Annotated in this window: 199 protein-coding genes, 8 pseudogenes and 1 riboswitch (1 of these 208 only partly in view); of the genes and pseudogenes, 107 read left to right on the top strand and 100 right to left on the bottom strand. The window is 70.8% G+C overall.

Annotated elements, in window-relative coordinates:
- Positions 1-553: 553 nt before the first annotated feature.
- Positions 554-796 (bottom strand): GntR family transcriptional regulator, encoded by a 243-nt coding sequence (locus O7608_RS31125; protein WP_289207933.1) that lies wholly within the window; start codon positions 794-796, stop codon positions 554-556.
- A 475-nt stretch (positions 797-1,271) separates the two neighbouring features.
- On the opposite strand from O7608_RS31125, the gene O7608_RS31120 reads away from it, so the two are divergent.
- The 4 genes from O7608_RS31120 to O7608_RS31105 all read left to right on the top strand — a co-directional run bounded on the left by O7608_RS31120 (position 1,272) and on the right by O7608_RS31105 (position 3,001).
- Positions 1,272-1,685, top strand: a complete 414-nt coding sequence (locus O7608_RS31120; protein WP_289207932.1) for a DivIVA domain-containing protein — start codon at positions 1,272-1,274, stop codon at positions 1,683-1,685.
- A 64-nt stretch (positions 1,686-1,749) separates the two neighbouring features.
- Positions 1,750-2,007 (top strand): hypothetical protein, encoded by a 258-nt coding sequence (locus O7608_RS31115; RefSeq protein ID WP_289207931.1) that lies wholly within the window; start codon positions 1,750-1,752, stop codon positions 2,005-2,007.
- Positions 1,971-2,261, top strand: a complete 291-nt coding sequence (locus O7608_RS31110; RefSeq protein WP_289207930.1) for a hypothetical protein — start codon at positions 1,971-1,973, stop codon at positions 2,259-2,261. Before O7608_RS31115 ends, O7608_RS31110 begins: the two co-directional genes overlap by 37 nt.
- Positions 2,258-3,001: a GOLPH3/VPS74 family protein gene (locus tag O7608_RS31105; RefSeq protein WP_289207929.1), complete on the top strand. Its 744-nt coding sequence runs from the start codon at positions 2,258-2,260 to the stop codon at positions 2,999-3,001. The genes O7608_RS31110 and O7608_RS31105 overlap by 4 nt, the downstream gene beginning before the upstream one ends.
- Before the next feature lie 192 nt (positions 3,002-3,193).
- Here the strand turns inward: O7608_RS31105 and O7608_RS31100 are convergent, their stop codons facing one another.
- From O7608_RS31100 to O7608_RS31085, 4 genes are all read right to left on the bottom strand, one after another.
- Positions 3,194-3,454, bottom strand: coding sequence for a pentapeptide repeat-containing protein (locus O7608_RS31100; RefSeq protein ID WP_289207928.1), 261 nt, complete (start codon positions 3,452-3,454; stop codon positions 3,194-3,196).
- A gap of 73 nt (positions 3,455-3,527) precedes the next feature.
- On the bottom strand, positions 3,528-4,781 hold the full coding sequence (locus O7608_RS31095) for an MFS transporter (protein WP_289211111.1): 1,254 nt from the start codon (positions 4,779-4,781) through the stop codon (positions 3,528-3,530).
- A gap of 81 nt (positions 4,782-4,862) precedes the next feature.
- Positions 4,863-6,191 carry a non-ribosomal peptide synthetase gene (locus O7608_RS31090; RefSeq protein ID WP_289207927.1) on the bottom strand — a complete coding sequence of 443 codons (1,329 nt, stop codon included), beginning with the start codon at positions 6,189-6,191 and terminating at the stop codon, positions 4,863-4,865.
- Positions 6,188-7,525 (bottom strand): IS701 family transposase, encoded by a 1,338-nt coding sequence (locus O7608_RS31085; RefSeq protein WP_289205612.1) that lies wholly within the window; start codon positions 7,523-7,525, stop codon positions 6,188-6,190. The genes O7608_RS31090 and O7608_RS31085 overlap by 4 nt, the downstream gene beginning before the upstream one ends.
- A 193-nt stretch (positions 7,526-7,718) precedes the next feature.
- On the opposite strand from O7608_RS31085, the gene O7608_RS31080 reads away from it, so the two are divergent.
- Positions 7,719-9,107 carry an IS701 family transposase gene (locus O7608_RS31080; RefSeq protein WP_289207926.1) on the top strand — a complete coding sequence of 463 codons (1,389 nt, stop codon included), beginning with the start codon at positions 7,719-7,721 and terminating at the stop codon, positions 9,105-9,107.
- Between the two features lie 121 nt (positions 9,108-9,228).
- Here O7608_RS31080 and O7608_RS31075 read toward each other — a convergent pair whose 3' ends face one another.
- The 3 genes from O7608_RS31075 to O7608_RS31065 are packed head-to-tail and all read right to left on the bottom strand — an operon-like array spanning position 9,229 to position 11,227.
- Positions 9,229-10,632: an IS701 family transposase gene (locus tag O7608_RS31075; RefSeq protein ID WP_502959154.1), complete on the bottom strand. Its 1,404-nt coding sequence runs from the start codon at positions 10,630-10,632 to the stop codon at positions 9,229-9,231.
- 55 nt (positions 10,633-10,687) lie between these two features.
- Positions 10,688-11,050 (bottom strand): hypothetical protein, encoded by a 363-nt coding sequence (locus tag O7608_RS31070; protein WP_289207924.1) that lies wholly within the window; start codon positions 11,048-11,050, stop codon positions 10,688-10,690.
- A gap of 3 nt (positions 11,051-11,053) precedes the next feature.
- Positions 11,054-11,227, bottom strand: coding sequence for a hypothetical protein (locus tag O7608_RS31065; protein ID WP_289207923.1), 174 nt, complete (start codon positions 11,225-11,227; stop codon positions 11,054-11,056).
- A gap of 354 nt (positions 11,228-11,581) precedes the next feature.
- Between O7608_RS31065 and O7608_RS31060 the strand changes: the two genes are divergently transcribed.
- From O7608_RS31060 to O7608_RS31050, 3 genes are all read left to right on the top strand, one after another.
- Positions 11,582-11,938 carry a transposase family protein gene (locus O7608_RS31060; RefSeq protein WP_289207922.1) on the top strand — a complete coding sequence of 119 codons (357 nt, stop codon included), beginning with the start codon at positions 11,582-11,584 and terminating at the stop codon, positions 11,936-11,938.
- A gap of 603 nt (positions 11,939-12,541) precedes the next feature.
- Entirely contained in the window at positions 12,542-14,110 is a 1,569-nt protein-coding gene (gene ltrA / locus O7608_RS31055; RefSeq protein ID WP_289207921.1) for a group II intron reverse transcriptase/maturase, read from the top strand.
- Positions 14,111-14,120: 10 nt separating this feature from the next.
- Positions 14,121-14,960, top strand: a complete 840-nt coding sequence (locus O7608_RS31050) for an ISAs1 family transposase (protein ID WP_502959153.1) — start codon at positions 14,121-14,123, stop codon at positions 14,958-14,960.
- On the opposite strand, the gene O7608_RS31045 is transcribed toward O7608_RS31050, so the two are convergent.
- Positions 14,942-15,769, bottom strand: a complete 828-nt coding sequence (locus O7608_RS31045; protein ID WP_289207919.1) for a metal ABC transporter substrate-binding protein — start codon at positions 15,767-15,769, stop codon at positions 14,942-14,944. The two genes, O7608_RS31050 and O7608_RS31045, sit on opposite strands and share 19 nt — an antisense overlap.
- 338 nt (positions 15,770-16,107) lie before the next feature.
- On the opposite strand from O7608_RS31045, the gene O7608_RS31040 reads away from it, so the two are divergent.
- Complete coding sequence (locus O7608_RS31040; protein WP_289207918.1) at positions 16,108-16,344, top strand: GPP34 family phosphoprotein; 237 nt, start codon at positions 16,108-16,110, stop codon at positions 16,342-16,344.
- 158 nt (positions 16,345-16,502) lie between these two features.
- On the opposite strand, the gene O7608_RS31035 is transcribed toward O7608_RS31040, so the two are convergent.
- Positions 16,503-16,739: a RipA family octameric membrane protein gene (locus O7608_RS31035; RefSeq protein ID WP_502959232.1), complete on the bottom strand. Its 237-nt coding sequence runs from the start codon at positions 16,737-16,739 to the stop codon at positions 16,503-16,505.
- Between the two features lie 197 nt (positions 16,740-16,936).
- On the opposite strand from O7608_RS31035, the gene O7608_RS31030 reads away from it, so the two are divergent.
- The gene (locus tag O7608_RS31030; protein ID WP_289207916.1) at positions 16,937-17,437 is read left to right on the top strand and encodes a hypothetical protein; all 501 of its coding nucleotides are present in this window, start codon (positions 16,937-16,939) and stop codon (positions 17,435-17,437) included.
- 191 nt (positions 17,438-17,628) lie between these two features.
- Here O7608_RS31030 and O7608_RS31025 read toward each other — a convergent pair.
- A pseudogene (locus tag O7608_RS31025) lies at positions 17,629-18,065 on the bottom strand (NUDIX domain-containing protein).
- Between the two features lie 99 nt (positions 18,066-18,164).
- Between O7608_RS31025 and O7608_RS31020 the strand changes: the two are divergent.
- Together O7608_RS31020 and O7608_RS31015 are read left to right on the top strand one after the other, a co-directional pair.
- Positions 18,165-18,539 carry a hypothetical protein gene (locus O7608_RS31020; protein WP_289207915.1) on the top strand — a complete coding sequence of 125 codons (375 nt, stop codon included), beginning with the start codon at positions 18,165-18,167 and terminating at the stop codon, positions 18,537-18,539.
- Between the two features lie 340 nt (positions 18,540-18,879).
- Positions 18,880-20,063, top strand: a protein-coding gene (locus O7608_RS31015) for an IS3 family transposase (protein WP_421359974.1) whose coding sequence is annotated in 2 segments (ribosomal slippage) — positions 18,880-19,135 and positions 19,135-20,063 — 1,185 coding nt in all. Because the reading frame shifts where the segments join, the coding sequence is not laid out codon by codon here.
- A gap of 194 nt (positions 20,064-20,257) precedes the next feature.
- Here O7608_RS31015 and O7608_RS31010 read toward each other — a convergent pair.
- The gene (locus tag O7608_RS31010; protein WP_289207914.1) at positions 20,258-21,445 is read right to left on the bottom strand and encodes a Clp protease N-terminal domain-containing protein; all 1,188 of its coding nucleotides are present in this window, start codon (positions 21,443-21,445) and stop codon (positions 20,258-20,260) included.
- 381 nt (positions 21,446-21,826) lie between these two features.
- Here O7608_RS31010 and O7608_RS31005 point away from each other — a divergent pair, with 381 nt between their 5' ends.
- The 3 genes from O7608_RS31005 to O7608_RS30995 all read left to right on the top strand — a co-directional run bounded on the left by O7608_RS31005 (position 21,827) and on the right by O7608_RS30995 (position 24,546).
- Entirely contained in the window at positions 21,827-23,575 is a 1,749-nt protein-coding gene (locus O7608_RS31005; protein WP_289207913.1) for a hypothetical protein, read from the top strand.
- A 91-nt stretch (positions 23,576-23,666) separates the two neighbouring features.
- Entirely contained in the window at positions 23,667-23,942 is a 276-nt protein-coding gene (locus tag O7608_RS31000) for a hypothetical protein (protein WP_289207912.1), read from the top strand.
- A 52-nt stretch (positions 23,943-23,994) separates the two neighbouring features.
- Positions 23,995-24,546, top strand: coding sequence for an SMI1/KNR4 family protein (locus O7608_RS30995; protein ID WP_289207911.1), 552 nt, complete (start codon positions 23,995-23,997; stop codon positions 24,544-24,546).
- A 239-nt stretch (positions 24,547-24,785) separates the two neighbouring features.
- Here the strand turns inward: O7608_RS30995 and O7608_RS30990 are convergent, their stop codons facing one another.
- The 4 genes from O7608_RS30990 to O7608_RS30975 all read right to left on the bottom strand — a co-directional run bounded on the left by O7608_RS30990 (position 24,786) and on the right by O7608_RS30975 (position 26,489).
- On the bottom strand, positions 24,786-25,286 hold the full coding sequence (locus O7608_RS30990) for a hypothetical protein (RefSeq protein ID WP_289207910.1): 501 nt from the start codon (positions 25,284-25,286) through the stop codon (positions 24,786-24,788).
- Positions 25,273-25,809 (bottom strand): hypothetical protein, encoded by a 537-nt coding sequence (locus tag O7608_RS30985; RefSeq protein WP_289207909.1) that lies wholly within the window; start codon positions 25,807-25,809, stop codon positions 25,273-25,275. The genes O7608_RS30990 and O7608_RS30985 overlap by 14 nt, the downstream gene beginning before the upstream one ends.
- Positions 25,810-25,899: 90 nt before the next feature.
- Positions 25,900-26,244, bottom strand: coding sequence for a type II toxin-antitoxin system HicB family antitoxin (locus tag O7608_RS30980; protein WP_289207908.1), 345 nt, complete (start codon positions 26,242-26,244; stop codon positions 25,900-25,902).
- Positions 26,244-26,489 carry a toxin HicA gene (locus O7608_RS30975; protein WP_289207907.1) on the bottom strand — a complete coding sequence of 82 codons (246 nt, stop codon included), beginning with the start codon at positions 26,487-26,489 and terminating at the stop codon, positions 26,244-26,246. The genes O7608_RS30980 and O7608_RS30975 overlap by 1 nt, the downstream gene beginning before the upstream one ends.
- A 126-nt stretch (positions 26,490-26,615) precedes the next feature.
- Between O7608_RS30975 and O7608_RS30970 the strand changes: the two genes are divergently transcribed.
- The 3 genes from O7608_RS30970 (at position 26,616) to coaD (ending at position 29,321) form a co-directional block, all read left to right on the top strand.
- Positions 26,616-27,743 carry a helix-turn-helix domain-containing protein gene (locus O7608_RS30970; protein ID WP_289207906.1) on the top strand — a complete coding sequence of 376 codons (1,128 nt, stop codon included), beginning with the start codon at positions 26,616-26,618 and terminating at the stop codon, positions 27,741-27,743.
- Between the two features lie 469 nt (positions 27,744-28,212).
- On the top strand, positions 28,213-28,806 hold the full coding sequence (locus O7608_RS30965; RefSeq protein WP_289207905.1) for an HD domain-containing protein: 594 nt from the start codon (positions 28,213-28,215) through the stop codon (positions 28,804-28,806).
- 5 nt (positions 28,807-28,811) lie between these two features.
- Entirely contained in the window at positions 28,812-29,321 is a 510-nt protein-coding gene (gene coaD, locus O7608_RS30960) for a pantetheine-phosphate adenylyltransferase (protein ID WP_281553202.1), read from the top strand.
- Here the strand turns inward: coaD and O7608_RS30955 are convergent.
- A complete protein-coding gene (locus O7608_RS30955; protein ID WP_281553203.1) occupies positions 29,263-29,700 on the bottom strand; it encodes a MarR family winged helix-turn-helix transcriptional regulator in 438 nt (145 codons plus the stop codon). The two genes, coaD and O7608_RS30955, sit on opposite strands and share 59 nt — an antisense overlap.
- Here O7608_RS30955 and O7608_RS30950 point away from each other — a divergent pair.
- Positions 29,678-30,715: an NAD-dependent epimerase/dehydratase family protein gene (locus tag O7608_RS30950; RefSeq protein ID WP_289207904.1), complete on the top strand. Its 1,038-nt coding sequence runs from the start codon at positions 29,678-29,680 to the stop codon at positions 30,713-30,715. The genes O7608_RS30955 and O7608_RS30950 overlap by 23 nt on opposite strands.
- A 67-nt stretch (positions 30,716-30,782) precedes the next feature.
- Here the strand turns inward: O7608_RS30950 and O7608_RS30945 are convergent, their stop codons facing one another.
- Both O7608_RS30945 and O7608_RS30940 read right to left on the bottom strand, forming a co-directional pair.
- Entirely contained in the window at positions 30,783-32,183 is a 1,401-nt protein-coding gene (locus O7608_RS30945) for a DM9 repeat-containing protein (protein ID WP_353850478.1), read from the bottom strand.
- A gap of 65 nt (positions 32,184-32,248) precedes the next feature.
- Positions 32,249-33,190: an alpha/beta fold hydrolase gene (locus O7608_RS30940; RefSeq protein WP_289207903.1), complete on the bottom strand. Its 942-nt coding sequence runs from the start codon at positions 33,188-33,190 to the stop codon at positions 32,249-32,251.
- Between the two features lie 63 nt (positions 33,191-33,253).
- Here O7608_RS30940 and O7608_RS30935 point away from each other — a divergent pair, with 63 nt between their 5' ends.
- Positions 33,254-34,201, top strand: coding sequence for a helix-turn-helix transcriptional regulator (locus tag O7608_RS30935; protein ID WP_289207902.1), 948 nt, complete (start codon positions 33,254-33,256; stop codon positions 34,199-34,201).
- Between the two features lie 31 nt (positions 34,202-34,232).
- Here the strand turns inward: O7608_RS30935 and O7608_RS30930 are convergent, their stop codons facing one another.
- From O7608_RS30930 to O7608_RS30875, 12 genes are all read right to left on the bottom strand, one after another.
- Positions 34,233-34,799 (bottom strand): GNAT family N-acetyltransferase, encoded by a 567-nt coding sequence (locus O7608_RS30930; RefSeq protein WP_289207901.1) that lies wholly within the window; start codon positions 34,797-34,799, stop codon positions 34,233-34,235.
- The gene (locus O7608_RS30925) at positions 34,796-37,246 is read right to left on the bottom strand and encodes an ATP-binding cassette domain-containing protein (protein ID WP_289207900.1); all 2,451 of its coding nucleotides are present in this window, start codon (positions 37,244-37,246) and stop codon (positions 34,796-34,798) included. The genes O7608_RS30930 and O7608_RS30925 overlap by 4 nt, the downstream gene beginning before the upstream one ends.
- The gene (locus O7608_RS30920; RefSeq protein WP_289207899.1) at positions 37,243-38,193 is read right to left on the bottom strand and encodes an ABC transporter permease; all 951 of its coding nucleotides are present in this window, start codon (positions 38,191-38,193) and stop codon (positions 37,243-37,245) included. The genes O7608_RS30925 and O7608_RS30920 overlap by 4 nt, the downstream gene beginning before the upstream one ends.
- Positions 38,190-39,752 carry an ABC transporter substrate-binding protein gene (locus O7608_RS30915; RefSeq protein WP_289207898.1) on the bottom strand — a complete coding sequence of 521 codons (1,563 nt, stop codon included), beginning with the start codon at positions 39,750-39,752 and terminating at the stop codon, positions 38,190-38,192. Before O7608_RS30915 ends, O7608_RS30920 begins: the two co-directional genes overlap by 4 nt.
- A gap of 40 nt (positions 39,753-39,792) precedes the next feature.
- A complete protein-coding gene (locus O7608_RS30910) occupies positions 39,793-40,662 on the bottom strand; it encodes a class I SAM-dependent methyltransferase (protein WP_289207897.1) in 870 nt (289 codons plus the stop codon).
- The gene (locus tag O7608_RS30905; RefSeq protein WP_289207896.1) at positions 40,659-41,921 is read right to left on the bottom strand and encodes an MFS transporter; all 1,263 of its coding nucleotides are present in this window, start codon (positions 41,919-41,921) and stop codon (positions 40,659-40,661) included. The genes O7608_RS30910 and O7608_RS30905 overlap by 4 nt, the downstream gene beginning before the upstream one ends.
- On the bottom strand, positions 41,918-42,937 hold the full coding sequence (locus O7608_RS30900) for a dipeptide epimerase (protein WP_289207895.1): 1,020 nt from the start codon (positions 42,935-42,937) through the stop codon (positions 41,918-41,920). Before O7608_RS30900 ends, O7608_RS30905 begins: the two co-directional genes overlap by 4 nt.
- Entirely contained in the window at positions 42,934-43,986 is a 1,053-nt protein-coding gene (locus tag O7608_RS30895; RefSeq protein WP_289207894.1) for a PLP-dependent cysteine synthase family protein, read from the bottom strand. The genes O7608_RS30900 and O7608_RS30895 overlap by 4 nt, the downstream gene beginning before the upstream one ends.
- Positions 43,983-44,837 (bottom strand): Rossmann-like domain-containing protein, encoded by an 855-nt coding sequence (locus tag O7608_RS30890; RefSeq protein WP_289207893.1) that lies wholly within the window; start codon positions 44,835-44,837, stop codon positions 43,983-43,985. The genes O7608_RS30895 and O7608_RS30890 overlap by 4 nt, the downstream gene beginning before the upstream one ends.
- Positions 44,834-46,144 (bottom strand): ATP-grasp domain-containing protein, encoded by a 1,311-nt coding sequence (locus tag O7608_RS30885; protein WP_289207892.1) that lies wholly within the window; start codon positions 46,142-46,144, stop codon positions 44,834-44,836. The genes O7608_RS30890 and O7608_RS30885 overlap by 4 nt, the downstream gene beginning before the upstream one ends.
- Before the next feature lie 129 nt (positions 46,145-46,273).
- Positions 46,274-46,771 (bottom strand): YcxB family protein, encoded by a 498-nt coding sequence (locus tag O7608_RS30880; protein WP_289207891.1) that lies wholly within the window; start codon positions 46,769-46,771, stop codon positions 46,274-46,276.
- 106 nt (positions 46,772-46,877) lie between these two features.
- Positions 46,878-47,828 carry a CPBP family intramembrane glutamic endopeptidase gene (locus O7608_RS30875; RefSeq protein ID WP_289207890.1) on the bottom strand — a complete coding sequence of 317 codons (951 nt, stop codon included), beginning with the start codon at positions 47,826-47,828 and terminating at the stop codon, positions 46,878-46,880.
- Between the two features lie 306 nt (positions 47,829-48,134).
- Here O7608_RS30875 and O7608_RS30870 point away from each other — a divergent pair, with 306 nt between their 5' ends.
- Complete coding sequence (locus tag O7608_RS30870; protein ID WP_289207889.1) at positions 48,135-48,740, top strand: TetR/AcrR family transcriptional regulator; 606 nt, start codon at positions 48,135-48,137, stop codon at positions 48,738-48,740.
- Between the two features lie 15 nt (positions 48,741-48,755).
- On the opposite strand, the gene O7608_RS30865 is transcribed toward O7608_RS30870, so the two are convergent.
- Complete coding sequence (locus O7608_RS30865; protein ID WP_289211109.1) at positions 48,756-49,487, bottom strand: alpha/beta fold hydrolase; 732 nt, start codon at positions 49,485-49,487, stop codon at positions 48,756-48,758.
- Positions 49,488-49,603: 116 nt separating this feature from the next.
- Here O7608_RS30865 and O7608_RS30860 point away from each other — a divergent pair.
- Positions 49,604-50,538: pseudogene (locus O7608_RS30860) on the top strand (helix-turn-helix transcriptional regulator).
- A gap of 311 nt (positions 50,539-50,849) precedes the next feature.
- Here the strand turns inward: O7608_RS30860 and O7608_RS30855 are convergent.
- The 6 genes from O7608_RS30855 to O7608_RS30830 all read right to left on the bottom strand — a co-directional run bounded on the left by O7608_RS30855 (position 50,850) and on the right by O7608_RS30830 (position 59,937).
- Positions 50,850-51,599 carry a hypothetical protein gene (locus O7608_RS30855; RefSeq protein ID WP_289207888.1) on the bottom strand — a complete coding sequence of 250 codons (750 nt, stop codon included), beginning with the start codon at positions 51,597-51,599 and terminating at the stop codon, positions 50,850-50,852.
- 47 nt (positions 51,600-51,646) lie between these two features.
- Complete coding sequence (locus O7608_RS30850) at positions 51,647-55,567, bottom strand: glycosyltransferase (protein ID WP_289207887.1); 3,921 nt, start codon at positions 55,565-55,567, stop codon at positions 51,647-51,649.
- Positions 55,568-55,986: 419 nt separating this feature from the next.
- On the bottom strand, positions 55,987-57,126 hold the full coding sequence (locus O7608_RS30845) for a hypothetical protein (protein ID WP_289207886.1): 1,140 nt from the start codon (positions 57,124-57,126) through the stop codon (positions 55,987-55,989).
- Positions 57,062-57,652 (bottom strand): SigE family RNA polymerase sigma factor, encoded by a 591-nt coding sequence (locus tag O7608_RS30840; RefSeq protein WP_289207885.1) that lies wholly within the window; start codon positions 57,650-57,652, stop codon positions 57,062-57,064. The genes O7608_RS30845 and O7608_RS30840 overlap by 65 nt, the downstream gene beginning before the upstream one ends.
- Positions 57,653-57,728: 76 nt before the next feature.
- Positions 57,729-59,126 (bottom strand): MFS transporter, encoded by a 1,398-nt coding sequence (locus O7608_RS30835; RefSeq protein WP_289207884.1) that lies wholly within the window; start codon positions 59,124-59,126, stop codon positions 57,729-57,731.
- 94 nt (positions 59,127-59,220) lie between these two features.
- On the bottom strand, positions 59,221-59,937 hold the full coding sequence (locus O7608_RS30830) for an alpha/beta hydrolase (RefSeq protein WP_289207883.1): 717 nt from the start codon (positions 59,935-59,937) through the stop codon (positions 59,221-59,223).
- 123 nt (positions 59,938-60,060) lie between these two features.
- On the opposite strand from O7608_RS30830, the gene O7608_RS30825 reads away from it, so the two are divergent.
- Entirely contained in the window at positions 60,061-60,510 is a 450-nt protein-coding gene (locus O7608_RS30825; RefSeq protein WP_289207882.1) for a MarR family winged helix-turn-helix transcriptional regulator, read from the top strand.
- 92 nt (positions 60,511-60,602) lie between these two features.
- Here O7608_RS30825 and O7608_RS30820 read toward each other — a convergent pair whose 3' ends face one another.
- Positions 60,603-61,217 carry a TetR/AcrR family transcriptional regulator gene (locus tag O7608_RS30820; RefSeq protein ID WP_289207881.1) on the bottom strand — a complete coding sequence of 205 codons (615 nt, stop codon included), beginning with the start codon at positions 61,215-61,217 and terminating at the stop codon, positions 60,603-60,605.
- 101 nt (positions 61,218-61,318) lie between these two features.
- Here O7608_RS30820 and rnhA point away from each other — a divergent pair, with 101 nt between their 5' ends.
- Positions 61,319-61,831, top strand: coding sequence for a ribonuclease HI (rnhA, locus tag O7608_RS30815; protein WP_289207880.1), 513 nt, complete (start codon positions 61,319-61,321; stop codon positions 61,829-61,831).
- A gap of 55 nt (positions 61,832-61,886) precedes the next feature.
- Here rnhA and O7608_RS30810 read toward each other — a convergent pair.
- Together O7608_RS30810 and ybiA are read right to left on the bottom strand one after the other, a co-directional pair.
- Positions 61,887-62,198 (bottom strand): annotated as a pseudogene (locus O7608_RS30810) (VanZ family protein); the annotation flags it as partial.
- Positions 62,199-62,417: 219 nt separating this feature from the next.
- Positions 62,418-62,978, bottom strand: coding sequence for a riboflavin biosynthesis intermediates N-glycosidase (gene ybiA, locus O7608_RS30805; protein WP_289207879.1), 561 nt, complete (start codon positions 62,976-62,978; stop codon positions 62,418-62,420).
- 240 nt (positions 62,979-63,218) lie between these two features.
- Here ybiA and O7608_RS30800 point away from each other — a divergent pair, with 240 nt between their 5' ends.
- The 6 genes from O7608_RS30800 to O7608_RS30775 all read left to right on the top strand — a co-directional run bounded on the left by O7608_RS30800 (position 63,219) and on the right by O7608_RS30775 (position 78,307).
- A complete protein-coding gene (locus O7608_RS30800) occupies positions 63,219-64,127 on the top strand; it encodes an NADP-dependent oxidoreductase (protein ID WP_289207878.1) in 909 nt (302 codons plus the stop codon).
- 328 nt (positions 64,128-64,455) lie between these two features.
- A complete protein-coding gene (locus O7608_RS30795) occupies positions 64,456-64,725 on the top strand; it encodes a type II toxin-antitoxin system Phd/YefM family antitoxin (RefSeq protein WP_289207877.1) in 270 nt (89 codons plus the stop codon).
- Entirely contained in the window at positions 64,715-65,131 is a 417-nt protein-coding gene (locus O7608_RS30790) for a type II toxin-antitoxin system VapC family toxin (protein ID WP_289207876.1), read from the top strand. The genes O7608_RS30795 and O7608_RS30790 overlap by 11 nt, the downstream gene beginning before the upstream one ends.
- Before the next feature lie 150 nt (positions 65,132-65,281).
- Positions 65,282-66,574 carry a CehA/McbA family metallohydrolase gene (locus O7608_RS30785; RefSeq protein WP_289207875.1) on the top strand — a complete coding sequence of 431 codons (1,293 nt, stop codon included), beginning with the start codon at positions 65,282-65,284 and terminating at the stop codon, positions 66,572-66,574.
- 285 nt (positions 66,575-66,859) lie between these two features.
- Entirely contained in the window at positions 66,860-77,812 is a 10,953-nt protein-coding gene (locus O7608_RS30780; RefSeq protein ID WP_289207874.1) for a LamG-like jellyroll fold domain-containing protein, read from the top strand.
- 63 nt (positions 77,813-77,875) lie between these two features.
- Entirely contained in the window at positions 77,876-78,307 is a 432-nt protein-coding gene (locus O7608_RS30775) for a hypothetical protein (protein WP_289207873.1), read from the top strand.
- A gap of 113 nt (positions 78,308-78,420) precedes the next feature.
- Here the strand turns inward: O7608_RS30775 and O7608_RS30770 are convergent, their stop codons facing one another.
- Positions 78,421-79,407, bottom strand: a complete 987-nt coding sequence (locus O7608_RS30770) for an NAD(P)-dependent alcohol dehydrogenase (protein WP_289207872.1) — start codon at positions 79,405-79,407, stop codon at positions 78,421-78,423.
- Between the two features lie 230 nt (positions 79,408-79,637).
- On the opposite strand from O7608_RS30770, the gene O7608_RS30765 reads away from it, so the two are divergent.
- The 9 genes from O7608_RS30765 to O7608_RS30725 all read left to right on the top strand — a co-directional run bounded on the left by O7608_RS30765 (position 79,638) and on the right by O7608_RS30725 (position 89,936).
- Complete coding sequence (locus O7608_RS30765) at positions 79,638-80,588, top strand: alpha/beta hydrolase family protein (RefSeq protein WP_502959061.1); 951 nt, start codon at positions 79,638-79,640, stop codon at positions 80,586-80,588.
- Between the two features lie 62 nt (positions 80,589-80,650).
- Positions 80,651-80,992 carry a hypothetical protein gene (locus tag O7608_RS30760; protein ID WP_289207871.1) on the top strand — a complete coding sequence of 114 codons (342 nt, stop codon included), beginning with the start codon at positions 80,651-80,653 and terminating at the stop codon, positions 80,990-80,992.
- A 319-nt stretch (positions 80,993-81,311) separates the two neighbouring features.
- A complete protein-coding gene (locus tag O7608_RS30755; protein WP_289211107.1) occupies positions 81,312-82,382 on the top strand; it encodes a BMP family lipoprotein in 1,071 nt (356 codons plus the stop codon).
- A gap of 142 nt (positions 82,383-82,524) precedes the next feature.
- Positions 82,525-84,048, top strand: coding sequence for an ABC transporter ATP-binding protein (locus O7608_RS30750; RefSeq protein WP_289211106.1), 1,524 nt, complete (start codon positions 82,525-82,527; stop codon positions 84,046-84,048).
- Entirely contained in the window at positions 84,045-85,463 is a 1,419-nt protein-coding gene (locus O7608_RS30745; RefSeq protein ID WP_289207870.1) for an ABC transporter permease, read from the top strand. The genes O7608_RS30750 and O7608_RS30745 overlap by 4 nt, the downstream gene beginning before the upstream one ends.
- 6 nt (positions 85,464-85,469) lie before the next feature.
- Complete coding sequence (locus O7608_RS30740) at positions 85,470-86,744, top strand: ABC transporter permease (protein ID WP_289207869.1); 1,275 nt, start codon at positions 85,470-85,472, stop codon at positions 86,742-86,744.
- Positions 86,745-86,869: 125 nt separating this feature from the next.
- Positions 86,870-87,679: a cytidine deaminase gene (locus O7608_RS30735; RefSeq protein WP_289207868.1), complete on the top strand. Its 810-nt coding sequence runs from the start codon at positions 86,870-86,872 to the stop codon at positions 87,677-87,679.
- A gap of 121 nt (positions 87,680-87,800) precedes the next feature.
- On the top strand, positions 87,801-89,123 hold the full coding sequence (locus O7608_RS30730; RefSeq protein WP_289207867.1) for a thymidine phosphorylase: 1,323 nt from the start codon (positions 87,801-87,803) through the stop codon (positions 89,121-89,123).
- Between the two features lie 132 nt (positions 89,124-89,255).
- Entirely contained in the window at positions 89,256-89,936 is a 681-nt protein-coding gene (locus O7608_RS30725) for a DUF4272 domain-containing protein (protein ID WP_289207866.1), read from the top strand.
- A gap of 23 nt (positions 89,937-89,959) precedes the next feature.
- Here the strand turns inward: O7608_RS30725 and O7608_RS30720 are convergent, their stop codons facing one another.
- The gene (locus tag O7608_RS30720) at positions 89,960-90,808 is read right to left on the bottom strand and encodes a putative RNA methyltransferase (protein ID WP_289207865.1); all 849 of its coding nucleotides are present in this window, start codon (positions 90,806-90,808) and stop codon (positions 89,960-89,962) included.
- 64 nt (positions 90,809-90,872) lie between these two features.
- On the opposite strand from O7608_RS30720, the gene O7608_RS30715 reads away from it, so the two are divergent.
- The 5 genes from O7608_RS30715 to O7608_RS30695 all read left to right on the top strand — a co-directional run bounded on the left by O7608_RS30715 (position 90,873) and on the right by O7608_RS30695 (position 97,519).
- The gene (locus O7608_RS30715) at positions 90,873-91,955 is read left to right on the top strand and encodes an adenosine deaminase (protein WP_289207864.1); all 1,083 of its coding nucleotides are present in this window, start codon (positions 90,873-90,875) and stop codon (positions 91,953-91,955) included.
- 506 nt (positions 91,956-92,461) lie between these two features.
- Positions 92,462-96,034, top strand: coding sequence for a nitrate- and nitrite sensing domain-containing protein (locus O7608_RS30710; RefSeq protein WP_289207863.1), 3,573 nt, complete (start codon positions 92,462-92,464; stop codon positions 96,032-96,034).
- Positions 96,031-96,435, top strand: a complete 405-nt coding sequence (locus O7608_RS30705; protein WP_289207862.1) for a roadblock/LC7 domain-containing protein — start codon at positions 96,031-96,033, stop codon at positions 96,433-96,435. The genes O7608_RS30710 and O7608_RS30705 overlap by 4 nt, the downstream gene beginning before the upstream one ends.
- Before the next feature lie 117 nt (positions 96,436-96,552).
- The gene (locus tag O7608_RS30700) at positions 96,553-96,930 is read left to right on the top strand and encodes a DUF742 domain-containing protein (RefSeq protein ID WP_282225544.1); all 378 of its coding nucleotides are present in this window, start codon (positions 96,553-96,555) and stop codon (positions 96,928-96,930) included.
- 1 nt (position 96,931) lies between these two features.
- Positions 96,932-97,519, top strand: coding sequence for a GTP-binding protein (locus O7608_RS30695; RefSeq protein WP_123605491.1), 588 nt, complete (start codon positions 96,932-96,934; stop codon positions 97,517-97,519).
- A gap of 256 nt (positions 97,520-97,775) precedes the next feature.
- On the opposite strand, the gene O7608_RS30690 is transcribed toward O7608_RS30695, so the two are convergent.
- From O7608_RS30690 to O7608_RS30665, 6 genes are all read right to left on the bottom strand, one after another.
- Entirely contained in the window at positions 97,776-100,220 is a 2,445-nt protein-coding gene (locus tag O7608_RS30690; RefSeq protein WP_289207861.1) for a serine/threonine-protein kinase, read from the bottom strand.
- A 31-nt stretch (positions 100,221-100,251) separates the two neighbouring features.
- Complete coding sequence (locus O7608_RS30685) at positions 100,252-101,256, bottom strand: SatS C-terminal domain-containing protein (protein WP_289207860.1); 1,005 nt, start codon at positions 101,254-101,256, stop codon at positions 100,252-100,254.
- A gap of 117 nt (positions 101,257-101,373) precedes the next feature.
- Positions 101,374-103,197: a thiol reductant ABC exporter subunit CydC gene (gene cydC / locus O7608_RS30680; protein ID WP_289207859.1), complete on the bottom strand. Its 1,824-nt coding sequence runs from the start codon at positions 103,195-103,197 to the stop codon at positions 101,374-101,376.
- Positions 103,194-104,975, bottom strand: coding sequence for a thiol reductant ABC exporter subunit CydD (gene cydD, locus O7608_RS30675; protein WP_289207858.1), 1,782 nt, complete (start codon positions 104,973-104,975; stop codon positions 103,194-103,196). Before cydD ends, cydC begins: the two co-directional genes overlap by 4 nt.
- A gap of 5 nt (positions 104,976-104,980) precedes the next feature.
- On the bottom strand, positions 104,981-105,943 hold the full coding sequence (locus O7608_RS30670; protein WP_289207857.1) for a M56 family metallopeptidase: 963 nt from the start codon (positions 105,941-105,943) through the stop codon (positions 104,981-104,983).
- Positions 105,944-105,950: 7 nt separating this feature from the next.
- Positions 105,951-106,331, bottom strand: a complete 381-nt coding sequence (locus tag O7608_RS30665; RefSeq protein WP_289207856.1) for a BlaI/MecI/CopY family transcriptional regulator — start codon at positions 106,329-106,331, stop codon at positions 105,951-105,953.
- A gap of 129 nt (positions 106,332-106,460) precedes the next feature.
- Here O7608_RS30665 and O7608_RS30660 point away from each other — a divergent pair, with 129 nt between their 5' ends.
- On the top strand, positions 106,461-107,204 hold the full coding sequence (locus O7608_RS30660) for a Type 1 glutamine amidotransferase-like domain-containing protein (protein ID WP_289207855.1): 744 nt from the start codon (positions 106,461-106,463) through the stop codon (positions 107,202-107,204).
- Between the two features lie 13 nt (positions 107,205-107,217).
- Here O7608_RS30660 and O7608_RS30655 read toward each other — a convergent pair whose 3' ends face one another.
- On the bottom strand, positions 107,218-107,397 hold the full coding sequence (locus O7608_RS30655) for a DUF6767 domain-containing protein (protein ID WP_282225551.1): 180 nt from the start codon (positions 107,395-107,397) through the stop codon (positions 107,218-107,220).
- Positions 107,398-107,598: 201 nt separating this feature from the next.
- Here O7608_RS30655 and O7608_RS30650 point away from each other — a divergent pair, with 201 nt between their 5' ends.
- Together O7608_RS30650 and O7608_RS30645 are read left to right on the top strand one after the other, a co-directional pair.
- Positions 107,599-108,009: a hypothetical protein gene (locus O7608_RS30650; RefSeq protein WP_289207854.1), complete on the top strand. Its 411-nt coding sequence runs from the start codon at positions 107,599-107,601 to the stop codon at positions 108,007-108,009.
- On the top strand, positions 108,006-108,590 hold the full coding sequence (locus O7608_RS30645; RefSeq protein WP_289207853.1) for a DUF4232 domain-containing protein: 585 nt from the start codon (positions 108,006-108,008) through the stop codon (positions 108,588-108,590). Before O7608_RS30650 ends, O7608_RS30645 begins: the two co-directional genes overlap by 4 nt.
- Here O7608_RS30645 and O7608_RS30640 read toward each other — a convergent pair.
- Together O7608_RS30640 and O7608_RS30635 are read right to left on the bottom strand one after the other, a co-directional pair.
- Positions 108,565-109,137, bottom strand: a complete 573-nt coding sequence (locus O7608_RS30640) for an RBBP9/YdeN family alpha/beta hydrolase (protein ID WP_289207852.1) — start codon at positions 109,135-109,137, stop codon at positions 108,565-108,567. The two genes, O7608_RS30645 and O7608_RS30640, sit on opposite strands and share 26 nt — an antisense overlap.
- A gap of 99 nt (positions 109,138-109,236) precedes the next feature.
- On the bottom strand, positions 109,237-110,235 hold the full coding sequence (locus O7608_RS30635) for a S1 family peptidase (protein WP_289211105.1): 999 nt from the start codon (positions 110,233-110,235) through the stop codon (positions 109,237-109,239).
- 358 nt (positions 110,236-110,593) lie between these two features.
- Here O7608_RS30635 and O7608_RS30630 point away from each other — a divergent pair, with 358 nt between their 5' ends.
- The 3 genes from O7608_RS30630 (at position 110,594) to O7608_RS30620 (ending at position 112,643) form a co-directional block, all read left to right on the top strand.
- Complete coding sequence (locus O7608_RS30630) at positions 110,594-111,262, top strand: hypothetical protein (protein WP_289207851.1); 669 nt, start codon at positions 110,594-110,596, stop codon at positions 111,260-111,262.
- Positions 111,259-111,930, top strand: coding sequence for a DUF4166 domain-containing protein (locus O7608_RS30625; protein WP_289207850.1), 672 nt, complete (start codon positions 111,259-111,261; stop codon positions 111,928-111,930). The genes O7608_RS30630 and O7608_RS30625 overlap by 4 nt, the downstream gene beginning before the upstream one ends.
- Before the next feature lie 92 nt (positions 111,931-112,022).
- Positions 112,023-112,643, top strand: a complete 621-nt coding sequence (locus O7608_RS30620; protein WP_289211104.1) for a TetR/AcrR family transcriptional regulator — start codon at positions 112,023-112,025, stop codon at positions 112,641-112,643.
- A gap of 47 nt (positions 112,644-112,690) precedes the next feature.
- Here the strand turns inward: O7608_RS30620 and O7608_RS30615 are convergent, their stop codons facing one another.
- The 5 genes from O7608_RS30615 to O7608_RS30595 all read right to left on the bottom strand — a co-directional run bounded on the left by O7608_RS30615 (position 112,691) and on the right by O7608_RS30595 (position 117,382).
- Entirely contained in the window at positions 112,691-113,179 is a 489-nt protein-coding gene (locus O7608_RS30615) for a hemerythrin domain-containing protein (protein WP_289207849.1), read from the bottom strand.
- Between the two features lie 633 nt (positions 113,180-113,812).
- Positions 113,813-114,778, bottom strand: coding sequence for a hypothetical protein (locus O7608_RS30610; RefSeq protein WP_289207848.1), 966 nt, complete (start codon positions 114,776-114,778; stop codon positions 113,813-113,815).
- 272 nt (positions 114,779-115,050) lie between these two features.
- The gene (locus O7608_RS30605; protein ID WP_421357581.1) at positions 115,051-115,647 is read right to left on the bottom strand and encodes a hypothetical protein; all 597 of its coding nucleotides are present in this window, start codon (positions 115,645-115,647) and stop codon (positions 115,051-115,053) included.
- On the bottom strand, positions 115,644-116,414 hold the full coding sequence (locus tag O7608_RS30600) for an alpha/beta hydrolase (protein ID WP_289207847.1): 771 nt from the start codon (positions 116,412-116,414) through the stop codon (positions 115,644-115,646). Before O7608_RS30600 ends, O7608_RS30605 begins: the two co-directional genes overlap by 4 nt.
- Positions 116,357-117,382, bottom strand: a complete 1,026-nt coding sequence (locus tag O7608_RS30595) for an AraC family transcriptional regulator (protein ID WP_289207846.1) — start codon at positions 117,380-117,382, stop codon at positions 116,357-116,359. Before O7608_RS30595 ends, O7608_RS30600 begins: the two co-directional genes overlap by 58 nt.
- A 169-nt stretch (positions 117,383-117,551) precedes the next feature.
- Here O7608_RS30595 and O7608_RS30590 point away from each other — a divergent pair, with 169 nt between their 5' ends.
- Positions 117,552-118,373: an NAD(P)H-binding protein gene (locus O7608_RS30590; protein ID WP_289207845.1), complete on the top strand. Its 822-nt coding sequence runs from the start codon at positions 117,552-117,554 to the stop codon at positions 118,371-118,373.
- Positions 118,361-118,792, top strand: coding sequence for a DUF4345 domain-containing protein (locus O7608_RS30585; RefSeq protein WP_289207844.1), 432 nt, complete (start codon positions 118,361-118,363; stop codon positions 118,790-118,792). Before O7608_RS30590 ends, O7608_RS30585 begins: the two co-directional genes overlap by 13 nt.
- Before the next feature lie 65 nt (positions 118,793-118,857).
- On the opposite strand, the gene O7608_RS30580 is transcribed toward O7608_RS30585, so the two are convergent.
- Both O7608_RS30580 and O7608_RS30575 read right to left on the bottom strand, forming a co-directional pair.
- Positions 118,858-120,186: a hypothetical protein gene (locus tag O7608_RS30580; RefSeq protein WP_289207843.1), complete on the bottom strand. Its 1,329-nt coding sequence runs from the start codon at positions 120,184-120,186 to the stop codon at positions 118,858-118,860.
- Positions 120,183-120,827, bottom strand: coding sequence for a DUF1349 domain-containing protein (locus O7608_RS30575; protein ID WP_289207842.1), 645 nt, complete (start codon positions 120,825-120,827; stop codon positions 120,183-120,185). The genes O7608_RS30580 and O7608_RS30575 overlap by 4 nt, the downstream gene beginning before the upstream one ends.
- A gap of 139 nt (positions 120,828-120,966) precedes the next feature.
- Here O7608_RS30575 and O7608_RS30570 point away from each other — a divergent pair.
- The 4 genes and pseudogenes from O7608_RS30570 to O7608_RS32090 form a co-directional block, all read left to right on the top strand.
- Positions 120,967-122,044, top strand: a pseudogene (locus O7608_RS30570) (DNA polymerase III subunit beta family protein).
- A 57-nt stretch (positions 122,045-122,101) separates the two neighbouring features.
- Positions 122,102-122,683 carry a DUF1707 SHOCT-like domain-containing protein gene (locus tag O7608_RS30565; protein WP_289207841.1) on the top strand — a complete coding sequence of 194 codons (582 nt, stop codon included), beginning with the start codon at positions 122,102-122,104 and terminating at the stop codon, positions 122,681-122,683.
- 404 nt (positions 122,684-123,087) lie between these two features.
- A pseudogene (locus O7608_RS30560) lies at positions 123,088-123,696 on the top strand (RICIN domain-containing protein); the annotation flags it as partial.
- 165 nt (positions 123,697-123,861) lie between these two features.
- Positions 123,862-124,065: pseudogene (locus O7608_RS32090) on the top strand (hypothetical protein); the annotation flags it as partial.
- Between the two features lie 137 nt (positions 124,066-124,202).
- Here the strand turns inward: O7608_RS32090 and O7608_RS32085 are convergent.
- A complete protein-coding gene (locus O7608_RS32085) occupies positions 124,203-124,343 on the bottom strand; it encodes a hypothetical protein (RefSeq protein WP_353850592.1) in 141 nt (46 codons plus the stop codon).
- Positions 124,344-124,448: 105 nt separating this feature from the next.
- On the opposite strand from O7608_RS32085, the gene O7608_RS32080 reads away from it, so the two are divergent.
- The gene (locus tag O7608_RS32080; protein WP_502959152.1) at positions 124,449-124,667 is read left to right on the top strand and encodes an RICIN domain-containing protein; all 219 of its coding nucleotides are present in this window, start codon (positions 124,449-124,451) and stop codon (positions 124,665-124,667) included.
- Between the two features lie 74 nt (positions 124,668-124,741).
- Here the strand turns inward: O7608_RS32080 and O7608_RS30550 are convergent, their stop codons facing one another.
- The 4 genes from O7608_RS30550 to O7608_RS30535 form a co-directional block, all read right to left on the bottom strand.
- Positions 124,742-125,671, bottom strand: a complete 930-nt coding sequence (locus O7608_RS30550) for a diacylglycerol/lipid kinase family protein (protein WP_289207839.1) — start codon at positions 125,669-125,671, stop codon at positions 124,742-124,744.
- A gap of 62 nt (positions 125,672-125,733) precedes the next feature.
- Positions 125,734-126,198 carry a BUD32 family EKC/KEOPS complex subunit gene (locus tag O7608_RS30545; protein WP_289207838.1) on the bottom strand — a complete coding sequence of 155 codons (465 nt, stop codon included), beginning with the start codon at positions 126,196-126,198 and terminating at the stop codon, positions 125,734-125,736.
- A 155-nt stretch (positions 126,199-126,353) separates the two neighbouring features.
- A complete protein-coding gene (locus O7608_RS30540; protein WP_289207837.1) occupies positions 126,354-126,683 on the bottom strand; it encodes a hypothetical protein in 330 nt (109 codons plus the stop codon).
- Positions 126,684-126,769: 86 nt separating this feature from the next.
- Positions 126,770-128,089 (bottom strand): hypothetical protein, encoded by a 1,320-nt coding sequence (locus tag O7608_RS30535; protein WP_289207836.1) that lies wholly within the window; start codon positions 128,087-128,089, stop codon positions 126,770-126,772.
- Positions 128,090-128,159: 70 nt separating this feature from the next.
- Here O7608_RS30535 and O7608_RS32075 point away from each other — a divergent pair, with 70 nt between their 5' ends.
- The 3 genes from O7608_RS32075 to O7608_RS30515 are packed head-to-tail and all read left to right on the top strand — an operon-like array spanning position 128,160 to position 130,828.
- On the top strand, positions 128,160-129,623 hold the full coding sequence (locus tag O7608_RS32075) for a GNAT family N-acetyltransferase (protein WP_353850475.1): 1,464 nt from the start codon (positions 128,160-128,162) through the stop codon (positions 129,621-129,623).
- A gap of 11 nt (positions 129,624-129,634) precedes the next feature.
- Positions 129,635-130,441 carry a trans-aconitate 2-methyltransferase gene (locus tag O7608_RS30520; protein WP_289207835.1) on the top strand — a complete coding sequence of 269 codons (807 nt, stop codon included), beginning with the start codon at positions 129,635-129,637 and terminating at the stop codon, positions 130,439-130,441.
- Positions 130,442-130,462: 21 nt separating this feature from the next.
- Positions 130,463-130,828 carry an MmcQ/YjbR family DNA-binding protein gene (locus tag O7608_RS30515; protein WP_289207834.1) on the top strand — a complete coding sequence of 122 codons (366 nt, stop codon included), beginning with the start codon at positions 130,463-130,465 and terminating at the stop codon, positions 130,826-130,828.
- Here the strand turns inward: O7608_RS30515 and O7608_RS30510 are convergent.
- A pseudogene (locus tag O7608_RS30510) lies at positions 130,813-131,436 on the bottom strand (SDR family oxidoreductase); the annotation flags it as partial. The gene O7608_RS30515 and the pseudogene O7608_RS30510 overlap by 16 nt on opposite strands.
- A gap of 68 nt (positions 131,437-131,504) precedes the next feature.
- On the opposite strand from O7608_RS30510, the gene O7608_RS30505 reads away from it, so the two are divergent.
- Positions 131,505-131,936, top strand: a complete 432-nt coding sequence (locus O7608_RS30505; RefSeq protein WP_421357573.1) for a DUF3817 domain-containing protein — start codon at positions 131,505-131,507, stop codon at positions 131,934-131,936.
- 2 nt (positions 131,937-131,938) lie between these two features.
- On the opposite strand, the gene O7608_RS30500 is transcribed toward O7608_RS30505, so the two are convergent.
- The 4 genes from O7608_RS30500 to O7608_RS30485 all read right to left on the bottom strand — a co-directional run bounded on the left by O7608_RS30500 (position 131,939) and on the right by O7608_RS30485 (position 136,281).
- Positions 131,939-132,907 (bottom strand): hypothetical protein, encoded by a 969-nt coding sequence (locus tag O7608_RS30500; protein ID WP_289207832.1) that lies wholly within the window; start codon positions 132,905-132,907, stop codon positions 131,939-131,941.
- A gap of 96 nt (positions 132,908-133,003) precedes the next feature.
- Positions 133,004-135,382 carry an ATP-binding cassette domain-containing protein gene (locus O7608_RS30495; protein WP_289207831.1) on the bottom strand — a complete coding sequence of 793 codons (2,379 nt, stop codon included), beginning with the start codon at positions 135,380-135,382 and terminating at the stop codon, positions 133,004-133,006.
- Positions 135,383-135,394: 12 nt separating this feature from the next.
- Complete coding sequence (locus O7608_RS30490) at positions 135,395-135,808, bottom strand: VOC family protein (protein WP_289207830.1); 414 nt, start codon at positions 135,806-135,808, stop codon at positions 135,395-135,397.
- A gap of 5 nt (positions 135,809-135,813) precedes the next feature.
- Positions 135,814-136,281 carry a helix-turn-helix transcriptional regulator gene (locus tag O7608_RS30485; protein ID WP_289207829.1) on the bottom strand — a complete coding sequence of 156 codons (468 nt, stop codon included), beginning with the start codon at positions 136,279-136,281 and terminating at the stop codon, positions 135,814-135,816.
- Positions 136,282-136,523: 242 nt separating this feature from the next.
- Here O7608_RS30485 and O7608_RS30480 point away from each other — a divergent pair, with 242 nt between their 5' ends.
- Positions 136,524-137,579, top strand: coding sequence for a chymotrypsin family serine protease (locus O7608_RS30480; protein WP_289207828.1), 1,056 nt, complete (start codon positions 136,524-136,526; stop codon positions 137,577-137,579).
- 106 nt (positions 137,580-137,685) lie between these two features.
- On the opposite strand, the gene O7608_RS30475 is transcribed toward O7608_RS30480, so the two are convergent.
- Positions 137,686-138,255, bottom strand: coding sequence for a hypothetical protein (locus O7608_RS30475; RefSeq protein WP_289207827.1), 570 nt, complete (start codon positions 138,253-138,255; stop codon positions 137,686-137,688).
- Between the two features lie 118 nt (positions 138,256-138,373).
- Complete coding sequence (locus O7608_RS30470; protein ID WP_289207826.1) at positions 138,374-138,859, bottom strand: hypothetical protein; 486 nt, start codon at positions 138,857-138,859, stop codon at positions 138,374-138,376.
- Between the two features lie 175 nt (positions 138,860-139,034).
- Here O7608_RS30470 and O7608_RS30465 point away from each other — a divergent pair, with 175 nt between their 5' ends.
- The 12 genes and pseudogenes from O7608_RS30465 to O7608_RS30415 all read left to right on the top strand — a co-directional run bounded on the left by O7608_RS30465 (position 139,035) and on the right by O7608_RS30415 (position 151,058).
- Entirely contained in the window at positions 139,035-139,943 is a 909-nt protein-coding gene (locus O7608_RS30465; protein WP_289207825.1) for an alpha/beta fold hydrolase, read from the top strand.
- A gap of 39 nt (positions 139,944-139,982) precedes the next feature.
- On the top strand, positions 139,983-140,582 hold the full coding sequence (locus tag O7608_RS30460; protein ID WP_289207824.1) for a TIGR03086 family metal-binding protein: 600 nt from the start codon (positions 139,983-139,985) through the stop codon (positions 140,580-140,582).
- 41 nt (positions 140,583-140,623) lie between these two features.
- Positions 140,624-141,853 carry a M48 family metallopeptidase gene (locus tag O7608_RS30455; protein ID WP_289207823.1) on the top strand — a complete coding sequence of 410 codons (1,230 nt, stop codon included), beginning with the start codon at positions 140,624-140,626 and terminating at the stop codon, positions 141,851-141,853.
- Between the two features lie 34 nt (positions 141,854-141,887).
- Positions 141,888-142,532 (top strand): hypothetical protein, encoded by a 645-nt coding sequence (locus O7608_RS30450; protein ID WP_289207822.1) that lies wholly within the window; start codon positions 141,888-141,890, stop codon positions 142,530-142,532.
- A gap of 261 nt (positions 142,533-142,793) precedes the next feature.
- Positions 142,794-145,667, top strand: a complete 2,874-nt coding sequence (locus tag O7608_RS30445; protein WP_289207821.1) for a choice-of-anchor M domain-containing protein — start codon at positions 142,794-142,796, stop codon at positions 145,665-145,667.
- 153 nt (positions 145,668-145,820) lie between these two features.
- Positions 145,821-146,105, top strand: a complete 285-nt coding sequence (locus tag O7608_RS30440) for an ArsR/SmtB family transcription factor (RefSeq protein WP_289207820.1) — start codon at positions 145,821-145,823, stop codon at positions 146,103-146,105.
- Positions 146,102-146,494: a VOC family protein gene (locus O7608_RS30435; RefSeq protein WP_289207819.1), complete on the top strand. Its 393-nt coding sequence runs from the start codon at positions 146,102-146,104 to the stop codon at positions 146,492-146,494. The genes O7608_RS30440 and O7608_RS30435 overlap by 4 nt, the downstream gene beginning before the upstream one ends.
- A 118-nt stretch (positions 146,495-146,612) precedes the next feature.
- The gene (locus O7608_RS30430; protein WP_289207818.1) at positions 146,613-147,023 is read left to right on the top strand and encodes a PH domain-containing protein; all 411 of its coding nucleotides are present in this window, start codon (positions 146,613-146,615) and stop codon (positions 147,021-147,023) included.
- Positions 147,024-147,103: 80 nt separating this feature from the next.
- Positions 147,104-147,184, top strand: a riboswitch (ZMP/ZTP riboswitch).
- 13 nt (positions 147,185-147,197) lie between these two features.
- Entirely contained in the window at positions 147,198-148,061 is an 864-nt protein-coding gene (locus O7608_RS30425; RefSeq protein WP_289207817.1) for a bifunctional 5,10-methylenetetrahydrofolate dehydrogenase/5,10-methenyltetrahydrofolate cyclohydrolase, read from the top strand.
- A gap of 232 nt (positions 148,062-148,293) precedes the next feature.
- Positions 148,294-149,970 (top strand): SNIPE associated domain-containing protein, encoded by a 1,677-nt coding sequence (locus O7608_RS30420; protein ID WP_289207816.1) that lies wholly within the window; start codon positions 148,294-148,296, stop codon positions 149,968-149,970.
- Positions 149,889-150,128 (top strand): annotated as a pseudogene (locus tag O7608_RS32070) (DUF4236 domain-containing protein); the annotation flags it as partial. The gene O7608_RS30420 and the pseudogene O7608_RS32070, both read left to right, overlap by 82 nt.
- Positions 150,129-150,248: 120 nt before the next feature.
- A complete protein-coding gene (locus tag O7608_RS30415) occupies positions 150,249-151,058 on the top strand; it encodes a hypothetical protein (protein ID WP_289207815.1) in 810 nt (269 codons plus the stop codon).
- A 24-nt stretch (positions 151,059-151,082) separates the two neighbouring features.
- On the opposite strand, the gene O7608_RS30410 is transcribed toward O7608_RS30415, so the two are convergent.
- The 7 genes from O7608_RS30410 to O7608_RS30380 form a co-directional block, all read right to left on the bottom strand.
- Positions 151,083-151,664, bottom strand: coding sequence for a hypothetical protein (locus O7608_RS30410; RefSeq protein WP_289207814.1), 582 nt, complete (start codon positions 151,662-151,664; stop codon positions 151,083-151,085).
- Between the two features lie 14 nt (positions 151,665-151,678).
- Positions 151,679-152,575: an ADP-ribosylglycohydrolase family protein gene (locus tag O7608_RS30405; RefSeq protein ID WP_289207813.1), complete on the bottom strand. Its 897-nt coding sequence runs from the start codon at positions 152,573-152,575 to the stop codon at positions 151,679-151,681.
- Positions 152,576-152,655: 80 nt separating this feature from the next.
- Positions 152,656-153,330 (bottom strand): nucleotidyltransferase domain-containing protein, encoded by a 675-nt coding sequence (locus tag O7608_RS30400; protein ID WP_289207812.1) that lies wholly within the window; start codon positions 153,328-153,330, stop codon positions 152,656-152,658.
- A 16-nt stretch (positions 153,331-153,346) separates the two neighbouring features.
- Positions 153,347-153,910, bottom strand: coding sequence for a GNAT family N-acetyltransferase (locus tag O7608_RS30395; protein ID WP_289207811.1), 564 nt, complete (start codon positions 153,908-153,910; stop codon positions 153,347-153,349).
- A 130-nt stretch (positions 153,911-154,040) separates the two neighbouring features.
- On the bottom strand, positions 154,041-154,538 hold the full coding sequence (locus O7608_RS30390; protein WP_281553279.1) for an HAD domain-containing protein: 498 nt from the start codon (positions 154,536-154,538) through the stop codon (positions 154,041-154,043).
- Between the two features lie 31 nt (positions 154,539-154,569).
- Positions 154,570-154,767: a DUF397 domain-containing protein gene (locus O7608_RS30385; RefSeq protein WP_281553280.1), complete on the bottom strand. Its 198-nt coding sequence runs from the start codon at positions 154,765-154,767 to the stop codon at positions 154,570-154,572.
- Between the two features lie 25 nt (positions 154,768-154,792).
- Positions 154,793-155,647: a helix-turn-helix domain-containing protein gene (locus O7608_RS30380; RefSeq protein ID WP_289207810.1), complete on the bottom strand. Its 855-nt coding sequence runs from the start codon at positions 155,645-155,647 to the stop codon at positions 154,793-154,795.
- A gap of 167 nt (positions 155,648-155,814) precedes the next feature.
- Between O7608_RS30380 and O7608_RS30375 the strand changes: the two genes are divergently transcribed.
- Together O7608_RS30375 and O7608_RS30370 are read left to right on the top strand one after the other, a co-directional pair.
- Positions 155,815-156,405, top strand: coding sequence for a hypothetical protein (locus O7608_RS30375; RefSeq protein ID WP_289207809.1), 591 nt, complete (start codon positions 155,815-155,817; stop codon positions 156,403-156,405).
- A complete protein-coding gene (locus O7608_RS30370) occupies positions 156,402-156,614 on the top strand; it encodes a hypothetical protein (RefSeq protein WP_289207808.1) in 213 nt (70 codons plus the stop codon). Before O7608_RS30375 ends, O7608_RS30370 begins: the two co-directional genes overlap by 4 nt.
- Positions 156,615-156,618: 4 nt before the next feature.
- On the opposite strand, the gene O7608_RS30365 is transcribed toward O7608_RS30370, so the two are convergent.
- The 3 genes from O7608_RS30365 to O7608_RS30355 are packed head-to-tail and all read right to left on the bottom strand — an operon-like array spanning position 156,619 to position 159,669.
- Entirely contained in the window at positions 156,619-157,749 is a 1,131-nt protein-coding gene (locus tag O7608_RS30365; RefSeq protein ID WP_281553284.1) for a Fic family protein, read from the bottom strand.
- A gap of 34 nt (positions 157,750-157,783) precedes the next feature.
- Entirely contained in the window at positions 157,784-158,449 is a 666-nt protein-coding gene (locus tag O7608_RS30360) for a response regulator transcription factor (RefSeq protein WP_289207807.1), read from the bottom strand.
- A complete protein-coding gene (locus O7608_RS30355; RefSeq protein WP_289207806.1) occupies positions 158,446-159,669 on the bottom strand; it encodes a sensor histidine kinase in 1,224 nt (407 codons plus the stop codon). The genes O7608_RS30360 and O7608_RS30355 overlap by 4 nt, the downstream gene beginning before the upstream one ends.
- 193 nt (positions 159,670-159,862) lie before the next feature.
- Between O7608_RS30355 and O7608_RS30350 the strand changes: the two genes are divergently transcribed.
- The 5 genes from O7608_RS30350 (at position 159,863) to O7608_RS30330 (ending at position 164,099) form a co-directional block, all read left to right on the top strand.
- Positions 159,863-160,861 (top strand): NAD(P)-dependent alcohol dehydrogenase, encoded by a 999-nt coding sequence (locus O7608_RS30350; protein ID WP_289207805.1) that lies wholly within the window; start codon positions 159,863-159,865, stop codon positions 160,859-160,861.
- A gap of 93 nt (positions 160,862-160,954) precedes the next feature.
- The gene (locus O7608_RS30345; RefSeq protein ID WP_289207804.1) at positions 160,955-161,935 is read left to right on the top strand and encodes a serine hydrolase domain-containing protein; all 981 of its coding nucleotides are present in this window, start codon (positions 160,955-160,957) and stop codon (positions 161,933-161,935) included.
- A gap of 148 nt (positions 161,936-162,083) precedes the next feature.
- Positions 162,084-162,692 (top strand): ArsR/SmtB family transcription factor, encoded by a 609-nt coding sequence (locus O7608_RS30340; protein ID WP_289207803.1) that lies wholly within the window; start codon positions 162,084-162,086, stop codon positions 162,690-162,692.
- Positions 162,693-162,699: 7 nt separating this feature from the next.
- Positions 162,700-163,458, top strand: a complete 759-nt coding sequence (locus O7608_RS30335; RefSeq protein ID WP_289207802.1) for an SRPBCC family protein — start codon at positions 162,700-162,702, stop codon at positions 163,456-163,458.
- 32 nt (positions 163,459-163,490) lie between these two features.
- A complete protein-coding gene (locus O7608_RS30330; RefSeq protein WP_289207801.1) occupies positions 163,491-164,099 on the top strand; it encodes a dihydrofolate reductase family protein in 609 nt (202 codons plus the stop codon).
- A gap of 90 nt (positions 164,100-164,189) precedes the next feature.
- Here the strand turns inward: O7608_RS30330 and O7608_RS30325 are convergent, their stop codons facing one another.
- Positions 164,190-164,441: a rhodanese-like domain-containing protein gene (locus O7608_RS30325; protein WP_289207800.1), complete on the bottom strand. Its 252-nt coding sequence runs from the start codon at positions 164,439-164,441 to the stop codon at positions 164,190-164,192.
- On the opposite strand from O7608_RS30325, the gene O7608_RS30320 reads away from it, so the two are divergent.
- Complete coding sequence (locus O7608_RS30320; protein WP_289207799.1) at positions 164,440-164,631, top strand: hypothetical protein; 192 nt, start codon at positions 164,440-164,442, stop codon at positions 164,629-164,631. The genes O7608_RS30325 and O7608_RS30320 overlap by 2 nt on opposite strands.
- Before the next feature lie 28 nt (positions 164,632-164,659).
- Here the strand turns inward: O7608_RS30320 and O7608_RS30315 are convergent, their stop codons facing one another.
- The 3 genes from O7608_RS30315 to deoC are packed head-to-tail and all read right to left on the bottom strand — an operon-like array spanning position 164,660 to position 167,896.
- Positions 164,660-165,502 (bottom strand): aldehyde dehydrogenase family protein, encoded by an 843-nt coding sequence (locus O7608_RS30315; RefSeq protein ID WP_289207798.1) that lies wholly within the window; start codon positions 165,500-165,502, stop codon positions 164,660-164,662.
- On the bottom strand, positions 165,495-166,925 hold the full coding sequence (locus tag O7608_RS30310) for an aldehyde dehydrogenase family protein (RefSeq protein ID WP_289211101.1): 1,431 nt from the start codon (positions 166,923-166,925) through the stop codon (positions 165,495-165,497). Before O7608_RS30310 ends, O7608_RS30315 begins: the two co-directional genes overlap by 8 nt.
- Before the next feature lie 5 nt (positions 166,926-166,930).
- Positions 166,931-167,896, bottom strand: a complete 966-nt coding sequence (deoC, locus tag O7608_RS30305) for a deoxyribose-phosphate aldolase (protein ID WP_289207797.1) — start codon at positions 167,894-167,896, stop codon at positions 166,931-166,933.
- 125 nt (positions 167,897-168,021) lie between these two features.
- Here deoC and O7608_RS30300 point away from each other — a divergent pair, with 125 nt between their 5' ends.
- Both O7608_RS30300 and upp read left to right on the top strand, forming a co-directional pair.
- Positions 168,022-169,323, top strand: coding sequence for a glycosyltransferase (locus O7608_RS30300; protein WP_289207796.1), 1,302 nt, complete (start codon positions 168,022-168,024; stop codon positions 169,321-169,323).
- A complete protein-coding gene (gene upp / locus O7608_RS30295) occupies positions 169,304-169,936 on the top strand; it encodes a uracil phosphoribosyltransferase (RefSeq protein ID WP_282225603.1) in 633 nt (210 codons plus the stop codon). The genes O7608_RS30300 and upp overlap by 20 nt, the downstream gene beginning before the upstream one ends.
- Before the next feature lie 20 nt (positions 169,937-169,956).
- On the opposite strand, the gene O7608_RS30290 is transcribed toward upp, so the two are convergent.
- Genes O7608_RS30290 through O7608_RS30275 form a run of 4 tightly spaced genes read right to left on the bottom strand, consistent with a single transcriptional unit; the run spans position 169,957 to position 176,378 of the window.
- Positions 169,957-170,448, bottom strand: a complete 492-nt coding sequence (locus O7608_RS30290) for an NUDIX hydrolase (RefSeq protein WP_289207795.1) — start codon at positions 170,446-170,448, stop codon at positions 169,957-169,959.
- Between the two features lie 27 nt (positions 170,449-170,475).
- Positions 170,476-172,455, bottom strand: coding sequence for a stealth family protein (locus tag O7608_RS30285; protein ID WP_289207794.1), 1,980 nt, complete (start codon positions 172,453-172,455; stop codon positions 170,476-170,478).
- 58 nt (positions 172,456-172,513) lie between these two features.
- The gene (locus O7608_RS30280) at positions 172,514-174,268 is read right to left on the bottom strand and encodes a phospho-sugar mutase (protein WP_289207793.1); all 1,755 of its coding nucleotides are present in this window, start codon (positions 174,266-174,268) and stop codon (positions 172,514-172,516) included.
- 4 nt (positions 174,269-174,272) lie between these two features.
- Positions 174,273-176,378, bottom strand: a complete 2,106-nt coding sequence (locus O7608_RS30275; RefSeq protein WP_289207792.1) for a protein kinase domain-containing protein — start codon at positions 176,376-176,378, stop codon at positions 174,273-174,275.
- A 474-nt stretch (positions 176,379-176,852) separates the two neighbouring features.
- On the opposite strand from O7608_RS30275, the gene O7608_RS30270 reads away from it, so the two are divergent.
- On the top strand, positions 176,853-178,115 hold the full coding sequence (locus tag O7608_RS30270; protein ID WP_289207791.1) for an amidohydrolase: 1,263 nt from the start codon (positions 176,853-176,855) through the stop codon (positions 178,113-178,115).
- A gap of 37 nt (positions 178,116-178,152) precedes the next feature.
- On the opposite strand, the gene O7608_RS30265 is transcribed toward O7608_RS30270, so the two are convergent.
- The gene (locus tag O7608_RS30265; RefSeq protein ID WP_289207790.1) at positions 178,153-179,274 is read right to left on the bottom strand and encodes a DUF4349 domain-containing protein; all 1,122 of its coding nucleotides are present in this window, start codon (positions 179,272-179,274) and stop codon (positions 178,153-178,155) included.
- 146 nt (positions 179,275-179,420) lie between these two features.
- On the opposite strand from O7608_RS30265, the gene O7608_RS30260 reads away from it, so the two are divergent.
- Together O7608_RS30260 and O7608_RS30255 are read left to right on the top strand one after the other, a co-directional pair.
- Positions 179,421-180,338, top strand: a complete 918-nt coding sequence (locus O7608_RS30260) for a hypothetical protein (protein ID WP_289207789.1) — start codon at positions 179,421-179,423, stop codon at positions 180,336-180,338.
- Positions 180,339-180,444: 106 nt separating this feature from the next.
- Positions 180,445-181,185 (top strand): SCO6745 family protein, encoded by a 741-nt coding sequence (locus O7608_RS30255; RefSeq protein WP_289211100.1) that lies wholly within the window; start codon positions 180,445-180,447, stop codon positions 181,183-181,185.
- A gap of 73 nt (positions 181,186-181,258) precedes the next feature.
- Here O7608_RS30255 and O7608_RS30250 read toward each other — a convergent pair whose 3' ends face one another.
- Complete coding sequence (locus O7608_RS30250) at positions 181,259-181,714, bottom strand: gamma-glutamylcyclotransferase (RefSeq protein ID WP_282225613.1); 456 nt, start codon at positions 181,712-181,714, stop codon at positions 181,259-181,261.
- Positions 181,715-181,847: 133 nt separating this feature from the next.
- On the opposite strand from O7608_RS30250, the gene O7608_RS30245 reads away from it, so the two are divergent.
- From O7608_RS30245 to O7608_RS30235, 3 genes are all read left to right on the top strand, one after another.
- Entirely contained in the window at positions 181,848-183,266 is a 1,419-nt protein-coding gene (locus O7608_RS30245) for an NAD(P)H-quinone dehydrogenase (protein ID WP_289207788.1), read from the top strand.
- A 534-nt stretch (positions 183,267-183,800) separates the two neighbouring features.
- Positions 183,801-184,436, top strand: a complete 636-nt coding sequence (locus O7608_RS30240; protein ID WP_289207787.1) for a DUF433 domain-containing protein — start codon at positions 183,801-183,803, stop codon at positions 184,434-184,436.
- A complete protein-coding gene (locus O7608_RS30235) occupies positions 184,436-184,873 on the top strand; it encodes a DUF5615 family PIN-like protein (RefSeq protein WP_289207786.1) in 438 nt (145 codons plus the stop codon). The genes O7608_RS30240 and O7608_RS30235 overlap by 1 nt, the downstream gene beginning before the upstream one ends.
- A 37-nt stretch (positions 184,874-184,910) precedes the next feature.
- Here the strand turns inward: O7608_RS30235 and O7608_RS30230 are convergent, their stop codons facing one another.
- Positions 184,911-185,744: a GntR family transcriptional regulator gene (locus O7608_RS30230; RefSeq protein WP_289207785.1), complete on the bottom strand. Its 834-nt coding sequence runs from the start codon at positions 185,742-185,744 to the stop codon at positions 184,911-184,913.
- Between the two features lie 362 nt (positions 185,745-186,106).
- On the opposite strand from O7608_RS30230, the gene O7608_RS30225 reads away from it, so the two are divergent.
- Together O7608_RS30225 and O7608_RS30220 are read left to right on the top strand one after the other, a co-directional pair.
- Positions 186,107-186,343, top strand: a complete 237-nt coding sequence (locus O7608_RS30225; protein WP_289207784.1) for a hypothetical protein — start codon at positions 186,107-186,109, stop codon at positions 186,341-186,343.
- The gene (locus O7608_RS30220; protein ID WP_289207783.1) at positions 186,340-186,816 is read left to right on the top strand and encodes a hypothetical protein; all 477 of its coding nucleotides are present in this window, start codon (positions 186,340-186,342) and stop codon (positions 186,814-186,816) included. The genes O7608_RS30225 and O7608_RS30220 overlap by 4 nt, the downstream gene beginning before the upstream one ends.
- Before the next feature lie 159 nt (positions 186,817-186,975).
- Here O7608_RS30220 and O7608_RS30215 read toward each other — a convergent pair whose 3' ends face one another.
- On the bottom strand, positions 186,976-188,469 hold the full coding sequence (locus O7608_RS30215; RefSeq protein ID WP_289207782.1) for an alpha/beta hydrolase: 1,494 nt from the start codon (positions 188,467-188,469) through the stop codon (positions 186,976-186,978).
- Between the two features lie 278 nt (positions 188,470-188,747).
- On the opposite strand from O7608_RS30215, the gene O7608_RS30210 reads away from it, so the two are divergent.
- Genes O7608_RS30210 through O7608_RS30200 form a run of 3 tightly spaced genes read left to right on the top strand, consistent with a single transcriptional unit; the run spans position 188,748 to position 192,227 of the window.
- Complete coding sequence (locus tag O7608_RS30210) at positions 188,748-190,361, top strand: circularly permuted type 2 ATP-grasp protein (RefSeq protein WP_289207781.1); 1,614 nt, start codon at positions 188,748-188,750, stop codon at positions 190,359-190,361.
- A complete protein-coding gene (locus tag O7608_RS30205) occupies positions 190,355-191,320 on the top strand; it encodes an alpha-E domain-containing protein (RefSeq protein ID WP_289207780.1) in 966 nt (321 codons plus the stop codon). The genes O7608_RS30210 and O7608_RS30205 overlap by 7 nt, the downstream gene beginning before the upstream one ends.
- A gap of 43 nt (positions 191,321-191,363) precedes the next feature.
- Positions 191,364-192,227 (top strand): transglutaminase family protein, encoded by an 864-nt coding sequence (locus tag O7608_RS30200; RefSeq protein ID WP_289207779.1) that lies wholly within the window; start codon positions 191,364-191,366, stop codon positions 192,225-192,227.
- Positions 192,228-192,257: 30 nt separating this feature from the next.
- On the opposite strand, the gene O7608_RS30195 is transcribed toward O7608_RS30200, so the two are convergent.
- On the bottom strand, positions 192,258-193,694 hold the full coding sequence (locus O7608_RS30195) for a GuaB1 family IMP dehydrogenase-related protein (RefSeq protein ID WP_289207778.1): 1,437 nt from the start codon (positions 193,692-193,694) through the stop codon (positions 192,258-192,260).
- A 331-nt stretch (positions 193,695-194,025) separates the two neighbouring features.
- Here O7608_RS30195 and O7608_RS30190 point away from each other — a divergent pair, with 331 nt between their 5' ends.
- From O7608_RS30190 to O7608_RS30175, 4 genes are all read left to right on the top strand, one after another.
- Positions 194,026-205,104: a LamG-like jellyroll fold domain-containing protein gene (locus O7608_RS30190; protein WP_289207777.1), complete on the top strand. Its 11,079-nt coding sequence runs from the start codon at positions 194,026-194,028 to the stop codon at positions 205,102-205,104.
- Positions 205,105-205,114: 10 nt separating this feature from the next.
- Positions 205,115-205,417 (top strand): hypothetical protein, encoded by a 303-nt coding sequence (locus O7608_RS30185; protein WP_289207776.1) that lies wholly within the window; start codon positions 205,115-205,117, stop codon positions 205,415-205,417.
- A 256-nt stretch (positions 205,418-205,673) separates the two neighbouring features.
- The gene (locus tag O7608_RS30180; protein WP_289207775.1) at positions 205,674-216,746 is read left to right on the top strand and encodes a LamG-like jellyroll fold domain-containing protein; all 11,073 of its coding nucleotides are present in this window, start codon (positions 205,674-205,676) and stop codon (positions 216,744-216,746) included.
- 9 nt (positions 216,747-216,755) lie between these two features.
- Complete coding sequence (locus tag O7608_RS30175; RefSeq protein WP_289207774.1) at positions 216,756-217,061, top strand: hypothetical protein; 306 nt, start codon at positions 216,756-216,758, stop codon at positions 217,059-217,061.
- A 14-nt stretch (positions 217,062-217,075) separates the two neighbouring features.
- Here O7608_RS30175 and O7608_RS30170 read toward each other — a convergent pair whose 3' ends face one another.
- The gene (locus O7608_RS30170; RefSeq protein WP_289207773.1) at positions 217,076-218,827 is read right to left on the bottom strand and encodes an acetyl/propionyl/methylcrotonyl-CoA carboxylase subunit alpha; all 1,752 of its coding nucleotides are present in this window, start codon (positions 218,825-218,827) and stop codon (positions 217,076-217,078) included.
- Positions 218,828-218,936: 109 nt separating this feature from the next.
- Between O7608_RS30170 and O7608_RS30165 the strand changes: the two genes are divergently transcribed.
- Genes O7608_RS30165 through O7608_RS30155 form a run of 3 tightly spaced genes read left to right on the top strand, consistent with a single transcriptional unit; the run spans position 218,937 to position 221,355 of the window.
- On the top strand, positions 218,937-219,560 hold the full coding sequence (locus O7608_RS30165; RefSeq protein ID WP_289207772.1) for a PadR family transcriptional regulator: 624 nt from the start codon (positions 218,937-218,939) through the stop codon (positions 219,558-219,560).
- 54 nt (positions 219,561-219,614) lie between these two features.
- Entirely contained in the window at positions 219,615-220,574 is a 960-nt protein-coding gene (locus O7608_RS30160) for an ATP-binding cassette domain-containing protein (protein ID WP_289207771.1), read from the top strand.
- A gap of 16 nt (positions 220,575-220,590) precedes the next feature.
- The gene (locus tag O7608_RS30155; protein WP_289207770.1) at positions 220,591-221,355 is read left to right on the top strand and encodes an ABC transporter permease; all 765 of its coding nucleotides are present in this window, start codon (positions 220,591-220,593) and stop codon (positions 221,353-221,355) included.
- Between the two features lie 151 nt (positions 221,356-221,506).
- On the opposite strand, the gene O7608_RS30150 is transcribed toward O7608_RS30155, so the two are convergent.
- Genes O7608_RS30150 through O7608_RS30140 form a run of 3 tightly spaced genes read right to left on the bottom strand, consistent with a single transcriptional unit; the run spans position 221,507 to position 223,071 of the window.
- Positions 221,507-222,160, bottom strand: coding sequence for an O-methyltransferase (locus tag O7608_RS30150; protein ID WP_289207769.1), 654 nt, complete (start codon positions 222,158-222,160; stop codon positions 221,507-221,509).
- Positions 222,161-222,178: 18 nt separating this feature from the next.
- Complete coding sequence (locus O7608_RS30145) at positions 222,179-222,823, bottom strand: Maf family protein (RefSeq protein ID WP_289207768.1); 645 nt, start codon at positions 222,821-222,823, stop codon at positions 222,179-222,181.
- Positions 222,824-222,846: 23 nt separating this feature from the next.
- Complete coding sequence (locus tag O7608_RS30140) at positions 222,847-223,071, bottom strand: acyl-CoA carboxylase epsilon subunit (protein WP_289207767.1); 225 nt, start codon at positions 223,069-223,071, stop codon at positions 222,847-222,849.
- A gap of 185 nt (positions 223,072-223,256) precedes the next feature.
- Between O7608_RS30140 and O7608_RS30135 the strand changes: the two genes are divergently transcribed.
- The 4 genes from O7608_RS30135 (at position 223,257) to O7608_RS30120 (ending at position 228,161) form a co-directional block, all read left to right on the top strand.
- Entirely contained in the window at positions 223,257-225,530 is a 2,274-nt protein-coding gene (locus O7608_RS30135) for a serine/threonine-protein kinase (protein WP_289207766.1), read from the top strand.
- 71 nt (positions 225,531-225,601) lie between these two features.
- A complete protein-coding gene (locus O7608_RS30130; RefSeq protein WP_289207765.1) occupies positions 225,602-225,808 on the top strand; it encodes a hypothetical protein in 207 nt (68 codons plus the stop codon).
- Between the two features lie 131 nt (positions 225,809-225,939).
- A complete protein-coding gene (locus O7608_RS30125) occupies positions 225,940-227,484 on the top strand; it encodes a glycoside hydrolase domain-containing protein (RefSeq protein WP_289207764.1) in 1,545 nt (514 codons plus the stop codon).
- Positions 227,481-228,161 (top strand): hypothetical protein, encoded by a 681-nt coding sequence (locus O7608_RS30120; protein WP_289207763.1) that lies wholly within the window; start codon positions 227,481-227,483, stop codon positions 228,159-228,161. The genes O7608_RS30125 and O7608_RS30120 overlap by 4 nt, the downstream gene beginning before the upstream one ends.
- A gap of 21 nt (positions 228,162-228,182) precedes the next feature.
- Here the strand turns inward: O7608_RS30120 and O7608_RS30115 are convergent, their stop codons facing one another.
- A complete protein-coding gene (locus O7608_RS30115) occupies positions 228,183-228,707 on the bottom strand; it encodes a Uma2 family endonuclease (RefSeq protein ID WP_289207762.1) in 525 nt (174 codons plus the stop codon).
- Positions 228,708-228,780: 73 nt separating this feature from the next.
- Here O7608_RS30115 and O7608_RS30110 point away from each other — a divergent pair, with 73 nt between their 5' ends.
- The gene (locus tag O7608_RS30110) at positions 228,781-229,506 is read left to right on the top strand and encodes a M50 family metallopeptidase (protein WP_289211099.1); all 726 of its coding nucleotides are present in this window, start codon (positions 228,781-228,783) and stop codon (positions 229,504-229,506) included.
- 42 nt (positions 229,507-229,548) lie between these two features.
- Here the strand turns inward: O7608_RS30110 and O7608_RS30105 are convergent, their stop codons facing one another.
- Positions 229,549-230,686, bottom strand: partial view of an acyl-CoA carboxylase subunit beta gene (locus O7608_RS30105; protein WP_289211098.1) — the 3' portion only. Its footprint extends 455 nt past the window's final position; 1,138 of the gene's 1,593 nt are visible here — the last part of the coding sequence; its start codon lies off the right edge, out of view; it ends in the stop codon at positions 229,549-229,551.

Genomic DNA, 230,686 nt, shown 5'->3' with positions numbered 1-230,686 from the left:
TGGTTCGGTGAGCGGATGGTTCTGCATGACACCCCCGAAGTGTGGCGCTCAACTGATACGGGATGACGCGAACTTCCTGTGGCGGTAATCGATTTTGGACAGTATCCCACCCGGTGAATGCCGCCTTCAACCATCTGCGTCGAGCAATTCCTGCCCCTGCCGGGGAATACGTCAACGACGGATGTCAAGAGGGGAAGCAGGGGATGGTTCCCGCAACGGGAAGCATCCCTTCCAGTGGCGCGGGAGCGTCGCCCCGTCCCGGGCGGGACGCCTACCGCAGTCGGTCAGTCATCGGCCACGGTGTGTGCGGGGTTTGGCACAGAAGCCGTACCGCTGAAGTTGCCGGACCCTGACGCGGCCTGCCGCCGCCGGAAGCCCCCGTGACCGGCGGCGGCAGGCCCCGCGAAGAAGCCCAGGCCCACCGGCCAACACAGTGGACGTACCCGGAAAGGGGTTGTGATGCTGGATGCGGTGCGTGTCGCCCCGGATGCCCGACGACCAGGACCCGGTCGTGCCGGAGCGAGACGGCGCGGCAGGCGGGCACGGTGCCGACCTACCGGTCCGACGTCTCCTTCGGCACGAAGACACCGAGTCCTTGGTGGCCGTACAGCTCGCCGGTCTCGATCAGGATCGTGATGGCCTGACGGACGGTCGACTGGCTCCTGACCTCGTACAAGTCGGCCAGCTCGCGGGTTGACGGCAGTCGGTGTCCCGGCGGCCACTCGCCAGAGGCGATGCGCTGCCGGATGTCGGCGATGATGCGGCGGTAGTGCGGCTCGAACTGACGTGCGGGCATGTGGAAATCCCCCAGCTAGGCCCGCACATTCGATCACAGATCACGAGGTCACTTCAAGTGCATCGTTGACTTTACCGACAACGTCGGTAAAGTGGGCGACAGTTCCCCCCAGCTAGGCACTGCGGGAGACCCGCCGGGGTGGCGTCGATCCCGTGGAGCAGCGCTCAGCTGCTCCTTCGACGATCGGCGCTACCTCGGCGATCCCCATCGACGCCCCGGCCGAGCCGGTGCACGCGGCACCGCCGGCCACTGCACACAACCCAGAAGTGAACCCCGATCTTCGGCGTGCGGCGAACTGAGCCGCCGGATGCCCGTACCAGCGGCCCTGTGGGCGTACCGCCGTTTGTGGCTGCGTGCGCAGGGCGGGCGGCCCGACCTCCGCGCCCCCGTTCGGGGTCGGGCCGCCCATCCCACCTTCCCCACCGAACCGCGATGTAGCGGCGATCCCGTGACCTTCGAAAGGGCGGTCCCACCCGTGCGCAGACTCCTCGACCGTGTCCTGTTCCCTCGGCGCTCCCGGCGGCAGGCCCGGCTGCTCGCCAGCCTCGCCAACCAGACCCGCCCGGCCACCCGGCCTCCCGCCGCTGCTGTCGGCGGTGGGTCGCGTCCGCCGGCCCGGCACGGCGCCAACGCCGCCACCCACCTCTACTACGGCGCCAGTGTGGTGCGGCCGTCGATCAGCCCTGGGCTGGTCCGCGACCGGCGGTTCGCGGTCCGCACCCGGCGCGGTTGCGACCCGACCGAGGTACGCGCCTTCCTGCACCTGGTCGCCGACGAGTTGGCGGCGGTGCGGGCCGAGTTGGCGGTCACCCGGGACGAGAACGTGCGGATCAAGCAGGCGTTGCGGGACTGGCAGTCGCGGCAGTTCCAGGCCGGGATGCCGGCCTGATCCGGTCGACCCGGACCCGCCAGCCGGTGAACACAGTGGACGACACAGGGAGAGGGGTACGTTGATGCTGGATGTGGTGCTCGCCGCCGCGATCGCGGTGCTGGTCGGCGCGGTGGTCGGGTTCAGTTTGTGTCGGCATCGGCACCGCTGGTGTCCCGGCTGTGGCCGTACCCTGACCTGCCCGGCGTGTCCGACCGGCGGGCTGCTGCCCGCGCAGGTCGAGGCGGCCGGGCGTCGGTGGGCGCCGCAGCCGGCGCGGACCGTGACCCTGCGGCGGACCTGGGTGTGGCCCGGCCGGTCCCGGCGGCGGGCCGGGCGGTGACCGCGCGGGTGGTGGCCGTGGTCGGCCGGGTCGGGCATGTGGCGGCGCGTCCGTCGTGGCGGTGCCGGGCCTGCCGCCGGCCGTGGCCGTGCGAGCCGGCCCGCGCGGAGCTGATGGCGAGCTTCGACCGGATCGGCCGCTGCATGTACGTCGCCGTGCTCGCCGCCGAAGCCGCCCGTGACCTGCCCGGCCTGACGCCGGCACAGACGTACGCGCGGTTCATCGCGTGGGCGCGGCGGCGGGAGCCGGCATGACGGTCTACCGCACCCAGGCCACCACCGCCGCCACGGCCGCTGTCGCTTCCGGTGGTGGGGTGCCGGTGCCGGCTGCGGCGGTACGGGGCCGGTCGCCGCTGCTGGCGGACGAGTTCTTCCTGTTGGCGGCCGATGATGTGACGGGTCGGCCGCGTCTGCCGGCCGGGCCGGTCGGGTACGGTCTGGCCGCCGCCCTGCTGGCCGACCTGGTCGACGCGGGCGCGCTGCGGGTGCACGACGGCCGGTTGTGGCTGGCCGCGCGGCACGTACCGGTGGACGCGCTCGGCGGCTGGATCCTGCGCTGGCTGGCGGCGGAGCCGCGACACCGGCGGGTAGGAACGTGGTTGGCGTTGCTGGCGCCGCGGGCCCACGGCCAGGTCGCGCGGCGGCTGACCGCGGCGGGCGTGGTCCGGCCCCGGACGGTACGCCGCCGGCTGCTGACCACCGCCGTGGTCCAGGTGCCGACCGACATGAACCGGGCCGCCTGGGCCTGGGCCCGTCTGACCGTACGCCTACAGCGCGGCGAACCGTTGCCGGCGTTTGAGGCGCGGCTGGGCGGGTTGTGTCTGGTGACCGGGCTGGACGACTTCGTGCTCACCGGCCTGCCGGCGGCGGCCCGCCGGCATCTGCACCGGGAGACCGCAGCCCGGTTGCCGGCCGAGATCGCCGAACTGTTCACCATCGCCCGCCACCGCCTCGACGGCGCCGCCCACCGCCGCCACTGCGGTGAGCCGGGTTGACACAGAACGGCGGTCGGCTGAGTTGCCGATCCGGTTGAGGGCCGGCTCGCCGCTGCGGCGCGCGAGACACCTGAGTCCGGCAGGTCGTCTACCTGACCGACCGGGGGAACGGCTATATACGTTCCGAACGGCCGGCACCCTGGCGAAGGCGGTTAGGCACCTTCAGCAAACGGGCTTTTGATACCGCTCACTTCAGCAGTCATCGGCGGGCAGTCCTCGGTTGTCACCCAGGCGGGCGTCGCAGAGCTCTCGGCCGCTGACCGCACCGTTGAAGCTCGCCCCGCGTAGATCCGCTCCGGACGCATTGATCTGAAACAAGTTGGATTCGTCGAAGGATGTGTTACGGAAGTCGCCGCCGAGCAGGTCGATGCCGCGCAGATTGGAGCGGCTCAGATCCAGCCGGCGGTCTTCGCGATAGGGAACCCTGCCGAGGACTCGAATCGCCGCCTGCACGACCGGGTCGACAACGACGTCCGCCGGATCGCTCCTCGGTGGCGTGGCCGGTACTGATCCGCCGTAGGCAGTGTCACGCCGAGTCTGTAGAGTCGGCGCGGGCAGTGCGAAGCGGCGCGGAGACGAGGCCGAGTAGGCCGGTACCCATGCCCGCAAGAGCACAGATCACAACCGCAGCTGTCACACTCCAGTGCGAGGCAATGTTGCCCAGTACGTTGTTCATGACGAGCAGAGCAAGCGCTTGAAGCAGGGTCAACAGGGCTTGTATCCGGGATAGATGGGTGTCCGGTGTTTCGGCCAAGATGAGCGGAGTGATATGCGAGACGAACATGCCGTTCCCGACCCCCATGACCAGTCCTGCGCCGATAGCGACCGCGGCGCTGGGAGCCACCGCCAGCCCCAGAACTCCGACACAGGCGGTGATGAGACCCCACGTAGAGAGCAGGCCGGGACGACCGAGCGAGCCGCGGCGGACGACGGCCAAAGTGACAGCGACCATACCGATACTCTGGGAGCCCAGTATTAGGCCGGCGACTGCCACTCCCCAATGCTCCTGACGCGCCAGCAACGGGACGAGCAGGGGCAATACGGGTAGAAGGAATCCTGCGGCCGCTCCGGTCAGGAGCAATGCGGGCCGCAAAAGGGGGTCGCGAAAGCCGACTCGGACTCCGTCGAAGGCATCCTCCAACAACCCTCTACTCGACCCAACCTCGGTCCTATCCGACTGCGGCCGAATAGTGATCAGCACGACCAGCACTACCGCGAACGTCACCGCATTGACCAAAGCGGCACCGGCCAGCCCGGCCAACCCGACCAAGATTCCGCCAAGGGGGCCGCCACCCAACGCGACCAGCTGACCGCCTACCTTGCGGAGCGCCAGGGCTTGAGCGAGTTGGTTCTTGTCTACCAGACGGCGAGGCATCGAACCGGACGCAGGAAGGTAGAAGGCATCGACGATCCCGACAAAGGTGCCGGCAACGATAAGCAACCACGGCGGTGTTCCGAGGTGGAAAGCCGTTGCGGCCAGGACGACGGAGAGCACCAGCATCGTTGCGTCGCCAAGGATGAGAACCCGTCGTGCACTCATCCGATCGCCGACCGCTCCACCGAACAGGAGCAACAGCACCCGAGGTAGCGTAATCGTTGTGAGAACGAGGCCCGCGACTGCTCCCCCGTACGCGCTCGCCGACCAACCGAGCGCGAAGTAGAACAAGGAGTTCCCGACGAGTGAGGCGAGGATCCCGGCAAGCCATATCAGATACGATCTAGGTAGGCGACGTCGCTCCGAACCGCCTGTGCCTGACGGACCTTCTTTCTCAGGGGTGATTGGATTGACGTTCTGCCGTGTGTCGATGATAGCCTCCCGACTTCGTCCCGAAGTACCGGAGTGCCGGCTTGTCGTCAAGTCCTAGCGCCGCAACACTGTAGGCGCTTGTTCGCCGGCTAGCCGATCCAATGTCGTCGCTAGGGACTGGACGGTCGGCGCCGCGAAGAGCTGACGCATGGTGACCTTCACTCCGGTGGCGGAACGAAGCCTAGCAACGACCCGGGCAGCGATCAACGAGTGGCCTCCGAGCTCGAAGAAGTTTGCCTCGATGGTTTCCACTGGCTTCTCGAGGGCCTCGGACCAGATCTGGGAGATCAGGAGCTCGTTGGGGGAGGAGGGGACTGTTCCGTCCGTTGTCCGCTGATCGGCTTGACTGCCAAGCTGAGCCAGCTTCGCGTCATCCACCTTACCGGCAACCGTGAGCGGCAGTTCGCGCAGAACGATCGTTCGCGTCGGGATCATGTAGTCGGGGAGAGCGGCCTGCAACTTGGTGAGTACCTGTCCCTCGATCGAGTCCTCCACCGACTGGTCGGGGACCACGGCCAGTCCGAGGGAAGTTCCTCCGGAATCCGGAATGCCGAACGCGACCGCAGTTCGGATCCCGGGCACGGCTCGGGCGATGGCCTCGACGCCCGCAGGTTCTACTCGGTAGCCGCGGATCTTGATCTGCTGATCGGCACGCCCAACGAATTCCAACGCCCCGTCCGGCCGGGTCCGCACCAAATCACCTGTGCGATACATCCGGCTTCCGGCTCGAGTCGGATCGGGCAGGAACCGGGAAGCTGTCTGGCCCGGCTGATTTCGGTAGCCTCGGCCAACGCCGACACCCGAAATGAACAGCTCGCCAACGGATCCATTCGGAACCGGTTGGAGATCGCTGTTGAGCACTTGAAGGCGATAGTTTGGCAAAGGTCGACCGATCGTCTCCGGGTCGTCACCCGCTTCAGTGTCGGCCCACGTCGCGCAAATCGTCGTCTCAGTAGGACCGTATGCGTTGATGAAACGGCGGCCATCGGACCACCGCTGCGCGACGGCGGGAGGGCACGCTTCACCTGCGGATACGACCGTCCGCAGCCCGGCGCTCTTAGCAGGCGGCTCGTGCGCCGCCAGCAGTGACGGCGTCGCGGTAACGATATCGACAGTACCTCCAAAGAGACTGTTCAATCCGTCGCGTGGGTCGGCGAGTGCCACTCCCCGACCATGGGCCAAAGGTATGAGGGTCGACCATAGCCACCCGTCGAATGCCGGAGCCATAACGTTACCACCCTCCCTACCTTCAGCCGGAATCAGGCTCCCAAGAGCGGCGATCAGCCCGGCGACATTTCGATATGAGACCCCCACGCCTTTCGGTGTTCCTGTGGTCCCCGAGGTGTACACTAGTAGGGCAGCCGTACTTCGTGACTTGATCATGTGAGTCTGGATCGGTAGTGGTACCAGCGGGCGCGGGCTTGATGGCGGCGGCGCCACCAGGACCAGCGGAGATGGTGTTCGAGGCTGTGCCAGGCTCTGGTCGCGAGGTTGTACAGCCGTTTGATCTCGACCACGGTCAGCCGGGCGAGTCCGAGGTCGGCCGGTGGTGGTTCGCTGGGGTGGGTGGGTCGGGGTGGTGGCGTGGTCCCGGCCGCGGCGTCGGCGGCGGTGACCGCGCAGACGGCGAGCGCGGCCATGACCAGCACTATGTGCCGCATGATCGGGGTGTGGAGGCGGTTCTGGAACTGGTCGAACCCGAAGTGGTCCTTGCCGAAGCCGTGGTCCTCCTCGATCGTCCACCGCCGGCCGGTCACCCTCACCAACGCGGTCAGGGTCGCCGGAAGGCGCTCCGGTATCCAGCAGTAGAAGTAGGCCAGGTCGTCGGGGTCAGCCAGGCTCCGGCGTACGAGCAGGTAGTGGCGGGGGCTGGCGGTGGCGATCCACGCCCACGCGTACCAGCGGTCGCCTTTGGAACCCGCCCCGCAGGACATGGTCTGCCAGGCGGTGTCGGTGGTCAGGGTGGTGGCAGCGGTGTCGGCGCGGATCTTCGTCTTCCAGCCGGGCAGGGTGATCCGGAACGAGCACGGCACGCCGAGGCTGTAGCCGATTCCCCGGGTCTCGCAGGTGTCGCGTAGTCGCCGGTCCCGGCCGTAGACGGCGTCGGCGGTGCACCACCGCACGGGTACGCCGGCGTCGAGTGTCTCGGTGAGCAGGTCGGTGGCGAGTCGGGGTTTGGTCGCGAACTCGGTGTCGGCGGGGACGCCGGTGGCGGCGCGGCGGGCGTCGTCGTCGAGGTGGGCGGCGGGGATCCACAGGCGGGAGCCGACCAGGGCGTGGCCGGCGCGGGTGGCGTAGGTGGCGTTGACCAGGTTGACGGCGTTGGTGACCTTTCCCGCGCAGCCCACGTACTGGCGGGTCACGCCGCACGTGCCGGTGCCGGTCTTCTCCACGCCGCTCTCGTCGAAGATCAGCGTGTTGTCGCCGTCCGGGTCGGCCAGGCGTGCCACGGCGAAGTCACGGACCACGCCCATCGCCTTGTCGGTGTCCCAGACCGCGCGTTCGAGGAGTCGTTGCATCCGGTCGGGGGTGGTGTCCCCGGCGTGTTCGGCGAGGGTCCAGCAGTTCTTGCGTGGCAGGTCGGCGATCAGGCCACGGACGTACTTGCCGGCCTGCCGTAGTGGTTCGACCCGGGCGAAACACGCGCCGAGGTCTCCCATCAGCGTGGCGAGGTTCTCCTCGACACGACCGGCCTCTACCATGGCCGCTGCGGCCACCTCGTGATCCTTCGTTGTCCACACAACACCGGACGATCATGCGGTGGCCGTCTCCGTCGCCGCACATCCTGTCCGTCCATACCCCACCGCACCGGTCAGGTTACGAAGTACGGCTGCCCTACTAGTAGTACTTTGTTAGGTCGTTGTGGCGTGTCGCTTGTGCGGGCATCTCGGCGGTGTTTGGCTGCGGTGCGTGGATGAGCTGGATCTGGTTCGGGTACGGGCGCAGTTGGAGGACTTCGCGGCCGGGGTGTTCTCGGGAATGCGACGGTCGGACCAGCGGGCGACCGGTCTGCGGTATCTGCGTGGGCTGATGCTGGACGGCCGGCGCAAGTCGATGCAGCCCATGGCGCAGCGGCTCGGGGTCGACCACCAGCAGTTGCAGCAGTTCCTGACCTCGTCCACCTGGGACGTCGCCGGCGTGCGGCGGCGGACGGCCACGGCCGCGGTCGACCTGGTCGAACCGCGGGTGTGGGTGGTCGACGACACCGGATTCCCGATGGACGGTAGGGCCTCGGCGTGTGTGGCCCGGCAGTACTCCGGCACCCTCGGCAAGGTCGCCAACTGCCAGATCGCCGTGAGCGTCCACGCCGCGACCGACACGGCGTCGGCGGTGCTGAACTGGCGACTGTTCGTGCCGGAGTCCTGGGACGAGACCTGCGTGCCAGGCCCGGACGGCAAGCCCGAGAACACGCACGCCCGCAGGCTGCGCCAGCAACCGGTCACCCTCGACCAGGCCGGGGCGAAGAAGCCACACGCACGGGTGCGGCTGCCGCCCGCCGAGCAGATCGATCAGATCCGCAGACGCCGGGCGGCATCGAAGGTCCCCGACACCGAGCGGTACCGGCCGAAGTGGATGATGGCCCTGGAGATGCTCGACGAGCTGGCCGAGTGGGGGCTGCGTCCGCCGCTGCTGACCGCCGACGCCGGCTACGGCCAGGTCGCCGAGTTCCGTCAGGGCCTGACCGAACGCGGTATCGCCTACATCGTGGCGACCACCTCGTCCACGACCGCGCAACCCGGCGACGCCCACCCCGTGCCGGTGCCCTACGCCGGTGTCGGTAAGCACCCCGGACCGCGCTACCCCCAGCCGGCCCGCAGCCTGAAAGACCTGGCCCTCGCTCACGGCGCCGACGCCGCGCGTCTGGTGCGCTGGCGTCCCCGGCAACCCACCCGTGACCGCAGCCCGGACCGGCCCGCCGGCGAGCTGTCCGGGCACTTCCTCGCAGTACGGGTGCGTCCCGCCGGCCGGGTGATCCGACGCGGATCACAGTGCGGCGATGACGGCGTCCTGCCCGAATGCTGGCTGCTCGTGCAATGGCCTCCCGGCCACGACGAACCCAGCGACTACTGGCTGTCCGACCTGCCCACCGACACACCACTCGCCGACCTGGTCCGCCTGGCCAAGAGCCGCTGGCGCGTCGAGCACGACTACCGCGAACTCAAGACCGCCCTCGGCCTTGACCACTTCGAGGGCCGCTCCTGGATCGGCTGGCACCGCCACGTCACTCTCGCCACGGCCGCCCAACTGTTCCTCACCCGACTACGGACAGCCCGCCCAAAAGCGGCGGGGCGGACCTGAGCCTGTACACCGTCCTACGCGGACTGCAGTACCTACTCGCGACCTGGCTCGGGTTCTGCCCCCTCTGCCACCAACTGGTACCGACCTAACAAAGTACTACTAGTACGGCAGCCGCCATTTGCTAGTTGACCAGGGCGTATTCGCGGTTGAGGCGGGTGCGTTGGTGGAACCAGCGGGCGCGGGCCTGGTGTCGTCGTCGCCAGGTCAGCCAGTTGAGGGCGTGGTCGGGTGGTTGTGGGTGGTGGAGGACGTCGGCGAGAAGCCGTCCGATCTCGGGCACGGTCAGTGGGATCAGTCCGGGCTCGGCCGGTGGCGGCTGGTCGGGTGTGGCCGGTGGGGGTGCCTGGCTGTCGGTGCGGTGGCGTAACCGCGCGGCGGTGACCGCGCAGACGGCGAGAGCGGCCATGACCAGTACGGTGTGCCGGGCGATCGCGTCGTGGAGGCGGGCCTGGCACTGGTCCAGGCCGAAGTGGTCCTTGCCGAACTCGAAGCATTCCTCGACCGGCCACCGCAGCCCGGCGGCGCGGACCAGCCGCGACACGACCACCGGTTGCCCCTCGGGCACGAAGCAGTAGTGGAACGCCAGTTCGCCGGTGGCCAGGTGACGGCGCACGAGGAGGTGGTGGCGGGGTGAGGCGGTGGCGATCCATGCCCACGCGTACCAGCGGTGTCCCTTCGACCCGGCACCGGCCGAGCGGACCTGCCAGCCACGACCGCGCCTGCCGGCGAGTTCCGTAACGGCTTGCGCGCAGGTCAGCCTGTCACCGGACGGCGTCTGGATCACGCACGTCGAGGCGACCCGCAGCACGTACGCCTGCCCACGGGCTTCGAGGAACTCCCTCAGTTCGGTGCAGCCGCCGTACACCTCGTCACCGCAGATCACGTCGAAGGTCAGCTCGTCGGCGTAGGCGTGGGTGCACAGGTCGATCGCGAGTTGGCCCTTCGTGCGGAACTGCGTGTCCGTCGGCAGCCCTGTCCGCGCGGCGGTGTCCGGGTCGGTGATCTGCTCGGCGGGGATCCACCGCCGGGCTGCGACCAGGGCGTGCCCGGTCCGTTCCCGCACATAGGCCAGGTGGACCGTGTTGATGCCGTTGGCGACCCGACCGGCGCAGCCCATGTACTGCCGTTTCACCCCGGCCGTCGCCGTGCCCTGCTTCGGGTGCCCGGTCTCGTCCAACGCCCCGACCGCCAGCCCACGCCGCCGCCGACGGCCGGCAGCGGTGTCCAACCCGGCCGCCGCGTACCGCCGTACCTGGCTCGCCATACCCTCGGTGTCCCACACCGCCCTGTTCAACAACCGCTGGGTCCGGTCCGGCGTGGCATCCCCGACATGCTCGGCGATGGTCCACCCGTTGCGTTTCGGCATCCTGCTGACCAGCGCCGACACGTACCGGCCCGCGTGCAGCCACGTCCGCACTTGGACGAAACAGGACCGCGTTCGCTCCAACAGCTCGGCCCGTGCGCGCTCAGCGCGGTCGGCCGCTACCCTGGCAGCAGCAGCCGCCTTCGATCTTGTAGTCCTCACAAACACATGATCAACAGGCGGCTGCGTCTACGTTGCACCACCCTGCCAACGCGTCCTACCTGGTCACAGCCCTAATGGCGGCTGCCGTACTAGCGACACCTTCCATGCCGTAGACGGCGCCGATCTGGGTGGGCGCGTCTGGCGATCCCAGCAGCTCGATGACTTGCGCGAACCGTTCGCTGTCCTGACGGGCCTTGGTCGCGCGGTACTCGTTGATCGCCGTGACCGCGCCGACGAGCAGCAGCACCGCGACGGTCGCCTCGACCACGACGCGTCGGAGTTCGGTGGCGGCTGTGAACCGTTCGTAGGCTTTGTCGTCCGCGCCCCGGAGCCGTTGCTGTGTGTACCAGGGGATGACGGCCACGAGGATCAGTGCGACCGCGACAACTCCGATCACCGAGGTGACGACAACGGACATCGCTCAACTCCCTGCATAGCCGCATCGAAACTCGGTCGCGATGTTGCGCGCGTTCGCCCGCATGGCCTCAGGATAGTCATCGATCTTCTTGCCGTCTGGATCGGTGAGCGCGGGTCTCTCTTCCAGTGAATCGAGGAAGCCGGGTGTCTCGCCATACTCGCTGGCGAGTCTGGACAACTCGTTGCGGTCCTTGTCGCTGAGATCCTTGTCGATGGTGTAGAAGAACGCAGGCTTCGGGTCGGACCAGGGTGATTGCGTAGTCGGCCGGCAGGCCGCTGACCAGGTATTTCGTGAGCAGTTCGGCCTCTACGGAGTCGCGAGAAGCGGGTGAGGCCGCATCGGTGATCATGGAGTTGCGACGCTTCATGACTCCGAGAAAGACCCCACCCGCCGATGGCATCATCCCTCACTCCCGCACTGGCCGTAGCGGCACCCGCCTCGATCGCGGAGGCAGTGCCAGTCACCGACGGTGAACGCAGCGGTCTACTACACGCGCTGACCGCTGTTCCCGATCCACGCGACCCACGAGGCGTGCGGTACCCGCTGACCCCGCTGCTGGCGGTGGCGGTCTGTGCCGTCATGGCCGGGGCGTCATCGTTCGCCGCGATCACCGACTGGCTGCACGACCTGGACACACAAGCACAGCGGCGGCTCGGTTTCACCGCGGGGGTGCCGGTCGGCAGCACCGTCTGGCGGCTGCTGACCCGCCTCGACGACACGCTGCTCGGCACCGTCCTCGCCGGCTGGCTGAGTGCCCGCACTCCCGCCCAGGTGACCACCCCGAGGCGGTACCGCACGGTGATCGCCATCGACGGCAAGTCGTTGCGTGTGCGACACGAGGTCGCATGTGTTGAGTGGATCACGGCGGAGGAGGTGCCCTCGTGGTGACGTGATCCCCGGTCCGTGCTCGGTGGCCGGTCTCCTCCCTGGCGTGCGTCGCGGGTGACTGCGGGGTGCGGAGCCCAGGGTTCAAGCCGAAGGGTCCTCGTTCCTTCCGAGGGCTACGGGTGAGGAGAAGTACGGGCGGGCGAACGTGAGTGAACCCTTGGTTGATGCCTCGTCATCTTGAAGGTCCGGGTGGAGGGAAGCGGGACCGGGCCGAGATCAGGGACTGGCCGCTGCGAAGCGGCGGATGCCGGCGGTGGAACGCAACGCTGCTGGGGGAGCACCATCGTCCCCGGGGTACAGAGGGCGCCCTATCCGTGCGTGTCTCATGCATGCGGAACGTGGAAACCCCGTCCAGGTCCAGCTTCAGCGGCTGGTAGGCCGACCGTGAGGAAGGCGGAAGTCCTGGCCGGGAACAGGATGACCCGAGAAGCGAAGGCCGGGATGCCGAAAGGCGACGGGAAGGGCATCACAGGTGCGGCCGCCTCCTGGCCGTGTGGTGTCGAACCGACCGGATACGGGCAGCGCCGCGTCGTTGGCGCGGTGGTGCCCGGCCCGAGAGGGAGCCCACGCGGGTCAGGTGAGTCTGTGGAGATGGTGATGGGCATGACGTCAGCGCCTGCGGGGACGTTGGACGCCGCCGTTTCGGCGGTGAACGGAGCGCAGGGCTTTCCCGACGACTGGGACCAGGTGAACTGGACCCAGGCGGAGGAGGAAGTACGGCGGCTGCGCCAGCGGATCTTCACGGCGTCGCAGGCAGGAGCGCACCGCAAGGTGCGTAGTCTGCAACGGTTGATGCTGCGGTCCCGGGCAAACGCGTTACTCAGTGCGCGCCGGGTCGCGCAGGTCAACCAGGGACGAGCGACGGCAGGGGTCGACGGCCGGACCGCGCTGACCGGTCCCGAGCGGGTGGATCTCGCCCGCTGGGTGCAGCAGCGCGGGTGTCGGCCGATGGCCCGGCCCGTCCGCCGGATCTACATCCCGAAGGCCAACGGCAAACGGCGTCCGCTCGGCATCCCCGTGATCGCCGACCGGGCAGCGCAAGCCGTGGTGCTCAACGCGCTGGAGCCCGAATGGGAGGCCCGGTTCGAGTCGAGGAGCTACGGCTTCCGACCCGGCCGGGGGTGTCATGACGCGGTCGAGGCGATTTTCGCCGTCTGCAAGGGCAAGAACCCGAAGCGGGCATGGATCCTCGACGCGGACCTGACAGCGGCGTTCGACCGGATCGACCATGACCGGCTCCTGGGCCACCTGCACGGATTCCCCGCCAGGGAACCCGTCGCCCGGTGGCTCAAAGTGGGTGTGGTCGAGAACCGGCAGTACGCCCCGACCGAGGAGGGCACCCCGCAGGGCGGAGTGATCAGCCCGCTGCTGATGAACATCGCCCTGCATGGGATCGAGACAGCAGCCGGGGCCCGGCAGCAGACCACCCCGTCGCATCGGGGCTGGTCGGTGCCCGGAACCCCGGTCGTGGTCAGATACGCCGACGACCTGGTCGCGCTCTGTTCCACCCGGGAGCAGGCCGAACAGGTCAAGCAACGCCTCGTCCAGTGGCTGGCGCCGCGAGGACTGACGTTCAACGAGGACAAGACACGCATCGTGCACTTGTCCGACGGGTTCGACTTCCTCGGCTTCACCGTCCGCCACTACCGCAATCCCGGGAAACTGCTGATCACACCGTCGAAAGCGGCCGTCAAGCGGTTCCGCGCCCGGCTGCGGACCGAGGTCCGCAACCTCTACGGCGCGAACGCGATCGCCGTGATCAGCAGACTCAACCCGATCCTGCGGGGCTGGGCCGCGTACTACCGCACGGTCGTGTCCAAGAAGGTCTTCAACGACATCGACTCCACGCTCGTCTGGACGATGCTCAAGTGGGCCCGACACCGGCACGAGACGAAGTCCTACCGATGGATCGTGAACCGCTACTTCGGGCGGTTTCACCCGACCAGGCAAGACCGATGGCTCTTCGGTGACCGGGACACCGGCGCCTGCCTGACCCGCTTGTCCTGGACGCCCATCCGCCGACACCAGATGGTCAACGCCGACGCGTCTCCGGACGACCCGGCCCTGACCTACTACTGGCGACAGCGACGACGACGCCGACTGCCACCGGACACACCCGCAGCACCAGGCCCCGCGCCTTACACCCTGCGACCGCCCACGGGACTTGCTTGAGCCGGATGCGGTGGAAGTCGCACGTCCGGTTCTGAGGGGGCCCCGGCGCAGCAATGCGCCGGGGCTACCCGACGGCTCCCGCACCGGCGACGGCCGCACGGTGCATCTGCTGTCCGCCCTGGACACCACCACCGGGATCGTGATCGCCCAGGTCACCGTGGACACGAAGAGCAACGAGATCACATCGTTCGCGCCGCTGCTCGACGCCGTCGAACAGGTACTCGGCTCCCTGACCGGGGTGCTGTTCATCGCCGACGCCCTGCACACCCAGACCCGTCACGCCGACGAGGTCACCGCCCGTGGAGCACACCTGCTCGTGCAGGTGAAGGCCAACCAGCCGACCCTGTTCAAGCAACTGAAAGGACTGCCCTGGGCACGGGTCCCGGTGGGTGACCGGACTCGCGACCGTGGTCACGGCCGCCGGGAGACCCGCACCGTGAAGGCCGTCACCGTCGCGACCCCCGGTGGTATCGCCTTCCCGTACGCCCAGCAAGCCGTGTGCATCACCCGGACTCGCATCGTCGCTGGTAGAACCAGCCGGGAGACGGCCTATCTGACCGTGTCGCTGCCCGCCGGCGAAGCCCTGCCCCGCGATCTGCAGAGCTGGATACGTCGACACTGGTACATCGAGAACAAGGTCCATCACGTACGCGACGTGACGTTCCGTGAAGACCTTCACCAGGCCCGGACCGGCACCGGACCCGCCGTTCTCGCCACGTTGCGTAACACCGCGATCGGCTGGCACCGCACCACCGGGGCGACCAACATCGCCCGGGCAACCCGCCAAGCCAACCGCCGATCACACGACCTGATCACCGCCGTGACCAGCAGTTACCCGACAACGCAATAGCCCTGCGGGTCGGACCGGAAGAGTTCCTCGAGATCCTTCTCCCGTTGGCTGCGTACCTGGGGGGTTAGGTCCTTGCTCCACAGACTCGATACGGCGAACTGATGCAGGTCGTACTGCTCGGCCAGGTACATGAACGCCGGGTGCTCAGGCACGATGGACCGGCCGCTGCACCCTTTCAAGATCGGGTCGTCGAGCTCGTCGTGCAGCTTCTCGAGCGTTTCTTTGACGTCTTCGAGCCGACCCTGCATCTCCTCCCTGTACTCCGGCGCGGATGTCTTGAGTGCTTCATCCAGGGAAACTGCGGAGAGGAGTTGGTTATTCACCCATTGTGCGGCGTGTGTCATCCGCAGGGGATCCATCCAGAAATGCGGGTCCAAGCCGTCGGCGACCAGGTCTTCCGCCAGCTCAGGTGGGCCTGGTTTCAGGTCGAGCTTTTTGAGCTCGGAGATATCGTAGAGGCGCGCTTCTGGGTTCTTTTGTTGCCAGTCAGTGAGCGTCTTGCGCAGGTCAGAGGACATGTTGCCAGCGAATAGGTTTGCGTCAGCCTGCCGGATCAGCTCCTTGTCTGGCTCGGACAGTTGGGTCTCGTGGTCGGCTTCGTCGCCGTGCTCGTGCGGCTCTGCCTCAATCGACTGTACGGAGACGACATCGCCGCCGATCTGCTCGGCCAACCAGTGAATTGGGAAGATGTTGACGACGACATCGAGCTGGTGTCGCGGTGGAGGTGGTTCATTTTCGTCCACGCAACCGCCGACTACGGCCAGCACGCTCAGCAGTGCCAGCACGGCTGCCGGTCGCCAGCGCGCCATCGCAGTCCTCCTTGTCTGGGGGGCCGTGGGCCACTACGTTACGGCTAACCGAAATGACTATCAGTTGTACGAACGGATGATCGCGCGTCCTCGATCAGATAGCTGCTGTGGGCCAGTCCAGTTGCAGCCCAGCTCAGAGGCTCGAATCGCACCCTGGCGGAGCACTTGGGCGGCTGACTGTCAAGAACCGGACTCCGTCTGGAGGTGCACCGACCCATCCTGATTCACCTGGTGCGCGCGCGGCAGCGGAGCTGCATCCTGGCGACAACTTCGTGGCGGTGTCGGGCCTGCCGCCGGCCGTGGCCGTGCGAGCCGGCCCTCGCGGAGCTGATGGTCATGTGCCGGTGGACGCGCTCGGCGGCTGGATCCTGCGCTGGCTGGAGGCGGAGCCGCTACGCCGGCGGGTAGGAACGTGGTTGGCATTGTTGGCGCCGCGGGCTCACGGCCAGGTCGCGCACCGTTTGGCGGCGGCGGGGGTGGTCCGGCCGCGGATGGTACGCCGCCGGCTGCTGACCACCGCCGTGGTCCATGTGCCGGCGGACATGAACCGGGCCGCCTGGGCCTGGCCCGGCTGACCGTACGCCTACAGCGCGGTGAGCCGTTGCCTGCCTTTGAGGCGCGGCTGGGCGGGTTGTGTCTGGTGACCGGGCAGGGGAATGCCTCTGCTGAGGGTGCGCAAGGGACCTAAATGGCGCTCCTCTAGCTTGCGTGCCGCGAACAGCCAGTAGAAGAATTAGCGAAAGCCGATGTCGTTGACCAGCCACCAGACGACACACAGCGTGAGTCCGACCAGCGAGAGGCCGACCAAAGTGATGGTTCTCGTTGGCTGCTGTGCGCCGGATGTCAGCCCGATTGCCGTCAGGATGATCGTATGCGCGAGGGCCATCAGCCCGTAACGTGCCCACACCAGGTTGCCCTCAACTGCCATCAAAGAAACCGCTGCTTGATAGCCGACGCGGGCGTTCTCCAGCTCGACTGTACTGGCTTCTGTGCTCTGCGGCGCCGGTCACGGTTTGTGATCAACAGCCATGTGCGCATCGTACGATAGACGTGCAAGAAGGTATCGTCGTAAGTTGATCATGTGCCGAGGCCTGCTACCAGGGTGTTTGTCGCTTGGTGTGATGATCCGGGTGTTGAGAGGTCCAACCTGGTCACTGGATCGGAGCAATGATGGAAGACAATCACGAGGTGACACCGGGTCAGCCGTTCCCGCTCGGCCAAGGCGATCTGAATATCGTCTACCAGGAGTTGTGTGCTCACACGAGAGCGACTGACGAGATCAGCCTCAAGCTCATGACGGCGATTCCGTTAGTGACCGGAATCGGGATCGTCCTGCTGATGCGCTCGCCCGCGACGGCGGTTCCTCAAGTTGCGGTTGTGCTTCTGAGTCTTTTCGCGGCACTCGTTACCTTCGCGATCTACCGGTGGGAACGCAAGAACATGGAGAACTGTCGGCACTTCCGACAATGGGCGGCCTTCCTGGAACAAGACTATTACGGACTGCGCCAGATCGAGGCCGGCTCGGCCCCCAGCGTGCTTCCGCACGGCCGGATTCCGCCACCGCGTCGTTTCGGCCTGGCGTGGACAAAAACCGAGGCTCTCCGGCTGCTGTACGGTGTGGCCGTTCTCGGCTGGCTCTCGACTGGCCTTTATGTCACGGTGGCCTGAACCGGCAAGCTATCCCGAGCACGTTTAGCCAGGCGTTTCGCCGATACCTGGGGAAGTTCGACCGGATCGATAGCTTCGAGGGGTTCTATGCGGCGATCGACGATCTGCTCGCGGTGCCGGGCATCCACGCGCGCCTCCTGACGAACGGAGCCCAGCCGGGGCAGCGATCCACCCGGCCGCCCGCCATCGGGTCAACCGGCGGTGATCAGCTCGCGGTACAGCGGGGAGTCCAGGAAGCGCGGGACGATTTCGCCGTACGCCCGTCCGAACTCCAGAGTGCGCACGGACGGTGCCGGCCACGAACCGCATCGCGGCACCCTCCCCGCACACCACATCCTCGTCCGTGGCGTCGGTCGGCGCGTAGAAGATCGAGAACTCGCCGACCGCGCCGGGGAACTTCGCCGATGGGGCGAGTCCCTGCCAGAACAGGCGCAGCTCCGGCTCCGTGAGGCCGGTCTCCTCCAGCAACTCTCGGTGAGCGGCAGTCAGTGGATCCTCGCCCGGATCGACGTTCCCGCCCGGCAGACACCAGCGGTACGGGTCGACGCGGGTGTTGCCGGTCACGGAGCTGCAACAACAACCGACCTGCCGGATCGACCAGGATCACGGCGGCGATCCGAGCATCCACTCGTACGGCCACCCGAGCAGCGTACTGCTGCCCGCCGCAGGGTGCCGTCGATCCGTAGAGCTGCCGGTCGGCTGGATACGGTGCTGCCATGACGGAGGAATGGTCGCTGACGAGATGAGCGAGGCTGGCATCGTGGAGGATTCGCCGGACCTGACCGTCGCCGACGTCCGTGAGGCGGCGCGCCCCTCGGCCGATTCCGGCCCGACCGGCCAGCGAACGCTTACTGCACGTGCGGCCGGTCGGAGCGGGCGTGACGACATATCCGAACGCGTCGAAGAGTTGCTGCGTAACGAAATCGGTGGTCCGGCGTCGCGAGATCGTGAAGCCTGTACGGGTGAGTTGGGTGGCGAACCTGATGATTCAGGTTCCGACAGTGGCAGAGCCGCCCGCCAATCTGAGCGGTTCGCGGCTGATCCAGCTCAGGCGCGCGGAGCGCCGGACCGCACCGAGGAGGTCCCCGACGGCCGTGGATGAAGGTCTGGACCGGGCAGAGGAACTGGTCCTCTGCCCCTTGGAGGATTCGCCGCTTCCCCTGTGGGAGCTCGGTTGGGACGAGGCCGAGTCAGCGATCTGGTTGGCTGGATTCCTCGGGCCGGGCCTGGTCTCGTTGGTGGCCCGAGGTCTCGTCGAGGTGCGCCGATTTGACGGCTGGCCAGCCGAATGGGATCACGGCACCCCTGTAGCAGGCGACGAACTCCTGCACGAGAGTGGGCGCGCTGAAGTATGGCGCGACGACGGAGGTGAGGTGCCCCGAGGATTCCGGACAGGGAGCCAATAAGGTTACCCTGTAAGGAAAGTCGAGGGAAGAAGCGCGATGGCACGCATAAGCTCATACACCCCAGAGTTCCGTGAAGAAGCAGTGCAACTCGTTCTACAGTCGAACAAGCCAGTGTCGCAGGTTGCCCGGGAGATCGACGTTCACCCGGAGACGCTCCGTTCCTGGGTCCGCCAGTACCGGCGGGAAAACAGCGGCGCCCAGGACAGCCCACCGATCGGCGTCGACGAGCGCGCTCGACTGAAGGAACTCGAACGTCGCAACCGGGAACTCGAAATGGAGAACAGCTTCCTGAAAAAAGCCGCGGCGTACTTCGCGAAGGACCCTCGGTAACGAGCTTGTACGAGTTCATCGAGACGATGCGACTCGACACCGCGAAGTACGCCTACCCCGTCGACTTCATGTGCGAACAACTCGGCGTGTCCAGGTCCGGATACTACGAATGGCGAACCCGCCCCGACTCCGCGACCGCCACCCGCCGCGCCCACCTTCGATCGGCCATCGAGGAGGTGTTCGCCGCGTCCGACGGCACCTACGGGCATCGACGTGTCCACGCGCAACTGCGGCGCCAGGGCGTGTCCGCCGGGCCGGAACTCGTCCGCCAGCTGATGCGCGAGCTCGGGCTCGTGCCGTGCCAGCCCCGCCCGAGGCGGTGGGGTCTCACCCAGTCGTCGTCCGGCACGGTGCCTGACCTCGTCGGCCGGGAGTTCACCGCCGACGCGCCTGGCGAGAAGCTCGTCGGCGACATCACGTACATCCCGACCGGCGAGGGGTGGCTGTATCTGGCGACCGTCATCGACTGCTGCACGAAGGAAGTCATCGGATACGCGATGGACGACCACTACCAGACGCCGTTGATATCCCGCGCCATCCGTAACGCCGCCCGGAATCGCGAACTCAGGAAGAACGCCATCTTTCATTCGGACCGGGGCAGCAACTACATGTCGGACGACTACGGCAGAACGCTGCGGGATCTGAGGTTGCGGCGATCTGCTGGCCGGACCGGAACTTGTTTCGACAATGCGATGGCGGAATCGTTCTTCGGTGCGCTGAAGAACGAACGCGTGTCGCGTGTGAAGTATCCCACTCGTGAGGCGGCACGCCGGGACGTTACTGCCTACATCGAATTCTGGTACAATCGTCAGCGTCTGCATTCAGCGGTGGGCTACCGACCTCCCCGGGAAGTCCACGCAGAGTTCGAGAACCTTCAAATCGCGGCGTGAAAGAACCGGCCGAACCACTGTCCGGAAAACGCGAGGCCCCTCAAGGTCACAACGTGCTCGTGGCCCGCATCACGAGAGCCGGCGTCAGGCTTCTGTGACCCTGGCTGTCTCCGGAACCGGTTCCTGTCTCCAGCTCAGCCAGGAGAACGGGTAGCCCTCGCATCCGCCACGGGAGCGGTGTGCCGCGCGGTTCGTCAATCTGGCCGTACGGAGGTCTGCCCGAGGATGGCCTCGGGGTCGGCACCGAGGCCGCGCAGTAGTCGAGCGGCTGGGCCGTCGCGGTCCCGCAGGATGCCCGCCAACAGGTGTGTCGTGCCGGCGAACGGGTGACCGGACTCCCTCGCGGCCATGCTCGCCGCACCGAGTGCGGATTCGGCATCGGGATCCAGCGGTGGTGCGGGTCGACTGGCCCTGAGTCGGGACGGCGACCGCACCGCAGTCGGATCGGCACCGACCTGCGGCGTGTCCGGCGAGCGGGCAGCGGCGACGGTCGCGGCGAGCAAGGTGACTCCCTGCGTACGCAGGATCTGACCGGCGGTGTTGTGCTGGGCGACCGGCTCCGGCAGGTCCACGCCGGCAGCGTGTAGCTGCTCGTGCAGGTCCAGGATGCTCAACAACACCTCGACGGTGCCGGTGCGCGTGCGGCCGAGCCGGATTGCCTGTAGGGCGGCATCCCGCTCCACGATGATCGGAATGACATGTCCGTAGCGGGTGCCGTGCCGATGGAACGGGCGACGCAGCAGGAAGTATCCGCCGGTAGTCACGACGGCCTTCCAGAGGGTCTGCGGCACGACCGGAATCGTCGTCGGGAGGACGCCCATCACCTTGAGCATCTCCGGAGCCCAGTTCGGTGGAGGGTCGCCAGCGCGGTACCGGGGTAACTGGCGGCTCAACAGACGATCATCCCCGTGGCCGGGCACCCACATCTGCTCGGCGAGCCGGGCGGCAGCATTACCTGGCACGGCGTACATCGCCGCCAGTAGGTGGCGGACTCCAGCGGGCGCCCCGTGGAGGCGGCTCGCCTCGTGAACAGCTTCGTAGACGGCGTGCCGGACCAGCCCGGAGAACACGGCCTCGCCGGGACCGCCGTTGTGGGTCGCCTCCCGCAGCGCACCCTCGGCGAACAGCTCCACCTGCTGATCGAACTCGGGGAACAGGCGCGACCGATGCGGTGGCGGCTCGTCGTCGACTGGCTCCGGCCCCTGCCGCCAGGCCCGTGACCACGGCGGTGGGAAGCCGTCCAGCTCAGGAACTCGAATCACGCCTCGGCGTAGCACCTGGGCTGAGCTCACCACCAGGTGCCCGTCGCGCACCGTCCGCCGGTAGGCGCTGGCCAGAGTCCCCACCAGGCTGCCACCCGGCCGTACGCCTACCGCGTCCATGACGCGAGTATCGCGACCATCAGCAACCGAGCTCCTTGACGGAGTGCCGCTCCTATCCTGAGCCGAGTTGCGCAGGAGTACGTAGCCGGCGGTGATGGATGGCACAACCAGGCGCTTCTCATCTGCGCCCGTTCAGCGGAGTTCTGGGTGTTTTTGTGGAATCGTGCAAGTCGACTTCCGGACGGAATGCGGGATGGCGTGGTGTGGTCGGCAGGGCTACAGTGGCCAGCGTCGCGCTCCCGTCGCGGCGCGGTTGAATTTTGACGTTTCGCGCAGCGACCGGATGCAGGTTTTCACTGCACTCGCAGGCGTCGAACCTTCGCTTCGGCTCCGAACGCCGACGGCGGCTTGCCAGTGCACGCCCTTGCCGGAGGAGATCACATGCAGGACCTATCGGACTCGATGGAGACCGCCGAGCCCGAGCACGGCGCCGGGAGCAGCTCCGTCGACTCACCTGCGGTGGACGATCCGACAGCCGACACGGACATCGACTCAACGACGACACCGATGGTCCTGGCTGAGGTGTTCCCCGGAGCTGCTGTGGTCTTCGGTGAGGTCCCGGCGGAGCTCAGGCCCGCCCTGATCGACTTTGGCCTTGTGCCGGCCGCCGACCGTGAGCAGATCTCGACCGTCCTGGCCTCGATCGGAAGCACAGCGACCGTGGCCGGAAACCTCAGGAACGCATTCGCCAGCGCACAGGGGCTCTACCGGATCAGCGGCGAGACCCAGGGATTACTGAGGGCCGGCGCGACACTTGCCGTCAAGGATGGCGCGAACCTCGGAGCGGTGATGACCCCTGGTCGCATCGTTGCTCAGGCCCGCTTCATCCCCGTGACTGCGGCGAGCGCGGCGCAGATCGCGGCGGCGGTCGGGCCAGCGCTGGCCATGGTCGCCCTTCAGATGCAGCTGAGCGAGATCACGGGCCTAGTCAGGACCAACATCGCGCTGACAAGTCAGGTGCTCACCGCCATTCGCAACGAGCAGTGGGCCGAGCTGACCGGGCTCGTCGCCACCGTCGAACGCGCAGTTGACCACGCACGAGAGATCGAATCGGTCCCACCGTCCTTGTGGGACAGCGTCGCGGGCAGCGAAGCCTCACTGCGCAAGCAGCTTGAACTGTACCGAGGGCATGTCCGCGGCCACGTGGCGCAGATCGCTCGGACCGAGGTACGTCGCGGCCGTGAGTATCTCCAGACAAACGCGGAGGCGATCGTCTTCGACGCCTATGCCCTCCTGTCCTCCGTCAAGGCGTGGACCGGGTATCAGGCGCTACGTGTGGGGAAGGCGAGGGCAGCCGGCCGCGATGACGCTGACGAGGCGCGGCTCGTCGACGTCATCGTCCGCGACACCCGTACGGAGCTTGACTCCGCTCTCGCCGAGACGACGAGACTCATCGACTCGCTGACGCGGGAGCTACGAATCCTCGCCGAGCTCCCCGGCCGCGACACGCTGCCGCTACCGGGGAAACGGAAGGACTCGATCGCAGCCCGCCAGACCTCCGCCCGCCTTCTCAAGGCGATCGAGCCGCTTGCCGATGCTCTGCATCCGCCAGCCCCTCCGCTTGAGGCTCCGGGCGTCGTCTGCGCACCGAAATCGCTAGATATCGAGCCGTACCTCCGCATTCTGCGGTGGTTCCTGGAGGACGATGAGACCCTACGTGTCCTCGGCCTTTCCGACCAGCTCGACGGTCTCGGCTCGATCTCGGCGATCTTCAGCGGGGCAAAGGACAGGTTTGCGGCAGCGAGGGACAAGGCGGCGGCAAAGACACTGGTCGCCGTCACGGATCGTCGCATCATCACGGCCATGACGAACGCGTTCCTCGAGCAAGGCGAGATCCGTGAGGACGTCCCGGTGGACCGGGTGCGATATGTCCGAGTACCGACGCTGCAGGACAAGAGTGGGCGCTTGGCGGTCGACCTCATCACCCGCGATGAGAACATCCGGTGGTTCTTCCACGCCGACATCGACAGCACCCAGGTCGACATGCTCGCCGCCGTGCTCGCGGAGTCGATGACGATCCCGGACATTGAACGCGATGAGCTTCAACGGCGGCACCACGCCCCCGGCGAGGCGAGTCGGAAAGGCGAGAGTGGCGGCACGGCGTCTATGGAGGCGACTGGCCCGATCTGACGGCTTGCGATGTGGAGTAGGCCTCGATCCAGTCGATCCTGGCCGCCGAATACCGCGTGAGCTGGTCGGCGGCCGTTCCCACGCGTACACCTTGGAGCTGATCTACCGGGCCGAGTTCGACCTGCTGCAGGTGCAGCGGCCGACGGCCGGCGACTACCTTGAGGTCCGTGGCGTGCGGTTCGTGCAGGAGCTTCAGCCGTCGGCGCTCGCCCCGGCGTACACGCAGGCGGCGATGCGCGCCTACCGGCGCGGCGTGATCAGCGCGGACCGGGTCGTCGAGCTGCTGCACCGGACCGTGACCCTCGACGACCTGCCCTCCCCGCACCCGATGCCCATCGAAGCGTCGCTGCGATCCAGCAGCCCATGATGGCCAGCTGACAGGTACAGCACGGCAATCGTCACCGGTCGCAAGGAGCACTATGCTCCATGAATTCGTCCAGCACGCCTATCCTGGCCTTGCTGTGGCCTCGTTCTGGGACGACAGCGAGTACGCGCTTGACACCTACGTCGACGCGCCGCCGTCGGACGCTCTGATCGCATCGGTGCAGGCCGAACTGGGCTTCCGTCTGCCGACGTCGTACCTGACGCTGATGAGGTCGCACAACGGCGGGATACCGCGTGACCCGTGCTGCCCTGCGCCGAGCCGGACCACATGGGCGCAGGATCACGTCGCCGTAGACAGCATCATGGGGATCGGGAGGAAGAAGCGATACTCGCTGGCAGGTGAAGCCGGCAGCTGGTTCTGGATCGAGGAATGGGCCTATCCGCCGATCGGCGTGTACTTCGCGACCTGCCCCTCTGCTGGGCACGACATGATCGCGTTCGACTACCGGGACTGCGGCCCGGACGGCGAGCCGCAGGTGGTCCATGTAGATCAAGAGTGGGACTACCAGGTGACCGTGCTCGCCCCAGACTTCGTGTCCTTCCTGCTGGCGTTGCGGCCCGAGAGCGAGTACGACGACGAGTGCTGAGAGAAGCGGACGTCATGGGATCGCCCGAATAAGTGACGACAGAGCTCGTCGCCCGTACTGCGGGCGGCGGACACGGGTGTTGAGGCGGCGGGGACTTCATCGAGGTGAGGCTCAGATACCTCACCTCGCGATTTTGACGTGCGTCAACCTCACCTCGACGACACATTTGGATGCCAGACCAGCCAGCCCGGCCACCCGCCGGCACGTGAGCACGCGCGGCGCAGTAGGCAGGAGCCAGATCACGATCGATCGGCGTAGTCCGGTGACGACAACGACCGGTGGGCTGGTGGACGCATGGCCAGACGACGACGCACACCGCGGCGCATCCAACGGGAGGCGCCAGGCTGATCGTTGAGGGCTGACACCTCGAAAGGCTCAAGCTCGGGACGCTCCGCGAGGGCGAGGGCACAGGCATACGGCCTGACGTCAGGCAGCCGTAGCATCATCAACGTCTCAGCCAGTACGCCGAGCAGCACCGCCCGGTCGGCGTTCGGGTGCCGCGCGATTGTGGCGACCAGGCGGTTGCGATCCCACCGGTCGAGGTCGTCTGTCGGCAGAGTGGACAGGGTTCGTGCGTCGGCGAGCGGATGGTCGGCGACCGCTTGGCGCACGAACGAGTACGGGCTGGCTGCCAGGGTGTGCAACACCGCCTGGTCGACCCGAGGATCGGCGACGAGATCCAGGTAGTCCCGAGGCGAACGCGAGGGTGGCAGCAGCTCGTCGATGTCAGCCACCGTCATACCAGCGTCCGGCGCGACCGGCTGGATGGACGCCGCAGGTCGGGCAGGCGCGGCCGGGTTGGCGCCGTTCCTTGCCGCACGCTAGGCAGTGCGTATCGGCGTTGACGCCGGCTGCTTGGCGGTCGAGGACCGCCCGGACGACCGTCTCCAGTGGTGCTGTCGGGTGGTGTTCCGGGTCGGGGCAGTAGGCGATGTCCGACCAGCCCCACGAGTTCCAGGGCGGCGAAGTCCGTACGCACCGCCGGCCAGCCAACTTCTCCTGACGGCGCTGGCCGGCGTACTCGGCTCCGCGGGGCAGGACCACGTCGCGCACCCGCTGTAGTTCGTCGACGGCGCGGACCAGCGCGCCGGGGTCGTCGACCGGCCGGCGCGGGATGCGCGCGGAGACGACCAGGTGGTGCCAGGTGGCGCGGAATCCGTACGGCGCGCAGTGCTGGGTGCACTCCCGCAACGCGGACAGCCTGCGTTGTGGCGCAAGCGTGCTGTCGCGTACGCGGCGCGCCTGCGCCGGGAAGCTGGTCATGGACCCGATCATCGCCCTCGCCGTAACGCGGCGCGACAGGGTTCTCTGGCCGGACCATCTCGCGGGGCTTGGTCGCCGGTAGCTCTATGTTCAGGCAGCGTTGAGCTTTCGCAAGACGTACTGGTTGAGGCTCATGCCATCCTCAGCGGCGCGGATAGCCAGTTCGCGGTGCAGGCTCTCTCCGACGCGGAGGTTGAACTTGCCTGAGTAGCTGCGGTCAGCGAACGGCTGCGGCACCTGCTCGCCCTGCTCCTCCATGTCGGCGAGCACTTCACGCAGTAGATCCTGGATTCCCTGGAGAGCCTTGATCTGGGTGGATGCCAGCCACGAGAGGGATGGGAACTCGGCGCAGGTAGCGAGAAACTCGCCGTCCTCGGCCGACCACGTGACGCGGTAGGTGAAGTGAGACACCTCGGGCCGGTCAGCGGACTGCATCACAGCACCTCCTTCTTCTCGATCGCCTTGAGCACCTGCCGCGCCTGATACGCCTTGGCCTTGCCTTTGTCGTTTTGGATATTGACTCGAGGGTCGCCTGGCCAGGGCATCTTGAACACCGCATGGGAGCTGCTGTCTTGTCGCGGCTTCCCGAAGTAGTGCTCGCACACCCGGTAGAGGTCGTTGTAGGCGATGTTCTGCTGGCTTCTTCGCATCGCTTCGACGAGCTTCTCTACGGACGGCATGGCTTGATGGTACCGCCGGTGGTACTACAGCTGCAACCTGTCGGGGCATGGAAGGCGCACTAGATCTTGCCGATCTATCCTTCAGCGGTGTGATTTTCACACCGGCGAGGCAAGATTGGGGCTGTGATGCGTGCGCCGTTGCGAAGCTGGGTGGAGGTGGGTGGCCGGGTGGCCGCCGCCCGCGAGCTGGCCGGGTTCAGCCAGCGTGAGCTGTCCGAACGACTCGGCATCCACCGCTCGGCGTTGACCCGTGTCGAGCTCGGCCAGCGTCAACTGGACGCGCTTGAGCTGTCGCGGATCGCCGAGCTGCTCGGCCGTACCGTCGAGTGGTTTCTCACCGTCCCGGCGGAGACCCTCGCCAGCAGGCGGGCCGGGATCTCGGCCGACCATGACGTGCAGCGACTGGAAGACGCGCTGGACCAGGTCAGCCGCGACGTCGAGCTGCTGTCCGACGTCGGAGCACTGACGCTGGCGGCCACAGGCCTGCAATCGGGCGTCACCACACTCGCCGAAGCGGAAGCCGGCGCGGCCGAAGCGCGCGCCCTGCTCGGCTGCGGAGACGGCCCCTTGGTCGACCTGCAGGCGATGGTCGAACGGCTGGGCCTGCTCGCGTTCTCGCTCGACCTGGGTCCGGGGGTGATCGACGGCGGCTATCTGCGGACCGGTCAAGTGGGCGTGGCGCTGGTCAACGGTGCCGCGATCGCCGGTCAGCGGCGGGTGAATCTCGCGCACGAGCTCGGTCACCACCTGCTCGCCGACGAGTACGCGGCGGACGTCAGTGGCGGCTCCGGCCGGTCCGAGCGGGAAGCGTTGATCGACGCCTTCGCGATCCACTTCCTGATGCCCGGGCCGTCGGTCATTGCCCGCTGGGCCGAGCTTTCGGGCGAGTGGGACTACCCCCGTCAACGACTGTTCGTCCTGTCGGCCGAGTATCGGGTGAACTGGTCGGCGGTTGTTTCCCACGCGTACACCTTGGAGCTGATCTCCCGGGCCGAGCGCGACCTGTTGCAGGTGCAGCGGCCGACCGTCGGCGACTACATCGAGGTACGTGGCGCGCGGTTCGCGCAGGAGCTTCGGTCTCCGGCGCTCGCCCCGGCGTACGCGCAGGCGGCGATGCGCGCCTACCGGCGGGGCGTGATCAGCGCCGACCGGGTCGTCGAGCTGCTGCACGGCACCGTGACCCTCGACGATCTGCCCACCCCCGCATCAGATGCCCATCGAAGCGCGGCTGACGGCCGACGTGCATCGAGGTGACGCTCGGACACCTCACGGGGCAATTTTGACGTGCGTAGGCGTCACCTCGACGGAGCATCCGAAGCGGCTGCTGGAGTTGTACGAGCTCCGGGCTGCGACCACAGCCGCCTGGAGGTGCCCGGGGTCGACTCCGCGAACGTTGAGCGGCGGGTGCACGCTCCGGACAGAGTTGGGCCTCGATCGTTTCCGGCTCCGCGACCTCCGCCCAGGTCAGGCGCAGGTTTGCGGGCATCCACGCGGTCAGCCGGTTTCACCCTCAGGGATCAGGACCACCCGATCGGTCCAGGTTGTCCGGTACCCCTCGGACACCAGATGCCCGGCCAACGTACGACGCAAGGTCGAACTGCCCGAACGCCCCTGGTGCTGGCGGACCGATCAGCGGGCTGCGCGCTACCGGCGGCACGTGGTCAGTTGATTGCGCCCTACGATTGTTCGCCGGGACCCAACAGCCGAGCGCCATGGAGCAGATATGCCGTTGACGCTGCGCCATGCCCTGGATGATCCGCCGCTGCGGCCGCTGCGGCCGCTGCCGGCTCCGGTCGGTGACCTTCTGCTCAGGCTCGACGCGCCGCCGCGGCTGGCCGCGCATCTGCGCGCCGTACACGACGTCGCCGCCCAGCTCACGGGCTGGCTGGCCGTCCACTACCCGGCCCTGGCCGTCGATCGCGACGCCGTACTCTTCGGCGCTGCCACCCACGACATCGGCAAGACCGTTCACGTGGCGGAGTTGTCCGGGCCGGGTTCGCGGCACGAGCCGGCCGGTCAACAGATCCTGCTCGACGCCGGCATCGGCCCGTACCTGGCGCGCTTCGCCGCGACGCACGCCAGTTGGCAGTCGCCCGGCATCGAGTGCGAAGACCTGCTCGTCAGCCTCGCCGACAAGATCTGGAAAGCCAAACGGGTCGTCGACCTCGAACAACTCGTCGTCGACCGTCTCGCTGCCGCCTCCGGGCAGGAACCCTGGCAGGCCTTCGTCAACCTCGACGATCACCTTGACGGCATCGCGGCGGACGCTGACCAGCGGCTCGCCTTCCAGAACAGCTATCCCATCACGGACGGCTGACGTCGGTGCGCGGTTCGTTGGCGGTCTATCCCGGTACGTTCGACCCGTTCACCCCGGGGCACGGCGACCTGGTGGCCCGTGCCCGGGTGATGTTCGACCGGATCATCGTGCTGCTGGCGGTGAACGCCGACAAGCAACCGACCGCCGAGGCCACGGCCAGGGCGGTACGCGTGCGCGACGCCCTCCCGGCGGACTGGGGCAACGTCGAGGTCGACGCGTGGGCCGGCCTGACCGCCACCTACTGCCTGCGCCGTGGTGCCACGGTCATCGTCCGTGGCGTGCGTACGGCTGCAGACGTCCACTACGAGCACCAGCTCGCCGCGATGAACGAGCGGCTCGGTGTCCGGACCGTCTGGTTGCCGACCCGTCCGCAGCTGGCCGCCATCTCGTCCACCGTCGCACGAGCACAGCATGCGGCGAAGTCGGCCCGTGCGTCGTACGACGCTGGGGGTCGGGTCAGTTCTCCACGAGGGTCCGCAGTGTCCGGCGAAGCTGACTTGTCGCACTCGGACTGATCCCGGCCAGGAACGCGCTCTCGGCCTTCCCGTACGCCACCTGTGCCGCGTCGTAGGTCTGCAACCCCTGTTCGGTGAGCTCAACGACGTTCCTGCGCCGGTCCGTGGGGTCCGGTCGTCGCGTGATGATGCCCTTGCGCTCAAGTACATCCAGCAAGGCGACCATCGTGGTGCGGTCGATACCGAGGGTCTGCGCCACCTGCAGCTGCGAGGTCGGTTCCCGGTGGGCCAGGACCCGGAGCGCTCCGAAGTCCTTGCTGTCGATCCCCAGTGGCTCGAGCGCTGCGTCGGTCAACGCGGTGAGCTTCAGGGCCGCGTGCTTGAGGAGGTACCCCAGGACCTCGTGCGGGTCAGCGGTGGCGCTCGGCTCGGTGGACACGGCTCCCATCTTAGGGCATAGTCTGATCGTCAGTACCGCTGACGATCAGACTTACTGCGAAAGGCTTGTCATGATCATCGTTACCGGAGGGGTCGGGTTCATCGGCTCCCACACCGTCCGCGCCCTCGCCGAGGCCGGCGAGGAGTGCGTCCTGCTCCAGCGCCGCACCCCCCAAATCCCCCCACACCTGGCGGACCTGCCCATCCACGTCGTCCAGGCCGACGTCGCCGACCTCGACGCGCTGCTCGCCGTCGGCCGGCGGTACCCGATCACCGGAATCGTGCACCTCGCCCTCGCCCTGCCCTGGCCGGCGACCGACGTCGACCCGATCGGAGCGACGGGAGGAGCCCTGGAGGCGTTCCTCAACATCGTCCGCGTCGCGCAGACCTGGGGTGTGCGCCGCGTCGTCACCGCCAGCACCATCGGCGTCTACGGCTTCACCTCTGAAGGTGCGCTCACCGAGGACGTGCCGATCCCCTTGGGGCACGTCCACGCCATCCCGACGTTCAAGAAGATCACCGAACTCCTCGCCGGCCACCTCTCAGACGTGACCGACGTGGACATCATCAACGCCCGCATCTGCGGCACCTGGGGTCCCGGCGGACACCTGCCCGACCCGTTCTTCGCCGCGCCCTCCCTGGCTCATGCCGCAGCCCGGCGCAGCGAACCCGACCTGTCCGGACTCCTCGCACCGCCGCACGCCGAAGACGCTCTCGACCTGCTCTACGTCAAGGACACCGGTCGCGCACTCGCGCTGCTGCAGCTCGCCGAGAAGCTGACCAACTCCACGTACAACGTCGCCTCTGGTCGCGCCACAAGCAACGCCGACGTCGTCACCGCGATCGCCTCTGTCGAGCCCGGCTTCCAGTGCGAACTTGCCTCGGGCGGAGGCCGCCCGGTGAGCTGGCTCGACATCACCCGCCTGCGCGAGGACACCAGATTCAACCCCCAGTACGACACCGCCGCGGCTGCCGCTGACTACATCGCCTGGCTGCGCGCGGGAAACCAGCGGTAACTCCCGGCCGACTGTGTGGGTGAGGGGGTGTGGTCCGGCCTGGCCGGGATGCCCGGCAGCGATGCTCCTACCTCATTCGGCCCCGGTAGCCGACAGGGCCCTCTCCGACCCGCTGGTGGGTCCCCAGGAAGGTGTCGTCACGGAAGGCGATCGTGCCGTTTCCGCCCCGGTTGTCGCGCCAGGCCAACCGGGTGAGCGGGCGACCACCCACCCCCACCGCGAGCAGGAGGTCGTGCGAGGGATACCAGCCACCACCCCAGCCTTCCTGGGCCACGTATCGCGAGGTATCCCTGGTGGCGGGACTACGTTCGATGAGCTGGCCCCGGAACTCCTTCGGTCGCTTGCCCGGCCGGCGACACCAGCCGTAGAAGGCGGCTTGCTGGGCCTCGAAGGTGACGGCGTACTCGGCGCCGGACTCGTCCGCCCAGGCCACGTGCTCGAGCAGGCAATGCTCGCCCCGGTCGATGAAGAGAGTGACCTCACCCCGGCTGGTGGCGTACCTCAGCACCGGATCTGCGATCAGCTGGCTTTCGAGCGCCGACCTGGCCTGGTCATGTGCGTGCATCGGGTCGATCGTCACCCGGTACAGCCACAGCATGCTCTTGGCGTCGCCACCGCTTTCCACCCGCAGCGTATTGCGGCCGGCCAGCAGATCCTCGGCCGAGACCGCGAAGATCAGCCGCTGCGGCAGCCCGCCGCCGTTCGGGATCCGCAGCCGGTCGGCCAGTGGCCTGCCGTTGAGGCGAACGGTCAGCGGGGCGTGTCCGGGCGAGCCGGAGAGCATCGACGCGAGCGCCACGACGGCGACGCATGCCTCGCCGACGACGCCCGGATCGGGTACGTCGAACTCCAGCTCGACCGAGCCGCATGCATTGATGGCCAGGTGACCGTCGGCGTTCCACGACCGGTCGATGCCGGTGATGGTCACGTTGCCGGTGCGCGCCGGGTCGGTGCCGAAGTCGGCGTAGGTGGGCTCCATCTGGACGCCGGTGCGGTCGTCGACATGTGCGGCAGGAGCCGGCTGCGGGTCCAGCAGCACCTCGTACGTCGCGACCGTGCGTTCGTTCTTGCCGTACCCGATGTTGGCCGCGCCGAAAGCGGGCCGCACCTTGCCGACGTGCAGCGCGCCGGGCGCGACCGCGGCACGGGCGACGTAGAGCGGTTCGCCGCTGTGCTCCCGGCCCACCGGCGTCGCGTCCGACGGCACTGCGCCGTCTGACCCGATGCCCCAGACGCCGCGATCCATCAGCACTTCGTACTCGTCGACGCTGACCTCCGCGCCGCCCCAGGCGATAAGGGCGGCACCAAGATCAGGACGGACCCGGCCCGGGTGCATACCCCCGTGCAGCTCGGCGCGGCACACCCAGAGCAGCGCGCCGTCCTCCTCGTAGCCGTGGGGTGCCGCGCCGGCCGGGATCTGTCCTGCGCTGGCGGTCTCCCAACGGTATCCGCTTTCGGATTCTTCCATCCATGAAGGATAGTTCAGCTCCTCGGGTCGACGGCCACCCTGGGTCGTCAGGACGCCGTCAGGGTCTACCTGTCCCGGGTGGCGTCCTGCTGTTCCAGCCAGGTCAGGATCGCCCGGGTCGTCTCGTCCGGCTTCTCCTGCTGGATCCAGTGACCGCAGTCCAGGGTGACCACGTCCACGTTGGGCACGAAGTCGGCCAGTCGGTCGGACTTCGCGATCATGTCCCGGTCGCCGTAGATCATCAGCGTGGGCTGTCGGATGATCGGGTCGACGTCCGCCAGCAGATGCCAGTTGCGGTCGAGGTTGCGATACCAGTTGATGCTGCCGGTGAAACCGGTCGACTCGAAGGCGGAGACGAAGACGGCCAGTTCGCTGTCGCTCATCACCGGCTCACCGAGTGGCGCTTCCGCTCGGGCCAGCTCGATGAACGCCATACCGGGCCGAGGCTCCATCAGGGGCAGGTTCTTCCGGTACAGGTTGCGCAGGAACTGGAAGGTGTTCTCGTCGAACACGGCGTCCGCGACACCGGGCTGTCGGTTGAAGTGGACGAAATAGAAGTCGCCACCGAGTACGGATTCCATCAGCTCGATCCAGGGCGTCTCGCCGCGCTCCTGGTACGGCAGACTCAGGTTGATCACCTTGTTGACGCGGTCCGGATGCAGCAGGGTCAGCCCCCAGACGACCATCGCACCCCAGTCGTGGCCGACGAAGGTGGCATCGTCGTACCCGTAGTGATCGAGCAGCGCGACGAGATCACCCGACAGGTGCGCGATGTCGTAGTCGGTCACCTCGCTCGGGCGCGACGAATTGCCGTAGCCCCGCTGGTTCGGGACGATGACGTGGTAGCTCGCTTGGGCCAGGGCCTGCATCTGGTGGCGCCACGAGTAGGCATGCTCCGGCCAGCCGTGACAGAGCACGATCGGCTTGCCAGCATTCTGCCGGCCGGCTTCGAAGACTTCGAGCTTCACACCGTTGACGGGGACAAGACTGGGCTCGGGAAAGTTCATGCCGCCATCCTGCCGACCAAAACCGGTCACCTCATGACCGGTTTATCTGACAATCTTGGCGGCATGCGCACCGACCGGCTGGTGGCCGTACTCCTGCTGCTGCAGCAGCGCGAGCAGGTGACGGCGGCGGAGGTCGCCCGGGAGCTGGAGGTCTCCGAACGCACCGCCCGCCGCGACCTCGACGCCCTGGCCATGGCCGGAGTGCCCGTGTACTCGACGCAGGGCCGAGGCGGCGGCTGGCGCCTCGTCGGCGGTGCCCGTACCGACCTGTCCGGGTTGACCGCAGGCGAGGCCCGCGCCCTGTTCCTGGTCGCCGGCCCGGCCTCGGCCACGACGCCGGCCGTGAAAACCGCGCTGCGCAAGCTCGTCCGTGCCCTGCCGGAGCCCTTCCGGGCCCAGGCGCAGGCAGCGGCGTCGTCGATCGCGATCGACCCGCAACGATGGGGGGCGGGCCGGGCCGATCGCCCGCCGCCGCGCCTCCTCGACGAACTCCAGGACGCGGTGATCCGGGGCGTCCAGGTGCGGTTCGGCTACGTCGACAGCACCGGCACCGTGAGCGAGCGGACCGTCCACCCGCTGGGCATCGTCGCCAAGGATCCGTGGTGGTACCTCGTCGCCACCACGGAGACCGGCCGGCGGACCTTTCGGATCGACCGGGTGTCGTCCGTCGACCCGACCGACGATCCGGTGCACCGGCCTGCGGACTTCGACCTCGCCGAGAGCTGGCGGGAGATCGCCGACGAGGTCGACCGCCGGCGGATGCCCGTCGAGATCCAGGCGGTCTGCGCGCCCGACGGCATAGCCACGCTCCGGATGGCGCTCGGCGACCGGCTCGAGGTGGGCGGTCCCACCGCCGACGGCCGCGTCGAGGTCGTGATCCGTGGCTACAGCGAGTACACCCTCGCTGGCGAGCTCGCCTGGCAGGTCGAATGGCTGGAGGTGACCGGCCCCGCCGGGGTGCGGGACCAGCTGGCCGCGATCGGCACCGCGCTCGTCGAACGGTACGGCTGAGAGCCAGCAGAGCGGTACGGCTGAGGACCCGTCACCCGGTCTGGGGCAGGCTGCGGTGGCAGATCGGGATTTCGAAGTGAACGACCTGGGAGGCGTGCGGGCTGCCGTCGCGGGGGTCGTGTACGACGTCGGCGACGCTTCGCCAGAATCCCTCCGCGCCGGGGACGCGGGTATCGGTGTGCAGGTAGACGGTCTGATAGCCGGGCCGTTCAGTGGCGAATGCGACGGCGCGTCGGACAAGTGCGCGGGCCAGTCCGTTGCGGCGGTGTTCGGGGCGTACGTAGACCCGGAACAGTTGGGCCGTGCTCGTCGCGGGGTAACGGTCGACGAGCCAGCGGGGATGTGGTGGGCTGTTCGGCGCGGCGGCGCGTACGGCGGTGGTGGCGACGACCTCGTCGCCCTTGACCGCGACGAACAGTGCATGCCGCTCGGGCCGTAGGTAGGTGCCGGCGAGATCGATGACGTCGGCGTGCCACTGCGGCTGATAGCCGTAGCCGAAGACGTGGTAGAAGGTGTCGAGCATGACGCTGCGGGCACCCTCGAGGTGCTGCGGCGTGGCCGTGCGGATCTCGTACGGACCGATGTTCTGGTCGTTCATGTCCTGCCTATCTCGTCGGTACTCAACGTGGTTGCGGGTCGTGGCATGTCGGGGTCCAGAAGTGCGCGGGTCAGCGGTTGCCGGCCGGCGGTGAGCAGGGTGGCGGCGGGACCGTGTTCCACGACGTGGCCCTGGTCGAGCACCGTGACGTGGTCGGCGAGCCGGCCGACCACGTCGGGGTCGTGCGTGATGACCAGCAGCGCGAGGTGGTGGGTGCGGCACAGCCCGTCGAGCAGATCGAGGATCCGGTCCTGGTTGACGCCGTCGAGGCCGGAGGTGATCTCGTCGCAGACGAGGAGGCGGGGTCGGGCCACGAGGGCACGGGCGAGAGCGGCGCGTTGAAGTTCACCGCCGGAGAGCCGGTCGGGGCGGCGGACGGCGAGGGCATCGTCGATCCCGACCTGGCGCAACATGTCCCGGGCGGTCAGCGCGGCGTCGGCGGTCGGTTGGCGGTGCAGCCGTACGGCGGGGCGGGCGACCTGGTCGAGCAGCGGAGCATACGACTGGAAACTGGCCCGTGGATCCTGGAAGACGTACTGCACGGCGGCGAGGTCGGCCGGCTCCCGCCGGTCGATCGAGCCGGCGAGCCGGCGACCGTCGAGTTCGACACTTCCGCCGCTCGGCGGGTGTAGTCCGGCCAGACACCGGGCGAAGGTGGTCTTTCCGCTGCCGGAGCGGCCGACCAGGGCGAGGCGCTGCCCAGGGCGGATGGCCACGTCGATCCCGTGCAGGACCGTGCCGCCCTGGTGCACTGCGCGGAGCCCGGTGACCCGCAGTAGCTGGCCGGTACCGCCCGGCGCGTCGGCGGTCGGAGTCGTCGGCGGGCGGGCCGGGCCGGTGCGATGCAGCACCGCGTCCGGTGGACCGGTGGCGACGACGGCACCTTCGTCGAGCACGAGGGCGCCGTCGGCAACTGCCCGTACCAGGTGCAGGTCGTGGGTGAGCAGGACGACCGCGACGCCGCCGGCGGCGAGACGGCGCAGTTCGGTGGCGACGTCGCGGCGGTTGAGGCTGTCCTGCCCGGTGGTCGGTTCGTCGGCGACCAGGACGCGGGCACCGGCCAGCAGGGCGTGCGCGATGACGAGCCGTTGCTGTTGGCCGCCGGAGAGCTGGTGCGGGTAGCGCCGGAGCAGGTCGCGGTCGTCCGGCAGGCCGACGCGGGCCAGCACCGCCCGGACCGCCTGCCGGATCAGCACACGCCGCGTTCCGCGAGATGGCGCCGGGGTGTGCCGGCGGGCGATCTCGCGCAGCACCGGACCGATCCGGCGTACGGGAGTCAGCGCGGCCGCTGGTTGCTGTGGGATGTAGCTGACGGTGCCGCCTGCCGGCGGCGCGTCAGGGGTGACCGGGCGACCGTCGATCTCGATGGTGCCGGCGAGCCGGACGCCGGGTCCGGCTTCGCCGAGCAGCGCCCGCCCGAGGGTCGTCTTACCGCTGCCGGACGGACCGACGACGGCGAGGACGTCGCCGGCCGCCACGGTGAACGACACGTCGCGCAGTAACCGCTGTCCACCGGCGTCGGCGTACAGGCCGTCGACCCGGATCGTCGGATTCCTTCCGTACGGTGAAGGACCGGATGTGTCGGACGGGCCGGATGGGCCGGACGGGCCGGACGGGCCGGACGGGCGGGTGTCCGTCGGGCCGGTCGTCTCGTGCCGGGTGGCCAGCAGCTGATCGGTGACCAGGTTGACTCCGACCGCGAGCGCGACGAGCAGTGCGGCGGGCACGACGACCGCCCATGGCTGCAGGAAGATCCCGGTACGGTTGCGGTCGACCATGACCGCCCAGTCGGCGGCGTCCGCAGCGACGCCGATGCCCAGGAAACTGGCGGTGGCGACCAGGTAGACGGCACCGATGAACCGGACCCCGGCGTCGGCGAGCAGGACCCGGCGGATGCCCCGGGCGACGTAGCCGACCGCCCGTCGCCACCATGTCTCCTGATAGAGGCGCATCGCTTCGATCACGGTGCCGTGGGCCAGCGGCAGGGCCGCGGCGCGGGTGATCCGGGCGATCTCCGGCAGGGCGATGACGGCGACGATGGCCACCAGCGTCACCGGTCCCCGGGGTGCGGTCGCGGCGAGCAGGATGAGCAACAGCAGGGACGGGACGGCGAGCAGCAGGTCAAGCGGGCGCATGAGCGCCTCGTCGAGCCAGCGGCGGCGGGTGAGGGCGGCGAACAGACCGACGGGTACGCCGACCAGGTAGGCCAGGGCGGTCGCGGCTGCGGCGACCGCGACGACGGACCGGCCGCCGAGCAGGATCTGCTCGGTGACGTCCCGGCCGACGAAGTCGGTGCCGAGCATTCCGCTGTCGTCGAACGGGCGGGTCCGGGCCGCGCCGTCGCCGACCAGGGCCAGATCGACCAGGGTCGGACCGGCGAGGGCCAGCAGCAGCGGTACGGCGAGCAGGACGACCCCGGTGAGCACGCGCGGAACCCGGCCGGTCATCGGGCACCGGCCGTGCGCGGGGCGAGCCGGAACGCGACGAGGTCGGCGACCAGGTTCACGACCACGGTGGTGACCGCCACGATCACGCACAGCCCTTGGACCGTGGGGATGTCGCGGGCGGCGACCGCGTCGACCAGGGCGGTGCCCAGGCCGGGGATGACGAAGACGGCCTCGACGACGATGACGCCGCCGAGCAGCCAGTCGGTGGTACGCGCGAGCTGCTGCACGACCGGGGCGGCGGCGGTGGGCAGCGCGTGGGCCAGCCACCGCCGACCGGTGCCGAGGCCGAGCCGGCGGGCGTGGGCGACGTACTCGGACCGCAGCGCGTCGACCATGCCGGCGCGGGTCAGCCGGCTGAGTGAGCAGATCGGTCGGGCCAGCAGCACCAGCAGCGGCAGGACCAGCACGGCCGGCTGGGTGAGCAGGTTGGGGCCGGTGCCGACGGCGGTCGGCGGAAACCAGCCCAGCTGTACGCCGAAGACCGCGACCAGCAGGATGGCCAGGGCGAACTCCGGCACGGCGTAGAGACCGACGGCGACGGCGCTGATGGCGCGGTCGAGCCGGCCGCCTTCGTGTCGGGCGGCGAGCATGCCGAGGCCGATCGCGAGCGGGACGAGGACGAGCAGCGTCGCGGCGGCCAGCAGTACGGTCGCGGCGGCACTGCCGACGATCATGTCCAGGACCGGCCGTTGGGAGATCAGCGATACGCCGAAGTCTCCGTGCAGCAGCCCGGCGAGCCAGTCGAGGTACCGCTGCCAGGGCGGCTGGTCGAGGTCGAGCTGTTCGCGGATCAGTGCGATCCGCTCCGGGTCGGGCTGGTCACCGGCGATCACCACCGCCGCGTCACCGGGCAGCGCCTCGGTGAGCACGAACACGATGGTGGTGATGCCGGCGACCTGCCCGACGCCGAGCAGTAGCCGCCGTACGGTGTAGCGGGCCAGGCTCAAGCCAGCCACACCTTGTCGAAGCGGGCCCAGTCGAGGGTGTTGGCGGGTGCCTCGGCGGACACGCCGCCGACCCGGGGCGTGGTGGCGACGAGGAAGTCGGCGAAGCCCCACACCAGCAGCCCGCCCTCGGCGTGCAGCATCCGCTGCATGTCGCCGTACGCCTGCCGCCGGCCCGCCTCGTCGGCCGAGGAGACGGCGGTGGCGTAGAGCTCGTCGAACTCGGGCCGCGTCCACTTGGTGGCATTCGTCGTGGAGGTGCTCAGCAGCCGCTGCGAGATGTGGGTCTCGATCGGCATGGCACCGGAGCGGAAGCAGGCCATCACTCCGTTGTCGAGCACCTCCCGCCAGTACGTGTCCTTGTTTCGCTGCACCGGTTCGACGTTCAGCCCGACCGCGCGGGCCTGGTCGGCGAAGACGCTGGCCGCCTCGACGAACCCGGCGGCCACCGGCGCGGTGTCCAGCGGGATCCGCAGGCCGCCTGCGCCGGCCCGGTCGATGAGCGCCCGGGCCCGGTCGAGGTCGGGTTCGCGTTGCGGGATGTCGTCGGCGTAGTACTGGTAGCCCTTGCCGAACAGGTCGTTGCCGACCTGCCCGGAACCGGACAGGACCGTCTCGACGAGCTGCTGCCGGTCGGTGAGCAGGAACATCGCCTCCCGCAGGTCCCGGTTGTCGAACGGAGGCCGGTCCAGCTTCATGGTGAAACCCTGTAGGCCGCTGTTGGCCATCCGGGTGATGGCGATCCGTTCGTCGGCGGCGTAGCTGCGGGCCGTGGTGGGGCTGATGTCGTGCGCGTAGTCGACCTGCCCGGCGAGCAGCGCGTTGATCCTGGCCGACTCCTCGTTGGCGATCACGTACTCCAGCTCGTCGAGGTGCGAGGCGCCGTCCCAGTAGTCCGGGTACCGGGCCAGCAGCAGCGACGTGCCGGGGGTGAAGCTGCTGAACGTGAACGGTCCGGAGCCGATCGGCCGGTCGAACGATTCGCTTCCCTCGGGCACGATGTACGCGCCGAACGCGGCGAGCACGTTGCCGAACTCGGCGAACGGACGGGTCAGCGCGAACTCGACCGTACGGTCGTCGACGGCCCGGCTCGCCCGCAGATCGATCAGGGACAGGCTGGCCTTGGCGCGGAAAGCCTGGTCCGGGTCGGTGATCCGGGCGTAGCTGGCCAGTACGTCGGCGGCCCGCACCGGCCGGCCGTCGTGGAAGGTCGCCTCGCGCAGCGGCACCCGCCAGCGGGTGAGGTCGGCGTTGGGCTCCCAGCTCAGTGCGAGCCGGGGCTGGATCGACACGTCCGGGCCGTAGTCGGCGAGCTTGTCGAAGATCGCCTTGGCCCGGGACGCCTCGTTGAACAGGTTCGCCAGGTGCGGGTCGAGGCTCTCGGTGGCACCGCCACCGGCGAACGCGACCCGCAGCCGGCCGCCCCGCTTCGGGGTGGCGGAACCTGCGGCGTTGTCGGAACCGGCGGGGGTGTCGTCGCCGCAACCGGCGAGGAGCGCGGCGGTCACGGCGGCACCGCCGCCGAGCAATGTTCGGCGACGTAGTCGGGCAGCAGTTGACATGTCAGTTCTTTCCTTCCAACGGGGATTTTCAGCGGGGATTTCAGGCCGCGTCGTCGCGGCGGCGGGCGACCAGGTGCAGGCGGTCGCCGCGTAGGCCGGTCGCCAGCTCGGCGCCGGGATGCCAGGGCGGTTCGGTACGCGGGCCGGGGGAGTCGAACAGGGCGAGGACGTCGAACCCGGCGCGGTCCAGCAGGTGGCGCAGCTCCTGCGGGAAGAGCAGCCGCCACGCGGAGGTCTGCACCAGTTCCTGTTCGGCGCTTGGCCAGGTCCACACCCGGCGGCGGCGCAGCAGCTGCGCGGCGGCGTCGATCCACAAGGTGGTACGGGACGTGTAGGTGACGCCCTGCCAGCGCACCGACCGGATGCTGGGCCCGTCGAGCAGGTCGGTGTTGCCGAGGAAGTACGCGCCGTTGCGCATCTCGGCGACGAGCAGCCCACCGGGGGCCAGGTGCCGCCGGCAGGTGGCCAGCGCGGCGGCCAGGTCGGCGTTGTCGTGGCAGTACAGCAGCGCGCTGTCCAGGCAGGTGATCACGTCGAAGTGGTGGCTGAGGTCGAAGGTACGCAGATCACCTTCGACGAACCGGACCCGCCCGTGGCGGCGGCGGGCGTACGCCAGCATCCGGGTGGACAGATCCAGCCCGGTGACGTCGTAGCCGATGCCGGCGAGGTGTCCGGCGTCGCGGCCGGTGCCGCAGCCGAGGTCGAGCAGCCGCCGGCCGGGCGGGCCGGGCGCGAACCGGTCGACCAGGTCGGCCACGAACGTCGCCGCCCGGTGCTGCGGGTCGGGGAACTGGGCCTCGTACAGCTGCGGGTTGTCGGTGAGCAGGTTTCCGCCCGTCACCACCGGTCCGCCCGTCACCACCGGTCCGCCCGTGACCAGTGTTTCGCCCCCGACCACCGGCTCGCTCACCGGGCCGCCTTTCCGGCAACGGCCGGCACCGTTCGTGGGGTGAGCAGGCCCCCTCGGTGCAGCAGCCACACGGCGGCGCCGGAGGCCAGGCCCAGCCCGGCGCAGAGCAGCCACGCCCCGGCGGGTACGCCCGGTGCCGCCCCGTCCGGCTGGCCGCCGGTCTGCATGAACCGGCCGACGGCGGTGGTGGCCAGTGCCGCCACGACCCCCGAGGCGAGGTAGAACACCCCGAAGTAGGTGCCGGTCAGCCCGTCGCGGGCGAAGCCGGGCACCAGTTCCAGCACGAACGGCTGCGCCATCATCACCCCGACGGCCAGCGCCAGCGCGGCGGCAAGCGTCGGCAGCGCCCGCACCGGCGGCGGGCCGGCCGCCGGCAGCAGCGGCAGCAGGAAACCGAGACCGGCCACCGCCATCCCGGCCGCGATGGACACCCCACGGCTGCACCGCTGACGCAGCCAGCCGGTCAGCCGTACCTGCCAGACGAGAGTGACCACCGTGGACACGACGAAGAGCGCCGCCACCGCCAGCGCGGTGCCGGCGGCGGCCTCGGCCTGCACCGGCAGCACCAGGTAGAGCTGGGTCTGCAGGGCGAACAGCGCGCTCAACGCCACCGTGAACGCCAGGAACCGGCCGTCGGTCAGGGCCTCCCGCCAGTCCCGGCCGACGCTCTGCCCGCTGCTGGTCACCGGGTGCGGTGGCAGGACCAGCAGCTGCGCCACGGTCAGCGCGGCGAACACCACCGTCGCGCCGATCGCGGCGGCCCGGAAGTCGACCAGCAGCAGCGCGCTGCCGAGCAGCGGCCCGAGCAGCGCACCCGCGCTGGCGAAGACGTTGAACAGGGCGAACGCCTCGGCCCGGCGCTCGGGTGCGGCCTGGGCGAGGTAGGCCCGTACCGCCGGGTTGAACAGCGCCCCGGCCAGCCCGGTCAGCACCGAGGCGGCCAGTAGCGCGGGCAGCGACCCGCCGACCGCGAACACCGCGAAGCCGACCGCCCGTAGCCCGCAGCCCGCGATGATCACGCCGCGTGCGCCGAGCCGGTCGGCGGCCGACCCGCCGACCAGGAACAGCCCCTGCTGGCTCAGGTTGCGCACGCCGAGGACCAGGCCGACCAGGGTGGCCGACAGGCCGATGTCGTCACGCAGGTAGCCGGCCAGATAGGGCAGCAGCATGTAGAAGCCGACGTTGACGCCGAGCTGGTTGACCACCAGCAGCCGGATCGCCGGCGGGAAGCTGGTCAGCGTCGTCCAGGTCGCTCTCACCGCGCCGCCTCTGTCACGCCCAGTCCGGGGGCGTCCGTCAGCCGCAGCACGCCGTCGTGGCCGCCGATCCCGGTCCACGGGTCGTCGGCGATCAGCAGGTGCCCGTCCAGATCGACCCAGCGGGCGAGGCCGGCCAGGTGCACGGCCGGTGCGACGCCGAGGGTGCTGGCGACCAGACAGCCGAGCATGATGTCCAGGCCCCGTTCCCTGGCCGCCTCGACGATCCGGGTGGCGGCGGCGATCCCACCGCACTTGGCCAGCTTGACGTTGACCCCGGCGACCGCGCCGGTGAGCCGGTCCAGGTCAGCCAGCTTCTCGGCGTCCTCGTCGGCGACGACCGGGATCGCGGTGCGGGCGGCCACCCGGGCCAGCAGGTCGGGCCGCCCCGGCGGGATCGGTTGCTCGACGGCGTCGATCCGGTACGGGGTGAGCGCGTCGAGTCGCCGTACCGCCTGCTCGGCGGACCAGCCGCCGTTGGGGTCGAGCAGCAGCCGGGCCGAAGGTGCCTCCGCGCGTACCGCCGCGACCCGGGCCACGTCGTCGGCGGCGCCGGCCTTCACCTTCAGCACCGCGAACCCGGCGGCGACCAGCCGCCGCGCGGTCGCCGCCGCGTCCGCGACCGGCACCAGCCCGATCGTGTACGCGGTGGCCACCGGCGTCGGCGTCGGCGCTGCCAGCAGCCGGTGCACCGGCAGCTTTCGGGCCTGGCCGAGCAGGTCGTGCACGGCGGCGTCCAACGCCGAGAGCACTCCGGCGGGCCCGTCGAACGTGTTCAGCTCGCCGCGCAGGGCCACCGGATCCGGGTAGCCGGCGAGCCGGCCGGTCCAGCCGGCACAGGTACGTTCGATCGCGGCCCGGTCGAGGCCGTAGTAGCGGCTGGTGACGACCTCGCCGTGGCCGGTGGCCCCGTCGTGGGTGACGGTCAGCCGGACCGCTTCGCGATGGGCCATCACCGACCGGGAGATCCGCAGCGGCTCGCGCAGCACCAGCTGGTACGAGTGCCAGGACAGCTTCACGCCGGCACCCGTTCGTGGCGTAGCGGGTCGTCGACCACCCGGCAGCGGCTCCACCGGGTGACCTCCACCGCACCGGGGTGCGGTATCTCGACCGGATGTCCCGGGGTAGGGCCGAGCAGCCCGTGCCGGGCGCACCAGCCGTCGTCGAAGATGGAGCCGAGGTAGCGGTGCGGGCCGTCCGGGAACACCGTCAGCACCCGTGTCTGCGGCTGGGTGCGCGCCGTCCAGGCGGCCACCCGGGCGACCGCGCCGGTGGACCACCCGCCGGTGACGAACGCCGTCCGGGCCAGCCTGCGGCAGGTGTCCACCGCCTCCGCCGGGCCCAACCAGTGCACCTCGTCGAACGCCAGGTAGTCCACATTGTTCGGATAGATGCTGCTGCCCAGCCCGCGCATAACCCGTCGCCGGGCCGGCTGGCCGAAGATCGTCGAACCGATGGTGTCCACGCCGATCAGGCGCAGCTGCGGCCAGTGCCGGCGCAGCGCCCGGGCCAGCCCGGCGCTGTGCCCACCGGTGCCGACGCTGCACACCAGCACGTCCACCGCGTCGACCTGGGCCGCGATCTCGTCACCGAGGCTCACGTACCCGGCGACGTTGTCGGGGTTGTGGTACTGGTCCGGCCAGTACGCGCCGGGCAGCGCCGCCAGCACCTGCGTCAGCCGCTCCCGGCGGGCCTGCTGCCAACCACCCGTCGGATGGGGCCGGTCGACCACCTCCAGTTGGGCCCCGTACGCGTGCAGCAGCGCCCGCATCGACGGCTCCAGCTCCCGGTCGACGACCAGCACCACCGGGTGGCCGAGGGCCTGCCCGGCGAACACCAGGCCGATGCCGAGGGTGCCGCTGGTCGACTCCACCACGGGTGCGCCGTCGCGGAGCTCGCCGCGCCGTCGCGCACCGGCCAGCATCGCCACCGCCGCGCGGGCCTTCATCCCACCCGGCGCGGCGGACTCGACCTTCGCCCAGAAGCCACCGTGCGGGTGTGGCAGCGGCGCTTCGACGTAGATCAGCGGGGTGTGCCCCACCAGGTTCAGCAGCTGCGGCGCGCTCACCCGGACACCCCGTACCGGTACAGGTTCGTCGGGCCGCCGTCGAGCCAGAAGAACGGGTACGGCTCGGCTGACACCGCCGTCAGCCCGGCTCCGATGAACCACGGCAACACCGCGCTGCCGGTCTGCGCGAACGCCACGAACGGCTTGCCCTCGGTGGCGGCGTGGGTCAGGAGCGGCTCGAACGTGCCGTTGCCGAGTGTCATCCCCGAGGCGAGGATCGCGTCGCACCGGTCCAGCAGCGCCGTCGCGTCGGGCAGGCACGGCTCGTCCCATTCGGTACGGCCGCCGGCCAGGTCGCACGGCAGATACCGCCGTCCGGCGGTCCGGAGCCCGGCCAGCAGCGAGTTCACCACCCCGACGACCAGGACCGTGCCGCTGGTCGCCGGCAGCAGGTCGACCACGGCGGCGGCCCGGGCCTGCGACTTGGCCAGCGAGCTACCGGCGGGCACGGTGACCGCCGCGTCCGCCGCGTCGGCGTGCGGCCGCTGCGCCATCAGGTACGCGTCCAGCGCGGCCACCCGCACCGGCAGCAGCGGATGCGCGAGCAGGTCGGCGACCGTGGCACCGACGCAGTCGTAGACGACCTCGTCGGGCAGCTCGCCGGGCTCGACCGCGCAGGAACCGACCGCCGCGTCGACCCGCAGGCTCAGCACCTCGTTGCGGTAACCCCGCAGCCGGGTCGCGTGCCGCGCGCCCTGCCTGGTCACGAACCCCACGCTGACCTGTCGGCGGGTCGGGTCCGCCCCGTGGCGTCCGACCCGTACCGCGTCGATCAGCGCGGCGAGGGACCGGTACGCCGGCCGGGCCGGCGACACGGACGTTGCCGAACTGCCGGCGGTGGACGCCGTCATACGGCGGCTCCGGCCGGCTCGTCGGCGGACCGCAACCGGTCGGTGGCACTGTCCTCGTCGACGTATCCGACGCGTACCTGTGCGGCCAGGCCGTCGGCGGTGGTCCGCGCGCCGGCTCCTGCGGTGTCGACGACCATCACGTGGCCCAGGTAGCCGTTGTTGCTGCTGGCGTCACCGGCTCGGTGGCCTTCGGGTTTCACCGACCAGTCGACGACCCGTGGGTCCGCCTGCCAGGCCCGCGTCCCGTCGATCCGGGCGACGACACCGGGGCGCGGCGGCAGCACGAACGCGATCGCCGCACTGCGTACGCCGGTGTCGGTCGCGGTGAGGTCGGGGTCTTCACCGAGCGCCAGCTGCGCGTACACCATGGGCAGGTCGATGCCGGTGACCCGGCGTACCAGCTCGGTGATCTGGTTGCCGGCCGGCCGGGGGTTGATCTCCACCACCCGGGGCCCGGACGGTGTCAACCGCAGCTCGGTGTGGGCGACCCCGCGGTCCAGACCGACCGCCGTCAGCGCGGCCACCGCCACCTCACCGGCCCGGCGGGCGGTCGCCGGGTCGAGCACCGCCGGGAACATGTGCCCGGTCTCGACGAACCCTGAGGCACCACCGAGGCTCTTGTCGGTCACCCCGACGACCGTCGTGTCCCCGTCCACGGTGACCGTTTCCACGCTCACCTCCGGGCCGGACAGCAGCTCCTCCAGCAGCACCGTCGGCACCCGGGGCTGGCGTCGGGCGTTGACCGGGAACCCGGCGAGAGCGTCGAACGCCGCCCGCAGCCCGGCCTCGTCGGCGACTTCGCGCACGTACATGCCGGCGCAAAGGTCCACCGGTTTGACCACCAGGGGGAAACCCAGCTCCCGGGCCGCCTGCGACATGGCGGACCAGCTTTCCGCCAGCGCGTACCGGGGTTGCGGCACGCCGGCAACGTCCATCGCCGCCCGGGCGAGGTCCTTCCGGTACGCGCGGCGCACCGCTTCCGGGTCCGCGCCCGGCAGACCCAGGTGGGTGGCCAGGCAGGCGGCGGTGTCGAGGTAGTAGTCGCAGGAGGTGAGCACGCCGTCGAAACGCAGCGCCTGGTGCAGCCGGCCCGCGTGCTCCAGCAGGTTGGGCAGGTCATTGGTCTCGGCGGTGAGCACGTTGTGCGCGGCGAGCAGCGGATGCGCACCCCCGGCCGGCGCGCCACGTAGGTAGTGGTGCAGGTCCCGGGTCAGGAAGGTGAACCGGTGGCCGGCCTCCAGCACCGCCCTGGGCAGCAGGTGGCTCATCGCTCCGACCCAGCTCTCCACCAGCAACACGTGCGCCATCGGCGCCTCCTCCCTGGGAAACAGGCGTGGTTATGATAACGGTTGTCGTTTGCTGTCGGTAGTCCTGGGCGCGCCTGACCGCGCGCTCGCGGTGCGTACCGGGCGCTCGGGTGGAGGCTGAAACTGTCCTTACTGGACCTGGAGCAGGCCGCGCCTGGTCATGAAGTCACGCAACGTCTCGACGTCGTCGGCGGACATCAACTCGCGGGGGATCACCGTCGCCGGCATCCGGCCCACGTACACGATCCAGAAGCCGGGGGTGTCGCGGACCTGGCTGACCGCGTTCCAGGCGATGTCGCTGAACTCCGAACCGCTGCGCATCGTGATGGTGTCGTCGGTGATGTCGTAGCCGCCGTCGACCGCGTACTCGCTGGACCGGCGCCGGGCCCGTGAGCGCACCCACGGCCCGTACAGCATCGACAGCACGCCGGCGGTGACCAGCGACATCCACAGCAGCGAGAACTGCTCGCCCCAGCCGTACTCCCGGGCGGCGACGAAAGCGGCCACCCCGGTCGCCGCCAGGCCCGCGCCGATGTAGCCGTACTTGGCCAGCCGCACCCGGCTGAGCGCGGCGGCCGCCCTGCCCGGATAGTCGGGATCGGCCGGGACGTCGAATCGGATGCGCACCCCAGCACGATAGTGCCCGTACCCGCAGTCAGATAGCGGTGCGGGCCGCGACGTACACGGATGTACAGGCGGCCCGCGTCGATCAGCCGGCTCCGGCGCGACCTGACTACGGCTGAGGGGTGAGCGCTGGTCCGGTCTTTCGGGTGCGCCACCAGATGATCGCGGCGATGACGATGACCGCGACGGTGGGGACGAGCTGGTACGGCGTGCCGACTCCGGCTGAGCGGTCCTGCAGTGCGCTACCGAGGTCCACCCGCAGGGAGGTGGCCAGGATGAAGGTGAACGTGTTGAGTACGGCGTGGAGCATGACCGCGATCTCCAGCCCACCGGTGCGCCAGGTGATGACGGCCAGTCCGCTCCAGAGCACGAAATACCAGACGATGATGTACGGATCCGTCGCACCGTGGACGGCCGTGAACAGCACGCTCGAGACCAGCACCCCGGCGACGAGTCCCGCCCGTGGGCTGCGGGTCCAGCTTCCGATCACGCGGAAGATCAGCCCGCGTACGCCGTACTCCTCGCCCGCCGACTGGAGCGGGGTGAGGAGCATCGTGGCGACGAAGATGGCGATGAGGTCGGTCTGCGACCAGGGGGACTCGTCGACGGGCGTGAGAGCTCCGAGGACGTTGACCACCAGCCAGGCGGGACCGAAGATGAGCAACGATCTGCCGAGCAGGTCGAAGCGGAATCGCGATGTCACGGAGTGCAGGGACGAGCCGGGCACGCCGTAGAGCCACCGCTGGATGAGCATGCTCCACGGAACGAGCAGGCCGAGAGCGAGCATCGCGCTGGCGTGGGCGAGCGGCGTGTAGTCGGTGCCACCCAGGATCGGTGGGGTGTTGCCCATCCGTACGTCGATGAGCGCCGTCGCCCTGCCGATCACCGTCGGGAAGATGACGATTCCGGCCAGCAGGAGGACGATCGCGAGAATGCCTCGACCGATCCGGCGTTTGTCGCCGGCCAGTACCCGGTGGTATTCGACTCCCTGCGGAACTGACGGCTGATCGCGGGGTTCGGCCGGAGCGAGTAGTGAGTTCGTGCTGATTGTCGTGGTCACGGCTTCCTCTTGTGGAGTGGGATACTTCCCGGCGTGGTCGAGCACGCTGTACCGCAGGCGGAGCGCCCGCTCGGTGCTGCCCAGTACGGCCGCGGGAGGTAGAACAGCGCGCGGAAGGGCAGCTGCCACCAGCGGAGGCGTTTCAACGCCCGCCCGTCGCCGCTCTTGACGCGCTTGGCTGCCCGCCGTTGCCGTCAGTCCTCGATCACGTCGCCTCGCTCATCGTCGACCGCCGCTGCGACTAACACGCTGTACTAGTGGCAAAGCTAGCACGGCGTGCTAGTACGCTGTGTCAGGAGGTGGCGGATGGCACAGGACGACCGGAGTACCGGCTCACGGGAACGGATCCTCGCGGCCGCGGCCGCGATGCTCGCCGAGGATGTGACAGCGCGGTTGAGCGTCCGGGCGGTCGCGGCGCGGGCCGGGGTGAGCACGGGCTCGCTCAGGTTCCACTTTCCGACCCAACGAGCCCTGCAGGACACCGTGCTCGCCAGGATCTACGGCCAGATGTTCCCGGACGACCCGATCCACGACCGATCGCTACCCGCCCGGGATCGACTGGTCAACTGTCTCCGGCAAGTGCTCGCCCCCGCCGGCGTCGGGGAGCAGGCACGTGAGGCGTGGGGCAACGCATACCAGATGTTCATCGCACCCGAACCGAGCGAGAAGGTGCGCGCCGGGTATCTCGCCTTGGAACGGGAAGGGTGGCGCCGTATCGAGTACTGGCTGACGGTTCTCGCCGACGAAGGCGCGCTCCCCAGGCAAGACCACGCACGTCGCGTGAGATTCCTGCTCACCGTCCTCAACGGGCTTTCCGTCGAACGGGCTCTGCCCGCCGAGGACTCGATTCTGACCGCCGAAACCGAAACCCTCTACATGGCCGTCGACTGCGTCCTCAACGCCCAGAATTGACCTCCTCGCCGCGTGTCAGCCGCGCGTCACCGGAGTGTCCCGCGCACCGACACCCAGGTGCCGCTGGACCTCGGCGAGGATCCGGGCGAGCTCGGCGGGCTTGGTGAGCATCGGCCAGTGCCCGGAGTCGATGTCGACCAGGTCGAGGCTCGTGACCCGGGCCAGCTCGGGCACCTGCCCGGCGGCGATCATGTCCCGTGCCTGGGCGGGTGTGAACTCCGGGCACACCAGCACGACCGGTACGTCGAACCGCCGCTCGTCGGTCAGCCGTACGACGCCTCTGGCCACGCCCTCGGGGACCGGGACGGCCGCCGCCGCGAAGTCCCGCCGGGCCTGCTCGTCCAGGTCGGCCGCATCCGCGCCGTCGAACGGCTCCCAGCCCGGGAACGGCATGACACCGTCACGGACCTCGAAGAAGTTGGCGTACGTGTCTCCGTCGACTGCGGGAACCCCGCCGATCAGCACGACCTTCGCCACCCGATCCGGCCGGGCGTCGGCCGCCATCCAGGCCAGGCTGCACGCCGCCGAGTGCCCCACCACGATCGACCGGCCGGGGGCTGCGTCCACGGCGGCGAGCACCGTGGCCAGCTGGTCGGCCAGCGTAGCCGAGGTGTTCCCGTCGCCCTGCCCTGGCAGGGTCACCGGCACCGTACGCCGGTCCATCCTTTCCAGCTCGGCGGCGACGTCGGTCCACGCCGACCCGTCGAGCCACAAGCCGCCGACGAGCACGATCTGTTCTGCGGTCATGGCATCAGTCATGGCCTCACGCTAACCGCGATTCCGGACGTTCTACTCCGGTATGGTCTGGGCTTGTGTGCACCGGAACGAGCCCTACCGCCCGCGCCATCCGGACCCTCGAAATCCTGCGGGACCGCCCCGGAACGACCGCCGACCAGCTCGCCGCCGCCCTCGGCGTGACCGAGCGAGCCGCGCGACGCTACATCGGGATCCTTCGGGAAGCCGGCATCGAGGTCGAATCGGTCCGCGGGCCGTACGGCGGCTACCGGCTCTCGGCCGGGGCACCCGGCTGCCACCGGTCGTCTTCACCCAGGAACAGGCCCTCGGCCTGGTCATGGCGGTGCTCGACGGGCAGCCGGCCGCGATCGACCCCGACGACCCGATCGGCGCGGCACTCAGCAAAGTCATCCGGGCCCTGCCCGACAGCATCGGACGGCAGGCGGCGGCACTACGGGGGTACGCCTCGGCCACCCCCGACCGGCATACCGCCCGCCCCGACCCCGCCATCACGAACGCCCTGGTCACCGCCGTCGCCGACCGACGCCGCGTGATCGTCACCTATCGGGGTGAGAGCGGCGAGCAGTACGACGCCGAGGTCGACCCGTGGGCGGTCGTGGTGCGGCACCGACGCTGGTACCTGCTGTGCCACTCGCACCGCGCCGACGCGGTACGCACCTACCGGATCGACCGGGTACGTGCCGTACGACAGCTGCCGCACGGCTTTACCCCACCCGACGACCTGGACCCGGTCGCCGCCCTCGAGGAGCATCTCGGCGTCGGCTGGCAGTACCCCACCCGGGTCGTGTTCCACGCGCCGTACGAGCAGGTCGCCCCATGGATCCGGCCACCGATGGGCCGCCTCACTCCGGCCGGCGACCGGTGCGTCCTGGTCGGCAGCACCCGCAACCCCGCGATTTACGCCCAGGAGTGGCTGGCCGCCGTACCGTTCGATTTCACCGTCGAAGCAGGCCCGCAGCTGCGGGCCGCCGTCGCCACGGTCGCGGCCCGCTTCAGCGCGGCACTCCCGCCTCCATCACACGGGACCATGCCCGGCGGCTAGTAGTGCTTCGTTGGGTCTGTCGATGTCTGTTGCCGGTCGAGGGTCGAGGGTGTGACGGTTTGGTGGCAGGTGGGGCATGCGTCGGCCCAGGTGGCGAGTAGGGATTGCAACTCGCGGATCGTGCGGTAGGGGGTCAGGCCGACGCAGCCGCTTTTGGGTCGTGTCGCAGGCCATTCGGGGACCAGCCACCGTTCGGGCAGGCTGCCGTCGGTGTCGTGGGTGATGCGGTGGCCGGCCGGTCGGCGGGCTGCGCGAGGGCCTCGCCTTTGACCTGGACGCTGTAGGCGATGCCGCGTTCGTCGAGCGCGGCCCTATTCAGCCGCTGCAGCGCCTCTTTCCTCTTCCGGATCATGCCCCTGTGCCTCAGCTGTCAGGTCAGCCAGTTCTTCAACCTCGTGATGACCATAGATCTTCGAATCCAGCACCCGCAGCCCCAGACAGAAGGTGCTGGTGTCGCCGAATCGGCGGCGCAGGCTGGGCACCTCTTGGGCGAAGTACGCCGCTGCGGCGTGATTGGCCACGGCTGCCTGCCCGGCGACGATAAACAGATGCGGCCGACCCGTCCGCTGTATCCGGGCAAGCATGACGTACTCCACCTGACCCTTGACGCCCAACAACCTTCGTTTACCAACCGACAACGTCCAGTGGGTCCCGTTGATTGGATCGAATGGAGGAAAAACGAGACCAGGAAAGTGTCGTCGAATTGCTGCGGCGGTACGTGTGTTAGAGTGTGGGCCGCCGACACAAAACTCAGTATCGTCAGCGCGTCGAACTCGGGCTTCTTCTGCAGTTTGCAGATCGACGGCGGCGCCAGTGTTGCGTAGCAGGAAAGCCAGCTCAAAGACGGCGGCCATGTCGGTCCGATTGACCTGCCCGGTCGTGCCTGCCTGATCTCCAACGATTATCCGGATGGGATGGGCGCCCTTCATCGGCAGTCCAAGGAAACTACGTTCAGTGCGGATACGGCTACCCGTACGCAGCTGTTGATATCCCCAGACCGCGCTGCCAGCGATTGCGCTGGCAGCGACACCAAGAGCCAGTTGCTCGACGACTCCGTTCAAGTGCGCATCGCTCCGTCCGCCACCGTGTTCTCCCTGTTGGAAGCATTCTACCCTAGTTCGGCAAGCAATCCAGCCACTGTGGATGCCCAGGAGCGTTGCCGAATCAGATCAACACGTAGCTGCTCGGCGCGAGCAAATGCCGCCTCGCGATCGCCAAGCGCTCGGTCAATAGCTCTACCCCAAGCTGGCGCGTCCTCGGTATTGTCGCCTGTGATCGGAACAAGCAATTGCCCGATCCTGTCCGTTGGCCAAACTTCCTTCAGAAGCTCGCCGAGGCCAGTGTCTCGGCTGATCAACACCGGTACACCTGCCTTGATCGCCTCGACGCCGACAAGGCCGAAACCCTCCTTCCGCGAGGGCATCAGCACCAAGCTAGCTGCACGCAGGTCTTGGCTCAGCCGTGCTTCGTTCAAGGAGTACGGGAGGACCACGACGTCCAACGGTCCTGGGCCTGCCCAGGCCAGCAAGCTATTCCGAAGCTCGGCGGAGTGTCGATCGGGGGCACCACGGACGACAAGTTCAAGGCGGGCAGCGTTTGTGTCGCGATACCTTACGGCTTGCGCAACCGCCTGAGCGGCGAGATCGAGCCCTTTGAGTCTGGCATCCTCAGCCCGGCCGACGACCAGAATCCGCCAAGGCTGACCTGGTGGTGGACCAGGGTGCGGGACACTGCCGGTATCGAAGCCCGGATCGAGGCGAACTATCCGGGTCGGAGCCTCGTGGAGGTACCCCTGATAGCGTTCGAATAGCCGTGGCCCGACGGCGGCAGTCAGATTGGCGTCTCGGGCCAGTTCCAGTTCGACCCAGAGGCGATCTTCGGCGAGGGCACCGACGTCGGTCGACGTCTCCGAGCCCGGCGAGCTCTTCGCCTTGTACCATTCGATCTCGTCTGGTGCCATGTGGATAACATGAAGACGTTTGGCTTGGGGGTAGTCCTCAGCAAGGCGAAACGCGGCCGGACCAGTAATCCTGCCGTGGCCGATGATGACTTCGGGGACGTAGTCGGCGCGGAGCACCGAGCGTCGCGACAGGGCTTCAAGTCCACCCCCGCCGGGAGTTGAATCGGCGATCAGGAGTCGGACACCGCCTGCCTCTGCAGCTGCCCGATCAGCGTCGGTTGCAAAGAGGACTAGGCAGGTGACGTCTTGCCCGGCGGCGGCGAGTGCGGTGCATAGGTCGCGATTGAGAGTGCTCAAGCCGCCGTTGCCGGATCTCCATTCGGTGCCGATCGCAAGGATTTGTCGCCGATGCCCGAACCCGGTTTGTGCGCGGATCATCGTCGGAGGCGCGGCACCTTGATAACCTCCGGAACGTGGAAGATTGGCGCGCTTTCCTTCAGCACTCACCACCGTTGAGTCGTCCTGTATGGCTCCTGATGAGGCGCTGCCGGTATCGGCCATAGCCTGAAACTTGTCCAGCAGCTGGTCAACCTCTGCCATCGCTGGCTGCGGATCGATGAAGGAATATCCTGCGTGGCTCTGTACGCCGATCCGCAGCGGGCCGTGGACGTAGCTCCAACCGTCCGGGCCAACAGCTAGATCAAGCGCCGACCGCCGATGAATAGCCGCCCGATCGGCGTCCCCACGACGCTGATGGAGATCGGCAAGGACAAGTTCTGCTTCTACTGTGAACCATCTATAGTCGATGGCATCGTAGCGTTCGAATCCGTCCGCGATGATTCTTTCAACGCGTTCGGGAGACCGTATCAGCAATGCTCTGGCCAACGACACCCGGATTGGTAGCTCCTCTTGCACAATAGCGAAGTCACGGGTGCGGCGTAGCGCCTCCTCCAGAACGGGGACTGCCTCGTCGAACAGACTGAGGGCAACGAGGGACTGGCCGATCAGTCGCGATGCTTCGATGAGGCTTGCCTCGAATGGTGGAACCTGCCTCTGTGCGTAGGCCAGTGACTGCTCTCCTAGCGCCAGCGCCTCCTCCGGCTTGCCGTTCCACAGTGCCAGATCGCCGAGCCGGAGGGCGCGCCAAGCTGGTGATATTCTACCCGATGCGGGTGCTTTCAGCAGCGCTGTGAGTCGATCAGCCGGTCGGCCTGCTTGCCGGAGAATCAGGGCAAGGTAGGTGATCGGAATACGGGATTCACCGCTGCCCCAACTGCAGCGGATAGCCGTCATCGCCGCGCGGTAGGCCTCAGCGAGATCGTCGGTGTACATCAGGATCGAGGCCAAATTGCTCCACAACGTTGCGTTTTGCTTGCTCTCCTCGGCCTGAACGGCCCGCTTCAGCAAATCGGCGGCAAGTCGGTTCTGACCCACCCATTGGTGGGCCAACGCAGCCGCATTGAGAATGATGCTTTGGAGTCGACTGTCGCCAATCGGTGTCTCCGCACGCCAGCCGTTAGGGAAGAGCCTTCCGATCAGGATCAATCGCTCCTGATGGTCCCGTGGGCAGGCAAAAGTCAGTGGCTGATGCAGTGACCGGATGTAGTGTATGGCCGCGTCATCGTATCGCTGAAGGCTGCACAAGGCATTGAATAGCTCAATTGGGCGCTGCAAATCTGAGATGCCGCGTACATCTGTATAGGCACGATTCAGGGCCGACGTGAACTCGATCGCTACTGCCTGAACGATGGTGTCTGGTGCGGTGGCCGTCTGTAGGGCGCGGATAGCGCCCTGTACGACCGGATGGATCGCCCAGCGGGTGTCGCCGAGAGGGCGACGATCCGAGGCGACAAGCGAGAGATCCGCTAGACTCCCCAATACCCTGGGTACGTCGATCGGATCTGTGCTGAGGCGGGTGACCATCGCTCGGACCTCCCCGGTTGCCAGCGGCTGGGTGGAGGCCGCCACGACCTGCGCGACAAGGACCTCTTCCGAGGAGAGTTGCTGCAGGATGGAGTTCATGAAAGTAGCTCGTGCGCGGTCGATTTCCTGCTTCAGATTTGTTGGAAGACCTTCGGTGGCAACGGTGGTGACTATTTCGGAGGAGTCTACGCGGCGCGAGGCGAGAAATCGGGCTGCAAGTTGGAGGAGCAAGGGATGCATTCCGGTAGATTCGTCTAGTCGCGCCATGAGCAATTTGTCTTCTGGTAATCCAAAGCTCGATAGTAGGCGCTGTCCGTCTGTCGTAGTGAGTGGCGGCACGTTGACAAGTTCCACTCCGTACCGTGGTCGATCTGGTGCCGCCTCGAGGTTGATCGGCATGAGTCTGCTGGTAATGACAATCTGTGACCGCTTGCCGGTGCGAACGGCGGAAAGTAGGTCTACCAGTCGAGGGTCGACTATCCGTCGTCGGTCACCAGCCAGGTCGGACATCGGCTGCTGACCGACTTCAAGATCGCTTCGGAAAACCATCGAACTGAAAGCTTCGAGCTGGCGTTCCAGCGCGTCGATGACCAGAAGGCAACGACGGTTTAGCAGCGTGTGTACTGCGCGCTCGACCGGCCCACCGGCAACGTCTGACGATGCCTGATCAGCCAGCTTGCTGATCAGGGCACTTACGGTCCCGTCAAGATCTGTGAATGACCACCAAACTGCAACCTCTGGGCGATCTGCGAGGGGCAGGGCCGGGACAATCTGGTCCCAGAAGGTCCAGGCAATGGCAGATTTGCCCATGCCACCTACGGCGCGGAGCACGACGATGCGTCTTGCGGGCGAGTCGGCGACGGCGAAGTCCTTCAGCGTGGCCAGAATGTCGGTCCTGCCGACGAGCCCGTCTGGTGCCGTCAGTAGGTCGTACGGCTTCGAGACAATGTTGGCGACCCGGTCAGCTGGTGGTTGGACCGATCCGAGTAACTCGGCAAGATCTGGGCGGCGTACCGCCCGCAGCGCTGCGGGCAGCCGATCGCGCAGGTCGCGTTCGTCCAGCCAGTGCCAGATCCCACGCGCCTCGTAGCCTGACACGAACCGTGCCTGGTCAACGGGCGGGATGCCAAGGTGGTCTGCAAGATCACGCCAACTACCGCCGAGGCGCTCGTAGAAGCGGATTTGCCTAATGTCGGAAGGGGTCATGACACCGGGTCCGGTGCTTGCGAGGCACCCGCCGTGACGACATCGTCGACGGTGTCCCGTCGAGGGCAAGCGAGGCTGATCCAGAGCGGCGGTCGACCATGGATCCGATTGTCAGCGCTGAGCCGAAGCACGTATACAGGTTGCCACACGGCGGCCACCAGACTCACCCTGCGAGATCAATTTACGATGGTAATGTCCCATTTGTGGTCCCCGATGTTGCTTGGATGGTGCGAGCGGCCGGTTGGGGTGGTGCGTCCTCGTCCGCCTGAGTCTGGATGAACGACATCGACAGACCTAACAAAGCACCACTAGCCGCCGAGACGAGCGAGACGGAATCCGGGGCGTAGTCCGAGCGTTGCGTGGACACGACAGCCCACCCCCGCAGTGAGGGGTGAGCGTCGCCGTTGCGGAGGAACCTGTCAGGGGATCGCGGCGCCCACCTCGATCCAGGTGCTGTCGTCGTGCACGTCCCCGACGGAGATACCGTCGAGGATCTTCGTCATCTCGGCGTTCGACAGCCGACCGCTGCTGGCAACCTGCACCTTCACGCTGTCGTCCGCGTACACCCTGTTGCAGAATCCGACGAGGCAGGTGATCCCGGGCGACGGCTGCTGGTTGGAGTTCTCCGCCGGCCCGACGTAGATGAAGAAACTCCCCGGCGGTCCTTCGTCCAGCCCCGTACCGTACGGCCCGGTGAGGCCAGCGGTCGGCTGGGCCGGGCTGCTGAACAGCAGACCCGCGTAGTCACCGTTGCGAGCGGAAGCGATGCCGTTCAGCCCGGTCATCGTGTGCATCGCGGCCTCGTCCAGGCTGTATCCGGCCGGTAGGTAGTCCAACGTGATCGGTACCCTGGCCGGCGTGGGCGGGGCGGGGCGCCATCCGGCGGCCAGGTCGCGCAGATCCTCCGCCGACGGCAAGCTGGCGTTGTCGGACATGGAGTCGATCACCGCCCAGGCGTCCTCGGCGTACTCCCAGGCAAGAGTCCGGTGCGCCGCCCAGTTCAGCCATCGTCTGTCGAGTTCGAGCCCGGGGCGGCCGGCGACCGTCACGCTCTGCGCGTCGACCAGCGTCGTGGGGTCGTACGCGCCGGGCCGGTAGACCGTCAGGTAGGCGTGCAGGCTCGGCTCGTCCCGCCCGGGGTTCAGCCCCGAGTCCTCCTTCTCCGACTTGTCGTTGGTCGTCATGCCGTCCGCGTACACCCTGGTGAGCTGGTAGGCGGTCGACACGATGACCGGGTCCGCGACCCGCAGTTCTCCGACCCGGTAGCCGGCGAAGGTGAAGGTAAAGGGTGGCCCCGGTACCGCAGCGGCCTGGGCCGCACCCGCAGCCGTTGCCTCGCCGAACGGGTCGCCGGTGACCGGTGGGGACGCCCCGCCGAGCAGCGACGGTGCCATGATGGCCGTCGCGACGCCGGCCGCGACAGCCGTCGCGCCGGAGGTCAGCCAACCGAACCTGCGACGACGCTGGGCGCGCCGCCCCGATTCGACGATGTCGTCAACGCTGTAGCGCGGCGGCGGTGACTCGGACGTCGCCAGGTCCACCAGATCCTGCATTCGCATCGGGCCACTCCTCATGCTCCGTGATCCCCTCCAGGGCAATACCTTCGGCGGCGAGAGCTGCCTGTAGCTTCGCCAGACCCCTTGCTGTCTGGCTCCGGACCGTGCCGGCCCGTAGGCCGAGGGCCTTCCCGGCCTCCTCCGCCGTCAGGCCCAGGTAGAACCGCAGCACGAGCACGGCCCGTTGGCGGACCGGCACCGCGCGCAGCGCCGTACGGATCCGTAACCGGTCGTCGACGGCTCCGCTCGGGTCGGCGTGGGGGAGATCGGGTATGGCGTCACCCGCCGGTCGTTCGTGGCGCCACCACGGCCGACGGACCTCGTCGATCGCAGCCCGGATCACCATGGTCCGGGCGTAGCTGTCCGGGTGGTCGAGGCGTCCCCAGCGCGGATACAGCTTCGACAGTGCGTTGGCGACCGCGTCCTCGGCGGCGTGCCAGTTGCCGCAGGTCAGGAACGCCAGGTTCCGCAGCGCGCCCATCCGGGAAGCCACGAACTCACGGAATTCATCTTGGTGCTCTGGTGTCACCGGGTTGCTCCCTCCGATGGTGACAGGACGTCCGCAGCCCGCCCGAACGCTGCACGCCCCGGCAAGATTTCTCCGCTCAGGCGGCGAGGCGAGAACCTGGGACCGCCAGCGCGGCGAGCGCCGCCGCGGCCATGACTGCCGCCGAGACGACGAAGGCGACTGCGTAGCCGGACTCGGCCGGCACGGACGTGCCGGCTACCAGGGCCGACGTCACGATCGCCGGCCCCGCTTGGGCACCGAGCGCCCCGCCGATCGTGCGCATGATGGTGTTGACGCCGGTGGCCACGCCGGTCTCCTGCGGCTGGACGGCGGAAACGACGAGGTTGACCACCGAGGAGAAGGAGAAGCCGACGCCGACACCGATGATGCCGGCACCGGTCGCGATGGCCCACGCGGAGTCGAGTCCCGCAGCGATCACGACGAAGCCGGCCAGGCTGATCACGCAGGCCGCCACGAGAATGCTCTTGAAGCCGGTACGGGCACCGAGCCGCCCGGCGGCGGGACCGGCGATCAGCATCGTGACGGCCATCGGCAGCAGGAACAGCCCGGATCCGGTCGGCGTGGCACCGAATCCGTAGCCTGCGTCGGCCGGCGTCTGGACGAACTGCGGGACCAGACTGAACGCGCTGTAGAGCCCGGAGCCGATGAGCAGGGCGACGAGGTTCGCGCCCAGCACCGACCGCCGTCCCAGCATCGACAGGTCGATCAGCGGCTCGTCGACGCGTCGCTCGACCACGGCGAACACCGCGAGCGCCACAGCGCCGGACACGACGAGCGCGGCGGTAGCGGTCAGTGTCCACGTCCGGGCCTGGCTGATCGCGAGGAGCACCGCAGCCAGCCCCGCCGTCACCAGGATCGCGCCCAGCCAGTCGATCCGGCCGGGATGTCGGGTCGGGGTCTCGCTGATCGACGCGGCAACGGCGGCGAACGCGATCGTGACCGCGATCAGGCTGATCCAGAAGATCCAGGACCAGCCGAGGTGGTCCAGGATCGGGCCGGCGACGACGAGGCCGATGCCGAAACCGATGCCGAAGGTGGCGCTGATCGTGCCGATGACCACGGGCACCCGGTCGCGGTCGAACATGTCTCGCACCAGGCCGAACGCGAGCGGGAAGCTGGCCGCGCCGAGTCCCTGGACGGCCCGGCCGGCGATCAGCGTGCCCGCGTCGGCGGCGAGGGCCGACACGAGCGTGCCGAGCCCGAGGAGGGCGAGGCTGACCAGCATCAGCCGCTTCCTGCCGAACATGTCGCCGAGCCGTCCGAGCAGGACCGCGCCGACCGACGAGGTCAGCAGGAACGCGCTGAGCACCCAGGACATGGTCGAGGGCGAGGCGCGGAACTCGGTACGCAGTTCCGGTAGCGCGGGAATCACCATTGTCTGCAGGAGCGAGAACGACAGCACCGCGCACAGCAGGGCGGCGAACGCTCCACGCGGCGACCGGAGTCTTTGTCGGGTCACATCAGGAGGGGTCACACCAGTTCCGTTTCGCGTGTTCTGGGCGGAAACTGTCGCCGATGGCCGCCCTGCCTACGCGCGACGCCGGGGTGGGCAGGGCGGCCGTGCGGCGTCAGCCGAGCTTGAGGAGCAGGTCGGAAAGCTCGACGGGCGCGGTGACCATGCAGTCGTGCCCGGTGGCCAGTTCCCACCGCTGGGCGGGGGTGCCGTTGGGCTGGACCGGGGGCACCGGCCGCCGGTGCGGCGGGGCGCCGACGGTGCACTCGATGTGCGTACGCGGGATCCGGTCCGCCGCCGGGTTGTCCAATCGGACCCGCTGCTGGAAGGAGAGGACTGTGGCGTCGGAGAGCAGGGTGCGCAGCCACGCCTTGTCGGCGGGATCGGTCACGCCGAACAGCCCGGTGTCGGGCCGCTCCGGCAGCGGTGGGATGCGCCAGGGGGCGTCGGTCTGGGCGGCCTGGTCGATCAGGAACTGGGTCAGCGGAATGACGTCGACGACGTTCTCGCCGTCGGTGGGGACCATGGCGTCGAGGTAGACCAGCTGCGCGATCCGTTCCGGGACCTCGTTGATCACCGAGGTGACGACCATCCCGGCGTAGCTGTGTCCGACCAGCACCACATCGGTCAGGTCCTCGTCCTTGATCAGCCGTACGACGTCCTCGACGTGGGTGTCGAGACCCGTGGCCGGACTCAGCAGGTGAGCCTTGTCGCCGTAGCCGGTCAGTGACGGAGTGAGGACCCGGTGTCCGGCTTCGGCCAGCAGCGGGACCACCCGCTGCCAGGCTGCACCGCTGTGCCAGGCGCCGTGCACCAGAAGGTAGGTGGACATGCTTCTCCTTCGATGAGCTGACGAGGGTGGCTGGGCCGCTCCGATGGTCAGTATCGGCCAATGGTTGGAACACTACAACGATTGTTTGACCCATACAATCGAGGGCTGGGTATGATGGGTCACATGGCAACGACGACGCGCACCGAGCCACTGGCACAGTTGGGCGTGCTCCTCGCCGGTCGCGGCGCGGTCGCCAGTGCCCGCGTCCGTGACACCCTGGCCGCCCAGGGCCTGACCATGCGGTGTGTCTTCACGCTGACCCACCTGGCCGACGGGCCGGTCAGCCAGCAGGCGCTCGTCGACCTTCTCGGCGTCGACCCGAGCGCGCTCGTCGCGGTGCTGAACGAGTTGGAGAGCCTGGGCATGGCCTCCCGGCAGCGTGACCCGGCGGACCGCCGCCGGCACATCGTCACGATCACGCCACAGGGCACCGCGGCGCTGCGGTCCGTCGACTCGGCGCTGAACAGCGCGGACGACGACCTGTTCGCCGCGCTCTCCCCCGACGAGCGAGATCAGCTCGAGCGGCTGCTGGCCAAGGTCGCCGACGCGGACTCCTGCCGCGACAAGTACTGAACCTCACCTGCGACAAGCTCGGCTCGTCGGCCCTGGGTCGGGCCGACGAGCCGTCTGCTGCCGCTGCCGCTGGTCTACCGGCGCAGCCCGTTCTACGGGCGCCCGGGTGACTGGGTGGTGTCCGATGGTGGCCGGCGCAGCCCGTCCAGGAGGAGGGTGACGACGCCGTCGGCCTCGGCCCGCCAGTCGTCGCGGTCGTGGGCCGCGCCGATGCCGTGCAGGGCCATCATGATGGCGCCGGCGCCCACGTCGTCGCGGATCGCGCCGCTGCGGGCGGCGGCGGCCACCAGGTCGGTGACGGCCTGCTCCAGCGCCCGACTGCCCTCGGCGAGGGTGCCGGACCCGGCACTCGCCGCCGCTCCGGTGGTCATCAGCGTGGCCAGGGTCCGGGCCAGGCCGGCGTGGGCCTGCAGGTAGTCGACCATGCCGCGCAGGAAGGTCGTCAACGCCTCTGCGGCGGGCAGCGTTGCCTGCAGGTCGCGGGCGCGGGCGCACAGCGTGGCGACCTCCTCGCGGTAGACCGCCTCGGCCAGCGCCTCCCGGGTGGGGAAGTGGCGGTACAGCGTGCCGGTGCCCACTCCGGCGAGCCGGGCGAAGTCATCGAAGCGCAGGTCGAAGAAGGCCCCGGTGGCGAAGAGCTCCCGGGCCGTGGCGAGCAGGGCTGCGCGGTTGCGTCGGGCGTCGGCGCGCAGCGGCTTGTCGGTCATGGGCACCTCGTGTCGACCAAAATGGAGATGATCTCCATTTCAGTCTACCGTACGAGGTGCAGGGTGAAGATCCTGATGTTCGGCCACGGTAGGTTGTCCCGGTGACGGGGGTGGCGGCGACGCGGGTGCAGATCTGGACCGACGGCGCGTGCAGCGGCAATCCGGGGCCGGGCGGTTGGGGTGCCCTGCTGCGCTACGGCGAAGCCGAGAAGGAACTGTCCGGCGGTGAGGCCGCCATGACGACGAACAACCGGATGGAACTCACCGCCCCCATCCGGGCGCTGGCCGCGCTGACCCGCCCGTCCACCGTCGACCTCTGGACCGACAGCACGTACGTCCGCAACGGTGTCATGTCGTGGATGGCGAACTGGAAACGCAACGGCTGGCGGACCAAGGCCGGCGAGCCGGTCAAGAACGAGGACCTGTGGCGGGAACTCGACGCGGCCGTCGCCCGCCACCACGAGGTCGTCTGGCACTGGGTCAAGGGCCACGCCGGCCACGTGGAGAACGAACGCGCCGACCGGCTCGCGGCGCGTGGTCAGCGGGACGCGCTGGAGGCCGCCGGCGTCCCGGTGCCGCCGGTGCCGCAGCCGCGCCGCCGTACCCGGCGGTGAACGCCGGGCGCACGCCCGGCGTTCCGTACCACCAGCGACGCGACGCCAACGCGGCCAGCCCGGCGCCGACGGTGTTGAGCAGCACGTCGTCGACCGAGGAGACCCGGTCCAGCCGCAGGACGTACTGCGCGGTCTCGACCAGGACCGAACAGCCGGCCGCGAGGGCCAGGACACGCGGCACCGACGCGAACGCCGCGAACCGCAGCGGGGCGAAGAAACCCAGCGCGGCGAAGACCAGCAGGTTGCCGACGACCTGAACGGTGACCGTCACCGGATCGCTGGCCAGGACCGCGAGCAGATCCCGCAGCGGCACGAGGCTCAGCCGCCCGTCGACGGTGCCGGCCCGGTCGCCCGGCAACATGATCATCCAGACCCAGGGCGCGGTGCCGTACCCGATGCCGACCTCGGCCACCGAGCGCCGCCACGCCCGCGTGGGCGTGGCCCCGGCGACGGTCCGTCGGTACGCCAACGCCCACACCGCCAGGGCGGCCACCGGCAGTACGGCAACCGTGCACAGGACCACACCCGTGATCGTTCCCGGCACGCCGTACCGCCCCTCGGCCCTCGCACTCCCGGTCGCCGGCGGCTACCCGCCCGCCTGCTCCCGCAGAGTGTCCCGCACCTGCATGAGGGCGAAGCCGAGCAGGTTGAGCCCACGCCACCGGGTGGGATCGGCGGCGGCCGGGTCGTCGCGGGTCAGCCCGATGCCCCAGATCCGGTCCATCGGGCTGGCCTCGACCAGGACCCGCTCCCCGGTGCCGAGCAGGTACGCGCCCAGGTCGGGGTGCTGGCTGAACTTGGCCAGGTTGCCGGCGACCACGATCGGTACCCGGTGGGCGTTCCAGGTGCGCTGGTCGAAGCCGGCGACCCGGCCGCCGAGCACCTTCGCGGCGCGCGGGTGGGGTGCGGCGAGAATCCGCTGCGCCATGGCCCGGTCGTCGAACAGAATCGCCTTACGCCACATCATGTAGTGCTCGGCGGTGGCGAACCCGACCCCGTCGACGGTGAACCCGATCGGCGACCACTGGCTGAGGCAGCCCGCGCCGACGCTGCCGTCGGCCTCCGGCTGATGACCCCAGAAGAACAGGAACCTGACCCGGTGACCGGCGGCCATCCGGTCGGCGACGTCCCGCACCTGTGCCAACATGGCCGCCAGTCTGCTGCCGAAGGTCGCGACAGCGCCAGCCGCACCCGGCGGTGACCGCCCGCAGCCGCGGTCAGTTCGGCCGGCTCGCCAGCTTCGTCTTCTATCGGGCCGGCAGCCCTGCGCAGCGTTGCGACTGACCACCGTCGCGGCTCGACACCGGGGGAGCCGCGACCTTGACTTCACGTCGACTTGACATTCGAGACTGTCTCCAGTGACCACGGATCATCGGAGGTGGACAGGATGTGGGCTGCGGTTTTCCGTCGGTACGGCGGGCCGGAGGTGCTGGAATGGGGGCAGGTCGACACCCCGGACGCGGGGCCCGGCGAGGTCCGGGTCCGCGTACGGGCGGCCGGCGTGCAACCCATCGACTGCGCGGTACGGGCCGGGTTCACCCCCGTCTGGCTGAAGTCGAGACTGCCCGCCGTGCCGGGCAACGAGTTCGCCGGAGTGGTCGACCAGGTCGGCGCCGACGTCACCGGGATCGCCGTCGGCGACGAGGTGCTCGGCTTCGGCTTCATGAACGCGGCGGCGGAGTTCGTCGTCGTACCCGCCGACCAGGTGACCGCCAAACCGGCCGGGATGACGTGGGAGGTCGCCGGTGGCTTCAGCGGCGCAGCCCAGACCGCGCACATCGCCCTCGAGATCATCCGCCCCGTGGCCGGTGAGACCCTGCTGGTGCACGGCGCGGCCGGTGCCGTCGGCGCGGTCGCGGTGCAGCTCGCCGTCGACGCGGAAGCCCGCGTCGTGGGCACGGCCAGTGCCGCCAACCGGGACTACCTGCGGTCCCTCGGCGCGGTGCCGGTCGACTACCGGCTAGGGCTGACCGAACAGCTCCGTACGCTGCTGCCCGACGGTGCCGACGCGGTGCTCGACGGTGCCGGCGGCGCGGCCCTGGACCTGTCGCTCGACCTGTGCGCCGACCGGTCCCGGATCCTCACCCTGGTCGACCACGACCGCGCCGCCGAACTCGGCATCCGGACCACCGAGAACCTGAGATCGGCCGACCGCCTGGCCGCGCTGGCCGCCCGCTACGCCACCGGTGATCTGCGTTTCCTGATCCGCCGTGCCTATCCGATGGCGCAGGCCGCCGACGCCCACCGCGAGGTGGAAAGGCGTCACGGCCGTGGCAAGGTGGTGCTGGTCGCGTGAAGATCGGCGTGATCCTGCCCTCCCTGCCGGTGCTGCGCCCAAGAGTGCCGCAACTGGTCACTGTCGACCGACGAGGATGCAGAACGGGTGCCCGGCGGGGTCGGCGAGTACGTGGAGCGGTCCTCGGCGTCGTCCGTGCGGTCGTAGAGCAGGCTGGCCCCGAACTGCTCCGCTCGTCGGCGGTGCCGCTCCAACGCGTCAACGGTCGTTACCCGCAGGTCCAGGTGCATCTGCTTGGGGACCTTGAGACATCGGCTGGGCCCGCACGTCCTCAGGGTTACGGTGCAATCGTGTAGCACCTTGTAGCACTCGTGATTATGCTGTCCCTATGGCCGAACCGCTGCCGAGAGAGATCACCCAGCGCGAGCTGCGCAACGAGTCCGGTGCGATCATGCGTGGTGTCGAGCGCGGCGAGTCGTACGTCATCACCCGCAACGGCACCCCGATCGCCCGGCTCATCCCACTCCGGCGACGGACGTTCGTCCCACGGGCTGAGGCGATCGCGGCGTTCGCTACCGCCCCGGTGCTCGACGTCGAGCGGCTCCGAGCCGACCTCGACGACGCGGTCGATCAGGATCCGTTCGATCGTGACTGGTGAACCGGCCGGTCGTGGCCTGATCGACACCAACATCGTCGTGCACCTGGCAGTGCTCGACCCCGACTGCCTGCCGGCCGAACTCGTCATCAGCGCGGTCACCCTTGCGGAGTTGTCAGCTGGCCCGCACCACACCGACGACCCCAATGAACGTGCTCGACGGCTCAACGTTCTGCAACACGTCGAGGCCGCCTTCGACCCGTTGCCGTTCGACGCGGAGGCTGCCCGAGCGTACGGGATGATCCGTGCGGCCGTGCTCGGTGCCGGCCGTAAGCCACGGCGCCGGCTCACCGACCTGATGATCGCCTCGGTGGCGGTAGTCAACAGGCTGCCGCTGTACACCACGAACCCGGACGACTTCATCGGTCTGACCAACCTGGTCGACGTGCGGTCGGTCCCGCGTCCCTGACAATCCCTACACGCCCATGGGGTGTCGCCGGATCGGCACCTGGCCGGTCCCCGCAGTCCTGGATACGCCACGGGTGAGCCGCCCGGTGTTCGACCTCCGGCCAGCTCAACGCAGCGCGTTGGAAAGATTTGTGCCGATCTAATGATTGGCATGAGTGGATCGCACCCCCACCACTGCCATCACCCGATCGACGACTACCAGCCCGACCAGGTCCCGTACGGCCAGATCGACCCCGCCGGGCACGCGGCCGGCGGCCTCGGGCGTCGGTCCATGCTGGCCGCCGCCGGCGGCATGCTGATGCTCGCCGCCGTCCCCGGCACCGCGCGGGCCGCCACCGCCATGACCGCCGTCACACCGGCCGTGACCGCACCCGGCGCGTCCCGCGCGTCCCGGATCAGCCAGGGCACCACTCTGGTCCACGCCGACCTGCACAACCACACCGTCATGTCCGACGGGGACGGCAGCGCCGACCAGGCGTTCGCCTCGATGCGCGAAGCCGGACTCGACGTCGCCGCGCTCACCGACCACGCCACGATGTTCGCCATCAGCGGGCTCAGCCAGTCGGAGTGGAACACCACCGGCAACCTCGCCAACGCCGCCGACGACCCCGGTCAGTTCACCGCGATCCGTGGCTTCGAGTGGTCGCACCCGCTGCAGGGCCACATCAACGTGTGGAACACCTCGGACTTCGCCGACCTGCTGCGGGCCGGCAGCCCCGGCAGCCTCTACCGGTGGCTGACCGGCCGGCCCGGTGGCCTGGCCAGCTTCAACCACCCAGGGCGGGAGATCGGCCGGTTCGACAACTTCTCGTACGAGGCGGCGGCCCGCCCGCAACTCGTCGGCCTGGAAATGTTCAACCGGACCGACGACTACCTGTTCGAAGGCTGGTCGTCCCGGACGACCTCACCGCTGGTGGCCTGCCTCAACGCCGGCTGGCGACCCGGTCTGACCGGGGTCACCGACGAGCACGGCACCACCTGGGGGTTCCACGAAGGCAAGGGTCGCAGCGGACTCTGGGTCACCGAGAACACCCGCGCGGCGGTGTTCGAGGCGATGGCGGCCCGCCGCTGCTTCGCCACCCGGGTCTCCGGCCTGCGCCTGGACGCGACCGCGAACGGCGTACGGATGGGCGGAGTCATCGGGCTGACCGCCGGTGACGTCCGGTTCCGGGTTGACCTGGACCGAGGTGCGGTCTGGGACGGCAAGCCGCTGCGGATCCAGGTCCTGCGCCCCGGTACGTCGGCCCCCACCGTCGTCGACGTCGTCGACACCGTCTCCGGGTCGGTCGCCGACTTCACCGTGCCGCTCGACGCCGCCGACGGCGACTGGATCGTGCTGCGGGTCTCCGACCCGGAGCTGGCCAACCCGACGCCCGGCCCGGCCGGGCACCCGTGCAACGACTTCGGGGTGGCGTACAGCAGTCCATGGTGGCTGCAACCCTGACTTCGTCCGCCGCCGCCGAGCGACGAGGTGTCCTGGCTGGACCGGTTGCCCGAACTCCGGCCGGAGTCTCTCGCGAGGTCCCTCAGACAAACTCACGAACAATTTCCTCAGATCTTCCTCAAGTCTCTCCGTGCACGGTCCTGCACGATGTATCGCGATTCCGATTGACGGATCGCAATGCCAAGGGGAAGGTCGCCGCCGATGGGCACGGGCCGGAGTACTCAGCAGCGGACTCGAGCAGAGCAGGCGTGGCTGCGTGCCGTTTGGCGGCGATGCACGGCCGGGGTGGCGACCGCCCTGGTCGTGCTGGTCGGGCTGACCGCGTCGGCGCCGCCCGGCGCGGTGCAGCCGGGTGGCGAGTTCCCGATCGGCTGGTTGACCTCCTGGCTCACCGATCGGCCGTCGTGGCTGCTGGGGTTGAGCGGGTCGCCGGTGGAGCTGCCGACGGCGCGGGTCGGTGACGGTGCAGGCCCGGGTGGCTACGTGTCGTCGGCGGCGACCCGGGCGTCCGGTGGCGCGGGCTCGGCGCAGGAGCTGGTCGACGGTCTCCCCGGGTGGGCGACGCAGCCGGCGGTGGACCGGACGGTGACATCGGACACCGGGAGTCAGCTCGAGCCCGAGACGAGCCGGCGGGACGCGCGGGCGTCGCGGTCGAACATGGACGTGTACGTCAACGCAGACGGTTCGAAGACCGTGGAAATTTCCACGGGCCGGGTCAACTACCAGGCGGCGGACGGGTCGTGGCGGCCGGTCGACTCGACGTTGACGCGGCGCGGCGACCGGTGGACGGTGACGGACAACTCGCTGGGGATCTCGCTGGCCGACACGGCCGAGGCCTCGCCTGAGCCGCTGGTGGAGCTGACCCTGCCGGCGGGCGGGTCACTGGGGTGGAGTCTGGCCGGTGCGGCGGCGGTGACGCCGACCGTGACCGGTGCGACCGCGATCTATCCGAAGGTGCTGCCGGGCACCGATCTGGAGCTGGTGGCACGGCCGGACGGGGTGAAGGAGACGCTGATCCTGGCGTCACCGCGCGCGGCGTCGGAATGGGTGTTCCCGCTCGTCCTTGCCGGGTTGACGGTCCGGGCCGGCGACGGCGGATCGATCGAGCTGGTCGACGACGCGGGCGAGGTGGCCGGGTCGATTCCGGCGCCGTTCATGCTGGACTCGTCGGTCGACGCGAAAACAGGCCTGCCGGCCCAGTCGCCGGCGGTGTCGATGCAGCTGGTGGAGGTTGACGGCGGGCCGGCGATCAGGCTGGTCGCGGACCGGGCCTGGCTGACCGACCCGGCCCGGGTGTTCCCGGTGCGGGTCGACCCGACCGTGCTGGCCGACCCCGAGGTCGACACCGACGGCGACGTGTTCGTCGACAGCGACCCGGACACCGACGAGACCGTGCAGGACGGCAACTACCTGGCGATCGGGGTGGACGAGGACGGAGTCAAGGCCCGCACCTTCCTCGAATTCGACATCTCGTCGGAGTTGATCAACACGACGCCGACGATCCGTAACGCACAGCTCGAGCTGTACCTGACCTACCGGCCGGTCTGTGAACAGCTGCCGGTGGGCAGCCACCTGGTCGAGAAGGAGTGGACGGTCGACGAGTTGGCGACCGCCTCCTATCCCGGGCCGGGCGTCGACACGAGGTACGCGCCCAGCCTGGTCGCGGCGGCCTCGGCGCAGGCAGTGTGCACCAACTCGTCGGTGAATCCGTCCGTCGGCCGGTGGGGGACGTACGGGCTGGGAAGGTCGCTGATCGGCGGGTGGGCGCTCGGTGCCCCGAACTTCGGGCTCGCGCTGGACGCCGTGGCGGCGACGAGTCCGGTCACCTGGGCGCTGTTCACCTCGTCCGACTACGGCTCCGGACAGTACGCGCCCAAGCTGGTGCTGGAGCTGAGCGGCAACCTGGCACCGCTGGTCGAGGCACGCTCCCCGGGACCCGGGACGGTGATCTCGACGCTGACGCCGGAGCTGCTGATGTCGGGTCGCGACCTGGACGGCGTTCTCGGCATGGTCTACCACATCTACGTTCATGACAGTGACGGTGACGTCATCTTCTCCGGGACCGCATCGCAACCACCGGGGATGAAATCTGCCTCGCTCACCATTCCGCCCGGCGTGTTGAAATGGAACCAGACGTATTCGTGGTCGGTGCAGCCCGAGGACATTATTGGGGCAATTGTCAACGGTGTCCTCGGCGCGCGGTACCCGAAGTACGCGTTCTACACGCGGGCGCCGCAGCCGGCGTTGGGGTCGCGGTTGGTGCAGAACCCGGGGGTGGGCTACCACCCGGAGATCGGCAACTACACCACGTCGGCGACGGACGCGCAGGTCGCCGGGCTGGGGCCGGCATTGGAGATCACCCGGTCGTACAACAGCCTGGACACCCGGCGGTCGGGGGCGTTCGGGCAGGGCTGGTCGAGCCTGCTCGACACCCAGGTGGTGGAACGCCGGAACTGGACCGGCCTGTTGCGCACCGCGACGGTCACCTATCCGGACGGGTCGGCAGCAGGATTCGGGCCGAACACGGACGGGTCGTTCGCGCCACCGTCGGGGCGGCATGAGGTGTTGACCGCGGTGAGGTCCGGGACCACGGTGACCGGGTACCGGTTGACCGTCAAACACGGGACGACGTACGTGTTCGGCCGGGCCGCCGGTGGCGGGGTCTTCAAGCTCACCTCGGTGATCGACGCGAACGGGAACACCCTGACGTTGACCTACAACGGCAGCGGGCTGGTGTCGAAGCTGACCAGCGCGTCGGGGCGGTCGTTGACGTTGACCTGGGGGGCGACGGCGAGTCCGTCGGTCGGGTCGCATGTGACGAAGGTGACGACGGACCCGCCGACCGCCGGTGGCAGTGGGTACGTGTGGCAGTACACGTACGGCAGCTATGACCGCCTGACGAAGGTGTGTCCGCCGACGGACTCGTGCACCACGTACTCCTGGGGTAACAGCGCCAACCAGGGGGCGAACGCGGTGCTGAATCATGCGCCGTCGTCGTTCTGGCGGTTGAACGAACCCGCCGGCGAGAGGTGGGCGACCAGCAGCGTGCTGGACAACGGCGGCACCGACCTGGGGTTCCACCAGAACACGTCAGCGGGCGTGGTGCCGGGGGTGTGGCCGGGATCGACCTCCGCGTCGACCGACTTCAACGGCTCGTCGTCGTGGGTGCGGTTGCCCCGTCGGCTGGTGACCGACGGGGCCTACCAGTCGATCAGTCTGTGGTTCCGGACGACCGACACCGATCAGGTGCTCTACTCGTACCAGAAGGATCCGATCACAGCGGGAAGTACGGAGGACGGCTTCACACCGGTGATGTACGTCGGCGCGAGCGGCAAGCTGCGGGCGAAGTTCTGGGACGGCGAGTTCGACACGATGGTGACCGCCCAGCGGGTCGACGACGGGCAGTGGCATCACGCGGTGCTGGCCGGAGCGGGTGACAGCCAGGCGCTCTACCTCGACGGAGCGCGCCAGGACACCGCCGACGGCATCATCGACATGTTCCAGTACGGCGGGGCAGCCAACGAGTACGTCGGCGCCGGGTTCCTGGGTGGAAAATGGCCGGACCAGAGCCTTCACAACCCCGTTGTCCACCTCGGATTCGCGAACTTCTTCGACGGGCAGGTCGCGGACGTCGCGTACTTCGACCACTCGCTGACCGGAGCGGACGTCACCGAGCTGTACACGGCGGCGACGAGCCAGAGCTGGCAGCTGTCGAAGGTGACCAGCGCCGAAGGGCGGACGCTGGCGTCGCTGTCGATGGATTCGGTGACCGGGAAGCTGGCGTCGGTGACCGACAGCAACGGTGGGACCTGGGGGTTGGGGACGCCGCGGGTGGCGGGGACGAGCGCTGTGTACGCCGCGGCGGTGCTGTCCTCCGAGCCGACGGACTACTGGCGGTTGCGGGATGCGGCCGGTGCGCAACCTGTCAACGAGACGCGACAGCCGAGTGATTCGTTCGAGTCGGTGAGGTTGGGGGCGGCGGGTCCGTTCGCGGACGGAACGGCGGCGGAGTTCGACGGGGAATCGTCGTCGGTGTACGTGCCAGGGGGGCGGGTGATGCCGGCGGGGCCGCGGTCCCAGGAGCTGTGGTTCAGGACCACGGCGACCAGCGGGGTACTGGTGGGCGCGCCGCTGCCCACGCTCGGTGGCATCCCTTCGCCGGCGCTGTGGATCGACGCCGACGGCCGGTTGCGGGGGCTGACGCCGTCGGAAGATCCGAACGGGCCGTTGACGGGGATCGCCGGCAAGTGCGCGGAGTGGGACAAGGCCGACAACAGCGTGCGGCTGCGCACCTGCAACGGTGAGTGGGAGCAGAGCTGGCTCTTCGACCGCGAAAGCCAGCAGCTGCGCCAAGGCACCAAATGTCTGGGTCTGACCGGTCAGGCGACCGGCAACGGCACCCTGGTCCAGGTGCAGGACTGTTCGAGCAGCTCGAGGCAGCAGTGGGCGCCGGACCGGGACGCATGGCGCAATGTGGGTGCCGGCCGTTGCCTGGAGGTGCCCGGCTCGTCGACTACGGACGGCACCCAGCTGGCGATCCGCAACTGCAACGACCAGGCCAATCAGTCGTGGGCGTTCGCGTTGGTGTCGGCGGTGCCGGTCAACGACGGCAAGTGGCACCACGCGGTGCTGACCGCGAGCAAGGAATCCACCGGCACGGCCCAGTCGCTGTACCTGGACGGCGTGCACGTGCAGACCACCACGAGTGCCGAGCCGTTCGACGGGGCACCTCCGCTCAGCCGCGCGAGCCTGGGCGCGGGGTACGTGGACAACGGTTGGTCGGGGTTCCCGGAGGAAATATGGGTCGCGCTCTACGCGGGTTCGTTGGCGGAGGTCGCGCTCTACGACCGGGCGTTGAGCGCGGACGAGGTGGCGTTGCACTACGAGTCGGTGGGTCGGACGGTGCCGTTGGTAGTGACTGCGGCGGGCGATGAGGTTGCCGAGTCGTCGTTGTCGGAGACGGCGGCGGGTGGGTTGCCGGTCGAGGTGTTGCCGCCGGGTGCGGTGCGGGTCGACGAGGCGGCGGAGCACGTGCAGACGACGACGGTGTCGAATCCGGTGAAGATCGTGTCGGTGACCGGTCCGGGTGGCAACGAGGTGTCGTACTCGTACGACCTGGTGTCGGGGCGGAGGGTGTCGCAGACCGACGCGTTGGGTCAGACGACGTTGTACGGCTATGACACGGGTGGGTTCACGAGTCTGGTGTACGACCCGAACGGGCACGTGACCCGGTCGGTGCAGGACGAGCGGGGCAACACCATCCAGGAGGTGACCTGCCAGGATCAGGCCGCGGACAAGTGTTCCAGCAGCTACTACCGCTACTTCTGGAACAGCGACAACGTGGCGGATCCGCGGAACGACCGGCTGACTGAGCTGCGCGGCCCGGGCTCGGATAGCGCGCAGGACAACGAATACCTCAGCCGCTACTCATACGACCACAAGGGCAACCTGACCGAGTTGCGGGACCCGGTCGGCCGGCAGATGAGAATCACCTATGGCGTGTCTGGCAGGTCGGCAGGTATGCCTTTGCGGGTGCTGGACTTCTCCGCCGGATCCCAGGAGATCACGTACACCACGGCGGGTGACGTGGCCGGGGTGTTGGACGCGGCGAATGCGGAGACGACGTTCACGTACGACGGGTTGGGTCGGACGTTGACGGAGACGGTGGTGACGTCGTCGTTTCCGCAGGGGCGGACGACGTCGTTCACGTACGACTCGGTGGGTCGGGTGGTGACGCGGACGGGTCCGTTGGTGACGGACCGGGTGTCGGGTGCGGTGCATCGGGCGGTGACGCGTTTTTCGTACAGCGTGGACGGGTTCCTGGTGGAGGAGCGGGTGAGTGACGCGTCGGGTGGGGATGTGGCCCGGGTCAGTACCTGGTCGTACGACTGGCTCGGTCGTCGGTCGGCGTCGGTGGACGCTGAGGGGGCGGTGACCGGTTACGGCTATGACGTGTACGGGCACCTGGTGGAGCAGGTTGATCCGGACGGGGTGGTGAACGCCTACGAGGTGGATGTCAACGGGAATGTGTTGTCGCGGACGGTGAAGGGGTTCACCGGGGATCCGAATGATCCGACGGATCCGGTGGATCTGGTGGTGGAGTCGAACGTGTACGACCCGGCGGGTCGGTTGGCGTCGAGCACCGACGCGATGGGCTACGTCACGAGTTACACGTATACCGATGATGGGCGGACGGCGTCGGTGACCCGCTCCGACGGTGACAGTTCGTTCCTGCTGGAGGGCAACGGTTACGACGCGGCGGGGAATCTGGTCGAGCAGGTGACCGGCAACGGTGCGACGGTGACGGCGTTCGAGTACGACGCTGCGGGTCGGCAGGTGCGGAGTGTGCTGGATCCGGGCGGCCTGGATCGGGTGTCCGAGGTGACGTTGTCGCCGGCTGACCGGGTGTTGTCGCGGGTGGATCGGGACGCTGCGGGGGAGGCGTTGTCGGTCGTCGACTACGCCTACGACGTGTTGGGTCGGCCGGTGTCGCAGACCCGGTATCTGTCGGCGGACCGGTCGGTGACGCCGGTGGCGCGGTGGCGGTTGGACGAGGCGGGTGGGACGACGGCGGTCGACTCGGCGGGGAACAGTCCGGGTACGGCCACGGACGTGGTCTGGGCGTCGGATGCCGAGCGGGGTCGGGTCGCGTCGTTCAATGGTTCGTCGTCGCGGATCGTCACCGATGCGCCGGTGGTGGACACCACCCGGCCGTACACGGTCGCCGCCTGGGTGAAGGTGGACGACGTCGCGGCTGACGCTCTGGTACTGGAGATACCCGGCTCCGCCCGCCTGGGTCGGACCGCGTTCCTTGCCGCCTTGCAACTGAGCTTCGACTCCGCCACCGATGGATGGCGGATGACCATGACCGAGCAGGTGGGCCCGGGCGCCTACGTGACCCGCGATCAGACCTTCGGCCAGGGCACGGTGCAGGCGGGCGAGTGGCAGCACGTGGCCATCGGGCTGAACCCGCTCTCCGGATCGACCACGGTGTACCTCGACGGCGTCTACATCGGTCACTTTTTGGCGCTGAGCAACCAGGCGCGGGGCGGTCTGCGGATCGGTGGCGGGCTCAAGGGGGCCGTCTCCGATCTGCAGATCTATCAGGGGGTGCCGGGCGACGACGGCTGGGCCGCTGGGGTGATGGCGGGTGCGGTGCCGGTGGCGGATGCGGGGGTGTCGCGGACGAGTTATGTGGTCGACAACGCTGGTCTGGCGACGTCGGTGGTGGATCCGTTGGGTCAGGCGACGTTTGTGGAGTATGACGAGGCGGATCGTCCGGTGGTGACGACGGGTCCGGCGGTGCAGGTGGAGTCGGGTGAGTTGGATGGTCCGGTGGTGTCGGCCCGGCCGGTGGAGCGGGTTGGTTACAACACGTTCGGTGAGGTGGTTGCGGAGTCGGATCCGAACGGGGCGGTGACGACGTTCGGGGTGGATCGGGTGGGTCGGCCGGTGGAGGTGCGGTTGCCGAGCTACACGCCGCCGGGGAGTTTGACCCCGGTCACTCCGGTCAGGACGGCGAGTTACGACAGTCTGGGGCAGGTGGTGTCGCAGACGGATCCGCTTGGCCGGGTCACGGAGTTCGACTATGACCAGTTGGGTCGGGTGGTGACGCGGGTGGCGCCGGACGGTGGCACCACGACGGCGCGCTACGACCTGATGGGCAATGTGTTGGCGGTCACGGATCCGACGGGTGCGGTGGCCGGTAGTGGTTACGACTTCCTGGGTCGGGTCACGAGTGTGAGTGAGGCGGTGCGGCAGACCGGTCAGGTGCACACGACGACGGTGGGTTATGACGCCGCCGGTCGGTTGTCGTCGGTGCGGTCGCCGGCGGGGGTGACGGTCGGGTACGGCTACAACGCTGCTGGTGAGGTGACGGGTGTGGTCGACGGTGCGGGGCAGACCCGGGTTGTCGTCCACGACGGGTTGGGTCGTGCGGTGAAGGAGGTCAATCCGGACGGTACGTACACCACCACGGGTTACGACATGTTGTCCCGGCCGGTGTCGGCGGCGGCGTTCCGGGCGTCCGGTGGGGCCGCGTTGGCCACGTCGAGTTGGACCTACGACGCCGCCGGCAACACCGTGTCGGCGACGGACGCGCGGGGCACGGTGACGCGGTTCGGTTATGACGCGGCGGGTCTGTTGCGGACGCAGTCCGAGCCGGTGGATGCGGCGACGACGATCGAGTCGTCGTTCGGGTATGACCTGGCGGGGAATCCGACGCGGTTCACTGACGGTCGTGGTCAGGCGTTCCGGTCGACGTACAACGTGTGGGGGTTGCCGCAGTCGCGGATCGAGCCGGTGACGGCGGCGTATCCGGATGCTGCGGACCGGACGTTCACGACGGTGTACGACGTGGCCGGGCAGCCGGTGTCGCAGCGTGCCCCGGGTGGGGTGGCGCGGACCCTGGTCTACGACGACGCGGGCCGGTTGGTGCGTCAGTCCGGGTCGGGCGCGGAGGCGGCCACCACGGATCGGACGTACGGCTACGACGCGGCGGGTCGGTTGGTGGAGTTCTCCGCGCCGGGGGGCAGCAATCAGGTCGTGTACGACGATCGGGGCCTGCCGTTGTCGGTGACCGGTCCGTCGGGGGACGCGGCGTTCACGTACACGGCGGACGGGTTGATGGCGTCGCGGGATGACGCGGCGGGGTTGACCGAGTACGGGTATGACGGTGCGGGCCGGTTGGCGTCGGTGGACAACGCGGACATGGGCACGGCGATCGGCTACACGTATGACGTGATGTCGGCGGTGTCGTCGATGACGTTCGGGACGTCGGGGAACCGGCGGGTGTTCGCCTACGACGATCTGCACCGGTTGACCAGTGACCGGTTGGTGTCGTCGGGTGGGTCGACGATCGCGTCGATCAGCTACGGCTGGGACGTCAATGGTAACGAGACCAGTAGGACGGTCACCCGTGGCTCGTCGACGACGGTCAACACGTACAGCTACGATCTGGCGGACCGGTTGACGTCGTGGGACGACGGGAACACGACGGTCGGTTACCGCTACGACAGGGCGGGGAACCGGACCGGGGTCGGTGACGTCGACTACGTGTACGACGCCCGTAACCGCCTTGTGTCGGACAGTACCGGTGTCGGTTACCAGTACACGGCGCGGGGCACCCGCAGCGCGGCTGGTGGTGCGGCGACGGTGTCGGACGCGTTCGACCAGGTGGTTGAGCACGTTCCGGCGGGTGGTAACGCGCGGGTGTTCGACTACGACGGGTTGGGTCGGGCGTTTCGGGGCGGGTGGGAGTACACCGGTCTGGGTAACCATCTCGCGCGGGACAGTTCCAACGCGTTGTTCACCCGGGATCCGGGTGGTGGTGTGGTCGGGGCGCGGCACAACAACACCCGCCGGTTGGTGTGGACGGATCTGCACGGTGACGTGGTCGCCCAGCTGAACCCGGCCGGGGCGTCGGTGACCGGCAGCCGCACCTATTCGCCGTTGGGTGAGGTGACCGCGGACAGCGGCATGCTCGGTGACCTCGGCTACCAGTCGGAGTGGACCGACATCCGCAGCGGGCAGGTCAACATGCATGCCCGCTGGTACGACCCGGTGACGGCGCAGTTCGGTGCCCGCGACAATCTGACCGTCAGCCCGGTGCCGGACTCGATCCGGGCCAACCGCTACCAGTACGGCGACGGCAGCCCGTTGACGGTGGTCGACCCCACCGGCCACGTCGGAGAGCGGTTGACGAAGGGCTGGGACGACTTCACCGACTGGGCCGGCGACAGATGGGAAGACGTCACCGACTGGGTCGGCGACCGGTACAAAGACGCGACGAAGCTTGTCAACGACATCAAACAGAACGTGCAGCAGACGTACCAGGACGCCGCCCGGGCATTCGAAGCCGGTCTCGACCAGATCGGACAGTGGGCCCGTACGGCCCGTGACTGGATCGTCGAGCACAAGGCCGCGATCGTCGGCGCGATCGTCGGCATGGTCGTCGAGGCCGGCTGCCTGGTCGCGATCGGTTGGACCGGTGTCGGGGCGGTCGCCTGCGGCATGGTCGGCGGCATGACCGATGCCCTGGTCGCCGGCCTCATCGACGGCAAGAGAGGCTTGGAGCTGCTGCAGGACGTCGCGATCGGCGGCCTGGCCGGTGGCCTCGGCGGCGCCCTGCCGATGATGGGCCCCGCTGCCGGTAAAGCCCTCGGCAAGCTCGGCTCCACCGGGGCGAAGAAGGTCGCCGGTACGAGCCTCGGCAAGGCCGGCGCACGGGTCGGCGCGAAGGCCGTCGCCGGGGCCCGGTCGTTCAGCCGGGCGGTCACCCGCAAAGCCGACGACGCGTCCCGGGCGGTGTCCCGCGGCTCCAGCCGGTCCACCCGGGAAGCCGCCGAACACACCGACGACGCCGCCCGCGCCGGCGGGAGCCGGGTCGACGACGCCGCCCGGACTGGTGGCAGCCGGGCCGACGACGCCGCCGACGGGACGGCGGACGGTGCCGCCGGCTGCATGCTGCACAGTTTCGCCCCGGACACCCGGGTGCGGATGGCCGACGGCAGCACCAAGCCGATCGGCGAGGTGGAGCTCGGTGACGAGGTGCTGGCCACCGACCCGGCCACGGGGCGGAGCGCCGCCCGGCCGGTGCGGGTGCTGCACGGTCACGCCGACCGGGAGTTGACCGACGTCACGGTCACCGACACGGACACCGGTGAGAGCGCGGTGGTCGAGACGACCGCCCGGCACCCGTTCTGGAATGTCGACACCAACAGGTGGACCGACGCCGCGGACCTGCGGCCCGGTGACCGGTTGCGCAGTCCGGACGGCGAGACCAGCCAGCGGGTCGCGGCGGTCCGGGTGTGGACCGGCCTGAAGTGGATGCGCGACCTCACCGTCGGCGGCGTCCACACCTACTACGTCCTTGCTGGTGAGGCGCCGGTCCTGGTGCACAACTGCAGCCGGAAGACCACGTTGCTCGGCCGGTTCGCGGACATCAAGCGGTACATGCTCGATCGGCCCAGTGGAGCCTTCGACGCGGACTTCCTGAACATCAGGGGGACGTTGAACAACGGTAAGGGCGGCGTGGGTGGCTGGAACTGGACGCGGAACAAGCGGTTCATCAACGACGCTTTCGCCAACGGCAACGAGGTGCGGATCGTGACCAACCCCAACGTTCCGAACTATGCGGGTGGGAACGTGTTCCAGCGGGAGTTGAAGTACCTTCGGGACAAGGGCTACGGGTGGGCGCCCGTGGGTGACCACTGGTTGGTCACCAAGGTCCGACCGTAGGAGACAGTCCGACCCTAGGAGACGGTCCCGGTCGGGGTGACCGGGGTGGAAGGTGGACGTGCGGTGGCCGGTAAGGGGTTCGTCACCGTCCAGAAGGCGTTCGCCGAGGAAGCGGGAACCGCGTTCAGCTTCCTCGGCGACGAGTTCGGGCTGGTCGGACCGGTGTACGACGATGTCGTCCCGCAGACTGTCACGTTCACCTCGCCGGTGGCCAGGTACGCCGTCATGCTCGACCCGGCCGACAAGCTCGTGCTGACCCAGGTCGCGATGGACGTCGGCGCCAAGACCCTGGTCGCCGACCTGCCGGATCTCGTCGCGGCCGCGGAACTCGGCCCACGTAACCAGGTCCCGCAGTCCGCGCACACGCTGACCAGCCTCCGGAAGGCCCTGACCGGGCAGGCCGGCTACCTCAGGGCGATCCACCCGCGGATCGGAGCCGACTCGGCACCGACCCTGCTACGCGCGGCAAATGCCCGGGAATGGGCGGGCAGGTAGGCCGCGCCGGTGCTCGATGGTCCTGATGCGGTGGCGTGGGACGAGCTGTCGCAGGAAACGCTTCTCGACGAGCTGCTTCAAGCGGAGATTAGCGTGATCGCCTGTCTCCGCAACTAGGTAGCCGGGGCATCGCTGTCCGCGACGGTGATCACGACGTTGCCGACCTTGTGCCCGCTGTCGACGTACCGGTGGGCCTCGACGATCTCGGCCAACGGGTAGCTGCGGTCGATGACGACCCGGAGCCGGCCGTCGCCGAGCAGGTCCCGCAGCGCGGCCAGGGCGGCGTGCTTGCGTACCGACATCCCGGTCCGGACCCGCCGGCCGCCGGTGACGGCCGTGCCGGCAGCCAGCAGGCTGTTCGTCATCAGCCCGGTCGTCGGCAGGTAGCGGCCGCGCCGGTTCAGCACCGGCCGGCACCGGGCGAATGAGCTGCGACCTACGGTGTCGAAGACCACGTCGTAGCGTTCGCCGCTGGCGGTGAAGTCCTCGGCGGTGTAGTCGAACACCCGGTGTGCGCCGAGCGAGCGGACCAGTTCGGCGTTGCGGCCGCTGCACACGCCGTGCACCTCGGCGCCGAGGTGCTTCGCGAGCTGGACGGCGTACGTGCCGATGCTGCCGGAGGCACCGACGACCAGCACCTTCTGACCGGGACGCAGGTCGGCCAGGTCGTGCAGGAAGTGCCAGGCGGTGGTGAAGCCGTCGACGGTCGCAGCCGCCTGCGGGTACGTCACGTTCGCCGGCATCGTCGTCATCGACGCCCGCTCCGGCAGGCACTTGTACTCGGCGTTCGCCCCGACACCGAAGCCGGTGAAGCCGAAGACCCGGTCGCCGACCCGGAACCGGCTGGTCGCCGGCCCGGTCGCGGTGACCTCGCCGGCGAACTCCAGCCCGAGCACCCGGATCCCCTTGCGTGGACGCCGTACGCCGATGATTGCCCGGCCCCAGCGGGGTTTGCCCCTGCGCATCCCGCACTCGGCGGACGTCACCGTGGTGGCGTGCACCCGGACCAGCACCTGGTCGCCACGGGGCACGGGGGTCGGCAGGTCGACCTGGGTGAGTACGTCGGGCGGGCCGTACGCGTCGAACATCACCGCTCGCATGTGGCGATGATGGTGCAGGCACGCTGTGAGCGTGCTGAGAGGGAGCGGGACCACCTCCGGTCACCAGGACAGCAGCGGTACCTGGCTGTCCGTACCGAGGTGTTCAGACGTTCGGCCAATCCCATGATCCGCCGGTGTCCGACCGCCGTACCCCGAGTTGCGACAGGTGCAGGACAGCCCTATTGACCTGCGTAAACATCCCTGTGGCGACGAGGAAGGGCAGCAGGATCGTGACAGGACAGACAGCATCGACGGCGGCCTACCGGTCGCCGCGCGGGCGGCGGCGCCGCCCGCGCAACCGGCCGGGCTGGCTCCGGCTGCGGAACCTCTTCGTGGGCGGCGCGGCGGCGGCGGCGATCTCCGCCGGCGTCGTACTGGCGCCGACCGCGCAGGCGGCGGAGAGCCCGTTCGAGCGGGGACCGGCGCCGTCGGCGGCCAGCATCACGGCGGCCAACGGTCCGTTCGACATCGACGAGACGGTGGTACGTCGTTCCCAGGCCTCGGGCTTCGGGGGTGGGACCATCTTCTTCCCGACGTCGACCACGGAGGGCACCTTCGGCGGGGTGGTGATCGCGCCCGGTTTCACCGCCCGGCAGTCGTCGATGGCGTGGCTGGCGCCGAGGCTGGCGTCGCAGGGCTTCGTGGTGTTCAACATCGACACGAACACGACGACCGACCAGCCGGCCAGTCGGGGCCGGCAGATGCTGGCCGCGCTGGACTTCCTCACTCAGGACAGTCCGGTGCAGGACCGGGTCGATGCCGACCGGTTGGCAGTTATCGGACACTCGATGGGTGGGGGAGGAGCTCTGGAAGCGGCGGACGCCCGGCCGGAACTGCGGGCAGCCATCCCGTTGACCCCGTGGAACCTCACCAAGAACTGGTCCGACCTGCAGGTGCCGACGATGATCATCGGCGCAGAGCGGGACGGCATCGCTTCGGTACGGCGCCACTCGGAACGGTTCCACGCGAGCTTCCCGGACGACCTCGAGTCGGCGTATCTGGAACTGCGGGGTGCCAGCCACTTCGCGCCCAACATCCCGAATGCCACGATCGCCTCGTCCAGTGTCGCCTGGTTGAAGCGGTTCGTCGACGACGACCTGCGGTACGAGCAGTTCCTCTGCCCGCCGCCGGCCGACGACCGCGCCTTCTCCGAGTACATCGACAGCTGCCCGCTGCTCTGAACGGGTAGGAGGTGCCGGACCCGGGGGCGGCCGGGAACGGCACGGTGCGCGAGGATGAGCAAGTGGAAGCTCTCAGACTCGTACTGCTCTACGCCCACCTGATCGGGTTCGCGTTGCTGCTCGGCGGGGCCGTCGCCCAGTGGATCACCGGTCGGTTCCGGATCAACCCGGCGATGCTCTGGGGTGCGGTGATCCAGGTCGTCACCGGCATCGGGCTGTCCGCGCCGCTGCGCGACGGCGACGAACCGGCACCCGCGAAACTCGTTACCAAACTGGTGCTGGCCCTGGCCATCCTGGCGATGGTCTTCTTCTCCCGTAAGCGCGAATCGGTCAACAAGGGGCATTTCCTGGCGATCATCGGGCTGACGTTGGTCAACGCCGCTGTCGCCGTCTTCTGGCGCTGACGCCACGCCACCGCCCGGCCACCGATCGTGCCGTCACCCGGGTCGGTCACGACCGGGTGAACCCCCGGCGACCCGCCGCCGCCCCCGATAAGGTCGGCGGCGGGAGCGACCCTGCGGATCCGCGAGTGACCTCCCGCACGGGAGAGTTACGCGAGGGTAACGGCGGCTCAACAGTCGTGCACGATTGTCGGCCGGTGGACGGGTCCGCGCGTACGCTCCCGTCCAAAGTACGTCCGGTCCGACCGGCCGGGTGGTGACGCGATGCCGCGACAGTGGCGGTGTGCAATGGAAGGAGACCGTCTTGCGCTCTACGCGTGGGATGCGGATCGTCTCGGTGTTCGCGGCGGGTGGGCTGGTTCTCACCGCTGCCGCGTGTGGCGAGGCGCCCGATAACGAAGGCAGCGGTGGCGACGGGACCACCGAGACGTACTCCGCGTGCATGGTGACCGACGTCGGTGGTATCGACGACCGGTCGTTCAACGCCTCGGCGTGGGCCGGTATCCAGGCCGCCGAGGACGAGAGCGACGCGGTCGAGGGCAAGTACGTCGCCTCCAGCGCCGAGGCCGACTACGAGCCGAACCTGACCGGCTACGTCAACGAGGACTGCAACTTCATCCTCGCCGTCGGCGGCCTGATGGGCGACGCCACCAAGGCGGTCGCCGAGGCCAACGCCGACCAGCAGTTCGGCATCGTGGACGCCACGACCGGTCAGCCCAACGTGTACCCGATGCAGTTCGACACCGCCCAGGCGGCGTTCCTCGCCGGCTACCTGGCGGCCGGGTACTCCGAGAGCGGCATCGTCGGCACCTACGGCGGTCTGCCGATCCCGCCGGTGACCATCTTCATGGACGGCTTCGTCGACGGCGTCGCCCACTACAACCAGGTCAAGAGCGCCGACGTGCAGGTGCTGGGCTGGGACAAGGCCACCCAGAACGGCTCGTTCACCAACGACTTCGTCAAGCAGGACGAGGGCAAGAAGGTCGGCGACAGCCTTGTCGCCCAGGGTGCCGACGTGATCATGCCGGTCGCCGGTGGCGCCGGCCTCGGCACCGCCGCCGCCGCGCAGGCCGCCGGTGGGGCGTACAGCGTGATCTGGGTCGACGTGGACGGTTGCCAGAGCGCCGAGCAGTACTGCGACGTCTTCCTGACCACGGTGGTCAAGAACATCGGGGACGCCGTCAAGCAGGCCGTGGTGGCCGGTGCCGACGGCGAGACGCTCAGCGCCGACCCGGGCTACCTGGGCAACCTGGAGAACAACGGCGTCTCGCTGGCCCCGTACAACCAGTTCGAGGACAAGGTCTCCGACGAGCTCAAGGCCGAGGTCGAGCAGCTCAAGGCCGACATCATCGCCGGCACCATCGAGGTCACCTCCGACGCGCAGCCGGAGTAACGACCCGCGGCGCCGCTGACGGCGCACCTCGCGACACCCGCCCCTGTCACCAGGGTCCGCAGACCCCGGTGACAGGGGCGGCCTCAGCCATCGACCCGTCCGGGCGCACACCGGTGGCCCGGAGGTCTCCCAGGAGGCTCCGCTGAGACTCGAACTGCGCGGCATCACCAAACGCTTCGGTGACCTGGTCGCCAACGATCACATCGACCTGACCGTCGAACCCGGCGAGATCCACGCCCTGCTGGGCGAGAACGGCGCCGGCAAGTCCACCCTGATGAACGTCCTCTACGGCCTGCTGCAGCCGGACGAGGGCGAGATCGTCGTCGACGGCACCCCCATCAAGATCCGCAGTCCGCGCGACGCCATCGCCGCCGGCATCGGCATGGTGCACCAGCATTTCATGCTGGTGCCGGTGCTGACCGTTGCCGAGAACGTCATGCTCGGAGCCGAACGCACCCGCGCCGGGCTGCTCGGCTTCCTCGACCACCGCCGCGCCCGCGCCGAGGTGCTGGAGGTCTCCAACCGGTACGGCCTCGCCGTCGACCCGGACGCGGTGATCGAGGACCTGCCGGTCGGCATCCAGCAGCGGGTGGAGATCATCAAGGCGCTCACCCGCGAGGTCGACCTGCTGATCCTCGACGAGCCGACCGCCGTGCTCACCCCGCAGGAGACCGAGGAACTGCTCGCCGTGATGCGGTCGCTGAAGGCGGCCGGCAAGTCGATCGTCTTCATCACCCACAAACTCGGCGAGGTCAAGGCGATCGCCGACCGGATCACCGTGATCCGGCGGGGCCGTACCGTCGCCACCGCCGAACCGACCGCCAGCCGCGACGAACTGGCCGCCCTGATGGTCGGCCGCAACGTCAGCCTGACCGTGGACAAGACCCCGGCGCAGCCGGGGGAGCCGGTGCTCGACATCGCCGGCCTGGTCGTCGACGACGACCGGGGCGTACGGGTCGTCGACGGCGTCGACCTGACCGTCCGGGCCGGTGAGGTGCTCGGCATCGCCGGTGTGCAGGGCAACGGCCAGACCGAACTGGTCGAGGCGATCATGGGCCTGCGGCCGGTGCTGGCCGGCACGGTCACCCTCAACGGTGAGCGCGTCGACGGCTGGAGCACCAAGCGGGTGCTGCGCGCCGGGGTCGGCTACGTGCCGGAGGACCGCAGCGTCGACGGCGTGGTCAAGGAGTTCTCCGTCGCCGAGAACCTGGTCCTCGACCTGTACGACCAGCCGCCGTACGGCTCCGGGCTGGTCCTGCGCCCGGCGGCCATCGCCGCCGCCGCGACCGAGCGGATCGCCCAGTTCGACGTCCGTACGTCGTCGGCGCAGGCGGCTGTCGGCACCCTGTCCGGCGGCAACCAGCAGAAGGTGATCGTGGCCCGGGAGTTGTCCCGGCCGCTGAAGCTGTTCATCGCCGCCCAGCCGACCCGGGGCGTCGACGTCGGCTCCATCGAGTTCATCCACGGCCGGATCATCCACGAACGCGACTCCGGCACCGGCGTCCTCGTCGTCTCCAGCGAACTCGACGAGGTGATCGGGCTGGCCGACCGGATCGCGGTGATGTACCGCGGCCGGATCATCGCCGTCGTCGGCCCGGACACCCCACGGGAACAGATCGGCCTGCTGATGGCCGGTGTCACGGCACAGCAAGAAGGGACGCAATGACCAGCGAGAACGGCGTGCCGGCAGGCTCGCCGGACAAGCCGCCCGCCGGCGCCGAACCGGCCGCCGCCGCGCAGCACGCGGCCAGCGCGGACGCCGCCAGCCCGCAGGCCGCGACATCGGCCGACGGCCAGCCCGGCACCGTCGCCGACGGTCCGGCCCCCGCCGGCCCCGCACCGACCGGTCCGGCCCCCGACGGCGAATCCCTCGGCCAGCGCTTCCTGCACCACCTGTGGGCCGCCAACACGGTCACCGTGACCGCGTTGGCCCTGCTGCTGGCCGTCGTCATCGGCGGCGTACTGATGGTCGTCTCCGACCCGGAGGTGCTCGCCGCCTACACCTACTTCTTCGCCCGACCGGGTGACGCGCTCGGCGACAGCTGGGCGCTGGTCAGCCAGGCGTACGCGAACCTGTTCAAGGGCGCGGTGATCAACCCCGACACGGTACGGGCCTGGGCCGGCGGCGACGCCGAATGGTCGGCGGTGTTCCGGCCGATCTCCGAGACGTTGACCTACACCACCCCGCTGGTCTTCACCGGCCTGTCGGTGGCGTTGGCGTTCCGGGGCGGGCTGTTCAACATCGGCGCCCAGGGACAGGCGATCATCGGTGTCATCGTCGCCGCCCTGGCCGGCTTCCTGCTGCCGCTGCCGCCGGTGCTGCATCTGGTCGTCGCGGTGGCGGCCGGCGCGCTCGGCGGGGCGCTGTGGGGGTTCTTCCCCGGTTTCCTCAAGGCCCGTACGGGTGCCCACGAGGTGATCACCACGATCATGCTCAACTACGTCGCGCTGTACTTCCTCACCTGGATCATCGTGCAGCCCGGCGTACAGAACGAGGAGCGGCCGGACGCGATCAGCCGGCCGGTGGAGGCCACCGCCCAGCTGCCCCGGCTGCTCGGCGACGGGCTGCGGGTGCACGCCGGCATCCTGCTGGCGATCGCCGCCACCGCCGCCGTGGCCTGGCTGCTCAACCGTTCCACGGTCGGCTTCGAGCTGCGCGCGGTCGGCGCCAACCCGGACGCCGCCCGTACCGCCGGGATCAGCGTCACCGGCACCTACGTCCTGCTGATGGTGATCGCCGGTGGGCTGGCCGGGCTCGGCGGCGCCAACATGGTGCTCGGCAGTACGGCGAACGCGTTGACCCCGCTCGTCGCCGCCCAGATCGGCTTCGACGGCATCCTGGTCGCCCTGCTCGGCCGGGTCAGACCCTGGGGGGTCGCGCTGGCGGCGCTGCTGTTCGGGGCGCTGCGGGCCGGCGGCAACGCCATGCAGTCCAGCTCCGGGATCTCGCTGGAGCTGGTCACTGTACTGCAGGCACTGATCGTCATCTTCATCGCCGCCCCCGCTCTGGTGAAGGCGATCTTCCAGCTCCGGGCGGCCCGCACCGCCCGGCTGCAGACCAGCATGGCGAAGGGCTGGTGACCGGCGTTGTCCACCATGATCGCAACTGACACACCGGTCGCCGTCACGGCACGGTTCTGGAACCGTACCCGGATCACCGGGGCCGGCCTGGTCGTGGCCGGCGCCGTCGCCGCGGCCGTCTTCGGCGCGCTCGCCGACCCGCAGGAGGCCCGGTTCACCCTGAGCGAGACCGCCGGCGGCGCGGCGCTGCGCATTCCCGGCACCGTCGGCGCGGTGCTGTTCGGCCTGATCGCGCTCGTCGCCGGGGCGGTGCTGCTGAGCCCGTACGGTCGCTGGTACAAGTCGCTGCTCGCTGTCGGTGTCGTCGGCTTCGTGCTCAGCTTCCTGTGCTGGCAGATCTCCACCGCGCCGACCGGGCAGAACTTCATGCCGATGGTCAACATGGTGCGCGGCACATTCCTGCTGGCCCTGCCGCTGATCTTCGGCTCGCTGGCCGGGGTCCTCTGTGAACGCTCCGGTGTGGTCAACGTGGCCATCGAAGGCCAGCTGCTGATGGGTGCCTTCGCCGGCGCGCTGATCGGCACCATGTCCGGCAGCGTCTGGATCGGGCTGATCGCCGCCGCGTTCGGTGGAGCGTTCATCTCACTGCTGCTGGCCCTGTTCGCCATCCGCTACCTGGTCGACCAGGTGGTCATCGGCATCGTGCTGAACCTGTTCGCGGTCGGCCTGACCGGGTTCCTCTACGAGCGGCTCATGCAGACCGACCAGCCGGCTTACAACCAGCCGCCGCACTTCGGCACCTGGGAGATTCCGCTGCTGTCGCAGATCCCGGTGATCGGGCCGGCGCTGTTTCGCGGCAACATCTTCCTCTACCTGGCGCTGATCCTCGTCGTGGTGATCAACGTGGCGCTGTTCCGGACCCGGTGGGGGCTGCGGACCCGGTCGGTCGGCGAGCACCCGATCGCGGCCGACACCCTCGGCGTCCGGGTGCTGGGGCTGCGCTACCGCAACGTGCTGCTGGCCGGCATGGTCGCCGGGATCGGCGGCGGGTCGTACACCCTGCTGCTCTACTCGTTCACCAAGAACATGATCGGCGGCAAGGGCTTCATCGCCCTCGCCGCGATGATCTTCGGCCGGTGGAGCCCGACCGGGGCGCTGCTGGCCTCGCTGTTCTTCGGCTTCGCCGACCAGCTCGGTGCCTACCTGGGGGCGATCAGCAGCGCCATCCCGAGCCAGTTCCTGGCGATGCTGCCGTACCTGGCGACGCTGCTCGCGGTCGCCGGACTGGTCGGCCGGGTGCGGGCACCGGCCGCCGACGGCAAGCCCTACATCAAGGCCTGATCAGGGCCGGCTACCGTTTACTACTGGCCGGTCAGGTACGTGGTGGGTGCCCCGACGGGCCCCACCCGCGTCGGGTGGTCGGGAGGTGGTGGCGGTAGCCGGCACCGGGGTCGAGGAGGGCAGTCGTGGAGATCGACTGGGTGGAGTTGCGGCGGGCCGCGACCGAGGCGATGCGGCACGCGTACGCGCCGTACTCGAATTTCCCGGTCGGCGCGGCCGCCCTGGTCGACGACGGCCGGGTGGTCGTCGGCTGCAACGTGGAGAACGCCGCGTACGGGGTGGTGCTCTGTGCCGAGTGCGGCGTGGTCTCGGCGCTGCACAGCAGCGGCGGTGGTCGGCTGGTGGCGCTGTCCTGCGTCGGTGGTGACGGCCAGCCGCTGATGCCGTGCGGGCGCTGCCGGCAGCTGCTGTGGGAGCACGGCGGGCCGGACTGCCTGGTCGAGGCGTTGCCCGCGCCGCTGACCGTGGCCGAGCTGCTGCCGAACGCGTTCGGGCCGGCGGACCTCGCGGCGGCGGCCCTGGCCCCTGGCGGCGGTGCCGAACGGGGTACCGGGCGGGGCGCCTCCGGCGGACACCGGGTCGGCACGGAGCACGTCGGGCGGGCCGACGCCGCCGGCCGGCCGGTGGTCGCACCGGACACCGCCGTACCGGCCCGGTTGGCCAAGTGGCGCGGGCGGGGCACCGTCTTCGTGCACCCGGACTCGGCCGGCGGGGAGCTGGTCTGGACCGGCTACTGGGAGCGGTCGGAGTCCACCGGCGAGGCGACCGGCTCCGGCATCCTGGAGGAGGCGCCCAGCTGGCCGTCGCCGCAGTCGGCGGTGGCCTGGGGTCGGGCCCGGACCCACCGGGTGGTGGTGGTCGACGCCGACGGGGCGGTCTCCTGGGCCGGCGAGGGCGACCCGCCCGCCGAGGTCAGCGCCCGCTGGGCCGGCTGACCGGCGGCGGCCGGCTGACCGCCTGTCCGGCTGACCGGCTGGCCCGGCGGCTGACCGCCGCCCTGCGTACCGTCCCCTTCCCCTTCCGGGATCCGTCGAGATCTCGGCCTTTTGTAAAGGTATGACCGAATTGTCGAACGACAACTCCAAGATCGCCGGCGTCGTGGACGTGATCCGGACCAAGCGCGACGGCGGCCGACTCAGCGACGCGCAGATCGACTGGACGATCGCCGCGTACACCCGGGGCGAGATCGCCGACGAGCAGATGTCCGCGTTGGCCATGGCGATCCTGCTGCGCGGCATGGACACCGGCGAGATCGCCCGGTGGACCGCCGCCATGATCGCCAGCGGAGAGCGGCTCGACCTGTCCGGCGTACCCCGGCCCACCGTCGACAAGCACTCCACCGGCGGCGTCGGTGACAAGATCACCCTGCCGTTGACCCCGCTGGTGGCCGCCTGCGGGGCCGCCGTACCGCAGCTGTCCGGCCGTGGGCTCGGCCACACCGGCGGCACGCTGGACAAACTCGAGTCGATCCCGGGCTGGCGGGCCGAGGTGACCAACGCCCGGTTCGTCAGCCAACTGCGCGACGTCGGCGCGGTGATCTGCGCGGCCGGCGACGGGCTCGCCCCGGCCGACCGCAAGTTGTACGCCCTGCGCGACGTCACCGGCACCGTCGAGGCGATCCCGCTGATCGCCAGCTCGATCATGAGCAAGAAGATCGCCGAGGGCACCGGTGCCCTGGTGCTCGACGTCAAGGTCGGCACCGGCGCGTTCATGTCGTCGGTCGCCGACGCCCGCGAACTCGCCCGCACCATGGTCGACCTGGGCCACGCGCACGGCGTGCGCACGGTCGCCCTGCTCACCGACATGTCCACCCCGCTGGGTCGGGCGGTCGGCAACGCCGTCGAGGTCACCGAATCGGTCGAGGTCCTCGCCGGGGGCGGGCCCGCCGACGTCGTCGCCCTCACCCTGGCCCTGGCCCGCGAGATGCTCGACGCCGCCGGGCTGCCCGACGCCGACCCGGCGGCGGCGCTGCGCGACGGCCGGGCGATGGACACCTGGCGGGCAATGATCGCCGCCCAGGGTGGTGACCCGCACGCCCCGTTGCCGGTCGCCGCCGAGGCGGAACTGATCCGCGCCGACCGGGACGGCTACCTCGCAGCCGTCGACGCCCGGCTGATCGGGCTGGCCGCCTGGCGGCTCGGCGCTGGTCGGGCCCGCAAGGAGGATCCGGTCAGCGCCGCCGCCGGCGTGATCCTGCACCGGCGGCCCGGGGACGCGGTCCGGGCCGGTGACCCGATCGTCGAGCTGCGGGCCGACGACCCGGCCCGGATCGCCGACGTGGCACCCGACATCGTCGCCGCGATCGGCCCGACCGGCGGGATCCGCATCGCCGACCAGCCGCCGTCGGCACCGGACCTGGTGCTCGAACGGATCGGCTGAGCCGCCGCCACCCGCGCCACACCCCGTATCGGACACCCCTTGTCGTGGTACCCGTGACAGAGCGGATATCCTCCCTCGCCGGGGGGTTCGTCCAGGAGAGCAGCCGGCGCCGACTAGCAGGGAACGAAGCCTGTGATCGTACTCGCTCCTGACCCCCGGGCCATTCGCGCGGAGAGTCTCGACGAGCTGCGTCGGCTCCGCCTGCCACTGCCTCCGGACGGTTTCCCCCTGGTCTGGGAGCCGGGCGACGGCGTCGAGCTGCGGCCCACCCCGGAGATCGAGGCCCGTACGGCGATCCTGCACCTGGTGCTGGCCCGCTGCTTCGGCATGCCCCCGCAGGCCGCGATGAGCTGGCTGCTCAACTCGCACCTGGTGGAACTGGTCACCGCGCCGGAGTGGCAGTTCGTCATCGGCGGCCGGGGCGACCACCGGTCGTTCGTCCTGCACCACGACGCGATCTTCGCCCTGGCCTGGGTGCTGGGTCTGACCCGGCACCTGGACCCGGTCGCCGCCTCGGACGAGCGGCTGATGGCGCTGCTACCGAACCTGCCGGCCGGCGAGACGTTCGCCCAGTGGCGGTCGCGGACCCTGGTCGCTCCTCGCGACGCGGCCGAGGCGGCGGTGCTGCTCGACTTCTACTACTGCCTGGACTGGGGGTACCTGGAGGCGGAACGGCGGGGCGATCCACTGCCCGGCGTGGTGGACGCCAACGCGATCGGGCAACGACGCTGGGCCCTGGAATGGGCGGTGATCTTCCACGGTCCGTACCACGACCCGCCGGCCGGGTGGGAAGAGGTCGATCTGTCGACCTGACCGACCGCGCCCGGTGGGAACGCTCAGCGCAGCCGGTAGGTGGTCAGCCGTACCGCGACGGTGACCTCGACCGGATCGGGCAGCGCGGCCGCTACGGCCGGAGCGGTGTGCCAGGCGCTGGGCCCCATCTGGACCACCGCGTCGGCGTCACGGTGGCTCAGCGTCAGCCGGTCTCCTACCGTCCGTCGGGACACCTCGGCGAAGTGCCGGTCCAGCGTGGCGGCCAACCGGTCCTCCTTCGCCGGGTCCACCCCGAGCAGCCCGAGCGCCCGGACGAGCTCACCGAGATGCTCCGGCAACGGCGTGACCACGATCAACGTCCCGCCGGGACGCAGCACCCGGGCGAACTCGGCGCCGTTGCGCGGGGCGAACACGTTGAGCAGCAGGTCGGCGCAGCCGTCGGCCACCGGCAGCCGACGCCAGGTGTCACATCGGACGGCGGCGGCCGCCGGATGGGCGCGGGCGGCCCGCCGTACCGCCGCCTTGGAGATGTCCAGCGCGAGCCCGACGCCGTCGGGTAGCGCGTCCAGCACCGCGGCCAGGTGGAAACCGGTGCCGGCGCCGGCGTCGACCACCAGCGGGGCGGCTCCGGCCGTCGGTCCCGTCGGGTGCGGCCGCGCGGTCGCGGCCCGGACCAGACCGGAAGTGATCGCCGCGAAGTGGCCGGCGCGCAGGAACTCGTCGCGGGCCGCGATCATCTGCGCGGTGTCGCCGGTGTGCGGTACCCGACCGGTGAGCAGGTCGACCTGCCCGTGCCGGGCCACGTCGAAGCTGTGCCGGGCGGCGCAGCGCAGCGTCCGGCCGGCATCGTCGGCCCCGAACGGTCCGTGGCAGACCGGGCAGCGCAGGTACGGCAGCACGTCGGCAAGCATCCTGGTCATCCTGCCGGCCCGCGCCCCCGCCGGTACGGGCGGGTCGACCTACTACCCTCCAGCCATGACGGTTGTTTCGTTGGCGGAGATCGTTCGGGCGCCGAAGGCGTTGTTGCATGATCATCTGGATGGGGGGTTGCGTCCGGAGTCGGTGGTGGAGTTGGCCGATGAGGTGGGTCATGTGTTGCCGGTGTCGGATCCGGTGGAGTTGGGTCGGTGGTTCGTGTCGGCGGCGGATTCGGGGTCGTTGGAGCGGTATCTGGAGACGTTCGCGCACACGGTGGCGGTGATGCAGACGGAGTCGGCGTTGTTCCGGGTGGCGTCGGAGTGTGCGGTGGATCTGGCGGCGGACGGGGTGGTGTACGCGGAGGTGCGGTTCGCGCCGGAGCAGCATCTGTCGCGGGGGTTGGGTTTGGGTCAGGTGGTGGAGGCGGTGGTGGCGGGGTTCGCGGACGGGTGTGCGCGGGCGGCGGCGGCGGGTCGGGTGGTGCGGGTGGGGACGTTGTTGACGGCGATGCGGCATGCGGCGCGGTCGCAGGAGATCGCGGAGTTGGCGGTGCGGTACCGGGATGCGGGGGTGGTGGGGTTCGACATCGCGGGGGCGGAGGCGGGGTTTCCGCCGACGCGTCATCTGGATGCGTTCGAGTATCTGCAGCGGGAGAATTTTCATTTCACTATTCATGCGGGTGAGGCTTTTGGGTTGCCGTCGATCTGGCAGGCGATTCAGTGGTGTGGGGCGGATCGGTTGGGGCATGGGGTGCGGATTGTGGATGATGTGGAGGTGGGTGCTGGTGGTGCGGTGAGGTTGGGGCGGTTGGCGGCGTATGTGCGGGACAAGCGGATTCCGTTGGAGTTGTGTCCGTCGTCGAATGTGCAGACGGGGGCGGTGGGGTCGATTGGTGAGCATCCGATCGGGTTGTTGCGTGATCTGCGGTTCCGGGTGACGGTGAATACGGACAACCGGTTGATGAGTGGGACGTCGATGTCGCGGGAGATGTGGTTGTTGGTGGAGGCGTTCGGGTGGGGGTGGTCGGAGTTGCGATGGTTGACGGTCAACGCGATGAAGAGTGCGTTCATCCCGTTCGACGAGCGGTTGGCGATCATCGACGACGTGATCAAACCGGCCTACGCGAAGCTGATCGGCTGACCCGGGTGATGGGCTGAGTCGCGACTCGGGGTGCGGCCCGGCGGTCCGACGAGTGGATCGAGGGGTGCCGTCGACAGATGGTGTGCTCGGTGGACTGTGGTGACTCATCTCACCGGCGGTCGTGCCGGCACCGGTCGCCGGATCCACCGTTCGGGCCATCGGGGCCCGCCGCCCGGTTGGCGCCCCGGCGCGGTTCGCCGAGATATCGGCACGTCCTGAGGGGTGGCGACGCGGGGGGAGCGAGGGCGTACGATGGCTCGTCGCACGGTCGTGGGCGGGGCTGTCCCGCAGACGATCCAGCGGGAAGTGGTGATTACTGAGAGTGCTCGCTACAGTGCGAATTGTTGTTGGCCGGGATAACCATCGGATCACACTCGCGGTGACAGACCACCTGGGCTTTCTCTTTGCGTGGTGTCGTGATGGAATCTCGGGGGTCCGATCCGCCCGGGTCGGCCGATGGGCGGTGCCCGGTGCATCCCGCCGGCACCGATGAGGAGGGCGGTGACGTGAGCGAGCGGCCGAAGACGGCAGATTCCTTCCTGTCGCGTCTCCGCCGGCCGGTGGGCCGGCTCAATGATCTGCCGATCTGGTCGAAGCTCGGTCTGATTATGATCGTGCCGACCCTGGCCACGATCGTCGTCGGCACCAATGGCCTCATCGACCACCTGGAGACCGCGAGCAACGCGTCGCAGGCGCGCACGCTGTCCACTCTCGCGGCGGCCTCCGGCGACCTGGTGCACGACCTGCAGAACGAGCGGGCCGCGGCGGTGCTGCTGCTGGGCACCGAGAACGCCGAGCTGCAGGAGCGCTACCTCGGCGTCTACAACGCACTGCACGGCGAGGTCGAGCAGGCCCGTACGCCGTACTCGCAGCGCCGTGCGGAGCTGACCGACCTACCGGTCAACTTCCGCAACCTGCTCTCCCGCATCGACCAGAACCTCGCCGACCTGCCCGGCGTGCGCAGCCAGGTGGTCAACAGCGCCACCGCCGACGGGACCTTCCGGCTGACCGAGGCGGCCCGCGCGTACGAGGTGCTGCTCAGCGACCTGCTCGACATCCGCGACTCGGCGGCCCAGCTGGCCAGCGACACCGAGCTGAGCGACCACATGCGGGCCGCCGCCTCGCTGGCCCGCAACAAGGAGTTCCTGTCCCGGGAGCGGGTGGTGGTGCTCCGGGCGTTCAGCCAGGACGCCCTGACCCCCGCGCTGCGGACCGACTACATCAGCACCCGGGCCGGCCAGTCCCAGTCGCGGCAGAGCTTCGAGGCCGCCGCCACCCAGGACGACCTGGAGTTCTACAACCAGACGGTGGCCGGTCCGGCGCTGCGGGAAGCCGACACCTACGGCGGCTTCATCCGTGGCCAGAGCGAAGAGTCGATGCGGGACACGCCCTTCGACGCCGACGCCTGGGACGCGGCGCTGATCGGGCACGCCGACCTGATCCGCACGGTCGAGCAGAAGATCGACAGCGACGTCGTCAACGAGGCCACCATCCTGCGCGACGAGGTCCAGCAGCAACTCCTCGTGGAGACGATCCTGCTGCTCGTCGTCCTGCTCCTGGCGATTCTCTTCGCCGCCCTCGTCGCCCGGTCGATGGCCCGCTCCCTGCGGGAGCTGCGTCAGGGTGCGCTCGCGGTCGCCCAGTACGGCCTGCCGCAGGCCGTCGCCCGGCTGCGCGACCCGCAGGTCACCGCCCAGACCTCCCCGGTGCAGCTGGCCAACCAGATCGCCGAGCCGCTGCCGGTGCGCAGCAAGGACGAGTTCGGCCAGGTGACCGAGGCGTTCAACGCCGTCCACCTGGAGGCGGTCCGGACCGCCGCCGAGCAGGCCGCGCTGCGGTCCTCGGTGTCGACGATGTTCGTCAACCTGGCCCGTCGGTCGCAGATTCTGGTCGACCGGCTGATCGGCCACCTCGACCGGTTGGAGCGCGGCGAGGAGGACCCGGACCGGCTGAGCGAGCTCTTCCAGCTGGACCACCTGGCCACCCGAATGCGGCGAAACGACGAGAACCTGCTCGTTCTCGCCGGCGCCGACTCCACCCGGGTGCAGCGCGAACCGGCGGCCCTGATCGACGTGCTCCGGGCCGCGCAGTCCGAGGTCGAGCACTACACCCGGATCGAGTTCGGAGTCGTCGACCGGGACATCGAGGTCGCCGCGCACGCGGTCAACGATCTCGTGCACCTCGTCGCCGAGCTGTTCGACAACGCGACCGCGTTCTCGCCGCCGGACTCGCACGTCATGGTCGAGGCCCGTCGGGTCGGCGACCGGGCCGCCCTCTACGTCGAGGACCGCGGCATCGGCATCAGCGGCGACCAGTTGCGTGACCTCAACGAACGGCTGGCCAACCCGCCGATGGTCGACGTCGCGGTGTCCCGGATGATGGGCCTGGTCGTGGTCGCCCGGCTGGCCAACCGGCACGGCGTGAAGGTCGAGCTGCGCCCAGCGACCGACCGCGGCACCATCGCCGACGTCACCCTGCCGACCGCGGTCCTGATTCCTCGGGCGCTGGCCGGCCGGACCGGCCCCGGCGCGTTCGGATCCGGCGGTACGGAAGCCCCGGCGCTCGCCGGCCACCAGCAGTTCGGTGCACCCCTCGCGTTGGAAGGCGGCGGCGCGCCGGGCAGCGGCCTGCTCGGTGGCCAGCCGAGCGAGCCGCCGGCACCGGTCGGCCCGCCACCGCGCCCGTTCGAGCCGGCACCGATCAACGGTGGCGCCACCAAGCCCGCGACGCCGCGACCGATGCCGGCCTGGTCCGACCTGACCGGGGCGACCAACGGTACGAACGGTGCCAACGGTGCCAACGGCGCGGAGATGCTCAACGCACTGCCGACCAACGGCCAACGCACCGACCCGCTGCCGCAACGTCGCTCGAACGACCACTGGACGGTCGACGGCGAGGTCACCGGTGCCGCCCCGACCAGCGGTGTCCCGCGTCAGATCCCGGCGTCGCCGGAGACCCACGGGCAGCCGAGTCACCACCCGGTGAGCGGTCAGCCGTACGTACCGCCGGTCTCCGCACCGCCACCGGTGTCGGTCCCGCCGGTCTCCGCGCCGCCGGTCCGCCCGTTCTCCGCGCCGCCGGTACCGCAGACTCCGGCGGCCCAGCAGCCCACCGGCTACCAGCAGCCGAACGCCTACCAGCAGCCCACCGGCTACCAGCAGCAGGCGCCGTTCCAGCGGCCGGCGCACCAGCAGCCGGCACCGCCGCAGCAGCCGGTCGGGCCGCCGCAGTCGGCCAACCCGCCGGGTGCCGCACCGCCCGCCTGGCCGCCGGTCGCGGCCGACCGCGACGCGGTAGCCCCGCCGGTGCCGGAGAAGCTCGCCGCAGCCCTGGACATGACAGCGGAACTGCCGAGGGTCGCCCGTACCAGCGGCGACAACTCGGTGACGGCACCCCACCCGGTGGTGACGCCGCAGAAGGCGGGGCCGAAGAAGTTCGCGGACGAGACCATGGAGTTGCCGATCTTCCGCGAGCTGGAATCGGCCTGGTTCCGCACCCGCCGACCCACGGCCGAAGAGGCCCGGGCCGCCGCGGCGGCGATGATCAAGCCGTCCGGTGCCGGGGCCACCTCCACCGCGACGACCCAACCGATCGCCAAGGTGGACACCAGCCGACCCGCGCCGCCGGAGGCAACCACACCCACACCCGCACCCGCACCCACCCCGTCGGGAGCCGGAGCCGGCAACTCGTCGCTGCCCCGGCGTCCCGAGCCGGTCGCCGCAGCGTCGCGCTCCACCGGCGGTGGCGGTGGCGGTGAGGGACGGACCGGGAGCTGGCAGACGGCCGCCGACGACGGCTGGCGTGCGGCGAGTGCCGCCGCCGAGGTCTCGGTGGAGGAAAAGACCCAGGCGGGACTCCCGAAGCGGGTTCCGATGGCGCAACTGGTACCTGGTGGCGTAGAGAAGGCCACAAGTTCGGTGCAGCGTCGTACCCCTGAAGCGGTCCGTGGGCTATTGTCCGCGTACCACCGTGGTGTGCAACGCGGCCGGACACAGCCCAAGGACGACCACTCGACCAACCCGGGGGCGACCCCGGGAGGGCAGCAATCCTCGCAGGCTGGCAAGGAGCATGAGGGATGACAACTACGCAGGATCTCGGTTGGTTGCTGGCCAACTTCGCCGACCGCGTACCCGGGGTCGCTCACGCGATTGCGGTGTCGGCGGACGGTCTGCTCCTGGCCTCGTCCCGGGACCTTCCCCGGGACCGGGCCGACCAGCTCGCGGCCATTGCCTCCGGCCTGGTCAGCCTCACCCAGGGCGCGGCCCGCTGCTTTGAGGGCGGTGCAGTGCTGCAGACAGTGGTCGAGATGGACAACGGCTTCCTGTTCCTGATGTCGATTTCGGACGGCTCGTCGTTCGCGGTGCTGGCCGCCCGCAGCTGCGACGTCGGCCAGGTCGGGTACGAAATGGCGTTGCTCGTCGACCGCGTCGGTGACGCGCTGACCCCGGCGCCCCGCACGGCCGCCGGAATGCTGGGCTGACCGCACGGACGAGGTCGGTGCCGGTCCCCCTGGGCCTGCGCCGGCCGGTAGGAAGAACTGAACACTACGAGCTCCCGACGGGTGGGGCTGTGGCAGGACGAGAGGGGGTGACGGCAGATGACCGAACGTGATGAACCTACTGGCGCGTTGGTCAGGCCGTACGCCGTTACCCGTGGTCGTACCCGGCCAAAGCTGGAAATCGCTCTCGAGGCTCTCGTGGAGACAACGGTGCGTGGCCGGTCCGCAGGTGCCACAAAGGGCGGCACGGGCCGGGAGCACCAATACATTGCCGCGCTGTGTGACGGCCGGCTGCAGTCGCTCGCGGAGATCGCGGCGCGGATGCAGCTTCCACTCGGAGTAGCCCGGGTCATCATCGCGGACATGGCCTCGGACGGCCTGGTCGCGGTGTACGAGCCGACATCCCTGGACGACACGAACGACGCGGTGGGCACGGAACTGCTGGAGAGGGTGCTGAGTGGACTTCGCAGGCTCTGACATGGCGCACCGCCCCATGGCCGGGCGAGTGACATCGGCGAAGATCGTGATCGCCGGTGGGTTCGGCGTCGGCAAGACGACGCTGGTCGGCTCGGTCTCGGAGATCACGCCACTGACCACCGAGGCGATCATGACCTCGGCTGGCGTGGGCGTCGATGACACGCGACAGGTGCCGGGCAAGACGACCACGACGGTCGCCATGGACTTCGGACGGATCTCGATCGACCGGGACCTCATCCTTTACCTGTTCGGCACGCCGGGCCAGACGCGTTTCTGGTTCATGTGGGACGAGCTGGTACGGGGAGCGATCGGTGCCGTCGTGCTCGTCGACACCCGTCGACTTGCCGACTGCTTCGCGGCGATCGACTTCTTCGAACATCGTCGGCTGCCCTACCTGGTGGCGATCAACTGCTTCGACGGCATGCAGTACCACGATCCGCAGGACGTACGGGACGCGCTGGCGATCTCCAGCGACGTACCGGTCGTGCCCTGCGACGCGCGGAACCGCGAGTCGACGAAGCACGTGCTGATTTCGCTGGTCGAGTACGTGCTGACCATGCGTCGTCAGCGTGCTGTCGCCCCAGCCTGACCGGTCTCCGGTCGCAGCTTCCGCCACCGTCACCGGCGGCACCTGACAGGTGCCGCCGGTACCGGCGTTTCACCGTCCAGGGTAGGCCGAGCGACAGCGGTCCGCGTCGGCCGGCGACGCGGTGCGGTAGGCCGCCAGCGTGTCCAACGACCGCGTGTCCAACGACCGTGTCCCAACGACCGTTGGCAGGCGAGAAGGCCCCCCTTGGGTGAAGGGGGACCGTTTTCTGCGCGCTGTGCGGTGCTGTCCGGTCGGGTCAGGACCGGTTGCCGGCCGGACGGTACTCGAACTCGCGGCCGTCGCCCTGACCACTCTGGTCGCGGCTGAAGTCCCAGCCCCCGGCCGCTTCCCGACCCGGTCGACCGCCGACGGCGTACCCGCCGATCTCCTGCCCCCGCCGCCAGCCACGGAAATAGCCGTTCGTGTGCTCGGCGATGCTCGCGGCGTCCCGGACGATCCGTAGTGGGCGCTCGTCGCGCAGTGGTGACCCCGGCACCAGGTTCGCCTGGGGCACCCGCTTGGGCAGACCGGCATGCGTCTCGGTCCCGGTCGCCGGTCGGGCCGCCTGCTCGGCGGCGCGCCAGCCGGTGTCCATCGGAGTGGAGAAGTCCACGCCGTCGCCCTCGGGATGGCGGACGAACCACGCCGACCGCGCGGCGGCGAAGATCAGTAGATCACCGTCGCCCTCATCGGCCACCGGCGGAGCGCTGAGCGGCTCGACGGCCGATCTGCGGCCGCGGCCGTAGTCGGGCTGCTGACCGTCGACCAGGCGCAGCGGCGCGGCATCCACCGGCAGACCGCCCGGCGGGCGGGAGTAGTCGTCCGGTCGGCGCTCGGCCATCGCCGGCTCCACCAGCCGCAGCATCGGCGGCTCCGGTGGGAGATCGTCGGCCAGCCATGGTGGCTTCACCCGCCCGGTGCTGCCGGTGTCGGGCAGTCCCAGCCCGCTGCCGTCACCGGGTCGCGGGTAGGCCGTGTGCTGCTGATCCGGCTCGCCGGACTGACCGACGAGCGGCCAGTTGGACCGGGAACCCGGGGTACGCGGCGTGCCGTGGTCCGGGTGGCCGTTCGGCACCGGCAGGCTGTAGTCCGTCGCTGAGAACCCCCCGGTCGGTGGTTCGGCCAACGGCGAATGCGGCCGCGGCGGGCCGGAGGCCGGGATACCGGACAGCGGCGTACCGGAGACCGGGCTGGCCGAGACCGGGCTGGCCGAGACCGGGCTGGCCGAGACGGGGCTGCCGGAGACCGGCGTCGTACCCGCCGGGGGAGCGGACATCGGCGCCGCGCTGGGCGGCCCCCCGGCCGGGCCGGCCCCGGTACGGGTGTTGGGTCGCGGCACGATCGGGGTGGGCCGTCGCTGGGCGCGGGCATCGTTGATCGCGGCGGTCGTGAGCGTCGCCCGGAACGGCTCGCCGGCGTCCACCGGGGCGATGCCCGGGCGCTGTGCGGAGATCGGGGTCATCCCCGGCGGCGGGGGCGGTGCGGAGACCGGTCGGTCGGCGGCCGGGTCGGCCGCCGCGCGGCGGCCGACCGGGGCCAACGGCGTCAGCGGTGCCGGCGCGCTCGGCGGCGGTGCGACCGGAGCCGGTGCGACCGGCAGCGTCGTCATCGGCTGCGGTGAGGTGGTGGAGGCGCCGACCGGCTGGGGCCGGGCCCGCCGGCCACCGGCGGGGGTACGGCTGGCCGGGCCGGCCTCGCCGGAGCCGGGCACCGCGTGCAGGTTGGGAGTGGCCGGCTGGTCGGCGGCCCGCCGGACCGTCCGCCGGGCACTGAGCGGCGTGGGGTCGGTGACCCGGGCGGCCAGCGTGGCGATCAGCGCGTCGGCGGCGGCGTCGCAGGACCGTACGGCGGCCACGGCGTGCCGGACGGTCTCGGCGGTCGCGGAGGTGAGCGCCTTGTTGACGGCCGTACGGCGAGGTGATTCGACGATCGCGACCCGCAGCGCGGTGACAGCGGCGTCGATGGTGGCGCTGTCGGCCACGCCGTCGGCGGCCAGATGCGCGGCGACCGCGTCGGCGGCGACGGACAGCTCCCGGTTGCGGGAACTGGTGCCGCTGAGCATGCCGGGCTCCGGCAGTGCGTCGAGCACCGCGAGGGCGACCGGCTCGGCGGGGTCCGGGTAGGCGCGCAGGGCTGCCGGATACAGCTCCCGTAGCACCTCGCGTAGCGCGACCGCGGCGGCCTGGCGACCGTTGGCCAGGGCGGCGTGTGCGGCCAGCACCGGCTGATAGGCGACGAGGTCGCGGGAGACCGGCAACGGGACGGCGTTGATCGCTCCGGCCTGCAGGGCCCGGGCGAGCCCGACAGCGAGCCGCTGGGCGGGTGGCGCGGACATCTCGTCGAGTGACTCGTCGTCGGCGAACCGCTCGGCGTAGTCGTCGGCGGCATCGTCGTCGGCGACAGCAAGTGGTCGGCCGGCGGCGGTCAGCAACGAGGTCACCAGGTGGTCGTCACTGTCGGCGGCGATCGCCGCCCCGCCGGGCCCGCTGGCCCGCTCGATCAGCAGTCCGCTGAGCCGGGCGTAGCCGGCAGGATCGTCGCCGATGTCGCAGATGTCGAGCAGCCGGCCGGCATCGTCGACGACGGCAGCGGTCAGGGCCGGCCAGGCCGGAGCCGACCGGACAGACCGGTCCGCCGATACCAGACCGCAGTACACCCGCACGAGCGCCACCGCGCCGTCCTCCTCCCGGACACCTGCCATGTGCCAAGGACTGATGCTCCCTGGTGAGGGGTCAGTCGCGCCAGTCCGTAGCGGCAGAGATCTTGCCGATAATCGTGCGCCAACCGAGACTTGCGGTTTGTGCCCCGATTTTCTTCAGTCGCCGGCGCGCCATGAAGCCCCCGATGCCGCCGTCAACCGTCGACCTTAACGCCTCGTCAAGATCGTCCAGGCTGGATCCGGCCGAGAGCATGTCGAGCACTGACGGCATCCGCAGCGCGTACGCCAGGTCCCTGGCCACCTCGCCGGACTGGATCAGCAGCGCCGCGTCCCAGGTGTCGTGCCCGCCCCGCAGGTTCTCCACCACGAGATCGAGCTCGTAAGTGTCCTCGGGCAGCGCTGCGACGTCCGCCGGCTCCAGGCGGTCGACCAGCTCGGTCCAGGTGTCCAACTGGGCGAGGTCGTGGGGTGCGCCGGAGCGGACGAAGCTGACCAGCGCCTGCGGGGTCTTGAACAGCAGCAGCTTGCCGCGCTGGCTGAGGAAGACCGGTACGTCCTCGCCAAGGTCGGCGTCGTCGTCGGCCGGGTCGTCGTCGGCCTCGTCGCTCGCCGCGTCGGTCCCGGACCCGCGTCGCTCGCCACGGGCGCGTTCCTGCTCGGCGGCTTCCTCCTCGGCCAGTTCGGCGGCGAACTCCTCGTCGAGGATCACGACGGTCTCGTCGTCGTCGTCCTCGGCCTCGGCGGCCCGTCGACGGGCCGCGAACGGGTCGTCCTCTTCGCGTTCGGAGATGTCGGTGGGGGTCAGCAGGGTGGCCGGGCGGTAGGCCCGCAGGGTGAGCCCGACACCGGCCGGCAGCGCGATCTCCACCGGGTCGATCCGGACATCGGCCCACAGCGACCGGTCGCCGGTGGCCGTCACGACCGGAGCGTCCTCGGCGTCGTCGAGCGTGTCGTCCGTCGCGGATTCCAGGTCGTCGGTGGGTCCGAGGTCGTCGGCGGGCCCAGGATCGGCAGCGCCCGGTTCGACTGATCCGGCGGCGAGCCGGTCGGCATCGGGCTGGTTCGGCGACTTGGCCACGCTGACCTCCGTTTGTGTTCCGGTGACGGCGCCCGAACCCGGACTGTCGGGTGGGTGACTCTGCGCACACCCTAGTGGGAAGCCCGCCGGATGGCGTGCCCGCACCCCGCCCCGCCGTCAGTTGGTCGCCGTCAGGTAGCCACGTTCGGCGGTCTGCTGCATGATCCACTGTTCCCGGTACCAGCCGGGCCGGTCGACCAGCCCGGCGTGGCTGCCGCGCTGCGCGATCCGACCAGCCGCCAACACCAGGATCTCATCCATCGATTCCAGTCCGGCCAGCCGGTGGGTCACCAGGACGACGGTCCGCCCGGCGGCGGCGGCCAGCACATCGGCCAGCACGGCGTCGGCCATGGCCGGGTCGAGACCCTCGGTGGGTTCGTCGAGGACCAGCACCGCCGGATCGACCAGCAACGCCCTGGCCAGCGCGAGTCGCTGCCGCTGACCGCCGGAGAGCTGGCTGCCGACCGCGCCGACCATCGTCCGCCACCCGTCCGGCTGCTCCCGGACCCAGTCGAGCAGGCCGGCCGCCGCGCAGGCGGCGGCGAGCTCGGACTCGGTCGCCGTCGGTCGGGCCAGCAGCAGGTTGTCGCGAACTGTGGCGTTGAACACGTACGCCTCGGCGAGCAGCCCGCCGACCAGCCGGTGCCGCCGCCCGGCCGGTACGTCGGCCAGGTGGGTGCCGTCGACGGTGATCCGCCCCTCGTGCGGGTCGACCGCCCCGGTGAGTACGCCGAGCAGGGTGCTCTTGCCGGCGCCGCTCGGCCCCACCACGGCGACCCGCCGCCCCGGCGGCAATCGCAGGTCGAGCCGGTCCAGCGCCGGTACGGTGCCGGCGCGGTAGCGCACCGACACGCCGTCGAGGGCGACCGCCACGCCCGCCGCCGGGGCCGGCCGGTCACCGTCGCCGTCGGACTGCCCGCCACCGGCACTGTCGACCGGCTCGCCGACCAGCTCGGCCACCCGTCGCAGCCCGCCGCGCAGCTGCGCCCACTGGCGGGCCGCCGCGACCAGCGCCAGGCACATCTCGACGGCCGTCAACGTCCCGACGGCGAGTACGCCGACCAGCACCCCGGCCACGCCGTCGCGCACCGCGACGACGGTGACCGTGGCGGCGGTCGCCCCGGCGACGAGCACCCCGACACCGTCGACCGCCCAGCCGGTGACGGCCAGCCGCCGTTGCAGGCCGGCGAGCTCCCGGACCCGGCGCGCGGTCCGGTCCAGCGCGGCGGCGGTGCCACCGAACGCGGCCAGGTCGGCCGCGCCGTACGTCAGGTCGGTGCTGTCGGCGGCGAGGTGCCCCCGCAACGGTGCCACCCGGTCGGCGGTGCGCCGGGTGAGCAGCGTGGCGACCGCTGGCAGCCCGATACCGGCCACCGCCAGCCCGGCGGCGAGCACCAGCGCGGCGGCCGGGTCGACCACGGCCGTACCCGCCACTGCGAGCGCCGCCACGCCGGCGGCGGCTGCCCCGGGCACCAGCACCCGCAGCAGCAGGTCCTGCACGGCCTCGACGTCGGACACCAGCCGGCTGAGCGCGTCGCCGGAGCGGTCGGTGGCCGTCTGCCGGCGGGCGGCCAGCGCGCGGAAGATCCGGAACCGTACCTCGGTGACGACCCGCAGGGTGGCGTCGTGCCCGGCCAGACGCTCGGTGTAGCGCAGCACGCCCCGGCCGATCGCGAACGCCCGTACCGCGACGATCGCCACGGTGACGGTGTCCAGCGGCGGCTGGCCGGCCGCGGTGATCAGCAGCCACACCGCCGTCGCCATCAGCGCCAACGCGGCGATCTCGGTCGCCGCCGCGAGCAGCCCGGCGCCGACCAGCCGACCCAGGTACGGCCGGGCCAGGGCCAGCACGGTCAGCTCCGGCGGCCGGTCACGGCGTGCTCCGGCGGCCGCGTCGCGGTGTGGCCCGGTGGCCGCGTCGCGGTGTGGCCCGGCGGTCACGAGGCCGCTCCGCTGAGGTGCCGGGCGCTGACGCGGCCGGCGTCCAGCCGGACGACCCGGTCGACACCGTCGATCAGGGCCGGGCGGTGCGCGACGATCAGCGCGGTCCGCCCGGAGATCAGTTGCCGGGAGCCGGCCAGCACTGCGGCTTCGGACTCCCCGTCCAGCCGGGCGGTCGGTTCGTCGAGCAGCACCACCGGCGAATCCCGGAGGAAGGCCCGAGCCAGTGCGACCCGTTGCCGCTGCCCACTGGACAGGCCATGGCCGCGTTCACCGAGCCGGGTGTCGAGGCCGTCCGGCAGTGCGGCCACGACGTCGGTCAGCGCGGCGGCCTGTACGGCGGCGGTCACCTGCGCCGGTGGCGCGTCGGGTGAGCCGAGCCGGATGTTGTCGGCCACTGACGCGGCGAACAGGTGGGCGTGCTGCGGCACCCAGGCGAGCTGTCGGCGCCACTGGTCGATGTCGAGCTCGGTCAGGTCGACCCCGTCGACGGTGATCCGCCCGGACGTCGGGGCGACGAAGCCGAGCAGCAGATGCAGCAGGGTGCTCTTGCCGGCACCACTGGGCCCGACGACGGCGATCCGCTCGCCGGCCCGGATCGTCAGGTCGACGTCGTGCAGCGCGGTGGTGCGTCGATAGGCGACGGTGACCGCCTCGAACCGGATCTCGGCCGGGGCCGACCGGACGACGGCCCGTGCCGCCGCCCCGACCTGGTCGACAGTCGCGTCCCCGACCTGGTCGACAGTCGCGGCCCCGGCCCGGTCGGCACTGGTGCCGGCGTCGGCGTCGGCGTCGGCGATGAGGGTCAGTGCCTCGTCGAGGACGGTCAGGCCTTCCATGCTGGCGTGGAACTTGCTGCCCGCCGCCCGCAGCGGCAGGTACGCCTCCGGAGTGAGCAGCAGCACCAGCAGCGCGGTGGACAACGCCATTCCGCCGGTGAGCAGCCGGAGCCCGACCGGGACGGCCACCAACGCCACAGCGAGGGTGGCGACCAGCTCCAGCACCAGGGCGGAGAGGAAGGCCACCCGCAGCGTGGTCATGGTGGCGACCCGGTGCCGGTCGGCCATCCGGCGTACCACCTCGGCCTGGTCCCGCTCGCGGCCGAAGGCCCGCAGCGTCGCCAGGCCGGCCACCATGTCCAGGAAGTGGCCGCCGAGCTGGGTCAGCCGCCGCCACTGCCGTTCGGTCGCCGCCTGGGCGTGCCAACCGAGCAACGCGCCGAAGATCGGGATCAGCGGCAGGGTGACCGCGACGATCAGCGCGGAACTCCAGTCGGCGAAGACCAGCCGGGCCAGTACGGCGACCGGCACGGTCACGCTCAGCACCAGTTGCGGCAGGTACCCGGTGAAATAGCCGTCGAGGGCGTCCAGACCCCGGCCGGTCAGGGTGGCGAGCTGGCCGGCCCGCTGCTCGGACACCCAGGCCGGCCCGCGCCGGTGGATCGCCGTGAACAGGTCGACCCGCAGCTGCGCGGTGACCGTGGCGGCGGCGCTGGCGGCCAGGACGCCCTGCGCCCAGCCCAGCGCGGCCCGGCCGGCGACGCTGGCGAGGAACCCGCCGAGGGCGGCCCGGTCGAGTTCACCCTGGGCTGCAGCGGCCAGCACCGTGGCGAGCGTCGTCGCCTGGGCGATGATCAACACCGCGGCGAGCACCCCGAGCAGGCCGAGCGCCGCCAACGGCAGCCGGGCAGCCGGCACCTGACGCAGCAGCCGGGGGTCGAACGGGCGGCGGCGTGGCGAACCGCCGGCTGCGGTGGCGGGAGCCGCAGGGCTCGTCATCGACGTCAACCGGCCAGGTACAGCGAGACCGGCATCAGCAGCAGCGCGGCGGCGAGCAGGCTGGCCGCCGCCGGCCGCAGCCGGGGTGCCGGAGCGTCGCCCAGCAACCGCTGCACCCGGGCGTCGAGATCCCGGTCGGCGACCGCGAGTACACCGGCCGGGGTGATCCGGTCCGTCGTGGCGGCGAACCGGCGCAGCGCGGCGGCGAGCGGTGCGTCGGTGTGCTGGCGGCGGGCCTTGTCGTCGGCACGCATCTCGACCAGCAGCGCGACCGCGTCGTGCGCCGCCCGCAACCACCGCAGCCGGGGCAACGCCCGGCACAACGCGGTGAACGGCAGCAGCACCAGGTCGTGCCGTTCGTCGGCGTGCGCCCGCTCGTGGCTGAGGACGGCGGCGAGTTCACCCGGACCGAGCAGGTCGAGCGCGCCGGCGCTGACGACCACGGTCGGGCGTACCCCCGGAAGGCAGTAGGCGGCGGCGCTCGGGTGGTCCAGCACCAGGGCCCCGGGCGCGGCCGGGTCGGCGCGCCCGACCAGGGCGAGCAGGTCGCGGTGCCGCCGCTGCGCCCGTACGGCGGCCAGCAGGCTGCGCACGGTGGAGCCGAGCAGTACGACGGCGATCGCGCCGGCGGCACCGACCAGCGCCAGCCGCAGCGGGCCCTGCCCGACCGGGAAGGCCCCGGTCGGCCAGCCGTGGCCCCCTACGAGGTGGGCGACGGCGGTGGCGAGGTCGCCTGCGAAGAGTCCGGCAGCCCGGCCGGGGCCGGTGCCGTACGGCGCGAGACCGACCGCCAACGGCAGCCCGATCGCGGCGAGCCCGACCGCGAGGCCGAGCGCCTGCCAGCAGAGGATCGCCACCCGGGGGCTGCGCCACGTCCAGCCGGGACCGCACCACGTCGACCGGGTGAGCGCCTGCGCGGCCAGGTAGCAGGCGATGATCACGGCGGCGAAGTGCACGGCGTACGCCATGGTCGGCTCAGCCCTGCCGCTCGGCCGCCTGCGCCTGGTCGGTGAGGGCGGCCCGGAGCACCTCGGCTTCGGTGCCGGTCACCGACCTGGCGAAGCGGACCAGGGCCGCGTCGCGGCTGCCGGCCAGGTCGAGGGCGTCGAGCATGAGCTGCGCGATGTGCGCCTCCCGGCTCGCCGCCGGCTGGTACTGCCAGGCCCGACCGGCCCGTTCCCGGCTGACCATGCCCTTGCCGGCGAGCCGGTCCAGGACGGTCATCACCGTCGTGTAGGCCAGGTCACGCTCCTGCAGGGCCTCGGCGACGTCCCGTACGGTGGCCGGCCCGGCCGCCGGGTCGCGGTCCCACAGCACGTCCATCACCGCGCGTTCGAGGTCGCCGAGTCGCGTCACCGGTCAAGCCTACCGCCGGTAGTAGATGGCAGCTCAGCGGGCCGGCGACGGTGCCGGGCCCGCCCTGCGCCGCGTGCCGGGCCCGGCCGGCCACCCCGGTGGGCTGCCACACCCGTGCATCATGGACGGATGGCCCCGCCGCGTCAGATCTTCGCCGTCTCCGGGATTCTGCACCCGCCACCGGGATATCGCGTACCCCGACGGAGCGCCCTGTTGGAGCACGCCATCTCGCTGACCGGGGTTCCGGTCGCCAAGGTCTGCCTGGTCCCGACCGCCGTCGGCGACGACCCGCAGACGATCGGGTCCTTCTACGCAGCCCTCGCCGACGCCGATCACGCCGTCGCGTCGCACCTGCAACTGTTCCCCCGGCCGAACGTCGACGACATCCGGGCGTTCCTGCATGACCAGCACCTGATCTGGGTCGGCGGTGGCAGCGTGGTCAACATGTTGGCGGTGTGGCGGGCGCACCGGGTCGACGAGATCCTGCGGGAATGCTGGGACGCCGGGGTGGTACTCGGCGGCGGCAGCGCGGGCAGCCTCTGCTGGCACGTCGGCGGGCTGACCGACTCGTTCTCCGACCGGCTCGACCCGGTGACCGACCTGCTGGCGATGCTGCCGTACAGCAACGGGGTGCACCACGACCTGGCCGAGCAGCCACGCCGGGCCCGCTACCTGGAGTGCGTGGCCGCCGGCCGACTGCCGGCCGGGTACGCCACCGACGACGGGGTCGGCCTGCACTACGTCGACACCGAACTGGCCGAAGCGGTCAGCTGCCTGCCCGGTGCCGGGGCCTACCGGGTCGAGCCGGGCCCGCAGGCCGGGACGGCCGTCCAGCGGCCACTGCCGACCCGCCTGCTCGGTACCGCCGGCTGACGGCGGGCGGCGGCTATGCCGCGACCCGCCGGGACTCGTGCAGCCCGGCGCGCAGCTCGTCGTCGCTCATCACCAGGTAGACCAGCCCGCAGTCGGCCGGCCCGGTGGCGCCGGGCAGGCAGAGCGTGCAGGGTTCGCCCGGCCGGATCGGGCACTTGGCCTCGGGACGTCGGTGTTTCACCTGCGCTGTCATGGCACCATCGTCGCCGCCGGCGTCCGTGCGGCGGCAGGGCCGAACGGCACCTCGCGGTCCGGACCTGCGGACCTACGTGCCGGGTGTACGCGGCCGGCGTACGAGGTGCGGCACCGTACTACGGTGCCGACGGCGGTGGACGTGCCGCGCGACGGCGGTGGACGTGCCGCGCGACGGCGGTCGATGGAGAGGACACGAGGCGTGGGTGCAGGGGCGAGCTGGACGTTGCGGGACCATGCCGGTGTGCTGCTGGCCGACCTGGCGGTCACCGACGGGGACTTCCCCTGGCTGTACGCCACCGTCCGGCCCACCGGGGCGTTCGCGCCGTTGCGGCCGATCTTCGACGCGGAGCTGCGGGCGCTGCGAGTGGTCGAGGACGGCCCGGACGACGGTGCCTGGGATCGGGCGTACCAGCAGGTGCGGGCGGCGGTCGTGCTGATCGACCCGGACGGGGTGGCGGTGCCGGAGTTCCTGCTGCACATCGACGGCGACCAGGCGTGGTGGCGGTGGATCGACGAACCGTTCGACGACGACGAGGACGACGACGGGCACGGGGAGGACGACGACGGGGACAGCGGCGCTGCCGGCCCCGACGCGGCGGGCGACCGGTGAGGCATCCGTGGATCGCGGCGCTGCTGACGTTGACGCTGCTCGGTGCCTGCGCCGGGCAGTTGCCGCAACCCGGGCCGCAGCCGCCGGACCACGACTGGACACCGACCCCCTCGCCGACCCCGCTGCCGTCGGTGGAGCCGTCCCCTGACTGCCCGGCCTCCGGGGCGCTGCTGAGCCTGGGCGAGGTGAACGCCGCGATGGGGCTGCGGGTGCTGTCGATCTGGCTGGTCAACTGCGCCGACGAGCCGGTGCACGTCGACGGCTTCCCGGAGATCGTGGTGCTCGACGAACAGCGGCAACCGCTCGCGGTCGAGGTCGTCGAAGGTGCCGAGGTGATCGCCCGGGTCGAGAGCCTGGCCCGCAGCCCGCAGCCGGTCACGGTGCTGCCCGGCCAGCGGGCGGCGGCGGCGCTGGTCTGGCGCAACACCGTCGACGACGTACGGGTGCCGCCGATGCACGGCACCTTCCTGCGCGTGGCGCCGGGAGTCGGCGTACCGGCGCAGGTGCTGGAGCCCGACGGCGGTCTCGACATCGGCACCACCGGTCGGGTCGCGGTCAGTCCGTGGGCGCCGGCCGACTGATCGGCGCGCCGTCGGTCAGCGCGGCGACCAGTCGTTCGCCGGCCGGCCAGGGGCCGTAGCCGCTGGCGGTCTCGATGTGCCCGGCGTCGCCGGCGTCGTACAGTTCGGCGCCCCAGTCGGCGGCGTAGCGCGCGAACTCCTCGACCGTCGTGTACGGGTCGGTGCGGCTGGCGACCAGGACGGTGCGAAACGGCAGTCGCTGCCGGGGGACCGCGTCGGCGTACAGGTCGGTCGGGTCGTCCGGGCCGGGCCGCCACCCCGGGTCCAGATACGGCGGGGTGACCAGCAGGGCGGCGGCCACCGGGCCGTGGTGGCGCGCCGCCCAGTGCACCACGGTCAGGCAGCCGGCGCTGTGTGCGATGAGCACCGCCGGTTCGTCGCTGGCGGTGATCGCCGCGTGCAGTGCGGCGAGCCGCTCGGCCAGCACGTACGGCGGTCCGGGCGGCGGCGGTGCCCACCGGTAGCCGGGGTTGGCCGCCGCCCACCGGTTGAGCCAGTGTTCGGGGCGGGGGAACCCTCGGCCGGGGACCAGGAGATGGCGGACCATCGATCGAGGGTACGCCGGTCCGGCGTTCGAGGCCGCCGCCCGGCCGGGCCGCCCAGGGTGTCGACCCTGGACGGCCCGGCACGGTGTTGGTGCCGGCGGTCAGACCAGCCGCAGCGTCGGGTACGCCGCGAAGACCGCGTTGAGCGGGGCGAAGTACGTCGTACCGCCGGTGGTGCAGTTTCCGCTGCCGCCGGAGGTCATGCCGAGCGCGACGGTGCCGGCGAACAACGCACCGCCACTGTCACCGGGCTGGGCGCAGACGTTGGTCCGGATCAGGCCCCGGACGGTGCCCTGGGGGTAGGTGACCGAGGCGTTGACGCCGGTGACCGAGCCGGAGCGGACTCCGGTAGTGCTGCCGCTGCGGCGGACCGACTGGCCGACGTACGCGTTGCCGACCGAGGTGATCGACTGGCTGCCGGGGTAGAGGTAGACCGCGCCGGGGCGGGCGATGCTGTTGTTGGTGTACTGCACGATGCCGTAGTCGTTGCCGGGGAAGCTGGAGACCACCCGGCTGCCGAGCACGGTGCTGCGGCTGGAGTTGGCGTACCAGGTGGCGGCGCTCGCGGTGCAGTGCCCGGCGGTGACGAAGTAGTTGGCCGTGGAGGTGCGGACGTTGAAGCCGAGGGAGCACCGGGAGCCGTTGCTGCCGTAGATGGCCTCGCCGCCGGCGATCATCAGGCTGAACTCGCCGTCGGTGTGTTCCAGCCGGGCGGCGTCGCCGGCAGCGGCGACCGCCGCTTCGACCAGGGCCAGCCGGTGGCCGGTGACGGTGCTGTCCACGGTGACCACGACCTGGTTGACGGCCAGGTCGATGGCGCGGGCGGTGCCGACGAAGGCGGCGGCCCGTTCGATCCGGGCGGTCACCGCTTCGAGGTCGGCGCTGCTGTAGGTGACGGTACGGGCGACGGCGCCGGCCTGGCGGGCGGCCCGGGCGGCGGTGGCGTCGGTGACGGTGACGACCATCCGACCGGTGGCCTCGTCGAGGTACGCCCCCGCTGAGCGGTCGCCGAGTTCGGCGCTGATCTCGGCGGCGGTGTCCGCCCCGGCGGCGAACAGTGGTACGGGTGCGGCCTGGGCCGCCGACGGCCAGAGGGCCATTCCGACGAGCAGCAGCGGGGCGGCGAGGGTGGCCGCGGCGCGCTTGACGGGGGTGCTGATGGCTGGCACGTGCGCCTCCTGTGGTGTGGGGGTGCGTGCGGTACGCCGGTCGGCGTGCCTGGAGAGGGGTGCGGTACGCCGGTCGGCGTGCCTGGAGAGGGATGGGCAACTTTGACTATCCATCTCCCTCGATCTCGTGCCCCAAAGGCTCCCATCCCAGCCGGAAGGCCACAAGAACTAACATTGGGGAGAGGTACCCCGTGTTATGGCGGTGCCGCCGTCCGTCAATCTTGAGCGACTGCTCAACCTGGTGCTAGCCTCTGTTTTGAGCGACTGCTCAAATTGGGGGCGATCACTGGTGCTGTACATCGAGACGCTGATCCGCGCGCCGATCGAACGGGTGTGGCAGCACACCCAGGACCCGGCCCGGCACAGCCGGTGGGACCTGCGCTTCACCCGGATCGAGCCGTACGGTCCGCACGAACGGTTCCGGTACGCCACCCGGCTGCTGCCCGGCCTGACGATCACCGGCACCGGACAGTCCGCAGGCGAACGTCGTCGACCGGACGGCTCCGCCACCTCCGTGCTGCGGTTCGCCTGCGACCACCGGCTGTCGCTGATCCGCTCCGGCCACGGCTTCTGGCGCTACCAGCCGACCGCCGACGGCGTACGGTTCTGGACCGGCTACGACTACACCCCCGGGTGGGGCCGCTGCGGACCGGTCGCCGACCGGATCTTCCGTCCCGTCTTCGGCTGGGCCACCGCCTGGTCGTTCGACCGGCTACGCCTGTGGCTGGAGCGCGGCGTACCGCCGGAGCGCAGCCGCGACCAGGCACTGGCCGAGGCCGCCGGCCGGCTGGCCCTGGTGGCCGTCGCCGTCGCGCTCGACCAGCGGCTCGCGCTGCTGGCCGTACCGCTGGCCGTGCTCGCACCGCCACTGCCCGGCACCCCGGCGGCCCGACGGTGCCGGCCACGCCACTATCGCCGAACCCCGGCGGTCCACATCGAACAGAAGGCAACCCGGTGACCTCGATCTTCCAACGGGCGCTCGGCGCCGACTTCGACCGGCTGCATCCCCACCTGCAGCGCCGCTTCGGCATCAGCAGCGCGCAGTCCACCGGCTGCGTCGGCACCGGCGTGATGGACCGGATCTGGCACGGCCCGGCGGTCACCCTGCCGTTGCTGCGGCTCGGGGCGACCCGCCACATCCTCTTCCCCGAGCAGGGCAGCAACGTCCCGTTCTGCATCGAGAACTACGCGTACCGCGACAGTTTCGGCCGGGAGACCGTGACGTTCGTCCGGTCCTTCGACATCGCGCCACACCGGCGTCGCCGATTCGACGCGACGATGGTCTACAGCCCGCAGCGGTCGGCCATCGTCGACTACCTGGGCACCCATCAGCACTACGGGGTGCTGCTGGATCTGCGGGTCGACCGGCGCGGCGCGCTGACCATCCGCACCGGCGAGCAGCGGTACGCCGGCCACCGGTTCCCGGTCGCCCTGTCCGGCGCGGCCGAGGTGCGGGAGTGGTGGGACGACGCCGACGACTGCTTCCGGATCGAGGTACGGGTGACCAACCGCTTCCTCGGTCCGGTCTTCGGGTACCGGGGCCGGTTCACGACACGGTACGTGGACACGGGGACGGCCCCGGTACCCGCTGCCGTGCGTCCGGTGCGGGAGAATCCCCGCATATGAGCTCTGATCCCCGGCCGGTGAGCCCCGACCCCGGGCCGGTCGGCCGCCGCACGCGCGCCGGGGCCCCGGCCAGCGCCACCAGGCAGCGCCTGATGGACGGGGCATTGCAGGCGATCCGCCAGCACGGCATCGCCGGGGTGTCCGCCCGCACCGTCGCCGCCTGCGCCGGAGTCAACCAGGCGTTGGTGTTCTACCACTTCGGCACGCTCGACGACCTGCTCGCCGCCGCCTGCCAGGCGGCCACCGCCGCCCGGGTCGCGCATTACCGGGACCGGTTCGCGGCCGTCCGGTCGCTGCGGGAGTTGCTGGAGCTCGGTCGTGACCTGCACGAGCAGGAGCGTCGCAACGGCAGCCTGGCCGTGCTCGCCCAACTGCTCGCCGGCGCGCAGGTCGACGACCGGCTCGCCGCACCGACGGCCGCCGCGCTGCGGTTGTGGACCGACGAGATCGAGCAGGTGCTGTGCCGGGTGCTGGCCGGGTCGCCGCTGGCCGAGCTGGCGGACCCGGCCGGGCTGGCCCGCGCGGTCACGGCCGGGTTCATCGGCCTGGAGCTGTACGACGGCATCGACCGGTCGGGTGCCGATGCCGCTGTGGCCACGTTGGAGCAGTTGGCGGTGCTCGCCGACGTCGTCGACGAGTTGGGGCCGATCGCCCGGCGCGCCGTCCGTGGCCGGCTGAGCTCCCGTCGTCGCTCCGGCCCACGCTCGCGGTAGTCCGCCGCCGGGCCGCAGATGGCGGGCCGCGGCGGTCACAGCGGCGGTCACAGCGGGCCGAGGACGGTACGCGGGTCCGCCGCCAACGCCAGGGTTTCCAGGATCGGCAGCAACTGGCGTTCCTCGTACCGGAAGTGCGACTCCATGACGGCCGCCAGGCCCTCCAGGTGCCGGTCCAGCTCGGCGGGCGCGGCGCAGGAGTCCACCGCCGCCTGCAGACCGCCCAGCAGGTGCGCGATCATCGAGTGGTCCTGCCGCAGGTAGTAGAGCGTGTCGCGCAACTCGGGGTGCTGTGCGGCGACGGCGGGGAACAGTTCGCGGTCCTCGCCCTCGTGGTGGGCGGTCAGCGCGGCGCAGAAGCCGTGGCAGTACAGCAGCAACTGCCTGGTCGCCGGTGCCACCGGCTCGCCGGCGGCCACCGCCTGTCTGGTCACGGCCAGCGCGTCGCGCAGCTTTTCGTGGGTGGTACGCAGCTCCCGGCTCCAGGCCACCAGCCTGGCCGCCGCGCCCGTACCCGTCGAATCGCCCTCACCCATGGGTGACGGGCGAAGGGACGACGGTGATCATTGTCGTGCTCCCTTCGGTCCGGCGCCTCCATGTCTGACACGGACTGCCACCGACACGCGACGCTGAGGCGACCTTAGCACCCATTGTCGACCCGGTCCGGCGTCACCCTCGTCCACCTGGATCGACTGTGGATCGGCTATTGCCAGGGGGTCGTATTTTCGATGGCGGAGGTGGCGGGCGGTTGATAGGATTGTCCTACGTCGAACTCACGGGGAGACAGACCACATGTTCAGCCTTCGCATTCGCGCCTGCATTTGTCGATGACCAGACCAGCGATCCGACGTCGTTTCGCTCGATAGTCGCCCGCTGCCGCGGCTGGGCCGCGCAGCCAGGTTCCCGGTCCCCGCCAATCCACTTACCGGGTGGCCCCGAAGTGGTCCACCGATTCTCAGCCGCCAGTCGTCACGCTGGTGGTGACCTGTCGACTCGGTACCCGTTCACGCCGTCGGACACTGCTGTCAACGTTGGCCTCCCGCACCGTGCGGGCGGTCCATGCTGGCTGTCCGAGGCCGGCCATGACGTTCCTGGATTCCGCAGGTCGATGTCAGCGGAGGTGATGCACGATGGAGACCGACTGAAGAATTCCTGGGCCCCGGTCAACGTTACCGACGGGCCGTGGGAAACCACTGCACGCCGTACGCGAGATACAGCTCCGGCTCGTCGAACTCCGCGTACACCTCACTGACCGCGTCCGGCTGAATCAGTTCCCTTCCGGGCTGCGGTGAATCCAGCAACCGCACCGGCTCCCCGGTCACTCGCCGCACCCAACTGGGCATTCGGTCAGGGTCGAATCGCACCCGCAGTTCGAAGCGTCGGCACCGTCGTGTCGCGGTCAGGACGTAATGCGGGTATGCGACCTGGCTCGGGCCCAGCCGGGTCACCACACAGAAGTCGCACGACTCACCGGCGGCGAGTGGCCGGGGCAGCCCGACGACCAGTTGTGAGCGCTGGGGCAGCGGTCGCTCGTGCCGGATCGTCCGACCGCCCCAGTGGACACCGGCCTCGATGTCGAGGCCGGTGCTGCCTGGCGGGCAGGGCAGCGACATGCCGAGGGTGATCTGGTCGAGACCGTCGTGGTCGGCCACGATCCGGCGTTCCTCGTACGCCTCCATCGTCGGGGTGTCCAGTCGCACCAGTACCCGCAGCCGGTCGACGTGCCAGCCCGCGCCGGCCGGTTGTGCGCTGCGTCGGCCCAGCTCCCGGCCGATAGCCTCGGCAAGCAGTTCCTCCGCCTCGTTGATCCGGCGCAGTGCGGTCCGGTCCTCGCGACCCAGCTGCCGGGCCAGCCAGGCGACCCGGCCCCGGAAATGGGTCTCCTGGGCCTGCGGGTGCAGCCCGAGCGCGACCCGGGCGGCGAGCGCCATGTCGTCGGGCAACTGCCGGGCCTGACCGTTGAGCTCGGCCACCACCCGTTCGCGCAACTGGGCAGGGTCGTCGGCCCGGCCGGCTCCACCGGTGCCGCAGAGCGCCCGCAGGTGGTCGCCGATCCGGCCGGACAGGTTGGCGGCGGACACCCCTCGGCCGGCCCGCAGTGCGCGCAGTTCGGACTTGATCTCCGTCACGGACACCAGATGTCACCGCCCTTCCAAGGAACGTCACCTTGTCCACTTCGTGACACCAGCGGCAGATTTTGTCATGTGTGCTGAGTTTCGCAGCCGGGCACCGGCGGTTGACACTGGTTCCCGGCGTGATCCGACGTGATCCGCTCCTGAGCCGGAGGCGTGTGCCACCGTGCCGCCCTCCGCAGCCCGGTCTGTGGGGCCGGGGCCGGTTCACGTAACCACGTGGACAACGGGGATGACTCCGGTACCCGCAGCGGTGCGTCCGGCTCGACCGGGCGTCAGCCCGGGGTGTGCGCCGCGCCCGCCGGGTCGAAAAGGGACTCCGGCGGGCCGGCGGCGACCGGGCCGGCCCGGTGCGGCGGCGGCGCGAGCTGGCGGGTCGGCTGCCGGCTGAACAGCCGTACGCCCCGGTCGGTGGCGGTGCGCGCGGTGACCGCGAGGGTGACCAGATGGACCGGGTCAGGTGGGGCGGTGAAGCTGCGGGTGCCCCAGCGGACCCAGATCGCGACGCGGCCGGCGGCGGCCTCGGCGAGCAGCTTCTCCACCGTACGGCGCCGATCGGTGTGGTCGATCTCGACCACGACCGGAGCGCCACCGGGCCGGGCGCAGGCGACGTCGACGACCGAGTGCCTGTCGGCCATCGGTGGCGGCAGCGGCAGGACACTGGCCGCGCGGCGGTACACCCGCCAGCCCTGCCGGGCACCCCAGTCGGCGACGGCGTCGACGAGCAGGGCGGTGACCTGGTCGGTGGTCAGGTCGGTGAAGGTCACCGTGGCGAGCCGGTCCGCCAACGAGCCGGCCACCGTCGTCGCCGGGTCGTCGCCTGCCGCCGGCTGGCCCGCAGCAGGGTCGCCACCCGCACCCGGGTCGGTCACAGCGGCAACCAGGCGATCACGTCGCGGATCTTGGCGTCCCAGTAGCTCCACAGGTGGTCGCCCGGTCCGAAGTCGATGGTGACTCCGACACCCCGGTCCGCGCAGGCGTCGCGGAACCGTACGTTGTCCGGATACAACTCGTCCTCGGTGCCGCAGCCGACCCAGAGCCGAGGCAGCGTCGCCGGGTCGGCCCGGTCGAGGACGGTGAACAGGTCGTCGTCGCTGCCGGTGACCTCCCGGTCGCCGAAGACCCGGTGCATCAGCGGGTCGGTCGCCGACACCGGCGGGCCGTGCTGACGGGCGCCGACATCGAGTACGCCGGAGAGGCTGGCCGCCGCCGCGAACCGCTCGGGCCGGCGCAGCGCCCAGCGCAGCGCACCGTACCCGCCCATGGAAAGGCCGGCGACGAAGGTGTCCTCGCGCCGCCGGGAGACCCGGAAGAACCCCTCGACCACCGCCGGCAGCTCGGTGGAGAGGAAGGTCCAGAACGGTGCGCCGTGCGCCTCGTCGGCGTACATGCTGCGGTTGACCTGAGGCATCACCACGGCGAGCCCCCGCTCCTCGGCGTAGCGCTCGATGGAGCTGTAGCGGGTCCAGGCGGTGGCGTCGTCGGTCAGCCCGTGCAGCAGGTAGAGCACCGGTGCGGCGCTGTCGCCGCCGCGCGCGGGGGCACCGATCCTGGTCCTGCTCTGCTGCGGCAACAGAACGGTCATCGAGGTGCCCTGCTCCAGGACGTCGGAGAAGAAGTCGACCCGTAGGAGTGCCATCCGCCCAGTGTGCCGGTTCGTCGTCGGACCTGACCCGGTGGCACCCCGTACGCCCGTTTGAAGGCCCGACAGAACGCCGCCTCCGACTGGTAGCCGAACCGGCGGGCGACCACGGGCAGCGGATCGTCGCTGCGTTGCAGGTGGTCGTGGGCCAGCTGCAGCCGCCAGGTCGCCAGGTAGCGGATCACCGGCTCGCCGACGAGGTCGGTGAAGCGGGCTGCGAACGCCGACCGGGACATGTCCACCTGCCGTGCCAGGGCGTCGACGGTCCAGCCCCGCTCCGGGGCCCGGTGCAGCGCGGTCAACGCCCGGCCGATCTGGTCGTCGCGCAGTGCGGCCAGCCAGCCCTGCCGGGCCTCCGGCGCGGCGTCCAACCAGGACCGGATGGCCTGGATCACCAGTACGTCGGCCAGGCGGGTCAGCATCGTCTCGCCGCCCGGCCGCAGCGCCTGCGCCTCCCGGGCGACCAGCCGCAGCGTGCTGTGCAGCCAGCCCGACTCGTCGTCGTCGAACCGGTCCAGGTGCAGCACCGCCGGCAGCTGCGCGATCAACCGGCGGGCGGCGACGTGGTCCGGGCGCAGCACCGCGTACGTCACCTGGGTGAGCTCCCCGCCGCCGCCGTGGCGCATGATCTCGTACCGGTCGCTGAGCTGCTGCACCGGAATGTCGAACAGCGGCAGCGTCGGGGTCGCGGGGGCGCTACGGAAGCGGTGCGGTACGCCGTGCGGGATCAGCGTCAAGCTGCCCGGCCCGATCAGGTACGGCTCGGCCCCGGCCACCTCCAACCAGTACCGGCCGGCGGTGACCACCTGCAGGGTCATGCAGCCGGGCAGCTCCGGCACGTCGACCCCCCACGGCGCGGTCAACTCGGCCCGGCAGTAGAGGGTGCCGGTCAGTCGGAACATGTGCAGCGTCTCGCCGAGCGGGTCGCTGACCGGCGGGACCACGCAACTGGGTGTCGTCCACACCTGCCCAGCATCCTTGGTGTTGTGCCGATCGTCCACTGCTCTGGACGATCGGCAAATAATGCCGGCAGCACGATCATTGTCCGGCCACGGCAGCCACGGCAGGCTGGTGACACGACAAGCGGCCTCCTGTTCCCCGGTGGGCCGCGCCGACCCGAAACGGGAGTTCCTCATGTCACGACCGTCAGTGCTCGTCACCGCGGCGACCGGCAAGACCGGCCGGCGGGTCGCCGACCGGCTCGCCGCACTCGGCCACCCGGTGATCCGGGCCAGCCGCAGCAGCGCCCAGCCGTTGCGCTGGGAGGACCCGGCGAGCTGGTCGCCCGCGCTGGACGGGGTGGACTCGGTCTACCTGTGCTACCACCCGGACCTCGCCGCGCCCGAGGCCCCGGCCCTGGTCGAGAAGTTCACCGCCGCCGCCCGCGACGCCGGGGTACGCAAACTCGTGCTGCTCTCCGGCCGTGGCGAGACCAACGCCCAGCGCTGCGAGGCGATCGTCGCCGACTCCGGTCTGACCTACGGCATCGTCCGCGCCAGCTGGTTCAACCAGAACTTCACCGAAGGCAGCCTGCTCGGCCCGGTCCTGACCGGCACGATCGCGATGCCGGCCGGCGGCGTGGCCGAGCCGTTCGTCGACCTGGACGACGTGGCCGACGTCGCCGTCGCGTTGCTCACCGACGACCGGCTCACCGGGCGGTCCTACGATGTCACCGGGCCACGGCTGCTGACCTTCGCGCAGGCGGCGGCGGAGATCGCCGACGCTGCCGGACGCGCCGTGACCTACCTGCCGGTCACCGCCGAACAGTTCCACCTCGGCCTGGTCGCCGAGGTCGGGCCGGACTACGCGCGACTGCTCACCGACCTGTGCACCGAGGTGTTCGACGGGCGCAACGCCGCACTCGGCGACGGCGTCGAGCGGGCACTGGGCCGCCCGCCCCGTGACTTCGCCGACTTCTGCCGGCAGGCCGCCGCCGTCGGGGCGTGGCAGCAGTGACCGCCGCCGCCGCCGGCCGGGCCGGGGCGGTGCCGCGTAGCCGTACGCAGGCGGTGATCCTCGCCGTCGCAGGTCTGGTCGTGGTCGGCATCGGCGGTGCGGTCCTGGCCGCCCCGGAGGCGTTCCACGCCGGCAACGACATCGAGTTCGGCGGCAACCCCAGCCTGCTCAGTGAGATCCGGGCCGCCGGTGGGGCGCTGCTGGCCACCGGCGTACTGGTCGCCCTCGGGGCGTTCGTCCGCCGGTTGACCTTCACCGCCGCGCTGGTCGGCGCGGCGGTCTACCTGGCGTACGGGCTGTCCCGGCTGTTCAGCATGGCGGTGGACGGGTTGCCGGCGACCGGGCTGGTCGCGGCCACGGTCGCCGAGCTGATCCTCGGGGCGGCCTGCGGGCACGTCCTGTACCGCCAGCGCGGCTGAGCCGCGCCTCGGGTCGTCGGGCCAGGTCGTCGGCGCGGCCGTCGGGCCGGGTCGTCGGGCCCGGGTCAACGGACCCGGGCGCGCCATCCGTCGAGGTCGGCGGCGAGCGCGTCGTCGCCGGCCACCCGGCACTGGTCGACGGCCACCTCCAGCAGCCGTTGCCAGGTCGGCAGGTACGCCGTCGGCCCCGGCACGGGCTGCCCCTGCCGTGGCCGGTGCGCGGTGGCGAACAGCGTGTGCGCCGCCAACACCAGCCGCCGCCCGTCGCCGTACGCCCGGGGCAGCACCTCGACGGCGAGCGCCGCCAACCGCGACACCGTGTCCAGCGACAGGCCGGACCACCATCGCATCGGCGTCGTCCAGATCAGCTCCGGCCGGTCCTGGCCGGCCAGCTCCTGCGCCAGCGTCGGCTGCCCGGCCGCGCCGGCGTGCCGCTGCACCGCCGCCGGCAGCGTCGGCGCGACCGCCCGGTCCAGCCACTGCGACGACGGCACCCACAGCAGGCCGCGACCCCGCAGGTTCGGCAGCACCAGCCGGGCCAGGCTCCGGCCGAACTCCGGCGGGAACGGCACCGGCGTGCCGGCGGCCGACAGCATCCCGTCGACCACCCGCAGTTCGGCCTCCAGCGCCTGCCGGTCCTCGTCCGGCGGCAGCCTGGCGACGATCGTCGCCGCCGGTAGGAATCCGTCGACGACCCGGCCGTCGACGAAGTTCAGCAGCGCCGACACGGCGGCGGCGCTGAACACGTACCCGCCGTCGGCGCTGTCGCTGTCGTCAGTCGTGTCGCCGTCGGCCCCAGCGGCGACGCTGTCGTCGGTCGTGTCGGGGTCGTCGCCGCCGCCGGAATCACTGTCGGGCTGGCCGTAGTAGCCCAGCGCGGCGTTCGCCGAGGCGACGGCGACCTGCGGGTCACCGTCGGAAGCCAGGGTCGCGGCGTTCGTCGCCAGCGTCCGGGCCAGGTCCCGCCGCTGCGGGTGCGCCGGGTCGCCGCCGGTCACCGCCAGGTAGATGGCCACCGCGCCGTCGGCGTCGACCTCCGCCGAGGCGGCCCAGCCCCGTACCGACTGGGCCAGCGCGCGACGGGCCAGCACATCGGCCAGCGACAGCTCCGCGTCGGCGACGGTGCCGACCGATCCGGCGTACGCCCGCTCGGCGTCGTCGAGCGCGGCCACCGCCGTGGCCGGGTCCCCGGCGGCGAGGTGCAGCGAGCCGAGTCGGTAGTGCAGCCCGCCCAGCCCGGCACGCAGTGCCGCGTCGTCCGGTGCGGCGGCGACCAGTTCGTCGGCGAGCGCGACGGCCCGGCGCTGGTGGTCGATCGCGCCCGCCCAGTCACCGCGTCGACTGTGCACGGTGGACCGGTCGATCGCCTCGGCGACACCGCCCGGGTGGGTCACTGGCCGCCGCGCAGGTCGTCGGGAACCTCGTCGACCAGGGCGATCCGCTCGAACGTGGCGGCGCAGCGCTGCCCGGTGGGGGACTGGGCGAGAAAGCCCACCCGGGTCGACCCGGCCGCGTCGCCGGCAAGCCGGAACAACCGGGCGAACTGCCACGACACCCCGTCGAGGGAGTAGTGGAACGCGTACGCCAGCCCTTTGCGCAGCACCCGAAGGTGGACAGTGGACGAATCGACGGTGACCGTGTTCGCGTCGTCCGACGTGCCGTTGGTCACCACCGTCACCACCATCGGCTGCCCCTGCGGCGAAAACTCGAAGCAGAGCTTCGCCCAGTGCTCCTCGTCGAGGCGAAGGCACAGCACCCCGGCGTCGAACGCGGCGGCGAAGTCGACCGTGACCCGGGCCGAGAGGGCGAACTCGCCCGCCGGACAGTCGAACAGCAGTGCTGGCGCGTCATGCGTACGGTAGGCACCGACCGGGTCGACGAACCAGTCCGTGCCGGCGCCCGCCGTGATCGACAGTGCCTGCCGGTCGGGGTCGTAGCCGGCTGCGACCGGGACGTGTTGCCAGGCCAGCGCCGGCAGGCCGGCGATCACCGGCGTGGGCGAGGTCGGTGGCGGGGACGGTGTCTGCGGTGTCATGGTGCCTCCGGGCGCATCGCGTCACGGACTCCGGCTGGGACTGTGATACTCCCACGGTCGGGCGCCCCGGGGTGGACCCACCGGCCGGCTTGACCCTCGACCAGGTCGAGGCCGCAGAGTCCTGGACGTGGAGAGCGACATGCACAGCATCGGCGCGACGGCACGGGCGAGCGGGTTGACCGTGAGCGCGCTGCGGTTCTACGACGCCGCCGGGGTGCTGACCCCGGCGACGGTGGACCCGCACATCGGCTACCGCTGGTACGCGGCGCACCAGTTGCGCGCCGCCCGGCTGCTGGCCGGGCTGCGTCGGGTCGGCCTGCCGCTGGCCGAGATCACCGAGGCGGTACGGGCGTTGCCGGACGTCGAGGTGGTCCGCCGGCTGCTCGACGACCACCTGCTGCGTCTGGTCGACGGGCTCGCCGACGCCCGCCGGGAGCTCTCCCGCATCCATGCCCTGCTCGATGCCGAGGAGAACGAAGTGACCATGCCCACCACCCGTGTCACCGTCGACGCCGTCGACGCGGCCCGCGCCCTGACCGCCGTACGGTTCGCCGTCGGCAGCGACCCGGAGATCCCCGCCCTGGGCGGGGTGCACGTCGAGGTCACCGCCGACACCGTACGGTTCGCCGCGACCGACCGGTTCCGGCTGGCGTACGCCGAACTCACGCCGACGGCGGTCGACGGTCCGCCGGTGTCGGTGCTGCTGCCGGGTACCTTCGTCGACGGCGTCCGCAGCCAGCTGGACCGCAACCCGCAGGTCGAGCTGACCCTCGGCCGGGAACCGGGTCGAAGGTGCGGCACCTGGCTGGCGGATCGCCGTCGAGCCGCTGGACGTCGACTTCCCCGACTACCGGGCGCTGCTGCCGGCCCGGGGTGCCGGTGGCCGTCGGGAGTTCGCCGTCGACGCGGCCGTGCTGCGCCAGGCGCTGGAGCCGGGACGGGCCCCGCTGGTGGTCCGCGAGCACCAGGGCGTCACCCACCCGGTCGCGGTGCTGGCGGCGACCGACGGCGGCACGGTCGAATGCGTCGACGAGGCCGCCTGGCGCGCCGCGCCGGACCGGTACGTCGCGGTGAACCGGGAGTTCCTGTTGCAGGCGGTGGAAGCCGCCGGTGGCGGTCAGCTGGTGCTCGACCTGGACGGGCCGATCCAGCCGCTGGCCGTGCGGCTGCCCGACGACGACCGGAGCTGTTCACTGCTGATGCCGATCCGGCACTGACGAACCCACCGACCTACGCACTGACGCCGGTACGGCGGCGCGTCGTAAAGTGGTCGGATGAGTGGCGAGGTCGTGCCGTCGCGGCGGGAACTGCGGATGTCCGATGCGGACCGGGAAGCGGTGGTCGCCCGGCTCAACGCGGCCGTCGCCGAGGGCCGACTGACCCTTACCGAGTTCTCCGACCGGGTCGACGCGGTGTTGCAGGCACGGACCTTCGGCGAGGTGGAACCCTTCGTCGCCGACCTGCCCGCCGTCGACCCGGTCGCCGCCGCCGACGTCGTGGAGCTACGCAGCCAGGCGGGGCAGTTGCGGCGTACCGGCCGGTGGAGCGTGCCGCGCCGGCTGGTGGTGCGGGCCAAGGCGGGTTCGGCGCTGCTGGACATGCGGCACGCCGTCTTCAGCCACCGGGTGGTGGAGGTCGAGCTGTCCACCCAGGCCGGGTCGGCGACGATCGTGCTGCCGCCCGGGGCGACCGCGAACGTCGACGGGGTGACCACGTCGGCGGGTTCGGCACGGGTCAAGGTGCCGGCGGTGCCGGAGCCGGGCGCGACGGCCCCGCATCTGGTCGTCACCGGCAGCACGGTCGCCGGCTCCTTGACGGTGCGCTACGAGTACCGGTTCTGGCGGTGGCGTTGGTAGGTGACGGGGCGCCCGTCGACCTCCCGCCCGATATCGCCAGCCACCGATGTTATCGATAACAGTTTCAGCCTGACGGGCGGATGTCGACCGGTGCCGGGCGGCTGAAACGTTGCTGTCGGTCGAGCGAAACGCTAGCCGGGCGGCGGCCGGTGTTCCGGCCCCACGAAACACGCCTGTTACCTATTGACGGGCGTAGTGTTATCGTTCACAGTCGATGGAACACCTGTCGGGGCGCGACCGGGAGTGAGCCGGCTGGCGCCGCCCGGGCTGGGTGCCAGCTCCGCCAACCGGGCTGGTGGGGCCGGATGTTAACGCTCACTGGCTAGGCCAACTGCGGCCAGCGGGCCCCGTGGTGCCGCCAGGCGTGCGGCTGCACCGCGCGGCCTGCGGTGACGGAGGAAGACATGGCAGGAACAGACCAGACCAGGCGTACCACCGACCGGAGATGGACCCGGCGCATCGCGGCGGCGGTCGCGGCGGTCCTGGCCGGCGGCGGCATCGTCGCGGTGACGACGACGTCCGCCTCGGCGGCGACGGTCGACACCAACGCGTGGTACGTCCTGGTCAACCGCAACAGTGGCAAGGCGTTGGACGTCTACAACCTCGCCACCAACGACGGGGCCCGGATCACCCAGTGGACCCGCAACAACGGCAACCAGCAGCAGTGGCAGTTCGTCGACTCCGGCGGCGGCTACTACCGACTGAAGTCCCGGCTCTCCGGCAAGGTCCTCGACGTCTACAACTGGTCCACCGCCAACGGCGCGGCCATCGTCCAGTGGACCGACCACAACGCCACCAACCAGCAGTGGCGCCTCGCCGACTCCGACGGCGGCCACGTCCGCATGATCAGCCGGCACAGCAACAAGGCCCTCGAAGTACAGAACGCGTCGACCGCCGACGGCGGCAACATCGTCCAGTACGACGACTGGGGCGGCACCAACCAGCAGTGGCAACTCGTCCGCGTCGACGGCGGCGGCAACCCCGACCCGGGCCCCACCACACCACCACCGAGTACGGGTCTGTAGGGAAAACTTGACAGACCCGTCGCCGGCAGTGGCACCTACAGCACCGACTACGACTCCTTCTGGTGCTGCCAGGGCACCGGCCTGGAGGTCAACACCGCGCTGGCCGACTCCGTCTACTTCCACGACGGCACCACGCTGACCGTCAACCTGTTCATGCCGTCGGTGCTCAACTGGGCGCAGCGCGGCATCACCGTCACCCAGACGACCAGCTACCCGGTCAGCGACACCACCACCCTCACCGTCACCGGCAACGCCGCCGGCACCTGGACGATGCGGATCCGGATTCCCGCCTGGACCAGCGGCGCGACGGTCAGCGTCAACGGCACCCAGCAGGGCATTGCCACGACGCCCGGCAGCTACGCCACCCTCACCCGGTCCTGGACCTCGGGTGACACCGTGACGGTCCGGCTGCCGATGCGGGTGATCATGGTGCCGGCCAACGACAACCCCGACGTCGCCGCGATCACGTACGGCCCGGTGGTGCTCTCCGGGAACTACGGCAACACCGCGCTGAGTGCCCTGCCCAACCTCGACGTCGCGTCGATCACCCGGACCAGCACCAGCTCGTTGGCGTTCACCGCGACCGCCAACGGGGCGACGTCGGCCTCGGGCCGTTCCACGACGCGCACGGCCACAACTACACCGTCTACTGGGCCACCACGCCCGGCGGCGGCAACCCCGGCACGGCCAGCTTCCGGCTGGTCAACGCCAAAAGCAACCTGGTGCTCGGGGTGCAGAACATGTCCACCGCGACCGGGGCGCGGGTGCTGCAGTGGGCGGACAACGGCACCAACGACCACCGCTGGCGGCTGCGGTACCGGTCCAACGGCTACTTCCGGATCCAGTGCGCCAACGGCGGGAAGGTGCTCGGGGTCGCCGGCGGATCCACCGCGCAGGGAGCGCAGATCGTGACCGCCGACGACACCGGAGCCAGCCACACGCTCTGGCAGTTCGTCTGACCGGTGCCGGTCAGGATCGGGCTGGTCGTCGGTACCCCGGCGGCCAGCCCGTCACCGGTCACCGGCCAGCCCGGTCACCGGTCGACGACGTCGGCCGCCGCCATCACCCGCAACGCGTTGGCGTCGACCCGCAGCCGGACCGGCGTCCGACCCGACAACTCGCCGTCGATCTCGACCCGCGCCGGGCGGTCGGTCTCCACCAGCAGCTCACCGACGGCGAGGAACGGGTCGTGGCGCAGGGTCCGGCGATGGCCGGTCGCGGCGTTGCGCACCGTCGCGCCCAACAGGCTGCGGCGGGTCGGCCCACCGACCGGGTACGCCACCAGCAGCCGATCGTCGGCGTTGGCGTCGGCGGTGATCGGCCGCCCCGCCTGGTGACCGCCGTTGGCGACGTACAGCTGATGGGTGGTGAATTCGCGGGTCCGGCCCTCGGCGCGGACGCTGACCCGCAGCGGCCGGTGCCGGGCCATCAACGCCGCCGCCGTCGCCGGGTAGGCCAGCTTGCCGACCACCCGTTTGAGCCGGGGCGGGGTACGCAGCATCACGTCGGCGGACAACCCGATGCCGACGTGGTTGGCGAACGGCAGGTCACCGGCGAGGCCCAGGTCGACGTCGATCACCTTGCCGCCGGTGATGACGCCGACGGCGTCATCCAGGTCGAGCGGGATGCCCAGGGTGCGGGCGAAGTTGTTGGTGGTGCCCAGCGGCAGCAGCCCGAGCGCGATGTCGCGGTGGGCGAGCAACCGGGCGGCGGCCCCGATCGTGCCGTCCCCGCCGCCGGCGACCAGCAGGTCCGGGGCCAGCCCGACCGCCTCGTCGAGGTTGCGTTCCAGCTCGCCCGGCTCGTCGACCGGGTACGTGGCCAGCAGGTCGAAGCCGGCGGCGGTCAGCCGCTGGCGGGCGTCGCTGTAGAGCTGCCGACCCCGCCGCGACTTGGCGTTGACGATCAGCACCGCCCGCCGCTGCCGCCGGATGGCGTCACTGAGCTCCTGCTTGGTCCGCACCGTCGCACCCTATCGCCACTGCCTGTGCGGACACTTTCGGGCGGGAGTGCGTCGGGCGGCGGTCAGGCCGGCGACGCCGATGCCGCCGCGAGCGCGTCGGCCAGCGCGTCGGCCGGGTAGGGCGCGGTCGGGTCGCGGATCACGGCCTGCCAGAACCCGCCCATGATCGTCGCTACCGCCGCGTACCGCCGGACCAGCGTGACGGCCTCCCGTGGCAGCCGTGGATGGTCGTCACCCGGCCGTGACCGAAGGTAGTCCAGACACGCCGGCCAGGGCTCCCGCAACGCGTTGCCGATGACCGCGAAGACGAGGTGGGTGACGGTGTAGCAGCGGTCGTAGTGGCGGTGTCGCCGCAGGAACGCGTGCTCGGCCGGATCGAGGTCGAAGTCGGCGTGCGCGGCCAGGCCGAAATCGGCGACGTAGATCTCGTGGCCGTCGGTCAGCAGGTTGTGCGTGTGCGCGTCGAAATGCGCGAAGTCATTCTCAGCGAGGAGCCGGGTGGTGCTTTCCAGCGACCGGTCGACCATCGCGTAAGCGGCCGCAGCGGACGATCCACCTGTCGATCGATGTGGGTTCCATCGGTTCGGGGCGTACCGGCAGGATCCGCCAGTGGTGCAGCAGCGGGAAGCTTGCCGACCGGCCTTGTCGCACCCACTCCGACACGGTCCGGTGGGCGGCCAGCTCACGCCACGCACCGAACCCGGCGGATGCCACGCCGTACTGGTAGAAGGTCGGCGGCTCGAACAGGTTGCGGGTGCAGCCGTGGTGTTCGACGCGCAACTCGAGGTCGGTCAGGGGGGACGCGTTTGACGAACACCGGGCCGCCGGCCACGTCGATCGACGCCGTCGTGCCGCCGATCCCGGTGCCGAGCGCCGTGGCGTCGGTCAGCAGACCGCACAGCTCGGTCTCGTCGAGACCACTGAGCCAGGCCGTTACGGTACGGTCGCGGGCCAGCCGGTCGATCGGATCCCGCCCGGCGTCCGCGACCTCCATTCCTGTGTGGTCCGGCATGTTCGCACCGTAGTCGAAGGGTCCGACAAGACCTGTCCGCCGGCCCCGCCGGCCCCGGTGGCCAGCGGTCGTACCTGGTCCGGCGGTCAGGACCCGGTCAGTACGTCGTACAGGTCCGGCCGGCAGTCGAGCGCGGCGGCCCGCAGCGCGGCCACCCGGGCCACCTGCTCGTCCGGCGGCAACGCCCGCAGCCCAGCCAGCGCGTCGACGACCATCTGCTGCACCGGAGGCCAGAACTCGTCCGGCCCGGCGTCGCGGCCCTGCAACCACAGGCCGGCGGCGGCGCGGGCGGCCTGGATCGGCTCCCAGCCCGCGACGTCGTCGGCGGCGGCGCCGCAGGCCCAGGTGCCGGCACCGTCGAGAATGGTGTCCTCGATCGACTGCTGTCCAGTGATCACTGTCCCGTCGCCGTATACGACGAGTTCCAGGTGGACGCTGTCGCGGCGCTGCACGACCGGGGTACCGTGCCGGCTGGGCTCCTCGACGACCTGGGTCGGTGCGTCGGGCAGCCGGCTGAGCAGGGCCAGGGCCCGCCGGGCCGGTTCGACGATCTGGGCCAGCGCGGGTTCGTGCAGCCGGGTGACGCAGACCCGGGGCGCCTCGTCGGTGCAGACCAGTGCGGTCGCCTGCGGGTCCGGCCGGACGGCCGCTCCCGGTGGCGGGAACAACGCCAACGCCGCGACCAGGCCGACGACGGTGGGCAGGGCGGCCAGCAGCCGGGCCCGCCGGCCGCCGGCGGCGTACAGCGCGAACCCGGTGGCGGCGAGGGCGGCGAACCAGACCAGTTTGCCGGCGACGACCCGAGTGTCAACGATGGAGTACTGGTCGGTGTCGCCGAGGTAGGCCGGACCGAGCAGCAGAACCGGACGGTCGCTGTCGGCCGATCCGATCGCGAGGACCACGACGGCGGCAAGGCCGCCCAGGGCGAGCAGCGCAGCGGTGAGCCGCGACGGCAGCAGCCGGCCGACGCCGAGGCCGAGCAGTCCGGCAGCGGCGATGCTCAGCGAGCCGGCGAGCAGCGGCCAGTACCAGCCCGGCGGATGATAGGTGGCCGCCAGCAGGGCGCGGCCGAGCCCGTCGAGCAGCCCGCCGACGTACCCACCGGCCAGGCAGCCGGCGACCACCGCCGCCTGCGGCGCGACCCGGGCCCACCCGGGGCGGGCAGTGGCGGCGAGCAGGTCGGCGATGCCGGCAGCGTGGTCCCGTCGGCCCTGCCAGGCCCCGGCGGCGAGGGCCAGCGGCCACAGCAGGTCCAGACCGGCGTGGTGGGCGAGGACCGTCGCCATCCAGGCACCGTCCCAGCGTTCCGGGTCAGCGGTCAGCAACGCCGCCGCGAAGGCCAGCCCGAGACCGAACCACAGCGCGGCGGTCCGCCGCACCTCCACGAAGAAGATCCGTCCAATCATCGCCCCGCCGCCGCTTCGTTGATGTTCACACCCGGCAAGACGGCACCGTAGAGGTCCCCGGTTCTTCCTCGTGAGTGACCTGCGTCTCACCGTGTCGGTCGGTGCCGGGTTGGAATCCGCTGGACTGCCGCCACCAGCGGCGGCGATGGTGGACGGTATGCGGGCCGACGACATCTGGAACGACGAGACCGCGCGGCACTACGACACCCCCGGCACGGGCATGTTCGCCGCCGAAACGCTCGACCCGACCGTGGACCGGCTGGTCGCCCTGGCCGACGGTGGCCCGGCGCTGGAGTTCGCTGTCGGCACCGGTCGGGTCGCGGTGCCGCTGGCCGCCCGAGGAGTCCCGGTGACCGGCATCGAGCTGTCCCGGCCGATGCTACGGCAGCTGCGGACCAAGGCGACCGCGCAGCAGATCCCGGTGATCGTCGGCGACATGGCCACCGCCACCGCACCGGGCCGGTACCGGCTCGTCTACCTGGTCTACAACACCATCTCCAACCTGCTCAGCCAGACCGAACAGGTCGCCTGTTTCCGCAACGCCGCCCGCCACCTCGTCCCCGGTGGCCGGTTCGTGGTCGAACTCGAGGTGCCGCAACTGCGTACGCTGCCGCCGGGCAGGGAGGCCACCGTCTTCCACGCCGACGACAGCTACGTCGGCCTGGACACCTACGACCTGCTCACCCAGCACCTGGTGTCGCACCACTTCCGGATCGACGGCAAGGGGCAGGTGAGCCTGTTCCGCAGCCCGCACCGCTACGTCTGGCCCGCCGAGATGGACCTGATGGCGCAGCTGGCCGGCTTCGAGCTGGAGTCCCGGCACGCCGACTGGTCCGGTGCCGAGTTCACCGCGGAGTCGACCTCGCACGTCTCCGTCTACCGCCTGCCCGGCGGCGACGTGGCGGCCGGTACCGCGACCACGTCGGCGACCGTGGCGGCGGCACCCGCCGGCCTGCACCCCGACTACCCGGTCCGTACCGAGCGGCTGCTGCTGCGGCCGCTGACCGACGCCGACGTCGACGACCTGCTGAGCTACCGCAGCCGGCCGGAGGTCTGCCGGTACGTGCCGTTCACACCGATGACCCGCGACGACGTCGTCGCCCGGCTGGCGACGATGTGGGCGAACACCGGACTGACCGACGAAGGTCAGGCGCTCACCCTCGGCATCGAGGTCGCCGCGACCGGCCGACTGATCGGCGACGTGGTGCTCTTCTGGCACAGCCGCGCGCAGCGCGGCGGGGAGATCGGGTACGTCGTACACCCTGACGCCAGCGGCCAGGGTTACGCCACCGAGGCCGCCCGTGCCCTGCTCGGCCTCGGGTTCGACCAGCTCGGCCTGCACCGCATCGTCGCCCGGATCGACGAACGCAACACACCGTCGGCCCGGCTCGCGCGGCGCCTCGGCATGCGCCAGGAGGCCCGGCTGGTGCGCAACGACTTCTTCGAGGGCGAATGGAGTACGGAGCTCGACTTCGCGATGCTCGCCGACGAGTGGCCGGCGTACCGTGACGGACGGACATCCGTACGGACCTGAGGAAGGTCGCGATGTGGGACCCGGCCGCCTACCTGCGCTTCACCGACCATCGCGCGCGCCCCTTCGACGACCTGCTGGCCAGGATCGCCGTCGACGACCCGGGCACCGTCGTCGACCTCGGCTGCGGCCCGGGCACCCTGACCGTACGCCTGCTGGAGCGCTGGCCCGCCGCCACGGTGACCGGCCTCGACTCCTCCGCCGAGATGATCGCCGCCGCCCGCGCGCTCGGATCCCCGGTGCGCTTCGACGTCGCCGACGTGGTCGACTGGAACCCTGAGCCGGACCTCGACCTGGTGGTCTGCAACGCCGTGCTCCAGTGGGTACCCGGACATCCCGCACTGCTGACCCGGTGGGCGGACCGGCTGCCGCCGGGCGCCGTGCTCGCCTTCGCGGTGCCCGGCAACTTCGACGCCCCGTCGCACCAGGCGATCCGCGCAGTGGCGGCGGACCCGAGGTGGCGCGACCGGCTGCCCACGATCCGGGGCGGCGACGTGGTGCGCGACCCCGCCGGGTACGCGGCGCGGCTGCTGCGCTCAGATTGCCTGGTGGACGCGTGGGAGACCACGTACCTGCATCTGCTGCCCGCCGCCGACGACGACCCGGCGGCGCACCCGGTGCTGGCCTGGGTCGAAGGAACGGCGGCGCGGCCGGTGCGCACCGCGCTCGGTGACGCCGAGTGGGCGACGTTCCGCCAACTGCTGGGGCAGGAGCTGGCGAGCCGGTACCCGATCCGCGACGGCCTGGTCTTCTTCCCGTTCCGGCGGGTGTTCGTCGTGGCGACCCGGCGACCTCGGCCGTCTGTCGGACGGGCCCGCTAACCTGTCCGGCGGGAGGTGGCGATGGCAGACGCCGACGACGTCCGCCGGCTGGCGACGGCGTTGCCGCAGGTGGTCGAGATCGACAGCGACGGTTTCGACTTCCGGGTCGGCGGCAAGGGTTTCATCTGGTCCTATCCGGAGCGCCTGCCGGGCCGGCCCCGGGTCATCCGGACCGATGTCGCGGTGCTCTACGTGGGCGACGAGGCCGAGAAACAGGCGCTGCTGCTGGGCGAGCCGGAGCTGTTCTTCACCACCCCCGGCTACGACGGGCTGCCGCTGGTGATGCTGCGGCTGGAGCGGGTCGACGTCGACCGGCTCGCCGAGCTGGTCACCGATGCCTGGCGGATGCGCGCCCCGGACGAAGTGGCGGATCAGCTTCCCGCCTGATCCGGCGGCACCGACCGCACCTGCTCGAAGTGGAACTCGCGGATGAAGCAGTCCCGTGGCTCGTCGACCGCGAACAGCACGCAGTCGACGACCGACCGGGCGGTGAGCTCGCCGTCGGCCCGCCGGGGGCCGTCCTGGACGAAATCCGGCGGATAGAGGGCGATCACCCGGATACCCTGCTGCCGCAGCCGGTGCGACAGTATGCCGGCGAAGCCGGCCTGGGCGTGCTTGGCGGCGTAGAACGCCGGGTGGGCGCCGGAGCGGTGATGTCCCGGTTCACCGCAGGCGGACACCATCAGGACGATGTCCGGGCGGGTCGACCGGCGCAGCAACGGCAGCAGATGCTTGGTCAGCAGCACGGTGCCGGTCGCCCCGCCGGCGATCACGGTGGTGATGTCGTCGTCGGATCCGGCACCGAGGTCCTCGCCGTCGAGGTAGCCGGCCGCGTTGTTGATCAGCACGTCGAGCCGGTCGGTCCGGTCGGCCACGGCGGCGGCGAACCGCCGTACGGAGGCAGGATCGGCCAGGTCACAGCGCAGCGCCTCCGCGTGACCGGGCCCGCGACGGTTGATCGCGTCGGCGACCTGCTGCGCCGTGGCCAGGTCCCGGGTTTCATGCCGCACAGCAGAGCACCTCCACCCTGGTTGAGGTCAACGGTGCGGCTAGCATCGGCGAAATGCGCGAGAAGGTGACCCGACTGTTCGTCGTGACGGCGATCGCCGAGGCATTCTCCTGGGCCGGCCTGCTGGTCGGGATGGCGGTCAAGTACGGCCCGCCCGGCAACGAACTCGGCGTCCAGATCTTCGGGCCGATCCACGGGGCGCTCTTCGCCGCGTACGGATTGCTCACGCTGGCCGTGGCCTGGGTGCACCGGTGGCGGGTGCCGGTCACCATCGTCGCGCTGGTCTGCGCGGTGCCGCCGTTCGCCACGCTCGTCTTCGAGCGGTGGGCCCGCCGGCGCGGCCTGCTCGGCGGCGGTGGGGCAGCCCGGCAGGGCCAGGGAGGTGGGTCAGCTGTCCAGGGTGACGGTGACCGTGACCCGGCCCCGGTCGTCGCGTCGGGCGACCGCGTGCCCGGGGGAGTCGACGCCGCCGAGGTGGTGCGCTGAGCTCACTGCATCGCGGTCGCGGCCGGATGCGCCGCCGACGTCGGGCAGACGAAGACGTACAACGAGTAACCCCGACCGATGAGCACGTCGACCGGGTTCATCGGCGCGCCGGCCTCCTCGCCGGTGGCCCGCCACCGCTGGCTGCCGGTGCGCTCACCCGAGTCTGCGGTGAGCAGCAACGTCATCGGTGTGCCGCATGTCGTGCAGTCGACCGGCTGCCAGTCCGACAGCGACCAGTTGGCGAAACCGCCGACCTTCCAGCCCGGTGCGAGCGAGAAGTCGTTCTGGTACCGCAGACCGGACTGCTTCTCCCAGGCGTACAGCCGCTTCTTGAGGTTTTCCGGCAGCAGATCGACGTACTGGTGCTCCCGGACCGGCTCGGGGTGCACCACGCACGGTGTCGGCAGGTAGTTCTCGTTCACCACGGTCGGCTCCGGCACCGGGTCGAGCTGGCCGTCGATGTCGGCGATCCGCCGCCAACGCAGCTCGACCCGCGGGTTGTAGCCGGCGTCCGGGTGATCCAGCGGACACCAGAGCACCTGGAGCAGGCCGGCCTGCGCCGGCCAGTCGAGGTCCGGGACGTCCCGCCGGAACAGCTGGGCCACCGGCACCAACGCGATCGGCTGCTTCGCCAGCGCCAACGGCTCGGTGTAGTCGAACTCCGGCACCTCGGCCTGCTCGGCCTCGGTCAACGTGTACTTCTGCCCGGTGGCCGCCGCGCGGGCCTTCGCCGCCGCGTAGACCCGGCGTGTCCGGCGGACCGTGTCGGGCGTCAACAGCTGGTCGACGTAGTGGTCCTGGTCGGTACAGTGTGGCCACGGCTCGCCGGCCGGCCAGCGCAGCGGCCCGCCGATCGAGCTGTCGTCGACTCCCGGATCACCTGGCCGGGGGTGCAGCCGGGTCGCGGTCGCCGCATGCTCCCGCAACTCGGGAAAGAGCTCCTCGATCTCCACCGGCGGTGGCGATGTCACGGGACGGAACGGTCGCGCCAACTCGTACTCCACATCACCCGGCCTGCCTGTCGAAGATCGAACCTACCGGAGCGACGTTGCCAGGCGAGCGGTCCCTCACCGGCCGACGTAGGCGGCCAGGTGTTCGCCGGTGAGGGTGGACCGGGCCGCGACCAGGTCGGCAGGGGTGCCCTCGAAGACGATCCGGCCACCGTCGTGACCGGCACCCGGACCGAGATCGATGATCCAGTCGGCGTGTGCCATCACCGCCTGGTGGTGCTCGATGACGATCACCGACTTGCCGGAGTCGACGAGCCGGTCCAGCAGGCCGAGCAACTGCTCGACGTCGGCCAGGTGCAGGCCGGTGGTCGGCTCGTCGAGGACGTACACGCCGCCCTTGGCCGCCATGTGGGTGGCCAGCTTCAACCGCTGCCGCTCGCCGCCGGACAGCGTGGTCAACGGCTGGCCGAGGCTGAGATAGCCGAGCCCGACGTCGGCGAGCCGGCGCAGCACGGCGTGCGCGGCCGGCGTACGGGCCTCGCCGTCGGCGAAGAACTCCTCGGCCTGCGTCACCGACATCGCCAGCACCTCGCTGATGTCGCGGCCACCGAGCCGGTACTCCAGGACCGCCGCCTGGAACCGGCGGCCCTCGCAGTCCTCGCAGACCGACGCGACCCCGGCCATCATCGCCAGGTCGGTGTAGATGACCCCGGCGCCGTTGCAGGTCGGGCAGGCCCCTTCGGAGTTGGCGCTGAACAACGCCGGCTTCACCCCGTTGGCCTTGGCGAACGCCTTACGGATCGGATCGAGCAGACCGGTGTACGTCGCCGGGTTGCTGCGCCGGGAGCCCCGGATCGCCGCCTGGTCGATCGACACCACGCCCTCACCCGGCGGGATCGAACCGTGGATCAGGGAACTCTTGCCCGACCCGGCGACCCCGGTCACCACGACCAGTACGCCGAGCGGGATGTCGACGTCGACATCGCGCAGATTGTTCGCCGTCGCACCGCGTACCGCCAGCGTGCCGGTCGGGATCCGGACCTTCTCCTTGAGCGTGGCCCGGTCGTCGAGGTGGCGGCCGGTGAGCGTACCGCTGGCCCGCAGCCCGTCGACGGTCCCCTCGAACACCACCTGGCCGCCGGCGGTGCCGGCCCCGGGCCCGAGGTCGACGACGTGGTCGGCGATCGCGATCGTCTCCGGCTTGTGCTCCACGACGAGCACCGTGTTGCCCTTGTCCCGAAGCCGCAGCAGCAGGTCGTTCATCCGGGCGATGTCGTGCGGGTGCAGCCCGATCGTCGGCTCGTCGAAGACGTACGTGACGTCGGTCAGTGACGAGCCGAGATGGCGGATCATCTTGGTGCGCTGCGCCTCGCCGCCGGAGAGGGTGCCGGACGGGCGGTCGAGGCTGAGGTAGCCGAGGCCGATCTCGACGAACGAGTCGAGGGTGTGCCGCAGCGACGCCAGCAGCGGCGCGACCGAAGGTTCGGACAGGCCCGCCACCCACTCGGCGAGGTCGCTGATCTGCATCCGGCAGGCGTCGGCGATGCTGATCCCGCCGATCTTCGACGACCGGGCGGCCTCGGTCAGCCGGGTGCCGTCGCAGTCCGGACAGGTGGTGAAGGTGATCGCCCGCTCGACGAAGGCCCGGATGTGCGGCTGCATCGCGTCGACGTCCTTGGCCAGGAACGACTTCTGGATCCGGGGGATCAGCCCTTCGTACGTCACGTTGATGTTGTCGACCTTGATCCGGGTCGGCTCCTTGTACAGCAGCGCGTCGAGTTCCTTCTTGGTGAACCGGCTGATCGGCTTGTCCGGGTCGAGGAAGCCGCTGCCGGCGTAGATCCGGGCGTACCAGCCCTCGGTGCTGAAACCGGGGATGGTCAACGCACCCTCGTTGATCGACTTGCTGTCGTCGTAGAGCGCGGTTAGGTCGAAATCGGTGACCGAGCCCCGGCCCTCACAGCGCGGGCACATGCCGCCGAGCCGGCTGTACGTCGCCTTCACCGCCTTGCTGTTCGGGCCCCGGTCGACGGTGACCGCGCCGCTGCCCCGCACCGACGCGACGTTGAAGGAGAATGCACTGGGCGGGCCGATCTGCGGTTGACCGAGCCGGCTGAACAGGATCCGCAGCATCGCGTTGGCGTCGGTCGCGGTGCCGACCGTCGAGCGGGCGTCGCCGCCCATCCGCTCCTGGTCGACGATGATCGCGGTGGTCAGCCCGTCGAGCACGTCGACGTCGGGCCGGGACTGCGTCGGCATGAAACCCTGCACGAAGGCGCTGTACGTCTCGTTGATCAACCGCTGCGATTCGGCGGCGATGGTGCCGAACACCAGGGAGCTCTTGCCGGATCCGGAGACCCCGGTGAACACTGTCAGCCGTCGTTTCGGCAGCTCGACGTCGATGTCGCGCAGGTTGTTCTCCCGCGCGCCGTGTACCCGGATCATGTCGTGCCGGTCGGCGACGTGCGGCACGGCCGGCGTCGGGCCCTCGCTCATGGTGACTCCTGGTCAACTGCGCTGCTGGATACGGATCAGGTTGCCGGCGGGATCGCGGACCGCGCAGTCGCGGACTCCGTACGGCTGGTCGGTCGGCTCCTGGACGATGTCGGCGTCGGCCGACTGTAGCCGTTCGAAGACGCCGCCGAGGTCGTCGGTGGCCAGCAGGATGCCGGCGTACGTGCCCTTGGCCATCATCTCGGTGACGACGCGCCGCTCGTCGTCGGTGATCCCCGGATCGACCGCCGGCGGGTGCAGCACGATCGCGCTGGTACCGGGCTGGCCGGCCGGTCCCACGGTGATCCAGCGCATGCCCTCGTAGCCGACGTCGTTGCGGACCTCGAAGCCGAGCAGATCGCGGTAGAAGGCCAGCGCCGCCTCCGGATCGTCGTGCGGCAGGAAGGTCGAATGAATCGTGATGTCCATGCCGGTCACGGTAACGGCGCCCGACCCGGCCGGACTTCTTGATTCCTGACCGGTGCCGGATTCCGGACCGGCCGGGTCACCTGTTTGGCAACGCACGACGGGATCCCGGCGGTGGCACGGGCGGCCTGTCGGCGGTAGACGCCCGGCGACAACCCGACCAGTTCGGTGAAACGGGTGGTGAACGTACCGAGTGAGGAGCAACCCACGGCGAAACAGACGTCGGTGACGGTCATGTCGCCACGCCGCAGCAACGCCATCGCGCGCTCGACCCGGCGGGTCAACAGATACGAGTACGGGGACTCCCCGTACGCCGCCCGGAACTCCCGACTCAGGTGGCCGGCGGACATGTGCACGCCCCGCGCCAGCGCCTCGACGTTGAGCGGTCGGGCGTACTCGCGGTCGATCCGGTCCCGGACGCGGCGCAGGAGAACGAGGTCGCGCAGTCGGCGTGTCGCGGCGGTGCTGCTGGTCACCTGAGCGATCGTGCCACGCCGGGCCGGATCCGCCCAACCTGGCCGGCGTCCGTCGCTGTGGGCAAATCATGAAATCGAATTCGTTTTCCGGTCGGAAGAAGAATGAGTCGGTGATTCGTCAGAAATGGTCGGCCGTCCCGGTTGTCGCATCGTCGACATAATGCTGTCGATCTCATCTTCCGTGATTTCTCATGGGTGAGGTCGTGGCAATCGGTCACGAATTAACATTCATGGAGGAACGCATGTACAGGAGAACGAGGGCGCTCGTCGGTGCCGTTGCCGCGGCGACCGTCGCGCTGACGGTCCTCGGCGGCGGCGCCGCGTACGGCGCGCCGGAGGAGGCCAAACAGGTCACCCGGGGGGCGCTCGCGCAGGCCGACGAGCGCCGTGCGCCCGACCGTGCCGCCCGCGCCAGCGTCGCCGCGCCGGCCGCCGCGACGGCCACCCTGGCGGTCATCCAGCGGCGGATCGCCGACTACGTCGCCACCCACGGCACGAAGTACACCTTCGGCAGCTACCTGGACGCCACCACCGGCCGGATCGTCGTGGACACCGACGCACCCGCCGACGTGGTGGCCGCGCTGACGAAGCCGACCGGCACGACCGCGGGCCACCTGCAGGCAGCAAACGCCGTACAGGTGAACACGTCCACCACCACCGACTTCTGGCACCGCCGCGACGACATCCAGCCGTACTGGGGCGGTGGCGGCATCACCCAGACCGCCGGGGTGGCGTGGTGCTCGGCCGGGTACGCCGTACAGAACGCCGCCGGCACCCGCTTCTCGGTCACCGCCGGACACTGCTTCGCCAACGGCATCAACGTGCTCACCGAGTCGGGGGCCAACCCGTACGGCGTCGTGTCGAACCGGCGGCTGCCCACGGTCAGCGGCCACGCCCAGGACATGGAGCTGGTCGGCGGCCGGTCCTACTCGGGACGGATCTTCACCGGCGGCGTGACCAGTACCTCCAGCGCCCCGGTGGTGGCGGCCGGCACCGCGTACGTCGGCTTCACCGACTACTGCCACAGTGGCCGCACCACCGGTGAGCACTGTGGACACACCGCGACCAGCATCACCGGTCAGGTCTGCACCTCCACCGGCTGCAAGTCGCCGGTGATCGTCTTCACCGGCGGTACGCAGCCGGCCGGCGGCGACTCGGGCAGCCCGTTCTACGTGAAGGACTCCTCGGGTGGTGCCTGGATCCGGGGCAACGTGATCGCCGGCAACGGCGTCACGAGCTACGCGGAACGCTACATCGACGTCGCGGCCGCGTACGGCGTCAGCATCGTCACCGGCTGACCGACAACCACACCGACACGGCACCGACGTTCACGTCGACAGATGAAAGGGCCGGGGACCATCCAGCGGTCCCCGGCCCAGCCTCGTCCGGCCCTCGGTCGCGTCCTCAGGTGACCTGCAGCGGCCACGGGCCGCCGTAGGACACCAGCCGTTCGGTGCCGTCGTCCGGCGCGATCGCCACCCGCGCGTACAGCTCGTAGTCGCCGGCCGGTACCGGCCCGCCGGCCGGCTCGCACGAGACCAGCGGTACGTCGCCGGGCAGCTGTTCGACGTCGCCGGCGGCGAGATCCCACTGAACGCCCATCAGGTCCTGGGCCACCGGGACCGCCGCGATCCGGCCCTGCTGGACCAGGAACACCTCGGCCCGCGGGCTCACCACGCCCCGGACGGCGCGGTGGCTGGTGACCTCGACGGTGCCGGTGACGTCCCGGTCGGTGCCGGACACGGTCGAGGGGAACTGCCCGTCGACGGTCAGTGCCGCGTCGTCCGGGATGCGCAACGGCTGCCCGCAGCCGAGGGCGTCGGCACTGGCCTCCGGTGCTGGCTCCATCGTCGTACCCTCCTCCGGTGCCGGTTGCGGGTTGCCGGTGCCGGTGCCCGCGCAACCGGCGGTGGCGAGCGCCAGGACGAGCGAGACGAGCGCGAACCGTACGGCGTACCTGCGATGCTCCTGCATGGCCACCTCCTCCTTGGCGAGGGGCATCGGAATCTGTACAGCGATTGGACGCGTACGCAGCGGAGCCGGTTCCCGTAGCTGTCCGATCTGTCCGACGCGGGCTTGCTCGCGTCGGCGGTCAGGACGACCCGGACAGCGCGGCGACGAGCCCGAACCCGCCGCAGCACAGCACCCCGACGACGACCAGCGTGACCAGCGCGATCAGATAGTTCGACCACATGCCGAACCTCGTCACGTCGGTGCCGTACCCGTCGTGCACCCGGTTGCGCCAGCCGCCGAACCGGAACGACAGTGGATGCGCCGCGCCGGGGTGCGCGACGACCGTCGTGGTGATCACCGGCAGGCCCATGAAATCGGTGTACCGGACGTCGTGCTGCCCGGCGGGCACCGCCACGTGCCAGGTGCCCTCGTGCGGGATCGGGACGTCGCGGCCGTCGATCTTGAACCGGCCGGCGGCCGTCGCGGGCACCAGGTACGGGCCCCGGTTGACCGAGACCACCAGCACGGCGCAGCCCGGCGGCGACGGGATCGGATGCGGGTAGGCGACCAGCAGGGACACCGGGCCGGGGACCGGCGGGTGGCCGGGGTGAGGGGCGTACGACACCGCCACATCCTGGCACGCGTCGGCACCTCGATGCGTCGCTGCGGGATGCTGCCGCCACACTCGTTGTCCCTATCATTACCTATAATGATCAGAGATTTGGATTATAGGGAGTGGAAAGGTAGTTTGACGGCATGGATCTCCTGAGTTGCGTCGACCCACACCCGCGAGGTCGGCGATGAACGCGATCTACCGGTCCGTGGACGCCCGCCGTGCCGTCGAGCAGCGGTACCGGACACTTCTGCGGCGCTGGCCGGTGCCGGCGACCGAGTCGACAGTCCCCACCCGGTACGGCGACACGTTCGTCGTCGTCAGCGGTCCCCGGGACGCCCCGCCGGTCGTCGCGCTACACGGCGGCAGCTTCAACTCGGCGGCGTGGATCGGCGACATCGAGACCTGGGCGCAGACCCACCGGGTGTACGCCGTCGACGTGATCGGTGAACCTGGGCTCAGCGCACCGGCACGGCCGCCGCTCACCTCCGGCTGCTACGCCGAGTGGCTCGACGACGTGCTGGCCGCGTTCGACATCGGCCAGGCGGCGTTCGTCGGTGCCTCGCTGGGCGGCTGGCTGGCGCTCGACTACGCGCTGCGCCGACCGCAGCGGATCACCCGGCTCGCGTTGCTCGTACCCGGCGGTATCGGCCGGCAGAAGAACGGTGCGGTGATCGGGTCGCTCTTCTTCCTACCGTTCGGCGAATGGGGTCGGCGCGCGGCCGTCCGACTCGTACTCGGCCCGCCCCCGGCGGCGTCCGATGTCAGGCAGCTGCCCGAGTCGGCGGAGCTGGCCGATTTCCTGCTGCTCATCCAGCGGAGCTACCGGCGACGAGGCGACCGGCTGCCGATCTTCAGCGACGACCGACTGCGCCGTCTCGACGTGCCGTTGCTGGTCGTCGCCGGAGCGAAGGACCGGCTGCTGGATGCCCGGCAGACCGCTCGCCGGGTGCGCCGACTGCTGCCGCAGGCGACCGTCGTCCTGCTGCCCGACACCGGGCACATCCCCATCGGCTACACCCGGTCCGTCCAGCGGTTCCTGACCGGCGAGGAGGCGCACCAGGCGGCTGGACGATCTGGAACAGGCGGCGGGTAGGCTGCGGAGTCCGGTCCGGGACTGCCGCGGAGGGACCTCTTGCGTACCGATTTCGTCGTCCGCTACGAACAGGCCAGCCGGCACTTCTGCGACCTCGTCGCCCAGGTCGGCGACGACCAGTGGAGCGCCCCGACGCCGTGCTCCGAATGGGACGTACGGGCGCTGGTGGACCACGTGGTCCGCGGCAACCTCGCGGTGGTCCCGGTGCTCGCCGGCATCCCGCTGGCCGAACTCGGCCGGCTCGACATCGCCCGGCCGGACTTCGACGTGCTGGGCGGCGATCCACTCGCGGCGGTACGCCACTCGGTCGACGTCGCGGTCGAGGCGTTCGCCCGCCCCGGAGTGCTCGACGCCGTCGTCCACCATCCGGTCGGCGACATGCGCGGCCGACGGCTGGCCGGGCTGTGTTTCAACGACAACCTGGTGCACAGCTGGGATCTGGCCCAGGCGATCGGCGTCGACGCCACCCTCGACCCGGTGCTGGTCGAAGCCGCCCACGCGTTCATCGAACCGGTGGCGGGCGCCCTGCCGCCGGGATACTTCGCGCCGGCACCGCAGCTCGGGGCGGACCCGGACCGCCAGACCCAGCTGCTCGCCCTGCTGGGCCGGGACGCGCAGGCGTGGGGCCGGTCGCGGTAGCTGTGGACGGGACCCTGTGCCCACGGTGCCAGATTGCCCTGGTGACGGTCGATGGTCTCCGACCGTGGTGTCAACGGTGCGAGTGGAACCTGGACGACATCGGGCCGGTCGACGGCGGTTGGCTGGCCCGGTCGGTCACCAGGATCGACCGCCGGGCGGGCCTGCGCGCCGACCGATGGCTCGCCGAACGGTCCGTCGCGGATCCGGTGAGCCGGCCCGGAGCCGGTCAGCTGTTCCTCTGCGCCGTGTCGGCGATCATCGTGCTGCTCACCGTCGCACTGTGGGCCGTCGGCCTGTGGCTGGTGTTCGCGAGCGGGTTCTTCCCGGCGATCCTGCTCGGGGTGGCGCTGGTGGCCGTCGGCTACGGGCTGCGCCCCCGGCTGTCCAGCGTGCGACGGACGCTGCGCGGCCGACACCGGCTGGACCCGGCCCAGGCGCCGGCACTGCACGCGCTGATCCACGAGGTCGCCGATCGGTGCGGAGCGCCCCGCCCGCACATCGTCGCGCTCGACGAGGACTGGAACGCGTCGGTCGCCGTGGTCGGTTTCCGCCGGACCCGGATCCTGACTCTCGGGACGCCGTTGCTGGTCGCGTTGCGTGGTCCGGAACTGGTGGCGCTGCTCGGCCACGAACTCGGCCACCTGCTGCACCAGGACTCCCGGCGTATCCTGCTCACCCAGCCGGCGACCAGCACCTTCGGCCTCATGGCGGTGGCCGTGCAGCCACCGGCCGGCGATGCCCACGACCGGGACGTGGAGGGCGTCTACGCGCTGTTCTACACGATCTGGCAGCTCGTCGCCGGAGCGCTCTGCTGGCTGCTGTTCATCGTCCACCTCGGACTCAACATCGTCGACGCGCACGATCGGCGTCGGGTGGAGTTGCGGGCCGATCTGATCGCGGCGCGAGCCGCCGGTACGACCGGAGCCCTGGCGCTGCTGGACGTCCTGGCCCAACTTCCCCTGCTCGTGCCGTACCTGGCCCCGACCGGCAACGTCGGTGGCGCGCTGCGTCAGTGGCGTACGGATATCATGCGGGCCCGGGAGCGCCACGAGGAGCGGTTGCCGCTGCTGCGGCAATTGAGTATCCGCTCCGATGCCGCGCTGCTGGCCAGCCACTCCGCGCCGGGGCGTCGGCACCAGGTGCTCTCCGGTCGTCCGCCGCAGGAGCCCAGCGTCGTGGTCAGCGAAGCCGACGCCGCGCGGATCGATGCCGAGATCGCACCGTACGTCGAAGGTATCCGCCGACGGTTGGCCGACCACCACGAACTGTGACTTCGCGTTCGACGGCTGTATCTATGGTGGAACCATGTCCAGCGGTGCGGCGTTCTGGTCGGTGCTGGCCCTGGCCGTCGTCGGTGGCGCGGTGGTCGGGGTGCTCATCTGGCTCGGCACGGCCGCCCAGCGGCGGGCCGAGGAGTTGGAGATCGGCGCACTGCGCGCCGACCTGCTGCGCGAGGCCGGGCACCGTGGCTGGGTCGAGTCCGACCCGCCGGCGGAGCTGACCTGGCGCGGGCTCGGCACGGTCATCCCGGACGAGAAACGCCGCTGTGCCCTGGTCGGTACGCACGCGGGACGGCAGGTGGCGCTGCTCTGGTGCAGCTTCGAGGACAACGACGTGTCGTTGCGGTACGTCGCGCTGCTCGTCCGAGTCGATGGGCAACTGCCGGGGGTGGAGATCCAGCTCCGGCGGTCGTTGACCGTCGTACCGCACGGCGCACCGGACGCCGTCGGGCGAGCGCTGACCGGGCCGGTGCGGGCGGCCCTGCATCGGCTACGCGACCTGGGTAGCTGCTCCGACCGCCCGGTCCGGATCGAGGGACGGGCACTGCAGGTCGTGGTCGACGGCTGGCCACGGTTGCCGGAGCTGGGGGCGCACCTGACCGCCGCGACCACGCTCGCCGCCGCGTTGTCGACGGCAGACACCGCCACCGACGACGGCCCGGACATCTGACGGCCCGGACATCTGACGGCCCGGACACCTGACGGCCCAGCGCGTCTGCTGCGCGTCATCGCGTCCCGATCCCTGAGCTGAGCAGCACAGTAGTGGCTATTGAGAACGATTTTCGTTAGCTATAGGCTGCGCTCGGAGAAGGGATTGATCATGAAACCGAGACGCTCGCTCATACATCGACAGGCTGGGCGACTTCAGCGCCCAGCGGTACGACTGGCCGCCGGGGCCGTCGCCGTCGTCGCCGCCGTATCGGCCGGCGCGTTGCTGCTCCCCACCACGCAGGCCGCCGCCGCACCCGGCCCGGCACCCGCGCCGCAGCAGTACCGCGTCCTGCAGGACATCCACACCGACGCGATTTCGACCTTCCTGGACGACGGCGTCCTCGCCCTCGGCACCAAGGCGGACGTCGCCGAAGGCACCGGCACCCGGTTCGCCGCCGACGACGTCTGGTTCCACATCGACGACGACGCGGCCAGCCCTGTCCCCGCCGGCTACGAGTTCATCGCCGCCGCCGGCGAGCAGGTCTGGATCGCGCCGGAATCGAACCCGGGCGGCACACAGCTCTGGCCCGGCTTCTCGACCGAGTCGGTGCCCGCCGGCGCGGTCGCCGGCGATCAGACGGCCTTCACGCTGAGCGGGTTCGACGGACCCGGCGACATCGAGCTCTTCCGTACCGGGTCGTTCGGCACCCCGACCCGCCTGTGGTCCTCCGACGAGGATCACAAGACCTTCAGCGTCGGCCGTACCCACATGCACGCCAACTGGGCGTTCACCGCCGCCGGCACCTACCGGCTCACCGTGACCGCCACGGCCACCGCCGGTGCCACCCCGATGGCCGCCACCGCCACGTACACGTTCGTGGTCGGTGACCTGCCGGAGGTCGTGGCCACCTCCACCGCGCTGACGGCGTCGGCGACCGCGCTGACCGTCGGCGAGCCGGTCACCCTGACCGGGACGGTGACCCCAGCGGAAACCGACGGGTACGTGGAGTTCCGCGACGGCGGCACCGTGCTCGGCCACGCGCCGGTCGACGGCGGATCGGCCGAGCTCGTCGTACCGGATCTGGCGGCCGGGGCGCACCCGCTCACCGCGTCCTTCGTTCCGGCGGTCGGCAACCTCGCCGGGGGTTCCACCTCGGCGTCGGTGGCGGTCACCGTCACCGACGACTCCGGCGTGGAGTTCGGCATCGCCGGCATCGCCGAGTCGTACCAGCCCGGTGACCTGCTCCAGGCCCGGGTGGTCGGGGCCACCCTGGCCGAAGGTCAGAGCTTCCAGTGGGCGATCCGGCCGGTCGGCGCGACGAACAGTGGGTACGCGTTCTCCGGCACCGGCGGGCAGGCCGCGCAGGGCATCGTCGAGCAGCGCGTCGACGTCGCCTACGACGGGTACGAGGTGCGGGTACGGCTACGCGCCGGCAGCACGACGCTGTCCACGACCGGTTGGGTGCCGATCCGGGTCCAGCCGTCGGTGGAGCCACTGTCCTTCGGCTTCGTCGCGACCGGCCCGCTGTACCTCGGCGACGACGTCCTGCTCCGGGTGAGCGGCCGGGAACTCGCCGCTGGCGAGAGCCTGCGGTTCGTCGAGCGGTTCGGCTCCCCGTGGTCGCCGCGCGCCGGAGTGAGCCAGGTCGACGCCACCACGTACCAGGTCCAGCCGACCTACGCCAACACCAGTGGCGAGTGGGCGTTGCAGGTGATCCGCGACGACCTCGTCGTCGCCCAGTCCGCGCCGGTGCCGGTCGACATCCGCGCCCGGGAGGTGCTGGTCGAAGGCATCCAGGGGGTCTACCGGGTGGGTCAGACGCTGCGGGCCACCGGCACGGTCTACCCGGCCAAGGAGGGCCTGCTCTACCGTTGGGTCCTGCTGGACCTCACCACGTACCAGGGCACGACCCTGCAGGAGGGGGCCGACGCCACGGCACTGTCCATCGAGCTGCCGGTCACCCTCGACCTCGACAACAACCAGCTGACCCTCGCCGCGGTCTGGGACTACGGCTCGACCGAGGTGTACGCCGGGCAGACGGGCACGAAGATCGTCGTGTCCGACGCGGACCCGTCGACGCAGCTGTTCTTCTTCAACGGACTCAGCGACCACTACCACCAGGGCAGCCCGATCAACCTTCAGCTGCTCGCCGACCCGGCGCTGGCCGACGGTGACACGGTCGACTGGCAGTGGCGGTGGCCCGGCAGCGACGAGTGGACGACCCTGCCCGGCGCGTCCGGTCTGGCGCACTCCGTCGTCGCCGAGCAGGCGCTCGACGGCGTCGAGGTCCGGGCCACCCTGACCTTCGGTGTCGAGGGCACCGAGCCGATGGTCGCCGAGCCGGTGACGATCCACGTCGACGACCACGGCGCGGCGCCGCGCCAGCAGGTGACCGTCACCGGCGAGACGTCGTTGGCCGTCGGCGACGTCGCGACCTTCACCGCCGACGTGTCCGCCGACACCGTGCTGACCGGCTACCAGTGGTTCGAGAAGGCACCGGACGCGGCCGAGGCCACCCCGATCGCGGGGGCGACCGGTCGCGAGTACTCGTTCACCGTCACCGCCGGGCACCACAGTCGCGAGCTCAGCGTCGCGGTGGTGACACCCACCGGGCAGACCGCGTACGGGCCGTCGGAACCGGTCACCCTCGCCGTGGACGATCACGGCGGCGGGGTCGGCGCGACCAGTCAGGAGATCATCGCCGCGGTGCCCGACGGCACCCTGGTGATCAGCGTCGACGCCAACGACCAGGTGCTGATGAGCGACTTCGCGCTCAGCGCCGAGGCCGACCGCTGGGTCTCGACCGGTGAACTGCGGCCGGTACGGGTCACCGACGCTCGGGCATCGGCACCGGGTTGGACCGCGTCCGGCCAGGTCAGCGACTTCGTCGCCGGTACGCAGACGCTGTCCGGTCGGTTCCTCGGCTGGACTCCGCGCGTGGTGTCGCAGCCCGGCGCGGGTGCCGTGACGGCGGGGGCGAGCATCGCTCCGGCCTTCGACGCCGGCCGGGGCCTGCTGGACAGCAGCCCGCTCGCGATCGGTGCCGCCGGTGCCCGGGGCACCAGTGAGCTCGGCGCCGGCCTGCGTATCGAGGCACCGACCGACGTCGCCGCCGGCACCTACGTCGCCACGATCACCTTCACCGCGATCTGACGGCTGTCACCAGCCACGAGGTGAGGCTGATCCAGGTCACGCAACGATGTGACGTGGATCGGCCTCACCTCGACGCGTTTCACGGCCACCGCTTTCCGGTCTTCCGAAGGCGGGACTTGATATGCAAGTGCAGACTTGCCTATTGTGGGGCGGGTGGCGGTCCTCTACCGGGCACTCGCCGACCCGACCCGGCGACGGATCATGGACGAGCTCGCCCGCAAGGGCGGGATGAGCCTGTTCGAGATCTGCACCCGCCTGCTCACCGAACACGGCACCACCTCCACCCGGCAGGCGATCTCGCAGCACCTAACCGTGCTGGAGGAGGCCGGACTCGTCCGCTGCGAACGGGTCGGCCGCACCAAACTCCACTACCTCGACACCCGGCCGCTGCGCTCGATCATCGAGCGGTGGCCGCTCAGCGATGAGGAGAAGACATGAAAGCCCGCATCTACGTGACCAGCGTCTTCGTCGACGACCAGGCCAAGGCGCTCGCCTTCTACACCGACAAGCTCGGCTTCGTCCCCAAGACCGACTTCCCGGTCGGGGAACACCGCTGGCTCACCGTGGTCGGCGCCGACGCCCCGGACGGCGTCGAACTGCTGCTGGAGCCCGACGAGAACCCGGCCGCCCAGGCGTACAAGCAGGCGCTTGCCGAGCAGGGCATCCCGGCGGCCTCGTTCGCCGTGGACGACGTCGAGGAGGCCTACCGGGTGCTACAGGCCGACGGGGTCACCTTCATCCAGACCCCCACGCCGATGGGCCCGTTCGTCGGCGCGGTACTCGACGACACCTGCGGCAATCTCATCCAACTGGTCAGCCCGGCCTGACCCCTGACCTCGACGCGGAGCTTCCGGAGTCAGACAGTGGGGCGCTCGGCGAGCTGAGCTAGAGGTCGCGGAAACCGCGAACGCCGCGCGTTTGCCCGCACCCGACACCCTGGTAGGCGTGCCTGTCGCGCTCTACCCACCGGTCTGGCAACGCCTGATGTGGTTCCTGGCCCTCAGCGCGGCTTCCGCGTGCCTGTTGGCGGCCGCGGTCGATGAAGAGGGCTGGACCGTCCTGGCCGCGTCGTCCGGAGCGGCGGTGACGTTCGCCGCCGCCGCGCGCAGCGTGTTTCTGCGCGTCGAAGCCCACCCGGAGTACGTCGTGCTGGTCAACTGGCTCCGGGCCGTGCGGCTACCCTGGCCGGAGATAGACCGGTTCGGCCACGACGACGAAGGACTCTGGGTACGCCGCCGCGACGGCACCGAGCTGCGTGCCTCGGCCTTCCAGCACGGCCACTCTTCTCCCGGCTTCACCCGGCCTCCGGTGGTGGCCGCCGCCACCCGACTGGAAAAGATCCGACGCCGTCGGTGAGAAGCCGTCGACCCTGCGGCGGCCGCCGGCACGAGCGGCCGCCAGCGGGGGAGTACGCAGCGCGCCGGCCTCGGTATCCTCGTCGTCAGTGCGACTGGCGGCACGGGGATGGTGGACCATCGGGGAGCCGGCCACGGGAGTCGACCGCCTGGGCTCCCGTCCGAGAGGACTCCCATGCCCACGACTGCTCGACTGTTGCCCGGCGCGCCGGTGGCCGAGGCTGTACTCGCCGACGTCGCCCGGCGGGTGTCCGCCTTGCGCGAACGTGGTGTCACGCCCAGCCTCGCCACCATTCTGGTCGGCGACGACGACGCCAGCGCCGGCTACATCCGGATCAAGCAGCGACAGGCCGCCGAACTTGGCTTCGACTCGCCGCACCGGCACCTGCCTGGCGCCGCAACCCAGGACGACCTGCTCGACGTGATCGCCGGGTTCAACGCCGACCGCGCGGTGCACGCCGTTCTGATCCAGTACCCGATCCCGGGCCACCTCGACTACGACGCCGCCCTGCAGAGCCTCGACCCGGACAAGGACGTCGACGGCATGCATCCACTCAACATGGGTCGGCTCGCCGTCGGCCTGCCGGGACCCGTGCCGTGCACCCCGGCCGGGATCGAGGCGCTGCTGGCCCACTACCGGATCCCGGTCGCCGGCCGGGAAGTGGTCATCCTCGGCCGCGGCGCCACCCTCGGCCGCCCGCTGGCCATGCTGCTGGCCCAGAAACGGCCGACCGCCAACGCCGCAGTGACGGTGGTGCACACCGGGGTGGCTGACTGGCCTCGCTACACCCGCCGCGCCGAAATCCTCATCGCGGCGGCCGGCGTACCGGGCATCGTCCAGCCGGAGCACGTCCGGCCCGGCGCGGTGGTGATCGGCGCTGGTGTCCGGTACGCCGGACGCCGGCTCCTGCCAGATGTCGACGAGACCTGCGCCGAGGTGGCGTCCGCGATCACACCTCGCGTCGGCGGTGTCGGACCGACCACCGTCGCCATGCTGTTCCGCAACGCCGCACTCAGCGCCGAACGGGCAACCAGGTAGGAGCCGGCCCGGCCTGCCGTAGAGGTTGGACAGAAAGCCGACCCGGCCCCATTGGCGAACATCAGCCAATAACGGACCGGGACCCAATGATCGTCGAGCAAGGACATCCAGTTTCCTGATCCGCCATACGAAGGCGTTGATCCCACTGTCCAGATAGGCGATGGCCGGCGGGATTCACCATGGGTAAGGTCAGTCGCCTTGTAGCAGGTGGTGGATCATCGGAGGGCCGGAGATGTCGACGTATCGTTTCAACACGCCGCCCGGCTGGCCTGTACCGCCGCCACAATGGGTGCCACCAGCAGGGTGGAAACCCGATCCGACATGGCCTGCCGCGCCGCTGGACTGGAACTGGTGGATCCCTACAGAGACGCCGACAGGGCAGACCAAGGACATGCCGCTGGCGGACCCTTCGGCCGCGCATCCGCCGGTCATTCCCGGGCCAGCGACAACAACCACCACACCGGCGCACATCGACCACTCCGCGTCGGTCGAGCACCCTGCCCAGGCTGGCCTGTCGACCTACCCCGGCCGCGCATCCGCCGAACCGCCAGCGGCCGTTCCCCCAGCGGCCATCGTGGCTGCGCCTACGGTGTCGACGGGCACCGGACCGAACATCATCCGGCCGGTGCAACGAAGCGGCCGAGGTGGCCTGTTCGGCGGGAAGAAGCAGCTGGAGGAGGAGAACGAGGAACTACGTCGACAGCTGACCACGTTGCTCGGGCTTGACCCCACCGCCGTGGCCAACGAGGCATCCGCGCTGCAGACTCAGGTGCAGCAGCTTCAGGCCGAGCAACGCATGCTGCATGGTCAGCTCGCTCGGCTGCGTGCCGAACTCGTCCGCACTTCCGAGGACGCCGAGCTTCAGGAGGTCGGCATCTACCAGTATCGGCATCCGCTGGCTGATGCACTGGCCTACAAGACCCAACTGGCAGACCTGTCGGACCGGGTCAAGTCGATGGCCCGGGGCGGCACGGCGGTGCAGGCCAACAACGGCTGGACGGTGAACGGCTCCGCCGCCGAGGGACGCAAGATGGTCCGCGAATACACCAAACTGATGCTGCGCGCGTACAACGCCGAGGCGGACAGTTGCGTATCGCGAGTGCAGCCGCATCGACGTCACACGACCGTCGAGCGTCTCGACAAGGTCGCCAATACGATCGCGAAGCTCGGTAAGACCATGGGGATCCGGATCGACCCAGAGTATCACCGGCTGCGAGCGTACGAGATCGACCTGACTGCCGACTACCGTGCCAAGCTGGAGGAGGAGAAGGAACGGATCCGCGAGGAACGCGAGCGGCAGCGGGAGGAACGGGCGGCAACCGCTGAGTTGGAACGCGAGAAGGCGCGACTGGCCAAAGAGCAGTCCCACTACCAGGCCGCGCTCGCCAAACTGCAGGCGAAGGGTGACGACGCGGGGGCCGCCGAGCTGGCGGCCAAACTGTGCGAGATCGGTGAGGCGATCGCCGGGGTCGAGGAACGCGCGGCGAATGTTCGGGCCGGCTATGTCTACGTCATCTCGAACATTGGCGCGTTCGGGCCGAGGATGGTCAAGATCGGGATGACGCGGCGCCTTGACCCCGAGGACCGGGTTCGGGAGCTCGGCGACGCCTCAGTGCCGTTCAAGTTCGACACTCACGCGCTGATCTTCAGCGAGGACGCGGTCGGGCTGGAGGCCAAGCTGCACAACGCACTAGCCGAGCAGCGGGTGAACAAGGTGAATCACCGTCGGGAGTTCTTCTACGCCGACCCCGCGCAGGTCCGCGACCTGCTGCAGGAGATCGCCGGCCAGCACCTGCTGGCCTACCACGAGCGTGCCGAAGCTCTTGAATGGCGGGCCAGCGGCGCACACCAGCAGCAGACCCAGCCAGTGGCCCATCATTCCTCGCTCTTGACGCCGGTCGCCGGCTGATCCAGGGGATGACCATGAGCATCTACCTGCGTACCAGCCTGAAAGCCGGGTCGTTCCGGTTCAACCTGTCCCCGTCCGGTATTGGCGTCTCGGTGGGCGTCCCCGGGTTCCGGGTCGGTTCCGGGCCGAGTGGCAACTATGTGCGGATCGGCGGGCGTGGCGTCCACTATGCCACCGCCCGACAGCCGGCCCGGCGACCTCCAGCGATGGTTCACCAGGCCGGTCACGGCCCGACCCAGTTTCCGCCGCCAGGGTCATCGCCAACCGCGGCGGTCGCGATGCAGGACCTCAGCGGCACGCCCGTCCAGCAACTCGTCGCCGTACACCCCTCCGAGTTGGTCGCGCAGATCGCCACCGCCCAACGCCGTGTCGCACTCTGGCCGTACGCCGCTGGCCTGATCGGCCTCGTGGCGCTGCTGACGATGCCGTTCGGGCTTGGACTGCTGTTGATCGGCGCGCCCGCTGTCGTATGGATCTACCTGCGCGACGCCGCGCGCCGCGCAGTCGTCACCTTCTACCAGGTCGACGATCAGCCGGCCGTCCGGTTCGGTGCGCTCACCGCTGCCCACGCATACGCCGCCCAGTCACACGGCCGTTGGCATGTGGCGGCGCAGGGGAGTCTGGTCACGCCGTACCAGCGGAAGGTCAACGCCGGTGCCGGCAGCCTTATCCAGCGCAGCCCCGCCGGGCTGACCGTCGCCGGTCCGCCGGTCCTGGTGACCAACATCGCCGTACCGACGCTGAGTAGCGGAAGCCGTGCTGTGCACTTCCTGCCGGATCGTGTCCTGATCCGTGACGGCAGCCGGTACGCCGAACTGCCGTACCCGATGCTGCAGGTGCACGCGCAACAGCAACGGTTCATCGAGGACGGACCGGTCCCCGGCGACTCACGGATGATCGGCACCACCTGGCAGTACGCCAATGCCAGGGGCGGTCCCGACCGACGCTACAAGGACAACCGTCAACTGCCGGTGATGCTGTACAGCCGCCTCACGCTCAGCAGTCCGTCCGGTTTCCTTATAGTATGTGACTTCTCCCGGCCCGACGCCGCCAGCGTTCTCGCCAGTGCCCTCGATGCGATGCGGTAGCCAGGTTCTGGTTCGGTCCGACCACTACTGAGCCGGTCGACACCGCATCGGCGGGACGTAGATCTCCGGGATCTCATCCATGATCCGCCGTACGGTCTCGGCAACGTCCAATGTTGTCGTGTCGATGCCGATGTAGCGGTAGTCGGCATCGAGAGCCTCGCGGATGGTCCGATCTTCCGGGATCAAATCGACCCGGTCGCGCCATCGCTGTGTCGTCCGCTTCGCCCGGGTGAGCCGGCGCTGGTCGCGTACGGCTCGGTCGACCAGCAACTCGACCAGGAACACCGCCGTCTGAGGCGGCAGGAGTTGCCGGAACGCGCGATAGTCGTCGTAGTCGCGCAGGAAGCTGCCGGTGAGGACATTGACATAGCCGGCAGCCCAGAAGTTTGTCACCAGGGCTGCGATGTTGCGTCGGAGCAGATCGAAGAACCCGTCGTCCATTGGGCACGGGTTGGTCTGCCCGATGTCCTCGGCGTCGACCCGCGTGCCGTCAGTCGTGCAGGGGAGCAGCGCACGCAGGATCGTCGACTTGCCGGCGCCCTCCTCGCCGGTGACGAGGACGATGTTGTTGACCGCCGTGTCAGCCGGATCCGCTGATCGCTGCATGGCAGGCAGGGACGTCATCGGCGTACGTGGTCGGGGAGCGGCTCGCGGCGGGCCAGCCACTCCGCCGGGATCCCGCCCGGTCCGGAGCCGGTGTACGCGGCCACGACGCCACCGACGATCGCCGCGGTCGTGTCGACGTCACCGCCGGCCTCGACGCAGGCGTGGATCGCCGCCGGGTAGTCGGCGAGCCGGGTAGCGGCGACCCACAACGCGAACGGAACGGTGTCGAAGGCCAGCACCTGCGACCCGTTGCCCAACTCGTACGCCGCCTCGGCGACGCTGACCCCCAGCAACCGTCTGGCCCGGACGATCCCTGCGTGCAGTCGGCCGTCGATCAGGTGGGCCAGCACCACGTCGAGCAGTTCGGCAGGCTCGGGCCGCGACCGGGTCAGCCGGGACCAGCCGGCTTCGGCCGCCGCGACGGCGACCGCCACCGCGCCCAGGACGGCGTCGGGGTGGGCGTGGGTGACCTCCGCCGACCGCCAGGCCTGCAGAGCGGCCGTACGGTTGTCGCCGGCGTGGAAGGCGCCGAGCGGGGCGACCCGCATCGCTGCGCCGTTGCCCATCGATCCCTGGCCGTCGAACGCCGCGCCGGCGGCGTCCCGCCAGGCGACGCCCTGGCGGACCTGGCGCAGCAGGACCACCGCGCCGGCACCGTAGCCCCGGTACGGCTCGAAGTGCTCGGCGAACCGGGCCGCCAGGTGGTCCTGGTCGATGCCGTCGTGCTCGCGCAACTCGGCGACGATCGAGCAGGCCATCTCGGTGTCGTCGGTCCACGGCCACGGCCCGGCCGGCGGAACCCCGTCGAGTAGAGCGGCAAAGCTGGTGCCGGGGACGAAGAACTGGGCGCCGAGGGCATCACCGACGGAAAGCCCGTCAAGACTGTCGGAGCAGAGGTCGAGCGACGTCATGTTGACGCAGACTCTGCCAGTTGCGGCGGCGGCCCGGTAGCCCTGGCTGTCATCCTGCGCCCGTGGCGGGACGTCGACGGTTACCCCAGGTTTCTTTCCCGTACGGCGATGAGCAGCCGGTCGACGGCGGCCCGGTCGGGTTGTTCCGGTAGTGCGGTGCCGGCCGCAGCGTCGTCGAGCTCGGCCAGCAGGTCCGCTGCCCACGCGGTGACCGACGCCCAGGGCAGCTCGCCGCGCCGGAGGTCGAGCAGCCGGTCCCGCAACGGTCCCACGTCGACCAGGACCTGCCCGGTCCGCAGCACGTGCGCACCGGCGGTCAGCAGCCGGATCATGTGCATCGCCTGCTTGTGGTTCGTTTCGCCGGTGCTTTCGCGGCGGGCCGCCACCCGGTCGAGCTGGTCACGGGCGTAGCCGCCGTACGTCTGGGCGAGTCGCGTCGACAGGAACGCCTGCCGGGCCGCCAGCAACTGGTCGCCGTCCTCGCGCAGCGTCTCGATCAGCGGAGACCAGAGCACCTCCAGGACGGTCGGGTTGCCCTGCAGCGCCAGGGTGCAGAAGCGTTCGAACTCCCAGGAGAACTGCTCCGGCGCCGGCCCGTCGAGGTGGGTGGGCGGCTTGTCCAGCTGCCAGAACGCTCGGGTCGGGGCAACGTACACGCCGCGCCGGTCGTAGTCGGAGTCCGGCCCGTGCAGCCCGTACGCCCGGGATCCGACGACGACGGCGAGGACGGTGTGCCGCTCGACAAGCTCGCTCACGCCGGCACGTTACCGGTCACCGGTGCAACTGGAAGTAGAGATAGCGGGTGTCGCCAGGGCCGGGGCGGCTGTGGCCGTCGGGCCGCCAGCCGCGAGCGGCGTAGAAGCGCTGGGCCCGAGCGTTACGCTCCCATGCCTCCAGCACCCCACCGGTCCGACCGGTCCGGTGCAGGTACGCGACGAAGGCGTCGTGCAGCAGCCCGCCGATCCCCCGACCCCAGCAGTCGGGGAGTACGTGGATCTGGTGCAGTTGGCCGACGTGGGCCGCGTCGACGTGACCGACGGCGGCGGGTCCCATCGCTGCGCAGCCGACGACCCGGCTGTCGAGGACAGCGGCGACGGTGAACAGCTCCGGCAAGGTGAGAACCTTCGCCCAGGCGGCACGGCGTTCGGCGTACGCCTCGGGCGACGACAGCGACGGGTCGTCCGGGTCCAGCCCACCGGCCGCCGTGTAGTAGGCGGTGCGGGCCAGCGTGTGCACCTCGGTCAGCTGATCGGCGTCGGCGAGCGTGGCTTCGCGTACGTGGGCCGGTGCCGGCCGTAGCTCGTCATGATCACTTAACGCTCTGCTGGGCGACACGCCGACATTCTCCCAGCAGAGCATCAAGTGATCATGGCGGGGCCGGAGCGCTTCATCGATGTGAGGCTGAGATACCTCACGACGCGCTCGTAGCGTGTTTCAGCCTCACATCGACGCGGCACTGCTGCAGTCAGGCCGCGAGCCACTGGCCGACGGTGGATAAGTCGGCGTCGGTGAGGCCGAGATGCGGGTCGACGCGGTGCAGCAGGGCCTTGCCTGGGTGGTGCGCGGACACCCAGTGTCGGTCCAGGTCGGTGATCTCGTCGTCGAGCCAGACGAAGGCGTGTCCGGCCGCCCAGCTGGTGAGGAACGGCGTCTTCCAGTGCATGCCGCGCGGGGGCTCGTCGTCGGAGTCCGGCCATGCAACGACCGGCAGTTCCGGCAGGCCGAGCAGTGGTGCGACGACCTCGTTCGCCTCGTCAATCCAGGTGGTCGCCCAGACGAGTTGGCAATCGAGTGCCAGCAGCCGGCGGCCGTCCTCCGGATCGACCCGCGCCAGCAGCGGATTGCCGATCGAGTCAAGATGAGCCGCACGGTGGGGCGAAGGTGACCGGCTGGTCGCGCGAGCGGCGAGGGGAATCAGCACTCCGTCGACGTCGAGGAAGACGTACGGGCGGTCGGCGGGCACGGGTGTCGTAGCGGAAGGCGGACCGGTCGGGTCAGCAGCCGGACACTGTGGTGAGGAACGCCGTCCATGCGCCGGTGGGGAAGAGGAGCGTCGGGCCGTGCGGGTCCTTGGAGTCGCGTACGCCGATCGAACCGCCGGCCAGCGTGGCCACCTCGACGCAGTTCGAGCCGCTGGCGCTGCTGCGGCTGCTTTTGCGCCAGTGAGCGCGGGACATGTCTGGTGCGGTCATCCCGCGTCTCCTCTGGCCGGTCGGGTCAGTCGGGAAGCTCCTCTGCCGCCCGAGCCAGGGACCTGCCGGACTCGTCCGGGTCCATGGCCTTGGCGCGGAGGTGGTCGAACATGAGCTTATATCGCGCCACGTGGGCATCCTCCTCCAGCAACAGGGTGTTCGCATCGTTCTCGATGTAGACGATGGATGGGTCGAGGATCGGGTCGGCGTAGCCGAGGATGGTGAACGGGCCGGCCATGGCGGCGTGCGCGCCTGCCCCGAACGGCACGATCTGCAGCTCGATCGACGGCTGGGCGCAGGCAGCAATGAGCCGGGTGAGCTGGGTGCGCATCACCTTCGGACCACCGACGACCCGGCGGATCGCCGCCTCGTCGAGGACGATCCAGAGTCTCGGCGGCATGTCCCGCGACAGCAGCGACTTGCGGGCGAGCCGGGCGGCGACCCGCCGGTCGATCTCGTCCGCGTCGGCGGTGCTGCGGCCGGCGTGGATGATGGCGCGGGCGTACTCCTCGGTCTGCAACAGTCCCGGCACGTACAGACTCTCGAATGCGCTGATCGCGGTGGCCTCCGCCTCGAAGCCGACGTAGTCGTCGGGCAGTACGTCGCCGTACGCGCTCCACCAGCCCTTCTGCCGGGCCTGCTTGGCGAGCGCGGTCAACGACTCGCGGTCCTCATCGGACGCCTCGTAGAGGGCCAGCATTTGCTCGGTGTCCTTGAGCGTTATCCGTGAGTGGCCGTGTTCGAGCCGGATGACCTTGGTGCGGTGCCAGCCCAAGCGGCGGGCGACCTCCTCGGCCGTCAGACCGGCCGAGTCACGGAGCCGACGTAGCTCCCGGCGTAACCGGCGAGCGCGGATCGTCGGGCTCGGAACCTGTGCCACGAGAACACCTCCGGGTGCATCCGGGTCTGGCAGCGGCGATGTGAGTTCGATCGAAGTATGTACTACAGATCTCTCTAACGGAAGTTCGTTGCGACGTTGTATTTTTATGTACGTGGATGCATGCTGAGGGCAGGGATGACGACGTCGCCACTGCCCTGGAGGTGTCCGTGACCGACAACCGTTCAGCACGCTGGACCGACCCGACCCTCGATCCGACGCAGCGCAACCGGGACCTGTTCGCCGTACTCGATCGGGCTGACCTGTCCGAACCGGCGCGGGCCGCCGTCGCGCACGCCCTCGGCACCGGGGTCGGCCCGGCCGGGCACGCCGAAGCACTGGTCAACCGCTACCTCAACGAGCGCGAGCGCCGCCGCCCGGCGGCGCAGGTCAACGGTGGCGGCGACGGTCCGGGTGGGATCGGCAACCTGCCGGACTGGCTGCGGTACGACCGGCGCGGTCGGTACACGCTGCACCTGACATTCGCCGCCGTCGACGTCGACACCGCTCGGGAGCAGGCCGTCGCGTACGCCGAAGGGCTCACCATCCTGTGCCCGGAGTTAGGGGAGCACGCGCCGCTGCTGTCCCGGGCGGAGGCGTGGAACTTCAACGAGCCGCTGTTCTGCGGGGTACGTGGTCCGGACGGTGAGGTGTGCGCAGAGGTCCGCCACCACCCGGGGTTCCACCGGGCGGCCGGGCTCGGCGGACTGGGCTGGGGCGACGGTGACGGCGACGCAGACAGCACTGGCGACGCCCCGTGACCGGCACACCCGCCACACCGCCGTACCCGAGGGTCGCGCCGTGCCGGCACTGCGGCCGGCCGGTGCTGCGCGACAACGACGGCAGGTGGATCCACGCCGACCTGGCGTACGTCTGCCGCGACCGCTGGGGCGGGATCACCGCTACCACCGCCGCACCCGAACCGCCCGCCTGGTACACCGAACAGCACCCTCCCCAGGTGATCCCCTGAGTGGCTACTGGTAGGGGTCGCGGCCCGGCCCGCGTACGGCTGCGGTCGCGGCCTGGGCGATCTCGGCCGCCGCCCCGGCGGGCAGATAGACCCGGGAGGTCGCGTTGCCGCGCGGCGTCAGCAGGCCGGCGCGGGTCAGCGCCTGCACGTCGCGGATGGCCTGATCGCGGCTGAGGCCTTCGTCCTGTTGATACGTGGTCCGCCGTAGCTCGCCGGCGGCGGCGGCGTAGAGCGCCGAGACGACCCGTCCGGGCAGGCCCTGCTGCTCGGTGAGGCGTTCCAAATCCATCCACAGTCGAACTGTCCACTCGGAGCGCCGTTTCACCCGCTGCGCCTGCCGGTGATGCGCCGCCAGCACGAACCGCAGCCAGGGGTGGGCATCGCGATCCGGTTGGAAGCTGCCGTCCTGAGCGGACCGCAGTGCCTCGTAGTACTGGACCGTGTTGATCTGCTCGCCCAGCCACTCCTCGATCGAGGAGAACTCGGCGGCGAGTTCGCCGGTGCGGGCCAGCACCAGGGTGTGCAGGGCGCGGGCCGTACGCCCGTTGCCATCGCGCCAGGGGTGGATGCCGACGAGGTTCAGGTGGGCCATCGCCGCTCGCGCGTACGCCGGCGCGTCGAGGTCGCCGTGGCGGAGCCAGTCGACCAGTTCGCCCATCAGCCCGGGGACCCGTTCCGCGTCCGGGCCGGTGTACACGGGCTCCAGCGGGTCGGCACTGGTTACGAAGATCCCGCCGGTCCGATAACGGCCGGGCCATTTCGCCGGCTGATACTTGGTGATCATGAAGTGCAAGGCCGAGAGCAGAGTCTGCGAGTATTCGAAGAAGTCCAACTCAGGCGTCTGCTGCACGTACGTCATCGCATCGCGGTAGCCGACGACCGCCTGGCGGACCTCGTCGCTGGTCTCCGCCGACATGGGCGCCTGCTCGACAAGTGCTCGGGCGTCCGAACCGCTGATCGTGATGTGCTCGATGGTGTTCGAGCCCTGGATCGCGGCGGCGAACAGGCTCCGCCGCAGTTGACCCGCCCAGCGTGGGGTGGACCGTAGCTGCAGCCGCAGGTCGGCACGCATCTGGTCCAACTCGTGCAGCACCCGCCGGTCGGCGGCGTCGAGCTGCGGCATCGCGTAGAGCATGCCACTATGCTACAAGAGCAGTGGCATCTACGGATCAGGGTAACCAGCCGGGGCGGACCAGGCCGGCCTCGTACGCGAACACGACCAGCTGGGCGCGGTCCCGGGCACCGAGTTTGACCATCGCCCGGGACACGTGCGTCTTCGCCGTCGCCGGGCTGACCACCAGCCGGGCGGCGATCTCGTCGTTGGACAGCCCGGTGCCGACCAACGCCACCACCTCCCGCTCCCGCTCGGTCAGCTCGGCCAACCGCCGGGGTGCGGCCGGAGCGGCGGTACGGGCGGCGAACTGCTCGATCACCCGCCGGGTCACACTCGGCGACAGCAGACCGTCGCCGGCTGCGACCACCCGTACCCCCTGGATCAGCTCGGCCGGCTGCGTGTTCTTCACCAGAAAGCCGGCCGCCCCGGCGCGCAGCGCCTCGCCGACGTACTCGTCCAGCTCGAACGTGGTCAGCACGATGATCCGTACCTCGGACAGTCGCGGGTCGGCTGCGATCTGCCGGGTGGCGGTCAACCCGTCCACCCCGGGCATCCGGATGTCCATCAGGACCACGTCCGGTCGGGTCTGCCCGGCCAACCTGACCGCCTGCGCGCCGTCACCGGCCTCACCGACGACCTCGATGTCTCCCTCGGCGGCCAGCAGCGCCCGGAACCCGGCCCGGACCAGCACCTGATCGTCGACCAGTAGCACCCGGATCACGTCGATGTCTCCTCAGCCCGCGAGTCAGGATCCAGTGGCAGGTGGGCCCGTACCCGCCAGCCGCCGACGCCGTCCGGCGCGGGACCGGCGGTCACCTCGCCGCCCAGCGCTGCGGCCCGCTCCCGCATCCCGGTGATGCCGTTACCCGCCGGGGCAAGAGCCGCCACGGCAGCCGCACCCGGTGCGGCGGCAGCCGACCCTGGCGCACCGCCGCCGTCGTCGTCGATCTGGAGCATCACCGCATCCTGCCGGTATCCGATGGTGACGGTGGCGGCGGCACCCGGACCGGCGTGCCGCCGCACGTTGGTCAACGCCTCCTGCACGATCCGGTACGCCGCTCGGTCCACGGCCGCCGGCAGCGGTCGGGGCGTACCGTCGATCACCGTCCGGGTCGGCACCGCCGCGTCGTCGGTCAGCTCGCCGAGTCGGTCCAGCCCCGGTGCGGGGGCGCGCGGGGCGGCCTGACCGCGCGGGTAGAGCGTGTCGAGCATCGTCCGGACCTCGCGCAACGCCTCCGCGCTGGACTGCGCGATCGCCTCCAACGCCGCGCGGGCCTGTTCCGGGTCGCGGTCCATCAGGTGCAGACCGACCCCGGCCCGTACGTTGATCAGCGACAGATGATGACCGAGTACGTCGTGCAGTTCGGCGGCGATCCGCAGCCGTTGCTCGGTGGCCCGGCGACGCTGCCGCTCCTCGGAGAGCCGGCGTTGCTCCGCGACGCCCTCGCGGACCCGGTCGGCGACGAGGGTGCCGATCTCGGTGACCAGCCCGGCGGCGACGATCAGCGCCAACGCCAGCAGCGCCTGCCGCGGTGTCGCCCCGGTGACCAGCACCCAGATGCCGTACGCCGTCACCGCCGCCGCCCCGACCAGCCAGCGGTGGCCGGCGGCGCGCGCCGCCGACGCGGCGATCATCGGGGCCAGCAGCGTCACCCCGGCCGGCTGGTCCAGCAGGTGGTACGCCAGGGTCGCGGCGACCACGATCAGGAAGTTGCGCCGGGGGGACCGGTGCCGGTCGGCCAGCGCCAGCCCGCTGAACACCAGCAGGGCGTACCCGATGATCGAGACGCCGCCGGACTGCCAACTGGCGGCGATCGCGGTCCCGACCGGCTGCCCGATCGCGGTCAGCACCGCCAGGCCCGGTCCGGGCCGCGACCCCGGCCGGGCCGCCGAGTCGCCCGCGTCGGTGTCGGTGTCGGTGTCGGGGCGTGACCGGGTCATGCGCCGACTGTAAGGCGGTGGGCGCCGACTACGGCAGCCCTGACGGAGGCAGCCCGGCGTACGCCCGGGGGAGTAGTCCGTCGCCGTGCTACCGCGTCGGGCGCAGTCGTGGTGCCGCCGCCGCACCGACGTGCTGCCCCGGCCTTCGCCGACATGCTGTGTCCATCAGCGAATCCAGTGAGGAGATTCAGCGATGAAGGCGATGGTCCAGGACCGGTACGGCTCACCCGACGTGCTGCGGTTGCGCGACGTCGACACCCCGACCCCCGGCGACGACGAGGTGCTGGTCCGGGTGCACGCCAGCTCGGTCAACGCGTACGACTGGCACGCGATGCGCGGCGACCCGTACCTGGCCCGGTTGTCGTTCGGGCTGCGCCGGCCCCGCGCGGCCGTGCGCGGTCAGGACTTCGCCGGCCGGGTCGAGGCGGTCGGCGCTGCGGTGACCCGGTTCCGCCCCGGTGACGAGGTGTACGGCGAGGCCGGCCCCGCCGGCGGCGCGTTCGCCGAGTACCTGTGCGTGGCGGAGCGTCTGGTCGAGGCGAAGCCGGCGAACCTGAGCTTCGCGCAGGCGGCGGCGGTGCCGCTGGCCGCCACCACCGCCCTGGTCTGTCTGGGGGACGCCGCCGAGCTGCGGGCCGGGCAGCACGTCCTGGTCAACGGGGCGTCCGGCGGGGTCGGCACCTTCGCGGTGCAGCTGGCCAAGGCGTACGGCGCGCACGTGACCGCGGTGTGCCGGACCCGCAACGTGGAGCTGGTCCGGTCGCTCGGCGCGGACCACGTCGTCGACTACACCCGGGAGGACTTCACCCGTACTGATGCCGTCCGGGCCGGCCGCCGCTACGACGTGCTGCTCGACCTGGTCGGCAACCGGTCGTTGACCGACTGCCGGCGGGTGCTGACCCGGGCCGGGACGCTGGTGCTGTGCGGCGGCGGAGTGTCGACCGGCGGCAGCCTGCTCGGGCCGTTGGCGCTGTTCATCCGGGCCCGGATCGTGGCCGGCTTCGTCCGTCAGCGCATCGTCGCGCCGATGGCTACGGCGGGCCGGGGGCACCTGGCGACGCTGCGGGACCTGGTCGAGGCGGGTACGGTGACCCCGGTCGTCGACCGGACGTTCCGGCTGAGCGAGGTGCCCGACGCGATCCGATACGTCGAGACCGAACACGCCCGCGCCAAGGTCGTCGTCACCATGTGATCGCCAGGCGGGAAGTGGAGCGGACAGCGCGGATCGACGGTCTGGCATATCCTCCTTGGAGGGTGACGGGGGTAGCGTGTGACGACAAGTCGGATGGGTGAGCTGCTGGCCGAGGCCGACCAGGCCGGGCAGGTCGACGGGCTGCACGCGGTCGTGGTGGTACGTGGTGGACAGCTCCTGTGGGAGCACTACGGCACCGGCGGCGACTTCGCTTGGGGCGACTCACTGGGCGTCGTCGAGTTCGGCCCGACGACGCTGCACGACCTGCGCTCGGTCACCAAGAGCGTGACCGCACTGCTGTACGGCATCGCCCTCGACGAGCGCCTGGTTCCGGACCCGGCGCAGCCGCTGCTGCGGCAGTTTCCCGAGTACCCGGATCTGGCGGCTGACCCGGACCGGGCCGGGCTGACCGTCGCGCACGCGCTGACCATGTCGCTGGGGCTGGACTGGCGCGAGGACCTGCCGTACGACTCGCCGGACAACGGTGAGATCGCCATGGAGCTCGCCCCGGACCGCTACCGGTACGTGCTGGAGCGGCCGGTCGTCGGCCCACCCGGCGAGCGCTGGGCCTACTGCGGCGGCGCCACCGCGCTGCTCGGCAAGCTGATCGCCGACGGCACCGGGCAGGTGTTGGAGGCGTACGGCTGGGCGAAGCTGTTCGCGCCGCTCGGCGTCGAGCAGTTCCACTGGATGGCCGGCGACGACGGGGTGGCCTCGCCCGCGTCCGGGCTGCGGCTGACCCCGCGTGACCTGGCCCGGATCGGCGAGCTGGTGTTGGCCGGCGGGGTCTGGGCCGGCCGTCGACTGGTGCCGGCCAGCTGGATCAGCGAGATGCTCGAGCCGCGTCTGTCGACCGGGTGGTCCGCCGAGTACGGCTACCACTGGTATCTGCAGACCGTCGCCGGTCACCGGACGGCCTCGGCGATGGGCAACGGCGGTCAGCGCCTGATCGTCCTGCCCGACCTGGAGCTCGTCGTCGTCGTGACCGCCGGCAACTACGACGACCCCGATCAGTGGCGCACCCCGGTCGCGGTGCTGGAACAGGTCGTCCTACCCGCGCTCGACCTGGCCTAGCCGGTTGATCTGGGCCTAGCGAGTCGGCCTTGACCGGTCGTTGAGCTGACCTTGCCCAGCCAGTCGAGCTGGGGAGTAACCGACGATCAGCTCACCGAACACTTCTACTTTCTTGACAATTTTTATATTCGGTGGCAGCCTGGGTCGCATGTTGGACGTAGCGGTGATCGAGGACCCGGCGGCGGCCGAGGTTTCGCTCGACCCGATCCGGGCCCGGATCCTCGCCGAGCTGGCCGAGCCTGCTTCGGCGACCATGCTCGCCGCCCGGATCGGCCTGCCCCGGCAGAAGGTCAACTACCACCTGAAAGCGTTGGAACAGCACGGCCTGGTCGAGTTGGTCGAGCGGCGGCGCAAGGGCAACGTCACCGAGCGGATCATGCGGGCCACCGCCAGTGCGTACGTGATCTCACCGGCCGCGCTCGCCGCCGTCGCGCCGGACCCGGCCCTGGCCCCCGACCGGCTCTCCGCCCGCTGGTTGCTCGCCGTCGCCGCCCGGCTGGTCCGCGACGTCGGCGCGCTGATCACCGGCGCGGAGCGGGCGAACAAGCGGGTCGCGACCTTCGCCGTCGACGGCGAGATCCGCTTCGCCTCGGCCGCCGACCGGGCCGCCTTCGCCGAGGAGTTGGCCAACACGGTCACCGCCCTGGTCGCCAGATACCACGATGAAACGGTCCCCGGTGGCCGGTCGCACCGCCTCGTCGTCGCCCTGCACCCGAGCGCCGAGACGCCGAGCACCGGAACCGCACAGGAAGGTTGAGTCCGCGATGGGACACGAATTCGAGCTACGCAAGGAAATCGAGCTGCCGGCAACGCCGGAGCAGGTGTGGGACGCCATCGCCACCGGCCCCGGACTCGACTCCTGGTTCATGGGCCGCAGCGAGATCGAGCCCCGGGAGGGCGGCACGGCGCGTCTCACCATCGCCGGGCACACCGACGAGGCCACCATCGTCGGCTGGGAACCAGGCAAGCGGTTCGCCGACCGTACCGCTACCGCCGACGACGGCTCGTTCATGGCCACCGAATACCTCATCGAAGGCCGCGACCAGGGCAGCACTGTGCTGCGGATGGTGCAGAGCGGCGTACTCGGCGACAACTGGGAGACCGAGTACGAGGCGATGACGGTCGGCTGGGACCTCTACCTGGGCACCCTCGCCGCGTACCTGCGGTATTTTCCGGGCCGCACGGCGATCCCGGTGACCGTGCTGCGGCCCGGTGCCGGCGACGCGGACCGGGTGTGGCCGGCGGTCGCCGCCTCGCTGGGCGTGACCCACCCGCTCACCGAAGGTGCGCCGGTGCGCCTCGCCGTACCCGGCACGGCACCGATCGACGGCGTCGTCGACCTGAGTACGCCGTCGATGTTCCTCGGCGTACGCACCGCCGGTGGGCTCTACCGCTTCGTCCACTCCGGACGCGAGCGCGGCAACGCGCTGTTCCTCAGCCACCACGTCTTCGACCCCGACGCCGAACCCGTCCACACCGAGCAGTCCTGGCAGCGATGGCTGGACCAGCTGCCGACCTCGTGACCGCCACCAGCCATCCGAAAGGTCGTCATCCGATGCGCAGACTCATCGTCAACACGTTCCTCACCCTCGACGGGGTGATGCAGGCACCCGGTGGCCCCGGCGAAGACGACGACGGCGGATTCCGTCACGGCGGCTGGTCGGTGAACTACTGGGACGAGCTGATGGGCCAGACCATGGGCGAAACCATGGGTACGCCGTTCGACCTGGTCCTCGGCCGCCGCACGTACGACATCTTCGCCGCCCACTGGCCGAGTGCCCCGGAAGAGGACGCCAAGCCGCTCAACGACGCCACCAAATACGTTGCCTCCCGTGGCCGGCCTGCCCTGCGGTGGCGCAACTCGACGCTGATCGACGGCGACGTGGCCGAGGGTGTCGGCGCGCTCAAACGCACCGACGGCCCCGAGTTGCAGGTGCACGGCAGCGCCGACCTGCTGCAGACCCTGATCCGGCACGGCCTGGTCGACGAGTTCCGGATCTGGACCTTCCCGGTCGTCGTCGGTGCCGGCAAGCGGCTGTTCGGCGACGGCACCGCACCGGCGGCGTTGCGGCTGGTCGGCAGTTCGGTATCCAGCACCGGCGTGCTGATGTGCACCTACCAGCCGGCTGGCGAGATCGAGACCGGCTCCTTCGCCTTGGACTGACCCGTGGTCTCTTGATCCACTGCGCTCCATCGACGCGACACGCCGCAGCACCGTCCGATGGCGCGCATCCGATCCCGGCGTCGCCCGCACTCAACGACTGACCATGCGTCCCGGCCGGGTCTGGACGTCGGCGAAGAGCTCCCGCAGCTGCGGCACCGGCTTGAAGGTGCCGTCGGCCGGGTCGAGCAGGGTGGCGACGAAGACGTTCACGCTACCCGGGATGCGGCCGGGGCGCGGGTAGCTGCGGGTGGCGGTGGCGTGGTGGTCGTCCGGCGACAGCGAGTTGATCAGGTCACCACCCGAAGGATTACCGCCGGTCGGAATCGGGAAAAGTGCCGACATGATGCAGCCAGCGGCACCTGAGACGTACCCGCCGATAGACCCTGACGCGCCGGTGCCGGACGACCCGGGGGAGCTGTCCCCGGACACCCCGGACACACTGCCCCCGGCTCCGGTCGAGCCGGAGCCGATCCCGGAGACGCCGATCTACGACGACCCGGACGGCCCCGGACCGATTCCCGAGCCGGCCTGACCCGACGGGCTGACCGACGGACGGATGGTCAGCTGCCCTTCGGATGCCAGACGGTCTTGGTCTCCAGGAACGTGGTCATCCGTCGGGTACCCGGATCGGCCAGCCAGTCGACCGGACCGGCCGCCGGGCGTAGCAACCGCTTGAGGTTGCCGGCGGCGGCCTGCTCCAACTCGACGGCCAACTCCGGATCCGCCACGCCGGTCAGGTCCAGCGCGTCGACGTCCAGGTGCCCGGCCAGCCACGGGGCGGTCTCGGCGACCGCGCCGGTCAGGATGTTGACCACCCCGCCGGGCAGGTCGCTGGTGGCCAGCACCTCGGCCAGGGTAACCGCCGCCAACGGCCGGGTCGGCGAGGCCAGCACCACTGCGGTGTTGCCGCTGACGATCACCGCAGCGACGACGCTGACCAGGCCGAGCAGCGACGGTTCGGCCGGCGCGACGACGCCGACCACCCCGGTCGGCTCCGGCGCCGACAGGTTGAAGTACGGCCCGGCGACCGGGTTCGCGCCGCCGTACACCTGGGGAAGTTTGTCGGACCAGCCGGCGTACCAGACCCAGCGGTCGATCGCCTCGTCGACCTCGTCGGCCGGCTCGCCGAGCGCGACGAACTGCTCGCGGCGGCCCTCCAGCATCTCGGCGACCCGGTAGAGGATCTGACCCCGGTTGTACGCGGTCGCACCCGACCAGCCCTTGACCGCCGCGCGGGCGGCGACGACGGCGTCCCGGGCGTCCTTGCGGGAGGCGAGCGCCACGTTGGAGTCCTGCACCTGGTACGTCCGTCCCGACTCGCTGCGCGGGAACTTCCCGCCGATGAACAGCTTGTACGTCTTGCGTACGGCCACCCGGGTGGCGACGCCGCCACTGTCAGACATCGAGGTACGCCTCCAGCCCGTGCCGGCCGCCCTCACGGCCGTAGCCCGACTCCTGGTAGCCGCCGAACGGCGACGTCGGGTCGAACTTGTTGAACGTGTTCGCCCACACCACCCCGGCGCGCAGCCGGTCGGCGGCCCACAGCACCCGGGAACCCTTCTCCGACCAGATCCCGGCCGACAACCCGTACGGCGTGTTGTTGGCCTTGGCGATGGCCTCGTCCGGGGTGCGGAAGGTCAGCACGGACAGCACCGGGCCGAAGATCTCCTCGCGGGCGATCCGGTGCGCCTGGCTGACCCCGGTGAACAGGGTCGGTGCGAACCAGAAGCCCTGCTCGGGCAGCTCGCACGGCGGCGACCAGGCCTGCGCGCCCTCGTTGCTGCCGGCGGCGGCCAGGGTACGGATCCGGTCCAGCTGGGCAGCCGAGTTGATCGCCCCGACGTCGGTGTTCTTGTCCAGCGGGTCACCGACGCGCAGCCGGGCCATCCGCCGCTTCAACGACTCCAGCAGCGGCTCGGCGATCGACTCCTGGACCAGCAGCCGCGATCCGGCGCAGCAGACGTGGCCCTGGTTGAAGAAGATGCCGTCGACGATGCCTTCGACGGCCTGGTCGATCGGCGCGTCGTCGAAGACGATGTTGGCGGCCTTGCCGCCCAGCTCCAGGGTCAGCTTCTTACGGCTGCCGGCGACCGCGCGGGCGATCTGCCGGCCGACGTCGGTGGAGCCGGTGAAGGCGACCTTGTCGACGTCGGCGTGGCCGACCACGGCCTGCCCGGTGGCACCGGCCCCGGTGACGATGTTGACGACGCCGGGCGGCAGATCGGCCTGCTGGCAGATCTCGGCGAACAGCAGCGCGGTCAGCGGGGTCGTCTCGGCCGGTTTGAGCACCACCGTGTTGCCGGCCGCCAGCGCCGGGGCGATCTTCCAGGCCAGCATCAGCAGCGGGAAGTTCCACGGGATGACCTGCCCGGCGACGCCGAGCGGGCGCGGGTCCGGGCCGAAACCGGCGTACGGCAGCTTGTCGGCCCAGCCGGCGTAGTAGAAGAAGTGCGCCGACGCCAACGGCACGTCGACGTCGCGGGACTCGCGGATCGGTTTGCCGTTGTCCAGTGACTCGAGTACGGCCAGTTCGCGGCCGCGTTCGGCGAGGATGCGGGCGATCCGGAACAGGTACTTGGCCCGGTCGCGGCCGGGCATCGGACCCCAGACCCGCTGGTACGCGGCCCGCGCGGCGGCCACCGCCCGGTCCACGTCGCCGGTGCCGGCCTCGGCGACCTCGGTCAGGACCTCCTCGGTGGCCGGGTTGACGCTCTTGAACGCGCCACCGTCGACCGGGTCGACGAACTCACCGTCGATGAACAGGCCGTACGAGTCGCGCAGGGTGACGATCGAGCGGGACTCGGGTGCGGGTGCGTAGTCGAACACGCTCATCAGTCCAGGGTGACGTAGTTGGGACCGGAGTAGACCCCGGTGGTGAGCTTCGAACGCTGCATCAGCAGGTCGTTGAGCAGGGTGGAGGCGCCGAACCGGAACAGGTCCGGGGTGAGCCAGTCCGCGCCGACGGTCTCGTTGACCATGACCAGGTACCTGATCGCGTCCTTGGTGGTCCGGATCCCGCCGGCCGGCTTGACCCCGATGCGCCGGCCGGTGACGGTGTGGAAGTCCCGGACCGCCTCCAGCATGATCAACGTGACCGGCAGGGTCGCGGCGACCGGCACCTTGCCGGTGGAGGTCTTGATGAAGTCGCCGCCGGCCAGCATCGCCAGCCAGGAGGCGCGGCGTACGTTGTCGTAGGTGGCCAGCTCCCCGGTCTCCAGGATGACCTTGAGGTGGGCGTCGCCGCAGGCCTGCTTGACCGCGACGATCTCGGCGTACACCTCGTGGTAGCGGCCGGCCAGGAACGCCCCCCGGTTGATCACCATGTCGATCTCGTCGGCACCGGCCTCGACGGCGGCGGCGGTGTCGGCCAGCTTGACCGCCAGCGGCGCCTGCCCCGACGGAAACGCGGTGGCCACGCTGGCCAGGTGGATGCCGGAGCCGGCGAGCGCGGCGGCGGCGGTCGGCACCATCGACGGGTAGACACAGACCGCGGCGACCGACGGGCAGCCCGGGTCGGTCGGGTCGGGGCGGCGGGCCTTGGCGCACAGCGCCCGGACCTTGCCCGGGGTGTCGGCGCCTTCGAGGGTGGTCAGGTCGACCATCCGGATCGCCAGGTCGATCGCCCGCGCCTTGGCGGTGGTCTTGACCGACCGGGTGCCGAGCATCGCGGCCCGCTGCTGTGCCCCGATCTGGTCGACGCCGGGCAGGCCGTGCAGGAACGCGCGCAGGGTCGCCGCGCTGCGCCCCACATCAACCAGGTCGTGGCCGGTCGGTGCAGGTGTGGTCACCGCTGTCATGTCCGCGAGTCTACGTCGTCGACAAGTTGACGATCTTGGTCGTCGGCTGATCGGACGAGCAGACTTAAGGGCCCCGTTGGCCTACCGTTACATCATGTTGAACACGGTGGCCCACCGTCCCTGACGTGCGAGCAGTGCACTTCACCGACACGTACCTGCCCCGCCGCGACGGGGTGGTCACCTCGTTGCGGACCCTGGCGGCGGCGCTGACCGACGCGGGCCACCCCGGGCTGATCGTGGTGCCCCGGCACCCCGACCAGCCGGCCGAGCCGGACGTGCTGCGGCTGCGGGCGCTGCCCTGCGGCGTCGCCGACCTGCGCCTGTCCCCGTGGCTGCTGCGCGGTGCCGCCGCCACCGGCACCATCGCCGAGATCGCCGCCGTCGGCCCGGACGTCGTGCACGTACACACCCCGGGCCCGGTCGGGCTGCTCGGCGTCCTCACCGCCCGCCGGCTCGGTCTGCCGCTGGTCCAGACGTACCACACCGACCTGCACGCCTACGCCGACGCGTACCGGGTGCCGGCGCGGGCGCTCAGCGCCGGCGTCCGGCTCTACGCCCGCCGGCTCGGCGTACCGCGCCCGGCGGCGGCACCCGCCGGGCACACCCGGGACCACCGCCCGATGGCCAGCGGCGCGGTCGCCCGCCGTCGGGCCGCCATGGACGCCACCAACACGCTGCTGCTCGGCGGGGCCGACGCGGTCGTCGTGCCGACCCGGGCAGTGCTGGACCGCATCCACCTGCCGGTGCCGGCCGACCGGGTGCACCTGGTACCCACCGGGGTCGCCCCCCGGCGGACCACCGCCCGCGAGATCAACGCCTTCCGGTACGGCCACGGCATCGCCCCCAGCGACCGGGTGGTCCTCTACGTCGGGCGGATCAACCGGGAGAAGGGCATCGACCTGCTGATCGCCGCGTTCGAGCGGATCCTGGCCGGTTGCCCGACGGCCCGGCTGGTGCTGGTCGGCGCGCTGTACGAGCCCCGCTGGCTGGCCGGGCTGCTGCGGGCGCTGCCGCCCCGGGTGGCCGCCCGGATCGTGCTGACCGGGCAGCAGGCACCGGAGGTGGTGGCCGCCGCGTACGGCGCTGCCGAGGTGTTCGCGTTTGCGTCGCAGACCGACACCCAGGCACTCGTCCTGCAGGAGGCCGGGCTGGCCGGCGTACCGGTGGTGCTGGTCGACCGGGCGCTGCACGCGCACGGTGCGCTGGCCGGCTCCGCCCTGCGCACCGACGCCGAACCCGGTGCGCTCGCCGGCGGCGTGCTGCGGCTGCTGCTCGACCCGGAAACGGCCCGTCGGCAGGCCGTCGCGGCGGCCTGCCGCTGCGCCGAACACACCCCGGCCCGGTACGCCGACGCCATCCGTGAGGTGTATGCGTCCGCCGCCGGGTTGACGAGTAGGTTCAACGACCGTGGACGTACTCGTCGTTGACCATCCCCTTGCCCAGTCCCGGCTGACCGCGATGCGCGATGTCCGGACCGATTCGGCGGCGTTCCGCGCCGCGCTGCACGAACTCACCACGATGCTGGTGTACGAGGCGGCCCGCTCGTTCCCGGTGGAGTCCTACCCGGTGACCACGCCGGTGGCACCGACCGACGGGACCCGGCTGGCCAACCCGCCGCTGCTGGTGCCGGTGCTGCGTGCCGGCCTGGGCATGGCCGACTCGGCGTTGGCGCTGCTGCCGGAGTCGTCGATGGGCTTCGTCGGCCTGGCCCGGGACGAGGAGACCTACGAGCCCCGGGCCTACCTGGAGTCGCTGCCGGCCGACCTGGCCGGCATCCCGGTGCTGGTGCTCGACCCGATGCTGGCCACCGGCGGTTCGTTGGAGCACTGCTGCCGACTGCTGGTCGACCGGGGGGCCACCGAGATCACCGTGCTGTGCGTGCTCGCCGCGCCGGCCGGCATCGACCGGCTGGACCGCTCCGGCCTGCCGTTGCGGCTGGTCACCGCGTCGATCGACGAGCGGCTCAACGACAAGATGTTCATCGTGCCGGGGCTCGGTGACGCCGGTGACCGGCAGTTCGGCGGGATGCCGCGCTTCTGAGGCGGACTTTCCAGGTCGGTTCAGCTCGCGGTCGTCCAGCTCCAGCTGGTCGCCTCGTGGTTGGCGAACGGCATGACGCCGTGGAACACCGTCGGCCGCGCGGCGAAGACCAGCGGCAGGAAGTGCCGGTCGCTGGGCCACATCGGGACCTGGCCGGCGAGGACGTCGGCCAGGTCGGTCCAGACCAGCGTGCCCTCCGGGCAGGCGGTTTTCGGATGACCGGACCAGGCCGGGATCCGGAACAGGAAACCGAACCAGTTCTCCCCGTTGCGGCCGAAGCCGGGCCAGGAGATGGTGCCGGCCAGTTCGACCTGCTCACAGACGAGGCCGGACTCCTCCCGCACCTCCCGGTGGATGCCGGTGACGACGTCCTCGCCCGGCTCCAGCTTGCCGCCGAGCCCGTTGTAGTAGCCGTAGTGGATGTCGTCGGGGCGGGCGTCGCGGCGCAGCATCAGCACCTGGCGGCGGTCGGCGGACAGGACGTACCCGAGGGTCGCGATGATGGCCTGCACCCGGACACCATAGGGGTCGCCGACACCTCAGCCGCAGCGACGTCCGACCAGGGCGTCCGCGTCGGCGTGCACGTGGGCGTCGAGTCGCCGGTCCGCGTCGGCGGCGGGCTGCGGGTCGGCGTCGGCTGGAGCAGGCCGGTCCGTCCACGGTAGCTGCTCCGCCGTACGGCTGGTCGGCTGGTGGGGTGCGACCGATGCCGCCGGCAGGCCCGGTGCCGCCTGGCCCGGTGCCGGCAGGGCCGGGGTCAGGCGCAGCTGCGGGCCGGCCGGGAACCGACCCACCTGCGGCCGCAACAGCCGCTGGGCCAGTTCGGTGGCGGTGAACGGGGCGCGGGCGGCGGCCACCTCGGCGCTGACCTCGAACGGCGAGGCCGTCGGGAAGTAGTGGTCCAGGAAGTCGGCGCCCAACGCCCCGTCGGCGGAGCCGACCAGCCTGAAGGTGTCCACGTCTCGCTGGTCGAGCAGGTGGTGCAGGTGCGCGACTGCACCCCGGACGGCCGGGTCGATGACGGTGTGCCGCCACTGGCCCGGCACGGCGGTGCCGCGCAGGAACGACCAGTGGTGGTGCAGCGACCGGACCAGCGACACGTCGTCGCCACGCTGCACCTGGTGGCCACGGATCCGCTCCACCAGGTCCGGCGCGCTGGTGCAGATCTCGGCCAGGGTGGAGCGGCGCAGCGGCAGCGGCACCCCGGCCGGCACCGTGGTGGTGACCAGCCGGTCGAAGTGGTCGGCGACGATCCCCCGGACGGTGGCGTCCGGCCCGGTCGCCGTACCGGTCGGGACCCGGGGCACGCCGTTGGCTTCGAAGAACGTCGTACGGCTGACGGGGCGGCCGAGGAACACGTTGTCGGGCAGGTAGAGGAACCGTTCCGCCAGGCCGTCGATCTCGTGCAGCGCCGACTCGACGACGCACGGGTTGAACGTGGGCAGTACGGCGTGCCCGCCGAGCAGGTCACGGTGGTCCACGACGGTCAACCGGGGATCGTCCAGGTCCAGCCAGCCGGGGAGCTGGTACGCGGTGACCAGGAAGATCCGGCGGATCCAGGGGGCGTACAGGTGCACCGACCGCAGCAGGTGCCGCAGCCCGTGACTGTCGTCCCAGCCGACGGACCCGCTGGTCAGGTTGCCGGTCGCGGCCCGGCGGTGCCGGTCGGCGCGGCGGGCGCCGGGCAGCACGCCGGGCAGCCGGGACATGACCCGCTGCTGGCGGGTGCGCCAGCGGGGATCACCCGGGTCGGTCCAGCAGCAGACCAGGTCGACCGGGAAGTCCGGCCAGTCGGCGGGGCGTCGGGTGAACGGGGCGCGGGACAGGTGCCGGCCGATCTCGTCGTCCGGCGCGAACGCGGTGACCTCCGCTTCGGTCAGGCGTACCGGGGCGGAGCCGGTCGGCATGGCGGTGGTGAAGCCGTTGCCGCGCGGGGCCCGCAGCTGGTCGCCGTCGACGGCCCAGAACTCGATCTCGCAGGCTGCCTGGCCGCCGTACGCGAGCCGGCCGTCGGGGCTGGCCACCGGCTGGAAGACCTGGACCACCGGGGCCCGACGCAGCTGGCGGCCGGCCCGTGCCGGCAGTGGCCGGGGCCGGCCACCGGGGACGGACGCGGTCAACGCGCCGGTGCCGGCCAGGGCGCGCAGTGCGGCACCCCGCTCGCGCTGCGGTACGCCGACCCGACTGCGCAGCCCGTCGCTGTCCGGGATGACGAAGTAGGACACGCCGGCCCGGGCCAGCGCGTCGGTGACCAGGTGCAGGTTGCGCCGGTGGGCGTTGAGCGGGGTGACGGCGGTGTCCACGACGGCGAGGGCGGGCCGGCCGTCCAGGATGGTCCAGCGGCGCGGCTGGCCGTCGGTGTCGGTGGCCGCCGGACGCAGCCGTACGGCGAACCAGTGGCGGGCGACCTGGCCGGGGCGGGTGGCCAGCCGGAGCAGCCGGACCTGTCGGTCGAAGGAGAACGTGGACCGCCGGTGCGTCGCGGCGGTCAGGTGAGCGAAGCAGCGGCGAGCCAGCATACCCAGATAAACGACCCGCTACAGGTACTGGTATCGCCTAACGGGTGATATCCGGACATCAGCTGATGTTGAGGGCGACCGCCGTCTCGTCACGGAGCCGCCGCAACGCCGTACCGGCCCGATCGCGGGCCGCGGCGATGTCTCCGTCCCGCACCGGCTGCACCACTTCCAGGTACGCCTTGAGCTTCGGCTCCGTACCGGACGGTCGCACCACGACCCGGGCGCCGGCGCTGCGCAGGATCACCACGTCCGCGTCGGGCAGCAGGTCGGTCACCGAGGCGACCGGCTCGTCGAGCAGCGTCGCCGGCAGGTGGGCCCGCAGGTACGCCATGGCGTCGGTGATCTCGCTGAGCGCCTCGACCCGCACCGCCAGCTGATCGGTCCGGTGTACGCCGAACTCGGCGGCCAGCTCGTCGAGCCGGTCGCCCAGGTCCCGCCCGGTCGCCTTGAGTCCGGCGGCGAGCTCGGCAACGGTCAGCGCGGCGGTGATGCCGTCCTTGTCGCGGACGTGGTCGGGCGCGACGCAGTAGCCGAGCGCCTCCTCGTACCCGAAGACCAACGGCACGTCGGCGTCGTCGGCGGAGTCGAGACCGGCGCGGACGATCCACTTGAACCCGGTGAGGGTCTCGGCGTACGGCTCGCCGCGCGCCGCGCAGATCGCCCGCAGCAGCGACGACGACACGATCGTGGTGGCGTACCGGCCGTGCCGGCCCTGGCGCATCAGGTGGTCGGCGAGCAGGACCCCGAGTTCGTCGCCGCGCAGCATCCGCCACTCGGCCACGGCGTCGGCACCATCCCCACTGGCACCGGTGCCGGCAGCCGCGCCGGCACCGGACCGTACCGGCACGGCGACGGCGCACCGGTCGGCGTCCGGGTCGTTGGCGATGGCCAGGTCGGCACCGGTGGCCCGGGCCAGCGCGATGACCCGGTCCATCGCGCCCGGCTCCTCGGGGTTGGGAAACGCCACGGTCGGGAAGTCCGGGTCCGGCTCAGCCTGCTCGGCGACGACCTGCGGGGCGGCGAAGCCGGCCGTGGTGAACGCGTCGCGCAGCACCGCCGCGCCGACCCCGTGCAGCGGCGTGTACGCCACCGTCAACGCGGCCGTCGCCGCTGTCGGTTGGACCACCTGCGCGGCGGCCCGCAGGTACCCGGTGACGATCTCGTCGTCGAGGGTCTTGCCGGGGCCGCCGAGCGGCACGTCGGCGAGCCGGCCGACGGCCCGGATCGCCGCCTCGATCTGCCGGTCCGCCGGCGGCACGATCTGCGCGCCGGCTCCGGTGGCACCGCCGAGCCCCGCGCCGAGGTAGACCTTGTAGCCGTTGTCCTGCGGCGGGTTGTGGCTGGCGGTGACCATCACGCCGGCGGCGGCGTCGAGCGCCCGAACGGCGTACGCGAGCACCGGTGTCGGTAACGGACCGGGCAGCAGGTAGGCGTCCCGCCCGGCCCCGGTGGCCACCTCGGCGGTCCGGACCGCGAAGGCGCGTGACCCGTACCGGGCGTCGTAGCCGACCACCAGCGGCCCGGTCGCGTCGTGCGCGGCGAGCCAGCCCACCAGCCCGGCCGCCGCCCTCGTCACGACCTGCAGGTTCATCCCGTTGGGGCCGGCCCGCAGCGGCCCGCGCAGCCCGGCGGTGCCGAACGTGAGCGGCCCGGCGAACCGGTCGGCCAGCTCGGCGGCGCTGCCCGGCAGCGCCGCCAGCAGCGTCTGCAGCTCGGCGCGGGCGGCCGGGTCCGGCTCGTCGTCGAGCCAGGTCAGCACCCGGGTACGCAGGCCGTCGAGGTCACCGGCCGGTGCCGGCACGTCCGCTGCCATCCGTTCAGCCGGCCTCGGTGAGCTGGAAGGTCCGGACCATCTCGTCGAAGATCGGCTTGCTCTCTTCGAACCGGGCGTCCGGAGTGGTCAGGAAGAACGAGTACGCCTTGCCGCCCGCCACCACGGCCCGCCAGACGCCGTGCCGCTTGTTGTCGCCGTCGCCGCAGGTGTACTCGAACTGGGCGGCCTCCCGACCGGCCAACTCGACCTCGGTGGTCATGTCGAGCTGAGCGTACGGGCGGGCACAGGACTGGCTGTCCGGTTTCTTGAGACCGTTCTCGGCGACCTCGGCCCACCGCTGGGCCGAGGAGCCGAACGGCTCGACCACGATCCGCACCTTGCGGCCGGGGTCGTCCGGGTCGGCGAAGTCGGTGTAGAGCCCGCCGCTGGCCTTCTCCCAGCTCTCCGGTACGGCGACGGAGACCCCACGCTCGTTGACGGTCTTCGTCGGGATCGCCGGCGGCGGCTCCTCGGTGATCTGTGGAGAGGTGAGGGTCGGCTGCTGGGGCTCCTGCTGGCCGGTGTTGAACAGCGTCACGGACAGCAGCAGGATCAGCAGGGTCGCGCCGGCGGCGGCACCGATCTGCACCTTGCGGTCCCAGCCCTTGACCGTGGTGACCGCGCGGGCACTGGTCTGGCGTACCCCGGCGATCGCCTTGTCGAGCACGGCGCCGGCGGTGGCGCCGCTACCGGCGGCCCGGTCGGCGCGCGGCGACGACCAGCCCGACTGCCCGCCAGGCGGCCCTTCGCTCCAGGTGGGTGCCGGCATCGCCCCGGTCGGGCTGAGCACCGCAGGCGCGCTGCTGGCCCGGCCCGCCGGGGTGATCTGGCCGATCGGCGCGGTCCGGTCGGCGGCCGGGTCGACCGCACCGGCAGTCGGGTGGTGCGCCGTCGGGGCGGCCGAGTGCCGGGCGGTCGGGCCGTGCGGCACCGTGGGGCTGTGCGGCGCGGCCGGGCTGACCGGGCCGGCGGCCGGCGAGGTCGGGTTGGCGTTGTCCAGCCCGGCGGCGGACCACTGGGCGGCGCTGGGCATCTGCCGACCGGCCCTGCGCAGCTCGGCGAGGCGGTCGGTGAGCGACTCGTCGGGGCCGATCATGGCCCGTCCACCGATCTTGCCGGTGGGCTGCGCCTGGGCCGGTGCGGGCGCGGCCGGCGCCTGCTGACGCCAGGCCGGCGGCTGTTGCGGCTGGACGACCGCGTACGGGTCGGTGACCAGGTTGGCCGGGGCCTTGCTGGCCAGCGGGCCGGCGAGCAGTTCGCGCAGGATGCTGCGGGCGGTCGGTACGTCGAAACGCCGGGCCGGGTCCTTCTCCAGCAGGCCGAGCAGCACCTCGGTCAGCGGGCCGGAGCGCACCGGCGGTGCCGGTGGGTCCTCGACCACTGCGTGCATGGTCTCGATCGGGTCGCCCTTGTCGAACGGGGGCCGCCCTTCGACGGCGGTGTAGAGCGTGACGCCGAGGGAGAACAGGTCACTCGGTGGCCCGAAGTCCTGACCCATGGCGCGTTCGGGGGAGATGAAGTGCGGCGAGCCGAGCACCATGCCAGGGGTGGTCAGCTGCACCTCGGTCGGCATCCGGGCGACACCGAAGTCGGTGAGGACGCAGCGGCCGTCGGTGCAGATCAGCACGTTGGCGGGCTTGACGTCACGGTGCAGCACCCCGATGGCGTGGGCCACCTCCAGGGCGCCGAGCAGCGCGATGCCGATCTTGGCGACGGCGCGCTGGGCGACCGGGCCGTCCTCGATCACCATGTCGGCGAGGCTGCGGGCGTCCAGCAGCTCCATCACGATCCACGGCCGGCCACCTTCGGTGACGACGTCGTAGACCTGGACGACGGCCGGGTGCTGCAGCGCGGCGGCCGCGCGGGCCTCCCGCAGGGTGCGTTCGTACATCGCGTCGCGGTCGCTGGGGGCCAGCCCTGGGGGGAGGACGACCTCCTTGACCGCCACGTCACGTCGGAGCAGGGTGTCGGAGGCGCGCCAGACGGTGCCCATGCCACCGTGCCCGACCGCGGCACGCAACGAGTACCGGCCACCGATGGTGGTGCCGGGCGCCGCCCGTGTGCTGGTAGAGCTGACTGGTCCGCCACTCCACGTCGGAATCTGAGTCACAGGAAAAGCCGCCGAGAGAAGTTGAGGGGCTGGGGAACCAACCCCTCTATCTTGCTGGGTACCTCGACGGAACGAAAGCCACGCGCCGAGGTTGGTGAGAAGTCCACTCTGTGTCGTTGTGCGATAGCTCAATGTACACCGGATCGGACGCTCGGTGCCGAACTCCTCACTGCGCCGTTACAGGTGTCGGAGGCCCTGTGGCGGACGTCGCTGCAAGAGTCAGATATCTGTCAGTTTTCGGTCGAACCGACATCCGCAACGCTGCGTAGGTCGTTACTCGGTGTAGGAGGTGTGGGACCCATGGCTGCCCACGATGGTGACAATCGGGGCGGACCGCAGCGGTCCGAACGCCTCTACCAGGCATTCCATGACAATACGCGATGCGGTCACTACCCGAATGATGTTGCGCAGCGTTACCGTCCCCGGTCTAGGCTGTCGGAGTCCCATCCCATCCACAGTGATCGAGAATCTGACGTGACGAGTGCGTTGACGTTGCCCACCGGCAGCGAGATGGCGTCGTCCTGGCCCGATCCACTGCCAGGTGCCCACCCCCTGCCGGCCGGACTGGACCAGTTGCTCGATGTACGCGGACCGGAGCTGATCGCCACCCGGCGGCACCTGCACGCCCACCCTGAGCTGTCCGGTCACGAATTCGAGACCGCCGCTTTCATCTCCCACCAGCTCGCCACGATGGGCCTCACCCCCCGGCTGCTGCCCAAGGGCAACGGTGTCATCTGCGACATCGACGCCGGCCCCGCCGGCAGCCCGGTGACCGCGCTGCGCGCCGACATCGACGCGCTGCCGCTGACCGACGTCAAGGACGTGCCGTACCGGTCGACCGTGGCCGACGCCTGCCACGCCTGCGGCCACGACGTGCACACCACCGTCCTGCTCGGCACGGCGCTGCTGCTGGCCCAACTGGCCGAGCGCGGCGTACTGCGCCAGCGGGTCCGCCTGATCTTCCAGCCGGCGGAGGAGATCCTGCCCTGCGGCTCGCTGGAGGTCATCGCCGCCGGCGGCCTGGCCGACGTCGAGCAGATCTTCGCCCTGCACTGCGACCCCAACCTGCCGGTCGGCAAGGTCGGCCTGCGGGTCGGGCCGATCACCGCCGCGGCCGACAACATCAGCGTCCGGCTCACCGGACCCGGCGGACACACCGCCCGCCCGCACCTGACCGTCGACCTGGTCAACGCGCTCGGCCGCCTCGTCACCGAGGTGCCGGCGCTGGTCAACCGCCGGGTCCCGGCCAACTCCGGCCTGCTGCTGGTCTTCGGGCAGGCCTCCGCCGGCACCCAGTACAACGTCATCCCGAACGAGGCCAGCGCCGCCGGCACCCTGCGGGTGCTGGACCGCCCCACCTGGGACGCGGCCCCGGACATCGTCACCCAGATCATCCGCGAGGTGGTCGCGCCGACCGGGGCGACCGTCGACGTCGAGTACCTGCGCGGGCGGCCACCGGTGGTCAACGACGCCCGGGCGATCGACGTACTCACTGCGGCCACCACCGCCGCGCTCGGCCCGGCGGCCGTCGCGGACACCCCGCAGAGCATGGGTGGCGAGGACTTCTCCTGGTACCTGGAGTACGTGCCCGGCGCACTCGCCCGGCTCGGGGTCGGGCGGACCGAACCCGGCAGCGACCTGCACCGGGCGTCGTTCGACGTGGACGAGCGGGCGATCGCCGTCGGCGTCCGCCTGCTCGTGCACACCGTCCTGCAGTCGTCGGCCGCGGCCGACTGACCCGGTCACCGGGTCGTCACTCCCGAGCGGCGGGTCGTCACCCCGACGTCGGGGTCGACTCCTCCGCCGCCGGACGCGGTGCCGGCGGTGCCGCCGACGTGGTCGCGGTCGTCGCCGGGGCGGCTGACCCGGTCGTGCCCGCCGCTGCGGGCAGCGCCGGTCCGGTCTGCGCCGACCCGGCCCGGCGGCGCCGGGTCCGCAGCACCCAGAGCAACCCCAGCACCGGTACGCCGAGCGCCACCAGCCAGGGCAGCAACGCCCCGAACACGGTCACCAGGATCCGTACCGAGGCGGTGAACGCTCCCCAGCCTGCGGCCAGCCCGGCCAGGAACCCGGTCTGCGGCTCCTGCGCCGTCGGCGGCGTGCCCGGCCCCACCAGCTCGACGGTGATCCGGGACAACGTCACCAGGTCCGCCAGCCCACGCTTCCTCGCCTGCAGCGACGCCAGATCGGCCTCCCGCTTGGCGAGTTCGCCCTCCAGCATCACCAGGTCTGCGAGGGTCTCGGCCTGGGCGAGCAGGGCCCGTCCGCTGCGGACCCGGGCCTCCTGGGTGGTGATCCGGGCGTCCAGGTCGATCACCTCCTCGGTGACGTCCTGCACGCTCAACTCGCGGCTGAGCTCCTCACCGAGGCGGGACAGCCGGTCGACCACCCGGTCGAACTCGGCCGCCGGCACCCGTAGCTCCAACGTGGCGCGGCCCTGATCGTCGTACTCGGACCGCTGGTCGCGGCCGACGAAGCCGCCCACCGACGACGCGATCGTCGCCGCCTCGCTGGCCTTGCCGGCGACATCGGTCACCTCGACGGTGATCGACCCCGAGTAGATGATCGACCGCTCGCCGACCCGCAGGTCGACCGGGCTGGCGGCGTCCGGGCCGGCGTTGCCGCCGCGGTCGCCCGCACCCGCCGCTGCCTCCTCCGGTGCGCTGCCGCCACCGTCGGCGCCGTCGTCGGCCGCGCCGCCCTCCGGCCGGCCGTCCGGGCCCGGAGCCGCCGCTCCGACCACCTCCCGCTGCGGCATGTCCGCCGTACTGCCCGCCGAGTCCTCCGACGCCGAGCAACCGGCCAGCACCAGCAATCCGGCGAGCAGGGCCACGCCGACGGCGACGCCGCCCCGGTGCCCGACCCGCCGGTGAATACGCTTGTTCTTCGTTGTCAAGGGGTGTCTCCTTGGGCTCGTCACAGATGTGTCACCCGGTGTCGCTGAGACGCGCCACGACCGTCGGCGGGTTCCGGCACACTGCGAAGCGGCAGGTCACGATTCGGTTGTCGGGAGGTCACGGTGCGACTGACCACCAGCGGGACGTGAGCGGTGGCGCCGCACCGGCCGAGGTGGCCAGGCGGCTCTACACCCTGCCGCCCGGGCGGTTCGTGGCAGCCCGGACCGAGGCGGTCGCCGCAGCCCGGGGCAGCGACCCGGCCGCCGCCCGTGCGATCGGGCAGCTACGCAAGCCGACGGTCGCCGCCTGGTTGGTCAACCTGCTCGCGCTGCGTCGCCCGGACCTGATCGACGGGCTGGTGGAGCTGTCCGGGCAGCTGCGGTCGGCGCAACGGCAACTGCGCGGGCCGGCGCTGCGGGAGCTGTCGACGCGCCGACGGGCGGTGATCGAGTCACTTGTCGCGCAGGCCCGGGCGCTCGCCGCCGACGCCGACCCGGCGGCCGCCGCCGGCAAGCTGCCCCTCGCCGAGGTCGAGGCCACCCTGTCGGCGGCCCTGTCCGACGAGCAGATCGCGGCTCAGGTGCGTTCCGGGCGGTTGATCCGGGCGGTGGACTACGCCGGGTTCGGTGAGGTGCCCCGCCCCCGGCTGCGCCTGGTCGGTCCGGACGACATCGTGGCCGACGAGCCCGACGCCGACCGGGCCGACGCCGACGAGCCCGACGCCGACCGGGCGGAGCGGGACCGGGCCGCTGCCGACCGGGCCGCGCGGGAGTCGGCCGACCGGCGGCGTCGGCTCACCGCCGAGCTCGACCAGGCCACCGCCGGGCAGCGCACCGCTCAGTCCGATCTGGCCCGTGCCGCCGCCGCCGAGCACGAGGCGGCCGAGGCAGTCGCCGAGGCACACCGCCAACTGGCCGAATGGGAACGTCGCCGGGCCGATGCCGAACAGGAGCTTGCTCGGCGTAAGGTGGCCCGCAAGACTGCGGAGCGAGCGGTCAGCGCCGCCCGACGGTACGTCGGCGACGTGACCGCCGCGTTGGAGGATCTGCCGGAGCACGGTTGAGCTGTCCACTGCGGTGGCTGACAGGGTCGACATCGGTCAGTACTGTTGCCGGGACCGGCAGCTGGGACCGCCGACCTCGGCCGGCGCGGCGAAGGGCGGCGACGCGGTGAATCCCGACCAGGCCGCCGGCGCGTGTCGGCGCAGCCTGCACGAGCTGACGGCGGCGTACAGCGAATGTCCGCAGACCCTGCGCCGCTCCCGTCAGCTGGGGCTCGGCGGGTGGGCGTTCCACGTGGCCGGGCGGGCCGGGGTGCTCGGGCCGGTCTCCGCCGCGACCGTGACCGCCGCGATCGGCGTCATCGCCCCCGAGGCGGTCACCGACGGCTGGGAGGCCGCCTGCGCGGTCACCACCCCGGTCGAGGCGGCCTCGGTGAGCCTGGCCGAGTGCTGCCGGTGGGGGGCCGAGCAGCTCGGCGGCCTCGCCGTCGTGGAGCGGCTGGTCGAGTTGGCCGAGCCGGTGGTGCGGGCGGCCGACGCCACCGGGATGCCACTGTTCGCCGCCTGGCGGGCGATGCCGCTGCCGGACACCACGCCTGGGGCCCGGGCCGCCGTCGCGGTGCGGCTGCTCGGTGAGCACCGGGCCGGAGCCCACCTTATCGCCGTACGGGTGGCGGGGTTGACGCCGTTGGAGGCGGTGCTCGCCGGCCCGGAGGGCACCAGCGGGGCGGTGGCCGCCGGCTGGACCCCGCCGTGGCCGCCGACCGGGCCGCTGGTCCGTCGCCGGCTCTGGGCCGACCAGGTGACGAACCGGTTGGCCGGGCAGGCGTTCACGGTGCTCGGCCAGGGGCTCCGTCGGGAGCTGGTCGCGCTGCTCGCCGGCGCGGCGGCACACGTACGCCGACGCTGAGCCGGACGCGCCGGTGGCCGTGGCGGCTCAGCAGCCAGCGCTCAGCGGCCAGCGGTACGCGGTGAGTGACGGGTCAGGCGGTGGCGGTACGGGTGGGCCGGTCGCGCAGCGCCGCCACGTAGTCGTCCGGGGCACCGGCCTTCTCCGCCGCGTTGGCGATCTCGGACAGGTACCAGGCGGTGGGCAGCCCGCCCTCGTACCCGTCGAAGACGTACACCCAGGCGGTGATCTCGCCGTCGAGGGTGACCGCCCGCACGGTCAGCCGCCGGTAGGTGCCCGACAGCGCCCCCTCGACCTCGTCGAGCTGCGCGGCGTCCCAGGGGTGGACGTCGTAGAGTGCGACGAAGACCCGGTCGCCGGGCGACTCCACGATGGTGGTGACCGCCCCCTCCCAGCCGATCACCCCCTCGCCGGCGAAGGTGAGCCGCCAGCCTTCCAGCCAGCCGGTACCCACCATGGGCGAATGCGGACAGTAAGCACGCATTCGTGCGGGGTCGAGGTTTGAGCCGTACGCGGCGTAATGACGCACGGCGATGACGATAGCCCGGCGAGGGGGTGGGGGAGAATACGAGTGAGCGTGTCGCGTGTCGGGCGCGCCGTCGGGAGACGGTTCCGGGCGGGTGGAACGTCCCGCTAAAGTCCAACTTGGGGAGAAAGTCGTTTTGAAGCGGATAGTGATAATCGGTGGTGGCCCGGCCGGCTACGAGGCGGCCCTGGTCGCGGCCCAACTGCACGCCGAGGTCACGGTCGTCGAGGCCGACGGCGCCGGCGGGGCCTGCGTACTGTCCGACTGCGTCCCGTCCAAGACCTTCATCGCCAGCTCAGAAGTGGTGACCGGCTACCGGGACACCGAGGAGTTCGGGATCGACTCCGAAGGGCTCGACGCCGTGACCGTCGACGCCGCCGCGGTGCACGCCCGGGTCAAGCGACTCGCGCTCGCCCAGTCGGCCGACGTGCACAGCAAACTCGTGAAAGCCGGTGTGACGTTCGTCGCCGGTACCGCCCGACTTGGCGAGGACACGCTCGGTCACACTCACCGGGTGCTGGTCCGCCCGCATGACGGTGACGCAGAGTACGCAATCGAGGCGTCGACCGTACTGGTCGCCACCGGCGCGACGCCCCGGCAGTTGCCGACTGCGGTGCCCGACGGCGAACGGATCCTGACCTGGCGTCAGGTCTACGACCTGCCGGAGCTGCCCGAGCACCTGATCGTGGTCGGCTCCGGCGTGACTGGTGCCGAGTTCGCCAGCGCCTACCTGGCGATGGGGGTGCCGGTCACCCTGGTGTCGAGCCGGGACCGGGTGATGCCGCACGAGGACGCCGACGCCGCGATGGCGATCGAGCAGGTGTTCCGGGCGCGCGGCATGACGATCCTGAACAACTCGCGGGCCGAGGCGGTCACCCGGACCGGCGACGGCGGCGCGGGTGACGGCGTCGAGGTCCGGCTCGCCGACGGCCGTACGGTGACCGGCTCGCACGCCCTGATCGCCGTCGGTTCGGTGCCCAACACCGCCGATCTGGGGCTCGCCGAGTACGGCGTCTCCGTCGCGCCCAGCGGCCACGTGCCGGTCGACCGGGTGTCGCGGACCAACGTGCCGGGCATCTACGCCGCCGGCGACTGCACCGGGGTGCTGCCGCTGGCCAGCGTCGCCGCGATGCAGGGGCGGATCGCGATGTGGCACGCGCTCGGCGAGGCGGTGGTGCCGCTGCGGCTGCGTACAGTCGCGGCGAACGTCTTCACCGATCCGGAGCTGGCCACCGTCGGCGTCTCTCAGGACGAGGTCGACGACGGACGGGTGCAGGCCCGGCAGGTGATGCTGCCGCTGGCCGGCAACGCCCGGGCCAAGATGGCCGACCTGCGCGACGGGTTCGTCAAGCTGTTCTGCCGCCCGGCGAGCGGGCAGATCATCGGCGGGGTGGTGGTGGCGCCGAAGGCCAGCGAGTTGATCATGCCGATCACCGTCGCGGTCGAGAACCACATGACGGTCAGTCAGTTGGCGCACACAATCACAATTTATCCTTCGTTGTCCGGATCAATCGCTGAAGCCGCACGTCAGCTGATGTGGCATGACGAAGAGTAATTAACTGGAAACTTTTCGGGGCGGCAGGAGGCCGCCACCACCGCGTACGGTTGACGCGGCGGTGGCCGCTACCCCCGGATCTCCCCGTTCCCGGTGGTCGCGGACGGTGCCCGGGCTGCCGGCAGGTCCCGTGCCGGCAGCCCGCCCTCGTCTGAGCCCTCGTCTGAGCCCTCGCCTGGGCCCTCGACCGACGCGCGCACCCTTGGCCCAAGATCAATGTGAGCGCCTTGGTCGTCAAACTCGCCGGATGACGACCAAGGCGCTCACATCGATCTTGCCCGAGGCTGGCGGACCGGCCAGTCCGCTGCGCCGGGCGCCGCCCGGTGTTTCAGGAATTTGTCCCTGTCCACTCACCGGGAGGCCGACCTGAGCCAGAGTTCAGCCCAGGGAGGTGGACGGGAGCGCTGAAGCCGCAGAGGCCGTGCCTGGATCCAGAAGATCAAGGGTGCGTGAAACCGAATATATCCGACAAAAAATACGAATACGAGTGTCTGGGTACGCACGTGCCCAGGGCGGTGTGACAGTCTGATGGCCATGGCGTACGAACCGCGCATGGCTTCTGCGCTGTCCGGTGCCACCGTCGGGCAGCTGTCCTATTGGCGTCGAGGGCAGGACCAGATACTGGTCCCCGAGATCTCGGCCGAGCGGCCCATCCTGTATTCGTTTCGCGACATCATCGCCCTGCGCGCATTCGTCCTGCTGAGAGAGAAGCGGCCGCTGCAGACCATCCGGCGGGCACTGAACAATCTCCGCGAGATCGTTGAGGTCGATCACCTCTCCCGATACAAGCTTGTCGAGCAGGGTCGACGAAGTGTCGCGCTCGTTCAAGAGGACGGCGAAGGGGCGATCGACCTGGTCGAGAAACCTGGCCAGCAGCTGACTGTCATCAAGCTCGGCGACGTGCTCCAGTCCTTCCCGCTCGGAGACATGGAGGTCCCCAACTTGACCCGACCTCGCCAGATGATCTCCGTGAAGCCGACAGTTCGCGGCGGCCATCCGGTCATCGCTGGAACCCGCGTCGGCTATGAGCTGGTTGCAGGCCTTGTTCGGGACGGCGTACCGCCCCAGGAGGTCAAGGACTTCTATCCTGGCGTGACCGCAGCCGCAGCCCGCGATGCCGTCTCGTTCGCCGACTACGTAGAACGGACCTCCAGGCGGAAATCGGCATAATGCAAATACTTCTTGACGAAGATGTCCCTCGTCAGGTCGTCGACGTGCTCAAGCACGTCCTGCGAGGTCACGACGTCGACCATGTTCATCTGATCAAGTGGTCCGGTAAGCCCGACGACATGGTCTACCGCGACGCGCGTAAAGCAGGGTACGACGCGATCGTCACCAACGACGCCGCCCAGATGGCCGACCCTGACGAGTGCCGCGAGGTCAAAAGGTCAGGCCTCCACCGGATCTCCTACAAACAACGACACGCTGGCCTCCATGGACTCGCCGTGGCCGTCGGAAGCCTCGTGGCCGCCATGCCGGGCGTGATCGACGTCCTGAGCAACGCGGACGGGCAACGGCTCGTCCACATCACGGGCATCGATCCGACCAGGAAGCGCTACGAGATCATCGATCCACGCCGGGACCCCCCACGCTACTGGCCGCGCTGAGCTTGCCAGGGGCGCTGACCCTCCGGCACCACTGGAATCAGTCGCTGCCGGCGTCCCCGCCTGATCCGGGTCGATCATCGGCACGCGCCGATCGGAGGGGCAGGTCGTCGTAGACGTACCGCACCCGGCGCGCGTCCGACACCACGTGCAGCGACTCCACCGGTCGGCCGTTGATGTCCCGGGTCGTTCGCCAGACCTCGAGTACCCAGCCGACCGTCGCCATGTTCAGCGTTTCCCGCTCCGTGGCGGTGACCGGCCGTGCCGACAGTTCCTCCGATGCGGTGCCCAGGTGGACGCCGGCTGCAGTCAGCGCGGCGTAGACGCCGCCGACCACCTTGCCCCGGCCCGCCAGCGGGGTGCCGGCGACCAGTGCTGCAGGTAGCCAAGCCTCCTGCAGTTGGGCCACATGACCGTCGGCAAGATGATGACGTTGCCGACGTACCACCGTTGTGCCAGGCGGCAGGTCGAGGTGAGCGGCTATGTGCGCGGGCGCGGGCAGGTGCTCCACCGACACGGTTTCGACGGTGCCGGTCACGCCCTGATCGGCGCACGCTGTCTCCCACGGGCCGAGGCTTGACCGGGCGCGGTCCGGATCGGCCACTGCCGCGTACCGGGTCAGTGCGAGCCGCACCGGTGCGGCCGCCACGCGGGTCCCGGCGGCTCGCGCCGACTCGATCACCCCGGCGGCTCGGAGATCGGCCAACGCTCGTCGGACTGTCTCACGACTCACCCGGTAGGTCTCGGCGAGCTCGTGTTCGGTGGGCACTTTCGCGCCAGGCGCGAGCTCGCCCTGCTCGATCGCCGACCGCAGCGCATCGGCGATCTCCCGGTAGCCCGCCATGCCGCCAAGTCTAGGCGTGGACAGGATCACACTCGGTCCATGCTTTGCGTACGCAAAGCGCGATGGGCTCGAACAGCCCGTCATGGCCCGGTCCTGTTTCGGTTCCAGCGCGCGGATCCGCAGGGCCGGGCCGTAGATCGGCGGCGGTCCGGCGCGGAACCCCCGTGCCCGCCGGGCCGCCGCCTCCTTCGACTCGAGGAGCGCGCAGATGATCGGGAAGTGGTTCCTGCGACCCGGCACGGTCGACGTCGTTCGGCCAGTGCCGGGCCGCCGCCGGTACGCCGACCAGCCCGCCCGGCCCGGCACCGGCCGGCCGGCGACCCGTACCGACCGGGCCGAACGGCGCGGCGGCAACGCCAGCCGGCACTACCTGCGGTGGCGGTGCGGCCCGGGTGGTGCACACGCCGCACCGCCCGTCCTGGATGTGCGCGGCCTGCCCGGTGGACACGCCCTGGCCGTGCCCACCGGCCCGGATCCAGCTTGCCGAGGCGTACGCGGGCGAGCCCATCGCGCTCTCGGTCGACATCGGCGAGATGCTCCCCATGGCCGCCGAGGAGGCCGGCGTCACCGATCCTGCCGAACTGTACGAGCGCTTCGTGTCCTGGACCTGGAACGGGTCGGCGACGTGACCGCGATGGACGACGGGCCGGTCACCGGCCGGGACCTCGACGATGCCGCCTGCGCGGCCCTCGCCGCCCACGACGCCGGCCGACCCTGCCACACCGGATGCGCCGGCACCGCCGACCGCCCACAGCTGGCCTGGGCTCGCCGCCATCACGGCCTCGGTGGGCCACGGCGGCCGTCCTGGACGTGCACGGTCTGCCCGGCCGGCACACCGTGGCCATGCCCGCCCGCACGGGCCGCACTCGTCGACGCGTACGCCGGCGACCGGCTCCGGATGGTCGTCGAGTTGGCCACGATGATGCAGACCGCGCTGGCCGAGACCGGCGAGGACGGCGGCGTGCTGTACGAGCGGTTCGTCCTCTGGACGCGCATGCGTGGGCGACAGCCAGGTGGATCTCGGCCAGCCGACGGTGAGCCTCCGATGCTCGACCGTGCGACACCGCCCTCTCCGCCGTGGTGGCACGGCCGGCGGATCTGACTGCGGGGCGGCTCACCTTGGACAGCCGGGGCGGCTTCGACAGCCGTCCGAGCTGGGACGACTGGAAGAGCTGACCCGGGAGGCCGGCGGCGTCGAGGTGAGGCTGGTCCACGTCACCAGTGCGATTTGACGTGGACCAGCCTCACCTCGACGCACCGCTCAGCGCTGCGGGTCGATTCGAGTGGCGTCGACGTCGGTGATGGTGGCGTACGGATGCCGCTCCCCGCTGATCACGGCTTCGAAGCGGTGGTCGCCCAGCAGCGTGTGGCGGAAAAAGGCGGTGGCGTAGCCGACATGCACCTGGCGCTGCTCCTCCTCGGTGAGCTGGCGGACCACTCGTACGTCGGGATCGTCGACCGGGTCCCAGGTCGGCTCCCCGTCCGGGTCGCCCTGATCCGGGTCTGAACCTTCCCGGCCGCCGCCGTACGCGGGGTCGCCGTCCTCCGTGTCGCCGACGTCCGGGTCCTGCGGCCAGCCGCCCGGCGGGCGCTTGCGCTCCGGGTTGAAGCACAGCCCGGGGCCGGGACGCAGGTCGCCGTAGAACTCCTCGAAGTCGTCGTGGGCCGTGACCTGGCCGCTCGACGGCGACCACTGGGTGTTGAGGAAGTTGTGGTTGGCGCCGTCGACGTACCAGCTGTCGATCGGCTTCGAGGTGGCGCCGGTGGCCAGGTCGATGTAGTCCTCGCCCTGGAAGTTGTCGCACCAGCCCATCCAGACGGCCAGCGGAGCCGAGGTCACCCGATACATCGGTGCCCAGGGGGATCCTTCGTTGGTCGCCGTGCCGGCGCCGGCCGCAGCGAGCGAGAGGACCCCGGCGATGCGTACGCCGGCCGGCAGCTCGTCGCGGTGCACGTCGGCGGCGTGCCAGGCCACGGCGCGTCCGCCCCGGGAGTGCCCCATCGTGCCGACCCGGCTCAGGTCGATGCGGTCGGTGAAGTCGACCGTCGCGGCGGCGCCGGTCCGCGGGTCGGTGAGTCGGCCCGCCAGCTCCCCGCCGCCGGTCCGGGTCAGTTCACTCCACATTTCCAGATGTCTGTTGATCAGCAGCGACCGGGCGTTGTCCGCCCCGTTCATCGAGGCGGCGTTGACACCGTTCGCGCTGATCGAGACGACCACCATGCCGTGGCTGGCCAGCCGCTGTGCCAGGTGGTCGTAGCCGCGGTAGCTGGGCAGCGGTGACACGCCGGGTACGCACGGCCACTGCATCAGCCGTCCCATCGCGTTCTGCCACTCGGGGTCGTCGTAGATGTCCTCCCAGCCGAGGGCCGCCTCGCGCGCCGCCGCGATGTCGGCCGCCTCGCGGTCGGCGCAGGTCGTCCAGTAGCCGTGCAGGAGCACCACCAGCGGCGACGTCCCGTCGGCCGAGGTCGGGTAGTGCACGTTGCCGGTCAGTTCGATCTCGGCTTCGGGAAGGTCGGGATTCTCCCAGTCGCCGTCCCAGTCCCACGGCGGCTCCACCAGGTAGCCGGGGACCCGGAAGGCGGCGTCACCCAGGGTGTAGTCCAGGGACGCGACGGCGTACGGTCCGGCCGCTGCGGGGTCGGGACTGCCGGCAGATCTTTCGTTGGTCTGCGCGTCGGCGGGGGGCAGGGTCACGAACAGCAACGCGCCCGCCGCCACCGCCGCCGTGCCGGCAGCGATCACCGATGTCATCCGGTGCCGCCACCGTGTCCTGATTCTGTGGGTCATGTCCGGTACGACGCGGCATCGCGCCGGACCAGTGACCGCACCGACCCCGGCGGCCCGCGAGGCCCGGTGGTTCCCTAGCGGCGGTGCCACCGCTGGCCCAGCCGGTCGTGTTACCCGTACGCAACGAGTCCGGCGTACCGTGCGAGAACGTGAAGATGCAGGCTGGCGCACATCGTGATGGGATGGTGCAGGGCCCAGACACGGGGTGACCGCGGTCGCCGGAGGAAGGGCGGGGCTGGCCGATGGCCGATCTGTTCGAGGACTACCACCTCGGCCCCGGCTGGGACGAGATGTTCGGCGAGCCCGGCATGCCCCGGGACACCTACGAGGCGTTGCACGCCACCCTGCAGCCGCTGTCCAGCGCCGAGCTGGGGGTGCGCGCCGACGTGCTCGCCCGCGCCTTCCTCGATCAGGGCATCACCTTCGCGCTCAAGGGCGTCGAGCGGCCGTTCCCGCTGGACATCGTGCCCCGGATCATCGCCGCCGACCAGTGGCGGACCGTCTCGGCCGGGGTCGCCCAGCGGGTACGCGCGTTGGAGGCGTTCCTGGCCGACATCTACGGCCCGGCCCGGGTGCTCGTCGACGGCATCGTGCCCCGCCGGCTGGTGGTGACCAGTGCGCACTTCCACCGGGAGGCGGCCGGCATCGTGCCGCACAACGGGGTCCGCATCCACGTCGCCGGGGTCGATCTGATCCGCGACGAGCAGGGCACCTTCCGGGTCCTGGAGGACAACGTACGGGTGCCCTCCGGGGTCAGTTACGTGATGGAGAACCGGCGGGCGATGGCCCACGTACTGCCGGAGGTCTTCGCCTCGACCCGGATCCAGCCGGTGGAGTCCTACCCGGCGCAACTGCTGCGGGCGTTGCGGGCCGCCGCGCCGGTCGGGGTCGCCGACCCGACGGTCGTCGTGCTCACCCCCGGGGTGCACAACTCGGCCTACTTCGAGCACGCGCTGCTGGCCCGAGAGATGGGGGTCGAGCTGGTCGAAGGACGGGACCTGGTCTGCGTCGGCAACGAGGTCGCGATGCGCACCACCGGCGGTGAGCACCGGGTCGACGTGATCTACCGGCGCATCGACGACGACTTCCTCGACCCGGTGCATTTCCGGGCAGACTCGGTGCTCGGCGTCGCCGGGCTGCTCAACGCCGCCCGCGCCGGCCGGGTCACCATCGCCAACGCGGTCGGCAACGGCGTCGCCGACGACAAGCTGCTCTACACGTACGTGCCGGAGCTGATCCGCTACTACCTCGGCGAGGAGCCGATCCTGCCCAACGTCGAGACGTACCGCCTCGACGACGGCCCGGACGTGCTCGCCCACGTCCTCGACCGGCTCGACCAGCTGGTGCTCAAACCGGTCGACGGCTCCGGCGGCTCCGGCATCGTGATCGGTTCGCAGGCCAGCGACGAGGAGCTGGCCCGGGTACGGGAGCAGATCGTGTTCGACCCGCGCGGCTGGATCGCCCAGCGGGAGGTGGCCCTGTCGATGGTGCCGACCCTGATCGGCAACCGGCTGCGGGCCCGGCACGTCGACCTGCGGCCGTTCGCGGTCAACGACGGCGAACGGGTCTGGGTGCTGCCCGGCGGCCTGACCCGGGTGGCGTTGCCGGAAGGTGCGCTGGTGGTCAACTCCAGCCAGGGCGGCGGCTCCAAGGACACCTGGATCCTGGCGTCGCCGACCGCGACCCCGCATCCGGACGACGCGCCGGTGCTGGCCGACCTGACCCTCGGCGGGGTCGATCCGGTCCCGGCGGCGCCGACCCCGGATCCGGGGCCGGGCGCCGCTGCGACCTCCGCCCAGCAACAGCAACAGCAACAACAGGAGCAGCGGGTACGCGAGGAGGAGGGTCGATGCTGAGCCGGATCGCCGAGTCGCTCTACTGGATCGGCCGGTACGTCGAACGGGCCGAGGACACCGCCCGGATCCTCGACGTGCACCTGCACCGGATCATCTCCGACCCGTGGGTGGCCGAGGAGACCGCGTGCCGGTCGCTGCTCGGGGTGATGGGGGTCGACGTCGACGACCAGCCGTGCTCCTCCTCGCGGGTGGTCGGCCTACTCGGGCTCGACGAGCGCAACGCCAGTTCGGTGGTGGGCTCGCTGGCCGCCGCGCGGGAGAACGCCCGGGGTGCCCGGGAGACCATCTCGTCGGAGATGTGGGAGTGCCTCAACGCCACCTGGCACGGGCTGCCGGACGCCCGCCGCCGGGTCGAGCAGCAGGGGGTGCACGCCTTCTTCCGCTGGGTACGGGAGCGGTGCGCCCTGATGGCCGGGCTCACCGACGCGACGATGAGCCGCGACGAGGGCTGGCTGTTCCTGGTGCTCGGGCGCAGCATCGAACGGGTCGACATGACCGCCCGGCTGCTGTCCACGCACGTACGGGCCGGCGGCAGCATTCCGTCCTGGTTGACGCTGCTGCGTTCGTGCGGCGCATGGGAGACGTTCCTGCGCACCTACCGGGGTTCGCTCGACGACCGGTACGCCGCCGAGTTCCTGCTGCTGGACCGGCTGTTCCCCCGGTCGGTGTTCGCCGCGTTGACCGCCGCCGGGTCCTGTCTGGCGGAGCTGGAGCCGGCTGCGGGGTCGGGGTCGGGACCGGGGGTGGCCGGTCGGGCCGGGGTGATGACCGACGCGCAGCGGATCCTCGGGCGGGCCCGCACCAACCTGGAGTTCCGGGGTGCCGACGAGCTGCTCGCCGACCTGGGTACGGTGCTGGACAGCCTGGAACGGACCTGTTCGCACCTCAACGACGCGGTGTCCCGGCGCTACTTCCGGCAGACCTCGGCGGTGCTCTGGCTCCCGGAGGCGGTGGCGTGACGGGCGTCGGCAGCGGCGGCCCACCGGGCGAGGGAGTGGTGGCGTGAGCGTGGATTCGTGGCGGCTCAAGGTGGAGCACCGGACCGGCTTCAGCTACGCCGGCAAGGTCGGGTCGTCGTACAACGAGGCCCGGATGTCGCCGCGTAACGAGGCCCGTCAGGCGGTGCTGGAGGCGCGGGTCGAGGTGTTCCCGCCGGCGCGGACCTACCGGTACGAGGACTACTGGGGGACGGTGGTCACCGCCTTCGACGTACACAGTCCACACGAGACGCTGGAGGTGACGGCGACCTCGGTCGTGGAGACCCTGCCCCCGGGTGACCTGCTCGACGAGCGGGCCGGCGCCGACTGGGACGAGCTGGCCCGCCCGGACCGCGTCGACCAGTGGCACGAGTTCCTGCTGCCGACGCCGCGCACCGCGCTCGACGACGAACTGACCGGGCTGGCCGAGTCGGTGCGCGCCGACCAGACCACCCCGCACGCGGTGGCGCTGGCGATCTGCGAGCGGGTGCGCTCCGAGGTCGAGTACGCCACCGGTTCGACCGGGGTGCAGACCGACGCCGTGCACGCCTGGCGGCAACGCAAAGGTGTCTGCCAGGACATCAGCCACCTGGTGGTCGGCCTGCTGCGGGTGGTGGGCGTGCCGGCCCGGTACGTCTCCGGCTACCTGCACCCCAGCCGGGACGCGGCGATCGGGGACCGGGTGGTCGGGCAGAGCCACGCCTGGGTGGAGTGGTGGGCCGGCCGGTGGACGGCGTTCGACCCGACCAACGGGATCCCGGTCGGCGAGCGGCACGTCGTGGTCGGCCGGGGCCGGGAGTACGGCGACGTGCCGCCGCTGAAGGGGGTCTACGCCGGGCCGGCGAACACCGGCCAGGGCGTCGAGGTGGCGATCACCCGGCTGCGCTGAGCCGTACCCCGGCCAGGCAGCTCCGGTGGGTCACCAGCTGCCGGCCACCGGCATCCCCTCGGTGTAGCCGGCGGTGCTCTGCACCCCGACGACGGCCCGCTCGTGGAACTGCTCCAGGGTGGCGGCACCGACGTAGGTGCAGGCGCTGCGGACCCCGGCGACGATCTCGTCGATCAGGTCCTCGACGCCGGGACGGTCCGGGTCGAGCAGCATCCGCGCCGACGAGATGCCCTCTTCGAAGACCGCCTTGCGGGCCCGCTCGAACGGGCTGTCGTCGGCGGTGCGGGCGCTGACCGCCCGGGCCGAGGCCATCCCGAAGCTCTCCTTGTACCGCCGGCCGTCGGCGTCGGTGTACAGGTCGCCGGGGGATTCGTAGGTGCCGGCGAACCAGGAGCCGATCATCACGTTGGCCGCGCCGGCGGCCAGAGCGAGGGCCACGTCGCGGGGGTGGCGTACCCCACCGTCGGCCCAGACGTGCCGGCCGCGTCGGCGGGCCGCCGCCGCGCATTCCAGTACGGCGGAGAACTGCGGCCGGCCGACCCCGGTCATCATCCGGGTGGTGCACATGGCACCCGGCCCGACGCCGACCTTGACGATGTCGGCGCCGGCGTCGATCAGGTCGTCGACCCCGGCGGCGGTGACGACGTTGCCGGCGACCACCGGCACCGGCGGGTCGAGCTTGCGGACGGTACGCACGGCGGCCAGCATCCGTTCCTGGTGGCCGTGCGCGGTGTCGACCACGATGGTGTCCACCCCGGCGTCGATCAGCGCGGCCGCCTTGCCGGCGACGTCACCGTTGATCCCGACGGCGGCGGCGACCCGGAGCCGGCCGCCGGCGTCGACCGCCGGCCGGTAGAGCGTGGCCCGTAGCGCTCCGGCCCTGGTCAGCACGCCGACCAGGCGCCCGTCTGCGTCGACCACCGGGGCGACCCGGCGGCGGCCCTGCGCCAGCAGGTCGAACCCGGTACGCGGATCGACCGACCCGGCGACGGTCAGCAGGTTGGTCGACATCACCTCGTGCAGTTGGGCGAACCGGTCGACTCCGGCGCAGTCGGTCTCGGTGACGATGCCGACCGGCCGTCCGTCGTCGACCACGATCACCGCCCGGTGGGCCCGTTTCGGCAGCAGGTGGATGGCGTCGCCGACGGTGTCGGCCGGGCCCAGGGTCAGCGCGGTGTCGTAGACCAGGTGGCGCTGCTTGACCCAGGCGATCACCTCGGCGATCACCTCGATCGGGATGTCCTGGGGGATCACCGCGAGGCCGCCCCGGCGGGCCACGGTCTCGGCCATCCGCCGGCCGGCGACCGCCGTCATGTTGGCGGCGACGAGCGGAACGGTGGTGCCGGTGCCGTCTGCGGTGGCCAGGTCGACGTCGAGCCGGGAGGCGACGTCGGACCGGTTCGGGGCCAGGAAGACGTCGTTGTAGGTCAGGTCGTGCGCGGGTGCCGCGCCGGAGATGAACCGCACCCGGCCATCATGCCCGCCCGGGCGGCCCGGCGCGGTAGTTCCGGAGCCGATCGGCGAGCCCGCAGATCCAGGTCAAGCCCTGACGATCAAGAGTCGGAGGTGTTTCCTCAGAATTACCTACAGTGATTCAACAGGCGATCCTCAGCATTCCCTCAAGTTCCTACATCGTCCTCCGTAGATGATTCCCTACGGTCGACCGCTGCGCGGCCGAATGTCTCGAGGTGGGAAGAGGTAGTCGTTGATGTCTGCGAGTCGTGCTGTTCACCGTCGGCGTCGCTTGAGGACAGCGGGGACGTTCGTTCGGTGGCGGCGGTGGGCCGGTGGGGTCGCTGTGGTGGTCGCGGCGCTGGTGGGGTTGTCGTCGTCGGTGCCGCCGGGTGCGGTGCCGGCGGACGGTGAGTTCCCGGTGGGGTGGTTGTCGTCGTGGTTCACCGGTCGGTCGGGGTGGTTGCCGTGGGGTGGGCCGGCGGTGGAGTTGCCGGCGGCGCGGGTCGGTGACGGTGCCGGTTCGGGTGGGTACGTGGGGTCGGCGGCGACGCGGGCGTCGGGTGGGGCGGGTTCGGCGCAGCGGTTGGTGAACGGTCTGTCGGGGTACGCCGGGGAGCCGGTGGTGGGCGAGTCGGTGACGCCGGTGACGGTGGGCCGGTTCGATCCGGAGACGAGTGTGCGGGACGCGGTGGCATCGGGGGCGAATGCCGACGTGTACGCCAATGCGGATGGTTCGACGACGGTGGAGTTGAGTACGGGGCGGGTCAACTACGAGGCGGCGGATGGTTCGTGGCGGCCGGTGGACTCGACTCTGGTGCGTCGGGGTGACCGGTGGGTGGTGCGGGAGAACTCGCTGGGGGTGTCGCTGGCGGGCGCTGCTGCCGGTGAGTCGTTGGTGGAGTTGTCGCTGCCCGATGATGGGTCGGTGGGCTGGGGTCTGGCTGGTGCGGCGGCGGTGGTGCCGGCGGTCGACGGCAGGACGGCCACGTACCCGGAGGTGTTCGCGGACACCGACCTGGAGGTGGTGGCGCGGCCGGACGGGGTGCAGCAGGGGCTGGTGCTGGCGTCGCGCGAGGCCGGGTCGGAGTGGGTGTTTCCGCTGACGCTGGACGGGGTGTCGGTCCGGGCCGGTGAGGGTGGGTCGGTCGAAGTGGTCGACGGCGCCGGTTCGGTGGTGGGGTCGATCCCGCCAGCGGTCATGCAGGATTCGTCGGTCGACCCGGAAACGGGGTTGCCGGCGCGGTCGGCGGCGGTCGCGATGGAGCTGATCGAGGTCGACGGTGCCCCGGCGCTGAAGCTGGTGGCCGACCGGGAGTGGTTGACGGATCCGGCGCGGGTGTTCCCGGCGCGGGCGGACGTGGGCGCGCTGATCTCGACGAGTGGGGACGTGTTCGTCGACACCGATCCGGACACCGGCCCCGCCGTGCAGAACGGCGACCGTCTCGCGATCGGCAACCGGGACGGCGTCCTGTCCCGGACGTTTCTCAAGTTCACCATACCGTCGGAGCTTGCGAAGTCGGGCTGGTTCATCTCCTCGGCGAACCTGAGGCTGTATCTGAACTACCGGGCGAGGTGTGACGTCCAACGGATCAAGGTCGGGCTGGTCGAGGAGGAGTGGACGGTCGGTGATCTGCGGACCGCCGCCCATCCGGGCCCGAAGATCGATCTGGGACCGAACCACTACAGGTACTACACCGACAACGGGCGGGCGTGTGAGAACCCGAACGCGAATCCGTCCGTCGGCCAGTGGGTCGAGGTCGATGTCCGGGACCTCATCTCGGGCTGGGCGCTCGGTCAGCCGAATCTTGGTCTGGCGCTGTTGGACGAGGAGGACTTGTCTGAGGCGGCGGCGGCCTTGTTCGCCTCGGCGAACTATGCCGGCGGTGACTACGCGCCGCGGTTGCAGCTGACCTTGTCGAACAACCTGCCGCCGCAGGTGGACCAGCGGGCACCGGCCCACGGTGCGGTGGTGTCGACGTTGACGCCCCGGTTGTACGTGCGGGGTCGCGATTTCGACGAGTCCGGCACCGTGCGCTACAAGGTCTGGATCTACGACAACGCCGGGACCCTCATCCACGTCAACGAGGGCACCAAGTCGTACTACGACGTCCCGGTCGGGTTGTTGGAGACGAACAAGCAGTACTCGTGGGCGGTGCAGCCGTTCGACGGGGCTGTCTACGGCGCACGGTATCCGAAGTACGTGTTCTACACGCGGATGCCGCAGCCGGCGTTGGGGTCCCGGCTGGTGCAGAACCCGGGGGTGGGCTATCACCCGGAGATCGGCAACTACACGTCGGCGGTGACGGATGCGCAGGTCGCGGGGGTGGGGCCGGCGTTGGAGATCACCCGGTCGTACAACACGTTGGATACCCGTCGGTCGGGGGCGTTCGGGCAGGGCTGGTCGAGTCTGTTGGACGCGCGGGTGACCGAGCGGACGAACTCGGCGGGTGCGGTGCTGGGTGTGGTGGTGCGGTATCCGGACGGGTCGGAGGCGGTGTTCGGGCCGGGGTCGGACGGGTCGTTCGTGGCGCCGCCGGGGCGGTACGAGGTGTTGACCGCAGTGAAGTCCGGCGCCACGGTGACCGGGTACCGGTTGACCGTCAAGCACGGGACGACGTACGTGTTCTTGCGCGCGGCCGGGGGTGGCGCGTTCAAGGTCACGTCGGTGACGGACGCCAACGACCAGACCTTGACGTTGACGTACAACGGCAGTGGGCTGGTGTCGAAGTTGACCAGCGCGTCGGGGCGGTCGTTGACGCTGACCTGGGCGGGCACCACCAGCCCGTCGGTCGGGTCGCATGTGACGAAGGTGACGACGGACGCGCCGACCGCCGGTGGCGGTGGGTACGTGTGGCAGTACACGTACGGCAGCTATGACCGCCTGACGAAGGTGTGTCCGCCGACGGCGTCGTGTACCACGTACACCTGGGATAACAGCGCCAACCAGGGGGCGAACGCGGTGCTGAATCATGCGCCGTCGTCGTTCTGGCGGTTGAACGAACCTTCCGGATCGACCCTGGCGGCCAGCAGCGTGCTGGACAACGGCGGCACCGACGTGGCGTTCTACGAGGGTACGACGCCGGGCCCGACACCGGGGGTGTGGCCGGGATCGACGTCGACGTCGACCGCCTTCAACGGCACGTCGTCGCGGGTGCGGCTGCCCAGCGGGCTGGTCAACGACAGCGCGTACCAGTCGGTCAGTCTGTGGTTCCGGACGGGGACGGCGTCCCGGGCGGGGGTGTTGTTCTCGTACCAGCATGATCCGATTTCGGACGGGACGACGTCGAGGAACTACACGCCGTCGATCTATGTCGGGTCGAGTGGGAAGTTGCACGCGAAGTTCTATGACGGCAACTCGACGACGATGCAGTCGTCCGGTCGGGTGGACGACGGGCAGTGGCATCACGTGGTGCTGGCCGGGGCCGGCTCGAGTCAGGCGCTGTATGTGGACGGGATCCGGCACGCGGGCCGCACCGGCCTGATCGAGATGTTCGACGTGGGTGGGTCGGCGCATGAGTACGTGGGTGCGGGGTTCGTCGGGGGAAACTGGCCGGACCAGCCGCATCATGGTTCGCCGAATTACCACGGGCATGCGAACTTCTTCGACGGGCATATCGCCGATGTGGCGTTCTTCGACCGGACGCTGACCTCGGCCGAGGTCACTGAGATCAACGCGACGGCGCGGGGTCAGAGCCGGCAGTTGTCGAAGGTGACCAGCCAGGAAGGTCGGGTACTGGCGTCGCTGTCGATGGATTCGGTGACCGGGAAGCTGGCATCGGTGACCGACAGCAACGGTGGGACCTGGGCGTTGGGGACGCCGCGGGTGGCGGGGACGAGCGGGGTGTACGCGGCGGCGGTGCTGGGGTCGGCGCCGACGGACTACTGGCGGTTGCGGGACGCGGCCGGTGTTCAAGCGGTCAACGAGACCTGGCAGACCACAGCGACGTTCAGTTCGGTGACGTTGGGAGCGGCGGGTCCGTTCGCGGACGGCACGGCGGTGTCGTTCGACGGGTCATCGTCGCTGGTGTCGGTGCCGGGGGAGCGGTTGGCGCCGGCCGGGACGCGGTCCCAGGAGCTGTGGTTCAGGACCACTGGTACCGGCGATGTGCTGGCGGGGGCGCAGGACGCGGCGGTGGACGGGACGCTGTCGGTGGGGTCGCCGGTGTTGTGGATCGACTCCGACGGCCGGTTGCGGGGGTTGTCGGCGTCGGTGGATCCGACCGCGCCGTTGACGTCGGGGCTCGCCGGTAAGTGCGCCGAGTTGGCGGCCAACGGCACGAAGGTGCAACTGAGCACCTGCGACGGTGCGACGGCGCAGAGCTGGCGCTACGTCGGCAGCAGCCGGCAGCTGCGTCGAGGTGACAAGTGTCTGGGCCTGGCAGGTCAGGCGACCAGCAACGGCACCCTGGTCCAGGCGCAGACCTGTTCGAGCAGCGCGAACCAGAAGTGGGGAGCGTCCGGGAACGGTTGGCGCAACTCGGGGGCGGGCCGGTGCCTGGAGGTGCCGGGCTCGTCGACCACGGACGGCACCCAGCTGGCGATCCGCAACTGCAACGACCAGGCCAATCAGTGGTGGGCGTTGGCGTTGGTGTCGGCGGCGCCGGTCAACGACGGCAAGTGGCACCACGCGGTGCTGACCAAGACCGCCGCCGACGATGACACCGTCCAGGCGTTGTACCTCGACGGTGTGCGGGTGCAGGCCAGCACCGGCTCCCTGGCCGGCGGGGTCGAAAGGCTCAGTCACGGGTATCTGGGTGCGGGGTACACGGGCAACGGGTGGTCGGGGCTGCCCTCGGACTCGACGGCGTACTACGCGGGTGCATTGGCGGAGGTCGCGCTCTACGACCGGACGTTGAGCGCGGACGAGGTGGCGCTGCATTACCAGTCGGTGGGTCGGGCAGTGCCGTTGGTGGTGACCGCGGCGGGTGACGGGGCTGTCGAAGCCCGGTTGTCGGATACGGCGGCGGGAGCGTTGCCGATCGAGGCGTTGCCGCCGGGTGCGGTGCGGGTCGACGAGGCGGCGCAGGACGCGCAGACGACAACGGTGTCGAATCCGGTGAAGATCGTGTCGGTGACCGATCCGGGTGGCAACGAGGTGTCGTACTCGTACGACCTGGTGACCGGGCGGAAGGTGTCGCAGACCGACGCGTTGGGTCAGACGACGTTGTACGGCTATGACACGGGTGGGTTCACGAGCCTGGTGTACGACCCGAACGGGCACGTGACCCGGTCGGTGCAGGACGAGCGAGGCAACACCATTCAGGAGGTGACCTGCCAGGACCAGGCCGCCGACAAGTGCTCCAGCAGCTACTACACCTACACCTTTTACAGCAGCGACCCGACGCACCCGAAGAGCGACCGCCTGACCAAGGTGCGGGGGCCGGGCTCGCAGAGTGCGCAGGACGACACCTACCTGACGACGTACGCCTACGACAACACCGGCAACCTGCACACCGTGCGGGACCCACTCGGCCGGAAGACGGAGATCGAATACACCGACGGTACGGAGGTGCCCGCGGTCGACGGTGGGCCCGCCCCGGCCGGTCTGCCGTGGCATGTGCTGGATCCGTCGAAGGGTTGGCAGACGATCAGGTACACCTCGGCTGGTGATGTGGCGTGGGTGTCGGACGCGGCGACTGCGGAGACGACGTTCACGTACGACGGGTTGGGTCGGACGTTGACGGAGACGGTGGTGACGTCGTCGTACCCGCAGGGGCGGACGACGTCGTACACGTACGACTCGGTGGGTCGGGTGGTGACGCGGACGGGTCCGGCGGTGACGGACCGGGTGTCCGGGGCGGTGCATCGGGCGGTGACGCGTTACTCGTACAGCGTGGATGGGTTCCTGGTGGAGGAGCGGGTCAGTGACGCGTCCGGTGGGGATGTGGCCCGGGTCAGCACCTGGTCGTACGACGGGGGTGGGCGTCGGTCGGAGGCGGTGGACGCCGAGGGGACGGTGACCAGCTACGGCTACGACGTGTACGGGCACCTGGTGGAGCAGACCGATCCGGACGGGGTGGTGAACGCCTACGAGGTGGACGTCAACGGCAATGTGTTGTCGCGGACGCTGAAGGGGTACACCGGGGATCCGAACGACCCGACACCGCCGGTGGATCTCGTGGTGGAGTCGAATGTGTACGACCCGGCGAATCGGTTGGCGTCGACCACCGACGCGATGGGCTATGTGACGCGGTACACGTACACCGATGACGGGCGGACCGCGACGGTGACCCGCACCGACGGGGACAGTTCGTTCCTGCTGGAGAGCAACGGCTACGACGAGGCGGGGAACCTGGTCGAGCGGGTGACCGACAACGGGCGGACCGTCACGGCGTACGCCTACGACGCGGCGGGCCGGCAGGTGCGCAGCGTGCTGGATCCGGGCGGCCTGGATCGGGTGACCGAGGTGACGCTGTCCCGGACCGACCAGGTGTTGTCGCGGGTGGATCGGGACGCTGCGGGGGAGGCGTTGTCGGTCGTCGACTACGCCTACGACGTGTTGGGTCGGCCGGTGTCGCAGACCCGGTACCTGTCGGCGGACCGGTCGGTGACGCCGGTGGCGCGGTGGCGGTTGGACGAGGCGGGTGGGACGACGGCGGTCGACTCGGCGGGGAACAGTCCGGGTACGGCCACGGACGTGGTCTGGGCGTCGGATGCCGAGCGGGGTCGGGTCGCGTCGTTCAACGGCTCGTCGTCGCGGATCGTCACCGATGCGCCGGTGGTGGACACCACCCGGCCGTACACGGTCGCTGCCTGGGTGCGATTGGACGATCTGCGAGCGCCTGTTTCGGTGCTTGCCATGCCGGGCCTCGCCCGGACGAACGTGGCCGAGCGGGGCGCACCCGCGTTCGCACTCAACTACGACCACACCGTCGACGCGTGGCGGGCGCTGACGACCGAGCAGCTCGTGTTCAAAGGCGGTGCCTACATACGACACAGCCGCACCTTCGGGCAGGGCTCGATGCAGGCGGGCGAGTGGCAGCACCTGGCGGTGGGCGTGGACCCGCAGGCCGGCCGGTGGATCGTGTTCCTCGACGGCGAGAAGGTCGACGACTTCACCGGCAGCAGCTTCCACAGCGTGGCGGCCGGCGGGGTGCGGATCGGCGACGGCCACGAGGGGGCGATCTCTGATCTGCAGGTGTATCAGGGGGTGCCGAACGACGACGACTGGGCCGCCGGGGTGATGGCGGGTGCGGTGCCGGCGGCGGACGCGGGGGTGTCGCGGACCAGTTATGTGGTCGACAACGCTGGTCTGGCGACGTCGGTGATCGATCCGTTGGGTCACGCCACGTTCGTCGAGTACGACGAGGCCGACCGGGCGGTGGTGACGACGGGTCCGCAGGTGCAGGCGGAAACCGGTGAGTTGGATGGTCCGGTGGTGACGGCCCGGCCGGTGGCCCGGGTCGGTTACAACACGTTTGGTGAGGTGGTTGCGGAGTCGGATCCGAACGGGGCGGTGACGACGTACGGGGTGGACGGGGTGGGCCGGCCGGTGGAGGTGCGGTTGCCGGCGTACACGCCGCCGGGTGGGTCGTCGTCGGTGACGCCGGTGGCGTCGGCGATGTACGACAGCCTCGGTCAGGTGGTGTCGCAGACCGATCCGTTGGGCCGGGTCACGGAGTTCGTCTACGACCAGCTGGGCCGGGTGGTGACCCAGGTGGCACCGGACGGCGGCACGACGACGGCGCGCTACGACCTGGCGGGCAACCTGTTGGCGGCCACGGATCCGACGGGTGCGGTGACCGGCAGCAGCTACGACTTCCTGGGTCGGGTCACGAGTGTGAGTGAGGCGGTGCGGCAGACCGGTCAGGTGCACACCACCACGGTGGGCTACGACGTCGCCGGGCGGTTGTCGTCGGTGCGGTCGCCGGCGGGGGTGACGACCGGGTACGGCTACAACGCGGCCGGTGAGCTGACAGTTGTGGTCGACGGCGCGGGGCAGACCCGCGGTGTCGTCCACGACGGCCTGGGTCGGCCGGTGAGGGAGATGAATCCGGACGGTACGTACACGACGACGGGTTATGACATGTTGTCGCGGCCGGTGTCGGCGGCGGCGTACGCGGCCGGTGGTGGGGCGGCGTTGGCGACGGCGGCCTCGACCTATGACGTGGCGGGCAACGTGGTGTCGGCGACGGACGCGCGGGGCACCGTGACGCGGTTCGGCTACGACGCGGCGGGCCTGCTGCGGACCCAGCGGGAGCCGGTGGATGCGACGACGACGATCGAGTCGTCGTTCGGCTATGACCTGGCGGGGAATCCGACCCGGTTCACCGATGGGCGGGGGCAGGCGTTCCGGACGACGTACAACGTGTGGGGGTTGCCGCAGTCGCGGATCGAGCCGGCGACGGCGGCGTACCCGGACGCGGCGGACCGGACGTTCACCACGGTGTACGACGTGGCGGGGCAGCCGGTGTCGCAGCGGGTGCCGGGCGGGGTGGCGCGGACCCTGGTCTACGACGAGATGGGCCGGTTGGTGCGTCAGTCCGGGTCGGGCGCGGAGGCGGCCACCACGGATCGGACGTACGGGTACGACGCGGCGGGTCGGTTGGTGGAGTTCTCCGCGCCGGGGGACACCAATCAGGTCGTGTACGACGACCGGGGCCTGCCGTTGTCGGTGACCGGCCCGTCGGGGGACGCGGCGTTCGCCTATACGGCGGACGGGTTGATGGAGTCGCGCGACGACGCGGCGGGGTTGACGGAGTACGGGTATGACGGGGCGGGCCGGCTCGTGTCGGTGAACAACACGGACATGGGCACCGCGATCGGCTACACGTACGACGTGATGTCGGCGGTGTCGTCGATGACGTTCGGGACGTCGGGGAACCGGCGGGTGTTCGGTTACGACGATCTGCACCGGTTGACCAGCGACCGGCTGGTGTCCTCGGGTGGGTCGAAGATCGCGTCGATCACCTACGGCTGGGACGCCAACGGCAACGAGACCAGTAGGACCGTCACCCGTGGCTCGTCCACGACGGTCAACACCTACACCTACGACCTGGCGGACCGGTTGACGTCGTGGGACGACGGGAAGACGACCGTCGGCTACCGCTACGACAAGGCGGGCAACCGGACCGGGATCGGCGACGTCGACTACGTGTACGACGCCCGTAACCGCCTCGTGTCGGACAGCACCGGGGTCGGCTACCAGTACACGGCGCGCGGCACCCGCAGCGCGGCTGGTGCGGCGACGACGGTGTCGGACGCGTTCGACCAGGTGGCCGAGCACACCCCGGCGGGTGGTAACGCGCGGGTGTTCGACTACGACGGGTTGGGTCGGGCGTTTCGGGACGGGTGGGAGTACACCGGTCTCGGTAACCACCTCGCCCGGGACAGTTCCAACGCGTTCTTCACCCGGGACCCGGGTGGTGGTGTGGTCGGGGCGCGGCACAACAACACCCGCCGGTTGGTGTGGACGGATCTGCACGGTGACGTGGTCGCCCAGCTGAACCCGGCCGGGGCGTCGGTGACCGGTAGCCGTACGTATTCGCCGTTGGGTGAGGTGACCGCGGACAGCGGCATGTTCGGTGACCTCGGCTACCAGTCCGAGTGGACCGACATTCGCAGCGGGCAGGTCAACATGCACTCCCGCTGGTACGACCCGGTCACGGCGCAGTTCGGTGCCCGGGACAGTCTCACCGTCGGTCCGGTGCCGGACTCGATCCGGGCCAACCGCTACCAGTACGGCGACGGCAGCCCGTTGACCGTGGTCGACCCCACCGGCCACTTCGGGGAACCGTTCGCGAGGTCGTGGGACGACTTCACCGACTGGGCCGGCGACAGGTGGGACGACGCCGTCGACTGGGCCGGCGACGCGTGGGACGACTTCACCGACTTTCTCGACTGGGTCGGCGACGGCCTGGAGGCGGCCACCACGTGGACGCAGGAACAGCTCGTCGAGGCGGCCAACGCCATTAGGCAGACGGTGGAGCAGAGCTATCAGGATCTGATCAAGGCCGGTGAGGCGCTGAAAGCCGCCGCCGAACAGGTGGGCCAGTGGGCCCGTACGGCCCGGGACTGGATCGTCGAACACAAGGCCGAGATCGTCGGCGCGATCGTCGGCATGGTCGTCGAGGCCGGCTGTCTGGTCGCGATCGGCTGGACCGGGGTCGGCATGGTCGCCTGCGGCATGGTCGGCGGCATCACCGGGGCCCTGGTCACCGGTGGGATGCAGGGCAAGACCGGCATGGATTTGCTGCAGGACGCGGTGATCGGCGGCCTGGCCGGTGGTCTCGGCGCCGCCCTGCCGATGATGGGCCCGGTCGCCGGCAAGGCGCTGAGCAAGGCCGCCTCCACCGGCGTGAAGAAGGTCGCCGGCACGAGCGTCGGCAAGGCCGGCGCCCGGGTCGGCGCGAAGGCTGCCGCCGGGGCCCGGTCGTTCAGCCGGGCGGTCAGCCGCAAGGCCGACGACGCGTCCCGGGCGGTGTCCCGGGGCACCAGCCGGTCCACCCGGGAAGCCGCCGAACGCGCCGACGACGCCGCCCGCGCCGGCGGGAACCGGGCCGACGGGGCCGCCAGCTGCGTGCGGCACAGCTTCGCCCCCGACACCCGGGTACGGATGGCCGACGGCACCAGTAAGTCGATCGGCGAGGTCGAGCTCGGCGACGAGGTGTTGGCGACCGATCCGGCCACGGGGCAGAGCTCGGTCCGGTCGGTACGGGTGCTGCACCGCCACGCCGACCGGGAGTTGACCGATGTCACGGTCACCGACACCACGACCGGCGAGAGTACGGTCGTCGAGACGACCGCGCACCACCCGTTCTGGAACGCCGACACCAACCGGTGGACCGACGCCGAGGACCTGCGCCCCGGTGACCGGCTGCGCAGCCCGGACGGCGAAACCACCCAGCGGGTCACCGCGGTCCGGGTCTGGACCGGCCTGAAATGGATGAACGACCTCACCGTCGCCGGCGTCCACACCTACTACGTGGTGGCGGCCGACCGGCCGGTGCTGGTGCACAACTGTGACGGCTACACGGACCTGTACCACGGGACGAGCCGGCAGTCGGCGGACAACATCCGGAACAACGGCGTGAACCCGGGCTTCTCCACCCGGTCGAGGATGGACTTCGGCAAGGGGTTCTACACCACCCGTTCGCAGCAGCAGGCACAGAAATGGGCCAGCAAGCGATTCGGCGGGGACGGAGTGGTCCTCCACTTCAGGGTGCCGACCGCGAAACTCAACGCCATGTTCACGAAGACGTTCAACCGGCGCGGTGGCCGGGACCTGACCAACACCGTGCGCCGCTACCGCACCGGTGCCGGCGGAAACCTGGCGAACAACTACGATGTGGTTGAAGGTCCGATGCTCATGAATGTCGATGGCTTCCTGAGGTTGGGGGCGCCGCCCCGCTGGTCCGGCAACCAGGTGGTCTTCTACGGCAGGGACGCCGGCCAGGTGCTCACCGACGCCCTGCAGCCGTAGGAGAAGGACGATGGATGTCTATCAAATGGACCTGTCGGCCGAGGTCCGGGAGTTGCTGGACGCGACGGCGGCCGAGATGGTCGAGCTGTTCGACATCTCCCGTGCCGAAGCCGTCGCCCGGATCAACGAGCAGTGGCACGGGCAGGACTTCTCCGGTGACGACGAGATCGTCCTGCACGAGGACCGGCGCTACTGGGCGATGATCATCTACTTCGGCGAGGTACCGGACTGGAGCGACGACGCGGACCGGTCCAGCTGGGTCGCCCGGCCGGTGCCGGCCCGCGACTCCGGGCACTGGACCGTCCCGGGGTGATCACGCCGGGCCGGCCGGCTGCTGGCGCGCGCTCAGCGCTTCCCTGGTATTCCCCAACGGCTTCCTCAGATTTCCCTCATTACTCGGCGGCTCCGAGCCGGCACGATCTGTTCCTGGTCCTAACTGGGCGAACGGCGTACCGCAGCGAGAAAGGCCGCCACCGATGGGAACGAGCCAAGAGCCACACCGCCGTCGTCGAACAGGGACCACCCGGACGTTCGCCAGGTGGCGGCGGTGCGCCGGTGGGGTCGCGGTGGTGGCCGCGGCGCTGGTGGGGTTGTCGTCGTCGGTGCCGCCGGGGGCGGTGCCCGCCGACGGCGAGTTCCCGGTGGGGTGGCTGACGTCGTGGATCACCGATCGGCCGGGCTGGTTGCCATGGGGCGGCCCGGCGACGGCTGAGCTCCCGGTGTCGCCGGTCGGCGACGGTGCCGGCCCCGGCGGGTACACCTCGGCGGCGGCGACCCGGGCCGCCGGTGGGGCGGGTGCGCCGCAGCGGCTGGTCGACGGGCTGCCCGGGTACGCCGGCCAGCCGGCGGTGGACGGGTCGGTGACGCCGGTGACGGCGGCCCGCCACGATCCGGCGACGAGCCGCCGCGACGATCGGTCGTCGCGGTCGACCATGACGGTGTACGACAACGCCGACGGTTCGACGACGGCGCAGCTGAGCACCGGTCAGGTCAACTACCGGGCGGCGGACGGGTCGTGGCGGCCGATCGATCCGACCCTGGTGCGTCGGGGCGACCGGTGGGGGGTCACCGACAACCCGATGGGGGTGTCGCTGGGGGCGACATCCGGCGCTGGGGCGGCATCCGGCGGGGCAGCGGCATCCGACACGGCGGCGGGGGAGCCGCTGGTCGAGTTGCCGCTGCCCGGCGGCGGCGGGTTCGGGTGGAGCCTGGCCGGTGCGGCGGCGGTGGCCCCGGAGGTCGACGGCGCGACGGCGACGTACCGGCAGGTGCTGCCCGGCACGGACCTGGAGCTGGTGGCCCGGCCGGACGGGGTGAAGGAGACGCTGATCCTGGCGTCGCCGCAGGCGGCGTCGGAGTGGGTGTTCCCGCTGACGCTGCGGGGCGTGACGGCCCGCATCTCCTCGGCCGGGTCGGTCGAGCTGGTCGACGACGCGGGCACCGTCGTGGCGTCGATCCCGCCGGCGTACATGGAAGACTCGTCGGTAGACGCGAAGACCGGGCTGCCGGCGCGGTCGGCGGCCGTCACGATGGAGCTGACCGAGGTCGACGGCGGGCCGGCACTGAAGCTGATCGCCGACCGGTCCTGGCTGACCGACCCGGCGCGGGTCTTCCCGGTACGGGTGGATCCGACGGTGACGACCGGCCCCGACGGGGACGTGTTCGTCGACTCCGATCCGGCCACCGGCGCGACCGTGCAGAACGGCAACCACCTGCAGGTGGGCTACAACGGGGGAGTCGGTTCCCGGACGTTCCTCAACTTCGACATCTCGTCCGCGGTGACCGACGCCAAGCCGATCATCGCCTCGGCGTACCTGCGGTTGTTCCTGAACCACCGGGTCCGCTGCGACGTCAAGGACCTGCAGGTCGGCCTGGTCGATCAGGAGTGGACGGTCGGTGAGCTGGCGACCGCCGGCCTGCCCGGGCCGGACCTCGAACCGGGCTCGGTGCGGTACCGCTACTACACCGACAACGGGCAGGCGTGCGCCAACCCGTCGGCGGGCCCGACGTCCGGTCAGTGGGTGCAGGTCGACGTCCGGGAGCTGATCTCCGGGTGGGCGCTCGGGCAGCGCAACCTCGGTCTGGCGCTGATCGACGACGAGCAGGTCCTGGCCTCCGGCGCGCGGTTCACCTCGGCGAACTACGGCAACGGGGCGTACGCGCCCCGGCTGGAGCTGACCATGACGGCCAACCTGCCGCCGCAGGTGAGCCGGCGCTCCCCGGTGCACGGCGCGGTCGTGTCGACGCTGACCCCCCGGTTGTACGTGCGTGGCCACGACCCGGACAACTCCGGGCCGGTGAGCTACAAGCTCTGGCTGCACGACGACGCCGGCACGGTCCTGCGCGTCCTCGAGGGCACCGGCTCCTACTACGACGTCCCTGCCGGGCTGCTGCGGTCGAACAAGCAGTACTCGTGGGTGGTGCAGCCGTTCGACGGTGCCGTCTACGGCGCCCGGTATCCGAGGTACACGTTCTACACCCGGGTGCCGCAGCCGGCGTTGGGGTCCCGGCTGGCGCAGAACCCGGGGGTGGGCTACCACCCGGAGATCGGCAACTACACGACCACGGCGACCGACGCACAGGTGGCCGGGGTGGGCCCGGAGCTGGCGATCACCCGGTCGTACAACACGCTGGACACCCGGCGGTCGGGGGCGTTCGGGCAGGGCTGGTCGAGCCTGCTCGACGCCCAGGTGACCGGGCGGACCAGCACGTCCGGTGCGCTGCAGAGCGTCGTGGTGACGTACCCGGACGGTTCGGAGGCCGCGTTCGGCCCCACCTCGGACGGAACGTTCGTGCCGCCGCCAGGGCGGTACGAGGTGCTGACCGAGACGAGGTCCGGTACGACGGTCACCGGGTACCGGCTGACCGTCAAACACGGCCAGACGTACGTGTTCGGCCGGTCCGCCGGCGGCGGGGTCTTCCGGCTCACGGCGGTGACCGACGCCAACGGCCGGACCCTGACGGCGACGTACAACGGCAGCGGACTGATCTCGAAGCTGACCAACGCCTCCGGTCGGTCGCTGACGCTGACCTGGGCGGGCACCGCCAGCCCGTCGGTCGGGTCGCACGTCACCAAGGTGACGACGGACGCGCCGACCGCCGGCGGTAGCGGCTACGTGTGGCAGTACACCTACGGCAGCCACGACCGCCTGACGAAGGCGTGTACGCCGACGTCGGCGTGTACCACGTACGGCTGGGGCAACGACGCCAACCAGGGGGCGAACGCGGTGCGCAACCACGCACCGTCGTCGTACTGGCGGCTGAACGAACCCGGCGGATCCACCTGGGCCGCCAGTGACGTGCTCGAACGCGGCGGCACCGACGTGGCGTTCTACGAGAACACGACGCCGGGCGCGACACCGACGGTGTGGCCGGGCTCGACGTCGACGTCGACCGCGTTCGACGGCACGTCGTCGCGGGTGCGGTTGCCCAGCGGGCTGGTCAACGACAGTGCGTACCAGTCGGTCAGCATGTGGTTCCGCACCGGCGCGACGTCGCGGGCCGGAGTGCTGTTCTCCTACCAGCACGATCCGATCTCGGACGGTACGACGTCGCGCAACTACACGCCGTCGATCTACGTCGGGACGAGTGGGAAGCTGCACGCGAAGTTCTACGACGGCTTCGCCGGCACCACGATGCAGTCGTCCGGTCGGGTCGACGACGGCCAGTGGCATCACGTGGTGCTGGCCGGGGCGGGCGCCAGCCAGGCCCTGTACCTGGACGGCATCCGGCAGGCGTCCCGCGACGGCCTGATCGAGATGTTCGACATCGGCGGGTCGGCGTACGAGTACGTGGGTGCCGGGTTCGTCGGTGGGAACTGGCCCGACCAGCCGCATCAGGGCTCCGCCAACAACACCGGGCACGCGAACTTCTTCACCGGCCAGATCGCCGACGTGGCGTTCTTCGACCGGACGTTGACCGACGCCGACGTCACCGAGATCAACGGTACGGCGCGCGCGCAGAGCTGGCAGCTGTCCACGGTGACCAGCGCCGAAGGGCGGACCCTGGCGTCGCTGTCGACGGACCCGGTCACCGGCAAGCTGTCGGAGCTGACCGACGGCAACGGCGGGACCTGGACGATGGGCACGCCCCGGGTGGCCGGCACCAGCGCCCTGTACGCGGCGGCCGTGCTGGGCTCGGCACCCACCGACTACTGGCGGCTGCGCGACGCCGCCGGGGTCGACGCCGTCAACGAGACGTGGCAGGAGACCGCGACGTTCAGCGCGGTGACACTTGGCGCGGCGGGTCCGTTCGCCGACGGCACCGCGGTGTCGTTCGACGGGGCGTCGTCGCTGGCGGCGGTCCCGGGCGGCCGGGTCGCGCCGACCGGCGCGAAGTCGCAGGAGCTGTGGTTCAAGACCACCGCGACCGCCGGGGTGCTGCTGGGCACGCAGGACGCGGCGGTGGGCGGTACGCCGTCGGCGGGCTCGCCGGTGTTGTGGATCGACGCCGACGGTCGGCTGCGCGGCCTGGCCCCGTCGACCGAGCCGACCGGGCCGCTGACGTCAGGGCTCGCCGGCAAATGCGCGGAGCTGGCCACCAACGGCACCAAGGTGCAGGTCGGCACCTGCGCCGCCACGCCCGCCCAGAGCTGGCGGTACGTCGGCGGCAGTGGACAGCTGCGGCGCGGCGACAAGTGCCTCGGCCTGACCGGTCAGGCCACCGGCAACGGCACCCTGGTCCAGGCGCAGACCTGCTCGACCAGCGCCAACCAGAAGTGGACGCCGCACCAGGGCGGCTGGCGCAACACCGGGGCGGGCCGCTGCCTGGAGGTGCCGGGTTCGTCCACCACGGACGGCACCGCGCTGGCCATCCGCAGCTGCGCCACCAGCCAGGCCAACCAGCGGTGGGCGCTGGCGCTGACCTCGCCGGCACCGGTCAACGACGGTGCGTGGCACCACGCCGTACTGACCACGACGAACGCCGCCGACGCCACGACGCAGGTGCTGTACCTCGACGGGGTGCCGGTGCAGTCGAGCACCGGCGCGTTGCCGGCCGCCGGCCCGCAGGGGCAGGGCTACCTGGGCGCGGGGTACACCGGCAACGGCTGGTCGGGGCTGGCCGCCGGGGCGACGGCGTACTACGCGGGGTCGCTGGCGGAGGTGGCGTTCTACGACCGGGCGTTGGGCGCCGACGAGGTGACGTTGCACCACGGGTCGGTCGGGCAGACGGTGCCGCTGGTGGTCACCGCCGCGACCGGCGGCGGTACGGACGCACCCACGCTGTCGGAGACGGCGGCCGGCCAGCTGCCGGCGGACACCCTGCCGCCCGGTGCGACGCAGACCGACGCGGCGGCGCGCGACGCGCTGACCACGACGGTGGCCAACCCGGTGACGATCGTGTCGGTGACCGACCCGGGTGGGCATCAGGTGTCGTACTCCTACGACCTGGTGTCCGGGCGGAAGGTGTCGCAGACCGACGCGCTGGGCCGCACCACGCTGTACGGGTACGACACCGGCGGGTTCACCAGCCTGGAGTACGACCCGAACGGGATCGTGACCCGGTCGGTGCAGGACGAGCGCGGCAACACCATCCAGGAGGTGACCTGCCAGGACCAGGCCGCCGAGAAGTGTTCCAGCAGCTACTCCACCTACACCTTCTACAGCAGCGACCCGACGCACCCCAAGAGCGACCGGCTGACGGCGCTACGCGGGCCGGGCTCGCTCAGCGCGCAGGACGACACCTACCGGACGCAGTACTTCTACGACAACTTCAACGGCAACCTGCGCAGCACGGTGGATCCGCTCGGCCGGCGTACGGAGATCGTCTACACCACCGGCGGGAGCGTTCCGGCCGGGCTGCCCACGCATGTGCTGGACCCGTCGAAGGGCTGGCAGCTGCTCACGTACACCTCGGCCGGTGACCTGGCGACGGTGGTCGACCCGGCGGGCGCGACCACCAGCTACACGTACGACCGGTTGGGCCGGGAACTGACCGAGACGGTGGTGACGCCGTCGTTCCCGCAGGGGCGGACCACCACGTACACGTACGACGCGATGGGGCGGGTGGCGACCCGGACCGATCCGGCGGTGACCGACCGGGTGACCGGCGCGGTGCACACGGCGGTGACGCAGCACTCGTACAGCCCGGACGGGTTCCTGACCGAGCAGCGGGTCAGCGACGCCACCGGTGGGGACGTGGCCCGGGTCAGCGAATGGTCCTACGACGGCCACGGCCGCCGGTCGCAGGCCGTCGACCCGATGGGCGCCACCACCGGCTACCGCTACGACGTCTACGGGCACGTGGTGGAGCAGACCGATCCGGACGGGACGGTCAACGCCTACCAGGTGGACGTCAACGGCGACCTGCTGTCGCGCACGCTGAAGGGCTACACCGGGGACCCGAACGACCCGACTCCTGCCGTGGATCTGGTGGTGGAGTCGAACTCCTACGACCCGGCGGGCCGGCTGGCGTCGACCACCGACGCGATGGGGCACGTCACGGAGTACACGTACACCGACGACGGGCGGCCCGCGACGGTGACCCGCACCGACGGGGACAGTTCGTTCCTGCTGGAGGCCAACAGCTACGACGCGGCCGGGAACCTGGTCGAGCAGCGCACCGACAACGGGCAGACCGTCACGACGTACGCCTACGACGCGGCGGGCCGGCAGACCCGCAGCGTGCTCGACCCCGACGGGCTGCACCGGGTCACCGAGACCACGCTGTCGCCGGGTGACCAGGTGCTGTCCAGCGTCGCCCGGGACGGCTCCGGCGCGACGCTGGCCGTCACCGACCACGCGTACGACATCCTCGGCCGGGAGGTCTCGCAGACCCGGTACCGGGAGACGGACCGGACGACGACGCCGGTGGCCCGCTGGCGGCTGGACGAGACCAGCGGCACGGCGGCCGCCGACTCGGCCGGCAACAGCCCCGGTACGGCCACCGGCGTGAACTGGGAGAACGACGCCCAGCGGGGGCGGGTCGCGGCGTTCACCGGTGCGTCGACGTCGCAGATCACCACGGCCGCGCCGGCGGTGGACACCACCCGGCCGTACACCGTGGCCGCCTGGGTGCGGGTCGACAACGACGGCAAGTCCGGCGCGGTGCTGACCGTGCCCGGTGCCGCGCGGCTGAGTGCGTCCACCGCCCACCGCGACTTCGCCTTCCAGCTCCGGTTCGACCACACCATCGACGGATGGCGGGTGGCCACGAACGAGCAGCAGATCGCCTCGCTCATCCGGTGCGACTGTCCCTTCGGGGAAGGTTCGGTCCAGGAGAACGAGTGGCAGCACCTGGCCGTCGGTGTCGACCCGCAGGCCGACAAGTTCACCGTGTTCCTTGACGGTGACAAGGTCGACGAATTCACCGGCGCCCGCTTCCACAGCGTGGCGATGGGCGGGCTGCGGATCGGCACCGGGCTCGACGGGGCGGTCTCCGACCTGCAGCTGTACCAGGGCGTGTCGGCGGACGCCGGCTGGGCCGACCGGGTGGTCGCCGGCACCGTACCGGCGGCCGACGCCACGGTGTCGCGCACCAGCTACGTGCTCGACGACGGTGGTCTGGCAACGGCGGCGCTGGATCCGCTGGGCAACACCACGAACGTGGCCTACGACGAGGCCGATCGGCCGGCGGTGACGACCGGCCCGCAGGTGCAGGCCGAGACCGGGGAACTCGACGCGGCGGTGGTCACCGCCCGACCGGTGGAGCGGATCGGCTACAACACGTTCGGTGAGGTCACCGCGGAGTCCGACCCGAACGGCAACGTGACCCGGTACGCGTTCGACCGGGCCGGCCGGCCGTACGAGACCCGGCTGCCCGCGTACACCCCGCCGGGCGGGTCGACCCCGGTCGTCCCGGTCTTCACGGCGGCGTACGACAGCCTCGGCCAGGTCGTGTCGCAGACCGACCCGCTGGGCCGGGAGACCGGGTTCACCTACGACCAGCTGGGCCGGGTGGTGACCCAGGTGGCGCCGGACGGTGCCACCACGACCGCCCGCTACGACCTGGCCGGCAACCTGCTCGCCGTGACCGACCCCACCGGGGCGGTGACCGGCAGCAGCTACGACCTGCTGGGGCGGACCACCAGCGTCAGCGAGGCGGTCCGCCAGACCGGGCAGACGCACACCACGACGATGGGCTACGACACCGCCGGTCGGCTGTCGACGGTGACCACGCCGGCCGGGGTGACCACCAGGTACGGCTACACCGCCGCCGGGGAGCTGACCAGCGTCGTCGACGGTGCCGGGCAGACCAGCCGGGTCGACCACGACGCCCTGGGCCGCCCGGTGAAGCAGACGAACCCGGACGGCACGTACACCACCACCACGTACGACCCGCTGTCCCAGCCGAGGGCGACGGCGGCGTACCGGGCGACCGGCGGGGCCGCGCTGACCACGTCGGCCTGGACCTACGACGCCGCCGGCAACACCGTGTCGGCGACGGACGCGCGGGGCAGCACGACCCGGTTGAGCTACGACGCGACCGGGCTGCCGCGCACCCAGTCCGAGCCGGTGGCTGCCGGCACCACCATCGAGTCGTCGTACGGCTACGACCTGGCCGGCAACCCGACCCGGTTCACCGACGGGCGGGGGCAGGCGTTCCGGACGACGTACAACGTGTGGGGGTTGCCGCAGTCGCGGATCGAGCCGGCCACGGCGGCGTACCCGAACGCGGCGGACCGCACCTACACCACGGTGTACGACGTGGCCGGTCAGCCGGTCTCGCAGCGCGCCCCGGGCGGGGTGACCCGGACCCTGGTCTACGACGACGCCGGTCGGCTGGAGCGCCAGTCCGGCTCCGGTGCCGAGGCCGCGACCCAGGACCGGACGTACGGCTACGACCCGGCCGGTCGGCTGGTGGAGTTCTCCGGGTCCGGCGGCACCAACCGGGTCGCCTACGACGACCGGGGGCTGCCCTTGTCGGTGACCGGCCCGTCCGGGGACGCGGCGTTCACCTACACGGCGGACGGGTCGATGGCGTCGCGCGACGACCAGGCCGGGTTGACCCAGTACGGCTACGACAGCGCCGGCCGCTTGGCGTCGCTGAGCAACAGCAGCGCCGGCGTGTCGGTCAGCTACGCCTACGACGAGATGTCGGCGGTGTCGTCGATGTCCTACGGCGGCACCAACAACCGGCGGGTGTTCGCCTACGACGATCTGCACCGGCTGACCAGTGACCGGTTGGTGCGGTCCAACGGGCAGGTCCTCGGGACGATCACCTACGGCTGGGACGCCAACGGCAACGAGACCAGCAAGACCGTCACCCGTGGCTCGTCGACGGTCAGCAACACCTACACCTACGACCTGGCCGACCGGCTGACCTCGTGGAACAACGGCAACACCACGGTCGGCTACCGGTACGACGCGGCCGGCAACCGGACCGGGGTCGGCGACGTCGACTACGTCCACGACGCCCGCAACCGGCTGGTCTCGGACAGCACCGGCACCAGCTACACCTACACGGCCCGGGGCACCCGCAAGCAGACCGTCACCGGCGGTACCACCGCGGTCGGGGTCGCCGACGCGTTCGACCAGATCGTCAGCCAGCAGCCGACCGAGGGCGGTAACGCCCGGGAGTACACCTACGACGCGTTGGGCCGGGCGCTGCGCAGCGACTTCCGGTACACCGGGCTCGGCAACGACCTCGCCATGGACGGCGCCGCGAAGTACCTGCGGGATCCGGACGGCGGTGCCGTCGCGGTCCGGGACGGCGGCACCAGCCGGATGCTCTGGACCGACCTGCACGACGACATCGTCGCCCAGTTCAACACCGCCGGTACGTCGGTGACCGGCAACCGCACCTACTCGCCGCTGGGTGAGGTGACCGCCGCCAGCGGCATGGAGGGCAACCTCGGCTACCAGTCGGAGTGGACCGATCCCCGGTCGGGTCGGGTCAACATGCACGCCCGCTGGTACGACCCGGCCGTCGGTCAGTTCGACAGCCGCGACAGTGTCACCGTCAGCCCGGTGCCGGACTCGATCCGGGCCAACCGCTACCAGTACGGCGACGGCAACTCGCTGACGGTCACCGACCCGACCGGTCACTTCGGCAAGCGGCTGCGCAACGCCTGGAAGAAGATCTCCTCCGGCGTGCAGCAGGCCTGGAACACGGTGAAGGCCGGGGTGCAGCAGGCGTGGGAGCGGGTCTCCGAGTGGGCGCAGGCAGCCCGTGAACAGATCGCCGAGAAGTTCAACGACGTCAAGCAGGCACTGTCACAGGCGTACAAGAAGATGGCCGAGGCGATCAAGGGGGCCGTCGACCAGGTCGGCCAGTGGGCCCGGACGGCCAGGGACTGGATCGTCGAGCACAAGGCCGACATCGTCGGCGCGCTGGTCGGGTTCTTCGTCGAGGCCGCCTGCATGGTCGCGATCGGCTGGACCGGGGTCGGAGCGGTCGCCTGCGGGGTGGCTTCCGGCGTGACCGGTGCCCTGGTCACCGGTGCCATGCAGGGCCAGACCGGCGTCGAGCTGCTGCGCACCGCCGTACTGGGTGGGGTCGTCGGTGGATTGGGCGCGGCGCTGCCGATGATGGGCCCGGCAGCGGGCAAGGCGTTGAGCAAGGCCGGGTCCGCCGGGGCGAAGAAGGTCGCCGGCACCAGCGTCGGCAAGGCTGCGGCGTCGGCCGGCAAGGCCGTCGCGTCGGCCGGCAAGGCGGTGGGACGCAAGGTCGACGACCTGTCGCGGGCGGTATCGCGTGGCACCAGCCGGGCCACCCGGGAGGCGGCCGACTACGCCGACGACGCGGCCCGCGCCGGCGGTAGCCGGGTCGACGACCTAGCCGGTGCGGCGAGCAGTTGTGTCCGGCACAGCTTCGCGCCGGACACCCGGGTACGGATGGCCGACGGCACCAGCAAGTCGATCGGCGAGGTCGAGCTCGGCGACGAGGTGTTGGCGACCGACCCGGCCACGGGGCAGAGCTCGGCCCGGTCGGTACGGGTGCTGCACCGCCACGCCGACCGGGAGTTGACCGATGTCACGGTCACCGACACCACGACCGGCGAGAGTACGGTCGTCGAGACGACCGCGCACCACCCGTTCTGGAACGCCGACACCAACCGGTGGACCGACGCCGCCGACCTGCGCCCCGGTGACCGGCTGCGCAGCCCGGACGGCGAAACCACCCAGCGGGTCACCGCGGTCCGGGTCTGGACCGGCCTGAAATGGATGAACGACCTCACCGTCGCCGGCGTCCACACCTACTACGTGGTGGCGGCCGACCGGCCGGTCCTGGTGCACAACTGCGGCGGCTACACGGACCTCTACCACGGGACGAGCCGGCAGGCGGCGGAGAACATCCGGGCCAACGGCGTGGACACCGGATTCTCGTCACGGTCGAGGATGGACTTCGGCAAGGGTTTCTACACCACCCGTTCGCGGCAGCAGGCGGCCGACTGGGCGGGGAGTCCGCGGTTCGGTGGGGACGGCGTGGTGCTGCACTTCAAGGTGCCGAACGCGAAGCTCGACGCCCTGGCGACGAAGAAGTTCGCCATGGACAGCCCGGATCTGGCCGGCGTCGTGAAGCACTACCGCACCGGTGCCCGGGGCAACCCGCTCGGTAGGTACCAGGTGGTGGAGGGGCCGATGCTGATGAACGTCGACAAGTTCGTCCGGCAGGGACTCCCCGCGCACTGGAAGGGCAACCAGGTCGTCTTCTACGGCAAGGACGCCGGTCGGATACTGACTGCGGCCCTGCAGCCGTAGGAGAGTGACGTGAACGAGTATCAGCTGGCCTTGTCGGTCGAGGTCCGGGAGTTGCTGGACGCGACGGCGGCCGAGATGGTCGAGCTGTTCGGCATCTCCCGTGCCGAGGCGATCGCCCGGATCAACGAGCGCTGGCACGGGCAGGACTTCTCCGGTGACGACGAGATGATCCTGCACGAGGACCGGCACTACTGGGCGATGTTCGTCTACTACGACGGCGCGGTCCCCGACTGGAGCGACGACGCGGACCGGTCCGGCTGGGTTCCCCGGCCGGCACCGCCCCGCGACTCCGGGCACTGGACCGTCCCGGGGTGATCACGCCGGCACGGTCAGCTGATCGTGCAGATCGTCGCGCCGGCGCCGACGACGGCGCCGACCTCGGCGGCCAGACCGCTGACGGTGCCGGCCTTGTGCGCGTTGAGCGGCTGCTCCATCTTCATCGCCTCCAGCACCACGACCGGGTCGCCCTCGGCGACCTGGTCACCGTCGGCGACGGCGATCTTGATGATGGTGCCCTGCATCGGCGAGACCAGGGCGTCGCCGCTGGTGGCGGCCGCCGCGCTGGTGCCGCCCCGGCGGCGGGCCGGCTGTCGGGCGGCGGTCGGCGCGGTCGGCGTACCGCCGCCGAAGCCGGCAGGGAAGCTGACCTCCAGCCGCTTGCCGCCCACCTCGACCACGACGGTCTCGCGGGCCCCGGCCGGCGCGTCGGCCGCCGCCGGCGCGGTGAACGCCGGGACGGTGTTGTCGAACTCGGTCTCGATCCACCGGGTGTGCACGGTGAACGGCTCGCTGGTGAACGCCGGATCCCGCACCACCAGGCGGTGGAACGGCAGGGCGGTGGCCATCCCGTCGACGACCATCTCGTCCAGGGCCCGCCGGGCGCGTTCCAGCGCCTCGGTGCGGGTTTCGCCGGTGACGATCAGCTTGGCCAGCAGCGAGTCGAAGTTGCCGCCGATGACGTCACCGGCGACGACACCGGTGTCCACCCGTACCCCGGGGCCGGTGGGCAGCCGCAGCGCGGTGATGGTGCCGGGCGCGGGCAGGAAACCCCGGCCCGGGTCCTCACCGTTGATCCGGAACTCGATGGAGTGCCCGCGCGGTGCCGGATCCTCGGTGAACCGCAGCGGCTCCCCGGCGGCGATCCGGAACTGCTCGCGGACCAGGTCGATGCCGGCGGTCTCCTCGGTGACCGGGTGCTCCACCTGCAGCCGGGTGTTGACCTCCAGGAAGGAGATGGTGCCGTCGACGCCGACGAGGTACTCGACGGTGCCGGCGCCGTGGTAGCCGGCCTCGCGGCAGATCGCCTTGGCGCTGGCGTGGATCTCGGCGCGTTGGGCGTCGGTGAGGAACGGTGCCGGTGCCTCCTCGACAAGCTTCTGGTGGCGGCGTTGCAGTGAGCAGTCCCGGGTGCCGACGACGATCACGTTGCCGTGCTGGTCGGCGAGCACCTGCGCCTCGACGTGGCGGGGCCGGTCCAGGTAGCGCTCGACGAAGCATTCGCCCCGGCCGAACGCGGCGACCGCCTCGCGGGTCGCCGACTCGAACAGGTCGGCGATCTCGGCCATCTCGCGGGCGACCTTGAGGCCGCGCCCGCCGCCACCGAACGCGGCCTTGATCGCCACCGGGAGGCCGTACTGCTGCGCGAAGGCGACGACCTCGTCGGGCCCGGCGACCGGGTCGGCGGTGCCGGGCACCAGCGGCGCGCCGGCCCGCTGGGCGATGTGCCGGGCGGTGACCTTGTCGCCGAGGTCGCGGATCGCCTGCGGGCTGGGGCCGATCCAGGTCAGCCCGGCATCGATGACGGCTGCGGCGAAGTCGGCGTTCTCGGAGAGGAACCCGTAGCCGGGGTGGACGGCGTCGGCGCCGGACCGGGCGGCGACGTCGAGCAGCTTGTCGATCCGCAGGTACGTGTCGGCGGCGGTCTCCCCACCGAGGGCGTACGCCTCGTCGGCGAGCCTGGCGTGCAGAGCCTCGCGGTCGGTGTCGGCGTAGACCGCGACGCTGGTCAGGCCGGCGTCCTGGCAGGCCCGGATGACCCGGACCGCGATTTCGCCCCGGTTTGCGACGAGAACTTTGCGCACGCCCTGTTCTCCCTTGCTCACGGACTAATGCGGGAGTCTAACGGCCAGCGTGATCGATCTGACCTGCGCTTCGGTGTGGGATGAGGCACCGTTCAATAGGCTCGGCGCCGTGTCTGCCACTCGGATGATGATTCTCGGCCTGGTCAAGTGGATGCAACCGGTGCACGGCTACGACGTGCGCCGCGAGTTGCTGAGCTGGCGGGCGGACAGCTGGGCCAACGTGGCACCGGGCTCGATCTACCACGCGCTGCGCACCCTCGCCGAGGAGGGCCTGCTCCGGCAGGTGGGTACCGCCCAGATCGGATCCCGGCCGGCCCGCACCAGCTACGAGATCACCGCCGCCGGCGTCGAGGAGTTCGACGATCTGCTGCGTCGGCACTGGTCGGACTGCCGGCCGGCGGCCGACCCGTTCCTCAGCGCCTTCGCGTTCCTGCCGGCAATGCCCCGGGCGGAGGCGGTCGCGGCGCTGCGGGCCAGGGCGGCGACGCTGCGGGCCGGCAACGCCGTCGCCCGCGACGAGCTGGTCGGCGGCTGGCCCCGGCAGAATCCGTCGTACGTCGGGTGGATGCTGGAGCTGACCATCGCGCGTACCGAGGGGGAGATCGCCTGGTGCGAGCGGGTCGCCGAGCTGATCGCCGCCGGTGCGTCGTACCAGCCGGCCGAGAAGTCGGCTGACGCGGCCTGGGCCGGCTGGCAGGCTGACGTCGACGCAGGTGACCGGGATCCGCTGTGACCCGGGTGGAATACTCAAGCTTGACTAATCTTCGGGCAGTCCAGGAGCACACTGATGATCGAGACCAAGGGGCTGCGGAAATCGTTCCGCTCCCGGCAGGGGCGCGGTGCCAAGACCGTCGACGCGGTCCGTGGCGTCGACATGCTGGTCGAGGAGGGTGAGATCTTCGGCTTCCTCGGGCCCAACGGCGCCGGCAAGACCACCACCCTGCGGATGCTCGCCACCCTGATCGAGCCCGACGGCGGCGAAGCCGTCATCGCCGGGGCCGATCTGCTGCGCGACCCCGGCGAGGTGCGCCGCCGGATCGGCTACGTCGCCCAGGGCGGCAGCACCTGGGACGAGGTCACCGGCCGCGAGGAGTTGGTGATGCACGCCCGGATGTACGGCATCGGCAAGGCCGAGGCGCAGCGCCGCGCCACCCGGGCCCTCGCCGCGTTCCAGCTGACCGAGTACGCCGACCGCAAGTGCAAGACCTACTCCGGTGGTCAGCGCCGCCGGGTCGAGATCGCGTTGGGCATCATCCACGAGCCGAAGGTGGTCTTCCTCGACGAACCGACCACCGGGCTCGACCCGCAGAGCCGGGCCCACATGTGGGACGAGATCCGTCGGCTGCGCGCCGAAGGCATGACCGTCTTCATCACCACCCACTACCTCGACGAGGCCGACGCGCTCTGCGACCGGATCGCGATCATGGACCACGGTGAGATCGTCACCGAGGGCACCCCCGCCGCGCTGAAGCGGGAGATCGCCGGCGAGGTGGTCAGCGTCGGGCTGCGACCGGGCCAGGCGGCCACCGCCGCGCAACTGCTCGACACCCAGCCGTACGTCGTCAAGCTGGAAACCCCCGACGACGGCGGCCTACGGCTGTTCGTCGACGACGGTGCCACCGCCATCCCGCAGATCCTGCGCACCCTCGACGGTGCCGGCCTCGACCTCGGCTCGATCGAGCTGCACCGGCCGAGTCTCGACGACGTCTTCCTCACCAAGACCGGCCGCTCGCTGCGCGAAAGCTGAATTCGGAGACCTTGAGATGAAATTCGCCCGCGACACCTGGCTGATCTTCCAACGACAGGCGACGTTGCTGCTGCGCAACCCGGTCTGGATCTTCGTCGGCGTGTTCCAGCCGATCATGTACCTGTTGTTGTTCGCGCCGTTGCTCAAGCCGGCGCTGGCCCCGATGGGGGCGAGCACCGACGCGGAGATCTACCGCATCTTCGTGCCCGGCCTGCTGGTGCTGCTGGCCATCTTCGGCGGGCTGTTCCAGGGGTTCGGCCTGATCGCCGAGCTGCGGGCCGGGGTGATCGAGCGGTCCCGGGTCACCCCGGTCAGCCGACTCGCCCTGCTGCTCGGGCGTAGCCTGCGCGACGTGGTCTCGCTGCTGCTGCAGGCGGTGATCATCACGGTGCTGGCGATCCCGTTCGGGCTGACCGTGCAGCTGGGCAACCTGCTGCTGGCGTACCTGCTGCTCGCCCTGATCGCGCTGATGACCTCGGCCGTGTCGTACGGCGTGGCCCTGCTGGTCCGCAGCGAGGACGCGCTCGCCCCGCTGATGAACACCGTCGCCCAGCCGGTGCTGCTGCTCTCCGGCATCCTGTTGCCGCTGGCCTTCGCGCCCCTGTGGCTGCAGCGGGTCGCCCAGTGGAACCCGTTCTCCTGGGCGGTCGACGGCACCCGTGCCCTGTTCGCCGGGAACATCGGCGACGACGCGGTCTGGCAGGGACTGCTGATCACCCTGGCGCTGGCGGCTCTCGCGGTGACCTGGGCGGCCCGGGCCTTCGCCCGCAGCGTCCGGTAGCGGCGGCCGCGGTTCCGGTAGCGGCGGCCAGCCCTGGGCGGTCGGGCTGCCCTCTGCGCACGGCAACGGCGCAGAGGGCAGCGACTCCCAGGCTACCGCCGCCCGGCCCGGCCCGCCTCCGGCCGCAGGTCGGTCCGCGTCGGGCCGGTGCTCAGCGGCGTCGGGCCAGGGTCAGTCCGTCGGCGATGGCCAGCATCACCACGTCGACCCGGTCGTCGTCGGCGACCTGCCGGTTGAAGGCGACCATCGCACGGTCCTCCTCGCTGTTCGGCTGCAGGACCCGGCCGTGGCGCAGCACGTTGTCGACCACGATCAGCCCACCGGGACGCATCCGGGGCACCAGTTCGGCCCAGTACACCGGGTAACTGATCTTGTCGGCGTCGATGAATGCCAGGTCCAGGTGCGGCTCGGTCGGCAACGCCCGCAGCGACTCGGCGGCCGGCCCGATCCGCAGCTCGATCCGGTCGTCGACGCCGGCCCGCTGCCAGTAGCGGCGGGCCACCGAGGTGAACTCCTCGGAGACGTCCAGACAGATCAGCTGACCGTCGGCGGCCATGCCCCGGGCGATCGCGAGCGCGGAGAGCCCGGTGAAGGTGCCGACCTCGACCGCGCGGCGGGCACCCACCAGCCGGGCCAGCATGGTCATCAGGGCGGCCTGTTCGGGCGCGACCTGCATCTGCGCGTTCTCCGGCAGGTTGGTCGCGGTCTCGGCGATGAGGTCGCCGACGATCTCGTCCGGCGGGGTGCCGTGGGCGACGACGTACGCCTGCAGCGCATCCGTCATCGGCAACGTCTTGGTGGTCATGCCCCAGACGCTAGCCGGTCACCGGTCCTCGTCGGCCGCGCCCCACAGATCGGTGATCCGGTGGCCGACGTCGGCCACCAGCCGGCGCAGCAGCGGCAACGACAACCCGACGACCGTACCGTGATCGCCTTCGATCCGGTCGAGGAACGGCGCACCCACCCCGTCGATGGTGAACGAGCCCGCCACCCGCAGCGGCTCCCCGGTGGCCACGTACGCCGCGATCTCGTCGTCGGTGACGTCGGCGAAGTGCACCACGGTCGCGGCGGTCCGTTCGGCCCGGACCCCGCTCGCCAGGCTGGTCAGCGCGTGCCCGGTGTAGAGCACCCCGCTGCGGCCACGCATCCGCCGCCAGCGCTGCGCGGCGTCGGCGGCGTCGGCCGGCTTGCCGTACACCGCGCCGTCGAAGTGCAGCACCGAGTCGCAGCCGAGGACGAGCAGGTCGGCGTCGCCCTCGACGTGGTCGGGGCGCAGCCGGTCGGCGACGGCGGCCATCTTCATCCGGGCCAGGGCCAGGCACAGCTCGTCGGGGCGCTCCAGCGTCACCGACTCCTCGTCGACGCCGCTCACCAGCACCTGCGGGGTGATCCCGGCGGACTGCAGCAGCGCGTACCGGGCCGGGCTGGCCGAGGCGAGGACCAGACGGGGACGCAGCGAGGTAGACACGGTCGGTCAGGCTACCTGGCCGGTCAGCGCGGCGACGCCGCCGCGCGCCAGGCGTCCGGGCCGGGTCGCGGCAGCGGGCCACGGTCAGGCCGGGCACTGCGGGCCCAGCGGGCCGCCGCCGGCTCCGTGACGGGGCCACTGTCGGAAACCGGACGGGTACGGCTGAGCACGGCACCGACCAGCGCGGCCAGCTCCTCGGCGGTCGGTGACCCCCGGGTGATCCGCCAGTCGTGCCGCGCCTCGGTCATCGCCCCAGGCTACGCGGGCCGGCCGACGCGGTCGACCGGTCGTCGCCGGGCCGAAGGTGAATGGTGATCATCACTGGCGCGCTGGGCTGGCCGCAGGGTTGCCGGATCGTACAATATGACGCGCGGCTCACACCGGCCGCGTGCCGATCGTGTGGCACCCAGATCTTCCGGGTACGGTCATTTGGATGTCCGCTGTGCCCCCGCAACTTGTTGCTGACCGTTACCGGCTGGTCGAGCCGCTCGGTCAGGGCGGCATGGGCCGGGTCTGGAAGGCCCGTGACGAGGTGCTGCACCGCGACGTCGCCATCAAGGAGCTGGTGCCGCCGCCGGGGCTGACCAACCAGGAGCGCCGCGAGATGCGGGAACGCTCGCTGCGGGAGGCGCGGGCCATCGCCCGGCTCAACCACATCAACGTCGTACGGGTCTTCGACGTGCTGCGCACCGACGGTGACCCGTGGATCGTGATGGAGTACGTACCGTCACAGTCGTTGCAGGACCTGCTCGCCGACAGCGGCCCGGTGCCGGCCAGTCGGGCCGCCGAGATCGGTCTCGGCGTGCTCGGCGCGTTGCGTTCGGCGCACCTGTCCGGGGTCATGCACCGCGACGTCAAGCCCGGCAACGTGCTCATCGGCCACGACGGTCGGGTGGTGCTGACCGACTTCGGGCTGGCCACCGTGCCCGGTGACCCGAACGTCACCCGCACCGGCCTGGTGCTCGGCTCGCCGGCGTACATCGCCCCGGAGCGCGCCCGCACCGGTAGCGCCGGGCCCGAAGGGGACCTCTGGTCGCTCGGCGCGACCCTGTACGCGGCCGTCGAAGGGCAGTCGCCGTACGCCCGCCCGACCGCGATCGCCACGCTCTCCGCGCTGGCCACCGAGCCGCCGCCGCCGGCCCGCCGCGCCGGGCCGCTCAAGCCGGTCCTCGCCGGGCTGTTGCGCAAGGACCCGCAGACCCGGATGAAGGCCGACGAGGCGGAGCGCCTGCTGACCCGGGCCGCCGGGCGCGGTCCGCGTCGGGGCCGGTCACTGCTCGACGGCGTACGTCGACCGAGCCCGCTCGGCTCCCGGGAGGTGCGGCCCGGCGAGTCACGGTCGGGGATCGTCCCCGGTCCGCGTTCGGCCGCGCCGCGTACCCCCGTGTCGCCGGGGCCGGTCTCGCCGGTCTCGCCGTTGCCGACCCCGCTGCCAGTGGTGCCGGGGCCGGCGAAGTACGGCCCGGTCGCCCGGCCCGCTGCGGCTTCGGACGAGACCAAGGTGGTCGGGACGCCGTCGGTCGCGGCGGACGAGACCAAGGTGGTCAGGTCGCCGGCCGCCGAGACCAGCGTGCTTCCGGTGCCGAAACCGACCGCCCCCGCACCGGCCGAAACGACCGTGCTGCCGCCGGCCGCGCAGTCTCCGACCGAGCAGACCTCGGCGAAGCAGCCGCCAGCTGAATCGACTCAGGTTGAGCCGACCCAGATCGTCCAGGCCGACGAGCCCCGGGCCGACGAGCCGCAGACGAACCAGGAGACGGCCCCCGCCGCCGGGTCGTCGACCGACGAGCCGACCGCAGTGGCACCCGGCGTCGCCGAGTCGGCCGACCGCAGCGGCCCCGCTGCCGCCGAGCCGCCGGCAACTGCCGCGCCGGCCCCTGCCGGCGCCACCGCGACCAGCGTGGACCACCGGCCGGAGCCGGCGCCGCAGCGGCAGAACTGGTCGACCCCGGCGCTGCTGTTCGACCGGGCCGCCCGCACGGTCGGCGCGGTGCCACGCAACGTTCTGCTCGGCAGCGCCGCCGGGATCGTCGTACTCGTGCTGCTGGTGACCGTCGCGATGCTCAGCCTCGGCGACGAGGGTGAGCGGCGCGGACAGCTCGGCACCACGCCGGGGGAGTCGCCGGCCGTGCCCTCGGCGGCCGCCACCAGCGCGCCGAGTGCCGAAGCATCACCGCAGCCGTCGTCCGCCGCGCCGTCGCCGAGCGCAGCGGAGTCGCCGACACCGCCGCCGCCGACGACGGGAGCGCCTGCGGCCGGACCACTGCCGGCCGGCTGGCGGCTGCACGAGGATCCCACCGGGTTCTCCGTTCCGGTGCCGGAGGGTTGGTCGGTGTCCCGTGACGGCAGCCGGGTCGAGTTCCGGGAGACCGCACAGCTCGGGCGGTTGATCATCATCGACCAGACCGACAGCCCCAAGCCCGACCCGGTCGCCGACTGGGAGAGCCAGGAACAGACCCGGCGGGGTGGCTACAACAACTACGAGCGGGTCCGGATCGAGGCCGTCGACTATTTCCTGTCCGCCGCCGACTGGGAGTTCCGCTACACCACCAGCCGGGGCAACCGGCTGCAGGTCCGCAACCGGGGATTCGTCACCGCGCCGGACAAGGCCTACTCGATCTACTGGTCCACCACGGCCGACCGGTGGCAGGAGGACCTGGTGTACTTCGACCTGATGGCGAGCCGCTTCCGCCCGGCCGGGAGCTGAGCCGCCGCACAGTACGCATGAACTTCCGATCTTCGGGGTACCACCCTGGACACGACGGAAGGAGGTGCGACATGAGCAACCGTCGACGGATCGCCAAGCCGAGCCTGGCACTGTGGATGCTGGTGGCGCTGGCCGACGTGGCCCTGCTGGTCGCGAGCGTGGGGCTGCTGACCGTACTGCTGGTCGTGGCCGGCGTCGTCGCCGTGGTCGGAGCCGTGGTCGGGGCGTCCCAGCTGGTCGGTCGCGGTGCCCGCCGAGCGGTGGACCCCCTGTCGTAACGACGTCAGTTCTCCCCGTAATCGTTGATTGTGGTCTATGTGCCGGCTAGCCTGAGGGCGGCGCGACGCTGCGGACTCGATCTGCCGACCGGCGAAACCGGCGGCGCACCCGGGGAGACGAGTTGGATCCAATGGTTCTGGCTGCCCAGCAATGGGTCAACGCCACCTATCGTCAGGTGCCCGGCTACCAGGTCGTGGCGGAGGACGGGCGCACCGGCTGGCCCACCATGTACGCCCTCACCCGGGCTCTGCAGCATGAGCTCGGCATCGCCGGGCTGGTCGACAACTTCGGCCCGACGACGCTGTCCCTGCTGACCCGGCGCGGCGGCATCCGCATCGGCGACCCGAACACCAACATGGTGCGGATCCTGCAGGCGGCCTGCTTCTGCAAGGGCTACCACGCGGGTGGGATCACCGGCACCTTCGGCCCGAACACCCAGGCCGCGGTGACCGCGATGATGGCCGACGCCGGGTTGGGGCCGATCGTCGGTGGCGCCGCCTCGCCGAAGGTGGTCAAGGCGATGCTGACCATGGACGCCTACGTCCTGCTGCCCGGCGGGTCGGCGGCGGTCCGGCAGATCCAGCAGTGGCTCAACGGCCGGTACGTGCACCGCCGCGACTTCTTCGTCGCCCCCTGCGACGGACACTTCTCCCGGGATGTCCAGAAGGCCCTGTTCCTGGCCATCCAGTTCGAGCTGGGAATGACCGACGACCAGGCCACCGGGGTCTTCGGCCCGGGGACCCAGGCCGGCCTGCGCAACCACCACCTCAGCGTCGGCTCGACCGGGGTGTTCGTGCAGATCTTCACCGCCGCGATGGTGGTCAACCGGATTCGGCTCGCCGCCGGCGGTACGTACGAGACCTTCACCGCCAGCTACACCGCCACGGTCGCGGCGGCGGTACGCGACTTCCAGTCCTTCTCCGTGCTGCCGGTCACCGGCGCCGGTGACTTCGCGACCTGGTGCCAACTGCTGGTCTCCACCGGCGACCCGAGCCGTCCCGGCACCGCTGCGGACTGCATCACCACGGTCACCGACGCTCGGGCCCAGGCCCTGTACGCCGCCGGTTACCGCGTGGTCGGGCGGTACCTCGACGAGAAGCCCTGGGGCACGCTGAACAAGAAGATCCAGCCGGGTGAGCTCGACACCATCTTCCGCAACGGCCTGAAGGTCTTCCCGATCTCCCAGTACTACGGCGAAGAGGTCTCCTACTTCACCTACGCCACCGGGTACCAGGATGCGCTGGACGCCCACGCCGCCGCGCTCGGCTACGGCTTCCGGGCCGGCACGGTGATCTACTTCGCGGTGGACTACGACGCCACCGGGGCCGACATCGCGTCACACATCGTGCCGTACTTCACCGGGGTGGTGGTGGCCGGGCTGGCCGCCGCCGGCAACCGGTACGTCCACGGTGTCTACGGATCCCGCAACGTCTGCGCCCAGGTCAGCCAGCAGACCCAGGCACTGTGGTCGTTCGTCTCCGGCATGTCGACCGGGTTCTCCGGCAACATGGGCTTCCCGCTGCCGGAGAACTGGTCGTTCAACCAGATCCAGACCCTCACGGTCGGCACCGGCAGCGGGGCCATCGAGATCGACAAGAACATCCACCGGCCGGGCACCGACCCGGGGGTCTCCTCGGTCGAGACCACCGTCGCGACAACGGAGGCGACCCGATGACCTCGACCATGATGCCCCGCCGCAGGCTGCTCGCGGCCAGCGGAGCCGTCACCGGCGGCGCACTGCTCGGCGCGGCCGGGCTGCCGGCCGCCGGCGCGGCCGCACCCGCTGATCCCGCAGCGCCAGCGGTCGGCGCGGCACCGGCCGACCCGACCGTGAGCGGCTGGCCGGCGGTCGACGCCGGGCAGGTCGCACCGGTGCGGATCGAGGGCAGCGATGCCACCGTGCTGCTGGCCGCTGGTGCCGTCGCCACCGTGCTGCGGCACGTCGCCCGCCGCTTCCACTACGAGGTCGCACCGCTGGGCGACGGCGACGCGTCCGGCTGGCAGCCCACCGGCCCCGCCGCGCACCGCAGCGGTACGGCGATCGCCCTGCACCCGGCCCGCTACCCGGTCGGCGTGACCGGTGGCTTCTTCCCCGCGCAGCTGGTCGTGATCCGCGACATCCTGGCCGAGTGCGCCGGGGTGGTCCGCTGGGGTGGCGACGACCGGCAGGCGCCACACGAGAGCCACTTCCGGATCGACGTACCGCCGGGGGACCGTCGGCTGACCGCGGTCGCCGCCGCCGTCGACGCCCGGCGCGGACCGGGCACCGGTGCCGGGGCCGTCCCGGACCCGCTGGTGCCGGGCCGCCGGGCCGCCGCGCGGACCCTGGAGTCGCTGCAGCGCCGCCACTGACCGCCGAGCGAGGGCCAGCGGTCACCGCCGCAGCAGCGAGCCGGGGTCCAGACGCTGCGGACTCTGCTCGACGATCAGGTACCAGCCGATGCCGGCGGCCGCGTACGTCTGCACCTTGATGAGACGGTCGTTGGCTTCGTTGCCAGGTGAAACGATCTCGGCGATCAGCCGGACCTCGGCAGCCTCCACGACGGTCCCCTCGTCGTCGGTGTCAGCCACCACCCGGTCCGGGACCGCCAACCTGCCCGTTCGCAACCGTACGTTCACCGCCTCGAAGACCAGCGGGCCTGCCGCACCGACGGCAGCCTCCAGGGCGTTCGCCAGGCGAAGGGAGAGGTCCTGGTGACGCTTGCTCGGGGCGGGGCCCACGATCAGGCTTCCGTCGAGAAGTTCGATGCGGTTGGCGGTCTCGCCGAGAGCGAGGTACTCCGCCTCCGTCCACGGACCGTGGTGCTCGTCCAGCGCGGCGACGCTCACGTCCGGCACCTCCTGACCGCTGACTGCTGTCGACATGGTGTGGCCGACGACGTACGGCCGTGGTTGCACCTGCCGGCGCTCTGGTGGGGCCGGTACGCGGTGGGTAGGCTCCCGGGCTGTGTCGATCACCGGGCTGACGGATATGTGGAACCGCCTGTTCAGTGCGCAGCCCGACCCGCCGCCGTTGCTGGTGCTGATCACGGCGGTGCTCGCCGTGGCGGTGGTCGTCGTACGGCTGCCGTGGCGGATCGCCCGCAACGCGATCACCATCGCCCACGAGGGCGGCCACGCACTGATCGCGCTGGTCACCGGGCGCAAACTGAAGGGCATCCGACTGCATTCGGACACCTCCGGGCTGACCCTGTCGGCCGGTCGGCCGACCGGGCCCGGCATGATCCTCACCCTGCTGGCCGGCTACGTCGCGCCGTCGTTGGTCGGCCTGGCCGGTGCCTGGCTGCTCGGCGGCAACCGGATCACCCTGCTGCTGTGGATCGCCGTCGCGCTGCTGTTCGCCATGCTGCTGATGATCCGCAACATGTTCGGCATCGTGTCGATCCTGGTCACCGGCGGGGTGGTCTTCGCGGTCTCCTGGTTCGCGACCCCGCAGGTGCAGGCCGCGTTCGCGTACACCGGGGTGTGGTTCCTGCTGATCGGCGGGATCCGGCCGGTCGGCGAGTTGCAGCGGCTACGTGCCCAGGGCCGGTCGCCGGAGTCGGACGCCGACCAGCTGGCCTGGCTGACCCGGGTGCCGGGCCTGGTCTGGGTGGGCCTGTTCGGCCTGGTCAACGTCGCGGCGCTGATCGTCGGCGCGCTGCTGCTGGCCGGCCCGTGGCTGCCCGAGCTGAGCCTGCCGTCGACCGGCGGCTGACCCGTACCGGTGGTCTGCCGCCTCGCTGGTACGGGCCGCCGGTCACAACGGGATGTTGCCGTGCTTCTTCGGCGGCAGCGTCTCCCGCTTGCCGCGCAGCATCCGCAGCCCCCGGGCCACCTGCAGCCGGGTCTGCGACGGGGCGATGACCGCGTCGACGTAGCCGCGTTCGGCGGCGACGTACGGGTTGGCCAGCTGCTCCTCGTACTCGGCGATCCGCTGCGCCCGGACCGCCGCCGGGTCGGCGGCGGCGGCCAGCTCCGCGCGGTAGAGGATGTTCACCGCGCCCTGGGCGCCCATCACCGCGATCTGCGCGGTCGGCCAGGCGAAGTTGAGGTCGGCACCGAGGTGCTTGGAACCCATCACGTCGTACGCCCCGCCGTAGGCCTTGCGGGTGATCACGGTGACCTTCGGGACGGTCGCCTCGGCGTACGCGTAGATCAGCTTCGCGCCCCGGCGGATGATGCCGTCCCACTCCTGGTCGGTTCCGGGCAGGAAGCCGGGCACGTCGACGAAGGTCAGCACCGGGATGTTGAACGCGTCGCAGGTCCGGACGAACCGGGCCGCCTTCTCCGAGGCGCCGATGTCCAGGCAGCCGGCGAAGTGCAGCGGCTGGTTGGCGACCACGCCGACCGGTCGGCCGTCGATCCGGCCGAAGCCGACGATGATGTTCTGCGCGTACAGCGGCTGGATCTCCAGGAACTCGCCGTCGTCGACGACGTGCTCGATCACCCGGTGCATGTCGTACGGGTGGTTGGCCGAGTCCGGCACGATGACGTCCAACTCCCGGTCGGCGTCGGTGACCGTCGCCTCCGGTGTGGCCGGCAGCGTCGGCGGGTCGTCGAGATTGTTGCTCGGCAGGTACGCCAGCAGCGCCTTGACGTAGTCGACCGCGTCGTCCTCGTCAGTCGCCAGGTAGTGGGCGTTGCCGCTGGTCGCGTTGTGGGTCCGGGCCCCGCCGAGCTCCTCCATCCCGACGTCCTCGCCGGTCACCGTCCGGATCACGTCCGGGCCGGTGATGAACATGTGCGAGGTCTTGTCGACCATGACGGTGAAGTCGGTGACGGCGGGGGAGTAGACCGCCCCACCCGCGCACGGCCCCATGATCAGGGAGATCTGCGGGATCACGCCGGAGGCGCGGACGTTGCGGAAGAAGATCTCGCCGTACAGCCCGAGGCTG

It is taken from the genome of Solwaraspora sp. WMMA2056 (assembly GCF_030345095.1).
Taxonomy (GTDB): Bacteria; Actinomycetota; Actinomycetes; order Mycobacteriales; family Micromonosporaceae; genus Micromonospora_E.
This window is presented reverse-complemented; position numbering and strand designations above follow the sequence as displayed.

Bases quoted from the DNA above. Each gene is read 5' to 3' on its own strand.
- O7608_RS31125 (WP_289207933.1), bottom strand. From the start codon at position 796: ATGCCCGCACGTCAGTTCGAGCCGCACTACCGCCGCATCATCGCCGAC.
- O7608_RS31115 (WP_289207931.1), top strand. From the start codon at position 1,750: ATGCTGGATGTGGTGCTCGCCGCCGCGATCGCGGTGCTGGTCGGCGCG.
- O7608_RS31105 (WP_289207929.1), top strand. From the start codon at position 2,258: ATGACGGTCTACCGCACCCAGGCCACCACCGCCGCCACGGCCGCTGTC.
- O7608_RS31090 (WP_289207927.1), bottom strand. From the start codon at position 6,191: ATGATCAAGTCACGAAGTACGGCTGCCCTACTAGTGTACACCTCGGGG.
- O7608_RS31070 (WP_289207924.1), bottom strand. From the start codon at position 11,050: ATGTCCGTTGTCGTCACCTCGGTGATCGGAGTTGTCGCGGTCGCACTG.
- ltrA (WP_289207921.1), top strand. From the start codon at position 12,542: ATGACGTCAGCGCCTGCGGGGACGTTGGACGCCGCCGTTTCGGCGGTG.
- O7608_RS31045 (WP_289207919.1), bottom strand. From the start codon at position 15,769: ATGGCGCGCTGGCGACCGGCAGCCGTGCTGGCACTGCTGAGCGTGCTG.
- O7608_RS31030 (WP_289207916.1), top strand. From the start codon at position 16,937: ATGATGGAAGACAATCACGAGGTGACACCGGGTCAGCCGTTCCCGCTC.
- O7608_RS31020 (WP_289207915.1), top strand. From the start codon at position 18,165: ATGGTCGCTGACGAGATGAGCGAGGCTGGCATCGTGGAGGATTCGCCG.
- O7608_RS31010 (WP_289207914.1), bottom strand. From the start codon at position 21,445: ATGGACGCGGTAGGCGTACGGCCGGGTGGCAGCCTGGTGGGGACTCTG.
- O7608_RS31005 (WP_289207913.1), top strand. From the start codon at position 21,827: ATGCAGGACCTATCGGACTCGATGGAGACCGCCGAGCCCGAGCACGGC.
- O7608_RS30995 (WP_289207911.1), top strand. From the start codon at position 23,995: ATGCTCCATGAATTCGTCCAGCACGCCTATCCTGGCCTTGCTGTGGCC.
- O7608_RS30990 (WP_289207910.1), bottom strand. From the start codon at position 25,286: ATGACGGTGGCTGACATCGACGAGCTGCTGCCACCCTCGCGTTCGCCT.
- O7608_RS30985 (WP_289207909.1), bottom strand. From the start codon at position 25,809: ATGACCAGCTTCCCGGCGCAGGCGCGCCGCGTACGCGACAGCACGCTT.
- O7608_RS30980 (WP_289207908.1), bottom strand. From the start codon at position 26,244: ATGCAGTCCGCTGACCGGCCCGAGGTGTCTCACTTCACCTACCGCGTC.
- O7608_RS30975 (WP_289207907.1), bottom strand. From the start codon at position 26,489: ATGCCGTCCGTAGAGAAGCTCGTCGAAGCGATGCGAAGAAGCCAGCAG.
- O7608_RS30970 (WP_289207906.1), top strand. From the start codon at position 26,616: ATGCGTGCGCCGTTGCGAAGCTGGGTGGAGGTGGGTGGCCGGGTGGCC.
- O7608_RS30965 (WP_289207905.1), top strand. From the start codon at position 28,213: ATGCCGTTGACGCTGCGCCATGCCCTGGATGATCCGCCGCTGCGGCCG.
- O7608_RS30945 (WP_353850478.1), bottom strand. From the start codon at position 32,183: ATGGAAGAATCCGAAAGCGGATACCGTTGGGAGACCGCCAGCGCAGGA.
- O7608_RS30940 (WP_289207903.1), bottom strand. From the start codon at position 33,190: ATGAACTTTCCCGAGCCCAGTCTTGTCCCCGTCAACGGTGTGAAGCTC.
- O7608_RS30935 (WP_289207902.1), top strand. From the start codon at position 33,254: ATGCGCACCGACCGGCTGGTGGCCGTACTCCTGCTGCTGCAGCAGCGC.
- O7608_RS30930 (WP_289207901.1), bottom strand. From the start codon at position 34,799: ATGAACGACCAGAACATCGGTCCGTACGAGATCCGCACGGCCACGCCG.
- O7608_RS30925 (WP_289207900.1), bottom strand. From the start codon at position 37,246: ATGACCGGCCGGGTTCCGCGCGTGCTCACCGGGGTCGTCCTGCTCGCC.
- O7608_RS30915 (WP_289207898.1), bottom strand. From the start codon at position 39,752: ATGTCAACTGCTGCCCGACTACGTCGCCGAACATTGCTCGGCGGCGGT.
- O7608_RS30890 (WP_289207893.1), bottom strand. From the start codon at position 44,837: ATGACGGCGTCCACCGCCGGCAGTTCGGCAACGTCCGTGTCGCCGGCC.
- O7608_RS30885 (WP_289207892.1), bottom strand. From the start codon at position 46,144: ATGGCGCACGTGTTGCTGGTGGAGAGCTGGGTCGGAGCGATGAGCCAC.
- O7608_RS30870 (WP_289207889.1), top strand. From the start codon at position 48,135: ATGGCACAGGACGACCGGAGTACCGGCTCACGGGAACGGATCCTCGCG.
- O7608_RS30865 (WP_289211109.1), bottom strand. From the start codon at position 49,487: ATGACCGCAGAACAGATCGTGCTCGTCGGCGGCTTGTGGCTCGACGGG.
- O7608_RS30850 (WP_289207887.1), bottom strand. From the start codon at position 55,567: ATGACCCCTTCCGACATTAGGCAAATCCGCTTCTACGAGCGCCTCGGC.
- O7608_RS30845 (WP_289207886.1), bottom strand. From the start codon at position 57,126: ATGCGAATGCAGGATCTGGTGGACCTGGCGACGTCCGAGTCACCGCCG.
- O7608_RS30830 (WP_289207883.1), bottom strand. From the start codon at position 59,937: ATGTCCACCTACCTTCTGGTGCACGGCGCCTGGCACAGCGGTGCAGCC.
- O7608_RS30825 (WP_289207882.1), top strand. From the start codon at position 60,061: ATGGCAACGACGACGCGCACCGAGCCACTGGCACAGTTGGGCGTGCTC.
- O7608_RS30820 (WP_289207881.1), bottom strand. From the start codon at position 61,217: ATGACCGACAAGCCGCTGCGCGCCGACGCCCGACGCAACCGCGCAGCC.
- ybiA (WP_289207879.1), bottom strand. From the start codon at position 62,978: ATGTTGGCACAGGTGCGGGACGTCGCCGACCGGATGGCCGCCGGTCAC.
- O7608_RS30800 (WP_289207878.1), top strand. From the start codon at position 63,219: ATGTGGGCTGCGGTTTTCCGTCGGTACGGCGGGCCGGAGGTGCTGGAA.
- O7608_RS30795 (WP_289207877.1), top strand. From the start codon at position 64,456: ATGGCCGAACCGCTGCCGAGAGAGATCACCCAGCGCGAGCTGCGCAAC.
- O7608_RS30785 (WP_289207875.1), top strand. From the start codon at position 65,282: ATGAGTGGATCGCACCCCCACCACTGCCATCACCCGATCGACGACTAC.
- O7608_RS30770 (WP_289207872.1), bottom strand. From the start codon at position 79,407: ATGCGAGCGGTGATGTTCGACGCGTACGGCCCGCCCGACGTACTCACC.
- O7608_RS30755 (WP_289211107.1), top strand. From the start codon at position 81,312: ATGCGGATCGTCTCGGTGTTCGCGGCGGGTGGGCTGGTTCTCACCGCT.
- O7608_RS30745 (WP_289207870.1), top strand. From the start codon at position 84,045: ATGACCAGCGAGAACGGCGTGCCGGCAGGCTCGCCGGACAAGCCGCCC.
- O7608_RS30730 (WP_289207867.1), top strand. From the start codon at position 87,801: ATGACCGAATTGTCGAACGACAACTCCAAGATCGCCGGCGTCGTGGAC.
- O7608_RS30720 (WP_289207865.1), bottom strand. From the start codon at position 90,808: ATGCTTGCCGACGTGCTGCCGTACCTGCGCTGCCCGGTCTGCCACGGA.
- O7608_RS30715 (WP_289207864.1), top strand. From the start codon at position 90,873: ATGACGGTTGTTTCGTTGGCGGAGATCGTTCGGGCGCCGAAGGCGTTG.
- O7608_RS30705 (WP_289207862.1), top strand. From the start codon at position 96,031: ATGACAACTACGCAGGATCTCGGTTGGTTGCTGGCCAACTTCGCCGAC.
- O7608_RS30700 (WP_282225544.1), top strand. From the start codon at position 96,553: ATGACCGAACGTGATGAACCTACTGGCGCGTTGGTCAGGCCGTACGCC.
- O7608_RS30695 (WP_123605491.1), top strand. From the start codon at position 96,932: ATGGCGCACCGCCCCATGGCCGGGCGAGTGACATCGGCGAAGATCGTG.
- O7608_RS30690 (WP_289207861.1), bottom strand. From the start codon at position 100,220: ATGGCAGGTGTCCGGGAGGAGGACGGCGCGGTGGCGCTCGTGCGGGTG.
- cydD (WP_289207858.1), bottom strand. From the start codon at position 104,975: ATGACGAGCCCTGCGGCTCCCGCCACCGCAGCCGGCGGTTCGCCACGC.
- O7608_RS30670 (WP_289207857.1), bottom strand. From the start codon at position 105,943: ATGGCGTACGCCGTGCACTTCGCCGCCGTGATCATCGCCTGCTACCTG.
- O7608_RS30660 (WP_289207855.1), top strand. From the start codon at position 106,461: ATGGCCCCGCCGCGTCAGATCTTCGCCGTCTCCGGGATTCTGCACCCG.
- O7608_RS30655 (WP_282225551.1), bottom strand. From the start codon at position 107,397: ATGACAGCGCAGGTGAAACACCGACGTCCCGAGGCCAAGTGCCCGATC.
- O7608_RS30640 (WP_289207852.1), bottom strand. From the start codon at position 109,137: ATGGTCCGCCATCTCCTGGTCCCCGGCCGAGGGTTCCCCCGCCCCGAA.
- O7608_RS30635 (WP_289211105.1), bottom strand. From the start codon at position 110,235: ATGGCCCTCTGGCCGTCGGCGGCCCAGGCCGCACCCGTACCACTGTTC.
- O7608_RS30620 (WP_289211104.1), top strand. From the start codon at position 112,023: ATGGACGGGGCATTGCAGGCGATCCGCCAGCACGGCATCGCCGGGGTG.
- O7608_RS30615 (WP_289207849.1), bottom strand. From the start codon at position 113,179: ATGGGTGAGGGCGATTCGACGGGTACGGGCGCGGCGGCCAGGCTGGTG.
- O7608_RS30600 (WP_289207847.1), bottom strand. From the start codon at position 116,414: ATGGCACTCCTACGGGTCGACTTCTTCTCCGACGTCCTGGAGCAGGGC.
- O7608_RS30590 (WP_289207845.1), top strand. From the start codon at position 117,552: ATGTCACGACCGTCAGTGCTCGTCACCGCGGCGACCGGCAAGACCGGC.
- O7608_RS30575 (WP_289207842.1), bottom strand. From the start codon at position 120,827: ATGACACCGCAGACACCGTCCCCGCCACCGACCTCGCCCACGCCGGTG.
- O7608_RS30565 (WP_289207841.1), top strand. From the start codon at position 122,102: ATGAGTGGCGAGGTCGTGCCGTCGCGGCGGGAACTGCGGATGTCCGAT.
- O7608_RS32080 (WP_502959152.1), top strand. From the start codon at position 124,449: ATGTCCACCGCGACCGGGGCGCGGGTGCTGCAGTGGGCGGACAACGGC.
- O7608_RS30545 (WP_289207838.1), bottom strand. From the start codon at position 126,198: ATGGTCGACCGGTCGCTGGAAAGCACCACCCGGCTCCTCGCTGAGAAT.
- O7608_RS30540 (WP_289207837.1), bottom strand. From the start codon at position 126,683: ATGCCGGACCACACAGGAATGGAGGTCGCGGACGCCGGGCGGGATCCG.
- O7608_RS30535 (WP_289207836.1), bottom strand. From the start codon at position 128,089: ATGATTGGACGGATCTTCTTCGTGGAGGTGCGGCGGACCGCCGCGCTG.
- O7608_RS30520 (WP_289207835.1), top strand. From the start codon at position 129,635: ATGTGGGACCCGGCCGCCTACCTGCGCTTCACCGACCATCGCGCGCGC.
- O7608_RS30515 (WP_289207834.1), top strand. From the start codon at position 130,463: ATGGCAGACGCCGACGACGTCCGCCGGCTGGCGACGGCGTTGCCGCAG.
- O7608_RS30505 (WP_421357573.1), top strand. From the start codon at position 131,505: ATGCGCGAGAAGGTGACCCGACTGTTCGTCGTGACGGCGATCGCCGAG.
- O7608_RS30495 (WP_289207831.1), bottom strand. From the start codon at position 135,382: ATGAGCGAGGGCCCGACGCCGGCCGTGCCGCACGTCGCCGACCGGCAC.
- O7608_RS30490 (WP_289207830.1), bottom strand. From the start codon at position 135,808: ATGGACATCACGATTCATTCGACCTTCCTGCCGCACGACGATCCGGAG.
- O7608_RS30480 (WP_289207828.1), top strand. From the start codon at position 136,524: ATGTACAGGAGAACGAGGGCGCTCGTCGGTGCCGTTGCCGCGGCGACC.
- O7608_RS30475 (WP_289207827.1), bottom strand. From the start codon at position 138,255: ATGCAGGAGCATCGCAGGTACGCCGTACGGTTCGCGCTCGTCTCGCTC.
- O7608_RS30465 (WP_289207825.1), top strand. From the start codon at position 139,035: ATGAACGCGATCTACCGGTCCGTGGACGCCCGCCGTGCCGTCGAGCAG.
- O7608_RS30450 (WP_289207822.1), top strand. From the start codon at position 141,888: ATGTCCAGCGGTGCGGCGTTCTGGTCGGTGCTGGCCCTGGCCGTCGTC.
- O7608_RS30435 (WP_289207819.1), top strand. From the start codon at position 146,102: ATGAAAGCCCGCATCTACGTGACCAGCGTCTTCGTCGACGACCAGGCC.
- O7608_RS30425 (WP_289207817.1), top strand. From the start codon at position 147,198: ATGCCCACGACTGCTCGACTGTTGCCCGGCGCGCCGGTGGCCGAGGCT.
- O7608_RS30420 (WP_289207816.1), top strand. From the start codon at position 148,294: ATGTCGACGTATCGTTTCAACACGCCGCCCGGCTGGCCTGTACCGCCG.
- O7608_RS30415 (WP_289207815.1), top strand. From the start codon at position 150,249: ATGCAGGACCTCAGCGGCACGCCCGTCCAGCAACTCGTCGCCGTACAC.
- O7608_RS30410 (WP_289207814.1), bottom strand. From the start codon at position 151,664: ATGCAGCGATCAGCGGATCCGGCTGACACGGCGGTCAACAACATCGTC.
- O7608_RS30405 (WP_289207813.1), bottom strand. From the start codon at position 152,575: ATGACGTCGCTCGACCTCTGCTCCGACAGTCTTGACGGGCTTTCCGTC.
- O7608_RS30385 (WP_281553280.1), bottom strand. From the start codon at position 154,767: ATGACCGCACCAGACATGTCCCGCGCTCACTGGCGCAAAAGCAGCCGC.
- O7608_RS30365 (WP_281553284.1), bottom strand. From the start codon at position 157,749: ATGCTCTACGCGATGCCGCAGCTCGACGCCGCCGACCGGCGGGTGCTG.
- O7608_RS30355 (WP_289207806.1), bottom strand. From the start codon at position 159,669: ATGACCCGGTCACGCCCCGACACCGACACCGACACCGACGCGGGCGAC.
- O7608_RS30350 (WP_289207805.1), top strand. From the start codon at position 159,863: ATGAAGGCGATGGTCCAGGACCGGTACGGCTCACCCGACGTGCTGCGG.
- O7608_RS30345 (WP_289207804.1), top strand. From the start codon at position 160,955: ATGGGTGAGCTGCTGGCCGAGGCCGACCAGGCCGGGCAGGTCGACGGG.
- O7608_RS30340 (WP_289207803.1), top strand. From the start codon at position 162,084: ATGTTGGACGTAGCGGTGATCGAGGACCCGGCGGCGGCCGAGGTTTCG.
- O7608_RS30335 (WP_289207802.1), top strand. From the start codon at position 162,700: ATGGGACACGAATTCGAGCTACGCAAGGAAATCGAGCTGCCGGCAACG.
- O7608_RS30330 (WP_289207801.1), top strand. From the start codon at position 163,491: ATGCGCAGACTCATCGTCAACACGTTCCTCACCCTCGACGGGGTGATG.
- O7608_RS30320 (WP_289207799.1), top strand. From the start codon at position 164,440: ATGATGCAGCCAGCGGCACCTGAGACGTACCCGCCGATAGACCCTGAC.
- O7608_RS30325 (WP_289207800.1), bottom strand. From the start codon at position 164,441: ATGTCGGCACTTTTCCCGATTCCGACCGGCGGTAATCCTTCGGGTGGT.
- O7608_RS30315 (WP_289207798.1), bottom strand. From the start codon at position 165,502: ATGTCTGACAGTGGCGGCGTCGCCACCCGGGTGGCCGTACGCAAGACG.
- deoC (WP_289207797.1), bottom strand. From the start codon at position 167,896: ATGACAGCGGTGACCACACCTGCACCGACCGGCCACGACCTGGTTGAT.
- O7608_RS30285 (WP_289207794.1), bottom strand. From the start codon at position 172,455: ATGCTGGCTCGCCGCTGCTTCGCTCACCTGACCGCCGCGACGCACCGG.
- O7608_RS30280 (WP_289207793.1), bottom strand. From the start codon at position 174,268: ATGGCAGCGGACGTGCCGGCACCGGCCGGTGACCTCGACGGCCTGCGT.
- O7608_RS30240 (WP_289207787.1), top strand. From the start codon at position 183,801: ATGGCGTACGAACCGCGCATGGCTTCTGCGCTGTCCGGTGCCACCGTC.
- O7608_RS30235 (WP_289207786.1), top strand. From the start codon at position 184,436: ATGCAAATACTTCTTGACGAAGATGTCCCTCGTCAGGTCGTCGACGTG.
- O7608_RS30215 (WP_289207782.1), bottom strand. From the start codon at position 188,469: ATGACATCGGTGATCGCTGCCGGCACGGCGGCGGTGGCGGCGGGCGCG.
- O7608_RS30210 (WP_289207781.1), top strand. From the start codon at position 188,748: ATGGCCGATCTGTTCGAGGACTACCACCTCGGCCCCGGCTGGGACGAG.
- O7608_RS30205 (WP_289207780.1), top strand. From the start codon at position 190,355: ATGCTGAGCCGGATCGCCGAGTCGCTCTACTGGATCGGCCGGTACGTC.
- O7608_RS30185 (WP_289207776.1), top strand. From the start codon at position 205,115: ATGGATGTCTATCAAATGGACCTGTCGGCCGAGGTCCGGGAGTTGCTG.
- O7608_RS30160 (WP_289207771.1), top strand. From the start codon at position 219,615: ATGATCGAGACCAAGGGGCTGCGGAAATCGTTCCGCTCCCGGCAGGGG.
- O7608_RS30155 (WP_289207770.1), top strand. From the start codon at position 220,591: ATGAAATTCGCCCGCGACACCTGGCTGATCTTCCAACGACAGGCGACG.
- O7608_RS30150 (WP_289207769.1), bottom strand. From the start codon at position 222,160: ATGACCACCAAGACGTTGCCGATGACGGATGCGCTGCAGGCGTACGTC.
- O7608_RS30140 (WP_289207767.1), bottom strand. From the start codon at position 223,071: ATGACCGAGGCGCGGCACGACTGGCGGATCACCCGGGGGTCACCGACC.
- O7608_RS30135 (WP_289207766.1), top strand. From the start codon at position 223,257: ATGTCCGCTGTGCCCCCGCAACTTGTTGCTGACCGTTACCGGCTGGTC.
- O7608_RS30130 (WP_289207765.1), top strand. From the start codon at position 225,602: ATGAGCAACCGTCGACGGATCGCCAAGCCGAGCCTGGCACTGTGGATG.
- O7608_RS30125 (WP_289207764.1), top strand. From the start codon at position 225,940: ATGGTTCTGGCTGCCCAGCAATGGGTCAACGCCACCTATCGTCAGGTG.
- O7608_RS30120 (WP_289207763.1), top strand. From the start codon at position 227,481: ATGACCTCGACCATGATGCCCCGCCGCAGGCTGCTCGCGGCCAGCGGA.
- O7608_RS30110 (WP_289211099.1), top strand. From the start codon at position 228,781: ATGTGGAACCGCCTGTTCAGTGCGCAGCCCGACCCGCCGCCGTTGCTG.